Raw genomic sequence first — 223,438 nt, 5'->3', positions numbered from 1 at the left:
TGGCCTCGGTGCGCACCGACATGTAGCCCGAGGGCCGGTCGCCCTCCATCAGCGGGGTGACATTGGCCATGACCCAGTAGAAGTCGCCGTTCTTGCGCCGGTTCTTCACGGGGGCGGACCAGGGCAGGCCCGCCGAGATGGTCTCCCACATGTCGCGGAAGGCTTCCTCGGGCATGTCGGGGTGGCGGATCATGTTGTGGGGCTGGCCCAGCAGGTCTTCGCGCTCGTAGCCGCTGACCTCGATGAACATCGGGTTGCAGTAGAGGATGCGGCCCTTCAGGTCCGTGGTGGAGACCAGGGTCTGGCCCTTGGGAAACGAGTACTCGCGCGTACTGACCGGCAGATTCACTCTCATAGGCATCCTCCCTTGAAGAAGAAAAATCCTGCGTGCCTCATCCGGCCCAGCGAGCCGCTGGCCGGAGTTCAAAGTTTTTACCCCGAACCGCCACATTTGAAACAAATAAAAACAAAATCTCCATTGGATTCAGACATCTGATAGGACCGTATCGATAGCACGCGCACCGCTTTGATGCATGCGGCGCACCAGCCTGGCACGGCCGCGCGGGATCGCGTCCCCGGGCGATCAGTCGCCACAGGGCAGCAGGCCTGGCACGCAGCTTGCTGGATCCCGGGCGTGGCCATGAAGGGCCGCAGGGCCAGGCGCAACGACGTGCCATGGCCCGGGACAAAGGCGTCACCCCGCGCGCAGCCATCGGCCGCGCAGCGTGGGGACGCTTTTTTTGTTTTCCGAACCGCAACGGGGGCACGATGAAAAAATCCAGGCTGGTGATGGTGGGCAACGGCATGGCCGGCGTGCGCACGCTGGAGGAGCTGCTCAAGATCGCGCCCGACCTCTACGAGATCACGGTATTCGGGGCCGAGCCCCACCCCAACTACAACCGCATCATGCTGTCGCCCGTGCTGGCGGGCGAGCAGCAGCTGGACGAGATCATCCTCAACGACTGGTCCTGGTATGCGCAGCACGGCATCACCCTGCATGCGGGCTGCCGCGTGCACGCAGTCGACCGGGCTCGCCGCGTGGTGCACGCCGTGGACGCGGCCGGACAGCCGGTGAGCGCCGAGTACGACCGGCTGATCCTGGCCACGGGCTCGCGCCCCTTCATGCTGCCCGTGCCCGGGCGCGAGCTGGAAGGCGTGCTGGGCTACCGCGACATTGCCGACACCCAGGCCATGATCGCGGCGGCCGCCAGCCACCGCCATGCCGTGGTCATCGGCGGCGGCCTGCTGGGCCTGGAGGCCGCCAACGGACTCATGAAGCGCGGCATGGACGTTACCGTGGTGCATGCGGGCGAGCGCCTGCTGGACCGCCAGCTGGACGAGACCGCCGCCGCCTTGCTGCAGGCCTCGCTGGCCGAGCGCGGCATGCGCTTTCTGATGCAGGCCCAGACCCGGGCGCTGACGGGCGACGGCCAGGGCCGCGTGGCCTGCGTGCACCTGCAGGACGGGCGCGAGGCACCGGCCTCGCTGGTGGTCATGGCCGTGGGCATCCGGCCCGAGACCACGCTGGCCGAGCAGATGCACCTGCACGTGCAGCGCGGCATCGTGGTCAGCGACACGCTGCAGACCGTGACCGACCCGCGCATCTACGCCGTGGGCGAGTGCGCGGCGCACCGGGGCGTGGCCTACGGGCTGGTGGCGCCGCTGTTCGAGCAGGGCAAGGTGCTGGCCAACCACCTGGCGGAGATGGGCATCGGCCGCTATCCGGGCTCGCAGACCTCGGCCAAGCTCAAGGTCACGGGCATCCATCTGTTCAGCGCGGGCGACTTCCGCGGCGACGAGGGCACGGAGGAAATCGTGCTCAGCGACCCCGGCGCGGGCATATACCGCAAGCTTGTGCTGCGCGGTGACAGGCTGGTCGGCGCCTGCCTGTATGGCGACACCGAGGACGGTGGCTGGTACTTCCGCCTGTTGCGCGATGGCGTGGCAGTGCAGGAACTGCGCGACCGCCTCATGTTCGGCGAAAGTCAAGCCAGTCAAGCCAGTCAAGCCAGCCAGGCCAGCCAGGCCGACCCGGCCAGCGGCGCGTGACGGCGCCCGTGCCCTGCCCCTCCCTCATCCACCCCAGGCCCACCATGCAAGAAACCCGATCCACCTGCCCCTATTGCGGCGTAGGCTGCGGCGTCCTCATCGAAAGCGATGGTGCGCGCATCACGGGCGTGCGTGGCGATCCGGCGCACCCCGCCAACCACGGCCGCCTGTGCACCAAGGGCAGTACCCTGCACCTGACGGCCTCGCCCGCCCTGGCACAGCAGACGCGGCTGCTGCAGCCCGCGCTGCGTGCCACGCGCGGCGCGGCGCCCCAGGATGTGGGCTGGGATGCCGCACTGGACCTGGCCGCCGGCAGGCTGGCCTCCATCGTGCAGGAGCACGGCCCCGACGCCGTGGGCCTGTATGTGAGTGGCCAGTTGCTGACCGAGGACTACTACGTCTTCAACAAGCTGGCCAAGGGCCTGATCGGCACCAACAACATCGACACCAATTCGCGCCTGTGCATGAGCAGCGCCGTGGCCGGCTACAAGCTCACGCTGGGCGCCGACGCGCCACCGGCCTGCTACGAGGATGTGGACCATGCGGACTGCCTTTTCATCGCGGGCAGCAACGCAGCCTGGGCGCATCCCGTGCTCACGCGGCGCATCGAGCAGGCGCGTGCCGCGCGGCCGCAGATGAAGATCATCGTGGCCGACCCGCGCCGCACCGACACGGCCGGCATGGCCGACCTCTTCCTGCCGCTGCGCCCGGGCAGCGACACCCTGCTGTTCCACGGCATGCTGCACATCATGGAACTGGAAGGCTGGCTGGACCAGGCCTACATCGCACGCCACACCAGCGGCTTTGCCGACCTGCAGGCCCTGGTGCGGGAGGCCACGCCCGAGCGCGTGGGCGAGCTCTGCGGCCTGCCCCGGCACGATCTGTTCCAGGCCGCGCAATGGTTTGCGCTGGGCGGGGATGCACGCGACGACGCCGCCCGTGGCGCCACGCTGAGCCTGTACTGCCAGGGCCTGAACCAGAGCAGCAACGGCACGGCCAAGAATGCGGCGCTGATCGGCCTGCACCTGGCCACGGGCCAGATCGGGCGCGCGGGCGCGGGGCCGTTTTCGCTCACGGGCCAGCCCAATGCCATGGGCGGGCGCGAGGTGGGCGGGCTGGCCAATCTGCTGTCGGCCCACCGCGACCTGGCCAACCCGGCGCACCGCGCCGAAGTGGCCGCACTGTGGGGCGTGGACGACGTGCCGCCCCGCCCCGGCAAGACCGCCGTGGAGATGTTCGAGGCCGCCGCCGAGGGCGAGATCCGCGCGCTGTGGATAGCCTGCACCAACCCTGCGCAAAGCATGCCCGACCAGGCCCTGGTGCGGCGCGCGCTGCAGCGGGCCGAATTCGTCATCGTGCAGGAGGCCTTTGCCACCACCGCCACCTGCGCCTACGCCGACCTGCTGCTGCCTGCCACCACCTGGGGCGAGAAGATCGGCACGGTGACCAACAGCGAAAGGCGCATCTCGCGCGTGCGCCCCGCCGTGGCCGCACCCGGCGCCGCACGCCATGACTGGCGCATTGCCGTGGACTGCGCGCGGCGCATGGAGGCACGGCTGCGCCCGGGCCGGCCCAGCCTCTTCCCCTACGACACCGAAGACGCCGCTGCCGGCGCCCAGGCCATCTGGAACGAGCACCGCGAGAGCACGCGCGGGCGTGACCTGGACATCACCGGCCTGTCCTGGGATTTGCTGGACGCGCAAGGCCCCCAGCAATGGCCGCTGCCCGAAGGCGCAGCCCAGGGCCGCGCACGGCTCTACGAAGACGGCCGCTTTCCCACGCCCGATGGCCGCGCACGCTTTGCCCTGCTGCCCTGGCGGCCGCTGGCCGAGCCGCCCGATGCGCACTACCCCTTCAGCCTGACCACGGGCCGGCTGCGCGACCAGTGGCACGGCATGAGCCGCACGGGCCAGTTGGGCCGTTTGTTCGGCCATGCGGCCGAGCCCTGCCTGCAAATGCACCCGCAGGACATGGCCGAGCGCGGCCTGCGCGCGGGCGACCTGGTGCAGATGAGCAGCCGGCGCGGCGCCCTGCTGGTGCCGGTGCAGCCCGATGGCACTGTGACGCCCTCACAGCTCTTCATGGCCATGCACTGGGGCGGCGAGTACCTGGGCGGCACCTCAATGGGCGGCATCAACGCCCTGACCACACCGGCCTTGTGCCCCGGCTCCAAGCAGCCCGAACTCAAGCACACGGCCGTGAAGCTGCAAAAGGCCGAACTGCCCTGGACCCTGCTGGCCATGGCCTGGCTGCCCGAGGACCGGGTGCTGGCCGTGCGCGAACAGTTGTCCGCCCTCATGCCGCACTTCGGCTTTGCCAGCTGCGTGCCCTTCGGCAATGCCGTCCCGCTGCAGGACGCCGCCCGGGCCCGGCACGGCGTGCTGCTGCGCGCCGCCGCGCATGAGGCGCCGGGCGAGGCCGTCCTCGCACGGATCGAATCCCTGCTGGGCCTGGATGCCGCCGACACCCTGCGCTACAGCGACCGCCGCCGCCAGCACAGCCGCGCGCTGCGGCTGGACCGCCACAGCCTGTCCACCACGGTCGAGGCCCTGCTGCTGGCCGGCGACACGCGCGCGGGCAGCTGGCTGTCCACCCTGCTGCAGGACCAGATGCCGGCACAGGACTATGGCCGCCTGCTGCTCATGCCCTCGGGCTCGGCGCCGCTGGCCATCCAGCCGCGTGCGCGCCAGGTCTGTACCTGCTTCGATGTGGATGAGACCGCCATCGCAGGCGCGCTTGCGCGCTGCGAGGGCAGCGACGACGCGCGCCTGGCCGCGCTGCAGGGCCAGTTGCGATGCGGCACCAATTGCGGCTCCTGCCTGCCCGAGCTCAAGCGCCTGGTGCGCCACATACCCCTGGCGAAGAGCCAGGAGGCCGCATGAAAGAGGCGATGGAACAACGGGTTTGCATATATAGCGAAAAGTAATGAAACCTGCGGGAAAATATGCCCCCACAGGATTCCACCCACGATTGCAACGCCATGGGCATCAGCCAATACATCAAGGAAATAGGCCGCGGCGCACGCGGAGCCAAGGCGCTGGAGCGCCCGCAGGCGGCCGACCTGTTCGGCCAGGTGCTGGACGGCGGCGTCAGCGACCTGGAGATCGGGGCCTTTTGCATCGCCATGCGCATCAAGGGCGAGACCGTCGAGGAGATGAGCGGCTTCCTGGACGCCGTGCATGCGCGCGTCGCCCGTTTTCCCGCCTCGGCCAATGGCCGCCCCGTGATCGTGCTGCCCAGCTACAACGGCGCGCGCCGCCTGCCCGTGCTCACCCCCCTGCTAGCCCTGCTGCTGGCACGCGAAGGCCTGCCCGTGCTGCTGCACGGCATGCGCACCGAGGCGCGCCGCATCCTGGCCAGCGATGTGCTGCAGGCACTGGGCATTGCGCCGCTGCCATCTCCCCAGGCCCTGGCCGGTGGCCAGGTGGCCCATATCCATACCGAACATCTGCACCCGGCCCTGGCGCGCCTGCTGTCCGTGCGCGAGGTCATCGGCCTGCGCAACCCGGGCCACAGCGTGGTCAAGCTGCTGGCGCCCTGCGACGGCCCCTGCCTGCTGGTGACGGCCTACACCCATCCCGAGTACCTGCCCATGCTGCACGGCACCTTCGGGACACTGGGCATGAATGTCCTGCTCTCGCGCGGGCTGGAAGGCGAGGTCGCGGCCGACCCGCGCCGGCTGCCGCGCTACGACGGCTTTGTGGCAGGCGACCACCAGCTGCTGGCCGAGCAGCAAAGCGGCACCGCCTCCGACGTGCCGGGCCTGCCCGCCGAGATCGACGTGGACACCACGGCGCGCTACACCGAAGACGTGCTCGCGGGCCGGCTGCCCGTGCCGCCCGCGCTCACATGCCAGGTGGAACACATCGTCCACCTTGCCGATCAGATTCGCTGAATACCCCAGAAAAACGGAGCCCCGCCATGACGACCCCGACCCACACCCCCGCGAACACCGCCCGGCGCGGCACCTGCACCCTGGTCGGCGCCGGCCCCGGCGACCCGGAGCTGCTGACCATCAAGGCCCTCAAGGCCATACAGGCTGCCACCGTGCTGCTGGTCGATGACCTCGTCAGCGACGCCATCGTGGCCCATGCCGCGCCCACGGCGCGCATCGTCTACGTGGGCAAGCGCGGCGGCTGCAAGAGCACGCCCCAGGCCTTCATCGAAAAGCTCATGCTGAGCGCCGTGCAGGAGGGCGAGACCGTGGTGCGCCTGAAGGGCGGCGACCCCTTCATCTTCGGGCGCGGCGGCGAAGAGGTGGAGCACCTGCGCGAAGCGGGCGTCGAGGTCCAGGTCATCAACGGCATCACCGCCGGCCTGGCCGGGCTCACCAGCCTGGGCGCCCCGCTCACGCACCGCGACCGGGCGCACGGCGTGGTCTTCATCACGGGCCACGCCAAGCCCGGCGACAGCGGCACCGACTGGCGCCAGCTGGCCGCCACCGCACGCGATGCGCGGCTCACCCTGGTGATCTACATGGGCGTGAGCAGCGTGGAGCACATCCGCGCCGAGCTGCTCAATGGCCTGCCCGCAGCCACGCCCGTGGCCGTGATCCAGCACGCCAGCCTGCCACAACAGCGCCACGCGCTGACCACGCTGGGCGCGCTGGTGGAGTGCATTGCCGACACGGGCCTGGGCAGCCCCAGCGTCATCGTCGTTGGCGATGTGGTCCATGGCGTACGGGCAATGGCCGAACCTCAGACGCAGCTCACCGCTGCGGTTGCAGCCGCCTGAGTGCGAGATTGCTGCAATCAAAAATCTATCGATTCATAAAAGTCATTAGTTTTCATTAAAAATCCCCTGTTGGCTGCCGAAACGGCGTTTAGACCGTTTTGGCAGACCGTCAGCTCCGCCAGGCGGCGGTAGCGCCATCGGGGGATTCCATGAAAACACCAGGCCTTACTTTCACTTCCACAGCTGCGCAGATACGGCTGTCCGCATGGCGGCGCACGTGGTCGCCGCTGCTGGCCGGCTGCGCGCTGGGCATGGCCCTGCTCATGCCCGGCCTGGCTGGAGGCGCCGACATGGTGCTGGCCACGCGCGTCACGGCCGTTGCAAAGCCCTGGCTCACGCCCGCGCACCGCCAGTGGCTGCAGGCGCGCGGGCCGCTGACCGTGGGCATTTCCCTGCCCGACCATCCTCCCCTGGAAATGATCGATGGCGAGCGCTTCCAGGGCATCACGGCCGACCACCTGGGCCTGCTGTTTCCCACGCCGGTGCGCTTCAAGACCTATGGATCGCGCGTGGCCGTGCTAGATGCGCTGCGGCGCGGCGAGATCGACCTGGCCTGCGAGGGCACCGAGCTGGAGGCCGAACGCGCCGACCTGGCCCTGAGCGTGCCCTACCTGCCCAGCCAGCCCGTGCTGGTGTCGCTCTCGCATGCGCCCTTCGACGCGGAGCGCCGGGGCGCGCGGCTGGCCATGACGCCCAACCAGCTGCTGCGCTCCCAGGTTGCGGCCGCCTATCCTCTCAGCGAGCTGCTGACCTATGAAACACCCCGCCGCGCGCTGGAGGCGCTGAGCCTGGGCGAGATCGACGGCTTCGTCGGCGACACGGTCACGGTGCACTACCTGATCCAGGCCAACTACCTGCTCAACCTGCGCGTGCAGGGCTTTGCCCCCATAGAGAGCCGAGGCTTCGGCATGCTGGTGCGGCATAACGATACGCAGTTGAAGGCCTATCTGGACCAGGCCCTGCCCACCATCACCTTGCAGCATGGCGACGACATTCTGCACAGCTGGAGCGGCAGCCGCCGTCCGCTGCTGGGAAGCGACCGCGTGGCCCTGACACCCTCGGAAAAGCAGTGGCTGGATGCCCATCCCCGCATTCCCGTGGTGCTCAACAGCTCCCTGGGATCGCTGGGAAAGCTGAATGCCGACCGCCAGGCCGAAGGCATAGGACCCGACTACCTGGACCTGATCAGCCACCGCGCCGGCCTGCAGTTCGACTACGTGACCGCACGCAACTACACCGAACTCGAGGCCATTCTGGGCTCGGGCAAGGCCCTGCTCACCCCCGTCTACACCTCGCCGCCGATTGCATCGCCCGATATCAAGCTGCTGCCGCCCTACCTGCGCAGCGCGGTGGTGGTGATGGCCCGGCCCGAGGCGAATGCGGGCACACAGCGTGACAAGGGCATACACCACCTGCAGGGACTGGAGGGCAAGCGCGTGGCCATGGTGGCTGGCTTCTTCCTGGAAGACACGGTGCGCCGCGAGCATCCGCGCATACGGCTGCAGCTGTATCCCGACCTGGCCCAGGCCCTGGCCAGCGTGGCGGCCGATGACAGCGATGCCTTCGTCGGCAACGACTACGCAGCGCGCTATGCCAACGCCCAGCAATTGGGCAACCAGTTGCAGCTCACCGGCATCCTGGAGGACTACACCCGCCCCGTGAGCCTGGCCGTGCATGCCGCCGAGCCCGAGCTTCTGAGCATTCTGGAGAAGGCCCAGCTGTCCATCTCACCCGAAGAAATGGCCGAAATCGTGCGCCTGTGGGCACCGCGCGATAGCGGCAGCGGCACGCGCTTTTGGCGCGAGCACCGCCAGCGCCTGCTGCTGCTGCTGGCAGCGCTGGCGCTGGCCACGGCCACCTCCCTGGTCTGGGGCTTTTACCTGAGCCGCCAGATGCGCAGGACGCGCCGTGCCGAGCGGCGCGCCGAGGCCGCCAACCGGGCCAAAAGCCTGTTCCTGTCCACCACCAGCCACGAGATACGCACGCCGCTGAGCGCCATCATCGGCCTGCTGGAGCTGGCGCAGGACCGCGAAAAACTCGGCCTGCCCCACCGCGATACGCTGGCCGCGGCCCACAAGGCCTCCCAGGGCATGCTGCTGCTGCTGGGCAATGTGCTGGACCTGCACCGCATCGAGTCGGGCCACATCGACTCCACGCCCCAGCCCGTGGCGCTGCGGCCGCTGATCGAAGACATGGCCCCGCTGCTGCAGGGCCTGGCGCACGGCAAGCGGCTGTCGCTGCGCACCCAGGTTGGCAAGGGCGTGGACCACAGCGTGACGGCCGACCCGCTGCACCTCAAGCAGGTGCTGTTCAACCTGCTGAGCAATGCCATCAAATTCACCGAACGCGGCAGCGTCACCCTGCGCGCGCAAGGCACCCGCCGCCATGACCGCCTGCTGCTGCAGATGGAGGTGGAGGACACCGGCATCGGCATTGCGCCGCAGGACCAGGCCCGGCTGTTCAAGCCCTTTTCGCAGGTGCCGGGAGCCCATCAGGACCAGGCCTTCGGCAGCGGCCTGGGCCTGAGCATCACGCGCCGCCTGCTGGAGCACATGGGTGGGACCATCACCCTGGAGAGCGTGCCGGGCCGGGGCTCACGCTTCACGGTCAGGTTGAGCCTGCCGCTGGTGGAGCCGGACGACAGGCCGTCGGCCGAAGAAGTATTGCCCCGGATCATGCCCGCGCCCCTGGAGCTGCGTGCAAAGGCCGATACAGGTACCGAGCCCCTGCCCGAAGTCCCAGCCGAGCCTGAACTCAGAATCCTGGCCGTGGAAGACTATCTGTTCAATCGCGAGCTGCTCAAGAGCCAGTTCACCGCGCTGGGCCACGGCATCTCGCTGGCCGGCGATGGGCAGGAGGCCTGGGCGCGTTGCCTGGTCGAGTCCTTTGATCTCATCATCACCGACGGCCGCATGCCGATCATGGACGGCTTCGAGTTCATCCGGCGCCTGCGTCGGCGGGAAGCCGAAAACCAGCTGCGCCGCTGCCGCGTGATTGCGCTGACCGCCAGTCCCGAGGCCTCCGAGGCCCTGCGCTACCTGCAGGCCGGTGCCGACGAGGTGCTGTCCAAGCCGGCCTCCATGGAAGACCTCAGGCGCGTCATCGAGCAGGTGCGGGACGAGTTGCAGGGCAGCGCGCCCGGCACCTGGCATCGGCCACCGGCCGCACCCTCCACGCTCAGCCCGGCTTGACCGAGCTGCTGGCCGTCACGCGGCTTTGCTCGAAGCGCTGGGCCAGCTCGCGGCGCAGGTCCTTGCGGATCAGCGCGGCCTGCCAGCGGCGCTTTTCCTCGTCGGTGGCCGGCACCAGCGTGGGCACGGGCGCAGGTTGCTTGTTCTCGTCCACCGCCACCATGGTGAAAAAGCAGCTGTTGACATGGCGCACCACCTGGGTGCGGATGTCCTCGGCCACCACCTTGATGCCGATTTCCATCGACGACTTGCCCGTGTGGTTGACGCTGGCCAGGAAGGTCACCAGCTCGCCCACGTGGATGGGCTGCAGGAACATCACCTGGTCCACGCTCAGCGTGACCACATAGCGGCCCGCGTAGCGGCTGGCGCAGGCATAGGCCACCTGGTCGAGCTGCTTGAGAACGGCGCCGCCATGGACGTTGCCCGAAAAGTTCGCCATGTCGGGCGACATGAGCACGGTCATGCTCAGCTGGTGCGATGGGAAATTCATCGCTGGATTTTAGGTCCCCCCTGAGTCGCTGCGCGCCTTCCCCCAGAGGGGGACGACACCCTCGGTGCGGGGCGGCCCTTCCTCGGTGTCCCTGGCTTCAGGACACGCCAGTTTCACAGGGCACGCGAAGGGCTGGCACAAGTGCGCGAGAATGGGCGCCCTTTTGCCCCCCGAGTGACGTTTTTGTGACCTCTTCCCTCTCTTTCGACGCCATCGTCATCGGCGCCGGCGCGGCCGGTCTGTTCTGTGCGGCCCAGGCCGGACAGCGTGGCCTGTCGGTGCTGCTCCTGGACCACGCGGAGAAGGTGGCCGAGAAGATCCGCATCTCGGGCGGCGGCCGTTGCAACTTCACCAACCGCGATCTGGACGTGCGTGCGCCGCACAAGCACTTCGTGGGCGGCAACCCGCAGTTTTGCCGCTCGGCCCTGTCGCGCTACACGCCGTCCGACTTCATCGCGCTGATGGACAGGCACGGCATTGCCCACCATGAAAAGCACAAGGGCCAGCTGTTCGCCGACCGCTCGGCCGAGGACATCATCGCCATGCTGCTGGCCGAATGCCAGGCCGGCGGCGTGCAGCGCTGGCAGCCCTGCAAGGTCGATTCCGTCACGCATGCGGATGGCCAGTACCGCCTGCAGACCAGCCGTGGCGCCGTGCAGGCGCCCAGCCTGGTCATCGCCACGGGCGGGCTGTCCATTCCCAAGATCGGCGCCACCGACTTCGGCTACCGCCTGGCCCAGCAGTTCGACCTGCCCCTGGTCGAGCGCACGCCGGGCCTGGTGCCGCTGACCTTCGACGGCGATGCCTGGGCCCCCTACGCCCAGCTCGCCGGCCTGGCCCTTCCGGTCGAGATCAGCACCGGCAGCAAGAAGGAACGCATGGCCTTCCTGGAAGACCTGCTGTTCACGCACCGCGGCCTGTCCGGCCCCGCCGTGCTGCAGATCTCGAGCTACTGGAAGCCCGGCACGCCCCTGTGCATCAACCTCGCCCCCGAGGTGGACCTGCAGGACGAATTGCTCAAGGCCAAGTCGCGCTCGCGCAAGCTCATCGCCAACGAACTGGCGCAGTGGCTGCCCTCGCGCCTGGCCGATGCCTGGGTGCAGCAGGACGCGGCCTGGCAGCGCCCCATTGCCGAAGCCTCGGACAAGGCCCTGAACCAGCTGGCCGAGCGCCTGTCGCGCTGGGAGATCGTGCCCACCGGCACCGAAGGCTACAAGAAGGCCGAAGTGACGCTGGGCGGCGTGGACACGCGTGCGCTTTCGCAACAGACCATGGAATGCAAGACCCAGCCCGGCCTGTACTGCATCGGCGAAGTGGTGGACATCACCGGTTGGCTGGGCGGATACAACTTCCAATGGGCCTGGGCCAGCGGGTATGCGTGCGCGCAGGCCTTGCCTTGTGCGTGATTTGTCAGATCGCTTTCGTCTCGCGTATAATCGCCCGCTTTGCTGGCAATTGCCCCGTCGGCCAATACTAGTTAACTATTGACGGGGACCAACCGCTGAACATGGCTCTCAGGCCCGATCTTCCCGAGAACCCGCTGTCAGCACAGATATCTGGAAATCTAGCTAATGACCACCATCCGCGTAAAAGAAAACGAGCCCTATGAAGTTGCCCTGCGCCGCTTCAAGCGCACCATCGAAAAGCTCGGCCTGCTGACCGACCTGCGCGCTCGCGAGTTCTACGAGAAGCCCACATCCGAACGCAAGCGCAAGAAGGCTGCCGCCGTCAAGCGTCACTACAAGCGCGTTCGCAGCATGCAGCTGCCCAAGAAGCTGTACTGATCAGCTCTTGACCAGCCGGCTCTCGTCAGCCGCAAAACCCGCGCTCGGGACGCCAGGCGCGGGTTTTTTGTTTTTGTTTTTTGGTTTTTGTTTTCCGACGCCACTACCTCAGGAGAAATGCCATGAGCCTCAAGGCCCAGATCACCGAAGACATGAAGACCGCCATGCGCGCCAAGGACAGCGAACGCCTGGGCACCATCCGCCTGCTGCTGGCCGCGATGAAGCAAAAGGAAGTCGATGAGCGCGTCGAGCTCGACGACGCCGCCGTCATCGCCATCGTGGACAAGCTGATCAAGCAGCGCAAGGACAGCATCGCCGCCTTCGAGGGCGCGGGCCGCCAGGACCTGGCCGACAAGGAAAAGGCCGAAATGGCCGTGCTGACCGCCTACCTGCCCGCACGCATGTCGGCCGAGGAAGTGGCCACCGCCGTGAAGGCCATCGTGGCCGAGCTGGGCGCCTCCGGCCCCGGCGACATGGGCAAGGTCATGGGCGCGGTCAAGGCGCAGCTGGCTGGCAAGGCCGACATGGGCCAGGTGTCCGCTGCCGTCAAGGCCGCCCTGGCAGGTTGAGCCTGCTGCGGCAGCCGCGCCCTTTTCAGGACGCTGCTGCCGCCCATTCCTGCTGAAAGTGCTCCTGCAGGAATTCGACACAGACACGCACCTTGGCCGACAGCTGCAGCCGCGTCGGATAGACCGCCCAGACATTGGCCTCCTGCCGCCATTCGGGCAAAAGCTGCACCAGGCGCCCGGCCTGCAGATGGGCGCCCACATCCCACAGCGAGCGCAGCGCAATGCCGCGCCCGTCCACGGCCCACTGCACCACCATCTCGCCGTTGTTGGCCGACAGCGGCCCCGTGACCTTCACCGATTGCTCGGCAGCGCCCGCGCGCAGCCGCCACACGCCAAAGGCCTGGTCGCGCTCCTTGATGGCCAGGCAGTCGTGGGCCGACAGCTCGGCCGGCGTGCGCGGCGTGCCACGACGCGCCAGATAGGCAGGCGCCGCACACAGCACGCGGTGGTTGTCGGCCAGCCGCCGCGCAATCAGGTGGGGCGCAATCTCGTCGCCCACGCGCACATCCAGATCGAAGCCCTCCCCCGCCACATCCACCAGCCGGTCGAACACATCCAGCCGCACCTGCAGCCCCGGATGGCGCTCCACCAGCCGGGACAGCGCCGGCGCGATCACATGCCGCCCGAAGCCGAAGCTGCTGCTCACGCGCAGCAGGCCGCGCGGCTCGCTGCGCGTGATGGCCACCTCCTGCATCAGCTGATCCATGTCGTCGAGGATGCGCTGCGCCCAGTGGAATACGCGCTCGCCCTCCTCGGTCACGGCCACGCGGCGCGTGGTGCGGTGCAGCAGCTTCACGCCCAACTCCTGCTCCAGCAGGCGGATGCGCTTGCTCACATAGGCGGGCGATGCACCCAATTCCTCGGCCGCAGCGGCAAAGCCGGATTTGCGAGCCACCACGGTGAAGACACGCAGGTCTTCGGGAGCCGGTTGTTTATTCACGATCTGTAAACAATGGAACCACAGTTGGCCGATTGTATTTAGCCCTGGCGCAGCCAACAATGCCATGCATGCGGCCAGGCTGTCAGCGGCGCCGCTTCATATCCATCCATTCGATCCAAGGACAGACACCATGCAAGACACATTCAAGATCGCCGTCATCGCCGGTGACGGCATTGGCAAGGAAGTCATGCCCGAAGGCCTGCGCACGCTGGAGGCCACCGCCAGCCGCTTTGCGATCAAGCTCGAATTCCACCATTTCGACTGGGCCCACTGCGACTACTACCTGGCCCACGGAAAAATGATGCCCGACGACTGGAAGGCGCAACTCTCCGGCATGGACGCCATCTTCTTCGGCGCCGTGGGCTGGCCTGCCACCGTGCCCGACCATGTCTCGCTGTGGGGCTCGCTGCTCAAGTTCCGCCGCGAGTTCGACCAGTACATCAACCTGCGTCCCGTGCGCCTGTTCGAAGGCGTGCCCTGCCCGCTGGCCGGCCGCAAGCCCGGCGACATCGACTACTACGTGGTGCGCGAGAACACCGAAGGCGAATACACCTCGCTGGGCGGCATCATGTACGAGGGCACGGACCGCGAGATCGTGATCCAGGAATCGGTCTACTCGCGCAAGGGTGCCGAGCGCCTGCTCAAGTACGCCTTCGACCTGGCCCAAAGCCGCGAGCGCAAGCACGTCACCCTGGCCACCAAGAGCAACGGCATCGCCATCAGCATGCCCTGGTGGGACCAGCGCGCCGAGGACGTGGCCAAGGCCTACCCGGACGTCACGCTGGACAAGCAGCACATCGACATCCTGACCGCGCGCTTCGTGCTGCAGCCGGGCCGCTTCGACGTGGTGGCCGCCACCAACCTGTTCGGCGACATCCTCAGCGACCTGGGACCGGCCACCACGGGCACCATCGGCCTGGCCCCCTCGGCCAACCTCAACCCCGACCGCAGCTTCCCCAGCCTGTTCGAGCCCGTGCACGGCTCGGCGCCCGACATCTACGGCAAGAACATCGCCAACCCCATCGCCATGGTCTGGTCGGCGGCGCTGATGCTGGACTTCCTGACCCACGGCCAGGGCGCAGGCCGCGCGGCGCACGACGCCATCGTCTCGGCCATCGAGGAAGTCATCAAGAACGGCCCCCGCACGCCCGACCTGGGCGGCACGGCCAGCACCACCGAAGTGGGCCAGGCCATCGCCCGGCGCATCGCTGCCGCCTGAGGCGCCACGCCGGGGTTCTCATGCCGCCCGGCAGCCCGGCCTACCGGCCCATGCGGCCCCTGCGCAGCCTGCCGGCCCCCATCCCGGCCGCCAGCAGGCTCAGCATGACCAGCGCCACGGTGTGCAGGGCCGGCACAGGTGTGGGCACCGGCGCCGCCACCACGGCCTGTGTGAAGCCCTGGCTCATCGGGGCGTGGACTGCATCCCCGCTGTAGTCGACCACAAGGCCGTGGGATCCGGCCGCCACGGGCAGCCGGACCGTGATGCTGGCGGCGCCGCCAACCAGGGGAGCCGACCCCAGCTGCGCCCCGTTGTACGAGACCGTGATGCTGCCCGAGGGGAGCGCCGCCGCCATCGCCCGCAGCGCCCCCCGTCGGTCCTGTGCCCCGGTCACGGCCGACACGCTGATGGTCACATCGTCGCCGGGCCGGGAAGGGTTGGGGGTCGAGGTGATCGCCAGGGTGGTTGTGGCCTGGGCGATCTGCACGCTTTGCTGCTGCCTTGCCGCCACCTCGTAGTTCGCGTCGCCGGCCTGGTCGGCCAGGATGCGGCAGGGTCCCGGCGCAGTGAAGGAGACAGAACTGCCCGCGATGGTGCAATGGGCAGCCGTCGCCGCATCCACGGAGAACACCACCACCTTGCCGGAAGCCCCGCCCGTTGCTGCCACGGCATAGGTGTCGCCCACCTTGGCGGCCGCTGGCGCCACGGAAGTGAAGGCAATGGCCTGCGGGCCCTTGCCGATGCTCAAGGACAGGACTTGCCGGGCCGCAGGCAGATGGTTGGCATCCCCCTGTTGATCGGCGGCCAGCAGGCAGTTGTCCGTACCCGCCAGCCTGCCGGCCACCTCGGCACCGCTGACGGAGCACGCCGCCGGCGTCAGGGAGCTGAACTGCACGGCCTGGGACGAGCCACCGCCGGCGGCGCTCAGAGCCACCCGTGCATCCACGACCAGGGCCGCCGGCATGCTCCAGACGATGTTCTGCGCAGCAGGCTGCACCGTCACAGGGTAAGCCACCTCGGGGGCGGGACCATAGGTCGCATCGCCGCCCTGCCGGGCCGTCATCCTGCAAGTGCCTGCGGAATGGAAGCTGAACACCCCTGCGGCATCGACAGTGCAAACCTCTGGCGCAGATGCGGAAAACGTCACGGCCAGGCCGGAGGTAGCCGTTGCAACGGGCGTGAATGTCATGCCGAAGGTTTGCGCCGACGGCTGCGCAAAGTCGATGCTCTGCTCCAGCCTGAGCGTGGTGAAGGGCACGCTGGCCACATCCGGCTGCACGCGGCCTGCGCCATCCCTGGCGATGAAGTGCAGCCTGTAGGCCGTATTCACCGCCAGCCCCCCGATATCGATATCGTGGACCACGCCTGCCGTCATGCCGACCGGGGAGCCGCCGGCCTGCAGCGCGGCGGCATCCGGCGCCGCCGCGGCCGCAGCAAGTACCTGCCAGTAACCCGTGCCGTCCCGGTCCAGCGCCACGTGGGCCTTGGCCGTCACACCGCCCGCCTGCGGGTCGACGGCGGGAGGCAGACTGAAGACCGGGCGGCCCAGCACATAGCTGGCAAACCCATGGTTTTGTGTTGCATTCCACCCATCGGACAGGGATGACAGGCCCGCCCAGACCGCATTGGCGGGGATGGACGATGCGTCCATGGCAAGCAGGGTCTGGATGCCATCGAGCGAATAGTGGAAAACAGTACTGTCGATGGGACGCGGGAAGGAGGACCCCTCGATCTGAAAGGAGCTGATCGTGGCCCAGGCTGCCGCCGCAGGAATGTCCAGGGGGTTGGTAGTCTGCAGGATCTGGCCCTGGTAGCTGTATGTGTAGCGCTCGTTCCAGCTGTTGAGCGCCCAGCCGCCATCCCAGTAGTTGGAAGGGGTGGCCCAGTCCGCTGTGGCCGGTGGCGTGCCGCCTTGCTGCACCACACCGCCCACGCTGAACGTGTATTCGGTCACCATGCTCGTATACAAAGCGTTGGACTGCGTCTGGTAGCCCGTCATGACCAACCCCTGTGCTGGCGCGGCCACGGCAGCAGCGCAATGCAGGCCTGCTCCGAATACCGCCACCCACGGCATCATGGCCCTGGAAAATTCCGCCTGAAGGCGACTGCCTCGTTCTCTCACATGCACTCCCGTTTCAACTTGCTGTTCCTCTGGTCCATGCCGGGTGTACCGGCAATGCAGGAGCCTAGCGGCCGCACCTGCCCGCGCCTTGACTGCGCGTTGCGCTTTTCTTGACAGTGCGTCCCGCCCCCTGCGCAACGCGGGCTGCCGCGCCACGGTCCCGTCACCCGCCAGCACACTCCTGCTGCCCCCCGGGCCTGCAAAGCGGCGATGTGCCGGTCGACCGGGCCGTCGTCTGGGCGCGGAGATGGCGGCATTGCCCCCGCCGCAGGCCCCTGGCCAGCGAACAGGGCAAGATGGCCGACTGCGGCATTCGGGCCGCTCAGCAAAGCACGGAATCTCCATGAAGCACTACGACTACATCGTCATCGGCGGCGGCAGCGGCGGCATTGCATCGGCCAACCGCGCCGCCATGCACGGGCGCCACTGCGCACTGATCGAAGCCGGCGAGATCGGCGGCACCTGCGTCAACGTGGGCTGCGTGCCCAAGAAGGTCATGTGGCATGCGGCCCAGATCGGCGAGGCCATGCACCGCTACGGCCCCGACTACGGCTGGGATGCCACCGTCAACCGCCTGGACTGGCAGCGCCTGCTGGACAGCCGCAGCGCCTACATCGACCGCATCCATGCCTCGTATGAAAGCGGCCTGGCGCGCAACAAGGTCGAGCTGATCCAGGGCTTTGGCCGCTTCGTGGATGCGCGCACCGTGGAGGTGGGCGGCCAGCGGCTCAGTGCCGATCACATCCTCATCGCCACGGGCACGCGGCCGGCACGGCCCGACATTCCGGGCGCCGAGCTGGGCATCGACTCGGACGGCTTCTTCGCCCTCAAGGCCCTGCCTGCGCGCACGGCCGTGGTGGGTGCCGGCTATATCGCCGTGGAGATTGCCGGCGTGCTGCACGCGCTGGGATCGCAGACCCATCTGTTCCTGCGCCAGAACTCGGCACTGCGCGGGTTCGATCCGCTGCTGAGCCAGACCCTGATGGAGATCATGGAGGCCGAAGGCCCCGCAGTGCACCGCCAGGCCACCCCGAAGGCCGTGGTCCGCAACGCAGACGGCAGCCTGGACCTGCAACTGCAGGACGGCAGCAGCCACACCGTGGACTGCGTGGTCTGGGCCGTGGGCCGCAGGCCCGACACCTCGGGTCTGAACCTGGAGGCCGCGGGCGTGGCGCTGCAGGACAGCGGCCACATCGCGGTGGACAAGTTCCAGGACACCAATGTGCCCGGCATCCACGCCGTGGGCGACATCACGGGCCGCATCGAACTCACGCCCGTGGCCGTGGCCGCAGGCCGGCGCCTGTCCGAGCGCCTGTTCAACGGCAAGACCGGCGAGCACCTGGACTACGACAACGTACCCACCGTGGTCTTCAGCCACCCGCCCATCGGCACCGTGGGCCTGACCGAACCGCAGGCACGCGAGCGCTTTGGCGACGATCAGGTCAAGGTCTACCAATCGGCCTTCACCGCCATGTACACGGCCGTCACGCGCCACCGCCAGCCCGCGCGCATGAAGCTGGTCTGCGTGGGCCCCGAGGAACGCATCGTGGGCATACACGGCATCGGCCTGGGGATGGACGAGATGCTGCAGGGCTTTGCCGTGGCGCTCAAGATGGGCGCCACCAAGCGCGACTTCGACGACACCGTGGCCATCCACCCCACGGCGGCCGAGGAGTTCGTGACCATGCGCTGAACAGGCGCACCATCAGCACTCAGCGGTTGACCACGGCCTTGGGCAGGGCCAGCGTCAAGAGGCTGCCGGCCACCAGGCAGGCGGCGAACAGCAGCAGGCCTGCGCTCGACGAGTGCGTGAGATCCTTGAGCCAGCCCAGCAAATAGGTGGCCGCAAAGCCTCCCAGGTTGGCAATGGAGGCGATCAGCGCAATGCCTGCGGCCGCCGCCGGCCCCGTCAGGAACGTGGCGGGCAGGCACCAGAACACGGGAAAGGCTGCCATGATGCCCGCCGTCGCCAGAGAGAACAGCAGCACGGTGGCGAACACATGGCCGGTGTACAGCGTGCTCAGCGCCATGGCGGCCGCGCCCGCCAGTGCCGGCAGCACGATGTGCCAGCGCCGCTCGCGGCGCCGGTCGGAGCTGATGCCGTTGAGCAGCAGCGCAGCGATGGCAAAGGCATTGGGAACGGCCGTGAGCAGGCCGATCTCGGCCGTGCTCCTGACCCCCGCCTCGCGGATGATGGTGGGCAGCCAGAAGCTGATCGCATAGGTGGACATCATCAGGCTCAGGTCGATCATGCCCAGCAGCCAGACGCGGCCGCTGGACAGCGCCGCCCACAGCGAATGGTGGGACTCGGCCAGCCTGTCGCTGTCGAGGTTGGCGCGCAGCACGCCCTTGTCGCGCGGCGACAGCCATTGGGCCGACTCGATGCTGTTGGGCAGGTAGACGAAGACCAGCAGGCCCAGCACCACCGAGGGAATCGCCTCCAGGAAGAACAGCCACTGCCAGCCCGCATGGCCACGCACGCCGGCAAAGGCCGTCATGATCCAGCCCGACAGCGGCGCCCCGACCAGGCTGGCCAGCGGCAGGCCGATCAGGAACAGCGCCATGATCTTGCTGCGCATGCGCGTGGGATACCAGTAGGTCAGGTACAGCATGACGCCGGGAAAGAACCCCGCCTCGGCCACACCCAGCAGAAAGCGCAGCACATAGAACTGCATGGGCGTGCTCACGAACATGGTCGCGCCCGAGATCAGGCCCCAGGTGATCATGATCCGCGCGATCCACAGCCGCGCGCCCATGCGCGCCAGCACCAGGTTGCTGGGCACCTCGAAGAGGATGTAGCCCACGAAGAACAGGCCCGCACCCAGGCCGTAGACCGTCTCGCTGAAGCCCAGGTCCTGCTGCATCTGCAGCTTGGCCAGCCCCACGTTGATGCGGTCCAGATAGGCGGCCAGGTAGCACAGACAGAAGAAGGGCACGAGCCGCCACGTCACGCGCCCGTACAGCTGCCGCCGCTCCTTCTCCTGCTCCCGCAAATGGACCCCCTGCCCCTGCATACCGCCAATGCCTGCATTGCTGTGAACTGACATTTCAGCTCCTTGCTGTGTTGACCATTGCCACCGTTCATGGCCCTGCGTCGCCGCGTTGGCGCACTGCAGCCGGATCCGGCGGAAACATCTGTCTGCAGTGGAAATTTCAAGTGCCTACGCTCAATGCTACGCACGATAGTCAAAAACAAATCAAGTAGTTTCCCGATAGCAATCATCGATCAAGTCGCACAAAAATCCCTGCACGCAAGGGAAACAAGGGGCATCAACTCACGCAATGCCTTGGTGCTCCTTTGTAGTGAACCCGACTCAATTCAAGTGCATACGCTTTAAAAACACCGAACCCGCGGAATGACATCCGTGATCAGAACCGAGGAGACACCCCATGCCCAGACTGCATTCAAGGACAGGACACGCCATTGCCCTGGCCGCCCCGGCACTTGCCCTGCTCCATGCCATCGCCCCGCTGCCGGCGGGCGCGCAGGTCACGCTGCAGGGTCAGATCGATGCCTTCGCGGGGTTTTCGCGCCCGCTGGGCGCGGACAAGGGCACGGGCGTGCTCACGCCAGGCGGCATGCAGACGAATTTCTGGGCCTTGCGCGGAACGGAGGACCTGGGTTCTGGATTGAAGGCCGTGTTTGCACTGGAGGCCTTCTACCGCGCGGACAGCGGCTCCGAAGGGCGTTTTGCCAATGACGCCTTCTTTGCGCGCAGCGCCTATGTGGGACTGAGCAGCGGCTGGGGCACGCTGCAACTGGGGCGCAACACCACGCCCTACTGGCTGGCCACCATCGCCGTCAACCCGTATGCAGGGTCCTTTTCGTTCTCACCCGCGGTGCTGCACAGCTTCGGGCCCAACGGCACGGCCGCCGCGCCGCTGCGGGGCGACTCGGGCTGGAGTGACAGCCTGCTCTACACCAGCCCGTCCTGGGGCGGATTCACGGCACGGCTGCAGTATTCGTTCGAGCCGCCTGCCGGCACGCCCGCGTCCCAGCGCCGCGATGCGGACAAGTACGGCGCCAGCCTCGGCTATGCGGGCGGCGCATTCGCCGCCGCCCTCGCCTACCAGAACGTGGCCTATCCCAATGCCGCCACCACCGCTACCGCCACCGGCTTTGACCGCCAGAGCGCCTGGCTGCTGGGCGGCTCCTACGATCTGGGCATGGTCAAGCTGTTCGCCCAGTACCAGCGGCTGGCCGACACCGTGGCCGGCGCGGACCGCCGCAGGAACAGCGGCCAGTTCGGCCTTTCGATTCCCGCAGGCCCGGGCGCCGTGCTGGCCTCATATGGCCATGCGCGCACCTCGGGCGCCGAAGAGGCCAGGCGCAACACCTGGGCCGTGGGCTATGACTACCCCCTGTCCAAGCGCACGGACATCTACCTCAACAGCCTGCACGACCGCATCACGGGCACGGGCGCCGGCAGCGGCCAGACCTGGGGCCTGGGCCTGCGCCACTATTTCTGAGTCCTGGGCTGGGGCTGGGCCGGTGGCTGCTGCACCACGCGCAACACCGTCTCCACCATGTGGTCGCCCCAGCGCTGCAGCTCGGCCTGCTGCAGCAGCTCCTTGTCGAAGAAGGCGCTCAGCGTGTGGCGATTGGAGAGGTAGAAGTAGCCCAGTCCCATGACCGTGATGTAGAGATCGTCGATGTGCACATCGGGACGGAACAGGCCCTGGGCCATTCCCGATTCCACAGCCTTGCGCAGCAGCGTGATGGCGTTGGGAAAGAAGTCGCGTATGCCCGAGGCCTTCTTCAGGTGCTTGCCCTTGAGCAGGTTTTCGGTGTTGAGCAGGAAGATCAGCTCCGGGTGCTCCTGGTAGTAGCGCCACATGAAGCGCACCACGGCCTCCAGCGCAGCGCGCGGATCGTCGAAGTCCACCAGCAGCTTCGCCTCGGCCTCCACCAGCTTGCGGTAGGCGTTCTCCAGCACGGCGGCGAACAGCTTGTCCTTGCTGCCGTAGTGGTAGTAGAGAAGGCTCTCGTAGCACTTGGCCTGCTTGCCGATGCGCTGCACGCTGGCGCCGTCGTAGCCACTTCTGGCGAACTCGATCTCGGCCGCCAGCAAGATGGCCTCCTTGGTCGTCTTGCCGGTCTTGGCAGTCCGCTTGCGCCCCGCAGACGCCTTGGCAGGGGCCTTGGCAGGGGCCTTGGCAGGAGCCGACTTCGCAGCGGCTTTCCTGGCGGGCGCAGCCTTGCGCTTCGGGATGGCGGGAACTTCCTCGGGATCAGTGGTCATGGGCACGGCGTCAGGTGAAGGGGGCATTGCGTGGGCCATTCTAGGGAAAAACGCCATATTGAAATTGAGTGTTCACTCAAACAAAATTGATTGAACACTCAACAAGGAGAGCCCCCATGGAAACCTATGTACTCGATACCTGGTACCCGCTGACCTGGTCGCGCAACGTGGGCCGCCAGCTGTCGGCCCACCGCATCGTCGAACGCGACGTGGTGCTCTACCGCACCGAGGCCGGCGCCGTCGTGGCCATGGAGGACGCCTGCCCCCACCGCCTGCTGCCGCTGTCCATGGGCAAGCTCAAGGGCGATGCCATCGAATGCGGCTACCACGGCCTGACCTTCGACTGCACCGGCCGCTGCACGCGCGTGCCAGGCCAAGACATGATCCCGGGCAACGCCGTGGTGACCACCTATCCGGTCAAGGAGAACATGGGCCTGGTCTGGATCTGGATGGGCGATCCCTCGCGCGCCGACAGCGTGCCGGTGTTCGACCTGCCCCAGTACCACGACCCGGCGTGGAGCGCCGTCGAAGGCGATGCGCTGCGCATAGAGGCCAACTACCTGAACCTGGCCGACAACCTCTGCGACCCAGCCCATGTGAGCTTTGTTCACCTGAGCACGCTGGGCAACGCGGCCAGCGAGGACATCCCCGTGCACCACGAGGAGCTGGACGGCCGCATCGTCACCTGGCGCTGGATCATCGATGCGCCGGCCATTCCGCTGTTCGCCAAGTACGGCAATTTCAGCGGCAACGTGGACCGCTGGCACTACTACCACTACCACGCGCCCAGCATCGCCATCATCGACTTCGGCAGTGCCGCCACGGGCACGGGCGCACCCGAGGGCCGGCGCGACAACTGCATGCAGATCTATGCCTGCCACTTCATGACGCCCGTGGACCGGAACACCTCCATCGACCACTGGCTGCACGTCAAGAACTTCACGGCCGATGCCGACACCAATGCGGCCCTCTCTGCCGACTTCCGCGTCGCCTTCGCCGAGGACAAGGCCATCCTCGAAGCCATAGAGCGCAACGAAAAGCGCTTTGCCACGCGCAAGACCATCAAGATCGCCATCGATGCGGCCCCCCGGCGCATGCGCCGCATGGTGGATCGCATGATCGAGGGCGCGCCCACGGGCGGCTGAGGAGCGGGCCATGCACGACGACACCCACCCGCCCCTCCCGCCCATCGGCTGCAACGGCCGTGGCGTGCAGCGCTCCTCGCGCCACCAGCCCATCGGCCTTCAGGAGCTGCCCATACGCGAGCAGTTCCGCCTGGTCAGTGAAACCGGCGCCTTCGACTGCTTCGACCGCCTGCCTCTGCGCACGCAAATGGCCGAGTACGAGGCCGCCATCGCCGAGTTCAACCTGCCCGTGCACACGGCCAGCTGGTTCTACCGCCTGGGCGAGGACGAGGCCCTGCTGGCCCACAACCTGCGCATCTGCCAGGCCATAGGCGCGCGCTGCCACAACATCATGACCTTCAAGCACCACCGCGACGGCCATGTGCTGGACGATGCCGAGATCACCGACCACTACCTGCGCGTCTACGACGACGCCATGTCTCTGGGCGTGGAGCCCAGCTTCGAGCTGCACGTCAACATGTGGACCGAGGATTTCCTGCGCGTACGCGAGGTGGCCCGGCGCGTGCAGGCGCATGGCGTGCCCTTCCACTTCACGCTGGACTACAGCCATGTGAACTTCAAGATCGGCAACCCGGCCGAGCAGGAACTGTCGGGCGTGCGCGAACTGGTCGAGAGCGGCGAACTGGTGCTGGACCCCTTCGAGCCCGGCTCGCTGTGCGAACAATGGCTGGACATGGGCATCGTGCGCTGGGCCCAGCTGCGCGCAGCCGGCCCCAACCAGCCCCTGAACCTGTGGCACCGCAACGAGGACGGCAGGCCGGGCCGGGGCATCCAGTACCCCATGCTGCGGCCCGGCCCCGGCGAATGGCATTCGCCCTGGCACGCCTACCTGCTGGAGCCCTCCAAGGAGGCCATCCGCAAGGTGCTGGCCTACCACCACGCGCACCCGCACAGCCCGCTGCGCCACCTCACCACCGAATTCATCAACCTGCCCGACTACGGCCTGGGCGCACGCTATGACCTGCTGGCGCAGAACGTGGCGGCCGCACGCTTCATGCGGCAAGCCTGGGACGAGATCTGCGCCCGCCCCGCAGTCCAGGCCTCGTGCAAAGGTGCATCATGACCCCCGCACAACACGCCCAAGGGCACGCCGTCATCATCGGCGCCGGGCATGCCGGCGGCACCCTGGCCGCCCTGCTGCGCCAGTACGGCCACCCGGGTCCCATCACCCTGGTCGGCGGCGAAGACCTGCCGCCCTACCAGCGCCCGCCGCTGTCCAAGGCCTGGCTGCAGCAGGCCATGGGCCCGGACGATCTGCTGCTGCGGCCCGCCAGCGCCTATGCCGACCAGGCCATTGCCCTGCGCCTGGGCGTGCGCGCCATGGCCATAGAGCCGGGCTCGCGGCAGGTAGCGCTGAACGATGGGTCGGCACTGCACTACGACCACCTGGTCATTGCCACAGGCGCCGCACCGCGCTGGCTGGCCCTGCCCGGGGGTGAGCGGCCCGGCGTGACCTACCTGCGCACCATGGAAGACGCGCAGGCGCTGCGGGGCCACCTGCAGACCGCCCGCTGCCTGGCCATCATCGGCGGCGGCTATGTGGGTCTCGAAGTCGCGTCCACGGCCCGCAAGCTGGGGGTGCAGGTCCGGGTCATCGAGCGCGAAGGCAGGCTGTTGTCGCGCAGCGCCTCGTCGCAGATGGCCGCACATCTGCACGGCCTGCATGCAGGCCAGGGCGTGGAGGTGCATTTCAACGCCTCGGTCACCGCCATCCAGGGCGACAGCCCCACCGGCATCACGGGCCTGAGGATGGCCGATGGCTCCCGCCTGGAGTGCGATGCCGTGCTCATCGGCGTGGGCGCAGCGCCCAGCGTGGAGCTGGCGCAGTCCCTCGGCCTGGACTGCGCGGGCGGCATTGCCGTGGACGGCGAAGGCCGTACCGCCATGGCCGGCATCTACGCCATAGGCGATGCCACGCGCCGCCCCCTGGCCGGCTACCCCGGGCTGCACCGGCTCGAAAGCGTGCCCAGCGCGCTCGAACAGGCCCGGCGCGCAGCCTGCGCCATCACGGGCCGCGCACTGCCCGCCCATGAAGCGCCCTGGTTCTGGTCCGATCAGTACGACACCAAGCTGCAGATCGCCGGCCTGCCCGGCCATGGCGACCAGACCGTGCTGCGCGGCGACCCGGCCAGCGGCAGGTTCGCCGTCCTGCACCTGCGCGGTGGCCAGCTGTGCGCCGCCGAATGCGTGAACTCACCGGGCGAATTCATGGCAGCGCGCAAGGCCATCGCCGCCACGCACTGCGCCGACCCCGGTTTCCCGCCCCTCCCCCCCAAAGCCCCACCCACGCCATGACCACCATCACCTTCATAGAACACAGCGGCCGCGAGTACGTGGTACAGGCCACGGACGGCCAGAGCCTCATGCGCGCCGCCGTCTCCAACGGCGTGCCGGGCATCGATGCCGAATGCGGCGGCGCCTGTGCCTGCGCCACCTGCCATGTCTACATACAACCGGAGTGGCTGGACCGCGTGGGCCCGGCCCAGGGCGGCGAAAGGGAGATGCTGGACTTCGCCCTCGACGTGCGCGGAGACTCGCGGCTGGCCTGCCAGATCACGGTATCGCCACAGCTGAATGGGCTGGTGGTGGGCATGCCGGTGGCGCAGAGCTGACGCGGCATCCGGCCGGCCCCAGGCTCACTTCCGCTTCCACTTCCACTTCCCAAGACGATTTCAGCGCGACGCCAGGCCGTTCCCCACCGCCCGCAAACACTCCACCAGCAACCGCGTCGTCGCCGTCATCGGCTGGCCGCGCAGGGTGATCAGGCCCACGGGGGGCAGGTCGATGGGCACGGGCAGGTCCAGCACGGCGACCAGCCCCTGCTGCGCGAAATGCTGCGCCACGCCGCGCGCCATGAAGGCCACGGCGCCGCGCTGGTGCAGGAAGCTGATCTGCGATAGGAATGAGGCGGACTCCACCAGGTCGGCCGGCGGATGCAGGCCGTGGGCGAAGAACTGCTGCTCCAGCTTCACGCGCAGCGATGCCCAGGGCGGGGGCATGACGCAGGGCATGTCGGCCAGCGCCTGCCAGCTGGCAGGCTGCGCCAGCAGCGCATGGCCGGGGCGCACGACGGCGACCATGGGCTCGTCGTACAGGGCTTCGGTCTCCAGGTCGGGCGAGGCATAGCCGGGTTCGAGCCGGCCCACGAACAGGTCCAGCTCGCCCATGCGCAGCTTGGGCAGCAGCCGCGTGAGATCGCCCTCCTCGACCAGCACCGTGGTCTGGGCCGATCGCGCCTTCAACTGCTCGACGGCCCGGGCCAGCAGCACGGGCGTGGCCACCACCATGGCGCCCACGCTGGTGCGCCCGCGTGTGCCGCTGGCCTCGGCCGCCATTTCATCGCGCGTGCGTTCGAAGCCCGCCAGCACCGAGCGCGCAAAGCGCACCATGCTGACGCCGGCCGCCGTGGGCTCGGTGCCGCGCGTGGAGCGCTCGAACAGCGTCATGTCCAGCATGCGCTCGATCTCGGCCAGGGTCTTGGAGACGGCGGGCTGGGTCACGGCCAGGAACTCGGCGGCGCGGCCCAGGTGGCGGAACTGGTCCAGGGCCACCAGCAGCTGCAGATGGCGCAGCTTGAGGTTGGAGCGCAGCACGCGGTCTATCTTGCTCATGGAGTCTTCATAGCTTTGAGGTTATGAAGCCAGTCTATCTTTTCATTGGATTGTCATGATCAGGCGCTGAACAATCGCGCCAGTCAGCCCAAGGCCCGGATCACAGGGCTGCAAAAGCCAATACAGGAGACAAGCGATGAACACCCCACGCACACGCCATGCAAGCCGGCGCGAATTCGTGCTCGCCACGCTCGGCGCCAGCGCACTGGCAGCCACCGGACCTCTTTTCGCCCAGAACTGGCCCGAACGCCCCATCACCTTCATCTGCCCCTGGCCTGCGGGCGGCACGGCCGACCAGTCCATGCGAGCGCTGTGCACAGTGGCCGGCAAGCTTCTGGGCCAGCCGATCGCGGTGGAGAACCGTGCGGGCGCATCGGGAATGATCGGCGCCAAGGCGCTGGCCTCGGCCAGGGCGGACGGCTACACCATCGGCCAGATTCCCATCTCGGTCACGCGCTTTTCGCAACTGGGCAGCCTGCAGGCCGATCCGCGCAAGGACTACACCTACATCGCGCGTACCTCGGGCCAGACCTTCGGCATTGCCGTGCCCGCCAATTCGCCGTTCAAGACGCTCAAGGACTTCGTGGCCGCCGCCAAGGCCAGGCCCGGCCAGGTGACCTATGCCCATGCAGGCGTGGGCGGTGCCACGCATGTGGGCATGGAGGAATTTGCGGGCGTGGCCGGCATACAGCTCAACCATGTGCCCTACAAGGGCGGCGCCGAGGCACTGCAGGGCGTGCTGGGCGGCCATGTGGATGCGCTGGCCGACTCCAGCTCCTGGGCTCCCCATGTGGAGGCCGGCAAGCTGCGCCTGCTGGCCACCTGGGGCGAGCAGCGCACGGCGCGCTTCAAGGACGTGCCCACGCTGCGCGAATGCGGCTACGACGTGGTGGTCGATGCGCCCAACGGCATCGGCGCGCCGCGTGGCCTGGACCCGGCCGTGGCGGCCAGGCTGCGCGAGGCCTTCCGCGCCGCCGTGGCCAGCCCCGAGTTCAAGTCCGTGGCCGAGAAGCTGGATGCGCCGCTGCTCTACCTGGACGGCCCCGACTACGAGAAGTACGTGAACACGGTCTATCAAAAAGAGACCGTCTTGATCGACAAGCTCAAGCTGCGCGAATTGATGAAGGGCTGACAGCCCGCGAACCCACACCGATGAAAGCCCCGCATGTCCCGCATGTCCCGCACCGATAGCCCCCTGCTGCACCTGCATCCCAACGACAACGTGCTGGTCGCCAAGACCGCTCTGTCGCTGGGCCAGGAGATTCCCGAACTGGGCGTGCGCGCCCGCGCCCAGGTGCCTGCGGGCCACAAGATCGCCGCGCGCCGCATCGCAGAGGGCGAGCAGGTGAAGAAGTACGACACCGTGATCGGCGTGGCCATGCGCGAGCTGGAGGCCGGCGACTATGTGCACAGCCACAACCTGCGCATCGTGGACTACTACCGCGACCCGGCCTTCGGCGCCGATGTGCGGCCCGTGGACTATGTGCCCGAGGCGCAGCGCGCCAGCTTCCAGGGCTTTGTGCGCGCGGGCGGCGGCGTGGGCACGCGCAACTTCATCGGCATCCTGTCGTCGGTGAACTGCTCGGCCACGGTGATCAAGCGCATTGCCGCGCATTTCACGGCCGAGCGCATGGCGGCATTCCCCAACGTGGACGGCGTGGTGGCGTTTGCCCAGACCAGCGGCTGCGGCATGTCTTCGCCCAGCGAGCATTTCGACGTGCTGCGCCGCACGCTGGCCGGCTATGCGCGCCACCCGAATCTGGCCGGCGTGCTCATCGTGGGCCTGGGCTGCGAGCGCAACCAGGTCGATGCCCTGGTGCAGTCGCAGGGCCTGAGCGAAGGCCGGCTCATGCGCACCCTGGTGATGCAGGAGGTCGGCGGAACGCGCGTGACCATAGAGGCCGGCATCCGCGCCATCGAAGAGATGCTGCCCGAAGCCGATGCCGCGCGGCGCAGCACGGTCAGCGCCAGCCACCTGAAGATCGGGCTGGAGTGCGGCGGCTCGGACGGGTTTTCGGGCATCACGGCCAACCCGGCCCTGGGCGCGGCCATGGACATCCTGGTGCGCCACGGCGGCACGGCCATCCTGTCGGAAACGCCCGAGATCCATGGCGTGGAATTCATGCTCACGCGCCGCGCCATCACGCCTGCCGTGGGGCAGAAGCTGCTGGACCGCCTGGCCTGGTGGGAGCGCTACGCGGCCGGCCAGAACGCGCAGTTCAACGGCGTGGTCGGCCACGGCAACCAGGCCGGGGGCCTGGCCAACATCTTCGAGAAATCGCTGGGCTCGGCCATGAAGGGCGGCACCACGCCGCTGCGCGCCGTCTACGAATACGCCGAGCCCATCACCGAGCCGGGCTTCGTCTTCATGGATTCGCCGGGCTACGACCCCGTGGCCTCCACGGGCCAGATTGCCAGCGGTGCGCACCTGATCTGCTTCACCACGGGGCGCGGCTCCATGTTCGGCAGCAAGCCCGCGCCCACCATCAAGCTGGCCAGCAACACGCCCATGTACCGCCGTCTGGAAGAGGACATGGACATCAACTGCGGCCTGATCGTGGACGGCGAATGCGGCGTGCCCGAGATGGGGCAGCGCATCTTCGCGCAGATCCTGCGCCACGCCAGCGGCGAGCCCACCAAGAGCGAGGCCCTGGGCCTGGGCGACCATGAGTTCGTGCCCTGGCACCTGGGCATCGTGAGCTGAGCCGCCCCTTACAACACCTGCATCCACCGATTCCATGCCACTGACCCTGACCCGCCCCGAGCTGCTGCGCAGCGCCAACTTCATCGCCGGCCAATGGACGACTGCGACTGCGACGGCCACGCCCTCCGCCCCAACCCCACGCCTGGCAGTGACCGACCCCGCCACGGGCGCACTGATCACCGAGGTGCCCGACTCCGGCGCCGCCGAGGCCCGCGCCGCGCTGGACGCCGCGCATGCCGCCTTCCCCGCCTGGCGCAGGACGCCTGCCAAACAGCGCGCCGCCATCATCAAGCGCTGGAACGACCTGGTGCTGGCCCACCAGGACGACCTGGGCCGCCTCATCAGCCGCGAGCAGGGCAAGCCCCTGGCCGAGGGCAAGGGCGAGGTCGCCTACGCGGCAAGCTACATCGAATGGTTTGCCGAAGAGGCCACGCGCATGAACGGCGAGATCATTCCCGCACCCGCGCCGGGCCGGCGCATGTTTGCGCTGCGCGAGCCCGTGGGCGTGGTGGCCGCCATCACGCCCTGGAATTTTCCGGCCGCCATGATCGCCCGCAAGATCGCGCCCGCGCTGGCCGCCGGCTGCACCGTGGTCTGCAAGCCCGCGGAAGACACGCCGCTGACCTCGCTGGCCCTGGTGCTGCTGGCCCAGGAGGCGGGGGTGCCGGCCGGCGTACTCAACATCGTCACGGCCTCGCGCGAGAAGACGCCCGAGGTGGTGGATGTCTGGCTGGACGATGCGCGCGTGCGCAAGATCACCTTCACGGGCTCCACGCCCGTGGGCAAGCACCTGGCGCGGCGCAGCGCCGACACGCTCAAGAAGCTCTCGCTGGAGCTGGGCGGCAATGCGCCCTTCATCGTCTTCGAGGACGCCGACATCGATGCCGCCGTCGACGGCTTCATGGCCGCCAAGTTCCGCAATGGCGGCCAGACCTGTGTCTGCCCCAACCGCGTCTTCGTGCACCGCAGCGTGCACGACGTGTTTGCACAGAAGCTGGCCGCGCGCGTGGCCGCGCTGCACGTGGGCCCGGCCAGCGACCCGGCCTCGCAGATCGGCCCCATGATCAACGCGCGCGCCGTGGAAAAGATCGAGCGCCATGTGCAGGACGCCGTGGCGCGCGGCGCCAGGGTGCTCACGGGCGGCAGGCGCCTGGATGCCCTGGGTGCCAACTACTACGCGCCCACCGTGCTCACGGGCGCCGATGCCTCCATGGCCTGCGCCTGCGAGGAAACCTTCGGCCCCGTGGCGCCGCTCACCGTCTTCGACAGCGAGGACGAGGTCATCGCCGCCGCCAACGACACGCCCTTCGGCCTGGCCGCCTACTTCTACAGCAACGACGCGCGCCGCATCTGGCGCATGGCCGATGCATTGGAGACCGGCATCGTCGGCATCAACGAAGGCGCGCTGGCCGCCGAGGCAGCGCCCTTCGGCGGCGTCAAGGAGTCGGGCTACGGCCGCGAGGGCTCTACCCACGGCCTGGACGACTACCTGCACACCAAGTACGTCTGCCAGGGCCTGCTGGACTGAATCTTTCCCTCAACGAAACCACCGGACACCATGCCAGCCCATAACCCCTTCAAGACCGCCCTGGCCGCAGGCCAGCCCCGCATCGGCCTGTGGCTGTCCATGGCCGACCCCTACCTGGCCGAGGCCGCCGCCACCTGCGGCTATGACTGGCTGCTGATCGACGGCGAGCACGCGCCCAACGACGTGCGCAGCACCCTGGCCGCGCTGCAGGCCGTGGCCCCGCACCCGGCCCAGGCCGTGGTGCGCGTGGTCGAGGGCAGCACGGCCCTGATCAAGCAGATGCTGGACATAGGCGCCACCACCCTGCTCGTGCCCATGGTGGACACGGCCGAACAGGCGCGCGCCGTGGTGGCCGCCACGCGCTACCCGCCGCTGGGCGTGCGCGGCGTGGGCAGCGCCGTGGGCCGCGCATCGCAGTGGAGCGCACGCGCCGACTACCTGCAAGTGGCCGACGACGAGGTCTGCCTGCTGGTACAGGCCGAGACCGTGGCCGCGCTTCACAACCTTGAAGCCATCTGCGCGGTGGACGGCGTGCACGGCGTCTTCATCGGCCCCGCCGACCTGGCCGCCTCCATGGGCCACCGCGGCAACCCCGGCCACCCCGAAGTGCAGGCCGCCATCGAAGCCGCCATGAAGACCATCATCGCCAGCGGCAAAGCGGCCGGCACCCTGACTTCGGACCCCGCCCTGGCCCGCCGCTACCTGGACCTGGGCTGCAGCTTCGTGGCCGTGGGCGTGGATGTGCTGCTGTTTGCGAATGCGGCGCGCAGGCTGCGGGGGCAGTTCGGGGATTCGCCGGTGGCCACGCCTGCACAGCAGGCAGCTGCCGCCTATTGAATCAGCCAGCCACCAGCCAGGCCAGCAGCCCCGCCGCCGCTGCAGCGGCCGCCACGCGCCGCGCGAACTGCGGCGCATAGGTCAGCAGCAGGCCCAGGGCCAGGGCCGCAAAGGTCAGCAGGCCCAGCCAGGCGGCCACGGCCACCGAGGCATTCCAGCGCAGCAGGCAAGGCGCCAGCGATAGGGCCAGCAGCGCGTAGCCGGCCAGCCGCCAGGCCTTCAGGCGTGCGGGTGCCAGGCCTTCGGTGCCCAGTTGGTCCTGGTGTCGGTCCATGGAAGCGGCGATGACGGCAAAGCCTGCAAAGGCCAGAAAAAAGGCGGCAAGAATCATCATGACGCGCGCTCCAGCGTGGTGGCATGGCTGGCGGCGCGGGCTTGCGTGCGTGGCACTGCAGCCGCTGCCGGCTTGCCGCGCAGCAGCCACCAGGCCACCACGCCATGGATGGCGGCCAGGCCCAGCATCAGCAGCTCGAAGCTGGCGATGCTCCACTGCCCGTTGGCCAGGGTCTGCACCAGCGATGCGCCGCCCGTCAGCAGGTTGAGCAGGGGCAGCAGCGCATACAGCACGGCGGCCAGCGCCATCTGCTGCAGCCAGGCATTGCGGTGCGAGACCCGCAGCGGATGCAGCAGGCACAGCAGCCAGATGATGAAGAAGCCGTTGATCTCCCAATCACTGCGTGCCTGCATGGGCACGGGCAGCAGGCGGTTGAGCCAGAAGAAGCCGGCCACGGCCACCGACAGGCCCGCGATGGAGCCCACGTTGAGCACCTCCACCAGACGGTGACCGAAGGGCGTGCGGCCCAGCTTGCGGCGCTCGGGCATGCGCTTGACCACCCACAGCACCATGCCGGACGCAGCCATGAAGGTGCCGATCACACCGCTGAGCAGCAGCAGCCAGCGCATGGCCGGCTCGGCAAAGCGGCCCAGGTGCACGCCGGTGATCACGTTGCCGGTGGCGCGCACCCAGGAGATGACGGGCGCCTCGGGGCTGGCCTGCAACTGGCCGGTCACGCCGTCGAAGCGCAGCGTCTCGGACTGGCCGCGGTTGATGAGGCTCATGCCGCCGCCTTCGCGCAGTTCGACCACCGCGCGCGAGGTGCCGGGCGTGTTGACGGTAATGCTGCCCACGCCGTGCTCGGGCCAGCGGCGCGCGCCCTCGGCCATCATGGGCGCGATATCGGCCAGCGCGGCCGCCTGGCGCTCTTGTTTGCCACCGCGCGCGCCCGGGCCCTGGTTGGCCGCCTGCCCGCGTGCGCCGCGCACATCGGCGAAGTAGGCATTGGTGTCGCCGTTGTAGGCCGCCTGTATGCCCCAGGGCATGAGCATGAACATCAGCAGCACCAGGCCGCTGAAGGTGATGACGATGTGAAACGGCAATGCCAGCACGGCCGTGGCGTTGTGCGCATCCAGCCAGGAGCGCTGGCCCTTGCGCGGGCGGAAGGTGAAGAAGTCCGTGAAGATCTTCTTGTGCGTGATCACGCCCGTGATGATGGCCACGAACATCAGCATGGTGGCGAAGCCCACGATCCAGCGGCCCCAGATGCGCGGCATGGCGTGCAGCTCGAAGTGGAAGCGGTAGAAGAAGTTGCCGGCGCGTGTCTCGCGCGGCTCCAGCTTCTCGCCCGTGGCGGCGTCGATCTCGGCGCGCTTGGTGCCTGCGCGGCCCGTGGCGGCGCCGGGCTCGCGCCAGGATGCGGCCACCGCCACCTGGCGCGGACCGGGCAGGCCCAGCGTCCAGGTCGTGGCCTCCGGCGCGATGCGCTGCATGGCGTTCAGTGCGCGCTGCGCGGTGTCGGCGTCCTGCACCGAGCCGTGCAGCTCGGGCCGCATCCAGTCGTTGATCTCGTCGCGGAAATAGCTCAGGGTGCCCGTGAAGAACACCGCGTAGAGCAGCCAGCCCAGCAGCAGGCCGCTCCAGGTGTGCAGCCAGGACATGGACTGGCGCAGTCCCTCGGGTTTGCCGTCTGCCCTCATGCGACGGCTCCGTTCGACAGCACCCAGGCCAGAAGCCCCAGGCCCGCGCCCGGCAGGCCGATCACGGCCCAGGCGCGCCAGGCGCTGGCGCAGCCAAAGGCCCACATGGCCGCCACGGCGTAGATGATGAAGGCCAGCAGGGTCGAGCCCAGCGCCGCATCGGCCCGTTCCACGCCCAGCCAGACCATGGCGCGCGCGCCCGTGGCGGCGCAGGCGGCCGACAGCAGATAGCCGCCGCCGATCGCCGCCAAGGCGCGCGAGGCCACGGCCACGCGGTAGCGCAGCAAGGATGGAGAGGACCCTCCCGGGGTCGAGGCTTGCATGGGGATGACCTTTCTTGCGGATCGTTGCCCGTCATGGACGCCGCGGCCGCAGCGCAGGCCTGGACGGACAAAGGCGCCACAACAGTTCAAGGTCTGTGCGGCGCCGGGGGTTGGCCGCGCGCCTGAAGCACGCCGCCTTTCAAAGAGCGGGAATGATAATGATTTTTATTACCCGAGTCATTTAAAGAAATGCAAAGCCGGCCTCCTGCCACCGGCCCCGACCATCTCCCTGGCGCCTGTTCCCCTATCGCGCCCGCCCTGCCAGCCAGCGCCCGCCGAACTGGTTGATCACCATGCCCGCCAGCACGGCCAGCGTGCCCATCCACTGCATGAAGGTAGGCCGCTCGCCCAGCAGCAGCATGGCCGAGACCAGGCCCACCACGGGCACCATCAGAGACAGCGGCGCCACCGTGCCGGCCGCATAGCGCTGCAGCAGGCGCGTCCACAGGCCGTAGCCCAGCAGCGTAGCCAGCAGCGCCAGGTACAGGATGGAGGCCACGGCGGTCAGGTCGATCCCCGCCAGTTGCTGCACGACCGTATCCGCGCCATCGGTCCAGACAGCCAGGGCCATCAGCGGCGCAATGGGAAAGATGCTGCTCCAGACGATGAAGGGGAAGGGCTCGTAGGGGCCGCTGCGCGCCGCATAGCGCGTGATCATGTTGGACACGGCCCACATGCAGGCTGCGCCCACGGTCAGCAAAAAGCCGGCCAGCGTCATGGCGTTGTCGCCTTCGCCATGGGCGCTGCCAATGGCAACCAGGCCGCCCAGCGATACCACCAGGCCCAGCCAATGCCACAGGCGCGCGGGCTCGCCCAGCAGGAAGGCGGCCAGCAGCAGCGTGACGAAGGCCTGCGTCTGCAGCACCACCGAGGCCATGCCGGCCGGCATGCCCAGCTTCAGGCCCAGGAACAGCATGCCGAACTGGCCCACGCCCTGCACCAGACCATAGGCGGCCAGATAGCGCCAGCCCACCGACTTGGGCGGACGCACGAACAGCAAAAAGGGCAGCGACGCCACCACAAAGCGCAGCGCGCTCAGCAGCATGGGCGACAGCGTCAGCAGGCCGAACTTCATGGCCACGAAGTTGGTGCCCCAGATCAGGATGACCAGCAGCGCACGCGCCCAGTCGCCACGGCTCAGGTGCTGCGCGGTCATGCCCTGCCCTCGGTGCAGCGGGGCCTGCAATGGTCAGGGACAGCGGCCGGCAGCACCGGCAAGGAACAGGAAGAAGGCATGGCGGGCAATGGGCAAAAAGAAAAGGGGCGGATCACATCCGCCCCCGGCGTTTGTACCACCGCAGCCCGTGCGCTGCCGGGCGGCCATGGCTCGGCCCTGCGTTTCAGTCCGTCGCGTAGTCGATGGGATCGTGGGCATGCTGGCGCCCCAGCGCGCCGGCCATGGCCAGCATGAAGGCCAGCCCGCGCCGCACATCGGGCTCGCGCGCCATGCGCATCAGGCCGATCAGGGTGGGCGTTTCCTCCATGGCCTGCACCTGGGCCGCCGCCATGCGTGCGGCATTGCCCGCGGCCCAGGCCCCGCCCACGCCATCCTCGAAGGCCTTGGCGACCTTCTCGACCATGTAGTCGTCTGCCATGTCCACCAGGTCCGCCGTGGCCGACAGCAGATCGACCACGCGGTTCAGGCGCCGGCCCGCCAGTAGCGGCTCCAGCTTGCCCATCAGTTCGGCCAGCCCCTGCAGCGCGGCGTCGTCCTGCAGCAGGCCGCCAGCGGCGGGCTGCGCCACGGGAATGTCGGAAGCGATGTTCATCTCGGTGCTCCTTGTCTTCGTGCTTGGAATGACAATGCAAAGGCCCTGGCCTCAGACCAGGGCGCGGGCCACGGCCCAGTACATGCCGCGGTTGAAGCCCTTGCGCATCATCGAGCCGACCTTGGTCGGCGGCGTGGGCTTGACGTCGACCTGGTAGTCGTACCAAAGCGGCATGCCGCCGTCCAGGCCCATCTGGGCGATGGCCACCACGCGCCCGTCGTAGGCATCGCTGGTGCGGCCGAAGCGGATCTGCGAGGCGATGTTGTTCACCACCACGGGCGACTGGTTGTGGCAGGCGCCGCCGGCCTTGCTCACCGGCAGGTCCACCGTATCGCCCAGCACATAGACATGGCTCTGGCCCAGCACCTGCATGGTCTCGTGGTCGGTGGGCAGCCAGCCTTCGCCATCCTGCGCCTGCGACAGGCCGCAGTCGCGCACGGCCTGCACGGCGCGTATGGGCGGCGTGGCCATGAGGATGTCGAAGTCCTCGGCCTGGCCCTCTTCCGAGTGGGCCACCTTGGCCTCGGGGTCCACGCGCGCCAGCGTGAATCCGCGCTGGTGGCGAATGCCGCGCTGCTCGAACACCGTGGGCAGGATCTCGCAGGTGTCCTTCTGCAGGAACAGGCAGTTGCGCAGCAGCTGCGAGACCGTGGGATAGGTGTAGACGATCTCCACCTTGTCGCGCACGCCGCGCCGGCGCAGCAGGTCGTCCAGCATCAGCGTGGTCTCTATGGGCGCGATGCCGCACTGGTGCGGCACATTGGGCGTCTTGGGAAAGGTGACGGTGACGAAGATGCGGCCCCTTTCTATGCGCGCCAGCTTGTCGGCCAGCTGCCGCGCGGGCGCGTGCTGGTAGAAGTGGTCGCCGGCCTCGGCCAGGCCTTCGATGCGCTCGGGCGAGGGCACGCAGCCCGTGGAGATCACCAGATGGTCGTAGCCGAAGCGCTTGCCGCTCTTGCAGTGCACGGCCTGCAGCGCGAAGTCGAAGCGCTCGACCTCTTCCACCTGGAAGTCGATCTCGGGCCGCAGCAGGCCGCGCTGCCTGCGCCGCAGTTCGTCGCGGAAGAAGGCATTGAAGGCCACGTACATGAAGGCCGGCTTGTAGTAATGCCAGGGCGAGTTCGACAGCATGGTGATGCGCACCTTGCCCGTGACCACCTCCGGATACAGCTTGCTGACCAGGTGGTTGGCGGTCATGGTGCCGCCAATGCCCCCTCCGATGATCAAGATGTGATGCGCCATCCCTGCTACTCCTTGTGCTTTCGCCTCAGTGGAACAACCGCTGGCGCCGCACGGCGCCAGCGCCGGAAAATGCGCCGCTCAGTCAGGCTTGAGCGATCGCCACACCCCGTCCCAGAGCGCGTCGAACAGGGGCTCTATGGGCGTGTCGATGATGCCGTCCAGCCGCAGGCAGATCATGCGGATCGCGCTGCCGTACATCAGGCTGGCCGCCACCATGGGCTCCATCTGGCGGATCTCGCCATCGGTCATGCCGGCGAACACGAAGCCGCGCATGCGCACGAAGGCCGAGGCCGAGCAGATGGCCTGCTCGTCGGGCAGAAACTCGCGGTGGCGCGCATTGACCACGAAGCCCATGGCCTCGGGCTCGGCCTCGGCCAGCCCGAACAGCATGCGCAGCACCTCGCGGCAGCGCTGGGCGCTGCCCGCGTGCCGCTCCTCGATATCGTCGAGCAGCACATTCATGCGCGCCAGCAAATGCCGGTACAGCTCGCGCGCAATGCCTTCCTTGTCGGCAAAGTGGTTGTAGAAGAAACCGATGGACACGCCGGCCTCGGCGCACAGGTCCTGTATCGAGGTATTGAAGAAGCCCCGCTCCACAAACAGCCTGAGCGCCACGCGCAACGTCTGCACATGGCGCGAACCCGCATGCGGAAAGAAGGTCCAGGCCTCGTCTTGCATGGGAACCGATAGTAGAACGAATCTTCATTCTATTTTTCACAAGCACTTGCAAACTACACCAGGGTTTTCCAGAAAAGACGGTACCCAGTGCATCAGCCGCAATGCCTGGCCCATTCCCGGCCATTGCCCTGCGGGACCGTAGAATCCGCGCGCAGCCATTGGAGACCGAGACAACAATGACGGGCTGCACACGAATCCGACCCAAAGGCTTTTTGCAAATGCAACTCCCCATCCACGTCATCGACGCATTCACATCGGAACGATTCAAGGGCAATCAGGCCGCCGTCATTCCCCTGGATGCATGGCTTGCCGATTCCACGCTGCAGGCCATTGCCGCAGAGAACAATCTCTCGGAAACCTCGTTCCTGGTCTGGAGTGCCGAGCGCGACGCCTTCGAGATCCGCTGGTTCTCCCCGCTCACGGAGATCGCGTTCTGCGGCCATGCCACGCTGGCAAGCGCCTTCGTGCTGTTCGAGGCCGACCCGGCGCTGCGCAGCATCACGTTCTGGGCCGCTGCCGTGGGCAAGGTCACCGCCACGCAGGAGGATGGCGGACGCATCGTCATGACCTTCCCGCGCCGCGATGCCAAGCCGCTGGATGAGGTGCCGGCCGCGCTGCGCGAAGGCCTGACGCCTGCACCCACGGCCTATCTTGTGAACCAGCAGGCCTACGTGGCGGTCTACGCCGCCGAGGCCGATGTGCTGGCCGTCAAGCCGGATCTGGAACGCCTGAAATCGCTGGGCCCGCTGGACGTGGTGGTGACGGCGCCTGCGGATGCGGGCGCCTCGTATGACTTCGTCAGCCGCTACTTCTGGCCCGCCAATGGCGGCGAGGAAGATCCCGTCACCGGCTCCATCCATGCGGCGCTTGCGCCTTACTGGGCGGGCAGGCTGGGCAAGAACCGTCTGATCGGCCACCAGGCCTCGCGCCGCACGGGCACGCTGTTTTGCGAAGTGACGGATGCCAGCGTCGAGGTGGCTGGCCACTGCGCGCGTTACCTGACCGGGACGATCACCGTCTGACTGCGGGCTCGTCCCGATGGAGCCGACGCGGAAGGCGCATCAGCGCCGCAGGCAGCGACCGGCGCCATCGATCAGGCGGGCCATTTCCCTGTCCACGCCCAGGTCGGCGCAATAGGCGCCAGCCCCGCGCAGTGACAGATCCAGAGTGGCAGGCTTGCTCCTGGAAACCTCGGCCCTCAGCCGAAAGCCCGCCACGTTGGGCGCGCCGTAGTCGGCCGTCTCCAGCACGCCCGCCCGGGTGTCGCGGATGGCATGGCCGTGGCCAAGGTGGTAGGCGCCCTCGTTGCCGGCCACGGCTTCGTCAAGGCAGGCAAAGGCCTGTTCGACCGAGGCGCCTCGGGGCAGGACCAGCGACGCGGTTGTGCCCGGGCCCAGGGCATCGCACATGCCTGCAGAGATTGCGCAGCCGCTCAACAGGCCTGCAAGGCCCAGAACCCATATCCGCATTCACGCTTCCTTTCCAGAGGCCATGGAATCCGCGGCAGTGTATCGACCCGGCAGCGGCGCCGGGCTCGCAATGCGCAGGGAATAGTCTCTCGCCTTGCCGATACCCCCGAGACACGCAGGTACCATCCGCGCATGAGTACCCACTACGAATCCCTGTCGCAAGCCGACGCCTACCGCGACGCCTTCGACGTGGAAGCGCCCGCGGCCAGCGAGCGCAACATGACGCCGCGCAAGTCCGGCTTTTTCATCCGCAGCGTCGCCGTGGCTGCAGAGGCAGCCGCTGAACAGGCAGAACCTGCAGCTCCCGACACACCGCCGGCAGCACCCACTACTCCCGCACGCGAGCTGGTTGCCGCCCAATGGGGCCTTGTGCCGCACTGGGTGAAGTCGGCCTCCGACGGCCGGCTGCGCGCGCTCAAGCTGGTGAATGCGCGCTCCGAAACGGTGTCCACGGCCCAGGCCTTCCGCGATGCCTGGCTCAATGGCCAGCGCTGCATCGTGCCCATGGCCGCCTTTTTCGAGGATGACTTTCGCAACGGCAAGGCCCTGCCCACGCGCATCTCGCGCATCGACGGCAAGCCCATGGGCGTGGCCGGCGTGTGGGCGCAGTGGACGGGCCCGGACGGCGAGGTGCTGCTGAGCTACGCCCTGCTCACGGTCAACGCCAACAGCCATGCGCTGCTGCACCGCTACCAGCAGCCCGGCGCGGAAAAGCGCATGCCGGCGATTCTCAACGAAGGCGCCTACGACGCCTGGCTCAACGCGCGCGTGGAAAAGGCCCGCGAGTTCATGCGCCAGTACCCCTCCAACTGGCTCACCGCCAATCCGGTGGAGCGAAAGGCCGACAAGCGGCCTCCAGGCCTGATGGGCTGATGGCCCTTGTCCCGCGCGCTACGGCGCCTTGGGCAACGCGTTGATGGAGCGCAGGATGTCGCGCGTGATGCCCTGGCGCTTGGGCAGGTCGGCCAGCCGGTGGGGCGTGTCCATGTTCATGGCGAAGAACACGGGGCCGGCCGGCCATTCCACCCAGCCCACCCACCAGCCGATACGGCCCGTCCAGCCGGTTTTGGCGCGCAGTATCCAGTCCGGGCCGGCCTCGTTGATCATCACGTCCTTCACCAGCCGCTGGTGTTCCACCGGCAATGGCAGCCGATTGCGGTACAGCCGCTGCAGGAAGGCCACCTGCTCCAGCGCCGAGATGGCCAGGTCGCCTTCCACCCAGAAAGGCGCCTCGCCCGTGGCCAGCGCATTGCCGTAGTCGATCTTGCGCATGTAGGCAGCCTCACGCGCGCTGCCAAGCTCCCTGGCAAAGCCTTCGTACACCCAGACGGTGGAGTTGCGCATGGCCGAGCGCAGGTCCTGATCGGCATTCCAGGCCGGCAACTGGCGCTTCACGCCATCCCAGGGAATGCGCTGGAATTCATCCCGCAGCAGCCCGGCGTCCAGCGCGAACAGGCTGTGCGGGATCTTGAAGGTGGAAGCGGGCGAGTAGCGCCGCGCCGCGCGGTCACGGTTGTGGACGTAGATGGCTTCGGCCTGGCCTCTGGCATCGACCACGACGATGCTGCCATCGACCTTGGCATCGGCAAAGAAGCGGTCCCATTCGGGCTTGTCCTGCAGTTCGGCAGCCGCCAGCGCCGCCTGTGACAGACAGGCGAGCAACGCGGCGCACATCAGATTTCTTCGATTCATGCAGGCAGTTTAAGAGCTGCACCACCGCACGGCGATGGTGCACCGCCTGCCCGGCTGCCCTGTTTTGACTCGCGGTTTTCCCGTTTTGGTGTTCCGGCTGCATCGCGCGGGCCCCAAGGGGCCCGTGCGCGCTGGCACGACTTGTGCAAGGCCGCTGCAGGCCGGCCAATGCAGCCATGGCGGCAACGGCAGACGGCCCCATGACCACAACAAACAAGGGAGTCATTGCATGCACAGGTGCGCACGGGCATTGAGAACATTGGTGGCGGGAGGATGGGTCGCGGTCCTGGGTGCGGCGCAGGCGGCGCAGGCGGCCGAGCAGGCGATCACGCGGCCGTCGCTGGTGGCGGTGGAATCCATCAGCGCCGTGGACACGGTCTGGCTGATGACGGCCACGGTGCTGGTGCTGCTGATGACGCTGCCCGGCATTGCGCTGTTCTATGCGGGAATGGTCCGCCGCAAGAACGTGCTCAACACCATGGCCAGCGTGGTGGCGATTGCCTGCCTGGTGAGCATTCTGTGGTTTGCACTCGGCTACTCGCTGGCCTTCACGCCCGGCAATGCGTGGATAGGCGGTGATTCGCGCGCCTGGTTCGCGGGGCTGGATTTCAACGCCGCCAAGGGCCTGGTGGCCGTGAGCCACCTGGCGCCGCATGTGCCTGAAGCAGCCTATGCCATGTTCCAGCTGGCCTTTGCCGTGATCACCGCCGCCTTGCTGGTGGGCGCCTGGGTGGAGCGCATGCGCTTCGGTGCCATGCTGATCTTTGTGGGCCTGTGGAGCCTGCTGGTGTATGCGCCGGTGGCGCACTGGGTGTGGGAGCCCGGCGGCTGGCTGGCGCGCATGGGCGCGCTGGACTTTGCCGGAGGCACCGTGGTGCATGTGAACGCGGGCGTGGCCGGCCTGGTCTGCGCCTGGTTCCTGCGGCCGCGCCGCGGCTACGGGCACGAGCCCTTCGAGCCCTACAACCTGGCCTTGACCATGATGGGCGCGGCCCTGCTGTGGATGGGCTGGTTCGGCTTCAACGCCGGCTCATCGCTGGCCGGGGACAGCCGGGCGGCACTGGCGCTGGCCGTCACCCACATTGCCGCGAGCGCGGGCGCCCTGGCCTGGTCGCTGGCCGAGTATGTGGTGCGCGGCAAGGCCACGCTGCTGGGCCTGTGCTCGGGGCTGGTCGGCGGCCTGGTGGCGATCACGCCGGCAGCCGGTTTCGTGACGCCGCTGTCGGCGCTGTGCATCGGCCTGATCGCCGGTGTCGCCTGCTACTGGGGCGCCACGGGCCTCAAGCGGCTGCTGGGTGCGGACGATTCGCTGGATGTGTTTGGCGTGCATGGCGTGGGCGGCATCGTGGGCTCGCTGCTCACCGGCGTGTTTGCCAGCCCGCAGATCGGCGGCGTGCAGGGCAGCGTGCTCACCCAGGCCGTGAGCGTGCTGGCCGTGGCCTTGTTCACGCTGGTGGCCACGGCCGTGCTGCTGTGGCTGCTGGACATGCTGATCGGCCTGCGCGTGGACGAGGAAAGCGAGCTGCAGGGCCTGGACCTGGCGCTGCACCGCGAACGCCTGAGTGGATGAACGGCCGGGCCGCAAAGCGGCCCGGCGCCCGATGATCGTCAAACCGAAGGAGTGCCCACTACATGCCCGAAAGCGAACTCCTGGCCATTGCCGCGCACCTGCATGTGCTGCTGCGCAGAAGCTGCGGCCGCGTGACCGATACCGAATGGCTGGCGGCCAATGCCGAGTACGCCGCCGAAATCATCCGCTTTTCCCGGGAGCAGGAAGGGGCGCGCAGCACGCCCGAACTGGTGGACTGGACCCATCGCTTCGAAGCGGCCTGGAATGCCGCGCTGGCCGGGCCCGCCGAGCGCTCACCGCTCATGCAGCGCGCCGGCGAGCTGATGCGCCAGCGCGCGGAAAACCGCAAGTACGTGGGCACGCTGCGCTAGCGTCTTGCTTGATCAGGCCGGTGGCGCGGGCACGGAGTGCAGCAGCACGGGCGCGTCGCCATCGCCGTTGACGCTTTCCAGCTGCACGCCAAAGCCCCACAGGCGCGCTGCATGCTTGAGCACTTCCAGCGCATCGTCGGACAGGGGCCGGCCCTGGTAGCGCGTGTGGCGCAGGGTCAGGCAGCGGTCGCCGCGCAGGTTCACGTTCCAGACCTGGATATTGGGCTCGCGCGCGCCCAGGTCGTATTGCTGCGACAGCGTCTGGCGCAGGGTGCGGTAGCCGTCGTCGTCGTGGATGGCGCTGACCAGCAGCTCGCGTTCGCTGGCATCGTCATGGATGGAGAACAGGCGCATGTCGCGCATCAGCTGCGGGCTCAGGTACTGGCCGACAAAGCTCTCGTCCTTGAAGTTCTGCATGGCGTGGTGCAGCGCCGGCAGCCAGGGCGTGCCGGCCAGGTCGGGGAACCAGCGGCGGTCTTCCTCGGTCGGGTCCTGGCAGATGCGGCGGATGTCGCGGTACATGGCAAAGCCCAGCGCATAGGGATTGATGCCGCTGTAGGCGCGGTGTCCGGCCGGGGGCTGGTAGATCACGTTGGTGTGGGAGGACAGCCATTCGATCATCACGCCGTCGGTCAGCCAGCCTTCGTCGTACAGGGTGTTGAGCAGGGTGTAGTGCCAGAACGTGGCCCAGCCCTCGTTCATCACCTGGGTCTGGCGCTGCGGGTAGAAGTACTGGGCGATCTTGCGCACGATGCGCACGATCTCGCGCTGCCAGGGCTCCAGCAGCGGGGCGTTCTTCTCGATGAAGTACAGCAGGTTTTCCTCGGGCTCCTTGGGAAAGCGCTCGCTGTGCTGCGCCGCGCTGTCCTTGCCCGGGCGGGCCGGCAGGGTGCGCCACAGCTCGTTGACCTGCTGCTGGGCATAGGCCTCGCGCTGCTCGCGCTCGGCCCGCTCGCGCGCCAGGCTTTTCTTGGAGGGGCGGCGGTAACGGTCCACGCCCAGGTTGGACAGGGCGTGGCAGGAGTCCAGCCATTGCTCCACCGTCGTCAGGCCGTGGCGCTCCTCGCACTGGGAGATGAAGTCGCGCGCATAGACCAGGTAGTCGATGATGCTGCCCGCATCCGTCCACATGCCGAACAGGTAGTTGTTCTTGAAGAAGCTGTTGTGGCCGTACGCCGCATGTGCGATCACCAGGGCCTGCATGGCGGTGGTGTTCTCCTCCATCAGATAGCTGATGCAGGGGTTGGAGTTGATGACGATCTCGTAGGCCAGGCCCATGTGGCCGCGCCGGTAGCGCCTCTCCGTCGCCATGTATTCCTTGCCATAGCTCCAGTGGCGGTAGCCCACGGGCATGCCCACGCTGGCGTAGGCGTCCATCATCTGCTCGGCCGAGATCACTTCCAGCTGGTTGGGATAGGTGTCCAGGCCGTAGCGCTCTGCCGTGGCCGCAATCGCTGCGTGATAGCGTTCGATGAGCTCGAAGGTCCAGTCGCTGGGATCGGGCAGAGGCTCGGCTGGCCGCGCCCCCGCCGGCAGCGGCGCGGAGGGCACGATGCGCTGGGCCCGGTCGCTGGCCAGATGGGATTTCCACTGCGGCGTGGCATGGCGGGGCGCCAGCACGGGATAGTGAGAGAGGTTCATACCGATACCCCCTCTTTCTTGAACAGGTCGCGGAACACGGGATAGATCTCGCTGGCGTCCGACACCTTGCGCATGGCGAAGTGCGAGAACAGCGGCAGCACCTGGCTGTACTCCTGCCACAGGCTCTGCTCTTCCTGCACCACCTGCACATAGGCGAAGTAGCGCACCAGCGGCAGGATTTTCTCGACCAGGAGGTTGCGGCAGTTGGAGCCGTCGTCGCCGAAATTGTCGCCATCGCTGGCCTGGGCCACGTAGATGTTCCAGTCCCCGGACGGATAGCGCGCGCGGATGATCTGGTCCAGCAGCACCAGCGCACTGCTGACCACCGTGCCGCCGCTTTCCTGGGAGTGGAAGAACTCGTCCTCGCTGACCTCGGCCGCCTGCGTGTGGTGGCGGATGAAGACGATGTCGATCTTCTCGTAGTGCCGTGTCAGGAACAGGTACAGCAGGATGAAGAAGCGCTTGGCCAGGTCCTTGCGATCCTGGTCCATGGAGCCGGACACATCCATCACGCAGAACATCACGGCCTGGCTGATGGGCGCAGGCACGCGGGTGCGGTTGCGAAACCGCAGGTCGATGGGGTCCAGAAAGGCCACCGTGCCCATGCGCAGCTTCAGCGCATCAATGCGCTGCTGCAGCTCGGCCGCCGCCTCGCTGGTGCCATCGTCCTGCGCCAGCAGCGCTTGCAGCTGCTCTTCCAGTGCCTTGAGTTCGCGGTGCGGCGCCTTGGTCAGCGCAATGCGCCGACCCAGGGCGCCGCGCATGGTGCGCAGCAGGGCCAGGTTGTGCGGCGTGCCGTCGTGGCTGTAGCCGGCGCGGCGCGTCTTGTACTGCATGGTGTTGCCGATGTGGGTGCGCAGCAGGCGCGGCAGGGCCAGGTCTTCAAAGAACAGTTCCATGAACTCTTCCTTGGTCAGGGTGAAGGTGAAGTCGTCCTCGCCCTCGCCGCTGTCGCTGGCCTGGGAGCCGCCGCCGCCTGCGCCGCCCTGCGGCCGGGCAATGCGGTCGCCGCGCACATGCTCGGTGTTGCCCGGGTGCACCGTGTCATGGACGCCGCCCTGCCCGTGGTGGAACACGGGCTCGCGGATGTCCTTGCGCGGGATGGAGACGCTCTCGGACTCCTCCATGTGGCGGATGCCGCGCTTGTCCACCGCGCGGCGCACCGCCTCGGCGATCTGCGCCTTGTAGCGGCGCACGAAGCGCTCGCGGTTGCCCACCGACTTGTTCTTGCCGGCCAGCCTGCGATCGATGATTTGCAATGCCATCTGTTCCCCCCAGCCCGGGCGCGCCGAAGGGCGGCGCACCCACCCGTCAGTTGCTCTTGCGAACGCGCAGGTACCACTCGCACAGCAGGCGCACCTGCTTGGACGTATAGCCCTTGGCCTCCATCCGGGTGACGAAGTCCTCGTGCTTGCGCGCGTCCTCGGCACTGGCCTTGGCGTTGAAGCTGATCACGGGCAGCAGCTCCTCGGTATTGGAGAACATCTTCTTCTCGATCACCACGCGCAGCTTCTCGTAGCTGGTCCAGCTGGGGTTCTTGCCCTGGTTGTTGGCCCGCGCGCGCAGCACGAAGTTGACGATCTCGTTGCGGAAGTCCTTGGCATTGGCAATGCCCGCGGGCTTCTCGACCTTCTCCATCTCGGCGTTGAGCGCGTTGCGGTCGAAGGCCTCGCCGGTATCGTTGTCGCGGTACTCGCTGTCCTGTATCCAGTAGTCGGCGTAGGTGACGTAGCGGTCGAAGATGTTCTGGCCGTACTCGCTGTAGCTCTCCAGATAGGCGGTCTGGATTTCCTTGCCGATGAACTCGGCATAGTGCGGCGACAGGTACTCCTTGATGTAGCTGGTGTACTTGGTCTCCAGCTCGGCAGGGAACTGCTCGCGCTCGATCTGCTGCTCCAGCACATACATCAGGTGGACCGGGTTGGCCGCCACCTCGGTGCTGTCGTAGTTGAAGACCTTGGACAGGATCTTGAACGCGAAGCGCGTGGAGATGCCCGACATGCCCTCGTCCACGCCCGCATAGTCGCGGTACTCCTGGAAGCTCTTGGCGCGCGGGTCCGTGTCCTTGAGGCTTTCGCCGTCATAGACCTGCATCTTGCTGAAGATGCTGGAGTTCTCGGGCTCCTTCAGCCGTGTGAGCACGGCGAACTGGGCCATCATCTTGAGCGTGCCGGGCGCGCACACTGCGCTGGCCAGGGACGACTCGCGGATCAGCTTTTCGTAGATGCGCACCTCCTCGGAAACACGCAGGCAGTACGGCACCTTGACGATGTAGACGCGGTCCAGGAAGGCCTCGTTGTTGCGGTTGTTGCGAAAGGCCTTCCACTCGCTCTCGTTGCTGTGGGCCAGCACCATGCCGTCGAAGGGAATGGCGCCAAAGCCTTCCGTTCCCTTGTAGTTGCTCTCCTGCGTGGCCGTCAGCAGCGGGTGCAGCACCTTGATGGGCGCCTTGAACATTTCCACGAACTCCAGCAGGCCCTGGTTGGCCAGGCACAGGCCGCCCGAGTAGCTGTAGGCGTCGGTGTCGTCCTGGGCAAAGTTCTCCAGCTTGCGGATGTCCACCTTGCCCACCAGGCTGGAGATGTCCTGGTTGTTCTCGTCGCCGGGCTCGGTCTTGGCAATGCCCACCTGCCTGGAGATGCTGGGATAGCGCTTGACCACGCGGAACTGGCGGATGTCGCCGCCCAGCTCCTCCAGGCGCTTGACGGCCCAGGGCGACAGCACATGGTTGAGGCAGCGCCGGGGAATGCCGAACTGCTCCTCCAGCAGCGGCCCGTCCTCCACGGGGTCGAACAGGCCCAGCGGCGACTCGTTCACGGGCGAGCCCTTGAGGGCGTAGAACGGCACCTTCTGCATCAGGTATTTGAGGCGCTCGGCGATGGAGCTCTTGCCACCGCCCACGGGGCCCAGCAGATAGAGGATCTGCTTGCGCTCTTCCAGGCCCTGGGCCGCATGGCGGAAGAAGCTCACCACCTGCTCGATGGAGTCTTCCATGCCGTAGAACTCGGCGAAGGCTGGATAGCGCCGGATGACCTTGTTGGCAAACAGCCGCGACTGGCGTGGATCATTGCGCGTGTCCACCATTTCAGGTTCGCCGATGGCTGCCAGCATGCGCTGGGCAGCACCTTCGTAAGCCATGGGATCGCGCTGGCACAGGGCGAGAAATTCGTCCAGCGACATCTCTTCTTCGCGAAGGCGAACGTAACGTGCAGCCGAGTTGCTGATGACATCCATACGACCTCTCCCGGCGGCACCCGAGGGCGAACAGTGCCGCGAAGTTGCAAGGCATTCGCTACCGTGTGGAACTGTTGTAGCACCTTGCATCGGCTTTGAATAGCTCATACGTCCCACATGTCTGCATTGCGCGCGAGGTCACAATGTCAGGTTCCTGGACTACCCCGCTTTTTGCGGCGCCGGGACAGGGGCTTCAGCCAGCCGGGCCTTCAGCAAGGCCCGTGAATACAGCGCCTGACGCTCCCACTTTTGACAAATGATAGTCCGCACTCACACAGCGGCACAGGCCCGAATTCAGAACCGATGTCTCCTGCCGACAACCCCCTACTTGCCGCCGGTCGCCCATCGCGCAAACTGGCTGCCGTGACGCCGATGCACCTGCTGTGGGCCATGAGCCTGGTGCTCGGTCTGCTGCTCGCCCTGCTGGCACCGGGCCTGGCCAAGGCCGCACCGGCAGCAGGCCCTTTGGGTGCCTTGCAGGGCACGCTGGGCGGTGGCTCCGCGTCCGACAAGGAACGAAGCAACGCCATTCAGGCCCAACTGGATGCCGCCGCATCGGCGACAAAGGAAGCCGATGCGCTGGCGCAGGAACTGGACCGCCTGCGCGCCAGGGCACGCACGCCCGTGCCGGCCCTGCCCGCGCCGCTGAGCGACGAGCAGCTGGGCAGCCTGTTCGATCGCTGGAAGGAACGCGTTCCCGCCAACGCCAGCCAGGAAGTGCTGGAACGACTGCTGGCCGATGAACGCGATGCCATCGCCGCACTCAAGGTGGGCATCGAAAAATCCGCGGCCGACCAGGCCAACCTGGTCTCGCAGCCCGGCCCAGGGCGGATCGATCTGTCCATCCTCCAACAACGCGCGCAGGAAAACGCCGAGCCCGTGACCGCCGAGCCCGGCGAAGCCCCCGACCTCACCCAGGCCCGCCAGGCACGGCGCAGCGCAGAGCACCGCCGCGCCCTGCTGGAGCTGGCGCTGCGCCAGGAAGAGCAGTCCACCATCGAAGCCCGCCAGCGCCTGCTGGCCGCACAGCTGCAGGCCCAGCGCCGCGAGCTGCTGGAGCGCATGCCGCGCGCCGCCTGGCTGACCCAGCGCATTGCCGAGCGCAGCCGCCAGCAACTGGAGCAGCAGGTGCAGGAGATGGAGCTGGCCGCCCAGCACGCTTCCGCCGCCGATCCCGCCATACGCGACCTGGCCCAGCGCAATGCGGCGCTGGCCGCGCAGATCCTCAAGAACTCCAATGAACTGGCGCAGGAGCGCAAGACCCTGGCCAATGACGAATATGTCCGCGACCAATTGAGCGCCACGCTGCGCGACACCCAGGCACGCCTGCGGCTGGGCGGTGGCAGCGCGGCCGTGGGCCAGTGGCTGTGGCAGCAGCGCGTGGAGCTGTCCTCCGGCAACACCTTGCAGTCCAGGCACCGCGCCGTGCAGCGCCAGCTGGCCGAGCTGCGGCTGATGCTGTTCAACTCCAGCAAATGGCGCCAGAACCCCGGCGCGGACACGGCGGCACAGGCCCCGGCCGACGCTGCGGATGCAGGCGGCGTGGCAGCACCTGAACCTGCCACCAGCGCCACCACGGCCATCAATGCCTCCACCTCGGCACAGCAGACCGCCCTGCTGGCCCGGCAGGTGGCGCTCACCGATCAATTGCAGCCCGTTTTGCTGCGCCGCATTGCCGTGCTGGAGCAGACCGATGAAGCCCTGCGCGCCGCCCTGCGCAGCGGCAACGAACTGCGCCAGGTGCTGGACAAGGAACTGCTGTGGTTCCCCAGCCACCGCCCCATGGACCGCACCTGGCTCAGCGAGTGGCAGGCGCTGGAGCAGGACATCGAAGGCAGCAGCTCCCCCTGGAAAACCGCGCGCGCCCTGGCCGCCAGCATCTGGAACGATCCCTGGGCCTTTGGCGCCGTCGGCCTGATCGTGGCCCTGCTTCTGGGCCTGCGCCGCTACGCGCTGCGCCAGCTGCAGTCCATCGCCGTGCGCGTGGGCGACTTCATGCGCGACAACTTCGGGCTGAGCCTGCTCGCGCTGGGCTGGAGCCTGCTCTACACCCTGCCCTGGAGCTTTGCGGCCGCGGCGCTGGGCAGCCTGCTGCAAGGCCCCGAAACCGTGGGCACGGCGCTGGAGCCGCTGGGCGCCACCCTGGTCCAGCTCAGCGATTTCATCTTCGTGGCCACCTTGCTCAACGCCCTGTTCTGCCCAGGCGGGCTGGCACTGGCCCACTTCGGCTGGCCGGCCGCCCGCGTGCAGATGCTGCGCCAGATGGTGCGCCGCGCCGCCTGGCTGATCGTGCCCGCCGAACTGCTGGGCGGCCTGGCCTTCTACAGCCATGACAACCACGCCATCAGCACCTGGGGCCGCATCTCCATCCTCATGCTGTCGCTGGGCCTGGCCTGGATGGCCTGGCTGTACTTTCGCCGTGTCATGCAGCAAAAGCGGCCCGGCATCCACTGGGGCCAGATCGTCAGCGTGGTGCTGATGCTCATGCTCAGCGCGCTGGCCGTGGGCATCGTGCTCGGCTATGTCTACACGGCCACCGAATTCATCCAGGCCCTGATGGCCAGCTTCGTGTTCCTGGGCGCGGTCGAGGTCGTGGTCAACCTGCTGCGGCGCTGGCTGCTGCTGGGCGAACGGCGCCTGGCGCTGAACCGGCTGCGCGAAGCCGCCAGGCTGGCCCAGAGCGGCTCGGGCGTGGACACCGGCAAGGCACCCACCGACGAAGCCACCCAGATGGCCCTGGTCACCGTGGGCGCCCAGGCGCACCGGCTGCTGGGCCTGCTGCAGCAGGTGCTGGTCGTGCTGACCCTGGTCTACGCCTGGCTGCCCGTGCTGCCTGCGCTGCTGCGCTCGGAAGGCGTGGTGCTCTGGTACACCACCAACACCGGCGCCGACGGCATTGCGCATGCCGCCCCCGTGAGCCTGATGGACGCGCTGCTGGGCGTGATGATCCTGCTGCTCACCTTCAGCTTTGCACGCAACCTGCCGGGCCTGCTGGAAGTGACGCTGTCGGCCTCCAACCGCATCAGCAGCTCCGCGCGCTACACCCTGGCCACGCTGGCGCGCTACGCCATCACCATCGCGGGCACGGTCAGCGCCTTCACGCTGCTGGGCCTGCGCTGGGGCCAGCTGCAGTGGATGGTGGCGGCGCTCACCGTGGGCCTGGGCTTCGGCCTGCAGGAGATCTTCGCCAACTTCGTTTCCGGCCTGATCCTGCTGGTGGAGCGCCCCTTCCGCGTGGGCGATGTCATCACCATCGACACCCTCACCGGCACCGTCACGCGCATCCGCACGCGGGCCACCACGGTGCTGGACTTCGACAACAAGGAAATCGTCATCCCCAACAAGACCTTCATCACCGGCCAGGTGACGAACTGGACCTTGAGCGACGACGTGACCCGCCTGGTGATCGACGTGCCCGTGGCCCACGGCAATGACCCCGAGCGAGTGCGCGACATGCTGCTGGCCATTGCCAGGGAACACCCCCAGGTGCTGCGCGACCCCGAGCCCAACTGCTGGTTCATGGCGCTGGAAGGCAACGGCCAGCGGTTCGAGCTGCGCGCCTACGTGGGCAAGGTCGAAGACCGCCTGCCCGTGCGCCACGACCTCAACCGCCGCGTCAACGACCGGCTCAAGGACGCTGGCATTGCCGTGGCCTTCCCGCAGCTGGACCTGCATGTGCGCAACATGCCGGCAAATCCTGCGGGGCAGCCGGCGCAGCAGACACCGCCCCAGCCGGCTGCATGAGACATTGAAACCCGCCACTCTCGACCCATGGAGTGGTGGGCCATGGGCACCACGGCATTCCACCCTCAAATCACCGTGACTCATATATCCTAGGATCATTCTGAAAATTTTCCTCCCCCTTCATTTCCTCCTCCAACTGAATGGCAATCCGCACACAATCGGCATCTCACAACGATGTCTGCGGACGCTTCAAATCCTGGGAGGGGCAATGGCGGAAAGAAGATATACCAGTGCAGGAACGGATGGCTGGCTCAATGTCAGGCGCGAGCCTTCGGGCGGTATTGTTGCGCTGCCGGAGCATATTGCCACCGAGATGGAATCCAGCTCGAATGGGCGCGACCATTTCATCGTCAAGGAGGGCGTCGAAAGTGGCAACAGGTTTTCTGTGAAACAGGGATACCTCCGAAAACAGGCTCCCGCATATCGGCCTGCTGCAATCATTCAATTCATTTTGAGCCGCAAGACCCTGATCTATCCAGGGGGTCGTGTCCGAGCTTTTACAGACGACGAAAATCCTATTAAAACAGGAACGCACCCTGTTCAAATCCCAGATTTCCCACACTCAATAGGGTCTGCATATTTACATAAAACACCCTATGCCAAAAATTGGTTTTTCCTCAACAATGGAAGTGCAACTCCTTTTCGCAACGATAGATACCTGCACCCAGGGCACGAAAGTGCCGGATGCATCACCGTGGATCCGGCGCAATGGAATTCACTTTATCAATATCTAATTCTCTGCAGGAGTGGTGATGGCAAAACTGTTGGCATGGTTTCCGTGGTTCGCTAGCGCCCTGCTTCTCGCTGGATGCTATGCACAAGAAAAAAGTCCAGAAGATCTCCTGGCATCGGAAGAGGTGGGCGATGCTGACTTTGTACGCAACTGGCTTCAAACAAATCGGCATGCAGACCAAACCGCGGCGCAGAACTTCTACCAGCACGGCATGAAAGACTTTCAACGTAAAGCATGGTCTCCCGCCGCCAAATCCTTTGGAACGAGTATGCGACTCTATCCTTCCCCCGAAGCCTTGTATAGATATGTGGACGTCAAACTGCAAATGCTCGCCATGGTCAGAAAGCGAGAGGGCGATATTCAAGAAAAGCTTCCACTGGACATGAACTACGCGCTCAAGCTCTACCGTTCTGCGCTTTCGGCCAACATGGTATTGGGAACATTGTCCGAAGAGGAAAAGACGCGCATTGAAAACCATGTGAGTTGCCTGCAGGCCTATGCAGCGGCTGGCCGTCCCGACATGGACTGCGAGCCGCTGCACTGGTACTACAACGCGGCCCGATGAACACAGGGTCAGAACACTTCCCAGTTCTCACCAGCGCGCTCGGCTGCAGTGCGGGGGCCAGGCACCCGCATTGCCGTGGATGTGGATCTGCTGTCGCCCCGCATGGCGGCCTGCGCCCCGGACTGGCGAGGCAAGCTGTCGGCACCTGAAGGCAGACCACGCATGCCGGAGGCCACGGCGGGCTTCGCGACAGGAGCCTGATCGGCAGGTGAGGACAGCCCGTCCAGCTTGAACAGGCTGACCAGATCGACCAGCCTGGCAGCCTGCGCGTTCAAGCTTGCGGCAGCCGCCGCCGATTCCTCGACCAGGGCCGCATTCTGCTGCGTGACCTGGTCAAGCTGTACGACGGCATCGCCCACCTGCGCCACACCGTCGGCCTGCTCAGCCGTGGCCGCGCCTATTTCGCCGATCAGGTCGGCAACACGCTGCGCCTGCTGGACGATGTCCTTCATCGCGGAACCCGTCTCGCTCACCAGGCCCGAGCCCTCGTCCACCTTGGACACGCTCTCGCCTATCAGGGCCTTGATCTCCTTGGCTGCCCCCGCGCTGCGCTGGGCCAGGCTGCGCACTTCGGATGCCACCACGGCAAAGCCGCGCCCCTGCTCGCCCGCCCGCGCCGCCTCCACGGCAGCATTGAGCGCCAGGATGTTGGTCTGGAAGGCAATGGAGTCGATCACGCCGATGATGTCCTCGATCTTCCGGGAACTCGCGGTGATCTGCTCCATGGTGGCCACAACGCGGTCCACGATCTTGCCGCCGCCGGTGGCGGCCTGGCTCGACGCTGCTGCCAGCTGGGTAGCGGTACGCACCGTATCGGCATTGAGCTTGACGGTGGCGTTCATCTCCTCCATGGAGGCGGCGGTCTGCTCCAGATTGCTGGCCTGCTCTTCCGTGCGCTGGCTCAGGTCCGCATTGCCCGAGGCAATCTGGCTGGCGCCGGTCGCGATGGATTCGCTGCTTTGCCGCACATCGGCGACCACGCGCGCCAGGCCGGCCCTCATGTCCTCCATGGCGCGCAGCAGGCTGGAGGTGTCTCCGGGCGCCAGTTGCACCCGCACGGACAAATCGCCCTGCGCAATCTGGCGCGCCACCCCGGCGGCATAGGAGGGCTCTCCGCCCAGTTGCTGCTTGACCGTCCTGGTGATCATCCAGGCCACCAGTCCGCCCAGCGCGGCGGCCAGCAGCGTCAGCACCAGCATGGCCACGCCGTCTTCGGCCACGCGGCGCAGGGACCCGTCCACCGTGGCCTGCGTCTGTGCCTTCTGGTAATCGACCAGTGCCTCGACCGCATCGAAATAGGTCGTCTGCAAGGAGCGCAGGCGCCCCATGATCAGATCCCTGGCGGCATCGCCCTGGTTGGCCAGGCCCAGGTCACCGGCCTGGCGCATGGTCTCCACGAAAGGCTGGCGCGCCTGCCGTATGTCGGCAAAGAGCCGGCGCGCCTGCTCGGTCTGCAGGCGCTGGTCCAACTCCTTCATGACCAGGCCGTTCCTGGCAACCACCTCATCCAGCCGGCGGCTCTCCTCGGCCATCTGCGCCGGATCGGTGATCAGCGCCAGATTGCGCACCACCCGCGCCGACACATTGGCGTTGTCCTTGAGCGATTGCAGCCGGGCCAGATTGCCCATGCGGTCCTCGGCCAGCACGCGCAGCTGCTCGCCCTGGTCATGCAACTTCATCCAGCCGAAGGCAGCCACGCATACGCAAACCACGATCACCGCGAAAAAACCCATGCCCAGCATGGTTCCCAACTTCATACGCCTCAGAAAACCCACGTCGCTCTCCCTCGAACCACCTACGCAAACCGGCCAGACTGCTGGCACGGAAGAAACACATTCAGGAACAAATTTGACAATTTGAATCAGCTGCGTCGCCTTCCCAAACCCTGCACATCCAGTAGGACAGAGCCTTGCCGACATGCAGGCATAGGGCTGCCAGTCGTCGTGATCGGAGGCAGTGGGCGCATGGATATCCCGCGCACCGACAAGGCCCCGTCATTCCCAGACTGTGCGAGACATTCCTCACAATGGGCGCCGGCATCTACGCACCTGCAGCTGCTCAACAGCACCTGCAGACGGCAGAGCGCCCCACTCCAGGAACTCCAGAGGAGACTTCATGAAACTGCTGAGATTCGGCCCTGAGGGCCAGGAAAAGCCCGGCCTGCTGGATGCCGAAGGCCAGATCCGCGACCTGTCCGCCCTGTTGGACGACTACACGCCCCGCCTGCTGGGCCGCGAGGCGCTGCAGGCCCTGGCCGCCATCGACCCTGCCAGGCTGCCCCTGGTGCAAGGCCCGGTGCGCATCGGCATGCCGTGGAGCGGCATGTCCAAGTTCGTCGCCATCGGCCTGAACTACCGCGACCATGCCGAGGAAGCCGGCATGCCCATTCCCAAGGAGCCCATCCTCTTCGCCAAATGGCCCAGCTGCGCCTGCGGCCCCGACGACGACATCCCTCTGCCCGAAGGCAGCACACGCATGGACTGGGAGGTGGAACTGGGCATCGTCATCGGCGAGCGCGCGCGCAATGTGTCCGTGGCCGATGCGCTGGAGCATGTGGCCGGCTACTGCCTTGCCAACGATGTGTCCGAGCGCGAATACCAGATCGACCGCAGCGGTGGCCAGTGGAGCAAGGGCAAGGGCTTCGACCGCTTCGGCCCCATCGGCCCCTGGCTGGTCACGCGCGACGAAGTGCCCGATCCGCAGGCCCTGCAGCTATGGCTGGATGTGAACGGGGAGCGCCGCCAGCGCGGCAGCACGCGCACCATGATCTTTGGCTGCGCCGAACTCATCAGCCACTGCAGCCGCGTGATGACGCTGGAGCCCGGCGACCTCATCATCACAGGCACGCCCCCGGGAGTCGGGATGGGCATGAAGCCGCCGCGCTATCTGAAGGCTGGCGATGTGATGGAGCTGGGGATCGAGGGGCTGGGCGTGCAGAGGCAGCGAGTGGTGTAGATCCACAAAAAAGCGGCTTCAAAAAGCCGCTTTATTTTTGAGCTGAGCCAGCGCTCAGCTGCCCGCCACCTTCATGCGGTTGATCAGGATCGAGCCCACGGTCTTGGCGCCGTAGTTGTAGGCATCTGCGCCCACGGCCTCGATGCCCTTGAGCATGTCCTTGAGGTTGCCGGCGATGGTGATCTCATGCACGGGGAAGGCGATTTCGCCGTTTTCCACCCAGAAGCCGCTGACACCGCGCGAGTAGTCGCCGGTCACGTAGTTCACGCCCTGGCCCATGAGCTCGATCACGAACAGGCCCGTGCCCAGCTTCTTGAGCATGGCGGGCAGGTCGTCGCCGGCCTTGGTGCGGCGCGAGGTCATGACCAGGTTGTGCGATCCGCCGGCATTGCCGGTGGTCTTCATGCCCAGCTTGCGGGCCGAGTAGCTGGACAGGAAGTAGCCCTCGACGCGGCCGGCATCCACCACCTTGCGGGCCTGCACGCGCACGCCTTCCTCGTCGAAGGGCGAGCTGCCCTTGCCGCCGAGGATGAAGGGGTCTTCCGAGATGTCGATGTGCTTGGGGAAGACGGGCTTGCCCAGCGAGTCGAGCAGGAAGGTGCTGCGGCGGTACAGCGCGCCGCCGCTGACGGCCTGCACGAAGCTGCCCAGCAGGCCTGCGGCCAGCGTGGACTCGAACAGCACCGGGCATTCGGTGGTCGGGATCTTGCGGCTGCCCAGGCGGCTCAGGGCGCGCTGGGCGGCGTAGCGGCCCACGGCTTCGGGCGAGGCCAGGTCGGCCGCGTTGCGCATGGAGCTGTACCAGGCGTCGCGCTGCATCTCGCCATTGCGCCCGGGCAGCGAGGCGATGGGCGCCACCGACAGGCTGTGGCGCGAGCTGGCGTAGCCGCCACGGAAACCATTGGTGTGGGCGCTGAAGAAATGGCTTTGCTGGGCCGAAACGCCCGCGCCTTCGCTGTTGGTGATGCGCTTGTGCGTGCGCAGCGCGGCTTCCTCGCATTGCAGCGCCAGTTCGGCCGCAGCCTCGCTGGTGAGGTCCCAGGGGTGGAACAGCTGCAGGTCGCGGTGGGTGCCGGGCTGGGCGATGTCGGCCGCATCGGGCAGGCCGGCCATGGGATCTTCGGCCGTGAAGCGTGCGATGTCGTAGGCGGCCTGCACGGTCTGCTGGATGGCGGCATCCGAGAAGTCGGAGGTGCTGGCGTTGCCACGGCGGTTGCCCAGGTAGACGGTCACGCCCAGCGACTTGTCGCGGTTGCGCTCCACGGTCTCCAAAGCCCCCTTGCGCACACTCACGCTCAGGCCGCAGCCCTCGGAAGCCTCGGCTCCGGCGTTGGTGGCGCCGAGCTTCTTGGCGTGGACCAGGGCACGGTCCACCAAGTCTTCAAAAAACGGTTGGCTGTAGCTGAAGCCGGAATCAGCCTGCGGTTTGGCGGTGCTTGCCGAGCGGGGACGGGGTTTTTTCATAGCGGCGGCTATGATAGCCGCCACTGCAGCGCTCTCCGCGCCGCCACTGCATTTGTCCCCTACCCCATGTCACGCAAACCCAAAAAAGGCTACTACGTCAAAGGTCACTTCGTTGCCGAAGGCAGCGAACTCGACCTGCAGCTCAAGGCCGAACTCAAAGGCACCCCCGACTCCAGCAAGACGGATCTCAAGCGCGAGTCCGACGCCTTGCAGGACCTCGGCAAGGATTTGCTGACGCTGCGCTCCGACCTGTTCAAGCGCCTGCAATTGCCCGACCAGCTGGCCGATGCCCTGGCCGAGGCCAAGCGCATCACCAATTTCGAAGGCAAGCGCCGCCAGATGCAATTCGTCGGCAAGCTCATGCGCAAGCTGGACGAGACCGAGATCGCCGCCGTGCGCGCCGCGCTGGACGAGCAGCACAACGGCTCGGCCGCCGAGAAGATGGCCCTGCACGCTGCCGAGCAATGGCGCGACCGCCTGATTGCCGAGGAATCGGCCCTGTCCATCTGGCTGGACCATTTCCCCGACACCGACACCCAGCAGCTGCGCGCCCTGATCCGCCAGGCCCGCAAGGACATGCCGGGCGCCCATGAGGCCAATGTGCAGGAGTCCACCGGCCTGGCCCAGCGCAAGGGCCGCGCCTACCGCGATCTGTTCCAGCTGGTTCGCCAGCAGTTGGGCGGCACGGGCCGCGAGACCGCCGAGGACGGTGACGGCGCTGGCGAGGAAGCTGACGATGAGTGAACCCGTCCATGACGCTGTGCGCATCGGCATCGTCTCGATCAGCGACCGTGCCAGCAGCGGCGTCTATGAGGACAAGGGCCTGCCGGCCCTGCAGGACTGGCTCACCCGCGCGCTCAGGAACCCCATCACGTTCGAGCCGCGCCTGATCCCCGACGAGCAGGCCGGCATCAGCGCCACGCTGATCGAACTGGTCGATGCAGGTTGCTCCCTGGTGCTGACCACCGGCGGCACCGGCCCCGCGCCGCGCGATGTCACGCCCGAAGCCACCCTGGCCGTGGCCGACAAGGAAATGCCGGGCTTTGGCGAGCAGATGCGCCAGATCAGCCTGGCCTTTGTGCCCACGGCGATTCTGTCGCGCCAGGTGGCGGTGATCCGTGGCAAGAGCCTGATCATCAACCTGCCGGGCCAGCCCAAGGCGATTGCCGAGACTCTGCAAGGCCTGCAAAACCCTGATGGCACGCAAACGGTCAACGGCATCTTTGCGGCCGTGCCCTATTGCGTGGACCTGATCGGCGGGCCCTATCTGGAAACGGATGACAGCGTGTGCAAGGCCTTCCGGCCCAAGAATGCCGTGCGCGCGCCGCGCACTGCTGACTGAGGTCCAGGGCCAGGAGGCCCCTCAGGTGCATCCAACAAGGCAGCCTCAGGGCTGCCTTTTTTGCGGCCGCACGGCCTGACTGTCGCACCGGGGCCACCAAGCCCGTGCTTGCCCCAATGCGGCAGGCCCCTGTCCCTGCCAGCATGGAATCACCCCGGCCCCTGCGCAACAGCAGCGGGCTTTTTCCATCCAAAGCAAGGAGACTTCATGCAGCAACGCCCCAAGACATCGCTGATGACACCGCTGGCCCTGGCACTGTGCGCCGCCGCACTGGCAACGCCGGCCCTGGCGCAGCAGGACAAGGTTCGGATCGGCTTCATCACCGACATGTCCAGTCTCTATGCCGATGTCGAGGGAAAGAACGGCGCCGTGGCGATACAGATGGCCATTGACGACTACGGCGGCAAGCTGCTGGGCAAGCCCATCGAGCTGCTGACGGCCGACCACCAGAACAAGGCCGACATTGCCGCCAGCAAGGCGCGCGAGTGGATTGACACGCAGGGCATCAGCCTGGTGTTTGGCGGCACGAACTCGGCCACGGCCCTGTCCATGGCCAAGGTGGCGCAGGAGAAAAAGCGGGTCTTCATCGACAACGGCGCCGGCAGCTCGGCGCTGACCAACGAGCAGTGCAGCCCCTACACCGTGCACTACGCCTTCGACACCGTGGCCCTGGCCAAGGGCACGGGCGCTGCCGTGGTGGAGGCCGGCGGCAAGAGCTGGTACTTCGTGACGGCCGACTATGCCTTCGGCCATGCGCTGGAGGCGGACACCACCAAGATCATCGAGGCGCGCGGTGGCAAGGTGCTGGGCTCGGTCAAGACGCCGCTGAACGCCAGCGACTTCTCCAGCTTCATGCTGCAGGCGCAGAACTCCAAGGCCCAGATCCTGGGCCTGGCCAATGCGGGTGGCGACACCATCAACTCCATCAAAGCCGCGCGCGAGTTCGGTGTGACCAAGGACATGAAGCTGGCCGGCCTGCTGGTGTTCTTCACCGACGTGCACAGCCTGGGCCTGAAGAACACCCAGGGCATGCAGTTCACCACCAGCTGGTACTGGGACATGAACGATGCCTCGCGCAAGTTCGCCGATGCCTTCATGGCCAAGACCCAGCGCCGCCCCAGCGAGATCCAGGCGGCCGACTACTCGGCCACCATGAACTGGCTCAAGGCCGTGGAGAAGGCCGGCACGCTGGACGCCGACAAGGTCATGGCCACCTGGCGCGGCATGAAGATGGATGACTTCTTCGGCAGCGGCTACCTGCGCGAGGACGGCCGCTACGTGCACGACATGTACCTGATGGAAGTGAAATCCCCCGCCGAATCCAAGGGCACCTGGGACTACTACAAGCTGGTCAAGAAGCTGCCGGCCGAGCAGGTCTGGACGACGAAGGCCGAGAGCAAGTGCCAATACTGGCGCTGAACTGGCGGTGAGCCGGGGGGGCAGCCCGGCCGCTCCCGCCCCTCGCTTTTCTCCACTGAATCTCCATGCCTTGGTCAATGCCGGGACATCGAACCGCGCCAGACTGGTAAGTTCGAGCATTGGGCGCGGCGCCGGGCAGGAACTTCTTCCCCTGCGGCCGACCGCGCGGCAGGGGAAGAATGAAGTTCAATCGCAAGTGGACCATTGGCGCCGTGGTGGGCGCCTGCATCATCGCCGGGGGCGCACTGTGGAAGGCCAGCGCCAAGCCCGCCACCCGGTACGCGACGGCCGCCGTCACCGTGGGCAACCTGGAGCAGACCGTGCTGGCCGTAGGCCGGCTGCATGCCAAGGAGTTGGTTGCCGTGGGCGCCCAGGTCTCCGGACAGGTCAAGCGCCTGCATGTGGAACTGGGCCAGCAGGTCAAGGCCGGCGACCTGATCGCCGAAGTCGATGCCCAGCCGCAGCGCATCAAGCTGCGCAATGCCGAGGCCTCGGTCACCGCGCTGCAGGCCCAGCTGGCCGCGCGGCGCGCGGCCCTCGTCCAGGCCCGGCTCACCTTCCAGCGCCAGCAGGAACTGCTGCAGGCCGACGCCACCTCGCGCGCCGACCATGAGGCCGCCAAGGCGGCGCTGGACACGGCCCAGGCCGAGGTCGGCGCCCTGCAGGCCCAGATCGAGCAGGCACGCACCCAGGTGGAGACCGAGCGCATCAACCTGGGCTACACCCGCATCGTCGCGCCCATGGACGGCGTGATCGTGGCCGTGGTCACCAAGCAGGGCCAGACCCTGAACTCCTTCCAGACCACGCCCACCATCGTCATGCTGGCCAAGCTCGACGTGATGACCGTGCGTGCCGAGATTGCCGAGGCCGACGTGGACAAGATCCAGCTCGGCCAGACCGCATGGTTCACCACGCTGGGCAGCAACCGCCAAAAACACATGGCGAAGATAGAGCGCATCGAGCCCGCACCCACCTCCATCGTCAATGACGCGGGCGGCGGCGCCTCGCCCGCTGCGGCCACGCCCGCCGCCAAGGCCATCTACTACAACGCCCAGTTCGACGTGCCCAACCCGGACGGCAAGCTGCGCCCCTCCATGACCGCCCAGGTCACCGTGCGCGTGGCCCAGGCTGACAAGGCCGTGCTGGTGCCGGCCGCCGCACTGGGCAGCCGGGCAGAGGACGACAGCTACACCGTGCGCGTGCGCGACGGCGAAGGCAAGGTCGCCGAGCGCAAGGTGCGCATCGGCCTGCGCACCAATGCCCAGGCCCAGGTGCTGTCGGGCCTGGAGGCGGGCGAGCAGGTGGTGATCGGCGAGGCGGGCCCGAGCAACGCCCCCGCCGCCGACCCCATGGGAATGTGAGCATGGACCAGCCATTGCTGCAAATGCGGGGACTGCGCAGGGAGTTCCCCGCCGGTGACACCACGGTCGCCGTGCTCAAGGACATTGACCTGACCATCGAGGCCGGCGAGATGGTGGCCATCGTCGGCGCCTCGGGCTCGGGCAAGTCCACGCTGATGAACATCCTCGGCTGCCTGGACCATCCGACCTCGGGCAGCTACCGCATCGCCGGCCGCGAGACCGGCGAGCTGGGCCCCGATGCGCTGGCCGCGCTGCGGCGCGAGCATTTCGGCTTCATCTTCCAGCGCTACCACCTGCTGGCCGACCTCACGGCCCAGGGCAATGTGGAGCTGCCATCGGTCTACGCCGGCACGGCGCCCACGGACCGCCATGCGCGCTCGGCCGCCCTGCTCGAACGCCTGGGCCTGGCCGACCGCATGCAGCACCGGCCGGGCCAGCTGTCGGGCGGGCAGCAGCAGCGCGTGTCCATCGCCCGCGCGCTGATGAACGGCGGCGCCGTCATCCTGGCCGACGAGCCCACGGGCGCGCTGGACAAGGCCAGTGGCGAGCAGGTCATGCGCATCCTGCAGGAGCTGCATGCCGACGGCCACACCATCATCCTGGTCACGCACGACATGGCCGTGGCGGCCCACGCCTCGCGCGTGATCGAGATCAGCGACGGCGCCATCATCGCGGACCGGCGCAGCGCCCCGCATGAAAGCAAGCCCCCGCTGGAGGCCACAGCCGCCCCGCGCGCCGCCTCCTGGCGCATGTTCGGCGACCGCTTCGGCGAAGCGCTGCGCATGGCGCTGCGGGCCATGAACGCGCACCGCCTGCGCACCTTCCTGACCATGCTGGGCATCATCATCGGCATCTCTGCCGTGGTCTCGGTGGTGGCGCTGGGGCGCGGTGCGCAGCAGCAGGTGATGAACCAGATCAGCGAGCTGGGCACGAACACGCTGGACATCTTCCCCGGCAAGGACTTCGGCGACACGCGCGCCGCCGCCATCGAGACCCTGGTTGCCGCCGATGCCCAGGCCCTGGCCGAGCAGCCCTACGTGGACAGCGCCACGCCCAATGTGTCGGTCAGCGTCACGGCGCTGTACCGCGAGAACGCGGCCATGGCCCAGGTGACGGGCGTGGGCTTCGAGCACTTCCGCGTGAAGGGCCTGCGCCTGGCGTCAGGGCGGTTCTTCGACCAGCGCGACGTGGACCTGCACGCCCAGGTCGCGGTCATCGACCAGAAGGCCGCCACCGCGCTCTTTCCCGGCAACCCCAGCCCGCTGGGCGAGGTGGTGATGCTGGGCGAGATGCCCGTGGAGATCGTGGGCGTGCTGCGCCCCGCGCAAAACAGCTTCGGCGGCTCCACGCCCACCTTCTTCGTGCCCTACACGGCGGCCGCCACGCGCCTGGTCGGCAAGTACCACCTGGACAGCATCACGCTGCGCATCAAGGACGAGGTGCCGGCCGAGATCGCGCTGAAGGCGGCCACCAGCCTGCTCACGGAACGCCACGGCACCAAGGACTTCTTCGTCTGGAACTCCGACCAGATCCGCCAGGCCATCACGCGCACCAGCACCACGCTGACGCTGCTGGTCTCGGCCATCGCCATGATCGCGCTGCTGGTGGGCGGCATCGGCGTGATGAACATCATGCTGGTGTCGGTGACCGAGCGCACGCGCGAGATCGGCGTGCGCATGGCCATCGGCGCGCGCCAGTCGGACATCCTTCAGCAGTTCCTGATCGAGGCCGTGCTGGTCTGCATCGTGGGCGGCATCCTGGGTGTCTCTCTGGCGCTGAGCCTGGGCCTGGCAGTGAGCCTGTCGGGCTCCAGCTTCCAGCTGTCGTTCTCGGCCGCCTCCATCGTGCTGGCCGTCGCCTGCTCCTCGCTCATAGGCATCACCTTCGGCTTCCTGCCCGCGCGCAGCGCGGCGCGCCTGGACCCCGTCCAGGCCCTCTCCAGAGATTGACATGCATATGCTCAAGACCAGCGCGCTGGCATGCGCCGTGGCCCTTGCGGGCTGCGGCGCCATCACGCGCACCCCCTACGAAGCGCCACAGGTGGCGCTGCCCGCGCAGTTCGAACATGCGCAGGCATCGTCCCCGACAGCCACGCCCATGCCCGATGCCTGGTGGCACGGCTTCGGCGATCCACGGCTCGATGCCTGGATTGACCTGGCGCTGGCGCGCAACCCTGACATGGCCACGGCCGGCATCCGTGTGCGGCGGGCCGCGCTGCAGGCGCAACTGGCAGGCCATGCGCTGCTGCCCCAGCCCAGCGGCAGCGTAGGCACGGGCGCCAGCCGCCCGCTGTCGGGCAGCCAGCGCAGCACCCTGGAGAACGCCAGCGCCACACTGGGCGTGGCCTGGGAGCTGGACCTGTTCGACCGGCTGGGCGCGCAGCGCGATGCCGCCGTCTTCGAAGCACAGGCCAGCGTGCAGGACAAGGATGCCGTGGCGCTGTCGCTGACCACCACCACGGCCAGCCTGTACTGGCAACTGGCGCTGGCCAACGAGCGCCTGGACATGTCACGCCAAAGCCTGGAGTACGTGCGCCGCACCATCGACCTGGTGCAGGCCCAGTACCGCAGCGGCGCAGTGTCCGGCCTGGAGCTGCGCGAGGCCCGGCAGGCCCTGGCCGAGCAGCAGGCCCTGCTGAGCCAATACACCCAGGCCCGCGCCGAACTGCGCCAGGCATTGGCCGAATTGCTGCAGGGCGCCGAGCCGCCCGGTGGCGAGCCCCAGGCGCTGCCCGTGGCCGACCTGCCCGCCGTGCAGCCAGGCCTGCCCGCCGACCTGCTGGGACGCCGCCCCGACCTGCGCGCCGCCGAACTGCGGCTGCGCGGCGCCCTGGCCGGCAGCGATGCCACGGCCGCCAGCTACTACCCCCGGCTATCGCTCACCGGCAGCCTGGGCACCTCCAGCAGCACCCTGCTCGATGTGCTGGCCAATCCCGTGGCGGCCCTGGGCGCCAACCTGGCCCTGCCGTTTCTCAATGTGCGCGAGATGCGGCTGAACACCGCCATTGCACGCAGCCAGTACGAAGAGGCGGTGGTCAACTTCCGCAAAACGCTGTACGCCGCGTTGGCCGAAACGGAAAAATCCCTGTCCGCCCGCACCGAACTGGCCCGCCAGGAAGAGGCCCAGCAGCGCGCCACGCAGGAATCCGTGGAAATCACGCGGCTGTACGAGGCGCGCTACCGCGCCGGCCAGGTGCCGCTGCGCACCTGGCTGGACGCCCAGGAGCGCCGCCGCGCAGCGCAGCTGGCCCTGTCCGCGCTGCACCTGGCACGCCTGCAGAACCAGCTCACGCTGCACAAGGCCCTAGGCGGAGGGTGGCCGGCTTCCTGAAGCCACCACCAACGGTCCGCCAGAGTCAGAACGAATGCGCCATGCCCACGTAGAAGCCGGTCTGGCTGCCGCCCGGCGCCGGGTTGTTGTTGGTGGTCTCCACCGAGAAGTTCGCATTGCCGCCATTGCGCACATTGCCCACGCTGGCGTACAGCAGCGTGCGCCTGGACAGCGCGTAGTCGGCACCCGCCATGAACAGGTTGGCGCTGCCGCCGCCGTTGTTGACCGTGGTGCGGTAGCCCGCCCCGATCAGCGTCAGCGGGCCTGACACCTTGTAGCGCGCGCCCATCCAGTACTGCCGCGCCTTGTTGGGCACGCCAGCCGCGCTGTCGGGCGCGGACAGCTGCTCATAGCCCGCGAACAGCTTGAGCGCGGACAGCGTCACCGTGCCGCCCAGCGTCAGGTTGCGGGAGGTGGTGTAGAGATCGCTGATGCGGCCATTGGCATCGCGGGCCACATCGTAGATGGCGCGCAACTCGAACGTGGGCGCGGTATAGGACACCGACAGCGCATCCTTGCGCAGCCGCGATGCGCCCTGCGGCTGCTCGCCCAGGCCGGTCAGCGCCAGCACGCGCAGGCCGCCCCAGCTGGGCGTTTCGTAGGAAATCATGTTGTCATGCCCGCCCCAGTTGCGCCCCCGCACCAGCGTGGCCGAGCCGATGAACTGCTGGCCCGTGGGGTCCAGCGCCCAGTGCGCATCCGAGATCGACAGGTCCTTGCCCAGTTTCAGCGTGCCCCATCCGCTGCGCAGGCCCACGAAGGTGCGGCGGTTGAAGAAACCTGCGCCGTTGAACTTGGCATCGTCGATGCTGAAGCCCGACTCCAGCGTGAACAGCGCATGCAGCCCGCCGCCCAGATCCTCCTCCCCCTTGAAACCCAGCATGCTCGTTCCCCACTGGTTGCCCACGGCCCGCCACAGATTGCCAGAGCCCCCCGTGGCCGGGTCGTACACATTGCTCTGGTAGTCCACCCCCGCGACCACACGCCCATAGAGCGTGACCGAACTCTGGGCCTGGGCCGCCAGGGCCGTGCCCAATGCAAGCGCCGTGCCCAGCCATTGAATGGTTCTTCTAGCCATGTCGTCTCCTCCTCCCGATTGCCAGTTGGCGAAAGCCCTCGCCACGAGGGCCAGGGCGTACTGAAATCCTTGCCGGCCACGCGTGAAAACTGCGGCCGTGCAGTCAGCGCGTTCTTGTTCTTGTGCCTGCGAAGCCTGCGGGGCAACGCCGGTAACGGCTGGCCATGGAATTCTCGGTGGGAGAAGGTGGCTGGAGATAAACGATTCGGCGACGGACTGATCCTCAGCCATCACGGACCGCTAGGTGTTTTCCCAAGGAAAGGCCGCCGCGCCATCCACGGCGGCCACCGGGCCGCGCATTGCACGCAGCCCGGATCGGCTCAATGCCGCGCGATCAACGCGCCGTCGTATCGCTGCTGGCCGCCACGATGGGGATATAGAACTCTCCGCCCGCGCGGTTGAATTCCTCGGCCTTGGCCTGCATTCCGGCGGCAATGCCTTCCTGTTCGGCCACGCCCTTGGCAGCGGCGAATTCGCGCACTTCCTGGGTGATCTTCATGGAGCAGAACTTGGGGCCGCACATGGAGCAGAAGTGCGCCACCTTGGCGCTGTCCTTGGGCAGGGTTTCGTCGTGGTAGGCCTGGGCGGTGTCGGGGTCCAGGCCCAGGTTGAACTGGTCCTGCCAGCGGAAGTCGAAGCGGGCCTGGCTCAGCGCGTCGTCGCGGGCGCGGGCGCCGGGGTGGCCCTTGGCGACGTCGGCGGCGTGGGCCGCGATCTTGTACGCGATGATGCCCTGCTTGACGTCGTCGCGGTCGGGCAGGCCCAGGTGTTCCTTGGGCGTGACGTAGCACAGCATGGCGGTGCCGAACCAGCCGATCATGGCCGCGCCGATGGCGCTGGCGATGTGGTCGTAGCCGGGCGCGATGTCGATGGTCAGCGGGCCCAGGGTGTAGAACGGCGCCTCGTGGCAGTGCTTGAGCTGCTCGGTCATGTTGGCCTGGATCATGTGCATGGGCACGTGGCCGGGGCCTTCGATCATGGTCTGCACGTCGTGCTTCCAGGCCAGTTGGGTCAGCTCGCCCAGGGTCTGCAGTTCGGCAAACTGGGCTTCGTCATTGGCGTCCGAGGCGCTGCCAGGGCGCAGGCCGTCGCCCAGCGAGAAGCTGACGTCGTACTGCTTCATGATGTCGCAGATGTCCTCGAAGTGCTCGTACAGGAAGCTCTCGCGGTGGTGGGCCATGCACCACTTGGCCATGATGGAGCCGCCGCGCGAGACGATGCCCGTGCGGCGCTGGGCCGTGAGGTGGATGTAGGCCAGGCGCACGCCGGCGTGGATGGTGAAGTAGTCCACGCCCTGCTCGGCCTGCTCGATCAGGGTGTCGCGGAAGATGGGCCAGGTCAGGTCCTCGGCAATGCCGCCCACTTTCTCCAGCGCCTGGTAGATGGGCACGGTGCCGATGGGCACGGGCGAGTTGCGGATGATCCAGTCGCGCGTGGTGTGGATGTTCTTGCCGGTGGACAGGTCCATCACGTTGTCCGCGCCCCAGCGGATGGCCCAGACCAGCTTCTCGACCTCTTCCTCGATGCTGGAGGTGACGGCCGAGTTGCCGATGTTGGCGTTGATCTTGACCTTGAAGTTGCGCCCGATGGCCATGGGCTCGATCTCGGGGTGGTTGATGTTGGCCGGGATGATGGCGCGGCCGCGCGCCACTTCGTCGCGCACGAATTCGGGCGTGATGATCTTGGGGATGGCAGCGCCCAGGCCGTTGCCGGCCAGGCGCGCCTCGCGCGCGGCGTCCTGCTGGTACTCGGCCATCCATTCGCGGCGGCCGTTCTCGCGCAGGGCCACGTATTCCATCTCGGGCGTGATGATGCCCTTGCGCGCGTAGTGCATCTGGGTGACGTTGCCGCCGCTCTTGGCGCGGCGCGGCTGGCGCTGCAGCGAAGCAGCCTCGGCCCGCAGGCGGGCCACGCGCTCGTCTTCCTCGCCGCGCTTGCCGCCGTCGTCCAGGGCCTGGCGCAGGCGGCCGGCGTAGTACTCGCTGTCGCCGCGCGACTCGATCCAGGCATTGCGCACGCCCGGCAGGCCGCTGCGCACGTCGATGGCCACGGCCGGGTCGGTGTAGGGGCCCGAGGTGTCATAGACGCTGACCTGCTCGCCATTGGTCAGCTGGATATCGCGCACGGGCACGCTCAGGCCGGCATGCAGGCTGCCTTGCAGATAGCTCTTGGTGGAGGCCGGGAACGGCTTGCGCGACTGCGCCAGCAGATCGGAAAAACGCTGTGCGTCTGGAGCTTCGCCGGCTGCGGGGGTGAAGATGGAATCGGGAGCGTTCATGTCGGGTTCCTTGCGTTCAAAGCGTCGATCAACAACGCTCCGGGAACCGGACACTCCTTGGGCTGTGCCAAAGGCCGCGCACCGGGCTATGCCAGTGTGGGCCTGCCAGGGCCGTATGGCCTTGGCCCCTGGTTGCCACGCACGCCAAGGCGCACGAGCAGCCTTGGTTGGCAAGGGTCGATGCGCATCGGATGGTGGCCTGCCTGGCCGTTGCGGCCCTGCGTGCATCCGCCGTGGCGGACTTCCATCCTCTGACTTCGGCCCCGCTTCAGGGTCCCGCTCTTCTTCCGCCGGTATCAACCGGATCAAGTTCGTCGGGTTCGCCGCCTGGCCCATGCAGCGCATGGACCGGTTGGCATCTCAGTGCATCAGCACACCCCGGAGCAGAGCGCAGTATAGGGGATGGCAAGGCGCCCTTGCCCTGCGGGTTTGCCCAGGGGCCTGAAAGCCCTGCTCAGTCGAAGCCGCGCATCTGTGCCCATTCGGCCACCGGAGCGCGCGTGGCGCGCCAGCCGTTGATGGGGGCTTCCTTGTCCTCGTAGCCCAGCGCAATGCCAAAGGCCACGTGGTAGCCCTCGGGCAGCGCCAGCGCCTGGGTCACGGCGTCGTTGTAGCGGCGCCAGAAGCCCTGGGCGCAGGTCGCCAGGCCATTGGCGCAGGCCAGCAGCATGAAGGACTGCAGGTAGATGCCCAGGTCCACCCATTGCGGCAGGCCCATGCGCTCGTCCACCGCCACGATCAGGCCCACGGGCGCGCCGAAGAACTGGCCGTTGCGCGCCAGCTGCTCCAGCCGCGCGGGCTTGTCGTCGCGCGGAATGCCCAGCGACTGGTACAGCTCCTCGCCATTGGCAAAACGCCGACTGCGGTAGGGCTCCCAGAGATTGGGCGGGTAGGACAGGCCGGGCTGGGCGTCCTGGGGCTCGGCTTCGGCAACGGCGGTGAGCAGTTGCTGCAGCGGCTCGCCCGTCAGCGCCAGCACGCGCCAGGGCTGCAGGTTGCCGCCCGAGGCCGCTTGTGCCGATTGTTCCATCAGGGAGCGCACCAGGGCCGCATCGGGCGACTGGGGCAGGAAGGCGCGCACGGAGCGGCGCGCATGCAAGGCCTGTTCAACGTTCATGCTGGTCGGAGTCTCCGGTCTTCTTGGGGGATCTTGGGGATCTTTGGTGATCTTCTGCAGGCCTACTTGCCCATGATCTGGTCGATCTTGTCCTTCTGGAAGGCCTGCGGGCGCTCGGACTCGCAGGGCACGCAGTCGCCCACCTTGCTGCCAGCCGAGAGCTTGGCAATGGCCTCCCACAGCAGCGCAATCTGCTGCTCGTGCGCGGCCGCGCCATCGCTCAGGCCGCGCATGGCCTGGGCCACGGGGTCCATTTCCTGGGTGATGCCGTAGGCCGTGAACGGCTGGGGCGCGGCGGCCGACGGGACCTTGATGGACTCGGCCTTGGCCGATGCCAGGTCGTGCTCGGTCACATCGGCGCTGTGGCCGTTCTTGCTGGCGATGATGCGCGCCGGAATGCCCACGGCCGTGGCGCCTGCGGGCACGGGCTTGATGACCACGGCATTGCTGCCGATCTTGGCACCGTCGCCCACCTCGAAGCCGCCCAGCACCTTGGCGCCCGCGCTGACCACCACATCGCGGCCCAGCGTGGGATGGCGCTTGGCGCCCTTGTACAGCGAGGTGCCGCCCAGGGTCACGCCGTGGTAGATGGTGCAGCCGTCGCCGACCACGGCCGTCTCGCCGATGACGACGCCCATGCCGTGGTCTATGAAGACGCGCTCGCCGATGACGGCGCCGGGGTGGATCTCGATGCCGGTGAGCCAGCGGCCAATGTGCGAGATGAAGCGCCCCAGCCACTTGAGGCCATGGTTCCAGCACCAGTGCGCCGGGCGCTGCAGCCAGATCGCATGCAGACCCGGATAACAGGTGATGACCTCCCAGGTGCTGCGTGCCGCAGGGTCGCGGTCGAGGATGCACTGGATATCGGAGCGCAGGCGGTCAAGCATCTAGGGGCTGGTTATTGTTGACAAGACCGCTCAGTCTAGCGTTTCGGTGGGGTGCTCTGCAGCATGGCCTTCGCAACACCGCGCAGGATGTGGATTTCCTCGGCGGTCAGTTGCGAGCGGTTGAAAAGCTGGTTGAGGCGCGGCATCAGCTTCTTGGGCGCAGCCGGATCGAGAAAGCCGATATGCGCCAGCGCCTGCTCCCAATGGCCCAGCATGCCGGCCACCTGGGCCGCGTCGGCGCGCTGCGGCGCAGGCGTGTGCTCCACCACGGGAAAGCCGCCCAGCGCCTGGCGCCACTCGTAGGCCACCACCTGGATGGCCGCCCCCAGGTTCAGCGAGCCGAACTGCGGATTGGACGGAATCGACAGCGCCACATCGCTGCGGTAGACATCGTCGTTGCTCATGCCGAAGCGCTCGCAGCCGAACAGGAAGGCCACGCCCGACTGGTTGCAGCGCGGCGCGGGAGCCAGTGACGGCACGGATGCATCGGTGGGCGGCGCCGCTTCATCGGGCACATCGGCCTCATCGGGCGCAGCCAGCACATCCAGCGCCCCGCTGAGCAGCAGCTCGAAATGCTGGCGCGGCGTGCGCGTGGGCGGGCCGAAGTCGCGCGGCGTCATGGCCGTGGCGCACAGGTGGCTGATGCCGTCCAGCGCCTCCTCCAGCGTCTCCACCACACGCGCATTGCCCAGCACGTCCAGCGCGCCGCTGGCCCGCTGGATGGTCTCTTCCTTGCGCAGCACGTTGGGCCAGCGCGGGCGCACCAGCACCAGGTCGTCAAAGCCCATGGTCTTCAAGGCGCGGGCGGCGGCGCCCACATTGCCGGCGTGGCTGGTTTCTATCAGTACGAATCGGGTTTTCATGGCGTCGCTGGCCTGCCGGCACCGGCAGAGCCCCCAAGACGGGACAGGTTGCGCAGCACAAAACGGACAAGGCGGGTAAAATTGCGCGCTATTGTCGCCGCCCCGCATCGCCGGACGCGGCTTTTTCCGTTCTTACCCGCGTCAAACAGCCTGCTTTTGCCAGAGAGGACCGTCCTCTCCTTGCACAGCCGCTGCTCCGCCAACGCCTCACAATCTATGTCGACCAACCTGCATCCCATGCTCAACGTGGCCATCAAGGCCGCACGCGCCGCCGGCGCCATCATCAACCGCGCGGCTCTTGACGTGGAATCCGTGCGTGTCGCACAAAAGCAGGTCAACGACTTTGTGACCGAGGTGGACAAGGCGGCCGAGCAGGCCATCATCGAAACCTTGCTGGGCGCCTACCCGGGCCACGGCATCCTGGCCGAGGAATCGGGCAACGAGTTCGGCGCCAAGAACTCCGACTACGTCTGGATCATCGATCCGCTGGACGGCACCACCAACTTCATCCACGGCTTCCCCGTGTACTGCGTGAGCATTGCCCTGTCCTTCAAGGGCAAGGTGGAGCACGCCGTGGTGTACGACCCCTCGCGCAACGACCTGTTCACGGCCACGCGCGGCCGCGGCGCGTACCTGAATGACCGCCGCATCCGCGTGTCCAAGCGCATCCAGCTCAAGGACAGCCTGATCTCCACCGGCTTCCCCTTCCGCCGTGGCGACAACTTCAAGCAGTACATGAACATGCTGGGCGACGTGATGCAGGAAACCGCAGGCGTGCGCCGCCCCGGCGCCGCCGCGCTGGACCTGGCCTACGTGGCAGCCGGCTTTGCCGACGGTTTCTTCGAAAGCGGCCTGCAGATCTGGGACGTGGCCGCCGGCAGCCTGCTGGTGACCGAGGCTGGTGGCCTGGTCGGCAACTTCACGGGTGAGGCTGATTTCCTGGAGCAGAAGGAATGCCTGGCGGGCAATCCGCGGATTTATGGTGCGCTGGTCGGCATCGTTGGCAAGTACAGCAAGTTTGCTTCGGCTGGGGAGAAGGCGGGTGTGCGGCAGGCGCTGTCTGATTCTGGAGAGGCGGCTCCCGTCGCTGATGCTGAGACTGCTGAGTCTGAGCAGCAGCCTGAGGCTTGATTCCGGCTTCTCCTCTCTTATGAAAAACAGCTCCTTCAAGGAGCTGTTTTTCGTTGGGCGTGGGTTCGGTGCGCTTTTTGCCCCTGCCGGGGGGTTGCTTTTCGGGGCCGGGTCTCGGCCCGGCGGCCGACCTACCTTCTTTTGCTTCGCCAAAAGAACGTAGGCCAAGAAAAGGCGACCCGAATGTCCACGTCCCTTCGCTTCGCTGCGGGCAACCTGCGCCGGGCCGCCTGCGGGGTTCGCCGTGAAACTCACTTCGCGCTGCGCGCTACGTTCAAACAATCACGGCGAGTCAGATGACGAGGCAGTCCTGTCCTGCGGCAGGACTGCAACCCCGCAGGCGGCCCGACGCAGGCGTGGACATACGGGAGGGGTGAGAGGGGGCCACGGTCAGGGGCAGCATGCTGCCCACTGCACGTTTGCCGCCTCTTTTACCTCGCGCGTGCGTTGATCACGGCCTCGGCCACGTTGCGCGGTGCTTCGGCGTAGTGCTTGAACTCCATGGAGTAGGTGGCACGGCCTTGCGTCTGCGAACGCAGCGACGTGGCGTAGCCGAACATTTCGGACAGGGGCACTTCGGCCTTGATGGACTTGCCGCCGCCGGCCATGTCGTCCATGCCCTGCACCATGCCGCGCCGCGAGGACAGGTCGCCCATGACGGTGCCGGCGTAGTCCTCAGGCGTCTCGACTTCCACGGCCATCATGGGTTCCAGGATGACGGGGCTGGCCTTTCTCGCCGCTTCCTTGAACCCGAAGATGGCCGCCATCTTGAAGGCCATTTCGTTGGAATCCACGTCGTGGTACGAGCCGAAGGTCAGCGTGACCTTGACGTCCACCACGGGGTAGCCGGCCAGCACGCCGCTGGTCAGGGCCTCGACCACGCCCTTTTCCACCGCAGGGATGTACTCGCGCGGCACCACGCCGCCCTTGATGGCGTCCACAAACTCGAAGCCCTTGCCGGGTTCCTGCGGCTCCACCGTGAAGACCACATGGCCGTACTGGCCCTTGCCGCCGGACTGGCGCACGAACTTGCCGTCCACATCGGTGACTTTCTTGCGGATGGTCTCGCGGTAGGCCACCTGGGGCTTGCCCACGTTGGCTTCCACGTTGAACTCGCGCTTCATGCGGTCCACGATGATTTCCAGGTGCAGCTCGCCCATGCCGGCAATGATGGTCTGGCCCGATTCCTCATCGGTGCGAACGCGGAACGACGGGTCTTCGGCCGCCAGGCGCGACAGGGCAATGCCCATCTTTTCCTGGTCGGCCTTGGACTTGGGTTCCACGGCCTGGGCGATCACGGGCTCGGGGAAGACCATCTTCTCCAGCACGATGGGCGCGGACGGGTCGCACAGGGTCTCGCCCGTGGTCACGTCCTTCAGGCCCACGCAGGCGGCAATGTCGCCGGCGTGGATTTCATCGACCTCCAGGCGTTCATTGGCATGCATCTGCACGATGCGGCCGATGCGCTCCTTCTTGTCCTTGACGGAGTTGAGCACGCTGTCGCCCTTGTTGAGCACGCCCGAGTACACGCGCACAAAGGTGAGCTGGCCCACGAAGGGGTCGGTCATCAGCTTGAAGGCCAGGGCAGAGAATTTCTCGCTGTCATCGGCATGGCGCACGATGATGGAGCCGTCTTCCGCATGGCCTTCCACGGGTGGCACTTCCAGCGGGGAAGGCATGAGCTCGACCACGGCGTCCAGCAGGCGCTGCACACCCTTGTTCTTGAAGGCCGAGCCGCACAGCATGGGCTGGATCTCGCCCGCAATGGTGCGCAGGCGCAGGCCGCGCAGGATGTCGGCCTCGGGCAGGTCGCCCTCTTCCAGGTAGCGGTTCATCAGGTCTTCGCTGGCCTCGGCAGCCGCCTCCACCATGGACTCGCGCCACTTCCTGGCGTCTGCCACCATGGCTGCGGGAATGTCCTGGTACTCGAACTTCATGCCCTGCGTGGCCTCGTCCCAGATGATGGCCTTCATCTTGAGCAGGTCCACCACGCCGGTGAACTGCTGCTCTGCGCCAATGGGCAGCACGATGGGCACCGGGTTGGCCTTGAGGCGGTCGATCATCATCTGCCGCACGCGCAGAAAATCCGCGCCCGTGCGGTCCATCTTGTTGACGAAGGCCAGGCGCGGCACCTTGTACTTGTTGGCCTGGCGCCAGACCGTCTCGGACTGCGGCTGCACGCCGCCCACGGCGTCATAGACCATGACGGCGCCGTCGAGCACGCGCATGGAACGCTCCACCTCGATGGTGAAATCCACGTGGCCCGGGGTGTCGATGATGTTGATGCGGTGCTGGTCAAAGCGGCCGTCCATGCCCTTCCAGAAGCAGGTGGTGGCCGCCGAGGTGATGGTGATGCCGCGCTCCTGCTCCTGCTCCATCCAGTCCATGATGGCGGCGCCCTCGTGCACCTCGCCCAGCTTGTGGCTCACCCCGGTGTAGAACAGGATGCGCTCGGTCGTGGTGGTCTTGCCGGCATCGATGTGCGCGGAGATACCAATGTTGCGATAGCGTTCTATGGGGGTGTGGCGGGCCATGAAAGGACTCCTGGGTGCTGCGAAAGCGTAAGTGCGTGATCTGCCGGTTCGAAGGGTCGGATTCTCGCGGGGGTTGAATGAGGGTTGATGACAATTGGAATGTACGAAGACAATCGTACTATCTTCCGCAACTTCTTGCAGAACGATTCATGTTTTCACCACGCCATGCCCCTGTCTGCCAGATAACTGCCCGCGCCACGCCGCATCAGCGACGTGCGGCATTGCTTCCATGGCACAGTGGCGCCCATCGACAGGATTGCGACTTGCGCAAGAAGGAACGCAACCAGTGTTCTTCCACAGGGCGCAGCGCGTTGCTGCAACCTGTTTGCACAAGTCCTGAGGACGATTCATGCTTGCCAACCACCCCGACCGCGAACAGATACGCCTGGAAAACCTGCTCAACGCCCTGGGCAACCCCCTGCGCCTGGCCGTGGTGCGCGCGCTGGCCGCAGGCCATGAGCGCGCCTGCGGCTCGCTCTTGCAGGGCCAGTCCAAATCCACCATGACCCACCACTGGCGCGTGCTGCGCGACAGCGGCGTGATCTGGCAGCGCCCCGACGGCCGGGAAAACCTGCTCTCCCTGCGCCGCGAAGACCTGGATGCGCGCTTTCCCGGCCTGCTGGACGCGCTGCTGCAGGCCCTGGCCGAAGACCCGCTGACCGAACAGGCCACGGCCGCCCACCTCAAACCCTGCCCTTGAAGCCCCGCCCCTGCCACGCAGGCGGCAGCCCTGCGCCCTACCCCTTCACGGCAAGCGCCGCAGCTACGCCCTCATCCGCAAACCGCTTGGCCGCCTTGAGCAGATAGCTCACGGCATAGAGGATGGGGTCATCGGCCTCATCGCCATTCAGATGGTCCACCACCTCGACGGCATAGCCTAAATCCACCGCAGTGTCGTGCAGCAAGCCCAGCAGCTCCTTGTCCTGCGGCTCCAGCGACTGCGCCTGATCGGCCTTGGCGTAGTAGATGCGCAGCAGGTCGCGGCAGACGCAATTGATGGCCGTGACCTTGTGGCTGGCGTGCAGCTCCAGCACTTCGAGGGCAGCGCCCAGGTGCAGGACGGCGTCGATGGCCAGGTCGTCGAGTTTGGGTTGGGGAGTGGTTGCGAAGGCTGGTTGCTCCATCGAACCTGGGTGTGCGTGAGTCATGGCTCACAATTCTTGATTCGCAGGGAGAACTGGGCCACGTTTTCTTTAACTCATGGCTGAGGGTGCAAACAATCAGCGCAGGCTTCAAGAGCCATCGGCCATAGATGACATCTGTGCGCTGATGAAGCCATCGACGATGGGCAAATCACCGAACTGAGGCGGCTGCTTGAGGCTACCTGCGACTTGGTATCTTTGAAGTAAGAGCAGCTCTACCTGCCGCTCCTACCGTAACGGCCTTCCGGTAAACTGCACAGAATTCTGCCAGCTTCTAGGAACCAGTAATGTCCATCTCCGCCCGTGATGTGGTGCCCTTCACCCAAGCGCGTTCCAACCTTTCTGAGCTGGCTGATCAGGTGAAAGCTGGCGCTGAAAAAATCATCACCAAGAACGGTGAGAGCTATGTGGCACTGATCGACGCGGACCGGCTCGACTACTACCACCGTCTGGAGCGCGAGCGCATTCACCTGCTATTGACTGATGACGCCCACAGAGGTTTGGAGGACATCATCGCGGGGCGCACCCAAGATGCCGATCAGGCCTTGGCAGCCATTCAAAAGCGTCGCTCCCCTGCGCAGCCCGCAACTAAGACTATGAAGAGCCGTGGCTGAGGCTTTGTATCTCGTCGAGCTAACCGACAGCTTCTTAGCGCGACTCGACTCCATCGATGCCTTCCTGTCGGAGGCTGATGCCGCGTTCGCCTATGACGCTCTGCTTGCAGGCCTGCGCTCAACCGTGGTACCGAACCTCGCACGCTTTCCACTGATAGGGCGTCGATACCTCGACCAGCCACCGCAGTCTGCCGAAGCGCTGGAACAACTGAGTAAGTTGCCTGCTGGCGCAGCAGATAGTCTGCGCGTGTACCTGCATGGCGACTACCTGATGCTCTATTCGGTGATGAATAAGGTGATGTACCTGTTATCGATTCGACATCATCGGCAACTGTCATTCGATTTTTCCGGTTTGTGGCCGGCATAAAAGAAGAAAACGGGAGTGATTAGGAATGACGCCAGAAGCAAAAGCACGGCAGAGCATTGATGCGCGGTTGATTTCGGCAGGCTGGGTTGTGCAAGACATGAAGCAGCTCAACCTGGGCGCGGCACGAGGTGTAGCCGTACGAGAGTACCCCACGGACACCGGACCAGCCGACTATGTGCTGTTCGTGGATCGGGAGCCCCGTGGCGTCATCGAGGCGAAGAAGGACACTGCTGGTGAAAATCTTACTGTTGCCGAAGCACAGACCGAGCGGTACGCAAACGCCACCCTGAAGTGGCGGAAAGATGGCCAGTCACTGCGCTTCTTGTTCGAGGCTACCGGGCAAATCATTCGCTTCACCGATGGCAAGGACCCGGCGCCGCGCTCGCGTGAGATCTTCCACTTCTTCAAGCCTGAGACGCTGGCCGCTTGGCTCGATCAGCCCAACACCCTGCGCCGCCGCTTGGCAGAGGTCATGCCTGCGCTTCCAGCGCAAAACTTGCGGGACTGCCAGATCAGCGCAGTCACTGGGCTGGAGAAGTCACTGGTACAAAACAAGCCGCGCGCACTGGTGCACATGGCCACGGGTGCTGGCAAGACTTTTACCGCCATCACCACCGTGTATCGACTGCTCAAGTACGGTGGTGCCAAACGCATTCTCTTTCTGGTCGACACGCGCAATCTGGGCAAGCAAGCCCATCAAGAGTTCATGGCCTACACGACGGTCGATGGCCGCGATTTCGCACGCGACTACAACGTCCAGCGATTGGCTTCTTCAACCGTTGACCAGGGTGCGCAGGTGTGCATCAGCACCATCCAGCGTATGTACTCCATCCTGAGTGGCGAGCCCATTGACGAGTCTTCCGAGGATGTGTCTCTCAACGAAGTCCAGCAAACGAACAAACAGGAGAAGTTCGTGCGCTACAACCCAGCCGTGCCGGTGGAGACATTCGACGTCATCATCATCGATGAATGCCATCGCAGTATCTACAACCTGTGGAAACAGGTGCTGGACTACTTCGATGCCTTCCTGATCGGCCTGACGGCCACCCCAGACAAACGCACGTTCGGCTTCTTCAACGAGAACATCGTGGCCGAGTACACCTACGAGCAATCGGTGGCCGATGGGGTCAACGTGGGCTACGACGTGTACGAGATCGAAACCGAAATCACCCAAAAGGGTGCCGAGCTCAAAGCCAAGGAATGGGTGGACCACCGCGACCGAGCCACCCGAAAGCGCCGCTGGGGTGAGACCGAAGAAGACACAGCGTACACCGGCAAGGAGCTCGACAGGTCCGTGGTCAATGTCAGCCAGATCCGGAAGGTGATCCAGGCCATGAAGACCGCCGTGGAAACGCAGATCTTCCCTGCGCGCAAGGAAGTACCAAAGACGCTGATTTTTGCCAAAACCGACAGCCACGCCGACGACATCATCAATATCGTGCGGGAGGTCTATGGACAGGGCAACGCATTCTGCAAGAAGGTGACCTATCGCGCGGAAGAAGACACTGACAGCATCCTCAGCAGCTTCCGTAACGACTACAACCCGCGCATTGCGGTGACGGTAGACATGATCGCCACCGGCACCGACGTGAAGCCTCTTGAGGTGTTGCTGTTCATGCGCGACGTGCGAAGCAAGGGCTACTACGAACAGATGAAAGGTCGTGGCGTACGCAGCCTGGATGCTGAAGGACTGCAGCGCGTGAGCGGCAGCGCCGATGGAGCCAAAACGCACTTTGTGCTGATCGATGCAGTGGGGGTTGAAAAAAGTCTCAAGACCGAAAGTCGCCCGCTGGAGAAGAAGCCTGGCATGCCTTTGAGGGACTTGCTGCAAGGTGTCGCGATGGGCAGCCGAGACGACGACACCGTGCTCAGCCTTGCCAACCGACTGGCGCGCTTGGCCAAGCAATTGGACGACAAGGCCAAAGCCCGCATTGAGAAGGCCAGTGGCGGCATTCCCGTAGGGGAGCTGGGCAAGGCCTTGATCACGGCCTTGGATCCTGACGCCATCGTCCAGGCAGCCTTGGCCGCAGCCAAAGCGAAAGGCATCACACGCACGGAAGACACCCTGCTGCCACAAGAGATCGAAACCGCGCGCGCTGAACGAGTTGCCGCAGCATGCGCTCCGTTCGATAAACCTGAGCTGCGTGACGAGATCGAGAATTGCCGACGCGAGCGTGAGCAAATCATTGATCACATCAACTTGGATCATGTCACCTTCAGCGGTTTTTCGGAGCAGGCCGAGACTCAGGCCAAGGCAGTGATCCAGACCTTTGCCGACTACATCAAGCAGCACAAAGATGAAATCGCTGCGCTGAGTTTTTTCTACGAGCAGCCCTACCAACGCAGGGCACTCACCTTCGACATGATCGAAGACCTGCACGAGCACTTGAGCAAACCGCCGTTGATGCTCACCACTGAGCGCCTGTGGAGTGCATATGCCCGCGTGCAGTCCAGCGCCGTGAAGGGGGCTGACCGCAAGCGGCAACTGACCGATCTGGTGGCGCTGGTTCGTTTTGCTCTGGGGATGGAGGGCGAACTCAAACCGTTTGCTGACGAGGTGGACAAACGCTTCCAAGCCTGGATCTTTCGACACAACGCCCAGCGCGGCACGGCCTTCACGGCGGAGCAGACTGAGTGGCTGCGCTTGATGAAAGATCACGTTGCCAGCAGTTGCAGCATCAGCCGCGAGGACTTTGATTACGCCGAACTGGCCGACAAAGGCGGCTTGCAAAAGGCTTGGGAAATATTTGGGAAGGAGCTGGATAGCTTAATGAAAGAAATGAATCAGGAGTTGGTGGCGTGAGCGTTGCAAACGAGCAGATTCCTGCCTTGCCAAATGGCTGGGAATGGGTACCCATTGGTGAAACAGGTGAATACATCAACGGATTTGCTTTCAAACCCAGCCACCGTGATTCCAGTGGCTTGCCGATTGTGCGCATCCAAAATCTAACAGACGAGTCAAAGGCGCTTAACACCACAAACATCGAAGTGCCAGCCGATTACAAGATCGACACAGGTGACATGCTCATGAGTTGGTCTGCAACTCTTGATGTGTTTGTGTGGCGCCGCGGACCCGCTTTGGTTAATCAACACATTTTTAAAGTTGTTCCGGATGAAGGTGTCATAAGCAAGAAGCTGCTTTTCTACTGGCTAAAGCAGGCAATTCAGCAGTTGCAAAAGACGGAACACTTGCATGGCAGCACCATGATGCACATAAACCGTGGGCCGTTCATGGCGCACAAGGTGCCTCTGCCGCCTGCGGAAGAGCAACTTCGTATTGTTTCCAAACTGGAAGAAGTTCTGCCTGAGGTCGATGCCGGACTTGCCGAACTCAAGGCTGCACAGAAAAAGCTCACGCAATACCGTCAATCGCTCTTGAAATCCGCCGTGAAAGGTGCGCTTACAGAGAAGTGGCGAGCAACGAATTCACCAGATGAATCCGGCGAGCAATTGCTCGAGCGAATGCTGCAAGATCGCCGCACCCGTTGGGAAGCTAAACAACTTGCCAAATTCGCCGAACAAGGCAAGACCCCACCCAAGGATTGGCAAAAAAAATACCCGGATCCGGTAGAGCCGGACGCCACCGATTTGCCGGATTTGCCTGCTGGCTGGGTGTGGGCGAGCGTTGAACAGCTCGGCGATGTCCAATTGGGCCGTCAGCGGTCACCAGACAAGCTCAAGGGAATTTCGCCGACTCGCTACATACGTGCCGCCAACATTACTGAGGCGGGAGTCGATTTTTCCGATGTCTTAGAAATGGACTTCTCCGAACATGAGAGACGTACTTTTGAACTGCAAGCGGGAGACGTCTTATTGACGGAGGCATCTGGCAGTCCCGAGCACGTTGGCCGTCCTGCGATTTGGCCAAGTGTTAACGGGCTGTATTGCTTTCAGAACACCGTGCTGCGCTTTCAGCCCAAAGGAATCAACTCGGAGTTTTCTTTTTACTCCTTCTTGGCGATGCAGAAGCTAGGAGTCTTTCGCAAATTGTCAGGCGGTGTCGGCATAAACCATCTAAGTGCAGGGAAATTCTCGAAGCTGCCTATGGCCCTACCCTCATCTGACGAGCAAGTAGAAATTGCCAGGGAACTGGTGGCGCAGTTCGCAGCGATTGATGAACAAAGACGGGCGATCGACCTCTCACTTAAGCAATCCACAGCCCAGCGCCAAAACATCTTGCGCGCTGCCTTTGCCGGTGAATTAGTGCCGCAAGATCCGAACGAAGAACCCGCCAGCGTGCTGCTGGAACGCATTCGTGCTGAGCGTGAGGAACGCGCCAGGCTGCCCAAAACTCGCAAAACCAAACAACAGAAAGAGATCGCCACCGTGGTGAGACAACTGATCGATGTGCTCGCTGAAGCGGGCGAATGGGTGCCCGCACAAGAAGCCTTCCGTCGCTGCGGTGTGGCCGATGGTGCTCTTACGGAACGCATCGAAGAGCTATACGCTGAGCTACGCAAGCTGGATAAGGATGGCAGACTTGCGGTCGAGGCCGTGACCGATGCGCAGGACCGCAAGCTGTACGACAAACTGAAGCTTCTGGCGGGCTAAGCATGCGTCTGGACAAGCTCACCATCGGCAGTGCCAAAAACAGCCGAACGCACCAGTTCAAAAACCTGAAGAACGTCACCATCGACTTCGATCAGGATCACTGGGTCACGGTGGTCATCGGTTGGAACGGCACAGGCAAGTCCAACGTGCTTGAGGCGCTGGCCATCATCTTCCGCGACCTCATCGCCAAGAAGCGCATGCCCGCGTTTGCCTTTCAATTGGCCTATCGCATGGGTGCGGGCGAGGCGCTACGGCATATCCACATTGACGCCGATCCAGATGGGGAGAAAGAACCGTTCACGATTCACGTTGCAACAGATGCACAGGCCCGTGGCGAAGGTACGCTGATCCCCCTCATCGAGGGCAATGCCCCAGTTTCAGCTCTGCGCGGCGAGGCCATCAAGCTCACTGCGTTCCTGAATGCGGATAGCGAGTATTTGCCGCGATATGTTTTCAGCTACTACTCGGGTGAGAGCCCGCGTATGCATGAGGTGTTTCGCCCTTACCTCGAAAACTATGACAGTAAGCTGCGCAACGGCGAAGACCCTGGATTGAAGCGCTTGTTTTATGCCCTGCCTGTGCACAGCCAGTTCGTGTTGCTTGCTTTCATGATTAAACAGTCGACTGAAGTCAGAGAGCTTCTCGAAAAGAACATGAGAATTGATCCCGATGAAGGGATCGAGTCAGTTCTCTTCGTTTTGAAACAGCCTGGCTGGAGCAAGCGACGTGGAAATAAAAAGGTGGATGCGGCTGGTGATAAAAGGTTTTGGGGGGCGAAAGGCGTTGTACAGACGTTCTTAGATCGCCTGCAACGCATTTCACTCGCTCCAATAAGGGTTAAGCGAGAAAAGCAGATTACGCTTTGGAATAAGGAGACAACAGAGTTCCAGTATCTGTACATCAAAGATATAGACGCTCTCCGGCAGCTGGTCGGAGAGCAACAGCCTGCGCAATTCTTCCGTGACCTAGAGAGCACCTACGTTTCGGAACTCATAGAGGAAGTACGCATCCGGGTGCGTCTGAAGGAGAACGATGGCAGCGTCACCTTCCGTGAATTGAGCGAAGGCGAACAGCAGTTGCTCACGGTGTTGGGCTTGCTACGCTTCACGGCCGAGGATGAGAGCCTGTTCCTGCTCGATGAGCCGGATACGCATTTGAATCCGCGCTGGTGCGTGGACTATCTGAACTACCTGAAGTCTTTTGTCGGGCAGAACAGTGAGGGGCAGGACAACAGTCACATTGTCCTGACGACCCACAACCCCTTGGCCATTGCTGAGCTGGTCAAGGAGCAGGTGCAGATCCTGTACCGCGAAGCAGGCAGCCGGACAGTGCACGCCGAAAACCCGGCAGTCGACCCAAAGGGCATGGGCTTTGCCGGGATCGTGACCAGCGATATGTTCGGCTTGGGTACCAGCCTGGACAACGCCACGAATGCCGATCTGCTGACACTGCATCGGCTCTCTACCCAGCAGGCTCCGCTCAGCGATGATGATCGAGCCGAGTTGGTCAAAATACGTACGCGCCTTGAAGGCTTGGACTTCAACTTTGCGTCGAGGGATCGGATGGAGCAAGAGTATCTGCGTGCTCGATTTGATCTGGCTGCGGATGGCGATATCGACGGTGCTGTCGTTACGCCGGAAAACAAACAAAAGGCACTCGATGCCCTGGTTCAGGGTCTGCTGCGCAGCTTGCAGGAGGGCCAGGCTTGAGATTCATCCAGATTCCGTTGCCACCTCATTTGCCCGCACGCTGGCTCAAGGTTTACGTTGGCCGAGTCTCGCGAGTCTATGCACTGGCCACTCATGATCTTCGATCTGAGTACATCAAGAAAAACGACAGCTGGGGCTTGCTCAAAAAATGGCTCGCTAGTACCAGCGGGCACAAGTGCTGGTATTGCGAAGCGAAGAGCACGCGCGCACCGTTTGATGTCGATCACTTCCGGCCCAAGTTAGGCATCACAGTAGATGGCGTGAAACTCGCAGGCCATGACGGGTACTACTGGTTGACATATGAATGGTCTAACTTTCGCCTTTCGTGCCAACGGTGCAATCGACCAGAAAAGGACGATGCAGATGTATTACACGGAAAGGCAAATGAATTCCCGATTCGCGATGAAGCGCAGCGTTGCGCGTTGCCTGCCGGAAGCCTGAATACTGAATCGCCCAGGCTTTTGGACCCATGCGTGGAGGCTGATTGCGACCTACTCGCGCATGGCATTGACGGCGAGGTCAAGCCTGCGGCGCCTGATGGCACCTGGGAATATCAGCGTGCGCGGTACACGATTGATCGGCTGGGATTTAATGAATGGAACATGCCCGAAGACAAGCGCAGTCGTTGGCAGACACTGGCTACGTTAATGGCTATTGTGGGCGACACGGCCAATCCAGCGGTAACAGCTGAAGTCAAAAAACATCTCTCTCACGATCACGAACACACAAGTTTTTTCCGATCTGCCATTGGCACGCATCGAGACAAGGCTTGGGTTGAGGCTCTTTTATGAACACAAGCACCCTTGTCCAGAAAGTCTGGAACTTCTGCCACACATTGCGCGACGACGGCGTGGGTTACGGCGATTACCTCGAACAACTCACCTACCTGCTGTTCTTGAAACTGGCGCATGAATACGCGCAGGAACCATACAACCGCAACACCCAGATCCCTAACGGGTATGACTGGACCAGCTTGACCTCCAAGGTCGGCGAGCCGCTGGAAGCGCATTACCTGTCCACTTTGCACAAGCTGGGCGAGCAGACAGGCATGTTGGGTGCTATCTTCTTCAAAGCGCAAAACAAGATCCAGGATCCGGCCAAGCTCAGCCGTCTGGTCCAGATGATCGACGCCGAAAACTGGATCAGCCTCGAAGCAGACGCAAAAGGCGACCTGTACGAAGGCTTGTTGCAGAAGAACGCCGAAGACACCAAGAGCGGTGCAGGCCAGTACTTCACGCCTCGCGCGATCATTCAGGCCATGGTGGCCTGCCTTCGGCCGCAGCCCTTGAAGACAATTGCCGACCCTGCTTGCGGCACTGGCGGGTTCTTTCTGGTGGCCAATGAGTGGCTGTCGGGTACTGGCAAGTGGTTGGAGGATAACGGGGCGTGGCTTGGTCGGGATCTGCCCAAGCTCAACCCCAAGCAGAAGCGCTTCTTACGTGATGAGACATTCGTCGGCAACGAGATCGTGCCGAACACTAGGCGCTTGTGCTTGATGAACTTGTTCCTGCACAACATCGGTGAGCTGGATGGTCAGCCCGCCATTGACCGCTCAGATGCGCTGATTTCAGAGCCAAAGCGCAAGGTCGATTACGTGCTAGCCAACCCGCCCTTCGGCAAGAAGAGCAGCATGACGATCACCAATGACGCTGGAGAGGAGGACAGAGACTCCCTGACCTACGAGCGTCAAGACTTCTGGGAAACCACGTCCAACAAGCAACTCAATTTCTTGCAGCACATCGTCAGCATGTTGAAGGTTGGCGGCAAGGCAGCTGTGGTGTTGCCTGACAACGTGCTGTTTGAGGGGGGCACGGGAGAAAAGATCCGCCGCAAGCTGCTGGAGAACTGCGATGTGCACACCATCTTGCGCTTGCCTACAGGCATCTTCTATGCGCAAGGTGTGAAGGCGAACGTGGTGTTCTTTGACAACGCGCCGAAAGATGGGCGTGTGCACACCAGAGGCATTTGGTTCTACGACCTACGCACCAACAAGCACTTCACCCTGAAGACGCGCCAGTTGAAGCTGGACGACCTGCGTGACTTCGTCGCCTGCTACAACCCTGCAGATCGCCACTTGCGCAAGGCAACGGACCGATTCAAGTTCTTCAGCTACGAAGAACTTATTTCCCGCGACAAAGCCAGTCTGGATGTTTTCTGGCTAAAGGATGACAGCCTCGACAACCTCGATGACCTTCCTCCGCCGGATGTACTGCAGCACGAAATCATCGAGCACTTGGAGGCCGCTCTGGCGGCATTCCGCGATGTTGCAGTTAGCCTGCCGAGCTTTCCTCAGAAAGATGCGGCATGAGCGAGATCAATCTCTTTCGATTGGTTGATGGCAGCGCCACCAAGCTGCACGGCCATCAGTCCGACTTGGAGCGACCGCTTCAGAAGCTGATCGAAAGAAACCTTGAAACCATGCTGGGTATTCGATTTCTCGCTTCAGAGTACAGCACGGGTCGATTGCATGCGGGACGCATAGATACGCTTGGACTGGACGAAAACAACTGCCCTGTGATCCTGGAGTACAAGCGTGCAGCGCACGAAAATGTGATCAACCAAGGGCTTTTCTATCTGAACTGGCTGATGGATCACCAAGCAGACTTCAAATTCTTGGTGCTGGAGAAGTTCGGAAAAGATGTATCTGAGGCAATTGACTGGCGTGCCCCAAGGTTGGTGTGTATTGCTGCGGACTTCAACAGGTATGACGATCATGCGGTCCAGCAGATAGGGCGCAACATCGAGCTGATTCGATACAGAAAGTTCGGTGAAGAGCTTTTGCTACTTGAGCAAGCTAGCGTTTATGCCAACCAAGAGCGCCGAGGTACAAGTGCGAAAGTCGCCCAACCATACAAACAAGAGGCCGTTGTTATCACCGCCCCAGCCAAAACGGTTGGGCCAGACAAGTCCTATGCAGACCTATTACCAACGTTGTCAATAACTCTTACTGAGTTGCTGGCCACCATCGAGGACTACATCTTTTCTCTTGGTGACGATGTTCAACGTAAGGAGCTGAGGCTGTACGTTGCGTTCAAGCGGCTGAAGAACTTCTCGACGATCGTGCTGCAGAAGAATCGCCTGTTGCTGTACCTGCACCTGAACCCTAAACAGTCTGGCCCGCTGCCGCCGAACGCTCGTGATGTGAGTGATATTGGGCACTGGGGCACGGGCGACCTAGAGATCGCGATCGCAGACCAAACAGACTTGGATGCTGTGAAGCCGCTCATCACGATGGCATACGAAGGGCGTTGACCAAAACGATTTGATCTGCCGTTCGGTTGACTAACCGCTTCATCTAAAAGAGCGTGTAGTTGGCGCCCACCTCCGCGCAGCAGACGCCGGCAGCCGAGGTATGAACAGCATCAACGGGCCGAGTACAGCCCCGTCTACTTTCCTACCCCCACACACTCCCTCCACACCCCCACCCCATAATCCCGCCCGCAACCCCCAGCCCTCCCCCGGCCCTTCTTGCAGGCACAAGACATGACTTCACTGACCGAGCTGTGGCAGGCAGCCATCACCTGGCTCGCCACCCACGCCGTAACCCCCACCGTCCACTGGCTGGACATCGCCCAGGCGGCCGGTGATCCGCGTGAGATTGCCGAGGCGGTGCTGATTGCCGGGCTGCAGTTGTTCCTGATCGCGGGGGTGATGCGGCCGCTGGAGAGTCTGTTTCCGGCCGAGCGCTGGAGCGACCGGCGGCTGACCACGGTGGACCGCAACTACACGCTGCTGATGCTGCTGGGGCTGTTTCCGCTGTTCAGTTTTCTGGTGCTGATGCCGTTTGCCAGCATGCTGGGCGGCGGGCCGGCGGCCGAGGAGGCCACGGGGCTCAAGCACTGGGTGCCGTGGTTTGCGGACCATCCGGTGGCGCTGTTCCTGGTGTACTACGTGGTCTACGACCTGGTGTATTACTGGATGCACCGCGCCCAGCATGTGATTCCCTGGTGGTGGGCCATGCACAGCATGCACCACAGCCAGCGCCAGATGAGCTGCTGGAGCAATGACCGCAGCCACTATCTGGACGGCATGCTGCAGTCCTTCATCCTGGCCACGGTGGGGCTGGCGATGGGGGTGGAGCCTTCCGAATTTGCGCTGCTGGGGTTGCTCAGCGAGCTGGTGCAGAACTTCTCGCACGCCAACGTGCGGCTGCGCCTGGGCTGGCTGGGCCGCGTGGGTGAGCGCGTGCTGGTGGGCCCGCTGTTCCACCGCCACCACCACATGCTGCGCGACCCGGATCGACCCACGCGCCACAACTGCAATTTTGGGCAGGTGCTGCCCTGGTGGGACATGCTGTTTGGCACGGCGCTGTACACCGACGAGCCCGTGCGCCCCACGGGCGTGAGCGATCCCGAGGTGGATGCCGACAACGAGCGCGGGCTGGTGGCCATGCAGTGGCATACGCTCAAGCGGTTCTGGGGGGCGTTTCGCCGGCGCGAGGGCTGGCGGCTGGGCGATGTGTCCTTCGGGCCCGGTTACCGGCCCATTCATGACGACGACGGGGCCCAGCCCCACCCTGCGGCCGGGGCGGCTGCGGTGACTGGGGCGGCCGGGGTTGCGCCTACGGCTCCAGGTTCGGCCGCATCAGCGCCTCGAACCAATCGATGAAAACCGCCAGCCGGCGAGAGCGCTGGCGGCGGTGCGGGTACAGCAGCGCCACGGACATGGGCGCTGCGCGGTGGGCGGGCAGCACTTCCACCAGCTCCCCCGTGTCCAGCAGGTGCTGCACGTCATAGCGCGGGATCTGGATCAGCCCCAGGCCGGCGCGGCAGCAGGCGATATAGCTTTCTGCGTTGTTGGTGACCACGCGGCTGGGCACGGCCAGGGTCTGCGGCCCGTCTGCCCCATCCACCCCGTCCACATCGCTCACCCCACTCCATTCCCAGGGCAGTTCCCGCCCCGTGCGCGGCGAGGCATAGCCCACGCTCCAGTGGCCGTGCAGCAGGTCCTGCGGCTGCTCGGGCAGGCCGTGCTCACGCAGGTAGGCGGGGCTGGCGCAGTTGATGAGGGCAATGCAGCCCTGCGGGCGCACGACCAGGCTGCTGTCATGCAGCGTGCCCACGCGCACGGCGCAGTCCACGCCTTCCTGCACCAGGTCTATGGCGCGGTCTGACGAGCCCAGCACCAGCTGCAGCCCCGGATGCCGGCGCATGAGCCCCGGAAGCGCAGGCGCCAGCAGGCGGCGCGCGATGCGGCTGGGCACGTCCACATGCAGCCGGCCCGTGGCCTGGCGCGTGCGGGCCTGGAACATCTGCTCCACATCCTCGGCCTCTGACAGCAGGGGGCGCACGCGCTCCAGCAACTGGGCGCCATCGGCCGTCAGGCTCACCTGGCGCGTGGTGCGGTGCAGGAGCCTTGCGCCCACCTGCTCCTCCAGCTGCTGCACGGCGGCGGAGACCGTGGCGCGCGGCAGGTCCAGGGCATGGGCGGCCTTGATGAAGCTGCCCATCTCGGCCACCTGCATGAAGATCCGGTATCGGTCGAGTCGGTCCATGGGACGCAGCATAGTCCGTGCAGCGGTCCTTCTACTTGGCCTACTTGGTGGTGTAGCCGCCGTTGATGAGGATGGTCTGCCCGGTGATCCACCAGCCGTCGCTGACCAGGTGGCGGATGAAGGGCACCACGTCTTCGATGTGCGTCAGTCCCGAAGGCGAGAACGGCGACAGCGCCGCCGCGCTCTTGTGATAGGCCACAGCGTCCGCGCCTTCCTGGCCGTAGAAGAACGGCGTGTCCATGGGCCCCGGCCCCACGGCCGTGACCGAAATGCCCCGCGCCCCGAACTCCTTGGCCGCCGCCCGCGTGAAATGCTCCACCGGCGCCTTGGTGCCCGCGTAGGAGGAATAAAACGGCGTGAACGCGCCCAGCAGCGAGGTCACCAGGGTCACGATCTTGCCGTGGTCGTTGACATGGCGCCCCGCCTCCTTGAGGAAGAAAAACGCCGACTTGCCGTTGACGGCGGCCATCTCGTCGTACTCCGCCTCGGTGATCTCCATCAGCGGCTTCTTGAGCACCTTGCCCACGGTGTTGATGGCAATGTCCGGCCGGCCCACGGCGTCCACAGCCTCTGCAAAAAGCTGCTCCACAGCGCCAGCACGCGTCAGATCGCCCTGCAGCGCCACGGCCTCGGCCCCCAGCGCACGCACTGCGGCCACCGTGGTCTCAGCCTCGGCCCGTGAAGACTCGCTGTTGTAGTGCACCACCACGGCCCGCGCGCCGTGCCCCGCCAGATCACGGGCAATCAGTCCGCCCAGATTCTTGCCGCCGCCTGCAATCAGCGCCACCTTGCCGCGAATGGAATGGTCTGCCATGGAAACGCTCCTTGTGCTTGGATGAAGCACCCAGCTTAGGCAGCCAGCCCCCCGCGATAAACCGGCGCAGCCGGGATGGATCATCCAGAAAACCAGAACAATCGCGCCCGAATGCTGCCTGCAAATGTCCCCCGGCAGTTCAAGCCCTCCCCTCCCGTATGCCCGCGCCTGCGTCGTGGCGCTTGCGGGGTTGCAAGCCTGCCGAAGGACAGGCTTGCTTCGTGATCTGACTTGCCGCAGTTGTCTGAGCGGAGCGCGAAGCGCGCAGAGAGTTCTGCGGCAAACCCCGCAAGCGCCACGACGCAGGTTGCCCGCAGCGCAGCGGAGGGTCGCGGGCATCCGGGTCGCCTTCTTTGGCCCGGTTTCTTGGCGAGACAAGAAAGCGGGTCGGCCGCCGGGCCGAGACCCGGCCTCGAAAAAACACCCCCCGGCAGGGTCAAGAACAAGCTACACACCGCCCGTGTCCCAAGACATCAGGACAGCTCCCGCTCGTACATATATCTCCGCGACCAAGCCAACGAAGCAGCCCCCTGCCCCGCCCTCCGACAAACAACCTGAAAGATAGACACGTCATCGTGCTCAAACGCATAAGCACACCCCGCCAAATACACCCTCCAAATCCGAAACCTCTCCTCATCCACCAACGCCCGAATCTCCGGCACACAAGCCTCAAACCGCTCCAGCCACAACTGCAACGTGCGCACGTAATGCCGCCGCAGCCCCTCCACATCCAGCACCTCCAGCCCCCCACGCTGCATGGCCTCCAGCGCCAGGCTCAGGTGCGGCAGCTCGCCATCAGGAAACACATAGCGGTCGATGAACGCACCGCCGCCCAACGCCGTGGCGCCCACGTCGGCATCGGTGGAGGTGATGCCGTGGTTCAGCGCCAGGCCGTCATCGGCCAGCAGCTCGCGCATGTGCGCAAAGTACATGGGCAGGTTGCGGCGGCCCACATGCTCGAACATGCCGACGCTGGTGATGCGGTCAAAGCGCCCCTGTACGTCGCGGTAGTCCTGCAGGCGGATCTCGATGCGGTCGGCCAGGCCTGCGGCGCGCACGCGCTCGGTGGCTGCTTCGAACTGGTTGCGCGACAGCGTCACGCCCACGCAGTGCGCGCCAAAGTGCTGGGCCGCGCGCAGCACCAGGGCGCCCCAGCCGCAGCCGATGTCCAGCAGGCGCTGGCCCGGCTGCAGGCGGATCTTGGTGAGGATGTGGTCCAGCTTCTTGCGCTGGGCGGTGGCCAGGTCCTCGTCGCCGTTCTCGAAGTAGGCGCATGAATAGACCATGCCCTCGTCCAGCCAGAGGCGGTAGAAGTCATCGGAAACGTCGTAGTGGTACTGGATGGATTCGCGGTCCGTGCTGCGGCTGTGCCGAAAGCGCCTGGCCGCGCGTGCCGCAAGCGCCAGCCGCCCCGGCCCCTTGCCCGCGCCCTGGGTCTTGGACATGCGGCGCGCCAGCGCATAGCCGAAGTCGATGATGTCGGGCAGGCGCCCGTCGATGTCGATCTGGCCCTTCACATAGGCCTGGCCCAGGTGGTCCAGGCTGGGGTCCAGCAGCAGTGGCAGGGCCGAGGCGCTGCGCACGGTGAGCGTGACGCGCGGCTGCTCGAAGCGGCCGAAGTCGAACTGCTCGCCATTCCACAGCACCAGCCGCGCCGGCAGATCGGCCCGCGCACGCACGGCCTCGGCCCAGCGCCTGAGCTTCTTTTCCCAGAACATCGTGCATCTCCCCGGGGCTGGCGGCGCCCCCTTTGACATGACTCGCATGAAAAGCAAATGACCAGTCTTGCCGGTTCATGTGACGGCAAGACGTCAGCACGGCAGCCCGCGCCGGTAGCGGATCGATACAGACCCGATGGCGCCCACACCCCGCCAGCGGCCCGGCTTGGGGCACACTGGCCGGCGTTCCAACTGCCCCGGCGCGAAGGCGCCTGCGACAGACCCATGCAAGTCCATGACCTGAGCATCGAACACTGCATCGAGCACCGCAACGAACAACGCAGCACCGGCGGCTATGGCCTGCCGGCCGGATTTCAGGAACCTGCCATCGAACTGGAGCCAGTGACGCCATGGCCATGACCCATACCCAGGCGCTGTCCAAGCTGGCCGCCGACACCCTTGTGCAGACCCTGGAGGAAGACGTGGCGCGCGTGATGGCGCGCACGTTTGCGCTGGGCCGGCACGATGCCGCTATCGCGGCCAACTACGGTGGTCATGCCCTGCCGCCCCTGCTGCGGCGCTGGAGCTGCGTGCTGCAGGCCGGTGATGCCAAGGCAACGGCCCTGTACCGGCACAAGACGGCGCTGGCCCTGGCCATCGTGCTGCACCGGAACGGCCTGGCCGACGCGGGCCTGAACGCGGCGGCGCGCACGGCCATCGATGTGCTCAATGCCGAGGTGGCGCTCAGCGATGACTTCTTTCGCAAGTCGGCGCAGATCCGCCAGGACTTCCTGGACACGCCGCCCGCGCCGCCCAAACGCTCGCCGGGCCTGCCCGACAGCCTGACCTTCTACCGCGCGGCCGACGTGGTGGCCATGGAGCTGGACGGGCGCTTCTACGCGCTGTACGTGCACGGCTGCGCCAGGACGAACCAGAGCCCCATCGTCGAGTTCTACGACGCGGTATTCGACCATGTGCCGCAGATGGCGGAGCTGGCCGACGTGCGCGCCCGGGGCCGGCGCTACAACGATGGCGTGGGGCGGGTGGCGCGGTTTTCCATATCGGGCCTGAAGTTCCTGCCCGACCCGGCAGGCCAGTTCACCCTGGTCAAGGCCTGCGTGGAGACGCCGCCGGACCCCGGCCATCTGCAAAAGGGCGACTGGCTCTACACCGTGTCCGACATCTTCGAGCTGCAGTCCGAGGTGGACACCATGTTCGGCCCCGGCGGCAAGCCCTGAGCCTTGAGCCTTGAGCTTTGAGTCCTGACAGCGGCCTGTTCTTGCCTGTTTTCAAGAGGAAATTCATGACGCATCCCCGGCCTTCCACTCTGCCCTCCCGCATGGCCTTGCCGGCCGTGCTGGCACTGGCTGCCACGCTGGCCCTTGCGGGCTGCAACCAGCGGCACGACACAGCAGCCATGGAATCGGCGCCCGCCCCCGCGCCCATGGCGGGCGGCGCCGGCATGAAGCAAGGCCGCGCCGCCACCGTGCAGGCCGAGGATGCGGCAGCAGCCGCACCAGAGACATCGGCGCAGGACGAGATGGCCCAGCGTTTCCTGGCCGTGCGCCAGGAGTTGAACGTGGAAGTGCCGCAGGCGCAGCTGGCCGATGCCTGGGGCCAGGTGCGCGACCTGTGTGCCACGCTGCGCTGCGAGCTGCTGTCGGCATCGCTGCTGCGCGAGACGCCCCAGCAGCCCGGCAACGCCATGCTGGAGATGCGCGTGGCGCCGGCCGATGTGCAGCGGCTGCTGGGCACGCTGGCCGGCGTGGCCACCATCGTGTCGCAGAACACCATCAGCGAGGACAAGACGGCCGAGGTGATCGACGTGGAGGCGCGCATCAGGAACCGCACCGAGTTCCGCGACAGCCTGCGCCTGATGCTGCGCGACACCACGACCAAGCGCACCATGTCCGACCTGCTGGAAATACAGCGCACGCTGTCGGACACGCAGGCCGAGCTGGACGCCATGGCCGCCCAGCGCAAGGTGCTGGAGCAGCAGACCAGCAAGCAGCACATACAGATCCAGTTCACGCCCACCCGCGCCCTGGTGCAGGGCGGCACCAGCTACAGCCCCATAGGCCGCGCGCTGCGCGATGCCGGCCATGTGCTGGGCGAGAGCATGGCCGCGCTGATCACCTTTGTGGCAGCCGTGCTGCCCTGGCTGGTGCTGGTGGTGCTGCCGCTGGGCTGGGTGCTGCGCGCGCTGTGGCGGCGCAGGCGTGCCAGGAAGGCCTGAGCGGCACGGCAGGATCAGGAAATACGGCGGCACGGAGACCGGCCCGCCAGGGGGCGCGGCCGTGCTCCAATCAAGCCATGCCCACCGAACCGAGCCTTGACGACCTGCGCCGCCATGCCGTGGCGCGCACCCTGTTCGCGCCGACCACCCTGCCCGCGGCCATACAGCGCCTGGGCTTTGTGCAGGCAGATCCGATCCGCGCCCCGGCCCGGGCACAGGACCTGACGCTGCGCCACCGCGTCAAGGACTACCGCGCCGGCGACCTCGAGCGCCGCTACGCGCGCCTGGCGATCGACGAGGACTGCCTGGTCAACTACGGCTTTCTGCCCAGTGAGCACCTGGCGCTGATGCACCCGCGCCAGGCCCGCAAGGCCTGGGATGCCGAGACGCAGCGCAAGGCCGCCGAGGTGCTGGCCTTCGTGCGCGAGCGCGGCGCCGTGCATCCGCGCGAGGTGGAGCAGCATTTCTCGCACGGAAGCGTGAAGAACTACTGGGGCGGCTCGGGCAGCGCCAGCACGCAGTTGCTCGACGGCATGCACTACCGCGGCCTGCTGCGGGTCAAGCGCCGCGACAGCGGCACGCGCGTCTACGAGGCCATCGCTCACCCGCCTACCGACGACAGCCCCGCCGCCAGCGCCCGGCGCGCCGCCGCGCTGATCGACCTGGTGGTGCGCAAGTACGCACCGCTGCCGGCTCCCAGCCTGACCTACCTGGTGCGCCTGCTGGGCTATGGCGCGCCCCACCTGGCGCAACAGACCCAGGCAGCGCTGCGGCTGGCGCGCGAGCAGCTGGCCAGCTGCCGCATCGACGGAACCACCTGGTACTGGCCCGCCGACGAGAACCCACGCTCGCGCCGCCATGCCTTCGACGAGCGGCTGCGCCTGCTCGCGCCCTTCGATCCCGTGGTCTGGGACCGGCGCCGCTTCACGCTGCTCTGGGACTGGACCTACAAGTTCGAGGCCTACACGCCACCCGCCCGGCGCCAGCTGGGCTACTACGCCCTGCCCATGCTCTGGCAGGGCCAGGTGATCGGCTGGGCCAACCTGCAGGCGCGCGACGGCCGGCTGGAGCCGTCATTCGGCTATGTGGCCGGCGCGGCGCCCGGCGATGCCGCCTTTCGCAGTGCGCTGGATGAGGAGCTGCAGCGCATGGAGCTGTTCCTGGCGCCGCGCTGAGATGCCCGCCCTGCGCGCCCTTCGGCTCAGGGCCGGCGGGAATGCGCTCAATCAATTCAATATTTCGACATTTCTTGTATCATTGATGTATGCAGGAAACCCAAGCCATCCGCTCCCTTTCCGCCCTCGCGCATGAAGCGCGGCTGCGCGTGTTCCGCGCACTGGTCGTTGCCGGCCCCGAGGGCCTGACGCCCAGCGCGCTGGCCGAGCAGCTGTGCATCGCGCCCAATGCGCTGTCGTTTCATCTGAAGGAGCTGTCCCATGCGCAACTGGTGAGCCAGGAGCGCCAGGGCCGCAATGTGCTGTACCGGGCGGCCTTTGCCGCCATGAACGACCTGCTCGCCTATCTCACCGAAAACTGCTGCCAGGGTGCCCCCTGCGCTGTGGCCGATACGCCCGCCTGCGGCGGCGCCGCCTGACATCCACACGGTTACGGAGACCGCCATGAGCACCATCACCATCTATCACAACCCGGCCTGCGGCACGTCCCGCAACGTGCTGGCCCTGATCCGCAACAGTGGCGAAGAGCCCACCGTCATCGAGTACCTGAAGACACCGCCCGACCGCGCCACGCTGCAGCAGTTGCTTGTCGCCCTGGCCCTGCCCGTGCGCGATGTCCTGCGGCAAAAGGGCACGCCCTTCGACGAACTGGGCCTAGGCGAGCCGTCATGGACCGATGCCCAGCTGATCGACTTCATGCTCCAGCACCCCATCCTCATCAACCGCCCCATCGTGGTGACGCCGCTGGGCACGCGCCTGTGCCGTCCGTCCGAGACCGTGCTGGACATCCTGCCTGGCGCACAGCAAGGGGCTTTCTCCAAGGAAGACGGCCAGGCCGTCATCGACGCGAAAGGACAACGTGTTGCCAATCACTGAGCTGCCGAACCTGGACCCGCAATCGTTTGACGCCCCCAGCCTGCAGCGGCTGCTACCGCAGGCACGGGCCACGCACGCGCCCCGCATCCTGCTGCTGTATGGCTCGGTGCGCGAGCGCTCCTACAGCCGCCTGCTCACCGAAGAAGCTGCCCGGCTGCTGCGCCACATGGGCGCCGAGCCCCGCATCTTCGATCCGCACGGCCTGCCCCTTCCCGATGCGGCGCCCGACAGCGACCCCAAGGTCCGGGAACTGCACGGGCTGGCCCGCTGGGCCGAAGGCATGGTGTGGACCTCGCCTGAACGCCACGGCGCCATGACCAGCATCCTCAAGGCCCAGATCGACTGGATTCCCCTGTCCTTCGGCGCCGTGCGCCCCACCCAGGGCAAGACCCTGGCCGTGATGCAGGTCTCGGGCGGCTCGCAATCCTTCAACGCCGTCAACCAGATGCGCGTGCTGGGCCGCTGGATGCGCATGCTCACCATCCCCAACCAGTCGTCGGTGGCCAAGGCCTACCAGGAGTTCGACGACGCAGGCCGCATGAAGCCCTCGCCCTACTACGAGCGCGTGGTGGACGTGATGGAGGAACTGGTCAAGTTCACCCTGCTGACGCGCGACTGCACCGGCTACCTGGTAGACCGGTACAGCGAACGCAGGGAGAGCGCCGAGGCGCTGTCGCGGCGGGTCAACCAGGGCAGCATCTAGCAAAGCGCACGCGGGCACTGGCGCGGGCACGGGTCCTCCCCTGCCGACGAGCAGCCCTTCATGATCTTTCGGCACGTGCTGCAGCAGTACCCGTGCATCAAGACCGGCAGGCAGCCGGACCGCCCTCAGTTCATGCGCGGCAGATTCGCCGCCTTGATGGCCGCGCCCATGGACTCATGGCCCTGGACCAGCTTCCTGCGGTATTCGGCGCCGGTGAGCGGCGCCGGGTCCACGCCGGCTGACTCGAAGATGCGCGCCACCTGGGGCCCCTCGGCGGCTGCCATGGCGACGCGCTCCAGCCTGTCGCGCAGGGCCGGGGGCACGCCCTTGGGGTAGGCCAGGCCGATCCAGGAGTCGATCTCCACGTCGTAGCCCTGCTCCCTGAGCGTGGGCACCTCGGGCAACTCCTTCCAGCGCATGGGTGCGCGCGTACTAGCACGATGGCAAGCACGCCCGCCGCAAGGGCGTGGTGGCCGGCATAACTACGGGCAGCGCGAAGACCTTGAAAGACACGTTCTCCAGCGCCGCAGCCGCGCGCCAGGCCGCGCAGTCAGAGATGCAGAAGGTGGACCGTGGCGCCGCCACTCTGAGCCAGGCCCTTGGCCTGGGCCGGCCGCACCTCATGCCGCAGGCGGCCGTGACCGTGGAGGGCTTCAAACCCGAAATTGATAGCGAGGACTGGCTGGTCAAGTCGGTGGAACACACCTTGGGAGATGGGGGATTCACCACGCATATCGAGCTGGAGCGCCAGGGTGATGGCAATGCACGGGACCAAGAAGATGTGGAAGATCTAGTCAACGATCCCAAAAAATAAAAGTGCAATAAAGCTGCCTCAATGAATTCCATTGAACCAGAAGTCTCCACAAGAAAAATTTGTGCACTCCGTTTAACTCATTTTTCCAAAATGCGTGTCGATGATTTTGAAGCATCGCTCATCACCGAGCATTAGGCAAAATAAATTAAAACAATGCTACGATGATATTGGCATCAATATAGAAATTAATGTCAAAGCAGTAAGTATTCACCAACATTCGCAAAACGCAATGAAATCCAAGCTCTTCGCCATCGGAGTGTGCGCACTCTTCTGCAACTCATCATTTGCAGCCGACCACTATTGGAGAACACCTGTCTGGTCAACCATCAATGACAGCCCAGTACGCGTTTTTTCGCCCGGCGACTCCATGACAAGCCACGGCGTTTATGCTTTTGATATGCCGACAACAAACGTATTCACCCCCCATGCAAACTGGAATGTTGGCGACTATACGGGGCTTCAAACGGGTGCCCCGCTGCAAAAATACCAAGCATCTTTCAATCCAAATGCCAGCGGTGCGACTGCGGTGCAGCTGAAAGATGATTCCTTCGGCCTGATACTCCACACTTGGACAATGACACTTCACCCCGGTCAGAATGTGGCTGCTGTTCAGTGGGGAGGCCCGCTCAACGCAACGCCATGGGGTGCACAATTTGGCACAAACCCGCATTTCTGCTTCTCGCACCGTCAAACGGTCCCAAGATCTGAAGCCTATAGCGTTGTCCAGCATACTTATACGTCATTGTTCCTCTACGATGCCGTAACACAGCAGACCATCCCGATGATGGTTACCAGCTGGGCAAACATTGGAGTACCTTTGGAGTATGTGGCACCAGACACAAACACAAACTCTGCAGGTAATGTTGGCTACTATGCCGCAAGCTACTACGGCAACAATACCAGATACGTCACAAAAATGAATTGGAGCAGTGATCAAGGTAATGCTCTTTTTTCTCAAGAGAAATTCTTCGCTGCCTGCATTACCAAAGGCAACCTGCAAAATATCATTAACGACTTGAACGCCAAACGCCCTTCCTCTTATCCGAAGTACAGTTCGAATTTTGAGAATTACACAGTCCAAGGCATGGGAATACAGGCTGAAACTGGTGCTCTTGATAACTCAAATCTGAACGACCCTTATCACCAAGGATGGTTTTCGATGACTGCGCGCGACGCTTGGATCTACACCAACTATTGACCTGAGTTGGGAACAACATCTTCAGCGGGGCATCGTCTGGGCGAGCCCTGCTCAACGCCTCAAATAGCTCTTCTTCCCAGAATCAGAAATGCAGTACTGCCCACCCCGTGGCCCGGTGCAAACGCCACCGGACCGGCATGAGCAATCACCTGAAGATGCCCCGGCCCGGCTGGGCGCAACCAGCGCACGCGCTGACGACTGTCCAAGCTCAGCGCTGCAATGGCGCTTGCTGCCGCTGACCGAGCCGTCATTGCACACGAATTGCGCGCCAGAGCAATGCGCCACGCCGCCCTTGCTGCCGCTGCAGGGGTAGTTGGCGGCATGCGCCGTCAAAAACCCGCCCAGCATAAGCAGCGAAAGCGCTGCGTGGCGCCACATGGCTACTGCGCGGGGGTGAAAGCCACGAGCATGCCCATGCCCTGGATCAGCGTGGCGGATATCGTAACGTTGCCAACGCTATCGCTCGCGGTGTCAGCGTCCTTGCTGTCCATGGCCTTTTTCATCAGGCGCACAAGGGTAGCCGAGACCTGTTCGCGCCGGTCGCCTCCAGTCAGCGAGTTGCCAACGATAAGAAGAAGAGACATCGTATTAATGGTTTTTGTATTGTCGCCCCCCGTCACCGTCACCATGACCGACTCAAGCCTGCCGCTTTGCTTGTCCACAGTGCCAATCATTGGCGTCTCTGCAATGGTGTGATTCCAAGTGTTCTTCTTGCTGCCATTGCTGATGGTGAACGGTCGCTGAATCGGCCACCCATTTCCAAAGTCTTTGGCAAGCGAATTGAAGCGTGTGCGGAATTCGTTGGAATCAAAGCCGAAATTCGGCCGGGTATCCTCCGTGGCTGGCTGCGCGGCGGGCGCTGTGCTCGCGGGAGCCGTGACAGCCGCAGGGCTTGCGGATTCTTTGGGGGGACTGCTGGGGCTGCACGCATACACCACAACCCCCACGATGCCAATCAACAGGATCAGACCAAGGAACTTGTCTGTTCCGGTGATGGTCGGGTCTTTGACTCCGCAGTTCGGGCAGGTCTTTGCACCTGTTGAGACTTCTTTCTTACATTCTTTGCAAGGCGCCAATGCCATGGGTGTCCCCTCTCTTAAATGCGGCGGCCACCGCCCATCAGGTGGCCACTCGGTTGATAACTCTTAGGTAAATGGGTCGTTTATGCGCGTGCGGCAATGGCCGCCAGCGTGCGCAGTGCAGCCTGCGCCTCTAAGGGCGCCTTGTCGTAGTGCCGCAGCAGCTGCTGTGACTCAGAACTGACTGATGCCGCCGCGCCGGCATCACCGCCCGCCGCGCCTGCGCGCAGCGACAGCAGCACATAGCCAACATCCACACCCACGGCGTGCAGCTGCTGCAGCGCCTTGGCATCGGGCGCGAACTCGCCCTCTTCAAATTTCAGCAGGGCCAGGCGATCCACGCCCGACTTGGCGGCCAGTTGGCCCACGGTCAGCTCCAGCCGCTTGCGCTCTTGCACCAGGCGGGCCGCAAGCGTGGCAGCGGGCTGTGCATGCTCTATCGCGCTGGGGTCAAAAGTACGTATGCCCGTGAGCACATAGCCGGAGTCCACCCCGAACCCGCGAATGGTGTTGAGGTAGCCAACATCAGGCAGATTTGCCCCCGTCTCGTAGTTCGATTGAGTGTTCTTGGACACCCCGCCCAGGGATGCAAACGCCTCTTGGCTTAGGCCAAGCCGTTTGCGCTCCTCACGCAACCTTTGGGAAAATTCATCCATTTTTTTGGTAAATCTGTTGACTTTCCCAAAAAATTGGGCAAAATCCACCGCGTCTTGTAACAACCTATCTCCAGATACTACATGACCACCCCAGCGCACCACACCCGCCACCGCTCGGCCACGGTCGAGCCCCTGATGTACTCCAAACGCATTCCCTTGGGGATGACCGGCGAAGAGCTGGAACGCGCATGGGACGGCGCCCAGCACGAGGGCCGCATCGTGCTGGGTCAAACCGACACCGCCGCCGAGCGGCGCTGAATCGAGTGCGGCCAAACATTCAGCGCCACGATAGAAATCACGCGCACCCTGAGCCCCAACGCCACGCCCCATGCATGGCCCGAGCCTCTCTTGCCGATGCCCACCAAGCAGTCCTGTTCGCTGCGGGAGTGCTCAAGTACACAGTGAAACGCATCCTGTACGACGGGGCACAGGAGCGCTACTCCTGCCCCCACCTCAGCCGGGCATTTGCAGCGCTCAACCAACTTCCTGCTCCCGGCTGCTGCCCGGCAAGCCGTCCGCATGACCCGGCGCAGGTGGACCTGCTTTCACTGCTCGCCCTCATCAGCTCGGAGCTGGAGTTCGCATGCGACACATTCCGAGAGAGCCAGCTCAGTGCAGCAAATGAAGCGGCCTTTGTTCATGGACTGCTGGAACACGCCTTTGAATTTGCAGACCGGCTGTTCGGGGCCTACAACGAGCTTCCCAACTCCTTGGACGACCTGCGCTTCCTGGCCAGCTTTGCTGCAGCCAAGGAGGCTGGCAACGGTATCAATACATTCGGCAGCCAGGCAGATACAGCATCACCAGTCACAGCAGCATCGCCGTTGCTTGGAAGCGGCCACCGGGCCAGTGAGTTGCTCATTCGTTGCTCGTTCGACATCGAGGCAGCAGCCCACGCCGTGACAGCGCTGGGAGATCAGATCACGGAACCGGAGCAGATTCAGATCGCCTCGCTGATTCGCTGCTATGGCGCACGCATCGCGAAACTCAACAGTGTTCTGATGAGCCATCTCACCGGGGACGAAGTGATCACCCTGGCGGATGCGCAGCACGCCCTGTACCAAGGGGCCAAGCAGTTGCCAGAAGGAGCCCTGTGACGACGTACGGCGGAAATGGTCCCTTGGATTGAGCGCAGCGCATTTGTGTGCCGCGATCTACGCCCCCTTGGCGCGGCGTCCAACCTCGGGTAGTCAATAATGTGACCTTTGCCCGCCACCACGCCCCACACGATGGATACGGCCCAAGGCGGGCAGTACGACACAAGAACATTTGCGCCTTCCTGCGGCCCCGCGCCATCCAGGCAGGCCTTGCCCGGCACCTTCGCGCCGCCGCAACCTGTTGATTCCCAAGCCAATGAGCGACCTCTCGCAAAGCACACAGCCCTCTCCGGCCCCTGATCTGTCGGCGCACACGCCCATGATGCAGCAGTACCTGGGCATCAAGATCAACTACCCCGACACGCTGGTTTTCTACCGCATGGGGGATTTCTACGAGCTGTTCTTCGGGGATGCGGAGAAGGTGGCGCGGCTGCTGGACATCACGCTGACCACGCGCGGGCAGACGGCGGGGCAGCCGATTCCGATGGCGGGCGTGCCTTTCCATGCGCTGGAGAACTACCTGGGCCGGCTGATCAAGCTGGGCGAGTCGGTGGCGATCTGCGAGCAGGTGGGCGAGGTGGGCGCCGCCAAGGGCCCGGTGGAGCGCAAGGTGGTGCGCGTGGTGACGCCGGGCACGCTGACCGACAGTGAGCTGCTGTCGGACAAGAGCGAGGCCATTTTGCTGTCCCTGCACACGGCCGGGCGCCAGCGCTGCGGCCTGGCCTGGATGGCGGTGACGCAGGGGCGCATCCATCTGGCCGAATGCTCCCACGACGAGCTGGGCGCCTGGATTTCACGCATTGCGCCCAGCGAGCTGATCTACAGCGCGGGCGTGACCGAGCGTTTCGAGCAGAGCCTGTTCGCGCTGCGCCATGGCGGCTCCATCGCCTGCCCGCTGTCGCCGCGCCCCGACTGGCAGTTTGACGGCGGCCTGGGCGAGCGCAAGCTGCTGGAGCTGCTGGGCGCCGCCAGCCTCAAGGCCTGGGAGGCCGAGGACCTGCCGCTGGCCCATGGCGCCAGCGCCGCGCTGCTGTCGTATGCCGAGCACACGCAGGGCCGCAGCCTGTCGCACATCCACGCTCTGCAGGTGCAGCGCGACGATGAGCTGATTGCGCTGCCGCTGGCCACGCGCCGCAACCTGGAGCTGGTCAAGACGCTGCGCGGCGAGGATTCGCCCACATTGTTTTCTCTGCTGGACACCTGCATGACGGGCATGGGCAGCCGCCTGCTCAAGGCCTGGCTGCTGGAGCCGCGACGCGACCGCACGCAGGCCATGGCGCGGCTGGAGGCCACGCAGGCACTGCAGGGCGCCAGCGCAGGCGGCATGGCCGCGCCCTGGCAGCAGTTGCGCGAGCAGCTCAAGGGCGTGAGCGATGTGGAGCGCATCACGGCGCGCACCGCACTGCGCCAGGTGCGCCCGCGCGAGCTGGTGGGACTGGGCCGCACGCTGCACAAGGCGGCCGTGCTGGCCCAGGCCGGGCAGACACCCTCGGCCCACCTGACCCAGCTGTTTGCAGACCTGCAGCCGCCCGAGGGCTGCGCCGAGCTGCTGGTGCGCGCCATCATGGAAGAGCCGGCCGCCCTGGTGCGCGACGGCGGCGTGTTCGCCACGGGCTACGACGCCGAGCTGGACGAGCTGCGCGCCATCCAGAACAACTGCGACGACTTCCTGCTGGAGCTGGAGGCCAAGGAAAAGCTGCTGACCGGCATTCCCAACCTGCGCGTGCAGTTCAACAAGGTGCACGGCTTCTATATAGAGATCACCAACAGCTACAAGGACGCGGTGCCCGAGCGCTACCGCCGCCGCCAGACGCTGAAGAACGCCGAGCGCTACATCACGCCCGAGCTCAAGGCCTTCGAGGACAAGGCCCTGTCCGCGCAGGAGCGGGCGCTGCAGCGCGAGAAATTCCTCTACGAGCAGCTGTTGGACCAGTTGCAGCCCCATGTGCCGGCGCTCACGCGCGTGGCCGGTGCCATTGCGGCCATCGACGTGCTGTGCACGTTGGCCGAGCGCTCGCTGACGCTGAACTGGTGCGCGCCCGAGTTCGTGAACCATCCCTGCATCGAGATCGAGGCCGGCCGCCACCCGGTGGTGGAAGCCCGCATGGCCGAGACCTCCAGCGGCAGCTTCATCGCCAACCACACGCGCATGAACGCCAACACGCGCATGCAGATCATCACCGGCCCCAACATGGGCGGCAAGTCGACCTATATGCGCCAGGTGGCGCTGATCGTGCTGCTGGCCAGCATGGGCTCGCATGTGCCGGCGTCCAGCTGCCGGCTGGGGCCCATCGACGCCATCCACACGCGCATCGGCGCGGCCGACGACCTGGCCAATGCCCAGTCCACCTTCATGATGGAGATGACCGAGGCCGCGCAGATCCTGCATTCGGCCACGCCGCACAGCCTGGTGCTGATGGACGAGATCGGCCGGGGCACCAGCACCTTCGACGGCCTGGCGCTGGCCAGCGGCATCGCCACCCAGCTGCACGACAGGACGCGCGCCTTCACGCTGTTTGCCACGCACTACTTCGAGCTGACCGAGCTGCCGGCCAAGGCACGCGCGGCCGTGAACATGCATGTGAGTGCGGCGGAGTCGGGCCAGGACATCGTCTTCCTGCACGAGATCCAGCCCGGCCCGGCCAGCCGCAGCTACGGTATCCAGGTGGCCAAGCTGGCGGGCATGCCGGCCGGCGTGCTGCACCACGCGCGCCATGCGCTGGAGGCACTGGAGGCCCATGCCGACGAGGGCCGCCTGCAGGTGGACCTGTTCGATGCGCCCGACATGCCCGAGCCCGAAAGCCGCCACGATCCGCTGGCCCAGGCGCTGGCCGCCATCAATCCCGACGCACTGAGCCCGCGCGAGGCGCTGGAAGCCCTCTACCAGCTCAAGAAGATCGCCGCCTGAACGCGGTCAATCGCCTCGCACTAAACTTGCCATTTCCGCAGATTCGGACGTTTCCATGACTTATTGCGTTGCCATCAAGCTCAACGCCGGCCTGGTTTTCCTGGCCGACTCGCGCACCAATGCCGGCCTGGACCAGATCAGCTCGTTCCGCAAGCTCATGGTCTACGAGAACCCCGGCGACCGCTTCATGGTGCTGCTGTCGGCCGGCAACCTGTCCATCACCCAATCGGTGCGCGAGCTGCTGGAGAGCCAGCAACTGCGCGACGAGGCCACGGGCGACATGCTGACCATCTGGAACGTGCGCAGCATGTTCGATGCGGCCCGCGTGCTGGGCGCGGCCGTGCGCCATGTGTTCGAGCGCGACGGCGTGGCGCTGTCGCGCTCGGGTGTGGACTTCAATATCTCGCTGGTGCTGGGCGGCCAGATCCAGGGCGAGAACATGCGACTGTTCCAGGTCTACTCGGCAGGCAACTTCATCGAGGCCACGAGCGAGACGCCCTACTTCCAGATCGGCGAGTCCAAGTACGGCAAGCCCGTGCTGGACCGCGTGATCACGCCGCGCACGCCGCTGGACGAGGCCGCCAAGTGCGCCCTGGTGTCCATGGACAGCACGCTCAAGTCCAACCTCTCGGTGGGCCTGCCGCTGGACCTGATCGTGTACGAGAAGGACCGCTTTGCCTCCGACAAGATCGTCAGCATCGACGAGAGCAATCCGTATTTCCGCATGCTGCACGACAGCTGGGGCGAGCGCCTGCGCCATGTCTTCGACAGCATCGAAGACCCGGCCTGGGAGGGCAGCGATTCCGCGGTGCCCATTCGCGTGCACAGCCGCCAGGCCCAGCCGCTGACCAAGGTCACCGCGCCGGCAGGCGCCCTGCGCTCGTCGGCGCGCAGCATGGGCCGGCTGCCGCCTGCGGCGCTGCGCCAGCCCTATCACAGCGGCACGGGCGCAGGCCTGGGCACCTCCACGGCCGACGGGCTGGCCACCTCGCCCATGACGCCCCTGCAGCCGGGCCCGGCATCGCCCATGCGGCCGGACGCCGGGCAACCCTCCGGCCACCAGCAAGGCATGCCGGATGCTCCGGACCGAACCGGCCAGGAGCCCCAGCCGTGAACGCGGCCCGGCCCGCGCTGCGGGCCGACAGCGATGCGGGCACGGAATCGGCACCGCTGCCCGTGGTCTTCTCGCATGCCAACAGCTTTGCGCTGCCCACCTACCGGCTGCTGTTCTCGCTGCTGGCCGAGCGCGGGATCGCGGCGCAGGGCGTGGAGCGCTTCGGCCATGACCCGCGCTTTCCCGTCACCAACAACTGGCCGCACCTGGTCGAACAACTGGCCGAGTTCACGCGCGCCGAGGTCGAGCGCGTGGGCGGTCCGGTCTTTCTGGTCGGGCATTCGCTGGGCGGTTTCCTGAGCGTGATGACCGCTGCGCGCCACCCCGAACTGGCGCGCGGCGTGCTGCTGATCGACTCGCCCCTGCTCAGCGGCTGGCGTGCCAACGCCGTGGGCGTGGCCAAGCGCACCCAGCTGGTGGGCTCGGTCTCGCCGGGCAAGATCAGCGCCCGCCGCCGCAATGCCTGGGACAGCGACGAGGAGGCGCTGGCCTACTTCCGCGCCAAGAAGGTGTTTGCGCAATGGCACCCGCAGGTGCTCCAGGACTATGTGCAGGGCGGCCTGGCCGATTTGGACGGCCGGCGCACGCTGCACTTCACGCGCGAGGTGGAGACCGCCATCTACAACACCTTGCCGCACAACCTGGCCTCGCTGCTGCACCACCATCCGCTGCGCTGCCCGGCGGCCTTCATCGGCGGGCGTGCCTCGGTGGAGATGCGCCAGGTGGGCATGGACCTGACGCGCCGCATCACGCGCGGGCGCGTGATGATGCTGGACGGCAGCCACCTGTTCCCCATGGAGCGGCCGCACGCCACGGCCGCCGCCATCGAGGCCTCGCTGCTGAACCTGCTCGGCCCCGAGGGCTGAACCGGGCACCCCGAATGTGAAAAGGCCACCTTGCGGTGGCCTTCTGCGTTGGTGCCTGAGGAATGCCTGGGGCCCTTCGCCCAAGCCTGGGTCAAACCTCGCTCCAGCTCACGACCCCGGTGAAGGCCGTCACCAGCACGATGATGCCGAAGGCGATGCGGTACCAGGCAAACGGCACGAAGCTGTTGGTGGAGATGTAGCGCAGCAGCCAGCGCACGCACAGCCAGGCGCTGATGAAGGAGAACACCAGGCCCACGGCGAACATGGGGATGTCGGCCGCCGACAGCAGGGCGCGCTCCTTGTAGAGGCTGTAGACGCCGGCGCCGATCAGCGTGGGAATGGCCAGGAAGAACGAAAAGTCGGTGGCCGCCTTGCGCGACAGGCCCATGAGCATGCCGCCGATGATGGTGGCACCGCTGCGGCTGGTGCCGGGAATCATGGCCAGGCACTGCACCAGGCCGACCTTGAGGGCATCGAGCGGCGTCATCTCGTCCACGGTCTGTACGCGCGTGGCCGATGCCGGACGGCGCTCGGCCCACAGGATGACGAAGCCGCCCAGGATGAAGGTGGTGGCCACCACGGTGGGCGTGAACAGGTGCGCCTTGATGAACTTGCCGAAGATCAGCGCCAGCACCACGGCCGGCAGGAAGCCGATGATGACGTTCAGCGTGAGCCGCTGCGCCTGGCGGCTGGTGGGCAGGTCGACCACGGTGGAGCGGATCTTCTGCCAGTACACCAGCACCACGGCGAAGATGGCGCCGGTCTGGATGGCGATGTCGAAGACCTTGGCCTTGGCATCGTCGAAGCCCAGCAGCGAACCGGCCAGGATGAGGTGGCCGGTGGAGGAGATGGGAAGGAACTCCGTCAGCCCTTCCACGATGCCCATGATGGCGGCCTTGACCAGCAAAAGAATGTCCACGGCAAGCGTCCTGTCGCAATGCAAAAGTGGGCCATTATCTGCGCTGGCCATGGCCTGCCGGTGTCCGCCTGCCCGCCTGTCAGCGGCAATCGCAAACTTTTACAACGCGCGGCCCGCAACGTTGCTGCGCGCCCGGCACTGTGCTGCAATGTGGGTGCGCTGGACTTCAGCGCGCCTTCAAAACCATTCCATCATGAAAAAAATCGTTGTTCTGGCAGTTGTCTCCCTGGCCTGCAGCATGGGCATGGCCGCAGGGGACAAGGCTCCCACGGCCCAGCAAAAGCTGATGGGCACCTGCAACACCGAAGCCACCGGCAAGAAAGGCGATGAACGCAAGGAGTTCATGAAGTCCTGCCTGTCCGACGGCAAGAAGCGCCAGCAGGAACGCATGAAGACCTGCAACGTGGACGCCACGGGCAAGAAGGGTGATGAGCGCAAGGCGTTCATGAGCGAATGCTTGAAGAAGGACTGACCCCCTGAGGCGCTGCGCGCCTTCCCCCTCTCGCTGCGCGGGGGGGACGACACCCTCGCTGCGGGGCGGCCCTTGCTCGGTGTCCCTCGCTTTAGGGCGCGCCAGTCGGGATGGCCTTGAGCCCGTCAAGCATTGCAAAAAGCCACCGTTTTCGGTGGCTTTGCTGTTTAGGCGGATAGTTTTCTGATTTGGCTATCAATGGAGCCGTGTACTACCGACAGCCGTTCAAACTCGCAGGGCTCAAGCGCGGGCAGCCGAGCAAGGGCCGCCCCGCAGTGAGGGCTGCGTCCCCCTCCGCGAAGCGAGAAGGGGGAAGCGGCGCAGCCGCTCAGGGGGTCATCTTCCTAGCTCTGCGCTTGCGCCACCAGATGATGACGCCGGTGATCGACAGGACGGCGACGAGCACGCCGACGAAGGACATGAGCACGCGGCCGAGGGTGCCGAGGATGCGGCCGCTGTGCAGGGGCAGTTGCAGCTGGACGAAGACGTCGGCTGCGGTGCCGTGCCAGGGGCGGTAGGTGCCCAGGACTTCGCCGTTGTCCGAGCTGACGTAGATGTTGGACAGGCCCATGCCCATGGCGCCGGTTTCGTCGTGCGGGTCGAAGAAGGAGATGTTGTAGAACGGGAAGTCGCCGCCCCACCAGATGCCGCCTGCGGGCTGGGCGAAGCCCAGGCGCTTGGCCTCGCTCTGGGCGATGGCGATGGCCTGGGCGAACGAGACCTGGGGCACGAGGAGCGTGCCCTGGGGCGCGGGCTTGAGGGTTTCGTAGGGGCCGGGCGTGGTGGTGGAGACGGTGCTCATCACCGGGTAGAAGACTTCGCGGTACAGGTTCAGCGAGAACGAGGTGAAGGCCACGATGACGATGACGGCCCAGACCCACAGGCCGCCCGCGCGGTGCAGGTCGAAGTTGAGCTTGTAGGCGCCGCCGCCCCAGCGCACGCGCCATGAGGGCAGCCAGCGCCGCCACCACGATCCCACGGCCGCCGTCAGGCGCGGGGCGCTTTTCCTGAGCTTGACGGGAAAGGTCAGCAGCAGCGCGACAAAGCTGTCGGCCACCCACAGCAGGGCCAGGCTGCCCATGAACCAGTAGCCCCAGCGGTCCGTGCCCCAAAAGCGCGGGGCCAGCAGGCTTTCGTGCAGGTGGCGCAGCCAGGGCATGAGGTTGCGCTGGCTGAGCGCGAAGCTGCGCCCGTTGCGCTGGCCCGTGATGTGGCCGCTGACGGGATCGACAAAGACCGTGTCATAGCCCAGCGCAGGCGCCTGGCCCGTGGCCGGGTCGGGCCGGGGGCGCACCATGAACATGGCGGCTTCGCCCTCGACCAGGCCCAGGGTCATGTAGCTGATCTCGGCGCGCGGCTCGCTGGCCTGCACGGCGGCGGCCAGCTCCAGCGGGGTCTTCAGCGGGCCGCGTGCCGGGGTCTCCAGCATGTCGGCGTTGAGCCATTCGTCGATTTCATGGTCCCAGGACAGCACGGCCCCCGTGAGGCCGGCCATGGTGAGGAAACCGGCCAGCACCAGGCCAATCCAGCGGTGCACCACCGTCCACAACGCGCGCATGCTTCAGATCGCTCCGGCTCAGAAGTCCACCGATGCGCTCAGCGAGAAGGTGCGCGGCATGGACTGCACCAGGTAGTTGGCGCCCGGGTAGCCGCCCACGGACGACCAGTAGCCCTTGTCGAACAGGTTGTCGATGCGCGCGCGCACGGTCAGCAGGCGGTTGTTGCCGATGTCCATGAGATAACGCGCGCCGATGTCGGTGCGCGTCCACGAGGCCACTTTCAGCGTGTTGGCGCCGTTGGCGTACTGGCTGGAGGTGTGCATCACGCGCGCATTGAGGGCCAGGCCCGAGACGCCGGGCACATCCCAGTCCACGCCCAGGTTGAGCAGGCGCTTGGGCACGCCGATGGCGTAGTTGCCGATGGTGGTGGCATCGGCGGCCTCGCGGATCTTGGCCTCGCTGAAGGTCACGCCGCCCAGCACGCGCAGGCCCTTGACGGGTTCGCCGAAGACCGTGGCCTCCAGGCCGCTGTTGCGCTGCTTGCCATACTGGCCGAAGACCTGGTTGGCCACATAGGCCGAAGGCATGTCCGTGGTGTACAGCGCCACCGTGGCGCCCAGCTGCTGGCCCTGCCACTTGAAGCCGATTTCCTTCTGGCGCGACTTGTAGGGCGCGAACACCTGGCCGCCGTTGGACACGGGCAGGTCATTGGCCGTCTGCGGCGCCACGGCGCCCTTGGTCAGGCCTTCGATGTAGTTGGCGTAGACCGAGGTGTTCTCGCTGGTCTTGAACACCAGGCCCAGCATGGGCGTGGTGGCCGACTTCTTGTAGTTGTCGGTCTGCGCGCCCGTGTTGTAGTCGTAGCTGCTTTGCTCGATGCTCTGGCGGCGCACGCCCACGGTCAGGCGCAGGCGCTCGTCCAGCATCGTCAGCGTGTCGCCGATGGCGAAGCTGTTGAGTTGGGTTTCGCCCACGCGCGTGGGATCGGCCAGGTTGCCGCCGAACAGCGTCATGGCGGGGCGCGCGCTGCTCCAGGGGTTGTAGATGTTGTTGACCACGCCAAAGCCCATGCCCCAGGCATTGCGCTCGGTGGCCGAGTAGGTGCTGGCCGTGGCCACCAGCTCATGGCCCACGCTGCCCGTGGCCAGGCGCGTGCGGATGCCGACCTCGCCCGTGCCCACGCTGTCCTTGCGCTTGTTGTCGAAGCGCGTGCCCGTGGTGTCGCCGGCCGCATTGCTCACGGTCACGCCGCTCAGGGAGTTGTCTTCCTTGCCGCGGCGCAGGCCGCCGGCGGCCCAGGCCGTGGTCGTGTCGTTGATGTCCCATTCGGCGCGCAGCGTGGCGAACAGGTCGCGCTCGGTGGAGTACGACCAGTTCTGGCCGTAGTTGGTCTTGTTGTCGGGCACGGCCGGGATGAAGTTGCCCGGCGTCACGCTGGGGCGGCCTCCGTTGTAGCTGTTGCGCTGGTAGCCCACGTCGCCCGACAGGCGCACGTTGCGGCTGCGCCAGTCCAGGCCCACGCCCAGGCCGGTGAGCGAGCGGTCTTCGCCATCCACGCCCGTGCCGCCGTCGCGGCGCACGGCGTTCAGGCGGATGCCGGTGCTCTGGTCAGGGCCGAAGCGGCGCGAGATGTCGGTGGAGACAAAGGCCTGGCCGCCCGTCTGGATGCCGGCGCCCACGCGCGTCAGCGCATCGTTGCCGGCGCGCTTGGGCAGCAGGCTGATGGTGCCGCCAATGCCGCTGCCACCCGGTGCCGCGCCATTGAGGAAGGCATTGGCGCCGCGCAGCACCTCCACGCGCTCGAAGAACTCCGAGGCGATGTACTGGCGCGGCAGCAGGCCGTACAGGCCGTTGTAGGCGATGTCGTCCGAGTACACCGGGAAGCCGCGCAGCACATACAGCTCCTGGAAGTTGCCGAAGCCGCGCGCCTGGCGCACGCCCGGGTCGTTGAGCAGCACGTCGCCCACGCTCTTGGACTGGGTGTCCTCGATCAGCTGCTGGGTGTAGCTGGTGGTGGAGAAGGAGGAATTCTTCCAGTCCAGCGTGCCCAGCACGCCGTTGCGCGCGCCCGTGGCCACCTGGCCGCCTGCAAAGGGCTTGGACAGGCCCTGGGCCGATGCGTCGGCACTGGCCTCCACCGTCACGGCCTCCAGCACGGGGTCGCCGCCCCGGGTCTGGGCAATCAGGGCCTGCTGGCTGCACAGGCAGAGAACGGCCAGGGAAATCGGGCGGATGGAGGGCATGAGGATGATACTGAGAATGATTTACAGAATCCGTTAGCTTACCAACCACGTTAGGGCGCTGCTATGAATTTTCTCAATCTGTTGCATCGAAGCAATCCTCCAAGTGATTGAATTCAAAGGCTCTTCGCAATAGTTTGTGCGCACTCCCCATAGCCGCAATCTTCCAACGACCACGGAGATCCCTGCAGCTCGCGGCGCCCCGATGCATCTGGCACCCTGCCCGCGCCCGTCCGTCGCATGGCGCTGGCCCGGCCCGCGTCCGGCAGCGACAGTCCTGTCCCATACAGGCCCACCAACCCGGGCCGCACGCCAGGACACCGCCATGCAAATGACACCGCTGATCGCCATCCACATGAGTGCCGCCCTCGGGGCCACAGCCACGGGTGCCATCGCCCTGCTGGCACGCCGCCAGGCCGCCGTCCATCCCCGCCTGCACCGCGCGGCCGGCTACGCCTTCGTTACGCTCATGGTCTGCGCGGCGGTGTCCGCCTGCTTCATCCGCGACTACCGCCTGCCCAACTGGGCCGGCTACACGCCCGTCCACCTGCTGGTGCCACTGACCTTTGCCGGCCTGGGCCGCTCGTTCTGGCACCTGTACCACGGCAACATCGCCGGCCACCGCAAGATCATGCGCAGCGTCTACATCGGCGCCTGCGTCGTGGCGGGCCTGTTCACCCTGCTGCCCGGCCGCTATCTGGGCGACCTGCTGTGGCAGCAGTTGGGCCTGGCCTGAAGCCGCTTTCCTTCCCCCTGATGGAGAACTTCCCATGCGCACCCTCGATCCCCTTGATCCCCTTCATCCCCTCGATCCCTCTGCCCGCCACGACGACGATGCCCTGGAGCGCATGGCGCGCCGCCGCGCAGGCGCCAAGATGGGCTGGATGATCCACGCCAGCGTCTATGTGCTGGTCAACCTCGGGCTGGCGGCGCTGTCGCTGTCCCAGGGCAGGCACTGGGCCCTCTTCCCGGCCCTGGGCTGGGGCCTGGGGCTGGCCATCCACGGGGCCGTGGTCTGGCTGGCCCTGCCGGGCAACGGCTGGCACGGGCGCATGGTGGAGCGTGAGCGACAGGCGCTGCAGTCACGCCAGGACCGCACCCGCTGAACGACGCCATGGGACTACCATTGCTCTCCATGCCCGACCTCGCATCCAACGCCCCATCCCAGCGGGCCGCACAGGGCCACATCGTGGAACGGACCACGCTGCTGCGCCACGGCATCGCAACGACCTCGGCCTGCGCCCTGATTGCCGCCGCATTCAGCCTGAGCAACCATGGCCGCTGGGACGTGAACCTCATCTACTCGCTGTCGATCGGCCTGACCAGCTGGCTCACCATCGAACTGGGCCGCTGGCGCCTGACGCGGGGCCAGGACATTCCCTGGCCCGGCGGCTGGCGCGGCGCCGCGCTGGTGGTGGCGGGCATCGTGACGGGCTTTGTGATCGGGTCGCTGATCGGCACGGCGTACAGGAAGTGGGCCGATCCCGACGCCAGCACGGCCCTGATGCACCGGCTGTGGATACCGCTGGCCGTCACCATCGTCGCCAGCACGGTGATGTCGCTGGCCTTCTTCCTGCTGGGCTACTCGCGCCACCTGCAGATGCAGGCCGAGCAGGCCCGCCGCCAGGCGGCCGAGGCCAAACTCACCCTGCTGCAGGCCCAGTTGGAGCCGCACATGCTGTTCAATACCCTGGCCAACCTGCGCGTGCTGGTGGCCAGCGACCCGCAACGCGCTCAGGCCATGCTGGACCATCTGATCGCCTACCTGCGCGCCACGCTGGGCGGCTCGCGCAGCACCGAGCATGCGCTGGGCGAAGAGTTCGCACGCCTGCGCGACTATCTGGCGCTGATGTCCATCCGCATGGGCGCGCGCCTGCAATACACGCTGGAGCTGCCCGAGGACCTGGCCCAGGTACCCGTGCCGCCGCTGCTGCTGCAGCCCCTGGTGGAAAACTGCATACGCCACGGACTGGAGCCCAAGCTGGAAGGCGGACATATCGCGGTGCGTGCGCGCCGCACCGCCGGTGGCCAGCTGGAGTTGACCGTGGCCGACAACGGCATGGGCCTGGATTCCGGAGCGCCCGCCCTGCCCGGCAGCCGCTTCGGCACGGCCCAGCTGCGCGAGCGCCTGGCCAGCCGCTATGGCGACGCCGCACACTTCGAACTGGCCGCCCTGCCCGAAGGCGGCACGCTAGCCAAAATCACCATTGCCAACGCCGGTTGAAATGACCCACTCCCCCCGCGCCCTGATCGCCGAAGACGAACCCCTGCTGGCCGAGGACCTGCGCCAGGCCCTGGCCCGCGCCTGGCCCGAGCTGCAGATTGCCGCCATGGTGGGCGACGGCCTGAGTGCCGCCCGGCAGGCGCTGGCGCTGCAGCCCGATGTGCTGTTCTTCGACATCCGCATGCCGGGCCAAAGCGGCCTGGAGGCCGCCGCCGAACTGGCCGACGCCTGGCCCGAGGCGCAGCCGTTTCCCATCCTGGTCTTCGTGACCGCCTATGACCAGTACGCCATGGACGCCTTCGAGGCCCAGGCCGTGGACTACCTGCTCAAGCCTGTGCAGCCCGAGCGGCTGGCGCGCAGCGTGCAGCGCCTGCGCGAGCTGCTGGCCCAGCGCACGGTGGCCCCGGCTGGCGCTGCGCTGGCGCAGGCGCTGGAGCAATTGCGGCACCTGGCCGGTGCCACGGCCCCCGCCACCACCGCCACCGAGACGCCGCTGCAGATGATCCAGGCCGGCGTGGGCACGCAGATCCAGATGGTGCCCGTGCAGGACGTCGTCTACTTCGAGGCGGCCGACAAGTACGTGCGCGTGCTCACGGCCTCGCATGAGTACCTGGTGCGCACGCCGCTCAAAGAGCTGCTGCCCCGGCTGGACGCCGAGGAATTCTGGCAGGTGCACCGTGGCACGGTGGTGCGCGCGGCAGCCATTGCCAATGCCCAGCGCGACGAGGCCGGCCGGCTGTGGCTGCAGCTGCGCGAGCGAGGGGAAAAACTGGCCGTCAGCCGCCTCTACGCGCAGCGGTTCAAGGCGATGTAGGCGGCGATGTAGACGCCGGCTCCGGTCAGCGCAGCGGCGGCTGATCGGGCAGGTCCAGCACGTCGTCCCAGGCCACGCCCTGCATCTCGTCCCAGTGGGCGACGATCACGCAGCGCGGCCCGTGCCCGGCCACGGGGGCCGATTGCTGTCCCGCATGGTTGAGCCCTGCCAGCGTGCGCTGCACATGGTCGATCGATCCCCGGTCCAGCGCGGCCAGCGGCTCGTCGATCAGCAGCAGCGGCACGCCGCTGGCCCAGCCCGCCGCCATCCACAGCTTGCGCAGGCTGCCCGTGGACAGGGCCAGCAGGGGCTTGTGCAGGTGGGGCTCCAGGCCCAGGCCATCGGCATGGGCCTGCCATGCCGCCTCGCTCCACGCCGGATGCAATTGCCGCTGTGCCTGCACCCATTCCTGCGCGGGCCGGGCGCGCTCGGCCTTCGACAGTTCGGCGCGCGGGTCGCGCCAGAACAGCGCGGGGCGCTGCGACGGGTCGGGCTGCTGCGGATACGCCAGGCGCCCGCCCTGCAAGGGCAACTGGCCGGCCAGCGCCTGCAGCAGGCTGGTCTTGCCGCAGCCCTCGCCGCCGCGCACCAGGCACAGGCCCACGGGCCAGTCGTGCGAGGCACCATCCCACAGCAGCAGGCCCGGCTGCCCGAAGCGCAGGGCCTGCGCGCTCACCATCGGCGGCGCCATCGATTGCTGTGCGGTGTCCATCTGAATGTCTTTCCGGTTCTGCGATGCGGGCGATTGTGCACGCGGCACAATGCCGGGCTTTCCCTTTTCCCATCACGCAGGCGGACCCCACCATGACCCTCGACTACCTGGATTTCGACTACAGCGAAGACGACGAAGGCACGGGCTGCTGGGACGCCATGGCCAGCGTGCCCGCCACGCGCGTGCCGGCCCTGGCGGCCGAGGTGGAGCAATTGCTGGCCTGGGCACACCGCCGCTTCAAGGGCCGGCGCGGCCCCATCGAAGAAGGCGGCGACTGGGACTACGAGCTGCAGGCCCAGGACGACGGCGGCCAGCCGCTGGCCTGGCGCTTTGACGCAGCCACGGCGCGCCTGCAGTCCGTGGCGGCCGGGGATGGCCGCACCACCCTGAATCTGTCCATCAGCGGCAGCGCGGCCTTCGGCGAAGCATTGCGCCAGGCCTTCGAGCTGCAGGACTGAACATCAGCGCGCGACAGCCTGCGGCCCCTGCACGGAGGCCGGCCCCAGCGGTTGCCACCGCCCGGCCACGTTCTTGAGCAAGGTGTTGACGGCGGCCAGCCGCCGGTTGCGCACATCGATCAGGCTGCGCCGTGCCGACAGCACCGTGGTCTGGGCGCTGAGCACATTCAGATAGGCCACCGTGCCCGCGCGGTACTGGTTGTTGACGACATCCAGCGCCTTCTGCGCGGCGGCCACGGCCTCCACCTGCACCTGCTGCTCGCGCGCCAGGGCGGATGCGGTGACCAGGTTGTCCTCCACCTCCTGCAACGCCGTCAGCACGGTCTGGCGGTAGGTGGCAGCGGCCAGGTCCAGCGAGGCGCGCGCCGACTCCACGGCCGCCGTGCGCGCGCCGCCGTCGAACAGCGCCAGCGCCAGCGAAGGGCCCAGCGACCAGAACAGGTTGGGCGCACTCACCAGGTTGGACAGCGATGCACCCCGGTAGCCGGCCGTGGCCGACAGCGTGAGCGCCGGGAAGAAGGCCGCACGCGCCACGCCCACCTGGGCGTTGGCGGCGGCCACGCGGCGCTCGGCCGCCGCAATGTCGGGGCGCTGCTCCAGCAGTTGGGACGACAGCATGGCCGGCACCTCGGGCGGCGGCGGCAGCTCGGCGCCGGCCTCCAGGCTGAAGGCGGCCGGCGGCAGGCCCAGCAGCGCGGCCAGGGCGTGCTCCAGCTGGGCGCGGCTGGTCTGCGCCTCGATGAGCTGGGCCTGGGTGCTTTTGTACTGCGCCTCGGCCTGGGCCACGTCGGCCGACGAGGCCACGCCCGCGCGGTAGCGGTTGTTGGTGAGCTTGAGGCTTTGCTCGTAGCCCTGCAGTGTTTCCTGCAGCAGCCGCACGCTGGCATCGGCCGCGCGCAGCGAGAAATAGGTCTGCGTGATCGATGCCTGGGCCGACAGGCGCGCGGCGGCCAGGTCGTCGCTGCTGGCCTGGGCGCTGGCCTGGCTGGCGCTGACCGTGCCCGACACGCGGCCCCACAGGTCCAGCTCCCAACTGGCGTTCAGGCCCAGCGAGTAGTTGGTCGAGATGTTGCCGCTACTGCCGGTGTTGCCGCCCGTGCCTGATGCACCCGATGCACCGGAGGCTCCGCCGCTGCGCGAGCGCGTGGCGCCGGCCGTGCTGCCCAGCGTGGGGAACAGCCCGGCCTGGTTGCTGGCCACGGCCGCCTGCGCGGCACGCAGGCGCGCGGCGGCCTGGGCAATGCTCTGGTTGCCGGTGGCGGCCTGCTGCTGCAGGCGGTTGAGCTGCTCGTCGCCGAACAGCTCCCACCAGTTGTCGGGCACTTGCGCGCGCGACGGATCGGCGGGCCGCCAGATGCCGGCCTCGGCCGCCTCGGGCGTGGCTTCCTTGAACTGGGCCGGCACCTCGAGTGCGGGGCGCTGGTAGGCGCTCTGCGTGGAGCAACCGGCCAGCAGCGCGGCGGCCAGCCAGATCGCCGGGGAGTGAAGTGTCTTGAACTGCATCAGCTTGGGCTTTCGGATTCGGTTCACTGGGGTGATGCGGCTGGCACAGGGGTGCCACGGTCCTTGCCCTGCACGCGGCCACGCAGGCCCATGACACGCTGGCGCAGCCTGTCCAGCAGCACATAGACCACGGGCGTGGTGTAGAGCGTGAGCAGCTGGCTCAGCATCAGGCCGCCCACGATGGCAATGCCCAGCGGCTGGCGCAGCTCGGCGCCATCGCCCCGGCCCAGGGCCAGCGGCAGTGCGCCGCAGATGGCCGCCAGGCTGGTCATGAGGATGGGGCGCAGCCGCAGCTCGCAGGCGCGGTAGATGGCCTGGGCCGCCGTGGCATGGCCGGCGCGCTGCCGCTCCAGCGCGAAGTCGATCATCATGATGGCGTTCTTCTTGACGATGCCGATCAGCAATATCACCCCGATCAGCGCGATCAGCGAGAACTCCGTCTTGAACAGCATCAGCGCCATCAGCGCGCCCACGCCGGCCGAGGGCAGCGTGGACAGGATGGTCAGCGGGTGCACCAGGCTTTCATAGAGCACGCCCAGCACCAGGTAGATGGTGATGATGGCCGCCAGGATCAGCAGCGGCTGCCCCGACAGCGCCTGCTGGAAGGCCCCGGCCGTGCCGCTGAAGCTGCCGCGCACCGACACGGGCACGCCCAGCTCGGCCACGGCCGCGCGTATGGCGTCGCTGGCATCCGACAGCGCCACGCCCTCGGCCAGGCTGAAGCTGATGGTGCTGGCCGGCGTGCCCCGGTCGTGGTTCACGGCCAGCGGCGTGTTGGTGGTGGTGATGCGCGCAAACGAGGTCAGCGGCACCTGCACGCCCTGGTTGTTCACGAAGAAGAAGCCGCGCAGCGTCTCGGGGCTTTGCAGGTAGCGGGGCGCGGCCTCCATCACCACGCGGTACTGGTTGAGCGGGTTGTAGATCACGCCCACCTGGCGCTGGCCGAAGGCGTTGTTGAGCGTGCCGTCGATCTGCGCCACCGTCAGCCCCAGGCGCGTGGCCGCGTCGCGGTCGATCACCAGCGAGGTCTGCAGGCCGAAGTCGGACACATCGCTGTTGACGTCCGTGAGCTGGGGCAGCTGCGACAGCACCTGGCGGATGCGCGGCTCCCAGGTGCGCAGGTCCTGGATGTCGTCAGCCTGCAGCGTGTAGTCGTACGAGCCCGAGCTTTGCCGCCCGCCGATGCGGATATCGCTTTGCGTGACCATGAACAGCCGCGCGCCGGGCTCGTTCTTGAGTTTGTCGCGCAGGCGGTTGATCACCTCGTCGGAAGACACCTTGCGCTCGGCCAGCGGCTTGAGCGACATGAACATGTTGGCCGCATTGCGCTGGCCGCCGCCCGTGAAGCCCGTCACGTACTCCACGGCCGGGTCTTCCTGCACGATGGACAGGAAGCGCTTGAGCCGCTGCTCCATGGCCTGGTAGGAGGTGGACTGGTCGGCCCGGATGAAGCCCATCACGCGGCCCGTGTCCTGGCTGGGCATGAACCCCTTGTCGATGGCCATGTACAGGTGCACGTTCAGCGCCACCACGCCGGCCAGCACCAGCAGCACCAGCGGCTGGTGGCGCAGGCACCAGGCCAGGCTTGCGCGGTAGCCGGACATGGCCCGCCGCTCGGCCCGGCCCACCCAGGCGCCGAAGCGGTCCCAGGCGCGCTGCAGGCCATTGCGCGGCCGGCCCGGCTGCGGCACGCGCTGCGGCCGCAGCAGCGCCGCGCACATCATGGGCGTGGTGGTCAGCGACACCACCATCGAGATCAGAATGGCCGCCGACATCACCACCGCGAACTCGCGGAAGAACCGCCCCACGATGCCGCCCATGAACAGGATGGGCACGAACACCGCGATCAGCGACAGGCTCATGGACACCACGGTGAACCCGATCTCGCGCGCCCCGTCCAGCGCCGCGCGCAGCGCGGTCTTGCCGCGCTCCATGTGGCGCATCACGTTCTCCAGCACCACGATGGCATCGTCCACCACAAAGCCCGTGGCCACGGTCAGCGCCATCAGCGACAGGTTGTCCAGCGTATAGCCGGCCAGGTACATCACGCCGAACGTGCCCGCCAGCGACACCGGCACGGCCACGGCCGGAATCAGCGTGGCCCGGCCATTGCGCAGGAACAGGAACACCACCAGGATCACCAGTGCCACGGCGATCAACAGCGCCCGCTCCACCTCCACCACCGAGGCACGCAGCGTGGGCGTGCGGTCGGACACGATGGTCAGATCGATGGCCTCCGGAATGGACGCCTTGAGCTGCGGCAGCAAAGAGCGCACGCGCGCCACGGCCTCCAGGATGTTGGCATCGGGCTGCTTGAAGATCTGCAGCAGGATGGCGGGCTTGCCATTGGCCACGCCGTAGTTGCGCACGTCCTGCACCGAATCCGTGACATCGGCCACGTCCTGCAGCCGGATCGCATTGCCATTGCTCCAGCGCAGCACCAGCGGCGCATAGTCGGCCGCCACGCGCGCCTGGTCATTGGCAGTGACCTGCCAGTAATGGTCCTCGCGCTCCACCGCGCCCAGCGGCCGGTTGGCATTCGTGGCCGAAATGGCGGTGCGCACCTGGTCCAGCGACACGCCGTTGGCCGCCAGCTTCACCGGGTCCAGCTCCACGCGCACGGCCGGCAGCGCCCCGCCGCTGATGGACGCCTGGCCCACGCCCTCCACCTGCGACAGCTTCTGCGCCAGCACGGTGGACGCCGCGTCATACATCTGCCCGCGCGTCAGGGCGCTGGACGTCAGCGCCAGGATCATGATCGGCGCATCGGCCGGATTCACCTTGCGATACGTCGGATTGCCCGGCATACCCGAAGGCAGCAGCGTGCGCGCCGCATTGATGGCGGCCTGCACATCGCGCGCAGCGCTATCCACCGTGCGCGACAGATCGAACTGCAGCGTGATGCGCGTACTGCCCAGGCTGGAGCTGGACGTGATCTCATTGACTCCCGCAATCGCCCCCAGCGCCCGCTCCAGCGGCGTCGCCACCGTGGCAGCCATGGTGTCGGGACTTGCACCCGGCAGGCTGGCCGACACCGAAATCGTCGGATAGTCCACCTGCGGCAGCGGCGCCACCGGCAGCAGGAAATACGACACCGCCCCCGCCAGCGCCAGGCCGATGGTCATCAGCATGGTGGCAATGGGCCGGAAGATGAACGGCGCCGAGAGATTGGAAAGCTGGCTCATGGCCCAGCCCCAAAAACCCCAGGCCGAGCGAAGCGATGGCCCGAGCAAACTCCCCTTCTGCCCGCGCCTGCGTCGTGGTGCTTGCGGGGTTGCAGTCCTGCCGAAGGACAGGACTGCTTCGTCATCTGACTCGCCGTGATTGTCTGAACGCAGCGCGCCAGCGCGAAGTGAGTTTCACGGCGAACCCCGCAAGCGCCACGACGCAGGTGGCCCCGCAGCGAAGCGAAGGGGTCGCGGGCAGTGGGGCGCATTTCTTTGCCTACTTTCTTGCTGCGAGGTAAGAAAGTAGGTCGGCCGCCGGGCCGACTCCCGGCCAGCGGCGCCAGCCAAAAGCGCAAGCCCAGTTCAAGCATGGACACCTCCACGCGAAGACCGATCCCGCCACCTCTGCGCCCACCCCTCAAACGTCAAATAAATCACCGGAGTAGTGAACAGAGTCAGCAACTGACTCACCAGCAAGCCCCCCACCAGCGTCACCCCCAACGGATGCCGCAACTCACTGCCCACCCCCGTCCCCAACATCAACGGCAAGGCCCCCAGCAAAGCCGCCAAAGTCGTCATCAGGATAGGCCGGAACCGCAGCAGGCAGGCCTGGTAGATGGCCTCGCGCGGCGTGTGCCCCTCCTCGCGCTGCGCCTCCAGCGCGAAGTCGATCATCATGATCGCGTTCTTCTTGACGATGCCGATCAGCAGCACGATGCCGATGATGGCGATGATGTCCAGGTCCAGCCCCGCCAGCAGCAGGGCCAGCAGCGCGCCCACGCCGGCCGAGGGCAGCGTGGACAGGATGGTCACCGGGTGGATGGTGCTCTCATAGAGCACGCCCAGCACGATGTACATGGTGATCACCGCCGCCAGCACCAGCAGCAGCGTGTTGGACAGCGAAGCCTGGAAGGCCAGGGCCGCGCCCTGGAAGGCGGCGTCCACCGACAGCGGCATATGGCCCTCGGTGCGCAGCTGGGCCATCAGGTCCTGCACGGCCTTGACCGCATGGCCCAGCGACACGCCGGGCGCGGTGTTGAACGAGATGGTCGCGGCCGGCAGCTGGCCCACATGGTTCACGGCCAGGGCCATGGGCCGCTCGCTGACCGTGGCCACCGAGGACAGCGGCACGGGCGCGCCCGCGCTGGAGGCCACATAGATGGCCTGCAGCGACTCGGGCCCGATCTTGAACTGCGGCGCCACTTCCAGCACCACGCGGTACTGGTTGGACTGCGTGAAGATGGTGGAGATCAGCCGCTGGCCGAAGGCGTTGTACAGCGCCGTGTCGATGGCCGAGACCGTCACGCCCAGCCGGCTGGCCTGGGCCCGGTCGATCTGCACGAAGGCCTGCAGGCCCTGGTTCTGCAGGTCGCTGCCCACGTCCACCAGCTCGGGCAGGTCGTGCATGCGCTCGACCAGGGCCTGGGTGCTGGTGGTCAGCTGCGCCATGTCGGGCGAGGACATCAGCAGCTGGTACTGGGTGCGCGCCACGCGGTCCTCGATGGTCAGGTCCTGCACGGGCTGGGCGTACAGGCGTATGCCCGGGATCTGAAGCGCATCGTCGGACAGGCGGCGCAGCACGGCGGGCACGCCATCGCGCTGGCCGTGGGGCTTGAGGTCGATCAGCAGCCGGCCCGTGTTCAGCGTGGTGTTGCTGCCATCGACGCCGATGAAGGACGAGATGCTCTGCACGGCCGGGTCCTTGAGCAGCAGCTCGGCCAGGGCCTGCTGGCGCTCGGCCATGGCGGCAAACGAGATGGACTGGTCGGCCTCGGTCGTGGCCTGGATGGTGCCCGTGTCCTGGTCGGGGAAGAAGCCCTTGGGCACGGCAAAGTACAGCAGCACGGTCACGGCCAGCGTGGCCAGGAAGACGATCCATGTCAGGCCCCGGCGGTCCAGCACCCAGGTGAGGATGCGGCCGTAGCCGGCGATGGTGCGGTCGAAGAAGCGGCCCGTGGCGTGGTACAGGCGGCCATGCTTTTCCTCCTCGGCCCCTTCGGGCTGGTGGCGCAGCAGCCGTGCGCACAGCATGGGCGTGAGCGTCAGCGAGACCACGGCCGAGATCAGGATGGCCACCGCCATGGTGATGGCGAACTCGTGGAACAGCCGCCCCACCACGTCGCCCATGAACAGCAGCGGGATCAGCACGGCGATCAGCGAAATCGTCAGCGAGATGATGGTGAAGCCGATCTGCTTGGCCCCCTTGAGCGCGGCCTGCATGGGCGGCTCGCCCTTTTCCACGAAGCGCGCGATGTTCTCGATCATCACGATGGCATCGTCCACCACGAAGCCGGTGGAGATCGTCAGCGCCATCAGCGTGAGGTTGTTGATGGAAAAACCGGCCAGGTACATCACGCCGAAGGTGCCGATCAGCGACAGCGGCACGGCAAAGCTCGGGATCAGCGTGGCCGAGGCGCTGCGCAGGAAGACGAAGATCACCGCCACAACCAGGGCGATGGCCAGCATCAGCTCCAGCTGCATGTCGTTGACCGAGGCGCGGATGGTCACCGTGCGGTCGGTCAGCACCTGCACGTCCAGCGAGGCCGGCAGCGTCTCCTTGAGCTGGGGCAGCAGCGCCTTGATGCGGTCCACCGTCTCGATCACATTGGCGCCGGGCTGGCGCCGGATGTTGAGGATCACGCCCGCGCGCGAACCGCCTTCGGGCGTGCCGGCCCAGGCGGCCAGGCGCGTGTTCTCGGCATCGTCCACGGTCTGGGCGATGTCGGACAGGCGCACGGGCAGGCCGTTCTTGAAGGCGATGATGAGGTTGCGGTACTCGGCCGCCGACTGCAGCTGGTCGTTGGCATCGATGGTGGAGGCGCGCGCCGGGCCGTCGAAGCCGCCCTTGGCCTGCTTGACGTTGGCGGCGGCGATGGCGGTGCGCACATCGTCCAGCGTCATGCCCAGGCCGGCCAGCGCCGTCGGGTTGGCCTGGATGCGCACGGCGGGACGGCGCCCACCGGCAATCGCCACCAGCCCCACGCCGTTGACCTGCGAGAGCTTGGGCGCCAGGCGGTTTTCCACCAGGTCGTTGACGCGGATCACCGGCAGCGAGGGCGAGGTGATGGCCAGCGTGAGGATGGGCGCATCCGCCGGGTTGACCTTGCTGTACAGCGGGGGCATGGGCAGATCGCTGGGCAGCAGGTTGGAGCCCGCGTTGATGGCGGCCTGCACCTGCTGCTCGGCCACGTCCATGGCCATGTCCAGCGCAAAGCGCAGCGTGATCACCGAGGCGCCGCCCGAGCTGGTGGACGACATCTGCGACAGCCCCGGCATCTGGCCGAGCTGGCGCTCCAGCGGTGCCGTGACGTTGGAGGTCATCACGTCGGGGCTGGCACCGGGGTACAGCGTGGTGACCTGGATGGTGGGGTAGTCCACCTCGGGCAGGGCCGAAATCGGCAACAGCCGGTAGGCCAGCAGGCCGGCGATCAGCACCGCCACCATCAGCAGCGATGTGGCGACGGGTCGCAGGATGAAGATGCGGGAAAGATTCATGGGGCCGCCTGGAAGGGCTTGCAGTCTTCAGGTGCCGGGGCGCTGCTCAGCGCCCGGCCGGAGCGGGAGCTGCGGGAGCCGCCGGGGCAGCAGGCGCAGAGGGCGCGGCAGGTGCCGGGCCGGGCGAAGGCTGGGGCGATCCGGGCGACGGTGCCGGCGACTGGCCTGCGGGCGCGGAGCCTTCGGCCGCCGGCGCGGTCACGTTGCCGCCGTTGCCGCCATTGCCGCCGCTTCCACCGTTACCACCATTGCGCTGCCCACCGCGCTCGGCACGCAGCTTCTGCAGGTAGGCCTTGCGCTCGTCGGGGTTCATGGTCGCCAGCTTGGCGCGCACATCGGGCGGCAGGTTGCGCATGCCGCGCGGCTGGCCGGAGGCATCCTGCACGGCCTGGTCCACCTTCTGCACCTTGTCGGGCTCGATCACCGTGACCTTGGCGCCTTCGCGCAGGCGGTCAATGCCGTCCACCACCACCTGCTCGCCAGGCTTGAGTTCGCCCTTGACGCTGACGCGGTCGCCATCGGTCACGCCCACGGCGATGCGCCGCTGCGTCACCGTGCCATCCTCCTGGACCAGGTAGACGTAGTTGTTCTGCACGGCCGTGGTCGGCACGGTCAGCGCCTGCTCCAGCCGGTCCACTTCCAGCTTGACGTTGACGAACTGGTTGGCGAACAGCCGGCCCTCGGCATTGTCGAAAGCGGCCTTGGCCTTGATGGTGCCGGTGGCGATGTCGATGCTGTTGTCCACCGCATTGAGGCGGCCGCGCCCCAGTTGCTGCTTGAGGTCACGATCCCACAGCTCCACGGGCAGCTCGCGCCCCTCGGCCAGGCGCCGTGCCAGCGTGCCCACATGGGCCTCGGGCACGGAGAACACCGCGTCGATGGGCTTGACCTGGGTGATGGTGACGATGCCGTTGGCATCCGAAGGGTTGACCACATTGCCCCGGTCGGCCTGGCGCAGGCCCAGCCGGCCCGCAATGGGCGCCGTGATGCGCGTGTAGCTCAGTTGCAGCCTGGCCGCATCGGCCTGGGCCTGGTCGGCGGCCACCGTGCCCTGGTACTGGCGCACCAGCGCAGCCTGGGTATCGACCTGCTGGCCGGCAATGGAATCCTGGGCCTGCAGCTCCTTGTAGCGCTGCAGGTCCAGCTGGGCGTTCTTGAGCAGCGCCTGGTCGCGCTGCAGCGTGCCCTGGATCTGGTTGAAGCTGGCCTGGAAGCTGCGCGGATCGATCTCGGCCAGCAGCTGGCCGGCCTTGACCTCGTCGCCTTCCTTGAAATGCAGGCGCAGCAACTCGCCCGACACCTTGGCGCGCACCACGGCCGTGGCGCGCGGGTTCATGGTGCCGATGGCGCTGATCAGCACGCGCATGTCGCGCCGCTCCACCACGCCCACGGACACCGGCTGCGCCTGGGCACCCATGGCGCCGGGGCCGCCAGGCCCACCCGGCCCGCCGGGGCCGCGCCGGCCGCCTCCCGCACGCCCGCCACCCGGGCCGGGCGCACCGGCCGAGGCCTGCTCGCCCTGCGCCGGCGCCCGCTTGTTCCACCACCACAGCCCGCCCCCCGCCACCAGGGCCAGTGCCACCACGCCCCACATCAGGGCGGGCCGTACCCGGCCGCGCTGGCGTACGCCGTGGGCATCTGCAACAAAGGGGCTGCTTGACAGGCGTTTCATGGTCACTGCGGGAAGTCGTGGGAGGAAACCGTGGGTCCGGCCCCAGAACAGGGAACGGCGGCGGATGCGGCTATGGTAGCCAGTCCCATGCTCTCCAAAACGAGGCAGATCGCCGTTTTACGCAGGCATTACCCCCGCTTTACCCCGGCTTTACCCGCTCTGGCCAGAGCGTTTTCGGAACAGGTCGGGCACCCGTCGGCAGGGTCTCAGACAGGGCATGGCGCTCAAAACACTGTTGACCCAGGCACGGCCAATGCCGGGCGCATCGGCCGAAAAGTCCATTGAAAACAAGGCATTGCACCGCACCCCGGCGCGGCCCGCGCCTCGCCACCCGTTGGACTGCCCCCCGCGCTTGTGGCTACGATGCGCGGCCGCCGGCCTGCAAGCGCAGGCCGCCATCCATCCGTCCCAGGAGAACACCATGACGACTGCCAACCCACGCCTGACCGACCACCCCGAAGAAGCCGCCGTGCGCGTGCCGCTGGAGCTGTACATGCGCGGCCATGCCGAGGACAACAGCGCCCACATGCGCGCCGCCTTCATGCCCACCGCCCGCATCGAAAGCGTGCGCGAAGGCCCGCTGACCTCCTGGGACATCGACACCTACTGCGCCCGCTTCAAGGGCCAGCCCGCCGCCGACGAGGCCACGCGCCGCCGCAGCATCGACGCCATCGACATCGGTGGCACGGCGGCCAGCGCCAAGATCACCCTGGTGCACGGCGCCATCACCTTCATCGATTACTTCGTGCTGCTCAAGACCGAGGGCGGCTGGAAGATTGCCAACAAGGCCTTCCATGCGGTGGTCTAACCCACCCCGCACACCAGCGGCGTGATGCCCTCGGGCCCGTCATCCTCCAGCGGCTGCGGGGGCTGGGCTGCGGCAAGCTTGCCTTCTTCCACGGTCATGCCGCGCGGCAGGGCCACGCCGTTCTTGGCGGCCAGGACCTCGGCCATGATGCTGACGGCGATTTCGGGAGGCGTCTTGCTGCCTATGTACAGGCCGATGGGGCCGCGCAGGCGCGCCAGTTGCGCGTCGCCCAGGCCGAAGTGCTCGCTCAGGCGCTGCAGGCGCAGCGCGGTGTTGCGGCGCGAGCCGATGGCGCCCACGTAGAAGGCCGGGGATTCCAGGGCTTCCATGAGGGCCAGGTCGTCGAGCTTGGGGTCGTGCGTGAGGCCGATGATGCAGGTGCGCGCATCGGCGCGCATGGTGCGCACAAGGTCGTCGGGCATCTCGCGCGACAGCTGCACGCCGGCCACGCTCCAGTGGCGGCTGTATTCCTCGCGCGGGTCGCAGACGGTGACCGCAAAGCCGTTGAACAGCGCCATGGTGGCCAGGTATTCGGACAGCTGGCCTGCGCCGATGAGCAGCATCCGGTACTCGGGCCCGAAGCTGTTGGCGACCTGCTGCCCGTCATGCACCAGCGGCTCGGGCGCGTCGCTGACCTGCTGGGCGACCTGGCCGGTGGCCTTGTCCACGGTGCGCCGCACCATGCGGCCTTCGTCCAGCCATTGGACGAGTTGCTGCAGCGCAGCAGCGTCGGGATTGAATTCGAGCAGCAGCTCCAGCGTGCCGCCGCAGGGCAGGCCGAAGCGGTGGGCCTCGTCGGCGCTGACGCCGTAGCGCAGCAGCCGGGGCGCACCGTCGCGCAGGGCGTCGGCGTCCGAGGCGTGGCTGTAGCGGGCGATCAGGTCGTCCTCGATGCAGCCGCCGGACACGGAGCCCACCACGGCGCCCGAGGCCCCGAGCGCCATGATGGAGCCGATGGGCCGGGGCGACGAGCCCCAGGTACGCACCACCGTGGCCAGCAGCGCGCGCTCGCCCTGAGCGCGCCATTGCGCGAGGTGGCGCAGAACATGAACATCCAGGTTTTCCATTGCAAATCTCCACGCCGGCACCTGGCTTGCCTGTGCAGCTGGGCGCCTGGCGTTTTTCGGCGGCTATTGTCTCTCTGCATCAAGAAGGGTGCAGCAGCATGTAAAAAGGGCTTGGTAGCGCAGGGCGAAGCGTAGAAGCCACAACAAATCTGAGGCCAGAGACGCCGAGCAAGAGCCGCCTCGCGGCGAGGGCGTCGTCCCCCTCCCGCGAAGCGAGAGAGAGGGGGAAGCGGCGCAGCCGCTCAGGGGGAGCGCCCTAGTACCGCGAGAGCAGCCAGCCAGCCCCGAGAACGACGACGATGGCCAGCCCCCAGCACCACAGCGGGATGGCGCGGCGCGAGCGTTCCTCGGCCTCGGTGGCCGGTGCGGCATCCAGCGGCGTGGCCACGCCGGCTGCGGCGTCGTGCTCCCAGGCCTGGGCGTCCACGGTGGGCTCGATGTGACCGGTTTCATCGGCCAGGCCGGCAGGCAGGTGGGACAGGTCGGCGGTGTCGCCTGCATCGGCAGGCGCTGCCGGCGCGCGCGGGTGGCGCTGCTGCATCAGCGTGTCGAATCGCGCGAAGAAGTCGTCGGCCATGTTGCGCGCGGCGCCGTCGATCAGCCGCTGGCCCAGCTGGGCGATCTTGCCGCCGACCTGGGCCTGCACGCTGTAGCTGAGCAGGCAGCGCGGCTGGCCTGCGGCGTCGTCGGGCTCGGGGGTGAGGGTGACGTCGGCCTCGCCCTTGCCGAAGCCGGCCACGCCGCCCTGGCCTTCAAAGGCGATGCGGTAGCGCTCGGGCGGCGTGATGTCGGACAGCGTGACCTTGCCGCTGAACTTGGCCGATACCGGCCCCACCTTGACCGCCATGCCCACGGCGTACTGGTCATCGCCCAGGGGTTCGAAGCGGTCGCAGCCGGCCAGGCAGGCCTTGAGCGTTTCAGGATCGTTGAGCGCCTCCCAGGCCTGCTGCTGGCTGACGGCAAGGGAACGGCTGGCTTGCATTTCCATGGCAATTCCTTTCTGCGATGGGGGTGGCCGCAAGCGGCTCAGCGGCCTGGCGCCGCCAGCAGCCGCGCCAGGTGACCGGCCAGTTGCTGCAGCGATTCCAGGTTGTGTACCGCAAGCATGGCATGGGCATGACGATGCAGCACGGCCGCCCCCTGGGCCAGTGGGGCATACCCGTCAAAGCGCAGCAGCGGGTTGAGCCACAGCAGCCGCGCGCTGTGGCGGCGCAGCCAGGCCAGTTCGCGGTCCAGCTCGGCGGCATCGCCGGTGTCCAGGCCGTCACTGATGATGAGCACCAGGGTGCGCCGGCCCACCAGGCCTGAAACCCGGTGGCGCGCATGCAGGCGGCGCAGTTCGCCCAGGCTGCTGCCCAGGCGCGTGCCGCCGCCAAAGTCGGCAATGGCGGCGTTGGCGCGCTCGAGCATGGCGTCGGTATCGGCCTGGGCAAAGGCCGGGCCCAGGTCGCGCAGCTCCGTGCCGAAGCTGAAGACCTGGCGGCGCAGGCCCGCATGGCGCTGCGTGCTGGTGGCCGCGTGCAGAAAGGCCAGCAACAGCCGCGCATAGCGCTCCATGGAGCCCGAGACATCGACCAGGGCCAGCCAGGGCAGCGGCAGGCGCCGCCGTTCGCGCCGCAGCAGCTGCAGCATTTCGCCGCCATGGTGCGATGCCGCACGCAGGCTGGCAGCCCAGTCGGGCACCGCGCCGCGCTGGCCGGTGCGCGTGCGGCGGCTGCGGTAGCGGGGCAAGGGAAGGGCGATGTCCCGGGCCAGGCGCTGCACCAGCAGGTATTCGCTGGCGCTGAGCTGGTTGAAGTCGGCATGGCGCAGGCGGTGGCGCTCGCTGGCCGTCATGGCGGCGTCCAGCTTCAGCTCTTCATCGACGGCGGCCCTGCCCTCGCCTGCCTGGCGGGGCGACAGGGCTTCCTGCACGCGCGGGCGGTGGCGCGGCGCGGACGGCCGGGGCGCCTGCGGCAGCAACTGGGCCAGCAGTTGCCGCGCCACATCGGGATTGCGGAAGTAGGCGTCGAACAGTTCGCGGAACACGGCGCGGTCCTGGGCGTTGCTCACAAATACGGCCTCCAGCGCGGCGGCCATGTCCTCGCGCGCCAGGCCGACCAGGGACAGGGCCTGCTGGGCCAGCGCCATGCGCCCGCCGTCCACAGGCACGCCCGCACGGCGCAGCGCACGCGCAAAGCCGACCAGGTTGCCTGCCAGCTTGCCGCTGCGCGCATCGCCCAGCCAGCTGGTGCGCTCGCCCCCGTCGGCGGCACCGGCTGCACCAGCCGTCACGGCGCGGGCTCCGGCGCCAGCAGTTGCTGCAGCCGCTCGGGCGTGAGCGCGGCCACGTCCTCGCGCTGCTTGAAGAGGATGCCGGCCGTGTCGTGCACGACTTCGGGATCGACCACCAGGGTGTCCAGCGCCACAAGGGCCTTGGCCCATTCCACGCTTTCGGCAATGCCGGGCACGCGCTGGAAGGCGTCGGCAAAGGGCTGGCTGCGCAGCCGTCCCACGAAGCTCGCCACCTGGGCGGTCAGGGCCTGCCCGGCCCCGGGCACCAGGGCGCGCACGATGGCCAGCTCGCGCTCGCGCCCGGGATAGTCCAGCCAGTGGTAGAGGCAGCGGCGCTTGACGGCATCGTGCAGGTCGCGCGTGCGGTTGCTGGTGAGCACGGTCACGGGCGGCACGCGCGCCGCCACCGTGCCCAGCTCGGGAATGCTGACCTGGTACTCGCCCAGGTACTCCAGCAGGAAGGCCTCGAAGGGCTCGTCAGCGCGGTCGATCTCGTCGATCAGCAGCACGGCGCCGGGCTCGGGCTGCTGCAGGGCCTGCAGCAGCGGGCGGCTTACCAGGTAGCGCTCCTGGTACACCTCCTGCTCGGCGCGCTGCAGTCGGTCCTGCTGCGGTGCGGCCGCGGGCTGCGCCGAGGCCAGCTCGGCCGCACGCAGGTGCAGCAGCTGAGCCGCGTAGTTCCATTCATACAGCGCCTCGCGCTGCTCCATGCCGTCATAGCACTGCAGCCGGATCAGGCGGCGCGCCAGCACGCGTGCCAGCGCCTGGGCCAGCGCGGTCTTGCCCACGCCGGGCTCGCCCTCCAGCAGCAGCGGCCGCTGCAGCCGCAGGGCCAGGAAGACGGCCGTGGCCAGGCGCCGGTCGGCGAAATAGCCTTCGGCCTGCAGCGCGGCGACCAGGGCGTCTATGGAGGCAATGGCTTGCTCGGGAACCTTCATTCAGTCCTTATCCAATCGTCATGGAACTGCGCTTCGTCTGCGCTGCGCAAAACTGGCGCAATCCAACTCAGGGACACCGAGGAAGGGCCTGCGCCGGCCGCGCCGCCCCGCACCGAGGGTGTCGCCGGCTGCCCGTATGCCCCCTCTTCCAGGGGGAAGGCGCGAAGCGACTCAGGGGGTCACCATAGTCACCCCAACATTTGAGAGACAGCCCTTTGCGTCTGCACGCTGATCAACTGCGCCCGGTAGCGCGCGCTGGCATGCAGGTCGCTGTTGAGGTCGGCATGGTCGATCAGCACCTGGGCGGCCGCGTCGGGCGTGAAGCTCTGGTTGAGCGCGGCTTCCAGCCCCGCATGGCGGAACACGCTGAGCCCGGCACCCGTGATGGCCACGCGCACGCCGCTGTCGGTCTGGGCGACGAAGACACCCACCAGGGCGAAGCGCGAGGCGGGCTGCTTGAACTTGAGGTAGGCGGCCTTCTTCGGCACGGGAAAGCGCACGGCCGTGATCAGCTCGCCGCTGCCCAGCGCCGTGGTGTACATGCCCTGGAAGAAGTCGTCGGCTGCGATCTCGCGCCGGTCGGTGACGACGGTGGCGCCCAGGCCCAGCACGGCGCTGGGGTAGCAGGCAGCGGGGTCGTTGTTGGCCAGCGAACCGCCGATGGTGCCGCGCGCACGCACCTGGCGGTCGCCGATGCCGCCGGCCAGCTCGGCCAGGGCCGGGATGGCGGCCTGGACCTGCGGGTTGGCGGCCACGTCGGCATGGCGCGTCATGGCGCGGATTTCCACGGTCTGGCCGTTGACGGCAATGCCGGCCAGGCCCTGAACGCGGTTCAGGTCCACGATCTGTTCGGGCCGCGCCAGGCGCAGGCGCATCGATGGCAGCAGGCTTTGGCCGCCGGCCAGGTACTGGCCGCCTTGCGCGGCCAGCGCGGCGGCGTCGGCCGTGGTGCCCGGGGCTTCATAGGTGAATGCGTACATGGCGCTCTCCTCAGGAGGTGGCTGCGGCGTCGATGGCCGACCAGACACGGTGCGGGCTGGCCGGCATGTCCAGGTCCCTGACACCCAGGGGATGCAGTGCGTCGAGCACGGCATTGATGACGGCGGGCGGCGAGCCTATGGCCCCCGCCTCGCCGCAGCCCTTGGTGCCCAGCGGGTTGTGCGTGCAGGGCGTGCAGACGGTGCCGAGCTTGAACTCGGGGAAATCGTCGGCGCGCGGCATGGCGTAGTCCATGAAGCTGCCGGTGAGCAGCTGGCCGGTCTCGCGGTCGTAGACGCAGTTTTCCAGCAGCGCCTGGCCTATGCCCTGGGCCACGCCGCCGTGCACCTGGCCCTCGACGATCATGGGATTGATGATGGTGCCGAAGTCGTCCACGGCGCTGAAGCGGTCCACGCGCACCACGCCCGTGGCCGGGTCCACCTCGACCTCGCAGATGTAGGTGCCTGCAGGGAAGGTGAAGTTGGTGGGGTCGTAGAAGGCGGTTTCGTTGAGGCCGGGCTCCAGCTTGTCCAGCGGGTAGTTGTGCGGCACATAGGCGGTGAGCGCGATCTGGGCGAAGGGGATTTTCTTGTCGGTGCCGCGCACCGTGAACTCGCCGCCCGCGAAGTCGATGTCGGCGTCGCTGGCTTCCATCAGGTGGGCCGCGATCTTCTTGGCCTTGGCCTCGATCTTGTCCAGCGCCTTCATGATGGCCGCGCCGCCCACGCTGATGGAGCGCGAGCCATAGGTGCCCATGCCGAAGGGCACACGGCCCGTGTCGCCGTGGACGATGTCCACGTTCTCCACGGGTATCCCCAGGCGCGCGGCCACCACCTGGGCAAAGGTGGTCTCGTGCCCCTGGCCATGGCTGTGCGAGCCCGTGAACACGGTGACGCTGCCCGTGGGGTGCACGCGCACCTCGCCGCATTCGAAGAGGCCTGCCCGCGCGCCCAGGGCGCCCGCGATGTTGCTGGGCGCCAGGCCGCAGGCTTCGATGTAGCTGCTGTAGCCCAGGCCGCGCCTGAGGCCCCGCGCCTCGCTGTCGGCACGGCGCGCGGCAAAGCCGGCCACGTCGGCCAGGGCCTCGGCCTTGTCCATGCAGGCGCCATAGTCGCCCACGTCGTATTGCAGGGCCACGGGCGTCTGGTAGGGGAAGCTGGTGACGAAGTTGCGCCGCCGTATCTCGGCCTGGGTCAGGTTCAGCTGCCAGGCGCAGCGGCTGACCAGGCGCTCCAGCAGGTAGGTGGCCTCGGGCCGGCCCGCGCCCCGGTAGGCATCGACGGGTGCGGTGTGGGTGAACCAGGCATCGACTTCCACATAGACCTGGGGCGTGGCGTACTGGCCGGCCAGCAAGGTGGCATAGAGGATGGTGGGCACGGCGCTGGCGAAGGTGCTCAGGTAGGCGCCCAGGTTGGCATCCGTGTGCACGCGCATGGCCAGGAACTTGCCGCTGGCGTCCATGGCCATCTCGGCATGGCTGACGTGGTCGCGGCCATGGGCGTCGGTGAGGAAGGACTCGCTGCGGTCGGCCGTCCACTTGATGGAACGATTGAGCTTGCGCGCGCCCCAGGTCAGGCAGACATCCTCGGCATACAGGAAGATCTTGGAGCCGAAGCCGCCGCCCACGTCGGGCGCGATCACGCGCACCTTGTGCTCGGGCAGGCCCATGACGAAGGCCGTCATCAGCAGCCGCTCGACGTGCGGGTTCTGGTTGGCCACGTACAGCGTGTACTCGTCATTGGCGCGGCTGTAGCTGCCGATGGCCGCTCGCGGCTCCATGGCGTTGGGAATCAGGCGGTTGTTGACCAGGTCCAGCTGGGCGATGTGGGCGGCACCGGCGAACACGGCATCCACGGCGGCCTTGTCGCCGATGGCCCATTTGTAGCAGTGGTTGTCGGGGGCGATGTCATGCACCACCGCGCCGGGCACGCTGCCGGCCGCCGCGTCGGCCACCAGCACCACGGCGGGCAGCGGGTCGTAGTCCACCTCCACCAGCTCGGCCGCGTCGCGCGCCTGCTCCAGCGTCTCGGCCACGACCATGGCGACCTGGTCGCCCACGTAGCGCACCGTGTCCAGCGCCAGGATGGGATGCGGCGGCTCCTTCATGGGCTCGCCGTTGGTGCTGGTGATCAGCCAGCCGCAGGGCAGGCCGTTGATCTTGTCGGCCGCCACGTCGGCGCCCGTGAGCACGCCGATGACGCCGGGCGCGGCCTTGGCCGCATCGGTGGAAACGGAGAGCACACGCGCATGCGCGTGCGGCGAGCGCACGAACACCGCATGGGCCTGGGCGGCCAGCGCGATGTCGTCGGTGTACTGCCCCGCGCCCGTGAGGAAGCGGTAGTCCTCCTTGCGCTTGACGGGCTCGCCGATGTGAGGGAGCTTGGAAAAGTCGGATGCACCCATGGCTGTCTCCTTGTGGTGACCTGCGGCGCTCAGGCCGCAGGTCCTGCCATGGCCTGGCTGCCCTTTTTCACGGCAGCCACGATGTTCTGGTAGCCCGTGCAGCGGCACAGGTTGCCCTCCAGCGCCTCGCGGATCTCGCGATCGCCCGCGCACGGCTGGCGCTGGCACAGGTCCACGGCGCTCATGACCATGCCCGGCGTGCAAAAGCCGCATTGCAGGCCGTGGCACTCCTTGAAGGCCGCCTGCATGGGGTGCAGGCCGCCGTCGATATCCGCCAGCCCTTCGATGGTGCGCACCTCGCAGCCTTCGGCCTGCACGGCCAGCATGGCGCAGGACTTGACGGCGTGGCCGTCGACGATGACGGTGCAGGCCCCGCACTGGCTGGTGTCGCAGCCCACATGCGTGCCGGTCAGGCGCAGGTGCTCGCGCAGCGCATGCACGAGCAAGGTGTTGGGAGGAACATCAATGCGCTGCGCGCGCCCGTTGACGGTGAGCTGGACATTCATCGTGCTGTCTCCTGCCTGTGATCGGCGGTGATCTGGAACGTGGGGGAACGCCGGAAACCTCGCCTGCCATGGTCGCCCTGCCCGCAGGCGCCCGTTCTAGGGTTGACCCGCAAGCCCGGGCCGGGCGGCGCGGATATTCTCAAAATGACACAGTTGCCAGCGCAGCCTCCGCCATCAGCGGCCGGGTCTTCGCCTGCGCCCGCTTGTGCACCCGCTTCTGCACCCGCCTGCCAGCCCGTTCGCAATCCCTTGCCAGCCAGCCACAGGAGTTCCCGTCCCATGTTCGCCCTGAGCCCCGACGCCGCGCAGCCCTGCCCCGCCGATCCGCGCCACCAGCAGGTCGCCCGGGCCCGCAGCCTGGTTTTCGGCGATCAGGCGCTGGCCGGTTCACCGCCCGGCATCGCACCCTGGCTGTGGCGCTCCTGGCAGCGCTGCCTGGCGGCAGGCCGCCGCCCGGACGAGCGCGTGGTCTACGAAGCATTGGGGCCGCATGCGCTGCGCCAGACCCGTGATGGCCATGAGGTGCTGCTGCAGGCCGCGCGCCCCGTGATGGCCCAGCTGGTGGGCGCCGTGGGCGCCATGCACTACTTCAGCCTGCTGACCGATGCACGCGGCACGGTGCTGGAGGTGCAGGGGCCGCTGGAGCGCAGCGACATCCGCGTGCAGGCCATCGCCCGCGTGGGCGTGGACCTGTCCGAGCAGGGCGTGGGCACCACGGCCATTGGCGCGGCCCTGGCCGAGCACAGCCCCGTCTGGCTGCACCGGGCAGAGCATTTCTTCGAGGCCAACCGCCACTACAGCTGCGCGGGTGCGCCGCTGTCCGGCCCGGACGGGAGCTGCCTGGGCATGCTGGACATCACGGGCGTGGATGTGCCGGAGCGGCCCGAACTCATGCACCTGGCGCTGCGCTGCGCCCGCGCCATCGAGGACCGGCTGCTGCGCGCCCTGCCCCATGCCCTGCTGCTGCACCTGAACTGGCCCGGCGGGCCGCTGGGCCAGGAGGGCGAAGGCCTGCTGGCCGTGGACGCCGAAGGGCATGTGGCGGGCAGCAATACCCTGGCCCGCCAGCTGGTGCCCCAGCCGCTGTCGCTGCCGGGCCAGCCGCTGCACTGCAGCGAACTGCTGGCCATGCCCTGGACGGCGCTGGTGGACCATGCGCGCCAGCGCCCCAACGAGCCGCTGCGCCTGCCGCTGTGGTCGGGCCTGCGGCTGCAGGCCCTGGTGCAGCCCGGCCCCCAGCTGCGCCAGCTGCTGCCTGCGCTGGGCACGGCGGCACTCGCTGCCGCCGCCCAGGCCAGCCCGCTGCGCGCCAGCGAGGGCGTTCTGATCGAGCAGGCCCTGCAGGACGCCCAAGGCAATGTGACCCGGGCCGCCCGCGCGCTGGGCATCAGCCGCGCCACGCTGTACCGCAAACTGGGGGCCCGCAAGCCACACACCACCCCTTGAACGGGACGTTTCCTCGGGTTCACACGGATTTCTTTTAGGGGGAGCAGGCCGCCTGCGGCGGTCGGGTCTCCGTAGAATCGACGGCTTTGGTCCATGCGCCGACAAGAGCGCTGCGCGCCGGCCTACAGGCTGGCGTACGGCGACGGACCCAATACAGCCTACTTTTTGGAGACACCATGCAGGCTTTGCTCAAATTCTCAAGGGGGGTCGACTGGCTCAACAGCCTGGTCGGGCGATGGCTTATCTGGCTGATCCTGGCCTCCACGGTCATCAGCGGCATCAATGCCATCGTGCGCAAGGTGTTGCACACCAGCTCGAACGCCTACCTCGAAGTGCAGTGGTACCTGTTCGCGGCCTCTTTCCTGCTGGCCGCCGGCTACACGCTGCTGCAGGGCGAGCATGTGAAGGTGGATGTGATCGCCAGCCGCCTGTCCAAGCGCACGCAGATCTGGATCGACATCTTCGGCTTCGTCTTCTTCCTGACCCCCATGGCGCTGGCCATCCTGTGGTTCGGCACACCCTTCGTGATCCAGGCCATGCAGACCGGCGAGATGTCGGGCAACGCAGGCGGCCTGGTGCGCTGGCCCGTCTACCTGATGATCCCCATCGGCTTCGGGCTGCTGCTGCTGCAGGGCATGTCGGAGCTGATCAAGCGCATCGCTTTCCTGAAGGGCCTGATCGACGATCCCACGGCCAAGAAGGGCGAGAAGACCGCCGAGGAAGACCTGGCCGACGCCCTGCGCGGGCTGGCAGGTGCCAAGGACAAAAGCGGGCAAAGCGCCTGATCGGGGAAACAGACATCATGGAATTCGTAATCCACAACCTGGCCCCGATCATGTTCGCGGGGCTGATACTTTTCCTGCTCGTGGGTTTTCCCGTGGCATTCAGCCTGGGCGCCTGCGGCCTGTTCTTCGCCTTTGTCGGCATCGAACTGGGCGTGCTGCCCGAAGCCCTGCTGCAGGCCCTTCCGCTGCGCATCTTCGGCATCATGCAGAACGAGACGATGCTGGCCATACCGTTCTTCACCCTCATGGGGCTGATACTGGAGCGAAGCGGCATGGCCGAGGACCTGCTGGAGACCGTGGGCCAGCTCTTCGGCCCCGTGCGCGGCGGCGTGGCCTTTGCGGTGATCTTCGTCGGTGCGCTGCTGGCGGCGACCACGGGCGTGGTCGCGGCATCGGTGATCTCCATGGGCCTGATCTCCCTGCCCATCATGATGCGCTACGGCTATGACCGCCGGGTGGCCTCGGGCGTGATCGCGGCCTCCGGCACGCTGGCGCAGATCATTCCGCCATCCCTGGTGCTGATCGTGCTGGCCGACCAGCTGGGCCGCAGCGTGGGCGACATGTACAAGGGCGCCTTCCTGCCGGGCCTGATGCTGACGGGCTGCTATGCGCTGTTCATCGTCGTGCTGGCCATCTTCAAGCCCGCCATGGTGCCCGCCCTGCCGCCCGAGGCGCGCACGCTGCGCGAGCCCAATGGCAATTCCGGCCTGCCTTCCACCCTGGTGCTGACGCTGCTGTGCGTGGCCGCCTCCATCGTGGTGGGACAGTACATGCCCCAGCTGCACACCTGGTGGTCCGGCGATGTGGTGGAGAAGGTCGCGCTGGACGAGACCATCGTGGTGTCCATGTGCTTCGGCGTGGCCCTGGCCTTCATCGCCGCCATGTTCAACAAGCTCACAGGCCTGCACCTGCTCAGCCGCATGGCCGAGCGCGTGACCTTCGTGCTGATCCCGCCGCTGCTGCTGATCTTCCTGGTGCTGGGCACCATCTTCCTGGGCGTTGCGACCCCCACCGAAGGCGGCGCCATGGGCGCGCTGGGCGCGGCCATCATGGCCTTCGCTCGCGGTCGCCTGAACATGGACCTGCTCAAGCAGGCGCTGATGTCCACCACCAAGCTGTCGTGCTTCGTGATGTTCATCCTGATCGGCGCGACCATGTTCGGCCTGACCTTCCAGGGCGTGGACGGCCCCAAGTGGGTGGAGGAACTGCTGGTGTCCCTGCCCGGCGGCGAGATCGGCTTCCTGATCGTGGTCAACATCATGATCTTCGTGCTGGCCTTCTTCCTGGACTTCTTCGAGCTGTCCTTCATCGTCGTGCCGCTGCTGGCCCCCGTGGCCGACAAGCTGGGCATCGACCTGGTCTGGTTCGGCGTGCTGCTGGCCGTGAACATGCAGACCTCGTTCATGCACCCGCCCTTCGGCTTCGCGCTGTTCTTCCTGCGCAGCGTGGCCCCCGCCAAGGCCTACGTGGACAAGGTCACCAAGAAGATGACCGAGCCCGTGACCACCATGCAGATCTATGCAGGTGCCATTCCCTTCGTGGTGCTGCAGCTGTTCATGGTGGCCCTGATCATCATCTTCCCCGGCATCGTCTCCAGCGGGCTGGACAAGAAGGTGGAGTACGACCTGGACAAGGTGCGCCAGGAGATGGAGGCATCCATGCCCGAGGCCATCGACTTCAACGACCCCATGTTCAACGGCGACGGCGCGAACCAGCCGCCTGCCCCCGGAGCAACGCCTGGCGAGCCTTCGGCCCCGGGCAGCGAGGACGATGCACTCAAGGCGCTGCAGGACCAGTTGCAGCGCGAGCAACCGGCCACGCCGGGCGAGAGCAAGTCCGGCAGCTGATCGCAGGCTCCCTCAAGGACAGCAAAGGCCCCGCAACCGCGGGGCCTTTTTTCGTTCGGACCCCGGCGTGCGCCGGTCCCCTGCGCCCATGAAAAAAGCCGGGCAGTGCCCGGCTTTCCTGCATGACGCCCGAGGGCGCCGCGACTTCACAGCTTTTGCGCCGACATGAAGGCGTCGTAGCGCGCCTCGGCGAAGCGGAACCACAGCACCTCGTCGCGCTGGAAGTTGCGGTAGTCGCCGTAGATCTTCTTCCATGCAGGGTTTTTCTCGGCCAGCTCCGCATAGACAGCCATGGTGGTCTTGTAGGAAGCATCGAGCACGGTCTGCGGGAAGGCCAGCACCTTGGCCTTGCTGGCCACCAGTTGCTTGAGCGCGCCGGGATTGCGCGCGTCGTAGCGGGCCTGGGTGACCACATGGGCCTCGTGCGATGCGGCCTGCACCATGGCGCGCTGCTCGGGCGTCAGCGCGGCCAGCGCCTTCTGGTTCACGTAGAACTCGAGGTTCAGGCTGCCTTCCCACCAGCCGGGGTAGTAGTAGAACGGGGCGACCTTGTTGAAGCCCAGCTTGAGGTCGTCATAGGGGCCGATCCATTCGGCCGCATCGATGGTGCCCTTTTCCAGCGCCTGGTAGATTTCGCCGCCCGGGATGTTCTGGGGCACGCCGCCCATGCGCTCGATGATCCGGCCCGCGAAGCCGCCGATGCGGAACTTCAGGCCCTTGATGTCCTCGGGTGTCTTGACCTCCTTGCGGAACCAGCCCCCCATCTGTGCGCCCGTGTTGCCGCCCAGGAAGTTGACGATGCCGTATTCGGCATAGAACTCGCGCATCAGCTTGCCACCGTTGCCGTCCACGATCCACGCCGTGAGCTGGCGCGAGTTCATGCCGAACGGAATGGCGCCGCCAATGGCAAAGGCCTCATTCTTGCCAAAGAAGTAGTAAGGCGCCGTGTGCGCGATCTCCACCGTGCCGTTCTGCACGCCATCGACCACGCCGAAAGCGGGCATCAGCTCACCGGCCGCATGGACCGAGACCTCGAACTTGCCGCCCGACATCTCCTTGATCGCCTTGGAGAACACCTCGGCCGAGCCGTAGATGGTGTCCAGCGAGCGCGGGAAGCTCGACGCCAGGCGCCAGCGTATTGCCGCCTGCGCGTGAACGGCCGGTGCCGCTGCGGCAGTCAACACACCGGCCAGACCGGCGTGCTTGAGTGCTTTTCTTCTGTCCATCACTGTCTCCTCCTGGTTCGCTCTGCTTGAGAGCATTCAAAAAAGGCCGGACTGCTCTTGGCAGCCCGGCCCACATACATCATCGGAACAAAAAAGCCCCCACGCTACCCTTGCTGCGCAAGGTCCGCTGCCCCCCAAGGGGGCCGCTTTTTGCCTTGGGGCGGCCCGGCGGCAAAAAAGCCCGCCGTCCCCGCTGCATTTCGCAGAGGGGACGCGGGCTTGGCCTGCAGGCTTGGAAGGCATGGACCGTCCTTGTGCGTGCTGCTGGCTGGAGATCTGGCCTTACAGCTTGGCCGTGGTCATGTAGCTGTTGTAGCGGAACTCCGAGAAGCGCTCCCACAGCAGCTGGTCGCGCTGGAAGGTGCGCAGGCTCTGGTTGATCTTCTTGAACATGGGCGACTTGGCGTCATGCTCGGCCATGATCTCCATGACGGCCTTGTAGCCGGCGTCCATGAAGTCCTTGGGGAAGGCCTTGAGCTGGGTCTTGTCGGCCACCAGCTTCTTGAGCGCCACGGGGTTGTTGGCGTCGTACTTGGCCGTCATGTCGCGTGCCGCCACGTTGCAGGCTGCATCGACCATGGCCTTGTACTCGGGCGACAGGGCCGCATACGCCTTGGTGTTGATGAAGAACTCCAGCTCGGCGCCGCCTTCCCACCAGCCGGGGTAGTAGTAGTAGGGAGCGACCTTGTTGAAGCCCAGCTTCTGGTCGTCGTAGGGGCCCACGAATTCCACGGCATCCAGCGTGCCCTTTTCAAGCGCCTGGTAGACCTCGCCCACGGGCATGTTCTGGGCGACCACGCCAAGCTTGAGCATGGCGTCGCCGAACAGGCCGCCGCCCAGGCGCATCTTCAGGCCCTTGAGATCGGCCACCGACTTGATTTCCTTGCGGAACCAGCCGCCCATCTGGGTGCCCGTGTTGCCGGCGCTCTGGCTCTTGATGTTGTACTGGGCATAGAACTCGTCCATGAGCTTGCGGCCGCCGCCGTGCTCCATCCAGGCATCCATCTGGCGGGCGGTCAGGCCGAAGGGCACGGCGCAGCCGAAGGCGAAGATGTAGTCCTTGCCGGTGAAGTAATAGGGCGCCGTCAGCGCCATCTCGATGGTGCCGTTCTGGATGCCGTCGACCACGCCGAAGGCGGGCATCAGCTCACCGGCCGCATGCACCGAGACTTCGAACTTGCCGCCCGACATCGCCTTGAGCGTCTTGGAGAACATTTCGGCCGAGCCGAAGATGGTGTCCAGCGACTTGGGAAAGCTCGCAGCCAGACGCCAGCGGATCGCCTCCTGGGCATGGACTGCGGGTGCGGCTCCCACAGCCAGCACGCCAGCGATTCCCGCATGTTTGATGATCGAACGACGGTCCATGAATGTCTCTCCGCGATGTGTTGTGTCAGTCAGAAAAAGCCCCTACGCCCCCCTTGCTGCGCAAGGTCCGCGGCCACCCCGAGGGGGCCGCTTTTTGCCTTGGGGCGACCCGGCGGCAAAAAAAACGCACGTTCGCACGTGCATTCACACTGTATCAGGTGGTATCGATTCTAAAAACGCCGCAAAGCAAGCGCGGACGGGGTTTTCCCCCGCGTAGTTCTGCTCGGCTGGCCGGCTGCCCGGCGCCGCTCAGGCCACGGCGCGCTCGGGTGCCAGATGGGCGCGGACCGAAGCCTCGATGCCCGCCGCATCCAGGCCCTGCAGGGCCAGCAGCTTGGCGGGATCGCCGTGCTCGATGAACTCGTCGGGCAGGCCCAGCTGCAGCAGCTGGCGCGTGATGCCGGCGGCCTGCAGCGACTCGGCCACGGCGCTGCCTGCGCCGCCCATGATGCAGCCCTCTTCCACGGTGACGATGAGCTCGTGCGTGGAGGCCACCTGGCGCAGCAGTTCCTCGTCCAGCGGCTTGGCCCAGCGCATGTTGACCACGGTGGCGTCCAGCGCCTCGGCCGCAGCCAGGGCCGGGTACAGCAGGGTGCCGAAGGCCAGGATGGCGACCTGCTTCTTGGCAGACTCGCGGCGCACCTCGCCCTTGCCGAAGGGCAGGCCCTCCAGGCTCTCCAGCGGCGCCACACCCACGCCCGCGCCACGCGGGTAGCGCACGGCCACGGGATGGTCCTGCTCGTAGGCGGTGGTGAGCAGCTGGCGGCATTCGCGCTCGTCGGCCGGGCAGGCCATGCTCATGTGCGGAATGCAGCGCACGAAGGCGATGTCATACGCACCTGCGTGCGTGGCACCATCGGCGCCGACCAGGCCTGCGCGGTCCAGCGCAAAGACCACGGGCAGCTTTTGCAGCGCCACGTCGTGGATCAACTGGTCGTAGCCGCGCTGCAGGAAGGTCGAATAGATGGCGACCACGGGCTTGAGGCCCTCGCAGGCCATGCCGGCCGCGAAGGTGACCGCATGCTGCTCGGCAATGCCCACGTCGTAGTAGCGGCCCGGAAAGCGCTTGTGGAACTCCACCATGCCCGAGCCCTCGCGCATGGCGGGGGTGATGCCCACCAGGCGCTGGTCCTTGTCCGCCATGTCGCACAGCCAATGGCCGAAGACCTGGGTGAAGGTCTGCTTCGGGGGCGTGGCCGGCTTGACCAGGCCCACGCTGGGATCGAACTTGCCGGGGCCGTGGTAGGCCACGGGATCGGCCTCGGCCAGCTTGTAGCCCTGGCCCTTCTTCGTGACCACATGCAGGAACTGCGGGCCCTTGAGGCTCTTGATGTTCTCCAGCGTGGGGATCAGCGAATCGAGGTCATGCCCGTCGATGGGGCCGATGTAGTTGAAGCCGAAGTTCTCGAACAGCGTGGCCGGCACGACCATGCCCTTGGCCTGCTGCTCCAGCCGCTTGGCCAGCTCCAGCAGCGGCGGCACCTGCTTGAGCACGCTCTTGCCCATGTCGCGCGCCTTGGCGTAGAACTGTCCGCTCATGAGCTGGGCCAGGTAGCGGTTGAGCGCGCCCACGGGCGGGCTGATGCTCATGTCGTTGTCGTTGAGGATGACCAGCAGGTTGGCATCGGTCACGCCGGCGTTGTTCAGCGCCTCGAAGGCCATGCCGGCCGTCATGGCGCCGTCGCCGATGACGGCGATGGCGCGGCGGTCCTCGCCCTTTTGCTTGGCAGCCAGGGCCATGCCCAGGGCGGCCGAGATGCTGGTCGAGGAGTGCGCCGTGCCGAAGGTGTCGTACGGGCTCTCGGCGCGCTGCGGAAAGCCCGACAGGCCGCCGAACTGGCGCAGCGAGGCCATGCGCTCGCGCCGGCCCGTGAGGATCTTGTGCGGATAGGTCTGGTGGCCCACGTCCCAGACCACGCGGTCGTAGGGCGTGTCGAACACCGCATGCAGCGCCACCGTCAGCTCCACCGTCCCCAGGTTGGAACTCAAATGCCCGCCGGTCTTGGAGACGCTGTCGAGCACATAGGCACGCAGTTGCTGGGCCAGGGTCTTGAGTTCGGCACGCGACAGACGCCTCAGATCCGCGGGATCGTCGATGGTCTGCAGCAGGGAGTAGGTGTTCGTGGTCATGCTAGGTATCTTGGAGCGGCAAGGCCGCGGTCCGTATTGTCAGTGAGTGCGGCTCACGACCATGTCGGCCAGTGCCGCCAGGGCCCGCGTGTCCGGCAGGCCGCTGCGCGCAAGCGCCGCGTGCGCCAGGGCGCACAGCTCGTCGGCATGGGCGCGGGCCTGGTCCAGGCCCAGCAGCGAGACGTAGGTCGGCTTGTCGTTGGCCGCGTCCTTGCCGGCCGTCTTGCCCAGGGTGGCCGAGTCGGCCACCACGTCGAGGATGTCATCCACCACCTGGAAGGCCACGCCCAGCGCCTGCCCGTAGTCGGACAGCGCCTGCCAGGCCTGGGCATCCACGCCCTCATTGCAGGCTGCTCCCATGAGCACGCTGGCATGCAGCAGGGCGCCGGTCTTGAGGCGGTGCATCTCGCGCAGCTGGGCCTCGCTCAGTTGCAGGCCCACGCTGGCCAGGTCGATGGCCTGGCCACCGGCCATGCCCTGCGCGCCTGCGGCACGGCCCAGCAGCCGGCACAGCCGCGCCTGCAGGGCGTCCGGCATGCTGCCGGCCTGATCGGGCTCGGGAACGAGCAGCTCGAAGGCCAGCGCCTGCAGCGCATCGCCAGCCAGCAGGGCCGAGGCTTCGCCGAACTGCACATGCACCGTGGGCTTGCCACGGCGCAGCACGTCGTTGTCCATGCAAGGCATGTCGTCGTGCACCAGCGAATAGGCATGGATCAGCTCCACCGCGCAGCCGGCACGCACGGCGGCGGGCTGCAGGCCATCGACGGCCTCGGCGGCGGCCCAGACCAGCAGCGGGCGCAGGCGCTTGCCGCCATCGAGCACGGCGTAGCGCATGGCCTCGCCCAGGCCCGCAGGCGCATCAACGCCCACCCATTGCGACAGCGCGCTTTCGGTGCGCGCCAGGCGATCGGTCATCCAGCAGGGGAAATCCAGCGCGCCGGGGCCGGCCGGCTGGGAAACATCGGAAGCGCAAGTCATCACGGCACTCATGGCAATCTTCAATCCTGGCTCCACGGGGCCAGCGTCCCCTCGTCAAGCACCTTGACCTGTTCCTGCACCGCGTCGAGCTGGCCGCGGCAATAGCCGAGCAGTTGCGCCGCGCGCTGGTAGCCTGTCAGCATCTGCTCCAGAGGCAGCTGGCCCGACTCGATCTGCGCGATGAGCTGCTCCAGCTCCTGCAGCGCGGATTCGTAACTGGTGGGCTCGGCAAGAGCCTTGGGAGCAGCCTTGGGCATGGTGCGATGGCGGTGCGTTGTGGGGAACCGACGATTCTAGGCGCCCCTCCGCGACCGCGCCGCCAATAACCGGACAGCCCTTGACAGGCGCCATCGGCCGCTTGCAATACACGTACCGGGCATCCGGAAATAACCCCACGGGCTATAATCCCATTCCCCGTCAAACCGGCCCCTTGCCTGGGCATACGGTCGGGCTCATCGACAAGAGACAGCGCCTCGGGCGCCGCTTCTTTTCACGTCGTGAAGCCTGCCTCCATGTCCAGGAACGGCCGGTTTTGCTTTTTCCAATCCCGTGCGCACGCGCACCCTCCCTGTGGGGAGTCTTTAGGTCAGGTCACCCATGTCTGATTTAAGTCTTCAACTGCAGCAGGCCGCAAGCCAACTACCAGTTTCCAGTTACTTCGACCCTGCGTTGTTTCAGCGCGAGTTGGAGACCATCTTTCAACGCGGCCCGCGCTACGTGGGCCATCAACTGGCCGTTCCCGAGATAGGCGACTACTACGCCCTGCCCCAGGAAAAGGAAGGCCGCGCTCTGGTGCGCAATGCCAGGGGGCAGGTGGAGTTGATCTCCAACGTCTGCCGCCACCGCCAGGCCGTGATGCTCAAGGGCCGGGGCAATCTGATGACCGAAGGCAAGGGCCATGCGGGGGGCAACATCGTCTGCCCGCTGCACCGCTGGACCTACAGCACCAGCGGCGAGTTACTGGGCGCACCGCACTTTAGCCACGATCCCTGCCTGAACCTGAACAACTACCGGCTGCGCGAGTGGAACGGTCTGCTGTTCGAGGACAACGGCCGCGACATCGAGTCCGACCTGGCCGGCATGAAGCTGCGCGAGCAGCTGAGCTTCGAGGGATTCGTGCTCGACCATGTCGAGATGCACGAGTGCAACTACAACTGGAAGACCTTCATCGAGGTCTACCTCGAGGACTACCACGTCGGCCCCTTCCACCCGGGCCTGGGCAACTTCGTGACCTGCGACGACCTGCAGTGGGAGTTTGCCAAGGAGTACTCGGTGCAGACCGTGGGCGTGGCGCCCGGCTTTGCCCAGCCCGGCTCGGACACCTACAGGAAGTGGCACGACGTGCTGCTGGCCTACCGCAACGGCGAGCTGCCCGAACGCGGCGCGATCTGGCTGACCTACTACCCCCACATCATGGTGGAGTGGTATCCGCACGTGCTCACGGTCTCGACCCTGCACCCGCTGGCGGTTGACCGGACGCTGAACGTGGTCGAGTTCTACTACCCCGAAGAGATCGCGGCCTTCGAGCCCGAATTCGTGCAGGCGCAAAAGGCCGCCTACATGGAGACCTGCATCGAGGACGACGAGATCGGCGAGCGCATGGACGCCGGCCGCAGGGCGCTGTACGAGCGCGGCGACAACGAGGTCGGCCCCTACCAGAGCCCCATGGAAGACGGCATGCAGCACTTCCATGAGTGGTATCGCGGCGTGATGGGTGACGCAGTCCCCGCACGCTGATCTGCTCCGGCTCTCCCGACGGCCCGCATTCGTGCGGGCCGTCTGCATTGGGCCGTCTGCATCGGGCCGTCTGCATTGGGCCGTCTGTATTAGGCGGCAGGCCAGCTGCACAGCTCCTCTGAATGCAAGCGCCCTGATGTGCCCAATGGGCAGGGCTGGCGGCGGCAATGCATCCCGAGGCAAGTCCAATGTCTTGGCTTATGCAATACAGTTCCTTGCGCGTGTCCCTGCCACGGCCCTGGGCCGTACGCAGCCAGGCGGCATGCGCCAAAAACAAAACCCAACCCTTTTCTCGTCCAGCGCCGCGGTCCTTGTGCGGCTCTATCCGGTCATTTATATGCAAGCCCTGTGGATGGTGGCGGCCGCATTCGTTTTTGCGGTCATGAGTGTGTGTGTGAAGTTCGCCTCCCAGGATTTCAATGCGGCGGAAATCGTCTTCTACCGCGGGCTGGTCAGCATGGTGGCGCTGTGGTGGCTGGCGCGCCACCAGGGCATCTCGCTGGCCACGCGCTATCCGCGCGAGCATGCCTGGCGCAGCTTCGTGGGCGTGACGTCCATGGGCGCCTGGTTCTACTCCATCGGCCATCTGCCGCTGGCCACGGCGGCCACGTTCAACTCCATGAGCAGCATCTGGATGGCGGTCTTTCTGATCGGCCAGGGCCTGCTGCTGCGCCACCAGCTGCGCCGCCAGCCCGAATCGCATGCGCTGCGCGCGCTGCCGCCGTTTCCCTGGAGCCTGGTCGCCACCGTGGCCCTGGGCTTCGTGGGCGTGATCCTGGTGCTGCGCCCCAGCGCGGCGCCGCAGGAATTCGTGGCCAGCGCGGGCGGCCTGATCGGCGGGGTGTTCGCCGCCATGGCCTATATGCAGGTGGCCACGCTGTCGCGCATGGGCGAGCCCGAGGCGCGCGTGGTCTTCTACTTCGCACTGGGCTCGGCCGTGGCCGGTGCCCTGGCCATGTGCTTCACGGGCGTGTCCGCCTGGCCGGGCTGGCGCGCGCTGTGGCTGCTGCCCGTGGGCGTGCTGGCCGCCGTGGCCCAGGTCTGCATGACGGCGGCCTACGCCTCGGCCAGCAACAGCCGCAACACCCTGGTCGTGGCCAACCTGCAGTATTCGGGCATCGTCTTCGCGGCCCTGCTGAGTCTGGCGATGTTCGGCGAAAGCGTGCCGCTGATCGGCTGGGCCGGCATTGGCCTGATCGTGGCCAGCGGCGCCCTGGCCACGGCCCTGCGTTCGCGCGGCTGACGCCGCCGGCCCGCCTGGGGCCGTCGCATAATGGATCGGATCTTTTGCCGCAGGCGCACCACCGCCTGCACAGGCCTTCGGAGTTCCGCATCCATGACTTCCAACACCTCCTACCAGACCCTGATCTCCGTCCAGGAGCTGGCCGCGCTGCAGGCCAGCGGCCGTCCGCTGATGGTCTTCGACTGCAGCTTCGACCTGACCCAGCCTGCGGCCGGCAAGGCCCAGTATCTGCAGGCGCATATTCCAGGCGCCGTCTTCGCCGACCTGGACCATGACCTCAGTGCCAAGCATGGCGTGCCCGGCGCCCATGGCAGCGTGGCGGCCAGCGAGCAGGCCGCCTCGGGCGGCCGCCACCCGCTGCCCAACCGCGAACGCTTTGCCGTGTGGCTGTCCAGCATCGGTTTTTCCAACGACATGCAGGCCGTGGTCTATGACCGCAACGGTGCCAACCACTGCGGGCGCCTGTGGTGGATGCTGCAATGGGCCGGCCATGGCGATGTGGCCGTGCTCGACGGAGGTCTCCAGGCCTGGCAGGCCGCAGGCCAGCCCGTGGCATCGGGCGAGGAAAGCGCGCGCTTCCAGTCCAACTTCGAGCTGCGCGAGCCGCTGCAGCAACTGGCAACGGCGCAGCAGGTGCTCGATGCACTGGGCAGCGCAGGCCAGACCGTGGTCGATGCTCGCGCCCCGGCCCGCTACCGCGGGGAGGTCGAGCCGCTGGACCCTGTGGCCGGCCACATCCCAGGCGCGCTCAACCGGCCCTTCACCGAGAACATCGCCGCCGACGGCCGCTTCAAGCCTGCCGCCCTGCTGCGCGCGGAGTTCGAACAGCTGCTGGCAGGCCGCGATCCGGCCAGCGTGGTGCACCAGTGCGGCAGCGGCGTGAGCGCGCTGCCCAACCTGCTGGCCATGCGCATTGCGGGACTGCCGCCTGCAAGGCTATTCGCGGGCAGCTGGAGCGAGTGGTGCAGTGACCCGAAGAGGCCGGTGGAGCTCGGCTAATTCGGCTTATGCCTCCCCTTGGGGAGGCTGCACAATGACAGCACTGTGTCAAAAGGCCGACATGCAACAACACCACTGCAGCAGCCTGCTCCCAAGCCCCCAGACGGCCTGGCCTGAGCGAAATCGAGTCATCCAAACCTTGCTACAGGTGTAAGGTAAATCTTACAAACGCCGTCTCACAACCAGACATCCGGCGCAGACCTGCCCCGACTTCAACGGCGAAGGGCCCTCCTCCACAATCCATCTCAACAGATCGCAACAGGTTGAACATCTTGTTTCTACCCGGGCGTTGCGGCTGCCGAGATGCAAAGGATGGTCCTATGAACAATGAACAGCTGCTTGCCGAAATCCGCGAAGCCAACCTCACTTACCTGATGCTGGCCCAGACCCTGATCCGCCAGGACAAGGCCGAAGCGGTGTTCCGCCTGGGACTGAACGAAGAATCGTGCGACCTGCTGGCCGCACTGTCGGCAGCCCAGGTGCTGAAGCTGGCCTCGCGCAACACCCTGCTCGCCAGCTTCCGGGTGGACGACGAAATGGTCTGGAGCTTGCTGACCAACCACAGCAGCAACAAGATCGGCAACGGTGCGACCAACACGCTGCACGCCAACATCCTGATGGCCAGCCGCGTCTCCGAAGTCCTCTGATCCGCCTGAAGAACTCTGGAGCCCGCCATGTCCACCCCCGCCAAAAGTGTCCTGAACGAGTCCAAGCAGATCGAGCGCGCCGCCATGCTCATCGAGATGGGTGCACGCATGCAGGTGCTCGAATCCGAGACCACGCTGTCCTACGAGCGCCTGATCCGCCTGTACAAGGAGATCGCCGGCAAGTCGCCTTCCAAGGGCCAGCTGCCGTTCTCGACCGACTGGTTCCTGACCTGGCAGGAGAACATCCACAGTTCGCTGTTCCTGAATATCTACGAATACCTGTCCAAGGGCGCCGAGCTGGATGCCGTTGAACAATTGACCAAGGCCTACCGTCTCTATACCGAGCAGATCCAGGCCGCCGAGCTGGAAGCGCTGCTGTCCTTCACCCGCGCATGGCGCCTGGTGAAGTTCGTCGACGCGCAGATGCTGACCCGCACCCAGTGCACGGTGTGCAAGGGCCAGTTCGTGACCGAGCCCTACGAGAACGAGCGCCACTACCAGTGCGGCCTGTGCAATCCGCCCGCACGCGCCGGCAAGAGCAAGAGCGCCGGCTCGCTGATGCTGCACTGATGATCTGCACTGCGCATCGCACCCGCGATGCCGCCGCAGGAATCCAGGAATCTAGACCGTCCCGCCGCCTGCCCTGGCGGCGCAGTCCCTGGCGAACTGCGGCAGTTTCTCGCCCGGCAGGGCGCGGCTGAAGTACCAGCCCTGCACCAGCAGATCGCCCTCGAAGCCCAGGGCCTGCAACTGCGCCTCGGTCTCCACGCCCTCGGCCACCACGTTCAGCTGCAGCGCCTCGCAAAAGCGCAGCAGGCCGTCCAGCACCAGCTCGCCCTTGGCATGGCCGCTGGCCACGACGAAGCTGCGGTCGATCTTGATGGCATCCACATCGAACTGGTGCAGGTAGCTCATGGACGAGAAGCCGGTGCCGAAGTCATCGATGGACACCTTGGCGCCCAGCGCATGGATCTGCCCTATGGCGCGGCGGATCGCCTCCACGTCGCCCACCATTTCTTCCTCCGTGATCTCCACGCCGACCTGCCCCCTGGCCTGGGCCAGCAGCAGCATCAGGCGCGAGCAGTGCTCGGGCGAGGTCAACGTGGCACCCGACACATTGATGCTGATCGGCATGGCAAAGCCCTCCTGACGCCAGTGCCGGCTCTGGCGCACGGCAGCGCCCGCCACCCACAGGTCCACCTCGCGCATCAGCCCCGCATCGGCCAGCCAGCGCAGGAAACTGCCGGGCTGCTGCAAGCGGCCCTGCGCGTCCCGCGCGCGCAGCAGGGCCTCGCAGCCCAGGCACAGGCCGCTGCGGTGCGAGACCTGGGGCTGGAATTCCAGGTGGAACTCGTACTCGCTGATGCGACGGATATGCGCCAGCATGGTCTCGCGCCGGGCCTGCGCCTGGTGCGCCTGCACCAGCGGATCGCGCACGATCAGCCCGGCCTCTTCGGGCAGGCGCGAGAACGTGGTGTCCAGCGCGTGCAGCACGATGGCACCGTCGTCCTGGCCCAGCCGGTCGATGGCCCGCACGTAGGGCGCATAGATCAGCGCTCCCAGGGCCGTCAATGCCAGTTGCAACACCACGGCCGCCATGTCCCCGCCCGTGCTCACATAGGCATTGAAGACCACGGGCGCAGTCAGCGGCAGCACCATGGAGGCCGGTGCCACCCAGCCGGCCTGCACCACCGTGACGGCCACGACCAGGTTGATGGCGGGTACCGCGAGAAACGGCACGAGCAGGCGCAGGTTCAGGATGATCGGCAGCCCGAACAGCAGGATCTCGTTGACGTTGAGCAAGGAGATGGGCAGCGCCGCCAGCGCCAGCACGCGCAGGCCCCGCCCCCGGCAAAACAGCAGCACGGCAAGCGCCAGCGACAGCGTTGCGCCGGAGCCGCCGATGAAGACGAAGGAGCCCATCAGCCCGCCGCTGAGCGCCCAGGGCGCCTGCAGCCCCTGCGCCATCGCGGCGGCATTGGCCACCACCGCCTGGTCCAGCACCTGGAAGAAGGGCTGCATGGCGTAGTACCCCTGGACGCCGAAGAACCAGAGCACGGAATTGAGCAATGCCAGCGTCAGCCCGCTGCGGTAGGGGGTCTCTGGGCCCGCGATGGCCAGCGGCAGTTCGGCCCGCGTGAGATCCGGCAGCACCTGTTGCAGGCCCAGCAGCAGCAGCACGAGCAGCACGGCGACAAGGGCGCCGGGAACGACGAGGTTCATGACCTCGCGCACGTTCTCGCTCACGAAGCCGGTGCGCGCGATGCGCGTCCAGCGCAGCCGGCTCAGGCGCGCCATCAGGGGCACGGTGATCAGGGGGGAGGCGATGGAGATGAACAGCACCAGGGTGGCCGCCGCGCGCGGATGCTCGCTCAGCAGATAAATGGCCATCTGCACATGCGCGAAGCACAGAAAGGTCACCGGCAGGCGCGGCAGCCGGTGGCGTATGGAGAGCATGTAGCCGATGGATGCGGCCACCAGCAGCGGCAGGATGCTGCCGATCTCCGCGTGCAGGCCCGCAAGCACCCGCACCACGGGTTCGGGCTGGCCGGACATCTGCGCCAGCGCCGACAGGATGAGGAACAGGGCCGAGACCAGCAGACAGGGAACCAGCCAGAGCAGGCCCTCGCGTATGGCCCGCATGGAGTTGGCGCCGGCCAGCCTGGCCAGGCGCTGTGTCAGGAACAGTTGCACGTCCGGAAAGCCGGCCCGTGACGTCTTGTTGCCCATGGCTCCCACCCTTTTCTTCCCGGCAGAAGTCAGGCGCTCCTGTCCGGAGCACATCGTACAACGCCGGCCGCAAAGGGCTGTTGCGGCCTCCAGAGAGCAGGATCAGCCCGTGTTGCGCACCCCGGCCGCGATGCCGTTGATGGACAGGTGGATGCCGGTCTTGATGCGCTCATCGGTCTGGCCAGCGCGCCAGCGGCGCACCAGCTCCACCTGCAGATGGTGCAGCGGATCGATGTAGGGGAAGCGATGGCGTATGGAGCGCGCCAGCGCTTCGTTGTGGGCCAGGCGCTGCTTGTCGCCCGTGATGCGCGCCAGCGCATCGACGGTGCTGTGCCACTCGGCCTCGATGGCGCTGAAGATGCGCCGGCGCAGGCGCGCGTCCGGCACCAGGTCGGCATAGCGCGAGGCCAGGTTCAGGTCGCTCTTGGCCAGCACCATGTCCATGTTGGACAGCAGGGTACGGAAGAACGGCCACTGGCGGTACATCTTCTGCAGCAGGGCCAGCTGGGCCTTGCCATCCTTGCCCGGCTGGTCGATGAAGGCCTTAACCGCGGCGCCAAAGCCGTACCAGCCCGGCAGCGTGAGCCGGCACTGGCCCCAGCTGAAGCCCCAGGGAATGGCGCGCAGGTCCTCGATCTTCTGCGAGGGCTTGCGCGAGGCCGGGCGCGAGCCGATGTTCAGCTCGGCAATCTCGCGGATGGGCGTGCTGCTGAAGAAGTAGCTGGTGAAGCCGGGGGTCTCGTACACCAGGGCGCGGTAGGCGCCCATGCTGGCGTCGGACAGGAAGGCCGCCGCATCCAGGAAGGCGCGCGTGGCCGGCTTGGTCGGCTGCAGCAGCGTGGCCTCCAGCGTGGCGGCCACCAGGGTCTCCAGGTTGCGCCGGCCGATCTCGGGGTTGGCGTACTTGGAGGCGATCACCTCGCCCTGCTCGGTCAGGCGGATCTGGCCACGCACCGTGCCCGGAGGCTGGGCCAGGATGGCCTGGTAGCTGGGGCCGCCGCCCCGGCCCACGGTGCCGCCGCGGCCATGGAACATGCGCAGGCTGATGCCATGGCTGTCGGCCAGCTCGTCGAACAGCTCGACCAGCGAGATCTCGGCGCGGTACAGCTCCCAGTTGCTGGTGAAGATGCCGCCGTCCTTGTTGCTGTCGCTGTAGCCCAGCATGATGTCCTGCTCGCCGCCGCTGCGCTGCACCATGGCCGCCACGCCGGGCAGCTGGAAGTAGCGGCGCATGATGGGCGAGGCGCTGCGCAGGTCGCCAATGGTCTCGAACAGCGGCACGACGATCACGTCGCAGATGGCGCCGTCGTCCAGCGTGCCGCGCAGCAGCCCGGCCTCCTTTTGCAGCAGCAGCACTTCCAGCAGGTCGCTGACCGACTCGGTGTGGCTGATGATGCAGTGGCGTATGGCCTCGGCGCCCAGGGCCGCGCGCAGGCGGCGCGCGGTCTCGAAGATGGCCAGTTCGCCGCGCGCATGCTCGGAATAGTCGGCGCCCACCACGCGCAGCGGCCGCGCCTCTTCCAGCAGGCGCACCAGCAAGGCGCACTTGGCGTCTTCCTGCAGGCCCGAGTAGTCGGGCTCCAGGCGCGCGGCAGCCAGCAGCTCGGCCACCACTTCCTCATGCTTGTCCGAGCTTTGGCGCAGGTCCACCGTGGCCAGGTGGAAACCGAAGACCTGCACGGCGCGCATCAGCGGGCGCAGGCGCTGGGGCGCCAGCACCTCGCCGTGGTTGCGGCTCAGGGAATCATCGATGACGCGCAGGTCGGCCAGGAATTCCTCGGGCGAGGCATAGGCGTTCTGCGGCGCCACGGCATGGCGCGCGGCCTCGCCGCCGGTCAGCCCCTTGAGCGTGGCCGCCAGGCGCGCGTAGATGCCGGTGAGCGCGCGGCGGTAGGGCTCGTCGGAGCGGTGCTCGTTGGTGTCGGGCGAGCGCTCTGCCAGGGCCTGCATCTCGGTGGACACATCGGTCAGGCGCTGGGACAGCGACAGCTCGCCGCCCAGGTAGTGCACCTCGCGAAGATAGTGGCGCAGCGCCACGTCGGCCTGGCGCGACAGCGCCAGCTCCAGGCTCTGGGCCGTCACATTGGGGTTGCCGTCACGGTCGCCGCCGATCCAGTGGCCCATGCGCAGGAAGCTGTGCACGGGAAGGGTGTTGCCCAGCTCCTGCTCCAGTTGCGCATACAGCTTGGGGATCTCGCGCAGGAAGGTGGCTTCGTAGTAGGACAGCGCGTTTTCGATCTCGTCGGCCACGGTGAGCTTGGAGTAGCGCAGCAGGCGCGTCTGCCACAGCTGGCTGACGCGGGCGCGCAGCTGGGCCTCGTTGCGCTCCAGTTCGCGCGGGGTGAGCGCGTCCTTGGCGCTGTTGTACAGCTGGGCGCGGGCCACGATGTCCTCGCGCGCGGCCAGCAGTTGGGAGATGTCGCGCTCGGCCACCAGAATGCTCTGGCGCTGCACTTCCGTGGGGTGGGCCGTGAGCACGGGTGCCACATAGCTCTTGGCCAGCGTCTGCGCCACGGTGCCGGCCGAGATGCCGGCCCAGCGCAGCCGCGCCAGCGCCACTTCGATGCTGCCCTCCTGCGTATTGCCCGCGCGCTCGTGCACGGCGCGGCGGCGGATGTGGTGGCGGTCCTCGGCCAGGTTGGCCAGATGGCTGAAATAGGTGAAGGCGCGGATCACGCTCACCGTCTGGTCCGTCGTCAGGCCCTTGAGCAGACGCTTGAGCGCGCGGTCGGCGGTCTCGTCGGCATCGCGGCGGAAGGTCACCGACAGCTGGCGCACCTGCTCGATCAGCTCGAAGGCCGCCACGCCTTCCTGCTCGCGGATCACATCGCCCAGAATGCGCCCCAGCAGGCGTATGTCCTCGATCAGCGGCAGGTCCTTGTCCGTCTTGCGGACAGGCTTGTCATCACGCCTGTCATCTCGCGCATTGCTCTTGCGGGGGGCGGTGGCCATCAACGAATCTCCTGGAATCGGTCAGCGTATCGGTTTGCTTGGGCTTCGGTCCTGGTGCCGGGTTTACTGCGGCGCAGCATGCTAGCATCCCGCGCTCCCCCCGAGGCACCTGATGAACACCAAACCACTTCTCCCCCACTCCATCGTGATCGCCACGCGCGAGAGCCAGCTGGCACTGTGGCAGGCCGAGCATGTCCAGGCGCTGCTGCGCGCCCGGGGGCATGAAGTGGAATTGCTGGGTATGACCACCAAGGGCGACCAGATCCTGGACCGCACGCTGTCCAAGGTGGGCGGCAAGGGCCTGTTCGTCAAGGAGCTGGAAGTGGCGCTGGAAGAAGGACGCGCCCACATCGCCGTGCACTCGCTCAAGGACGTGCCCATGGAGTTGCCCGAAGGCTTTGTGCTGGCCTGCGTGATGGAGCGCGAAGACCCGCGCGACGCTTTTGTCTCCAATCGCTACGCCACGCTGGCCGAGCTGCCGCAGGGCGCCGTCGTCGGCACATCGAGCCTGCGCCGCCAGGCACTGCTGCAGGCCCTGCGCCCCGACCTGAAGATAGAGCCGCTGCGCGGCAACGTGAACACCCGCCTGCGCAAGCTGGACGAAGGCCACTACGACGCCATCGTGCTGGCCGCCGCAGGCCTGATGCGCCTGGGCCTGGCCGACCGCATCCGCGCCAGGTTCGAGCCCACCGGCATGCTGCCGGCCGCAGGCCAGGGCGCGCTGGGCATCGAGGTGCGCGCCGACCGCCAGGACCTGATCGACGCGCTGGCCCCGCTGGCCCACCAGACCACCTGGCTGACCGTGACCGCCGAGCGCGCCGTCAGCCGCTGCATGGGCGGCAGCTGCTCCATGCCGCTGGCGGCGCACGGCACATTCGACGGCCAGCAACTGCGCCTGGACGCAGCCTGGGGAGACCCGGAAGGCCGGCTGCCGCTGGTGCAGGTGCACGCCGACGCCACCGTCACCGACTTCGCCAGCGCCGACGCGCTGGGCCAGCACGTGGCTGCGCTGCTGCAGGCGGCGGGCGCCCAACCGGCCCCCAAGCTCTAGACGGCACGCCCACATGCCACCGCGCATACTCGTCACCCGCCCGGCCCATGACGCAGCCGCGTGGGTGGATGCGCTGCAGGCTCGTGGCCTGCCGGCCCAGCCGCTGGCGCTGATGGCCATAGGCCCCTGCCGCGATGCGACCACGCAACAGGCCTTGCAGGCCGCCCGCAACGCGCTGCGCGAAGGCCGGGGCTACCGCGCCGTGATGTTCGTCAGCGGCAATGCCGTCCAGCATTTCTTCGGCACCGACCCCGCACGGCTTCCGGCCTCCACCCGCGCCTGGACGCCCGGCCCCGGCACCGCCCAGGCGCTGCTGGCCCTGGGCATTGCGCCAGCACAGATCGACGGCCCGCCACCGGACGCCGCCCAGTTCGAATCCGAAACGCTATGGCAGCGCGTGCATGACCAGATCCATGCGGGCGACCGCGTGCTCATCGTGCGCGGCGACAGCCAGGCACGAGCGCCCAGGACCGTGCCGGCCACGGCAGGCGCCGGCCGCGATTGGCTGGCCGCCCGACTGCGCGAGGCAGGTGCCCAGGTCGAAATGCTGGCCGTCTACCAGCGCGAACTGCCTGCCTGGGATGCAGCCCAGACGGCACTGGCACGCCAGGCGGCCGAAGATGGCTCGCTCTGGCTGCTCAGCAGCGCCGAATCCGTTGCCAACCTGCAACAGCTCCTGCCGGGCCAATCGTGGCAAAAGGCGCGAGCGCTTGCTACGCACGAGCGAATCGCCGCCCAGGCCAGACAACTGGGATTCGGATATGTCAAGCAATGTCGGCCGGCTCTGGAGGACGTGGTTGCGTCGATAGAATCGACGCCATGAGTTCCGACGCAGCGCAAGACCGCCCCACCCCGCAGGACCTGACGCCCCCAGCCTCCGCCGCAGCATTCGCTGCCGGCTCCGCCCAAAGCAGCCCCGCTGCAGACCTGCGCAGCGGCTCCTCTGCCCTGGTCCTGGGCGTGGGCGCCGTGGCCGTGGCGGCGCTCATTGCCTGCGGCATGCTCTGGCAGCGCCTGGGCAATATCCAGGAACAATTGGCCCGCCAGTCCGCGCAGTCCGGCTCCCAGTCGGTCGAAGCCCGCACCCTGGCGCGCGACGCCCAGGACCTGGCCCGCGACAGCGCGGCGCGCACCTCGGTCATGGAAGCGCGCATTGCCGAGCTGTCGCTGCAGCGCACGCAGCTCGACGAACTCCTGCAAAGCATGTCGCGCTCGCGCGACGAGAATCTGGTGGTGGACATAGATTCCTCCATCCGCCTGGCCCAGCAGCAGGCCGAGCTGTCCGGCAGCCTGCAGCCACTGGTGGCCACGCTCAAGAACGCCCGCCAGCGCATAGAGCGCGCCGCACAGCCCCGTCTGGCTCCCGTGATGCGGGCGCTGGACCGCGACCTGGAGCGGCTGGCCCGCATGAGCGTGACCGACACCGCCGGCCTGCTCACGCGCATCGAAGACCTGGTGCGCCTGGTCGACGAGATGCCCTTGCTCAACGCCGTGGCCCAGCCACGCGCCAGCCGCCATCGCGGCGTGGCCGGCCAGACGGCCCGCCAGCCCGAGCCCGCCCCCATCGAGGGCAGCCCCACCGAGTGGAGCTGGTGGCAGTCCTGGGGCGAGCGCGGCTGGACGGCCGTGCGCGAAGAGGCCCAGGACCTGCTGCGCGTCAGCCGCATCGACCACCCGGATGCCATCTTGCTGGCGCCCGAGCAGGCCTATTTCCTGCGCGAGAACCTCAAGCTCAAGCTGCTGAACTCGCGCCTGGCCCTGCTGTCGCGCCAGTGGGATGCGGCGCGTGCCGACCTGGCCGCCTCGGGCATGGCCGTGAACAAATACTTCGATCCTGCCGCGCGCCGCACCCAGATCGTGCAGGCCCAGCTGCAGCAGATCCAGGCCAATCTGCGCACCACCGAACAGCCTGCGCTGCAGGAAACCCTGGCGGCGCTGGCAACGGCCGCCGCAGGCCGCTGAGCAGCCGGGAGACAGACGAATGCGCGCTGCACTGTGGTTGATCGGTTTGTTCGGCATGGCCGTTGCGGCCGCCTTGTTCGCGGGCTCCAACCAGGGCACGGTGACCCTGTTCTGGGCGCCTTACCGGCTGGACCTGTCCCTGAACCTGGCCATTGCCATCATCGTGCTGGCCTTCGTGCTGCTGTATGCCGCGCTGCGCGCCCTGGCCGCGCTGCTGCAGATGCCGCACCAGGCGCGGCGCTGGCGCAGCCAGCAAAAAGAGCGCGCCATGCACCACAGCCTGCTGGAAGCCCTGTCGCACCAGCAGGCCGGCCGCTTCCTGCGCGCACGCAAGTCGGCACTGGCCGCCCTGGCGATGGAGGAGTCCCTGGCCGAGGCCCATGCCGCCGTGCCACACGGCACGCGGCTGCGTGCGGCCGCCCACATGGTGGCCGCCGATGCCTCCCACGCCCTGCAGGACAGCCCGCAGCGCGACCACCACTGGCGCGAAGTCCTGGCCAATGCACCGGCCCAGGGCAATGCCCAGGAGCAGGAAATGCGCGAAGGCGCCCAGATGCGCGCCGCGCGCTGGGCCCTGGACGACCGCGACGCAGCTGATGCGCTGCGCCGCCTGGCCGAACTGCCCCAGGGCGCGGCACGCCGCACGATTGCGCTGCGCATCCGCCTGAAGGCCTCGCGCCTGGCCGGCCAGACATCGACGGCGCTGGACACGGCGCGCCTGCTGGCCAAGCACCGCGCCTTCTCGCCAGCGGCCGCCGCCAGCGTGGTGCGCGGCCTGGTGCTGGAGAGCATCAACGAGGCACGCGACACCACGCAGCTGCAGCACTTCTGGCTGTCGCTGGACGGTGAGGAACGTGCCATGCCCGAGATCGCGCTGCCGGCCGCATCGCGCCTCATGGCCCTGGGCGGCGAGGCCGCGCAGGCCCGCGCCTGGCTGCTGCCCGTGTGGGAACGCCTGCTGTCCCATGCCGGCCCGCGCAGCGAATCGCATCTGCCGCGCCTGGTCCAGGTGCTGGAGCCCTGCCTGGACGGCCTGGACGGCACCTGGCTGGCACGCATCGAGGCGGCCACCAACAGCCATCCGCGCGAACCCCGCCTGCAATACCTGGCCGGCATGGCCTGCGTGCAGCGCCAGCTCTGGGGCAAGGCCCAGCAACTGCTGCTGCGCGCTGCGCCCCATCTGCAGGAAAGCGCACTGCGCACCCGTGCCTGGCAGCGCCTGGCCCTGATGGCCGAGCACCGGGGCGATGCCGACGCAGCCGCCGCCGCCTGGAAGCAAGCGGCGCAGGCCGTGGTCATGCTGCCCGCCGATCCCGCCCGGCCCTGAACTCCTGCAGCCCGGGGGTACCACGGGTGCTGCGGCCTTCATCTTTTTTGAATTGAGCCGTCAATACCGCTGAACTCTTTTGGATTTGCTGCTTCCTACACTGCACGTTGTCCGCAGTGCACGAAGTTCTCGCAGAGCGCACCGCACCCTTTTTGCCATCCAGGGCCCCTTCACAGGGGCCCTGAACGGTTCCAAAGCCTGCCGCCATCCATGACAGAGTCCTCAGCCCGCGCCAACGCGCCAGCAAAATCCTCCTCCAGAGCCACGCGCTATACCGGCGTGGCCATGGCCGCCCACTGGGTGCTGGCCCTGGGCCTGATCGCCGCCCTGGGCCTGGGCTGGTACATGACCGGCCTGCCGTTCTCCCCTTCGCGCCTGAAGCTGTACAACTGGCACAAGTGGCTGGGCGTCACGCTTTTGACGCTGAGCCTGCTGCGCCTGCTCTGGCGCCTCACCCACCGCCCGCCCGAGCTGCCGCCCGCCGTGGCCCGTGCCATGCCGCAATGGCAGCACTGGGCCCACAACGGCACCCACCACGCCATGTACCTGCTGTTCTTCGCCGTGCCCCTGCTGGGCTGGGCCTACAGCTCGGCGGCCGGCTTTCCCATCGTCTTCCTCGGCATGCTGCCCCTGCCTGACTTCGTGAGCGCCAGCCCCGAACTGGCGGAAACCCTCAAGCCCCTGCACGGCTGGGCGGCCTGGGCCCTGGTCGTGCTGATTGCCATGCATGTGGGCGCCGCCCTCAAGCACCAGTTCATCGACCGCGACGGCCTGATCTCCCGCATGCTGCCGGGCCGCGCCTGAACCTTTCGCCAACCTCTCGCCAGCCAGGGCCGTTGTCCATCCGGCCCCAGCCACCCCCTGACCGGACCTTCCCGACCCCTAGGAGTCTCGCCATGCGCTTTTCCTCCACGCTGACCACCATCGCCCTGGCCGCTGCGGCCCTGGCTTCCCAAGCGGCACTGGCCGAGCAAAAGCTCGTGCCCGCCCAGAGCGCCGTGAACTTCACGGCCAAGCAGATGGGCGTGCCCCTGCAGGGCCACTTCAAGAAGTTCGATGCCCAGGTCCAGTTCGACACGGCCAAGCCCGACACCAGCAAGATCCGCTTCACCGTGGACACCGGCAGCGCCACCATGGGCGCCAAGGAAACCGACGCCGAACTGCCCAAGGCGGATTGGTTCAACGTCGCCAAATTCCCGCAGGCCGTGTTCGACTCCACCGCCGTCAAGGCGCTGGGCAGCGGCAAGTACCAGGTGGACGGCAAGCTCAGCATCAAGGGCCAGGTCCAGAACGTGAGCATTCCCGTGCAACTGGCCCAGTCCGGCACCACGACCACGGCCACCGGCACGCTGCCGCTCAAGCGCCTGCAATTCAAGATCGGCGAAGGCGAATGGGGCGATACCTCCATGGTGGCCGACGAGGTGCAGGTGCAGTTCAAGCTGGCATTGACTGGCGTGGGCAAGCTGTAAGCCGCGTCCCTGCCCAAGATCGGCCATTTTCTTTCCCGTTTCGTGCAACCCCAACCTAGGAGTTCTTTCATGCGCACTTCCGTGTTTGCCCTGGCCATTGCCGGCCTGTTCGCCACCGCTGTCCAGGCTGCTCCCGCAACCTACGCCATCGACCCGACGCACACCTTCGCCACGTTCGAGATCGACCACAACGGCGCCTCGACCAACCGCGTGCGCTTCGACAAGAAGAGCGGCACCGTGGAATTCGACCGTGACGCCAAGGCCGGCAAGGTCGAAGTCGTGCTGGAAATGGAATCGCTGAGCTCGGGCACCGCCGCCTTCGACAAGCACCTCAAGAGCGCCGACATCTTCAACGTGGCCAAGTTCCCCCAGGCCAAGTTCGTCTCCGACAAGTTCGTCTTCGACGGCGACAAGCTCAAGGAAGTCACCGGCCACCTGACCATCCTGGACAAGACCCAGCCCGTGACCATCAAGGCCAACAAGTTCACCTGCTACCCCAACGCCATGCTGCAAAAGCGTGAGACCTGCGGCGGCGACTTCGAAGCCGTGATCGACCGCACCGCCTTCGGCGTGAACTACGGCGTGGACTATGGCTTCCCCAAGCAAGTGCGCCTGGTGATGTCCATCGAAGCGGTCAAGCAGCAGTAAACCCGCATCCGCCGCAGTGCCTTTCAGGGCGCTGCCGCCCAAAGCCCGTGATCCGCAAGCCGGTCACGGGCTTTTTTTTGCCTTTTCTGAATTCCCGGAAAAGACCTTGCCAATGCCCTCCATTCGCACCCGCTCCACAGAGGAACAGCGGGCACATTGGCGGCCTTTGCAAATGCATCAAATTGATAGCGATTTCACGGTCATTGAGAAGTCGCAGCATAACGATTCCTCGATATCGATAGATACAAATAGACATACTCCAAAAAACTTACTTTAAATTTCATTTTCCGATCACTCCCTGGCATTCACCCATGAAGCAGATCTCCATTGCCCCCGCCGTTGTCGCCGCCATTGCCGCCCATTCATTCCCAATGGCCGCCAATGCCCAAAGCATCACGGTCGCTCCGGCTGCCGCCGTCGCGGCAACCGCGATTCCGGTGGACAACCCTTGGAGTCTGTTGGCCCTTGCCATAGGGCTGGCCATGGCCGCCTGGCTGGTGCTGCGCAACCGGCAGCACCGGGCGCTCTTCATGGCGCTGTGCACCAGCGCCATCGTGTGCGCCACTTTGTGGCACAGCCCCGATCTGCGTGCCCAATTGACGGGCAGCTTTACCAACCCGGCGGGCGAGACACGGCCATTGCTCGTTGCGCAAATTGTCAATGGCGGCAATATCAATGGATTTTCTGCAGAAGATTTCACCAATGATTCCGGTGTGGCACTCAAAATCACCGCCATTCAGCCACCGAATTTGAATCAGTGTTTTCCCTCGGGCTTCACCCATCTCATGCCGCCAGGGGCACCGCCCGCATCGCCCCCGCCTCTTTGCGCCGTGGGCAACACCATTGCGACCAATGGCACATGCCGGGTGAATGTGGAAACCATTTGCCGAGCCGAGGCAGCCCAGGCCACGGCTGGCGCCAGCCCCACCACGCTCAGCGTTCCCGGCGCCGGCCTGTCATTTGCCGCAGGCAGCACCGGCACGGTGAACGTCAGCAACAGCGGCGGTTCGGCAGCGCTCAATGTGCAGGCCACCATTCCCGCAGGCAGCGGCATCACCATCTCCTCCAACAGCTGCGCGGCAACGCTGCCTGCGGGCTCCAGCTGCGCCATCACCCTGACGGCACCCGCAGCGGAAGGCCCGACCACCGTCAGCATTGCCGGCAGCAACGCCGCAGCCACCACCACCCCGGTCACCGTGACAGGTGGCCCGGCCCCGACCACCACGCTGAGCATTCCCGCCACGCCGCTGTCGTTTGCGGCGGGCAGCACGGGATCGGTGACCATCACCAACAGCGGCGGCGCAAATGCGCTCAATGTGCAGGCCAGCATTCCTGCGGGCAGTGGCATCACGGTGTCCAACACCACCTGCCCTGCCGCCCTGGCACCCTCTGCCAACTGCACGATCACGTTGACCGCGCCCTCGGCGGAAGGCCCGACCGCCATCGGCTTCGGCGGCAGCAACACGCCGGCCACGACGATGCCTGTCACGGTGACGAACCCCGTCACGCCGACTACGCTGAGCATGCCCAGCACCCCCGTGTCCTTCGACACCGGCGGTGCAGGTTCGGTCACCATCACCAACAGCGGAAGCGCACCCGCGTTCAACGTACAGGCCAGCATTCCGGTCGGAAGCGGCATCACGGTGTCCAACACCACCTGCTCTGCCATCCTGGCCCCCTCGGCCAACTGCACGATCACACTGACAGCGCCTGCTGCCGAAGGCCCGACCAACATCAGCTTTGGCGGCAGCAATACGCCCACCACGACCGTGCAGGTCACGGTGACGGTGCCCGTTCCCACGACCACGCTCTCGATACCCAGCGCTCCGCTGTCGTTCGCTGCGGGCGGTTCGACAACGGTCCTCATCAGCAACACTGGCGCTTCTGCGGCCTTCAACGTGACCGCCACGGCGCCAGCCGGTAGCGGAATCACCGTGCAGTCGAACACGTGCGGTGCCGCACTCGCCTCTTTGGCCAGCTGCGGCATCACCCTGACTGCGGCCGCCGCCGAAGGCCCCACGGCCATCAGCTTCGGCGGCAGCAATACGCTGGCCACGACCGTGCCGGTCACGGTGACGGCGCCCGTCACGCCGACCACGCTGGGCATGTCCACCACGCCCGTGTCGTTCAACACAGGGACAACGGGCTCGGTGACCATCACCAACAACGGTGGGGCCCCTGCGCTCGACGTTCAGGCCACGATTCCGGCAGGCAGCGGCATCACGGTGTCGGCCAACACCTGTGGTTCATCGCTGGCAGCGGGGGCCAATTGCATCATCACGCTGACCGCAAGCGCAGCGGAAGGTCCTACGCCGGTCAGCTTTGCGGGCAGCAACACGTCTGCCACGACCGTGCCATTCACGGTGACGGCGCCCAGCACCACGACCACGCTGGGAATCTCCGCATCGACCCTGACGATTGCTCCTGGCGGCACGGGCTTCGTGACCATCACCAACACGGGATCGAATGCCGCCGCCAATATCGGCGCCACCATCCCCGGCGGCAGTGGGCTGTCCGTTTCCGGCAACACCTGCGGGCTGTCGCTGCCGGCCGGGGTGACTTGCACGGTGACCTTCACCGCAGGTTCGGACGAGGGGCCGACCAATGTCACCATCCAGGGCAGCAACACCGACACCGCAGCCTTGTCGATCACGGTCTCGGGTTCCATCGACATTGGCGCCTACCACCTCGATGGCAGCTGTGGTGTGCTTGGCGTCCTTGGCCCCGGCTTCACCCTCACGGCAGGCTCTGCGCCGCTTCCCGTCGGCACCACGGTGACCATCATCGGTTCGGGAGTCGCCAACATCGGTGTGTTCAGTGTGACGGGAGGCACAGCCAGCGTGTCGGTACTTTCCGCAACCTCCCGCCAGGTCACCCTGACCTCGGCACTGCCGGCTGGGGCGACGATCGCGTTCAGAACCACGCTGTCCATCAGCGTCGCCTTCACGCTGAATGGCTCGACGACGCTGCCCAACGGCTATGCGGGCACAGGCGGGAAGCCCGCTGGCAGCGTGAGTTCCACGCTCGTTCTCTGCAGCGCCACCTGATTGCAGGCGCTGCGGCAATACCCGGAAACCTCAGCGTCGGCAAGGCGGGGCCTCGAAGGCCCCGCCTTTTTTCTGTCCATCCCGCACCACGCCCGCCAGCCGGCGCACCCCTTGCTCTATGGCCTGCGGCTGCAGGCTCGCATAACCCAGGACCAACCCGGCGCAGGACTGGCGGCGATGGGCATCGCCGGCCGCATAGAGCGGCGAGATGGGGCGAACGCCCACGCCACGCTCTCGCGCCAACCGCACCAGGGCAATCTCATCGCGCTGATGCACGGCAGGCACCCAGGCCACCACATGCAGGCCGGAGGCCGAGCCTTCGACCTGCACCGCGCCCGGCAGGTGCCGCTCCAGCGCCTGCAGCAATGCCGCCCGCCGGCCTTCGTTGCGACGGCGGGCAGCGCGCACATGGCGCTCGTAGCTGCCGTCCTCGATCAGCGCGGCCAGCACCAGCTGGTCCAGGCGCGGCGCATGCCGGTCGGCCAGCCGCCGGGCTTCCCGGAACACGGGCACCAGGGACGGCGGCAGCACCAGGTAGCCCATGCGCATCTGCGGCGACAAGGCCTTGGAGAAAGTGCCGACATGGATGACGCAACCCACCTCGTCAATGGACTGCAGGGCGTCGATGGGGCGCAGCCCGTAGCGGAATTCGCCGTCGTAGTCATCCTCCAGAATCCAGGCACCCGTGGCGCGCGCCCAGGCCAGCAGTTGCTGCCTGCGGCCTATGGGCAGCACGCCGCCCAGCGGAAACTGGTGCGAGGGCGTGACATAGGCCAGCCGCGCCTGGCGCCCGGCCAGCGCCGAGGTATCCAGGCCCTGTTCATCGACGGCCATTTCCTGCAGGCATGCGCCCTGGGCCTCGAACACGCGGCGCGCCATCAGGTAGCAGGGCTCTTCCATCAGCACGGTCTCGCCCGGATCGACCAGCACGCGTGCGCACAGGTCGATGGCCTGCTGCGAGCCCTGCACCACCACGATCTGATCGGCCGAACAGACAAGCCCCCGCGCCCGGCGCAGATAGCCTTGCAGCGCCATGCGCAGCGCCGGCTCGCCTTCGGGCGCGTCGTAGGACAGGGAAGACTGGCGCTGCACGATGGCGCGGTTGTAGGCGCGCCGCCAGGCCAGCGTAGGAAAGTCGTCAAAGGCCAGGGCGCCGTAGAGAAAGTCGATCGGGGCCGGCCCACCATCGCCTGCTGCCGGTGGCAGGGCTGACGCCAGCGCATCCACCCGCTGCCCATAGGAAGACAGGCGGGATCGGCAATCCTGCGCCGCAGCCGCAATGCGGGGCGCGCGGCTGCGCTGCTCCGCGCCAGCTGCCACGCGCGCCCGGGCGCCCTGTGCAGTCTCCAGATAGCCCTCGGCCGCAAGCTGCTCGTAGGCCGCCGTGATGGTGGTGCGCGACACCCCCAGGTCCAGCGCCAGCGCGCGGGTGGAAGGCAGGCGCGCGCCCACGGCCAGGCTGCCGTCGGCCATCTGGGATTTCAGCCATTCGTGGATGCGGCGGGCGCTGGGCGCTGCCCCGGTATCGGCGGCGAAATGGGACTTCAACTGGTCTGCCAAAAAATCACAAAACTGGATTTTTCATTGTGCCAGGGATGGTGGATAGTCCGGTTTCCCCCGATGCCGGCACACCAGCCCAGGAAGCGCCCATGTACACGCCCGCCCATTTCTCCCTCACCGATTCCGACAGCCTGCAGGGCCTGATCCGCAGCCACCCCCTGGGCATGCTCGTCACCCAGGCCAACGGCGTGCTGGACGCCAACCACCTGCCGTTCCTGCTGGATGCGGCCCCAGGGGAGATGGGCACGCTGAGCGCCCATGTGGCCCGCGCCAATCCGCTGTGGCAGCAGTGCCGCGACGGCGCCGAGGTGCTGGTCGTTTTCCGTGGCGCCGAAGGCTATATCTCGCCCAGCTGGTATCCAAGCAAGCACGAGACGCACCGCCTGGTGCCCACCTGGAACTACGAGGCCGTGCATGTGCACGGGCAAATCAGCATCCATGACGACGAGAGATTCGTGCGCGGCCTGGTCGGGCGGCTCACGCGGGTCCATGAGGCATCGCTGGCCCAGCCCTGGAAGATGTCCGACTCGCCGCGTGAATTCATCGACGGCATGCTGCAGGCCATCGTCGGCCTGCAGATCCGCATCACCCGCCTGGAGGGCAAGGCCAAGCTCAGTCAGAACCGGCAGGCCCGCGACCTGGAAGGCGCCATCGGCGCGCTTCGCGAGCGCGGACAGGAGCCGCTGGCCGGTGCCATGGATGCAGCGCCGCGCATCTAGCGCCAGCCGTCCTCACACAGATTGCCAACCACCGATGTACACATCCACCTTTACCTTCGCGCCGGGCGAATACGACGCGCCATTCCATGCCCTTGACGGCCGGATTGCCGAGATCGCCCGCGCCATCCCCGGCTACCTGGGCGAAGAGGCCTGGGAGAACCCCGCCACAGGCCTGGTCTCCAACGTCTACTACTGGCAGACCTGGGAGGCGCTGCAAGAGCTGATGCGCCACCCTGCGCACCTCGAAGCCAAGCGGCAGCAGGCGCGCTGGCTCAAGGGCTACCAGGTGGTGATCGCCCAGGTGGTGGGCAGCTACGGCGATGGCGGGATAGCGCACCCGCTGGCCACCGCTGCGCAAGGCACTGCGCACCCGGCTCGCTGACCGGACCCGCTTTTGGCCCGATGATGGCGGCCATGCGATGGCGTTTTGATCCTGTTTCCCTGGCGTGGGCGGTGGCCCTGTTTGTCTTGCTCGTGCTGCTGGCCACCGTCGGCGCGCACTGGGGCTGGGTGCGCAGCTTCTTTGGCGACGTGATGGCCGTGGCCTGGGTCTATGCCGTGTTCAAGACCGCGATCGCCGCGCGCGTGCTGACGCTGGCATCGGCCGCGCTGTGCGTGGGCCTGCTGGTGGAGCTGGGCCAGTTCCTGGCATCGACCTTCCAGTTGCACATTCCCAACCGAGCGCTGCGCATCGTGCTGGGCAGCACGGCCGACTGGTGGGATGTGCTGGCCTATGTGATGGGTTTTGCAGCCGTGCTGGCGGTGGAGGCTGCGTTCCGTGGCCGCAGGCGTCCCGTCTTCACGGCATAAACCCGCAGCGGTCCGCTACGGCTCTGGAACAAACTCCTCGACAACGGATTCGCAGTGGATTTTCAGCCGCCCATAGTGGGACAGCTGCAAGAACAGATGCTGCGCCATTGCTGACGAAGGCCTCTTCGTATCCCGCTGCAGCACTTCGCAGCGGTCCAGGCAGTCATCCATCTCTGCGGCTGCGTCGCGCTGGACGTCGGCAAAGTACGCCTGCACGGCAGGAAAGTTGACGATCCGTTCAAGGCGGATGGCTACCCTGGCCTGCGGCCTGTCGAACACGGCATAGAGAAAGAAGCACAGTTCCACGCTCCGGGCCGCCACACCCAGGCGCACCTGCTCCAGCAGTCCATCGTGGTACTGGTACTGCAATCGATGGCTCCGCGCCGGATCAGGCCCGTACAGCGCAGCCGCCGGCCTTGAGCACCCGCTTCGTAGAGGCCGGATACCGCTCCAGCCTGTCCGCCGGCCGGCGCGGCCTGGCCACCAGCTCGCCACCGCAGTTGGGGCAGGCGCCGTGCAGCACATGATCCGCACAGCCGGCACAGAACGTGCACTCGAAGGTGCAGATGCGAGCCTCGGCAGACTCTGGCGGCAGGTCCTTGTCGCAGCATTCGCAGTTGGGTCGAAGCTCAAGCATCGGTGCACTCCGGGTGTGGTCCATGAAGACTGGCATCCTAGTGGATGTGCTCTGCCGGGGAGCGGTCCTCGCTCTCCATCTGCAGCGTCGTATGGTGCAGGTCGAAGCCGGCCTGCAGCCTGTCTTCGATATCGCGGCGCACCTGCTCGCCGTCCGCCCCGGGCAGCAGCACCACATGGCCGGTCAGCATGGGCTTGCTCTGCGTGACCGCCCACAGGTGGACATCGTGGATCGCTGCCACGCCCGCCGTGCCCGCAATCGTCTCGCGCACCGCCTGCAGGCTCATCCCCGAGGGCACGCCTTCCAGCAGGATGTTGATGCACTCGCGCAGCAGGGTCCAGGTCCGCGGAAACACCATGAAGCCGATGCCCACGGCCACCACCGAGTCGATCCACCGCCAGCCCGTCAGCCAGATCAGCGCGGCACCGGCGAGTACGCCGACCGAACCCAGCATGTCCGCCCATACCTCCAGATACGCGCCCTTCACGTTCAGGCTCTCGTCCTTGCCACCCGACAGCAGGCGCATGGAGAGCAGGTTGATCACCAGGCCCACGGCCGCCACCGCCATCATGCCCAGGGACTGGATTTCTGCAGGTGCCGACAGCCGGCGATAGGCTTCATACAGGATGTAGAAGGCTACGCCCAGCAGCACCAGCGCGTTGACGGCGGCGGCCAGGATCTCGAAGCGCGCATAGCCGTAGGTGCGCAGCAGGTCGGCTGCCTTGCGGCCGGCGCGTATGGCCACCAGGGCCAGCAGCAGCGCCATCGCGTCGGTCAGCATGTGCATGGCGTCGGAGATCAGGGCCAGGCTGCCCGTGACCATGCCGCCGATGATTTCCACCACCATGAAGGTGCCGGTCAATCCGAAGGCAAACCAGAGACGGGATTCAGGCAGGGCACGCACGTCGCCGTGCTGATGGCTGTCGCTCATGAGATTCCTTGACTTGAAAACGGTTGTGAACAGAGGGCCGCTGCACCGATGGCGTCCATGGCAGGCAGGGGCACGAACCTCCATGAGAAAGCGTGAAGTGACTTGAAGGTCAAGTACTGCCAGCAACCTGGCACCGCAGGTGGCCCGGACACCGCAGCGCGCATATCCCTGCATCCATCGCAACATTTCACTTAGGTAAATTGATTACGAATAGTAGAATTAACACATCCACCAAGGAGACATTCGATGAACACAAGCGCCCGTCCCGACCTGTCCACACTGCCACCGCCCGCCGCCGTGCAGCAGCTGCACCACTACGCCTACAAGGCCCGCGATGCCGAGGAGACCCGCCACTTCTACGAGGACATCCTGGGCCTGCCGCTCTATCACATCATCCAGAGCGACTACGTGCCCAGCACGGGCGAGTACTGCCCCTACACGCATTTCTTCTTCCGCCTGAAGGATGGGTCGTTCATCGCCTTCTTCGACATCGGCGACGACGAAAAGGCCCTGCCCTCGCCCAACACGCCGCTGTGGATCAACCACATCGCCTTCCGCGTGGACACCGTCGAGGAACTGGAGAACACCAAGGCACGCCTGGTGGCGCACGGCATCGAGGTGCTGGGCGTGACCGACCACCACATCTTCAAGAGCATCTATTTCTTCGATCCCAACGGCATCCGCCTGGAGCTGTCGGCCCAACTGGCCGACGAAGTGCAGATGGCGCGCGAAAGCACCACCGCCCACGCCCGCCTGAACGAGTGGACGGCACGCAAGGAGCAATGGCGCAAGGAACGCGCCGAAGGCAAGGCCGCCCAGCCGCTCAAGCCCCAGAGCAACGACCGGCCCGAGTTCGTCCCCGACGCAGCGGCCTGAATAAAACCCGGCGAACAGGCAGGCGGACGGGGTCGGTAGAATCCCCGTCAAACCGTCATCCATTTCGCATATGCAGACGGCATCCCTTCAACGGATGCCGTTTTCATTTGCCAAACGCCATTCGCACAATTCCCCGCAAGCAAGCCATGAGCGACACCATTGCCCAGCCAGGCCTCGACAGCCTGTCCAAATCGTTTGAACCCGCCGCCATCGAGGCCCAATGGGGCCCTGAATGGGAAAAGCGCGGCTACGGCGCAGCCGGCGTGCGCGGCACGGGCCAGGCAGATGCATCCCAGCCATCGTTCTCCGTCCAGCTGCCGCCGCCCAATGTGACGGGCACGCTGCACATGGGCCATGCGTTCAACCAGACCATCATGGACAGCCTCACGCGCTACCACCGCATGAAGGGCCACAACACGGTCTGGGTGCCCGGCACCGACCACGCGGGCATCGCCACGCAGATCGTGGTGGAACGCCAGCTGCAGGAGCAGGGCATCGCCAGCCGCCACGACATGGGCGCGACGCCTCCCGAGGCGCGCAAGAACTTCGTGAGCAAGGTCTGGGAGTGGAAGAACCAGAGCGGCAACACCATCACCGGCCAGATGCGCCGCATGGGCGACAGCGTGGACTGGAGCCGCGAGTACTTCACCATGGACGACAAGCTGTCGTCCATCGTCAACGAGACCTTCGTGCGCCTGTACCAGCAGGGCCTGATCTACCGCGGCAAGCGCCTGGTGAACTGGGACCCCAAGCTGATGTCCGCCGTCTCCGACCTCGAGGTCGAGAACGAGGAAAAGGACGGCTCGCTGTGGCACATCGCCTACCCGCTGGCCGACGGCTCGGGCCAGCTCGTGGTGGCCACCACGCGCCCGGAAACCATGCTGGGCGACGCAGCCCTGATGGTGCACCCCGAGGACGAGCGCTACCAGGCGCTGATCGGTAAGACCGTGATCCTGCCCCTGGTGGGCCGCGAGATCCCCATCATTGCCGACGACTACGTGGACCGCGAGTTCGGCACGGGCGTGGTCAAGGTCACGCCTGCGCATGACAACAACGACTACGCCGTGGGCCAGCGCCACGGCCTGCCGATGATCTGCGTGCTGACGCTGACGGCCACCATCAACGACGAGGCGCCCGAGAAGTACCGCGGCATGGACCGCTTCGTGGCGCGCAAGGCCATCGTGGCCGACCTGGACGCGGCCGGCCTGCTGGTCGAGACCAAGAAGCACAAGCTCATGGTGCCCATCTGCACGCGCACGGGCCAGGTGATCGAGCCCATGCTGACCGACCAGTGGTTCGTGGCCATGAACAAGGTGGGCGAAGGCGATGCCACCGGCAAGTCCATCGCGCAGAAGGCCATCGATGCCGTCTCCAGCGGCCAGGTGCAGTTCGTGCCCGAGAACTGGGTCAACACCTACAACCAGTGGATGAACAACATCCAGGACTGGTGCATCTCGCGCCAGCTGTGGTGGGGCCACCAGATTCCCGCCTGGTACGACGAGGACGGCAAGGTCTACGTGGCCCGCACCGAGGAAGAAGCCCGCGCCCAGGCCCCCGGCAAGACGCTCACGCGCGACGAGGACGTGCTGGACACCTGGTACTCCTCGGCCCTGGTGCCGTTCTCCACCATGGGCTGGCCGAACCAGACCGAGGCGGCCGACGATGACTACAACCTCTACCTGCCCAGCTCGGTGCTGGTCACGGGCTACGACATCATCTTCTTCTGGGTCGCCCGGATGATCATGATGACCACGCACTTCACGGGCCGCGTGCCCTTCCGCCATGTCTACATGCATGGCCTGGTGCGTGACGCCCAGGGCAAGAAGATGAGCAAGTCCGAGGGCAACGTGCTCGACCCCGTGGACCTGATCGACGGCATCGACCTGGACACCCTGCTGGACAAGCGCACGCAGGGCCTGCGCCGCCCCGAGACCGCGCCCCAGGTGCGCAAGAACACGCAAAAGGAATTCCCCGAGGGCATTCCCGCCTACGGTGCCGACGCGCTGCGCTTCACCTTCGCGGCCCTGGCCTCGCTGGGCCGCTCCATCAACTTCGACAGCAAGCGCTGCGAGGGCTACCGCAACTTCTGCAACAAGCTGTGGAACGCCAGCCGCTTCGTGCTGATGAACTGCGAAGGCCATGACTGCGGCCTGCTGCCCCACACCAAGGAGCAATGCCAGGCCGGCGGCGAGTTCGCGGGCTACATGCAGTTCAGCCAGTCCGACCGCTGGATCGCCTCGCAGCTGCAGAAGGTCGAGGCCGAAGTGGCCAAGGGCTTTGCCGAATTCCGCCTGGACAACGTGGCCAACGCGCTGTACGACTTCGTCTGGAACGAGTTCTGCGACTGGTACCTGGAAATCGCCAAGGTGCAGATCCAGACCGGCAACGAGGCCCAGCAGCGCGCCACGCGCCGCACGCTGATCCGCACGCTGGAGGCCATCCTGCGCCTGGCCCACCCCATCATCCCGTTCGTGACCGAAGCCCTGTGGCAGAAGGTCGCCCCGGTCGCCGGCCTGCCCGGCGAGTCCGTGGCCGTGGCCCGCTACCCCGAGGCCCAGCCCGAGAAGATCGACGAGGCCGCCATCGCCTACGTGGGTCGCATCAAGCAGATGATCGACGCCTGCCGCACGCTGCGCGGCGAGATGGGCGTGTCGCCGGCCCAGCGCCTGCCGCTGCTGGCCGTGGCCAGCTCGGCCGACGAAGCACAGTTCCTGCGCACCAATGCCGCCGTGCTGCAAAACCTGGCCAAGCTCAGCGAGGTCAAGGTGTTCGACGACGAAGCCGCCTGGGCCGAGGCCGCCCAGGCCGCGCCGGTCTGCGTGGTGGGCGAGGCGCGCCTGGCGCTGTTCGTGGAGATCGACGTGGCCGCCGAAAAGGCCCGCCTGTCCAAGGAGGCCGCACGCCTGGAAGGCGAGATCACCAAGGCCAATGTCAAGCTGGGCAACGAGGCCTTCGTGGCCAAAGCGCCCCCGGCCGTCATCGACCAGGAAAAGAAGCGCGTGGCCGACTTCGGTGCCACGCTGATCCGCATCCAAGAACAACTCGCCCGCCTGGGTTGACATGGAATCTCCCCCTGAGCGGCTGTGCCGCTTCCCCCTCTCTCGCTTCGCGGGAGGGGGACGACACCCTCGGCGCGGGGCGGCCCTTCCTCGGTGTCCCTGATCTTGGGCTGCGCCAGTTTCATCGTCCGAGGGCATCAAGTCGCACAATGAAAGCTGAGACACTTAGCGAAGAAGACGCAAAGCCGCACGCTTTTTCCATCACCTGAATCCCAAGATTTTCATGAGTAATCAGACCCGTGTCCGCAAAGCCGTGTTTCCCGTTGCCGGGCTCGGCACGCGCTTTCTGCCCGCCACCAAGGCCTCTCCCAAGGAGATGCTGCCCGTGGTGGACAAGCCGCTGATCCAGTACGCCGTGGAAGAGGCCTACGAGGCCGGCATCCGCGACATGATCTTCGTCACCGGCCGCAGCAAGCGCGCCATCGAGGACCATTTCGACACCGCCTACGAGCTGGAAAACGAGCTGGAGAACGCCGGCAAGCAGGCCATGCTGGAGCTGGTGCGCAGCATCAGCCCCGCCGACATGAACTGCCTGTTCGTACGCCAGCCGCGCTCGCTGGGCCTGGGCCATGCCGTGCTGTGCGCCGAGCCGCTGGTGGGCAACGAGCCCTTTGCCGTGCTGCTGGCCGACGACCTGATGGTGGGCGAGCTTGGCGGCCCCGGCGTGATGGCGCAGATGACGTCGGCCTTCCACAAGCAGGGCCGCTCCCTGCTGGCCGTGCAGGAAGTGCCGCTGGAGCAGACCAAGCGCTATGGCATCGTGGCTGGCGAGCCGGCTGGCGGTTCGCTGATGCGCATCGAGAAGATCGTGGAAAAGCCCGCGCCCGAGAAGGCCCCCTCGCGCATGGGTGTGGCTGGCCGCTACGTGCTGACACCGGCCATCTTCGAGGAGATCCGCAACCAGCCCAAGGGCGTGGGCGGCGAGATCCAGCTGACGGACGCCATCGAACGCCTGATGGCCCATGAAGCCGTCTACGCCTTCCAGTACCAGGGCAAGCGCTACGACTGCGGCAGCAAGGAAGGCTTTTTGCAGGCCACGGTGGAACTGGCGCTGCAGCACGAGGATGTGGGCGCGAGCTTCCGCGAATACCTGCGGGGCCTGAGCATCTGAGGCCGGGCCTCAGAGCCACCCTGTCCCATGCAAAAGGCCTGCGAAAGCAGGCCTTTTTCTTTGGAGCGAACCGCGTGCAGCCGCTCAACGCCGGCGCAGGATATGGATGAACTCCGCACCCACGGTCTGCTGCTCCACCAGTTCATTGCCGGTCTGCTTGGCGAAGGCCTGGAAGTCGCGCAGCGATCCGGTATCCGTGGCCACCACCTTGAGCAGCTGGCCGCTGTCCAGTTCGGCCAGCGCCTTCTTGGCCTTGAGAATGGGCAGCGGGCAGTTGAGCCCGCGCGTGTCGATTTCCTTGTGAATTTCCATCGGATGCACCTCTTGAGCCTGGGATTCTAGGCGGCATCGCGGCTGAGGCCCGCAGCAGTGTCTTGATCGGCGCGACTCGCTTCAGCCTCCTGGGCCTGCTCGGCACGCTTCCAGAAGTCACGGATCACAGGATCATGCCCCCGGCTGCGCAGCCACTTGGCCAGCGCCATGCCCGTGCCCGAAGGCCAGGCCTGGACTTTCTCGGGCTCCAGCAGGCGGTACTCCAGCAACTCGGGCGACAGCCGCACCTGGCCGCTGGCGCGCACATGGAAGGCGATGATCACCTGGTTCATGCGCAGGAACTCATGCACGCTGATCAGCTCCAGCGACTCGGCCTGCAGGCCGGTTTCCTCCGCCACCTCGCGTGCCACGCCCTCCTCGGGCGACTCGCCGGCTTCCATGAAGCCCGTGATCAGCCCGAAGACCTTCTCGGGCCAGGCCGCATTGCGCGCCAGCAGCACCTTGCCGTCCAGCTCCACGATGGCGGCCAGCACCGGCGTGGGATTGTTCCAGTGCGTCCAGCCGCACTCGGGGCAGCGCAGGCGCGATACATCGCCGCCGTCCTCGGCCTGGATCACCCACTGCAGGGGCGTTGCGCAGTGCGTGCAATAGCGGGTTTCATAGTGCATGGGGCTGTTCCTGGTTTTTTGCTGTCCTGGCTCAATGCAAACAGGAAGGCCCGCCAGAAGGCGGGCCTGTGGCTGCGTCAGGCGGGGAAGACGCCCGTGGACAGATAGCGGTCGCCGCGGTCGCAGACCACGAAGACGATGGTGGCGTTGTTCTCGCGCTCGGCAATCTGCTGGGCCACCCAACAGGCGCCCGCCGCCGAGATGCCGGCAAAGATGCCTTCCTCGCGCGCCAGGCGGCGCGCCATGTCCTCGGCATCGTCCTGGCCCACGAGCACGGTCTCGTCGATCAGCGAGGCGTCGTAGATCTTGGGCATGTATTCCTCGGGCCACTTGCGGATGCCGGGGATGCGCGAGCCTTCGGCCGGCTGGGCGCCCACGATGCGGATGGCCGGGTTCTTTTCCTTGAGGAACTTCGCCACGCCGGTGATCGTGCCCGTGGTGCCCATGGCGCTCACGAAATGCGTGATCTCGCCGCCGGTCTGCTCCCACAGCTCGGGACCGGTGGTCTCGTAGTGGATGCGCGGGTTGTCGGGGTTGCCGAACTGGTCGAGCACCACGCCCTTGCCCTGGGCCACCATCTGGTCGGCCAGGTCGCGCGCGTATTCCATGCCGCCGCTCTTGGGCGTGAGGATCAGCTCGGCGCCGTAGGCCTTCATCGTCTGGGCACGCTCGATGGACAGGTCCTCGGGCATGATCAGCACCATCCGGTAGCCCTTGATCGTGGCGGCCATGGCCAGCGCAATGCCGGTATTGCCCGAGGTGGCCTCGATCAGCGTGTCGCCGGGCTTGATGTCGCCGCGCTCTTCGGCGCGGCGGATCATCGACAGGGCCGGCCTGTCCTTGACCGAACCGGCCGGGTTGTTGCCTTCCAGCTTGCCCAGCACCACGTTGCCACGTTCCTGGCGAGACTGCGCACCGATGCGCTGCAATGCCACCAGGGGCGTGCGGCCGATGGCGTCTTCGATGGTCGGATAAATTTTCATAGCCTCACACTGTGCCATAATTCGCCCCTGCGCTAAGTAGCCCGGGTGGTGAAATTGGTAGACGCAGGGGACTCAAAATCCCCCGCCGCAAGGCGTGCCGGTTCGATTCCGGCCCCGGGCACCAGAGATTACGTAGCCGAAAAAGCAGTCCCCTGCTTTTTCGGCTATTTCTTTTCCGGCCGCTGTCTTCACAGCGTCCGCACAAACCTCAAGCCCCTTTGCATCCAGCCGTGTTCAACGGCTGCACTGCATTTCAAGGCCCTCCAGCCTGCACCGATCCTGCGTCCTCATGCCTTGGGCGGGATGACGCCTGCGCGCTTTTCGCCGCACAGGGTCCAACCTGTGTACAACTTTGGCATCAACCGCCTCTCAAGGCCTGCCAGGCCTGGACCTTGGCCCATGCTGAAGCCTCCTTGAAGCAGCTCCATCCCAGCCCGCAGGCAGGGCTGCAGCCCTGCGTCAAATTCAGCACTTTCCCTCTGAAAACCGCCACTTGCACCACCGTCATGCAGCCTTTGCCCAGCGCGGGCACCAGCCCGGTGCGCCCACGGCTCGGGCCTGCAAAAACCCATGGAAAAAGCCACCCTGAGGTGGCTTCCTTTCTCCACAGATCCATTGAACAACCCTGTGGATAATCAGTGAACAGCAAGTGAACGAGGCGTCCAAGTGCTTGCATTCACTGGCCGCAGGCTAAGCTGCCTGCAAATCAGGCAACCTCCAGATCCAAGGGAAAACCCTCGATTCGGAAGGCGCCTGACACACCTCGCCTCAGGCATCCGTGCGGCGGATCTGCGCGCGCCCTGCCGCCGTGATGTGCCATTGATGGCTGCTGTCCACTTCGACCAGTCCACGCTCGCGCAGCCTCTTGGACAGATGCTCGCGCGCCGCGCTTTCCAGCGACACGGGCTCGCCCATCTCCAGCTTCTTGAGCACTTCGAGTTCATCCACCGTCGGCTCGTACACGGGTGCGTGATATGTGGTTTCGGCCATCGCTACTCCTTCGCTATTCAAAGTCTCATGCCCCAGGACTACAGGGGGCACGGATGCAAACATAGCCTTGGCCCGGGAGCCGCGCAATCGGTGGCCGCACCTTTTTTCGAGTTGTGGGCGATGATTGCACGCTTTGCGGCGGCGTCCCACAGGCGCCAAGGCCAGGCCCCGGCCCGACAACGGGCGATCCGCGCTCTTGCCGCACCTGCCCCCATTGGCCGCTCACTCACCCATCTGACCCAGGAATTCAGGTTTTCATGCTGTACGCCATCACCGCCTTGTTCGCCTTCCAGTTGCTGGGGGAGGCCATCGTCCAGCTCACGGGGCTACCGCTTCCGGGCGCGCTCGTGGGCACGCTGCTGCTGCTGGCGGCGCTGCTGCTGCACGGCCGCCTGCCCGAGTCGCTGGAGAAGGCAGCCGGCGTGCTGCTGCAGAACATGATGCTGCTGTTCATCCCCGTCATTGCAGGCGTGATGCTGGAGTTCGACCGGCTGTCGCGCGAATGGCAGCCCTTCGTGATCGCCTGCGTGGCGGGCGCGGCCATTACCTTCCTGGCCACGGCCTTCACCTTCCGCTGGTGCCTGGAGCGCCAGCGCGCCCGCGAAGCGGCCGCCAACCAGGGAGACAAGGCATGAGCGCGCTCACCAGCCACTGGCAAAGCGCCTGGCAGTCGCTGTCCGGCAATGCCTCCACCGCCCATCTTCCCTGGCTGGTGCTGACCATGGCCGTCTACCTGGCGGCCATGGCGCTGTACCGCAGAAGCGGCAACCATCCGCTCCTGATTCCCGTCTTCACGGCCGTGGTCGTCATCGTGGGCGTGCTGCTGGCCACGGGCACCTCCTATGCCAGCTACCGCAGCGGCGTCTCGCTGCTGGGGCTGCTGATCGGCCCAGCCACCGTCGCGCTGGCAATTCCGCTGTACGCCCAGCGCGAGCGCATCCGCGCGCTGTGGCTGCCCATCAGCGTGGCCCTGGCCGTGGGCTGCGTGGTGGCGTTGCTGTCGGCACTGCTGATCGGCTGGAGCCTGGGAGCAACGGTGCAGACGCTGGTGGCGCTGGCGCCCAAGTCGGCCACCATTCCCATCGCCCTGCCCATGGCCGAGCGCTTTGGCGGACCAGCCTCGCTGGCGGCCGTGGCCGTGGCCATCACCGGCATTGCGGGCACGATGATGGCGCCGCTGTTGATCCGCCTGGTGCGCAGCGATGACCCGGCCGTGCAGGGTTTTGCCCTGGGTCTTACGGCCCACGCCATCGGCACGGCACGCGCGCTGCAGGTGAATCCGACCATGGGCGCCTTCTCGGCCCTGGCCATGGGCCTGAACGGCGTGGCCACGGCCGTGGTCATGCCGCTGTGCCTGGCCGTGCTGCCCTGGTTTTGAGCGCGATTGCGGGTTTTCCCCAGAGACACCCCCACAAGCCTGTGGACAAGCGCCGCCAGCAGCAAGGATAAGTCAGCTAAGTGACTGTCATCGTTGAACAATCCAAAGCCTGCTTAATTTTCAGGCAGGCCGGTGCTCCCTGGCGCGCTGCTGCAGCCATGAAGAGAACACGCGCAGGGCGGGCGCGGGCTGCGCATCGGGCGCCAGGGCCGGCGTGACCAGGTAGTAGGCACGGTTGCCGCGCAGTGGCTGGGGGCAGGCAATGATGAGGTCGCCGCGGGCCAGTTCCTGCTCGATCAGCATGGGTGGCATCAGCGCCACGCCCAGGCCCTGGCTGGCGGCCACGGCCAGCATGGAGAACAGCTCCAGCCGCATGCCATCCAGCGCGCGCGGCGCGGCCACGCCCATGGCATCGAACCACTGCTGCCAGCCGTAGGGCCGCGTGCTTTGCTGCAGCAGCGGCATCCGGGCCACGATATCCGCCCCCACGGGCAGCCAGGCGCGACCCGGCTCGCGCGCCTGCGCCGTGGCCAGCAGTTGCGGGCTGCACACGGGCACCACCTCTTCGTCCATCAGCCATTGCGCCTGCACACCGGGCCAGCGCGCCACCTGCTCGGGCGTGCCTGCATAGAGCGCGGCGTCGAACACGGTATCGGCGAAAAGGAAGGGCCGCGTCTGCACGTCGATATGCACCGTGACCTCGGGATGCTCACGCGCCAGCTGCGGCAGGCGCGGCAGCAGCCAGCGCGTGGCGAAGGTGGGCACGGCCGCCAAGTTGAGCGGGCCGCCTTCGCCCTGGTGGGCCATGATGTCCAGCGTGTCGCGCTCCAGGCCGTGCAGCCAGCGCGAGACCTGCTGGGCGTACTGCGTGCCCGCCTCCGTCAGCAGCACGCCGTGGCGCGTGCGCCGGAACAGCTGCACGCCCAGGAACTCCTCCAGCGCAATGATCTGGCGTGAGACCGCGCTTTGCGTGAGCGACAGTTCCTGCGCCGCACGCGTGTAGCTGATGTGGCGGGCGGCCGATTCGAAGCAGGCAAGGGCTTGGGTGGATGGCAGGGCTCTACGCATATCTCATGAATTCAACGCACTCCAATGGCACACATCATAGGGAATAACCCGCAACATGGAATCCATACATGCGCTTTACGCATTCATGGATGAACAAACATCGTTTGCGCCGGGCCCAGGCCCGCTTCTAAGATGCGTCGCAACAACGCTCCATGGCCACAGCCTGCCCGGCTTTGGCATATGGCAGCGACCCGCCTTTGACCTCTTTGTTTTTTGGAGAAATCACGCCATGGCCCGCAACAGCTTCCAATGGGATGACCCCTTCCAGCTCGACCAGCAACTGAGCGAAGACGAGCGCATGATCCGCGACGCGGCCCATGCCTACTGCCAGGAGAAGCTGGCCCCCCGCGTGCTGGAGATGTTCCGCCACGAGAAGTCCGACGTGAGCATCTTCCGCGAGATGGGCGAGCTGGGCCTGCTGGGCCCCACCATCCCCACGCAGTACGGCGGCGCCGGCCTGAACTACGTCAGCTACGGCCTGGTGGCGCGCGAGATCGAGCGCGTGGACTCGGGCTACCGCTCCATGGCCAGCGTGCAAAGCTCGCTGGTGATGGTGCCCATCAATGAATTCGGCACCGAAGACCAGAAGAACAAGTACCTGCCCAAGCTGGCCAGCGGCGAGTTCATCGGCTGCTTCGGCCTGACCGAACCCGACCACGGCTCCGACCCCGGCAGCATGTCCAGCCGCGCCTACAAGGTGGACGGCGGCTACCGCCTCAAGGGCAACAAGATGTGGATCACCAACAGCCCCGTGGCCGACGTGTTCGTGGTCTGGGCCAAGGAAGTGACCGAGGACGGCCATGTGGGCGAGATCCGCGGCTTCATCCTGGACAAGGGCATGAAGGGCCTGTCGGCCCCGGCCATCCACGGCAAGGTGGGCCTGCGCGCCTCCATCACGGGCGAGATCGTGATGGACGACGTCTTCGTTCCCGAGGAAAACGCCTTCCCCGAGGTGCGCGGCCTCAAGGGCCCCTTCACCTGCCTGAACAGCGCACGCTTCGGCATTGCCTGGGGCGCCCTGGGCGCAGCCGAGTTCTGCTGGCACACGGCGCGCCAGTACACGCTGGACCGCAAGCAGTTCGGCCGCCCCCTGGCTGCCAACCAGCTGATCCAGAAGAAGCTGGCCGACATGCAGACCGAGATCACCCTGGGCCTGCAGGCCGCGCTGCGCGTGGGCCGCATGAAGGACGAGCACCAGAACGTGATCGAGATCACCTCGCTGATCAAGCGCAACAACTGCGGCAAGTCGCTGGACATCGCCCGCATGGCGCGCGACATGATGGGTGGCAACGGCATCAGCGACGAGTTCGGCGTGGCCCGCCACCTGGTCAACCTGGAAGTGGTCAACACCTACGAGGGCACGCACGATGTGCATGCGCTGATCCTGGGCCGTGCTCAGACCGGCATCGCAGCGTTTTCGAACTGAAGCTCCCCCTGAGCCGCTGCGCGGCTTCCCCCTCGTTGCACGGCGCCTCTCTACTCGCTGCGCGAGGGAGGGGGACGACACCCTCGCTGCGGGGCGGCCCTTGCTTGGTGTCCCTCGCTTTGGGCCGCGCCCGTTTCATGCGAAGCGGGTGATGCATGACCAAGGGTCAGCCGACGACGGCACGACCGCACTTCTGTCTTTCCATGTCCTCCACATCCTCCGCGCCGGCCGCATTGGCTGGCATCAAGGTGCTTGATCTTTCCCGCGTGCTGGCCGGGCCCTGGTGCACGCAGACGCTGGCCGACCTGGGCGCCGACGTGATCAAGGTCGAGCGGCCCGTGGCCGGCGATGACACGCGCCACTGGGGTCCTCCGTTCCTGCCGCGCGACGATGGGCAGGCCACGCAGGAGGCCAGTTATTTCACGGCCTGCAACCGCAACAAGCGCTCGGTCACCATCGACATGTCCACCCCCGATGGGCAGCAGCTGATTCGCCAGATGGCGGCCGGGGCCGATGTGCTGGTGGAGAACTTCAAGGTCGGTGGCCTGGCGCAGTACGGGCTGGACTACGAAAGCCTCAAGGCGCTCAACCCGCGCCTGATCTATTGCTCGGTCACGGGTTTCGGCCAGACCGGCCCGTATGCCGAGCGCGCGGGCTACGACCTCATGGTGCAGGCCATGTGCGGGCTGATGAGCATCACCGGCCATGCCGACGAGGCGCCCGGAGGCGGCCCGCTCAAGGTGGGCGTGGCCGTGATCGACGTCTTCACGGGCCTGTATGCCAGCAACGCCATCCTGGCCGCGCTGCATGCGCGCCAGGCCTCGGGCCGGGGCCAGCACATCGACATGGCCCTGCTCGACGTGGGCATGGCCGTGCTGGCCAACCAGGCCGCCGGCTTTCTGGCCACGGGCGAATCGCCGGGCCGCGCCGGCAACATCCACCCCAGCCTGGCGCCCTACCAGGACTTCGCCACGGCCAACGGCAACGTGCTGCTGGCCATTGGCAATGACGGGCAGTTCGCGCGCTTTTGCGCCGCCGTCGGCGAAGCCGGCTGGGCGCAGGACGAGCGCTTTGCCACCAACACCGCCCGCGTGCGCAATCGCCAGGCGCTGCTGGAGCGGATGGTGCCCCTCATGAAGACACGCGGCACGGCCGAATGGATTGCGCTGCTGGAAGACAAGGCCGTGCCCTGCGGCCCCATCAACACCATCGCCCAGGCCTTCGATGACCCGCAGGTGCGCGCACGCGGCATACGCGTCGAGCTGCCGCACGAGGCCGGCGACGGCATCTCGCGCATTGCCGGCGTGGCCAGCCCCATGCGCCTGAGCGATACCCCGCCCGTGCTGCGCAGCGCACCGCCCTCCCTGGGCCAGCACACCGATGAAGTGCTGGGCGAGCTGGGCATTGCGCCCATGGCCATCCAGGCGCTGCGCTCGCGCGGCGTGGTCTGATCGCCAGCGCCGCGCAGCACCGCCTCCACATTTCTCAGCCCAAGCACCGCCATACGAATGTCCTAAAGAATCACGCCCTCCCACCCGTCGGTGCCTCACAACAAACGTCCACAACATCCATTCAAGGAGACAACACCATGACTCACACCTCCCGCATCGCGCTCGCCGGCATCCTCGGCGCCCTCGCGCTTTCGGGCGCAGCCCATGCCCAGGGCTACCCCACCAAGCCCATCAAGCTGCTCGTGCCCTTCGCGGCTGGCGGCACCACCGACCTGATCGCGCGCATCGTGGCCGAGCCGCTGGGCCGTGCCCTGGGCCAGCCCGTGGTGGTCGAGAACAAGGGCGGCGGCGGCGGCAGCATCGGCGCGGCCGAGACGGCGCGCTCCCAGCCCGATGGCTACAGCCTGGGCATCGCCACCGTGTCCACCACGGCCACCAACCCGGCGATCAACCCCAAGATCCCGTACAACGTGCTGACCGACTTCACGCCCATCGTGAACATCGCGGCCACGCCCAACATCATTGCGGCCAACCCCAAGTTCGCAGGCAAGAACTACCAGGAGTTCCTGGCCGAGGTGAAGAAGAACCCTGGCAAGTACTCCTACGCCTCGCCCGGCAACGGCAGCATCACCCATCTGATGATGGAGATGTTCAAGCTGTCCACGGGCACCGACATCACCCACGTGCCATACCGTGGCAGCGGCCCCGCGCTGAACGACGCCGTGGCCGGCCAGGTTCCGCTGATCTTCGACAACCTGCCCTCCGCCCTGGGCTTCGTCAAGGAAAAGCGCCTGGTGCCCATCGTGGTGGCCGCGCCCCAGCGCCTGGCAGCGCTGCCCGATGTGCCCACCTTCAAGGAAGTGGGCCTGGCCCCCGTCAACCGCATGGCCTACTACGGCATCGTCGGCCCCAAGAACCTGCCGCGCGACATCGTGGACAAGGTCAACGCCGCCACGCGCAAGGTGCTGCAGGACCCCGCCATCAAGAAGCGCATCGAGGAAACCGGCTCGCTGATCGTGGCCGACACGCCCGAGCATTTCTTTGAAGAGATCAAGGCCGAACTGGCGGTCTACAAGGACGTGGTGCAAAAGCAGAACCTGACGATGGATTGAGCCTGCGCGTCACCCACTGACCATCCCCGCCACGGCGGGGATTTTTTTCAGGCCTCGCCAGCGGCAGGCGACAGCAACGCCTCACACACCTCGCACAGGCGCTCGGCCAGACGCCGGCCCGGCGCCGACAACTGGGCGCGCACGTGCAGTGCCACTTCCACATCAGGCACGGGGGCGAAGCCGGCCATGCCGTCGAGCAGGCGGTGGCCGGGCCCGACCAGCCGGCGCGGCAACAGGCTGATGCCCAGGCCCTGCTCCACGGCGGCTTCCAGGCTGGCCAGGCTGGCGCTCACATAGGCCAGGCGCCAACGCCGGCCGGCGGCATCCAGCGCATGCGTCATCTCGCTGCGGTACAGGCCGCCCTGCGGAAATACCACCAGGGGCAAGGGATCCATCCCGTGGCAGGGATGCCGCGCACTGTCTATCCAGGCCAGCGGTTCGGGCCAGCGCGCCATGCCGGGCGTGCTGCCGCTGCGCTGCTTGACGATGGCCAGGTCCAGCTCGCCGGCCTGCAGTTGCTGCCATATCGCCTGCGACAACCCGCTGGTCAGCTCCAGGCGCAACTGCGGCTGGCTGCGCGCAAGCGCGCCCAAGGCGGGCATCAAGGCATGGCCGGCAAAGTCCTCGGGAACACCGATGCGCAGCACGGCTTCGGTGGCGCCAGCCAACTGCTCCACGGCCTCGTCCATGAGCGTGAGGATGCGCTGCGCATAGGCCAGCAGGCGCTCTCCTTCCAGCGTGCATTCCACATGGCGCCCGCTGCGGTCCAGCAGCGTGCAGCCCATTTGCTCCTCCAGCCTGCGGATCTGCTGGCTGACCGTGGACTGGGTCAGGTGCACGCCCTGCGCCGCGCGCGTGAAGCTGCCGGTTTCGGCCACGGCGCAGAAGCTGCGCAGCAGGGTGGGGTCTATGGAAGAGGGTTGCATGGGGCGTGGACGGATTTCAGTGGCTTTGTCACTGCCCGACATTTGATCATTTAATTTTCCAATTGATAGCCCCCGTCCTAGACTGCGGCCTCAGCTCCCGATTGCCCAGCCATCCCCATGCAAGAACAAGAACACATCCGCCTGCTGCGCCATGCCGTGCAACTGGCCCATGACAACCGCCTTCGGGGCGGCCGGCCCTTCGGCGCCCTGCTCGCGCGCGAGGGGCAGATCCTGTCCACGGGCGTCAACGAGATCGTGCAAAGCCATGACCCCAGCGCCCATGCCGAAATGCAGGCGCTGCGCGCAGGCACGCGCGCCCAGGCCAACCCCAGCCTGGCTGGCTGCACCATCTACGCCAGCGGCCACCCCTGCCCCATGTGCCTGGCGGCGCTGGTGATGGCCGGGGCCGAGCAGGTTTTCTTCGCCTTCGACAACGCGGATGCCCAGCCTTACGGCCTGTCCAGCGAAGGCGCCTACCAGCGGCTGCGCATGCCGCTGCAGCCGCCACCGCTGCCCCTGACGCGGCTGGACACGGGCATCACGGCGGCCCAGCTGTATGGCAACGTCCCCTGGGCCTGAAGCCATGTCGTCCATTGCGCCTGCACGCACCGAGGCGCCTGCCGCAGCGCACGCCATTCCAACGGCGCTGTGGCTGGCCACCGTGGTCCTGGTCACGCTGAACCTGCGCCCGTTTCTCACGGCCATCGGCCCGCTGGGCCCGCAGATACAGTCCGCCACGGGCATGGATCTGTCCACGCTGTCATGGCTGACGCTGCTGCCCATGGCGTTGATGGGCGTGGGCGCCTGGCTGGCCCCGGCCGCGCTGCGGCGCCTGGGTCCGCGCCGCGCCGTGGTCGGATCCTTGGCGGTGATTGCGCTGGGCTGCGCGCTGCGCGTGGCGGGCTCCAGTGCAGCCACCCTGCTGGCCACGGCCGCGCTGTGCGGCGCTGGCGTGGCCCTGGTGCAAGGCGTGCTGCCGGGCCTGATCAAGCGCCAGTCGCCCGCACGCATGGCCCAGATGATGGGGCTGTACTCGGCCGCGCTCATGGGCGGCGGGGCGCTCGGTGCCCAGATTTCGCCGCTGGCCGTGCAATGGGGACTGGACTGGCGCTTTGCACTGGCGCTCTGGACTGCGCCCGCCCTGCTGGCCCTGGTGTTGGCGCGGCATGCGCTGAGCACATTGCCGGGTCCGGCGCCCATGGCGGCCCATACCTCGCAAGACACCGGCTGGCTGCGCCAGCGCCCGCGCACCTGGCTGCTGATGGCCTGCTTCGGCCTCATCAATGGCGGCTATGCGGCCATGGTGGCCTGGCTTGCGCCCTTCTACCAGACGCACGGCTGGAGCCCCGCGCAAAGCGGCGGCCTGGTGGCCCTGCTGTCGGTGGCCCAGGCCAGCGCCGCACTGGGACTGCCCGTGCTGGCTTCGCGCCATGCCGACCGGCGGCCGTGGCTGGGGTTCACGCTGCTGTGCCAGATCATCGGCCTGGCCGCGCTGGCCTGGTGGCCTGATGCAGCGCCGCTGCTCAACATCGTCATCCTCGGCATCGGCCTGGGTGGCTGCTTCGCGCTGATGATGGTGGTGGCGCTGGACCATCTTCCCCACCCCACGCAGGCCGGTGCGCTCAACGCACTGATGCAGGGCGGCGGCTTTCTGATTGCGGCGCTGGCGCCCTATGTGATCGCCCGGCTGCACCAGTTCACGGGCGGATTCGGCGCCGGCTGGCTGACCCAGATGGCCGCCGTGCTCGTGGTCTGCGTGCTGGTGTCACGCCTGGCGCCGCAACGCTACGCCCAGGCCATGCGGGCACCCGGCGACTGACCCGCTTCAGTGCGCGGCCTGGAAGCCGGCCGACCAGCGCACGAAGGCCCAGATGCACCAGGCCAGGCCCAGCGCCACCAGGCCTCCGCCGATCCAGCCGATGTTCTGCATGCCCGCGTGCATGCTGACCTGGCTGCCCAGCAGCGCACCGCCGCCAATGCCGATGTTGAAGATGCCCGAGAACATGGACATGCCCACATCGGTGGCGTCGGCCGCCAGCTTGAGCACCTGGGACTGCATGGCCAGGGCGAAGCAGATCATGGCGACACCCCAGACCGAGCTCATCACGTAGAGCGATGCCTCATGGCCCGAGGCCGGCACCAGCATCAGCAGGCTGGCCGACAGCACGCCAATGGCGGCCAGCAGAAAGCCGCGCGGATGGCGCAGCCCCCACCAGCTGAACATCACGCTGCCCACGATGCCCATGCCGCCGTACAGCAGCAGCACGGCCGTGGTCACCTTGCCCTCGAAGCCCGCGATGTCCTGCACGAAGGGCTCGATATAGCTGTAGGCCGTGAACTGCCCGGTGATCACGACCACCAGCAGGATGTAGATGGACAGCAGCGCCGGGCGGCGCAGCAGCATGGGCACGCTGGCCAGGTTGCCCGCGTTCTCGCTGGGCAGGCGCGGCAGCAGCCGGGCCAGGGCCACCATGACGATGGCGGCCACCCCGCCCACGGCCAGGAACGTCGTGCGCCAGCCCAGCCATTCGCCCACGATGCGGCCCAGCGGAATGCCCAGCACCATGGCCATGGAGGTGCCGGTGGCCAGCAGGCTCAGCGCCACGGCCTTCCTGCCGGGCGGCGCCACGCGCACGGCCAGCGAGGCGGTGATGGACCAGAACACCGCATGCGACAGCGCAATGCCGATGCGGCTGACCATGAGCGAGGCAAAGCTCCAGGCCACGCCCGACAGCACATGGCTGGCCACGAACAGCGCGAACACGCCCATCAGCAGCTTGCGCCGCTCCACATTGCGCGTGAGCAGCATGAAGGGCAGCGAGGCCAGGGCCACGATCCAGGCATAGATGGTCAGCATCAGCCCGACCTGCTCGGTGGGCATGCCAAAGCTCGCGCCAATGCTGCTGAGCAGGCCCACCGGCACGAACTCGGTGGTATTGAAGACGAAGGCGCCCAGCGCCAGCGCGATCACGCTGAGCCAGGCCTGGGCGGCAGTGGGTGTGGATGACGCGGAAACGGAGCCGGCCGCAGCGGAAACGGAAGGGGGCATGGGGAACGTGGGGCCTTTTTTGTTGCAGCGCAATATTGTGCTGCGCCATGCGACCGCCTGATGTCAGCCGCCGCGCAGGCCCCAGTGCCGCCAGGGGGACTCAGGCCGGAGGCAGGTGGCAGACGGCCTCGATGTTGTGGCCGTCGGGGTCGAGCACGAAGGCCGCGTAATAGTCGTCGTGGTAGTGCGGTCGCAGGCCGGGCTCGCCATTGCAGCGCCCGCCTGCCGCCAGGGCCGCAGCATGGAAGTCATCGACCATGTGGCGGTTGTCCACGCGGAAGGCCACATGGATGGGCGGCTGGTTGGGCGTGCCCCCGCTGATCCAGAAGTCGGGCTTGGGCGGCTCGCCGAAGCCCGCAGTGTCCGTATGGCCCGTGACTTCGGCAGAAAGCTCCATGAGGATTTCATAGCCCAGCGGCGCCAGGGCGCGTGCATAGAAATCCTTGCTGCGCTCGAAGTCCGATACGAGGATTCCCGTGTGGTCGATCATGGCTGTGCTCCTGCCTGTTCATGACGGACACCAGCATGCCATGGAGACCGCTGCGGCACCAGTGGACTGGCGCAGGTGTTCAGTAAGCGACGGTGAAACGCTGGCGCAGGTGCAGGCCCTTGTCCAGCGCGTCGACCAGGGCCACGGCCAGGTCCGCTGCCGAAATCGTGCCGGGCTGGCCATCGGCCTGCATCAGCGGCTCATCCTTGCCCGTGCGGTATTGGCCTGTGCGTTCGCCGTGGTCGCCCAGGTGCAGGGCAATCGGTGGGCTCAGCATCGTCCAGTCCAGGCCCGGCTCCTTTTGCAGATCATTGAGGGCGTCGCGGGCAGCCGAGGCGCCGGGCTTGATGGCGGCCGGGAACTCGGGCGTGTCCACCAGTTGCTTGCCGGGTGCGATGTAGAGGCTGCCTGCGCCGCCGACCACCAAGTAGCGCTTGATGCCGGCCGCCTTGGTGCCCGCCACGATGGCGCGCGAGCCGCGCATGAAGTCCTCATAGATGTCGGGATTGCCCCAGCCCGCGTTGTAGGCGCTGACCACGGCGTCCGCGCCCGCCACGGCGCGCTGCACGGCGGCGGCGTCCAGTACATCGGCCTGCACGGCCTGCAGCCGCGGCTGGGCCGCCAGCTTGGCGGGGTCGCGCACCAGGGCCACGACCTCATGGCCGCGCTGCAGCAGCTCCTTCAATACCGCCGAACCCACAAAGCCGGTTGCGCCAATCAATGCCACTTTCATCTTCGGTCCTTTATGGCGCCAGGGCGCCTGTTCACGATGGCATTGAGATTACGCCATTCACAATGCGTGCGGTAGACGGCAATTTTTACCAAGACCTTGAAGTACAGCTTCACAATACAACCCATGGATGACTACAAACGCATGGCCGTTTTCGCCGCCGTGGTGCAGCACGGCTCCATGAGCGCCGCCGCGCGTGCCCTGGGCATGAGCCCCTCGGCCGTGAGCCAGCAGGTGCGCCAGCTCGAACGCGATGGCGGCGTCACCCTGCTGCACCGCTCCACCCGGCAGATTGCGCTGACCGACACGGGCGAGCGCTACTACCAGCAGTGCGCCGCCATGGCCCAGGCCGCCAGCCAGGCGCGGGCCGAGCTGGCGGCCGCGCGCGACGAGCCCGGCGGCGAGCTGCGCCTGTCAGCCACCGTGGGCTTTGCCCGCCACATCGCGCCGGCCCTGGGCCACTGGCTGGCCCGGCACCCCGCACTGCGCCTGCACCTGGATGTGGACGACGCGCCCATCGACCTCATACAAAGCCGCATCGACCTGGCCTTGCGCTTCGGCCGGCTGGCCGATTCCGGCTGGGCCGCCCGGCGCCTGGGCGCCATGCGCAACTGGCTGTGCGCCTCGCCCGCATGGATACAGGCCCAGGGTGGCGGCGTGGCCTGGCGCCACCCGGCACCGCTGGCCAGCATGCGCTGGCTGGGCCTGGCGCGCGAGGGCCAGGGCCAGGCCCTGCGTGCCGAGGCGCGCCACCCTGACACGGGCGAGACCTACAGCCTGCAGGTGCTGCCGCATGTGGCCAGCAACAACCAGCTGTCCATCCAGCAGATGTGCGAGGCGGGCCTGGGCCTGGCCCTGCTGGGCAGCATGGACGTGGCCGACACTGTGGCCGAAGGCCGCCTGGTGCGCCTGCTGCCCGACTGGGACTTCGGCGGCCTCGACATCTGGGCCGTCACCCCGCAGCGCCAGGCCCAGCCCGCCAAGGTGCGCCAGGCCATCGCTGCCTTGCAGGCCTATCTGGCCCGGTTGCCGGGCGTGGTCGATGCGCCGGCCGCAGCCTGAGGATCATGGACAGCGCACGAAAAAAAGCCCGCACGGGGCGGGCATGAAAACGAAGGAAGGACGCTCGCTCAGTCGAGGGCTGTCTTCTGGCCGTTCTTGAACACGCTCAGCGTGTACGAGGGGTTCTTCATCTCGCCGTTCTTCTCGAAGGCGATCTTCGAGGTCACGCCCGAGTAGTCGGCCTTCTGCAGGAAGGGGATGTAGACCTTGGGGTCCCAGGAGTTGGCGCGCTTCATGGCGTCGGCCAGCATCATGGTGGCATCGTAGAAGTACGGGCTGTAGACCTGGAACTGGCCGGGGTACTTGGCGTCGTAGCGCTTTTTCCATTCCGTGCCGCCGGGCATCTTGGCCAGCGAGGCCCCGCCATCGGCGCAGATCACGTTGTCCAGCGGCTTGGCACCGGCTGCCACCTTGGCCAGCTCGGGCACGCACAGGCCGTCGCCGCCGAAGTACTTGGCATCGTTCAGGCCCAGCTGGGCCATCTGGCGCAGCATGGGGCCGGCCTGGCCGTACATGCCGCCGTAGAAGATGCCATCGGGCTTCTTGGCCTTGATCGAGGTCAGGATGGCCATGAAGTCCGTGGCCTTGTCGTTCGTGAACTCCGAGGCCACGACCTTCACGCCCAGCTTTTCCGCATCCTTCTTGAACACATTGGCCAGGCCCTGGCCGTAGGCCGTGCGGTCATCGATGATGGCCACGGTCTTGAGCTTGAGCGTCTGCGCAGCGTACTTGGCCAGTGCCGCGCCCAGCGCGTTGTCATTGGCGATCACGCGGTAGGTGGTGTTCCAGCCGGGCTTGGTCAGGTCGGGGTTGGTGGCCGCGCCCGTGATCATGGGAATGCCGCAGTCCTGGAAGACCTTGGACGAGGGAATGGCCACACCCGAGTTGAGGAAGGCCACGGCGCCGGCGACCTTGTCGTCGCACAGCTTCTGCGAGGCGGCCGTGCCCTGCTTGGGATCGGCCACATCGTCTTCGGCCACCAGCTGGAACTTGACCTTCTTGCCGGCGATCTCCATGCCCTTGGCATTGAGCTCGTCGATGGCCATGCGCACGCCGTTTTCGTTGTCCTTGCCGAAATTGGCCTGGGGACCGGACACCGGGCCGATGTGGCCGATGCGGATCACCTGCTCCTGGGCCATGGCCACGCCACCCATGCCGGCCACGACGGCCGCAATACACAACTTCCGGGACATCTTCATCGCGCACTCCTCAGTTGAAACAGGCCGTCACGTTATTCCCGTCATCGCGGCTTGGCAATGCCGCGTGACGGGGCCGCGACACTCGGCACCAACTCAGTGTTTACGAGCATCCATCCCCACCCAAAGCTGTGCTGGGTGGCGCGCCGCAACGGGCGACGCAGGCGACGCTTGCAACTCAGGCCGCGCGGGCCTGGCCCAGCGCCTGCACCTGGGCCAGCTGGTCCAGGGCCGCCAGGCAGGCATGGGCCACCTCCACGCCCTTCTTCACGAAGTGGGCGCGGAAAAACTCCACATGGTCGCCGTGCTCGTGGAAGTCGCGCGGCGTGAGCACGGCGGAGAAAACGGGCACCTCGGTGTCGAGCTGCACGCGCATCAGCCCGTCGATCACGGCCGAGGACACGAACTCATGGCGGTAGATGCCGCCATTGACCACCAGAGCGCAGGCGATGATGGCGTCGAAGCGGCCAGTGTCGGCCAGCTTCTTGGCCAGCAGCGGGATCTCGAAGGCGCCGGGCACATTGAAGTGGCTGATGTTCTGCGCGGCCACGCCCTGGGCCTGCAGCTCGGCCGCCATGGAGTCGCGCGCCTGGTGCACGACATCGGTATGCCAGCTCGCGCAGATGACGGCCACGCGGCTGCGGCCCGCGACGGCCCTCCACGGCGTGCCCGAGGCCGTGCCGTGTGCGGAGAAATTCAAGGAGACAGGAGTCTGATTCATGGTGCTCTTTCAAGATGAGACAAATGAATCAGGGCGCGCGCCATGGCGCCGCATGGCGCGGCGCAGCCCATGGGAAAACCATGGGCATGGCGCCTGCCATGCAGGTGCTGCGCGATCTCTTTCATCCGGACTGTGACCGTCGGCTCTGGCATCTCACCAGATCTGCTGACCCCGGCCGGCCTTGCGGCTTGCCGGGCGCTCGCGGGCTCCTGGACACATGCCGAAAGACAGATCCAGATACCGCCGGTGGGGAATTTCGCCCCGCCCTGAGAACGCTGCTTTGCGGCGCACGGACTGCGCACCGCCAAAGACAGAGGCCATTCTAGCCGCGCCCGCAAGCCATTGACGCGACCGGGGCGGCAGGCGCGCTTGCGCACCACGCCTGCGCAATTCATCTGGCAACACCTACAGAATATGGGCGAATTGCTATCAAAATAGAAGCTCCGCTGTCGCCCTTGTTGCCTTGCAAGGACGACCCAGGTCAACCAATACGGCCTGTCAAACGTCATAGGAAGAGATCCAGACAGGAAACACGCCTTTGCCCGGACCCCATACCATGCCCCGTTCCAACGCCCCCACCACGCAGCCACACCAGCAGCGTGACCTGCGCCCCCTGCGCATGCTGCGCCTGCTGGCCGGCCTTGGCCTCGCCGCCCTGGTCACCGCCTGCGCCGTGCCGCCCGATGGCTACTCGGACATGGGCTCCGGCTACCCCAGCTACCCCAGCTATCCGACCTACCCCAGCTACCCCTCTGGCGGCGGCGTCATCTACCCCTCCTATCCCACGCAGCCCGCCTATCCCGACAACGGCTGGTACGAGCGCCAGCGCCTGCAGCGCGAACGTGAGCGCCTGCAGTACGAGCGCGAGCGCATCCAGCAGGAACGCAACCGCGATGCCTGGCGCGACCGCCAACAACGCGAGCGTGAAATGCGCGAGCGCGACAGAGACCGCGACCGCCAGGCACAGGACCGCGACCGCCAGTTGCGCGAGCGCATGCAGGAGCAGCAGCGCCGCGAAGCCGAGCGCCAGCAGCGGGACCGCGAGCGCGACCAGGGCCAGCAGCAACGCGATCGTGAACGCCAGCAACGCGACCGGGAACAGCAGCAGCGTGACCGCGAGCAGCAGCAACGCGCCATTGAGCGCATGCAACGCGAAAGCCAGGGCGGCGGCAACCCCTACCCCACGCAGGATCCGCGCCACTGGCGTTGAACGGCTGACCAGCGGCATGTCCAGCCCCCTGCGCTGCGCACCATAATCGGCAATGCACCACATCCCTGTGCCGCTTGTGATGGGAAAGGAAACCGCCATGCACCGCATCCAAGACCTTTGCCAGCCCCCGGCGCACGGCCGCCGTTCATCGGCGGCCGCGCGCCGGGGGCTGGCGGCGCTTGTACCGATGCTTGTAACGCTGGTGGTGGCGCTCACCGCAGGCCCGGCCTCGGCCCAGGTCATCCGCTGCACGGACGCCAAGACTGGCCGCGTCACCTACACCAACAGCAGTTGCAAGGACGGCGAAAACCGCGTGCAGGTGCAGGAAGCCCCCAGCCCCGAAGAGCTGGAACGCGAGCGCGCGCAGTCCGCCGCCGCCATAGAGCGCAAGAACCAGCAACTGACCCGCGAAGAGGCCGAGCGCCGCGCGCGCGCCCAGCAGCAGGAGCGCGAGGCGCGCAGCCGGCGCGAGCGCGAAAACTCGGCCCAGCGCGACAGCGGCGACTCACCTGCCTGCCAGCAGGCGCGCCGCCGTCTGGACACCATCCTGGCCGAGGCCAATCCCGATCCCGCCACCTGGGGCCCGCGCAGCCAGGCCGCCCAGCAGCAAATGGAAATGGCCTGCCTGGGCCCCAAGGCCTATGAGCAGCTGCAGCAATCGCGTGCATTGCAGCCCAATGCCATCAACCGGCCGTGGATCGTCGGGCGCCCCGTGCCGCCGCAGCCGCTGCCGCCTTCGGCGCCCATCTCGCACTGCAACGTATTCCGCTGCTACGACACCAACGGCGGCATCCATCCGCGCTGATTCACGCGCGCAGGCCCTGCTCCACGGTGGGGTAGCGCAGGCGCAGGCCCAGCTCGGCCTTCAGGCGCTGGTTGCGCAGGCGGCGTGACTCCCCCATGAAGCTCAGCAGGCTGGCCGGCAGTTCGCGCTGTGCCTGCTCGCGCGTGATGCGCGCGGGGCGCGGCAGGCCGTAGAGATCGGCCGCAAAGTCGAAATAGTCCCCCATGCGCAGCTGCGTATCGTCGCTGGCGTGGTAGATGCGCTGCGGCCGGCCGCGCCACAGCGCCCGCACGCAGGCGCGGGCCAGGTCGTCGGCATGGATGTGGTTGGTGTAGACATCCTCTGCGGCGCACAGCAGGGGCGTGCCGCGCAGCAGGCGCCCGCGCGGCGTACCGTTTTCCCGGTCCGGCGCATAGATGCCCGGGATGCGCAAAATGCTGGCGCGCAGCCCGCCGCGCCCGGCAAAGCGCACGGCACGCTCGGCGTTCACGCGGCGCTGGGCACGCGCCGTGGCCGGTGCGGGCGGGCGGCTTTCGTCGATCCAGGCGCCCTCGCAGTTGCCATAGACGCCGGAGGTCGAGCCATAGACCAGGCTCGCCGGCCGGCCGCGACGGCGCAGCACGCGCAGCAGGGCCGTGGTGCGCGGGTCCAGCCACCAGCCCTCTTCGCCAGCGGGCGGATTGGGCGGCGGCGCCAGGTGGACGACGCGCGTGGCCAGGCCGGCCAGACGGCGCAGCGTGGCAGGTGCGTCCAGATCGCCCAGCAGCGGCGTGATGCCGCGCCCGCGCAGATCCTGCAGGCGCTCGGCGCCACGCGTCAGGGCCAGCACGCGCGGGCCCCGTCGTGCGGCACCGGAGCGCGCGCCGGGCGCGCCCGCCAATGCACCAGCCACGCGCAGCCCCACGTCGCCGCAGCCGACGATGAGCACGCGTTCGCGTCGAAAGCGCGCCGGCAGCGCGCCCAATGGGTTTTGGTTTGAGGGCAAAATCCTGGCCTGTTGCGAGGGCGGCCAGCCGCGCGCCGCCGGTCGCGGCAGCGGCATGTCCGTCCGGGAAAGAAGATCGACGGCGCGCTCCACGCGCCCGCCAGCGCCCCCGAGGATACCGAGAACATGACCGAGATAGCCAACGCTTCCCACGAAATCACCGTACAGCCCAGCGGCCGCGCCTTCGCCACGCAGGGCAGCGAGACCATCCTGGCCGCCGCCATCCGCTCCGGCGTGGGCCTGCCCTATGGCTGCAAGGACGGTGCCTGCGGTTCCTGCAAGTGCAAGAAGCTCAGTGGCGACGTCACCCATGGCCCGCATGCCGACAAGGCGCTGACCGCCCAGGAAGAGGCCGACGGCTATGTGCTCACCTGCTGCGCCAGGCCGGCCACCTCGGTGGTGCTGGAGTCGCGCCAGGTCACCGATGCCAGCGCCTTCCCCATCAAGAAAATGCCCGTGCGCGTGGCCACGCTGGAGAAGAAGTCGCACGACGTGATGCAGGTGCGCCTGCAACTGCCCGCCGCAGACAAGTTCCGCTACCACGCAGGCCAGTACGTGGAGTTCATCCTGCGCGACGGCGCCCGCCGCGCCTACTCCATGGCCACGGCCCCCCACGTGCAGGACACGGCGCCGGGGCTGGAGCTGCACATCCGCCACATGCCGGGCGGCAAGTTCACCGACCATGTGTTCGGCGCCATGAAGGAAAAGGAAATCCTGCGCGTGGAAGGCCCGTTCGGCAGCTTCTTCCTGCGCGAGGACAGCGACAAGCCCGTCATCCTGCTGGCCTCGGGCACGGGCTTCGCGCCCATCAAGGCGCTGCTGGAGCACATCCGCCACAAGGACATCCACCGCTCCGTCACCCTGTATTGGGGCGGCCGCCGCCCCGAAGACCTCTACATGGATGCCTGGGTGCGCGAACAGGCCGAAGCCATGCCGCAGCTGTGCTACGTGCCCGTGGTCTCGGATGCCCTGCCCGAAGACGCCTGGACCGGCCGCACGGGCTTCGTGCACCAGGCCGTGCTGGACGATTTTGCCGACCTCTCGGGCCACCAGGTTTATGCCTGCGGCGCGCCCATCGTGGTCGATTCCGCGCACCAGGCCTATGTGCACCAGCGTGGCCTGCCCGACGAAGAGTTCTACGCCGACGCATTCACCACGGAAGCCGACAAGGCTGCCTGAAGCCAGGGCAGATCAATCAATACGCAGAAAAACTGCTCTGCATACCTGCGTACCGCCAGGTGTCGCAATTTTTTTGCACAATAGCGCCCCTATGAACCGTAGAAACAGCCTTCTCTCGGTCATGGCGGCCGCTGCTGCCCTGGCCTCCCCGCTTGCCCTGGCGCAAGAGCCCATCCGCCTGATCGTGCCCTATGCGCCCGGCGGTCCGCTGGACATCACCTCGCGCGCGCTGGCCGAGCGGGTGCGTGATTCCCTGGGAGTGGTGATCATCGACAACAAGGCTGGCGCCGGCGGCAACATCGGCGCCGACGCCATTGCCCGCGCCACGCCGGACGGCATGACCATCGGCCTGGCCGCCACGGCCACCCATGCCGTCAATCCCTGGCTGTACGCCAAGATGCCCTATGACGCGGGCAAGGACTTCGCCGGCATCACCCAGATGGTGCGCGTGCCCAATGTGCTGGTGATGAACGCGGCCCGTGCCGAGCAGCTCAAGATCCACAGCGTGGCCGACCTGATCGCCTACGCCAAGGCCAACCCCGGCAAGCTCAACTACGGCAGCGGCGGCAACGGTAGCGCGGGCCACCTGGCCGGCGAAATGCTCAAGCAAAAGGCCGGTATCTTCGCCCTTCACGTGCCCTACCGCGGCGCCAACCCGGCCCAGCTGGCCCTGCTGTCGGGCGAGGTGGACTTCAACATCGACAACCTGGCCGCCGCGGCGCCCAACATCCGCTCGGGCAAGCTCAAGGCGCTGGCCGTGACCACGCTGAACCCCACCACGCTGCTGCCCGGCGTGCCCGCACTGTCCAAGACCTTCCCCGGCTTTGCCATCGACACCTGGTGGGGCCTGGTGGCCCCGGCCGGCACGCCCAAGCCCGTGCTGGACAAGCTGAGTAAGGCCTTTGGCGATGCACTGGCCGCGCCCGAGACCAAGACCCGCTTCGAGACCCTGATGGCCGAGCCCGTGTCCTCCACACCCGCCGAATTCGACAGGTTCATGGCCGCCGAGCGCGCCAAGTACCAGCCCATCGTCAAGGCCTCCGGGGCGAAGGTGGACTGAGCCGATCCGCCGCGTCCCGCCTGGCAAAAAGCCGCAGCCGCCCTCAGGGCGCTGCGGCTTTTTCATTCAGGCCACTTTCGGGATTCAGGCTTGTCTGAGATGCCAGCCAGGCTTGTGCGCCAGGCGGATGCCCTGCCCCGCCACGGCCTGCAGTTGCGCGGGCGTGACGCGCTCAGGCGCGATCTCGGCCAGCGGCACGAGCACGAAGGCGCGCTCGTGCATGCGCGGGTGCGGCACGCTCAGGCGCGGCAGCGCGATGCGCTCGTCGTCCCACAGTTCGATGTCCAGGTCCAGCGTGCGCGGTGCGTTGCGGTAGGGACGCTCACGGCCGGCCGCCAGCTCGATGGCCTGCAGCGCATCGAGCAGCGCCAGCGGCTGCAGCGTGGTGTGCACGGCGGCCACGGCGTTCAGGTAGTCCGGACCGCTGGAGTCGACGGGCGCCGTGCTGTAGAGGGAGGACACGGCCACAAGGCGCGTGCCCGGCAGCCCGCCAATGGCCTGCAGCGCCTGGGCCAGCGCCTGGCCCCGGTCGCCCAGATTGGCGCCCAGGCCAATGGCGACCCAGTGCCCCGGCTCAGTCATCCCCGCCCACGGCGCCATCACCACCGCCCTGTGGCTTGCGGCGACGGCGGCGGCGCTTCTTGGGCGCTGACCCTTCCTCACCCTCCACCTGGGGCAAGGAGGCGGCAGGTGCGTCGGCCTGCTGCGCTTCACCAGCGCCGGCGTCCTCGCGCGCAGGGCGGGCCTTGGCCACGCGGTGCACCTTGGGCTCGGCGCTGCGCTGGCGGGCGCGCTGCTCGTCGCGGGCCTGGGCGATCAGGTCGTCGCGGCGCGCGTCGTCGGCGTTCTGGAATTCCTGCCACCAGCTGGCCAGGCTTTCATCGACCTCGCCGATGTCGGCGCGCAGGCGCATGAAGTCGAAGCCCGCGCGAAAGCGCGGCTGGGCCACCAGGCTGAACGGCGTGGCGCCGGTGCGCTTGTCAAAGCGCGGCTGCATGACCCAGATCTCGCGCATGTCGGCAGCCAGCTTGCCGCGGCCCGAGACATCGCCGATGCGCTGGTCGAACACTTCGTCGATGGATTCCTGCAGCGCGGGGAAGGGGTGCTGGCGCTGGTTCAGGCGGCGCTCCCAGCCGGTCTTGACGTCATGCCACAGCACGCAGGCCAGCAGGAAGCTGGGGGCCACGGGCTTGCCTTCCTCGACACGGCGGTCGGTGTCGGTCAGCGCGGCGCGCACAAAGGGCTGCTCCGCGCGCTCGACCACGACATCCAGCAGCGAGTAGATGCCGCGTGCCAGGCCCAGGCCGCGCAACTGCTCCACCGAGGCCAGCGCGTGGCCGGTCTGCAGCAGCTTGAGCATTTCATCGAACAGGCGGCTTTGCGGCACATCGGCCAGCAGCGGCTCGCACTCCACCAGGGGCTTGGCGGTCTTGGGCTCGATCTTGAAGCCCTTGCCCGCCAGCTTGGCCGCGAAGCGCACGGCGCGGATGATGCGCACCGGGTCCTCGCGGTAGCGCGTGGCCGGGTCGCCGATCATGCGCAGCATGCGCTTCTTGGCGTCGTCGATGCCCTTGTGATAGTCCACCACGATCTGCGTGCGCGGGTCGTAGTACATGGCGTTGATGGTGAAGTCGCGGCGCGTGGCGTCCTGGTCCTGCGGGCCCCAGACGTTGTCGCGCAGCACGCGGCCGCTGGCGTCCACCGCATGGTGCATGCCGGCGAGCTGGGCCTTGCTGGTGCGCTCGTTGCCGCTCACGGCCTCGGCCGCGCTGTTGTCCAGGAAGGCGCGGAAGGTGGAGACTTCGATGACCTCGTTCTCGCGCCCGCGGCCATAGACCACGTGCACGATGCGAAAGCGCTTGCCGATGATGAAGGCGCGGCGGAACAGGCCCTTGACCTGCTCGGGCGTGGCATTGGTGGCCACGTCGAAGTCCTTGGGGCGCAGGCCCAGCAGCAGGTCGCGCACGGCGCCGCCGACGATGTAGGCCTCGTAGCCCGCGTCCTGCAGCGTCTCGACCACGTCGATGGCACGCCGGTCCACCAGGTTGGGATCGATGCCGTGCACCTGCACGGGCACTTCCTGGCGCTTGCCGAAGGGGGACTTGCGGGCGCGGGGGGCAGCCGAGGTCTTGCCCAGCAGCTTGTCGATGATGTTCTTGATCATGGTGCTTCGCCAAACAGGTCCAGAATGCGCCAGCCACGTTCCTGGGCCAGGGCGCGCAGCCGTGCGTCGGGGTTGGTGGCCACGGGGTGGTCCACGCGTTCGAGCAGGGGCACGTCGTTCCAGGAGTCGCTGTAGAAGAAGCTCTCCACGCCGCCCCAGTCCAGGCCACGCGCATCCAGCCACTGCTGCATACGCTGGACCTTGCCGTCGCGCATGCTGGGCGTTCCACGGATCTCGCCCGTGAACCAGCCCTGGGCGTCGCGCTCCAGCTCCACGGCAATCAGCTCCTGCACGCCCAGTGCGGCGGCAATGGGGCGCGTCACGAACTCGTTGGTGGCCGTGACGATGATGATCTGGTCGCCCGCCTGCTGGTGCGTGCGCAGCAGCTCCAGTGCCTGGGGACGGATCGCGGGGGTGATCACCTCGCGCATGAAGCGCTCATGCGCCTCGTCGGCCTGTTGCGCGCCACGGCCGCAGAAGGCCTCGGTGGCAAAGCGCACATAGTCGTGCACGTCGAGCGTGCCGGCCTGGTAGTGCGCGAAGAACTCGGCGTTGCGGCGGCCGAACTCGGCCGGATCGGTCCAGCCGATGCGCGTCGTGAACTCGCCCCATTCGTAGTCCGAATCGAGCGGCAGCAGCGTATGGTCCAGGTCGAACAACGCCAGCCGGGGCCGGAGTTGCTTCTGATCAGAGGTCATGCATATCCTAAAAAAATGGGTCCCGCGCTGCCCTTGCAACGCAGGCTCCGCCGGCTCCCGCAGTCCCTGCCCACACGAGAATGTGGGCTCATTCGGTTTCCAGCATCGTCTTGAGCAACGGAATGGTGATGGCGCGCTTGTTGCGAAGCGCAAAGCCGTCGAGCATGTCGAGCAGCTGCATCAGGCTGCCCAGGTCGCGTGAGAAGCGCTTGAGCATGTAGTCCATCACATCGTCGCCCAGAAAAACGCCACGGGCATCGGCCTCCTGGCGCAGCACCGCGCGGCGCGCGGTTTCATCGAGCAGTTGCAGCTGGAACACATGGCCCCAGCCCAGCCGCGTGCGCAGATCCTCGCGCAGCTTGAGGTCGGCCGGCGGCAGGGGGCCGGCTCCCAGCACCCAGCGCGGCGAGCCCGTGGCCGGGCTCGTCGCATTCACGAACCAGTTGAAGGCCCGCGCCTGCTGCAGCGGAGTGTAGATGTCCACGTCGTCCATCAGCACCGCCGCCCAGCGCTCGTCGAACGGCGGCGGGAACAGGGTGGATGCATCCATCCAGCCCACCATGGCGCCCTGCTCGCGCAGCGCCTCGCGCACGGCCTTGAGCAGGTGGGTCTTGCCCGAGCCCGACTCGCCCCAAAGATAGGTGGGCACCGGCGTGCGGGCGGTCTGCATGCGGCCGTCGCCCACCCAGTGGCGCAGATGATCGATCACTGCGGCATTGGGACCGACGAAAAAGCGCGACAGCGTCGGACTCGACGCCATGCTGATATCCAGAGCCAGCTGCTTCATCTGCGACATACGCGCAGCGCCCCCTTTCCTGTGTCCAGGCGGGTCCATGCGGCAAAAGCAGGCAGAGGAATCGGCAACGGCATTGGGTTGAGAGCAAAGACAGGCCCGCCTCGGCGCAGCGCTGCGGCAAGGCGGACAACGCCCGGGAGCTCCCGGGCGGACGAGGGATTTTAGTCTGCGCGGCGCCCGGCACGGCGGCAGCCGGCCCGCATGTGCAACGAAAGCCCCCTCGAAGCCCACTGGCGCGCGCGCCTGCCGGCGGCCGGCGCCGTAGAATCCCGGGGTTCCAGCCCGGCATCGGGCCTACCGCACCGTACCCATCCATGAGCTCTTCTGCCCCCTCCTCTACCCCGATTTCCTACAAAGACGCCGGCGTCGACATCGTCGCTGGCGATGCGCTGGTCGAGCGCATCAAGCCGCTGGCCAAGAAGACCATGCGCGAAGGCGTGATGGCCGGCATCGGAGGCTTCGGCGCGCTGTTCGAGGTGCCCAAGCGCTACAAGGAACCCGTGCTGGTCTCGGGCACCGATGGCGTGGGCACCAAGCTCAAGCTGGCCTTCGAGTGGAACATGCACGACACCGTGGGCATCGACCTGGTGGCCATGAGCGTCAACGACGTGCTGGTCCAGGGCGCCGAGCCCCTGTTCTTCCTCGACTATTTCGCCTGCGGCAAGCTGGACGTGGACACGGCCGCTGCCGTGGTCGGCGGCATTGCACGCGGCTGCGAGCTGTCGGGCTGCGCACTGATCGGCGGCGAAACCGCCGAAATGCCTGGCATGTACCCGGCCGGTGAATACGACCTGGCGGGCTTTGCCGTGGGCGCAGTCGAAAAATCCAAGATCCTCACGGGCCAGAGCGTGGCCGCAGGCGACGTGGTGCTGGGACTGGCCTCGGCCGGCGTGCACTCCAATGGCTTCTCCCTGGTGCGCAAGTGCATCGAGCGCGCCGAAGCCCAGGGCAGCCTGCCCGAATCGCTGGACGGCAAGCCGTTCAAGCAGGCCATCATGGAACCCACGCGCCTGTACGTGAAGAACGTGCTGGCCGCACTGGAGCAGCACCCCATCAAGGCGCTGGCCCACATCACCGGCGGCGGCCTGCTGGAGAACATCCCCCGCGTGCTGCCCGAGGGCCTGGCCGCCCACCTGGATGCCGGCAGCTGGCCCCAGACCGAGCTGTTCGCCTGGCTGCAGAAGACGGCGGGCATCGACGCCGTGGAAATGAACCGCACCTTCAACAACGGCATCGGCATGGTCGTTGTCGTGCCTGCAGAGGCTGCCGAAGCCACGGCCGCCACGCTCAAGCAGCTGGGCGAGACGGTCTACACCATCGGACGCATCGCCGCACGCGGCGAGGGCGAGCCTGTCGAGGTCCGCTGACCACGGGCCCGCAGCGCATGACCCAGCACCTGCCCTCGCCCATCATCTCCCCGCAGCCCGCGCCCACGCGCGGCGTGACGCTTTCCAGCTATGTGCTGATGGCAGGCGCCCTGCTGCTGATCATGTGGCAGGGCCTGTTGCCGGGCATGCTCTGTGTCTGCGTGGGCTTTCTGGTCACGCGCGCCCTTGCCGGGCTGCTGGCACGGGCCCAGCCCAAGGCCCGGCGCGGCTCGCTGCCGCGCTGGACCCAATTGGTGGCAGCCACCATCGTCATTCTTGCGCCGCTGGCCCTGCTGAGCGGCGCGCTCTCGCATACACGCACCTACATCACCGACGCGCCGCAGCAGTACCGCGAGCTGCTCGACTATCTGGCCCACACGGTGCTGGAGCTGCGTGACAAGCTGCCCGCCGACATGGCCGACCAGTTGCCGGACGGCGCGCAGGAAATCCAGCACCTGCTGGCCAGCTACCTGGCAGCCAAGGCCGGTGCCCTGGCCCATGCGGGCCGCGCCTGGCTTACCGGCCTGCTGTACGCCTATGTGGGCCTGATCATCGGCGCGCTGGCCGCCGTGCGCCCCATCACCACGCGCCGCCCGCCCCTGGTGGCTGCGCTGCGCGAACGCATCCGGCTCATGGGGCTGGCCTTCCGCCAGATCGTGGCGGCGCAGTTCTGGATTGCGGCCTTCAATACCTTCCTGACGGCCATCTTCCTTCTGGGCGTGCTGCCGCACTGGAACCTGACCCTGCCCTACACGCCAGCCCTGATCACGCTGACATTCATCGCGGGCCTGGTGCCCATCGTGGGCAACCTGCTGTGCAATGCGGTGATCACCATCGTGGGGCTGTCGGTCTCCCCGGTGGCCGCCGCGGCCTGCCTGGGCTTTCTGATCCTGATCCACAAGGCCGAGTACGTGATCAACGCCAAGGTGGTGGGCCAGCGCACGCACATGGGCGTGTGGGAGCTGCTGGCCGTGATGTTCGTGGCCGAGTCGGTGTTCGGCCCCGCAGGCCTGGTGGCGGCGCCGCTGTTCTACGCCTATCTCAAGAAAGAGCTGGAAGCCGTCCGGCTGGTCTGAGCAGCGCTCCGACCCTGGGGGTTGCCGCCGCTACAGCCCCCTGAGCCGCCGGATCACCTCGCGCACGGCCACGGCCTGCGCGCCCTGCTGGGAATGCAGGAAGCGCTCCAGGTCTTCGAGCGCGCGCTCGGTCACTCCCCATTGCGCATAGGCCAGCCCCCGGTCCCGGAAGATTTCCGGCACGTCGGGCCGCAGCACGGCCAGCCGGTTGAGCACGGCCACCAGCAGCGGCCAGTCGCGCCGCGCATGGTGGATCTCCTGCAGATTGCGCAGCATGCGCTCCAGGATGTCGCGCGGCGATGCGCCCTGCAGGTACATGCCCAGCGGAGCCGCCTCCTCGGCGGACAGGCCGGCGTTCTGCCAGAAGGGCTCCAGCCGCTCGGCCAGGCTGTTGGCCGAGAAGGATTCACCGCTCAGCGGGTCCATCACCACCTGCCCCTGGGGCAGGCGCAGCTTGACCAGGAAATGCCCGGGAAAGCTCACGCCCTGTGCCGGCAGATCGATGGCCGCAGCCAGCTCCAGCCAGATCAGCGCCAGACTGATGGGAATGCCGCGCCGCGTCTGCAGCACGTGGTGGATGTAGCTGTTGGACGGGTCGTAGTAATCGTTGAGATTGCCGCCAAAGCCCAGCTCGCCATAGAAGAACTGGTTGAGCACGCGCAGGCGCTGCAGGGAATCGGTTTCGCCGGCCAGGCGCTGGAGCAGGCGCACCTGCAGCCGGTCCAGCTCGGCGCTGGCCGCCTGCAGGTCGAGATCGGGCACGGCATCCTGGGCGATGCTGATTGCCGCCTCCATCAACGGCAGGTGGTCATCGCTTTGCACCAGCGCTGCAAAGTATTGCAGGGCCGTTGGCGTGTCTTCGTAACTCCAGCTCATGATGCTTTGTATATTGCAGCGCCCAAGCCTGCAATTATGCGGGTTTGGGCGATGCCTCTCAGCGCCGCAGCAGTGCGCGCAGCTTGAACCCCGCCGCCCACAGCGCACCGAAGTACAGCAGCACCGAGGCAGCCATCAGCGCGGCGAGCAGGCCCACACGCTGCCAGCCGTTGGCGCGCAGCGCGATCCAGTCGAAATGCTGGCTGCCCCAGGTCAGCAGCACGGCCAGCAGGCTGCTGGCCGCGACCACCTGCAAGCCCAGCCGGCCCCAGCCCGGCTTGGGACGGTAGACGCCCCGGCGCAGCAGACCCCAAAGCAGCCAGCCCGCATTGACCAGGGCCGCCAGGCCGATGGACAGCGCCAGGCCGGTATGCGCCATGAAGGGCACCAGGACCAGGTTGAGCAGTTGGGTGATGACCAGCACCACGATGGCGATCTTGACGGGCGTGCGGATGTCCTGGCTGGCGTAGTAGCCCGGCGCCAGCACCTTGATGGCCACCAGGCCCACCAGGCCTGCGCCGTAGCCGACCAGCGCCAGGGCGATCTGGCCCACGTCGCTGTCCTGCAGCGCACCGCGGTGGAACAGCGTGGCCACCAGCGGCTCGGCAAAAGTGAGCAGGCCCACGGCGCACGGCACGGACAGCAGCACCACCAGGCGCAGCCCCCAGTCCAGCATGGCCGAGTAGCGCTCCGAGTCGTCGGCCGCCTTGGCAGCGGCCAGCTGGGGGGTGAGCACCACGCCCAGCGCCACGCCCAGCAGCGCCGTCGGAAACTCCATGAGCCGGTCGGCATAGAACAGCCAGGTCACGCTGCCCGGTTGCAGATAGGAGGCGATCTGGGTGTTGATCATCAGCGAGACCTGGGCCACGCCCACGCCCAGCAGGGCCGGCGCCATCAGCTTGAGGATGCGGCGCACGCCGGCCTCGGCCCAGGCTTCGCGCAGCGCAGCTGGCGAAAAGCCGATGCGCGGCAGCAGGCCCAGGCGCGCCAGCGCAGGCAGTTGCACCGCCAGCTGCAGCACGCCGCCCAGCATCACGCCACCGGCCATGGCATAGATGGGCTCGATGCCACGCGCCTGCAGCCAGGGCGCGCCCCAGAAGGCGGCGGCGATCATGGCCAGGTTCAGCAGCACCGGCGTGGCGGCCGAGACGGCAAAGCGCCGCCAGGTATTGAGCACGCCGGCCGACAGCGCCACCAGCGACATGAAGCCGATGTAGGGGAACATCCAGCGTGTCATCAGCACGGCGGCGTCATAGCCCTCGGGCGACTGGCGCAGGCCGCTGGCCAGCAGCCAGACCAGCAGCGGCGCGCCGACCACGCCCAGCACGCAGGTCACCAGCAGCACCCAGAACAGCAGCGTGGCCACGTGCGAGATCAGCGTGCGCGTGGCCTCGTCCCCCTCCTTGGCCTTGCTGGCGGCCAGCACCGGCACGAAGGCCTGGCTGAAGGCCCCCTCGGCGAACAGCCGCCGAAAGAGATTGGGAATCCTGAAGGCGACATTGAACGCATCGGTCAGCGCATTGGCTCCGAACATGGAGGCCATGAGCAGATCGCGCACCAGCCCGGTGATACGGGAGGCCAGCGTCAGCAGGGAAACGGTGGAGGCGGCTTTGAACAGTGACACCGTGGGGAGTGTATGCGCTGGCATGCCCCGCCGGCCGGCGCTCCAGGCGGGCCTGGCCGCTCTTGCACTCCGTTGCAACAGGCCGGCCCGTGCGGCCTGGGCCCTCAAGGCCCTGTCCGGGCTGCGTGCTATAATCCCGCGCTTCGCCGACAACATCCTCAGACACTAGGAATACATATCATGGCATCCAAGCCCGCAAAGAAGAACCCCCGTCTCGCCTCCGGCCGCAAGCGCGTCCGCCAGGACACCAAGCTCAACGCAGCCAACACCTCGCTGCGTTCCAAGTACCGCACCGCCGTCAAGAAGGTCGAAAAGGCCGTTCTGACTGGCGACAAGGCCAAGGCAACCGAACTGTTTGCCGCAGCCCAATCCGTTCTGGACACGATCGCCGACAAGGGCATCTTCCACAAGAACAAGGCCGCTCGCGACAAGAGCCGCCTGTCCGCCAAGGTCAAGGCCCTGGCCGCCGCCTAATCCAATTAGGCAACCGCACGGATGGCTCCGGCCATCTGCCGTTTGTAACGGGTGCGCTGTCAGCGAACGAGAAAACCGCCTTCGGGCGGTTTTTTTGTGCCTGAACGATGCTCCTGCATCCACAGGATCCACCAAAAAAGCCCCACCCTCCGGAGCCCAGGCGAAAAAAAACGCACCCCAGGCGCGCTTCACATCGAACGGGAACGACCCGCAAAAAAAGAAGCCGGCCTCAGCGGGCCGGCTCGTCCGGTATCAGGCAGGCCTCGGCAACCTGCAGGTTGTTGTCCTTGGCGAAGTTCAGGCAGAAATCCCAGGCCATGGGCTCGTAGTCGCGCAGGTCGCGGTGCACGACCACGCACTTGACGCCATTGAGCGTTGTGGGAACACACCAGGGCGAGTAGCTCAGGTGGCTGCCGCGCTGGGCACCACCGGGGCGAAACTGGCTCATGACGCCTGCCAGCCGCTCAGCCCAGTCGCTGGGCCGGAAAGTCTTGCCTTCGTGGGTGATGCCCTGGATGAACAGTTCTTTGCTGGAGGGAGAGACCATCAGGATGCACGCCAAAATACGACTTGCGCAACAAGGAACAAAACAGGCGACCTGCCAAGGGGCACGGCGCCCTGCCACGTCCTGTTTGCGCAAGTCCTTCAAAAAAGTCAGAGCCCACAGGCAGGATCGCTGCCAGCAGGCCAAGCCGGCATTTTATCTCTTATATAAGAGCTGAGGCCTTGTTGCAGCGCACTACCCAAGTGTGGCGTAGGTTCATTGCATGGCTGTGATGCGCAAACCGCAACGGTAGGCCATCGCGCGGCCCCTAGAATCGGGCTTCGCTGTTTTTCAGGCATCTGCGGCGGCAACGCCCGGATGCCGTTTACTTTCCAGCTCAGGAGATTTTTGCAATGACCGCTTTCATTGAGGCTGCCTCGCCCCACGTGATGAACACCTATGGCCGCGTACCGATCGCTCTGGAGCGAGGCCAGGGCTGCCGCGTGTGGGACGTCAACGGCAAGCAGTACCTCGATGCGCTGGGCGGCATTGCAGTGAACACGCTGGGCCATAACCACCCCAAGCTGGTGCCTGCGCTGCAGGACCAGGTGGCCAAGCTCATCCACACCTCCAACTACTACCACGTGCCCGGCCAGGAAACGCTGGCCAAGCTGCTGACCGAGCGCTCGAAGATGACCAATGTCTTCTTCTGCAGCACGGGCCTGGAGGCCAACGAGGCCGCCATCAAGATCGCTCGCAAGTACGGCGTGGACAAGGGCATCGCCAAGCCGGTGATCGTGGTCTACGAGCATGCCTTCCACGGCCGCTCCATCGCCACCATGACGGCCACGGGCAACCCCAAGGTGCGCGACGGCTTCGGCCCCCTGCTCGACGGCTTCCTGCGCGTGCCGGTGAACGACTACGAGGCGCTGCAGCAGGCCACGGCCGGCAACCCCGACGTGGTGGCCGTGATGATGGAGCCCATCCAGGGCGAAGGCGGCCTGCACCCCATGCGCATCGAGTACATGCAGCAGGTGCGCGCACTGTGCGATGCCAACGGCTGGCTGATGATGTTCGACGAAGTCCAGGCTGGCATGGGCCGCACGGGCAAGTGGTTCGCCCACCAGTGGGCCGGCATCATCCCCGACGTGATGACCCTGGCCAAGGGCCTGGGCTCGGGCGTGCCCATCGGCGCCGTCGTGGCCCATGGCAAGGCGGCCACGGTGCTGCAGCCGGGCAACCATGGCTCCACCTTCGGCGGCAATCCGCTGGCCATGCGCGCGGGCATCGAAACCATCCGCATCATGGAAGAGGACGGCCTGCTGGCCCACACCACCAAGGTGGGCGACCACCTGAAGGCCACGCTGCAAAAGGAACTGGCCGACGTCAAGGGCGTGGTCGATGTGCGCGGCCAGGGCCTGATCATCGGCATAGAGCTGAACAAGCCCTGCGGCGCCCTGCTGGGCCGTGGCGCCGAAGCCGGCCTGCTGTTCAGCGTGACCGCCGACACCGTGGTGCGCCTGGTGCCGCCGCTGATCATGACCGAGGCCGAAGCCGACGAAGTGGTCGCCAAGCTCAAGCCCCTGATCGTGCAATTCCTGTCCGAATGAGTACCTGCCTATGACTGCCATCAAGCACTATCTGCAGTTTTCCGACTTCACGGCCGACGAGTACGCCTATGTGCTCGAACGCGCGGCCCTGATCAAGAAGAAGTTCAAGGGCTACGAAAAGCACCACACGCTCAGCGACCGCACGCTGGCCATGATCTTCGAGAAGGCCAGCACGCGCACCCGCGTGAGCTTCGAGGCGGGCATGTACCAGCTCGGCGGCTCGGTGGTCCACCTGACCACGGGCGACAGCCAGCTGGGCCGCGCCGAGCCCATCGAGGACAGCGCACGCGTCATCAGCCGCATGACCGACCTGGTGATGATCCGCACCTATGGCCAGGACAAGATCGTGCGCTTTGCCGAATACTCGCGCGTTCCCGTCATCAACGGCCTGACCAACGAGTTCCACCCCTGCCAGATCCTGGCCGACATCTTCACCTTCATCGAGCACCGCGGCTCGATCCAGGGCAAGACCGTCGCCTGGGTCGGCGACGGCAACAACATGGCCAACACCTGGCTACAGGCGGCCGACCTGCTGGGCTTCACCGTCCACGTCAGCACGCCGGGCGGCTACGAGGTGGACGAGAAGCTGGCCTTTGGCGGCAAGACCCCGCGCGAGGGCTGCTACAAGGTCTTCAAGGACCCGCTGGACGCCTGCAAGGGCGCCGACCTGGTGACCACCGACGTGTGGACCAGCATGGGCTACGAGGCCGAGAACGAAGCCCGCAAGAAGGCCTTTGCCGACTGGTGCGTGGACGCCGAAATGATGGCCGCAGCACGTGGCGATGCCCTGTTCATGCACTGCCTGCCCGCCCACCGCGGCGAAGAAGTGGAGGCCGAGGTCATCGACGGGCCGCAGTCCGTGGTCTGGGATGAGGCGGAGAACCGGATGCATGTGCAGAAGGCTCTGATGGAATACCTGCTGCTGGGCCGCCAGCCGAACTGACAACGCAGTCCGCTCAAAAAAGAATGCCTGCAGGCTTTGCGCCTGCAGGCATTCTTTTTTCCCGGTGGAAGTTCGGGCCGTGGCCTTACGGTCCCCGCTTGTCCGGTGCGCAGCTGTCCCCGCCGCAGGCACTGCAGCCGCCACAGCCGCCCGCATCCTTGGGCGCCAGAGCCGGATGCATCTGCCCGGCCTTCTGGCGCCAGCGCGCGGGCAGATAGCGCCAGACCAGGGACATGCCGGCCAGGGCCACGATCAAACCCACGATGATGTTCTGCCACATGGTGCTTGTTCCTTTCAGCCCGCGCCCAGCGCGACGGCTACACGATAGGTGATGAAGCTGGCCAGATAGGCCAGCGCGAACAGATAGCCGGTCATCAGCAGCGGATAGCGCCAGCCGTTGGTCTCGCGCCGCACGGCGGCCAGCGTGGAGATGCACTGGGGCGCGAACACGAACCAGGCCAGCAGCGACAGCGCCGTGGCCATAGACCAGGTGTGGGCGATCAGCGGCCCCAGTTGCTCGGCCATGGCCTCGTCGCTGGCGGCGGACAGGGCATAGACCGTGCCCATGGCGCTGACGGCCACCTCGCGCGCGGCCATGCCGGGCACCAGGGCGATGGCGATCTGCCAGTTGAAGCCGATCGGCGCCAGCACCACCTCCAGCCAGCCGCCGATGCGGCCTGCAAAGCTGTAGCGGATGGCCGCCTCGGTGACGCCATCGGGCGGCGCCGGGTAGCTGGCCAGGAACCACAGCACGATGCTCACGGTCAGGATGATGCCGCCCACGCGGCGCAGGAAGATCATGGCGCGCTCGTACAGGCCCAGGGCCAGGCTGCGCGGGCTGGGCCAGCGGTAGGAGGGCAGCTCCATCAGCAGCGGCGTGGGTCCGGCGCTGCGGCCGGCCAACTTGGCCACGCCGGCCACGGCCATGGCGCTGACGATGCCGGCCACGTACAGCGCGAACAGCACCAGGCCCTGCAGGTTGAAGATGCCGCCCACCGTGCGCTCGGGAATGAAGGCGCTGATCAGCAGCGCATAGACCGGCAGGCGCGCCGAGCAGGTCATCAGCGGCGCGATCATGATGGTCACCAGGCGGTCGCGCCAGCTGGTAATGGAGCGCGTGGCCATGATGCCGGGCACGGCGCAGGCGAAGCTGGACAGCAGCGGAATGAAGGAGCGGCCCGACAGGCCGACCTTGCCCATGATGCGGTCCAGCATGAAGGCGGCGCGCGGCAGGTAGCCCGAATCCTCGAGGGCAAGGATGAACAGGAACAGGATCAGGATCTGCGGCAGGAAGACCAGCACGGCGCCGGTGCCCGCGATCACGCCATCGGCCAGCAGGCTGCGCAGCGCGCCTTCGGGCATGTGCTCGTTGACCAGGGCCGAGACGGCCGAGACGCCGCCTTCGATGCCGTCCATCAGCGGCTGTGCCCAGCTGAACACGGCCTGGAACATCAGGAACAGCGTGGCTGCCAGCAGCAGCATGCCCCACAGCGGGTGCAGCACCACGGCGTCGATGCGGTCGTCGCGCCGGGTGTCCACCACGGGCTCCTTGACGCAGTCGGCCATGATGCGGGCCACCTGCTGGTGCAGGGCCAGCACCTGCTCGCGCGCATCGCCCGGGCGGGCCGGGGCCTGCAGCTGCGGCGCCGCCAGGGCGCGGGCTTCGGGGCCGTCCAGCCATTGCAGCAGTTCGCGCGCGCCGTCCTGGCGCACGCCCACGGTGGACAGCACGGGCATGCCCAGGGCGCGTGACAGCGCCTCGCGGTCGATATCGATGCCCTGGCGCCTGGCCATGTCGCTCATGTTGAGCACCAGCAGCATGGGCAGGCCCAGGCGCTGGGCTTCCAGCACCAGGCGCAGGTTCAGGCGCAGATGGGTGGCGTCGGTGACGCAGACCAGCAGTTCGGGAGGCGCCTCGCGCGCGTGGCGGCCCGAGACGATGTCGCGCGTGATGCGTTCGTCCTCGCTGTGGGCGTGCAGGCTGTAGGTGCCCGGCAGGTCCAGCACGCGCACACGCCGGCCGCTGGCCGTGCTCAGCCAGCCTTCCTTGCGCTCCACGGTCACGCCCGCGTAGTTGGCCACCTTCTGGCGCGCGCCAGTCAGCAGGTTGAACAGAGCCGTCTTGCCGCAGTTGGGATTGCCGAGCAAGGCCAGGCGCAGTGCGGAATCACCACCGCCGCCACCACCCTGGGCAGGCTGCAGCGGCTGGATGAGCTTGGGAGAGGACGACGCGCTCATGCCACCGCCTCCGGCGCCACGCGCACCAGGGCCGCCTCATGGCGGCGCAGTGCGAACGTGGCCTGGCCCACGCGCACGGCCAGCGGGTCGTCGCCCGGAAAGCCTGCGGCCAGGATGCGAACGGGCTCGCCCGGCAGGAAACCGATTTCCATGAGGCGCAGCAGCAGTTCCTGCTCGGCCGTGTCGCGCGCCGCATGGAGTTCGACCACGCGCGCCGGAACCTGGCGCGGCAGCGCATCCAGGGTGATGGCCGCAGCGGTGGCCGGGCTTGGAGAGCTGGGAGGCGCGGACAGTGCGGACGGAGCCGTGGCGTCCGTCCCGGGATTCATCGAATGCATGGCGTGTTGTATCAACTGATTTTTATTCTCATTTTGATTTTGATCGAATCCCCGTGGGAAGCCCGCGCATGGTATCGGAGTAAGAGGCAGGGTCTTGCCAAATGGCCGTCATGGTTTTTGGCCGGTTCCAGGCGCCCCGCACGCGTGCGCGCGACAATCGCGCTCCCACGATCCGCACCTGCACCTGCTTGCCCACGCCATGACCCATCCTTGCCTGAGCTGCGGCGCCTGCTGCGCGTCGTTCCGCGTGGACTTTTCCGTGCATGAGTCGCAGGAGCATGGCGGCCGCGTGCCGGCCGGGCTGATCGAGGAAGTCACCGACTACACCTGCCGCATGCGCGGCACGGACTGGTCGCGCCCGCGCTGCGCAGCGCTGGTGGGCAAGGTGGGCGAGAAGGCCCATTGCGGCATCTACGAGTGGCGGCCCTCGCCTTGCCGCGAATTTGCGGCCGGCAGCGATGCCTGCAACCGCGTGCGCGTGCGCCATGGCATGCAGGCGCTGGACAGCGGCCTGCTGTAGCAACCAGCCAGGCGCTGCCGGCCGCCAACAGCCGCCACCACCAGCCGTTATTCCACGGGCAGCCCCGCCAACTGCCCCTTGAACTCCTGCAGCGAGAAATGCGTGTGCACCTGGCGCACGCCGGGCAGCCGGTGCAGGCGGGTGAGCAGCAGGTCCGAATAGGCATCGAGATCGCGCGCCACGACGACCAGCAGGAAGTCCTCCGGCCCCGAGATGCCGTGGAACATCACGACCTCGGGAATGGCGCAGACCGCTTCCTGGAAGTGGCGCGATGACTCCTCGTTCTGATGGTCTATGCCCACCATCACGAAGGCCAGCACGCCAAAGCCGATGGCGCGCCGGCTCAGCGCGGCGTGGTAGCCGGTGATCACGCCCTCATCCTCCAGCCGCTTGATGCGCCGCCACGACGGCGATTGCGACAAGTGCACGCGTTGCGCCAATTCGCCCGAGGTCAGCCGCGCGTTGTCCTGCAAGGCGCGGATCAGCAGCCGGTCCGTTCTGTCGATCTCGATTGACATAAACCACCTATGAATTCATGTTTCACAGAATAACTTATCCAAGATCAAGCGCATTTAGGGATAACTACTAAACGCCCTGCGAAGGCCGTAACTAGCATCCGCCTCCGAAGCCCCCCACAGCAACGGAGACAACAACCCATGCCAGCCTTCGAAGACATCGTCCAGCGCGAAGCCGGACTCCAACAGCAGCTGTCAGCCGGACAGATGACCATGATCGCCATCGGCGGTGCCGTCGGCACCGGCCTGTTCCTGGGCAGCGGCTTTGCCATCGGCTTCGCCGGGCCCAGCGTGCTGATCAGCTATGCCATCGGCGCGGTGATCTCGCTGCTGCTGATGGGTTGCCTGGCCGAGATGACGGTGGCCCACCCGACCTCGGGCTCGTTCGGCGCCTATGCCGAGCACTACATCGCCCCCTGGGCCGGCTTCGTGGTGCGCTATGCCTACTGGGCCTGCGTGGTGCTGGCCGTGGGCACCGAGGTGACGGCCGTGGGCCTGTACATGGGCTACTGGTTCCCCGAGGTGCCGCGCTGGGCCTGGGTGGTGATCTTCTCGGGCGCGCTGATCGGCGTGAACATGATGAGCGTCAAGGCCTTCGGCGCCGTGGAGTACAGCTTCTCCATGATCAAGATCATCGCCATCGTGGCCTTCATCGTGGTGGGCGCCTGGGTAGTGTTCGGCACCCGGCCGGCCGGCGTGGGCTTTGCCAACTACGTCAACAACGGCGGCTTCTTCCCCAACGGCCTGTGGGGCACCTGGGTGGGCGTGATCATCGCCATCTTCAGCTACCTGAGCATCGAGATGATCGCCGTGGCCGCCGGCGAGGCCAAGGACCCGCAGCGTGCCGTCACCAGCGCCTTCCGCTCCACCATGGTGCGACTGGTGGTGTTCTACCTGGCCACGATCGCGCTGATGCTGGCCATCGTGCCGTGGTCGGCCGCCGGCAAGGACGGCAGCCCCTTCGTCAAGGTGATGGAGATCATCGGCCTGCCCGGCGCGGCCAGCGTGGTCAATTTCGTGGTGCTGGTGGCCGCCCTGTCGGCCATGAACAGCCAGCTGTACATCACCACGCGCATGATGTTCAGCCTCTCGCGCGCCGGCCATGCGCCCGCCGTGCTGGGCCGCGTGAATTCGCGCGGCGTGCCGCTGCCCGCGCTGCTGCTGTCCTGCCTGGGCATTGCCGTGGCCACGCTGTTCAACATCGTCAACCCCGAGCAGTCCTTCATGCTGATGATGGCCGTGGCCATGTTCGGCGCCATGTTCACGTGGTTCATGATTTTCGTGACCCACCTGTTCTTCCGCATCCACTGGGTGCGCCAGGGCAACAAGCCGCTGGCCTTCCGCATGTGGGGCTTCCCGGTGCTGACGCTTCTGGGCGCGGCTCTGATGCTGGCCGCCCTGGTGTCCACGCTGTTCACCGACGTGTTCCGCCTGACCGTGCTCACCGGCCTGCCCTTCCTGCTGCTGCTGGGCGCCATCTACGCCATCTGGTACCGCAAGCCGGCCGGCCAGCCCGCCCCTCAGCCCCAAACCTCAGCCCAAGCCCAAGCGCAAGCCCAGGTTCCCGCCCGGTGACATCCGGCCTCCCGTTTTTCTCCCTCCCTTAGAAACATGACGACTCTTGCCCCCCTCGATACCGCCCGCGCCTCGATGTTCAGCCACGTCCCGCCCTACCCCGGAGATCCCATCCTGTCGCTGATGGAAGCCTTTCAGCAGGACCCGCGCACCGACAAGGTCAGCCTGAGCATCGGCCTGTATTTCGACGAGGCCGGCCGCCTGCCCGTGCTGGACTCCGTGCGACAGGCTGGCGATGCCCTGGCCCGCGAGCAAAGCCCCAGCGGCTACCTGCCCATCGAAGGCATTGCTCCCTACCGCCAGCTGGTGCAGAGCCTGGTGTTCGGCGCTGAGCACGAGGCCGTGCGCGCGCAGCGCATCGCCACCGTGCAGACCCTGGGCGGCTCGGGCGCGCTCAAGCTGGGCGCGGACTTCATCAAGCACTATTTCCCCGACGCCGAGGTCTGGCTCAGCGATCCCACCTGGGACAACCATCTGGCCATCTTCCAGGGCGCGGGCCTGCGCACCCACAGCTACCCCTACTACGACGCGGCCACGGGCAGCCTGCGCTTCGACGCCATGCTGCAGACACTGCGCGAACTGCCCTCGGGCAGCGTGGTGCTGCTGCATGCCAGCTGCCACAACCCCACGGGCGTGGACCTGTCGCGCGAGCAGTGGCAGCAACTCATCCCGGTGATCGTGGAGCGCGGCCTGATCCCCTTCGTGGACATGGCCTACCAGGGCTTTGGCGATGGGCTCGATGAAGACGCCTGGTCCGTGCGCGCCCTGGCCGATGCGGGCGCCCAGGCCTTCGTGGCCAACTCGTTTTCCAAGAATTTCTCGCTGTATGGCGAACGCGTGGGCGGCCTCAGCGTGGTCTGCAGCGACGCGGCCACGGCCGGCAATGTGCTGGGCCAGCTCAAGGCCACGGTGCGCAGCAACTATTCCTCGCCCCCCACCCGTGGCGCGCGCCTGGTGCAGCAGGTGCTGGCGTCGCCCGAGCTGAGCGCCCAATGGGCACAGGAGCTGGCGCAGATGCGCGGCCGCATCAAGGACATGCGCGCCCAGCTGCACGGCGCGCTGCATGAACGCTTTGGCGGGCGGCGCGACTTCGGCTTCCTGCTGACCCAGCGCGGCATGTTCAGCTACACCGGCATCAGCGAGCCCCAGGTCCACCGCCTGCGCGACGAGCACGGCGTGTACCTGATCCGCTCGGGCCGCATGTGCATGTCGGGCCTGTCCGGCGCCAACGTGCAGTACGTGGCCGACGCCATTGCCACGGTGCTGGAGGCACCGCAATGAGCGGCTGCCCCATCCATGGCGGCCTGACCGAGCGCATCGTCGCCGAGGAAAAGGCGCAGCTGGATTTCAGCCAGTCCATGAGCTATGGCGACTACCTGCAGCTGGACGCCATCCTCGGCGCCCAGCAACTGCTGTCGCCCACGCATGACGAGCTGCTGTTCATCATCCAGCACCAGACCAGCGAGCTGTGGATGAAACTGATGCTGCACGAGCTGGGCGCGGCCACGGCCGCCGTGGCGGCCGACCGCCACGCAGATGCCTTCAAGATGCTGGCCCGCGTGAGCCGCATCATGGAGCAGCTGGTGGGCGCCTGGTCCGTGCTGGCCACCATGACGCCTACCGAGTACACGGCCATGCGCCCGTATCTCGCCAGCTCCAGCGGCTTCCAGAGCTACCAGTACCGCTGCATCGAGTTCGCGCTGGGCAACAAGAACGCCGCCATGCTCCAGCCCCATGCTCACCGGCCCGACCTGCTGGCCCGGGTGGATGCCGCATGGCGCGCACCTTCCCTGTACGACGAGGCCCTGCGCCTGCTGGCACGCCAGGGCCTGGCCATTCCTGCCTGGCACCTGGAACGCGACTGGACCCAGCCCTACACGGCCAGCCCCGAGGTCGAGGCCGCCTGGGCCCAGGTCTACCGCGACCCGCAGTCGCACTGGGACCTGTACCAGCTCGGCGAAAAGCTGGCCGACATCGAGGACGCCTTCCGCCTGTGGCGCTTTCGCCATGTGACCACGGTGGAGCGCGTCATCGGCTTCAAGCGCGGCACGGGCGGCACCGGCGGCGTCAGCTACCTGCGCAAGATGCTGGACGTGGTGCTGTTCCCCGAAATCTGGTCCGTGAGAACGAAACTGTGACCCCTGAGCGGCTTTGCCGCTTCCCCCGCTCTCGCTGCGCGGGCGCGGGACGACACCATCGCTGCGGGACGGCCCTTGCTCGGCGTCCGCCGATGGGCCGCGCCCAGTTTCCGACGCAAGAACACCATGCCTTCGCATGTAGTCAAAACACAAGGAAATCCATGAAGCAAATCATCGACGTGGGACTGCCGCCGCTCAAGCAGCCCTTCTCCTGGGCCGTCAAGGCCAGCGGCCAGATGCTGTTCACGGCCCACGGCCCCGTGCGGCCCGACGGCAGCATCGACACCGGCCCCATCGAACAGCAGGCGCGCCTGACCTTCACCAACCTGCGCAACGCGCTGCAGGCCGCAGGCGGCACGCTGGCGCATGTGACCCAAGTGCTGATCTACATGACCGACGTGGCCGACATGCAGGCCATCGACGCCGTGTACCGCGAGTTCTTCGAGGCGCCCTATCCCAACCGCTCCAGCATGGGGATTTCGGCGCTGGTGGTGCCGGGGATGAAGCTGGAGATCGTGGCCTACGCCATGCTCCCCTAGAGGATGTGACGGACATGCCGGCGCCCCGCAATTGCGTTCAATACAGGGGCGGCGTGCGGGACGAGACTGCGGGCCTTGTGCAGTCCTGCGTCCGCGCGAAATCTCATGTCCTCCTCGCTGCTCGCCATGGGCGTCTTCACCCTCGTGGGCGCCATCACGCCCGGCCCCGTCAATGTGCTGGCCCTGCGCCACGGCGCAGCGCGCTCGCGCCTGGTCTCTGCCGCCTATGTGCTGGGCGCCAGCGCCAGCTATGCGGCCGTGGTCTGGGTCATGGGCCAAGGAGCACAGTGGTTGCTGCAGACGCTGCCGCAGCTGTCCACGGCCGCACAGTGGCTGTGCGCCGCCTATCTGCTGTGGCTGGCCTGGCGGCTGGCCAACGCACCTGTGGGCCAGGCCGGTGCGCAGCAGCAGGCCGGATCGCAGCGCCCGCTGCAGGCCCTGCTGCAAGCGCTGTTGCAGGGCACGGCCGTGCAGACGCTCAACCCCAAGGCCTGGCTGGTGGCGCTGGCCGGCGTGGGCCTGTTCGTGCTGCCCCACGCGAATGCGCCGTGGGCGCTGCTGCAGTTTTGCGCCATTTCGCTGCTGGCCTGCCTGGTGGGGGTCGGCAGCTGGGCGCTGCTGGGGCAGCTGCTTTCGGGCTGGCTGCGCACCGAACGCCGCCAGCGACTGTTCCACCGCCTGCTGGCCCTGCTGCTGGTCGCCAGCGTGGCGGCCATGCTGGCATGATGGCTGGCCGCCATGACTTCAACCTCCCCCCACCGATTCCACCGCCATCCGGCCGCCCCCTGGGCCGAGCTGCGCGACAGCGCGCGCTCGCCGCATTGCTTTCGGCTGCACATGCATGCCGAGTACTCGATCGGCATCGTGGACGCGGGCCGCACCGTGTTCCACCATGCCCACGGCCCGCAGCCTGTGGAGGCGGGCGGCGTGGTGCTGATCGAGCCCGGCGCCTGGCATGCCTGCAATCCCGACCCCGGCGCGCCGTGGTCCTACCGCATGCTGTTTGTCGATGCCGACTGGCTGCACGCGCGGCTGGGCGTGGCCGCGCTGCGCTTTCCCCGGCGCACGCTCACGGATGCGGACATCGCCAGCCTGGTGGATGGCCTGTGCCGCCCCGTCGATGGCACGGCGGCCGCCGACCGCCTGGCCCTGGGCCTGGAGCACCTGCTGGACCGCTGTGCCCAGCCCGCAGCCTTGCCCCTGCCCGGCGATGCGGCGGCCCTGGCCCCCGCACTGCAGCGCCTGCATGCAGGACCCGATGCGGGCCTGACCGTGCAGTCCCTGGCCCAGGAATGCGGCATGAGCGCCACGCGCTTCATCCGCCGCTTCAAGGCGGCCACGGGCATGACGCCCGGCAGCTACCGCCTGAACCTGCGCATCAACGGCGCACGCCGCCTGCTGGCCACGGGCGCAGCGCTGTCCGATGCAGCCTATGCCATGGGCTTTGCCGACCAGGCGCACCTGCAGCGCGCCTTCAAGGCACACCATGCGCTGACGCCGGGCTGCTACGCACGCGGCGCCTAGGCCAGTACCTAAGCCGGCCGCATCTGGGCCGGACCCTCCCATGGTTTTGCAGCAGCCAGCCCGGGGCTGGCGGTGAAAGCGCAGATACTTACGCCTTCCGCTTTCAGCCCCCACCTGCCGCGCACCATGGCCGCCTTCCAAGACATTCAGCAACGAGAAACCGGCCTGCGCCAGCAGCTGTCCGCCGCCCAGATGGTGATGATCGCCATTGGCGGCGCCATCGGCACCGGCCTGTTCATGGGCAGCGCCTTCGCCATCGGCTTCGCCGGGCCCAGCGTGCTGGTCAGCTATGCCATCGGCGCGCTGATCTCGCTGCTGCTCATGGGCTGCCTGGCCGAGATGACGGTGGCCCACCCGACCTCGGGCTCATTCGGCGCCTATGCCGAGCACTACATCAGCCCGCTGGCCGGCTTCATGGTCCGCTATGCCTACTGGGCCGCCGTGGTGCTGGCCGTGGGCATGGAGGTGACGGCCATCGGCATCTACATGGGCTACTGGTTCCCGGACGTGCCGCGCTGGATCTGGGTGCTGGTGTTCTCGGGCGCGCTGGTGGCCGTCAACGCCAGCAGCGTCAAGGCCTTCGGCCAGGTGGAGTACGGCTTTTCCATGGTCAAGATCATCGCCATCGTGGCCTTCATCCTGATCGGCGCCTGGGTGGTGTTCGGCTCGCAGCCCCAGGGCATCGGCTTTTTCAACTACACGGCCGATGGCGGCTTCTTCCCCAAGGGCCTGTGGGGCACCTGGGTGGCCGTGATCATCGCCATCTTCAGCTACCTGAGCCTGGAGGCCGTGGCCGTGGCGGCCGGCGAGGCCGAGGACCCCAGGCGCGCCATCACCCGGGCCTTTCGCACCACCATGGCGCGCCTGGTGATCTTCTACCTGGCCACGATCGCGCTGATGCTGGCCATCGTGCCCTGGCAGCAGGCCGGCACAGACAAGAGCCCCTTCGTGAAGGTGATGGAGATCATCGGCATCCCGGGCGCTGCCAGCATCATCAACTTCGTGGTGCTGGTGGCCGCGCTGTCGGCCATGAACAGCCAGCTGTATGTGACCTCGCGCATGATGTTCAGCCTGTCGCGCGGCGGCTATGCGCCCTCGGTGTTCGGGCGGTTGAACAGCCGGGGCGTGCCCGTGGCGGCGATTGCCATCTCCTGCCTGGGCATTGCCGTGGCCGTGGCCGTGAACCTGTGGAAGCCCGAGGGCTCGCTGCTGTGGATGATGTCCGTGTCCATGTTCGGCGCCATGTTCACCTGGTTCATGATCTTCGTGACCCATCTGTTCTTCCGCGCGCGCTGGTCGCGCGAGCATCCGGGCCAGCGCCTGCAGTTCCGCATGTGGGGCTTTCCGCTGTTCACGCTGGCCGGCGCCGCGCTGATGCTGGGCGTGATCGTCACCACCTATTTCACCGAGGTCTTCCACATGACGCTGCTCACGGGCCTGCCCTTCCTGGGCCTGCTGGCCCTGGTGTATGCGCTGTGGTACCGGCCCCGCGCACAAGCGCGCAAGAAGGACTGAAGCCATGACCCGCAGACTCTGGGACATCTCCCCGGCCGTGCAGGCCGCCAGCCCCGTCTTTCCCGGCGACACGGCCTACAGCCAGCAATGGTGCGCCACCATCGGGCCGGGCTGCCCGGTCAATGTCAGCGCCATCACGCTGTCGCCCCATGTAGGAGCGCATGCCGACGCACCGCTGCACTATGACGCCGACGGGGCATCCATCGGCAACGTGGATCTCGACGCCTTCCTCGGCCCCTGCCGCGTGATCCACGCCATCGGCAAGGGACCGCTGGTCGAATGGGAGCACATCGCCCACGCCGTGGAGCATCTTCCGGCACGCGTGCTGGTGCGCACCTACAAGCGCGCCCCCACCACCTGGGACCAGGAGCTGGCAGCCTATGCGCCGGCCACGGTGGAGCGCCTGGCCGACCTGGGCGTGAAGCTCATCGGCATTGACACCGCCAGCATCGACCCGGCCAGCAGCAAGAGCCTGGACAGCCACCAGGTGATCCGCCGGCGCGGCCTGCGCGTGCTGGAGAACCTGGTGCTGGACGAGGTGGCCGAGGGCGACTACGAGCTCATCGCCCTGCCGCTCAAGCTGGTCGAGGCCGATGCCTCGCCCGTGCGCGCCGTGCTGCGCGCCCTGGCCTGATCCCTGCCCGCATTGCGGCGCCGGCCCTGCCCGCGCCTTTCGCCTTTTCGATACCCAAGGAGACCCCGTGACGAGCCTGCAAGACTGCCTCACCCTCGATGCGCAAGACCCGCTGCGCGCCCTGCGCGACCAATTCACGCTGCCCGAAGGCGTGATCTACCTTGACGGCAATTCGCTGGGCGCCAGCCCCCGCGCCGCCGCCGCGCGCGTGGCCGAGGTGGTGCAGCAGGAATGGGCGCAGGGCCTGATCCGCTCGTGGAACGATGCCGGATGGATCAGCCTGCCCCAGCGCCTGGGCGACCAGTTCGCCCCCTGGCTGGGCGTGGGCGCGGGTGAGCTGGTGTTCACCGACACGGCCTCCATCAACCTCTACAAGGTGCTGTCGGCGGCGGCCCGCATTGCGCGCGAGGACGCGCCGCAGCGCAAGCGCCTGATCAGCGAGCGCAGCAACTTCCCCACCGACCTCTATATCGCCCAGTCAGTCTGCCAGGAATACGGCCTGGAGCTGGTGCTGCTCGAACCCGAGGAAATTGCCGGCGCGCTGACCGACGAGGTGGCCATCTGCATGCTCACCCATGTCAACTACCGCACGGGCGCCATGCACGACATGGCTGCCGTGACGGCTGCCGCGCAGGGCAAGGGCATTCTCTGCGTCTGGGACCTGTGCCACAGCGCGGGCGCCGTGCCTGTCGATCTCAAGGGCGCGAATGCAGACTTCGCCATTGGCTGCAGCTACAAGTACCTCAACGGCGGCCCCGGTGCGCCGGCCTTTGTCTGGGCCAACCCGCGCCTGATCAACCGCTTCTGGCAGCCGCTGTCGGGCTGGTTCGGCCATGCCGAGCCTTTCAAGTTCGTGCCGGACTACCACCCGGCCCAGGGCATACAGCGCTACCTGTGCGGCACCCAGCCCATGGTCAGCCTGAGCGTGCTGCAGTGCGGCCTGGACGTGTTCACGGCCGTGGAGCCGCTGGGCGGCATGGACGCGCTGCGCAACAAGTCGCTGGCGCTGACCGACCTGTTCATCGCCCTGGTCGAGGAACGCTGCCAGGGCCACGGCCTGGGCCTGGCCACGCCGCGCGAGCACGGCCGGCGCGGCTCCCAGGTCTGCCTCACGCGCGAGGAGGGGCTGGGCGTGGACGGCAAGGACAGCGGCGCCTATGCCATCGTGCAGGCGCTGATAGCACGCGGCGTGATCGGCGACTTCCGCAAGGGCGACGGCACGGGCCTGCACAAGGACATCCTGCGCTTCGGCTTCACGCCGCTGTACGTGGGATTCGAAGATGTCTGGCACGCCGTGGAGCACCTGCGCCAGGTGCTGGAATCAGGCGAATGGCGCAAGCCGGAGTTCAACCGCGTCAATGCGGTGACCTGAAGCCTGGAGCCAGCCCTTCAGAACGCCGTGGACGACAGCGAGGCCCAGAGATGGGCCGCGACCAGGGCGCGCCAGGGCGCGAAGTCCCGCAGCCACAACTCGGTCTGCGCCGCATCCATGGCGTCCGTCTTCAGCAGCAGGGCCAGGGCCCGGCGCACGGCCACATCGCCATGCAGCGGGCCGTCCAGGTGTCCATAGCCGCGCAGCAGCATGTAGTTCACAGTCCACGGGCCTATGCCCTTGAGGGCCAGCAACCGCTCGCGGATCTCGGCCACCGGCAGTTCAGGCAGGGCCGCCCAGTCGTCCAGCGGCAATTCACCCGACTGCACGGCCTGCGCCAGCAGGCGCAGCGTGTGCGTCTTGCTCCGCGAAAAGCCGGCTGCGCGCAAATCCTCCTCACCGAGCTGTGCCAGCTGGGCGGCCTCCGGCATGCACCACAGCTGCTGCGGCGCGTCGGCATGGCCATCGTGCAGCGCCACCGGCTGGCCGGCTGCAGCGATCAGGCGGCGGCGCAGCGACACGGCTGCCGCCACGCTGATCTGCTGCCCGGTGACGGCCCAGCTCAGCGCCTCCCAGGGCGTGCAGGCCGCGGGCACATGCAGGCCACGCTGACGCGCCAGCAGCGGCCCCAGCCGCGCATGGCGGCCAAAACGGCGCTCGAATTCGCCCACATCCTGGGACAGTCCGAACATGCGCCGCAGCATGGCGGCCAGCACATCGTCCATGCCGGTGATGGCGCGTGCCTCGGAGGGCAGGCGCCATCGGGCCTGCACCACGGCCGCCTCTTCGCAATGCTGCGTCAGCTCCAGGGTCAGCAGCGTGGGAAGGCCTTTCCACATCAGGCCCTTGTGCATGCGGATGGTGTCGCCGTCCTGCAGATCGCATTCGGACAGGCGCTGGGCATCGCGCCGGTGAAAGCCCCAGAACTCGGTCATGCGGTAGTCGGCCGGCAGCGTCAGTTGCTGCTCTGCGCCATGGCTGTGGCCGCCACGCCGCCCGCTCATGCCTTGCCGGCCTGGCGCAGCGGGGCTCGGCCGCTCTCCCGCCCTGTCTCCCGGCCAGCGGCCTCCTGCGCCTGGCGCGCCTCGCGCAGCAGCAGGGCGCGCTTGCGCTCCACGCCCCAGCGGTAGCCGGAGATGCTGCCGTCGTTGCGCACCACGCGGTGGCAGGGCACGGCCACGGCAATGGGGTTGGCCGCGACGGCGCTGGCCACGGCGCGGGCGCCCGTGGGCATGCCCAGGCGCAGGGCCAGTTCCGAATAGCTCAGGGTCTGGCCGGCCGGAATGGCGCACAGCGCCTGCCACACGCGCTGCTGGAAGACCGTGCCCTGCACGTCCAGCGGCAGCGCCAGACCGCGGCGCGGCTGCTCGACCAGGGCCACGACCTGGGCCACGGTGTGCTCGAAGCCCGCATCGCCACCCACCAGTTCGGCCAGCGGAAAGCGCTGCTGCAGGTCCTGCACCAGGGCCTCGGCGTCGTCGCCCAGCAGTACGCAGCACACGCCGCGCTCGGTGCTGGCCACGAGGATGCTGCCCAGCGTGCATTCGGCCACGGCAAAGCGGATGGTCTGGCGCATGCCGCCGCGCCGGTAGTCGCCGGGCGCCATGCCCAGCATGGCGCCTGCGTCGCGGTAGAAACTGCTGCTGGCCGCATAGCCGCTGGAGTAGGCCGCATCGGTGACCGAGTCGCTCTGGCCCGGCTGCAGCGCCGCGCGAAGGGCATGCGCGCGATGGGCCTTGGCATAGGCCTTGGGCGTGAGGCCCGTGGCCTGCTTGAACAATCGGTGCAGTTGCCAGGGGCTCAGGCCCGAGCGTTCGGCCAGAGCGCCCAGGGCAGGCGGGGGCTCCTCGGTCTCCAGCCAGCGGCAGCATCGGGCCACCAGGGCCGTGGGGTTGGCAGTGGCATTGCTGGCTTGATTCATGGCTTGGTTGGACACGGCATGTCTTTCTGGGTCATCGGATGCCCTACTCTACGCAGCCCGGAGCACCCGCGCATCCCGCTTCTTGCAACCCGCAGGATTTCAGCGCGGGATTCGGTTACGCTGCGCCCTGCATTTTCCGCGTCGAGACTTGCGAGACTCCCACATGACCACCGAACACTCCGGCTGCCCCATGAACAGCCCCGGCCGCACCGAATCCATCGTCAAAGAGGAGCGCGCCCAGTTGGACTTCAGCCAGTCCATGAGCTATGGCGACTACCTGCACCTGGACCAGATCCTCACGGCACAGCATCCGC

201 protein-coding genes, 1 tRNA gene, 1 pseudogene and 2 riboswitches (2 of these 205 cut by a window edge) are annotated in these 223,438 nt (G+C 66.9%); of the genes and pseudogenes, 117 read left to right on the top strand and 86 right to left on the bottom strand.

Features of this window, described 5'->3' with window-relative positions; all coding sequences use genetic code 11:
* Positions 1–355, bottom strand: partial view of a methyl-accepting chemotaxis protein gene (locus LGR64_RS20310; protein WP_230356771.1) — the start only. Its footprint begins 1,397 nt before the window's first position; the window shows 355 of its 1,752 coding nt (coding positions 1–355); its start codon is at positions 353–355; the stop codon falls past the left edge of the window.
* Between the two features lie 413 nt (positions 356–768).
* On the opposite strand from LGR64_RS20310, the gene LGR64_RS20305 reads away from it, so the two are divergent.
* The 5 genes from LGR64_RS20305 to LGR64_RS20285 all read left to right on the top strand — a co-directional run bounded on the left by LGR64_RS20305 (position 769) and on the right by LGR64_RS20285 (position 9,974).
* A complete protein-coding gene (locus LGR64_RS20305; RefSeq protein ID WP_141829327.1) occupies positions 769–2,049 on the top strand; it encodes an NAD(P)/FAD-dependent oxidoreductase in 1,281 nt (426 codons plus the stop codon).
* Positions 2,050–2,093: 44 nt separating this feature from the next.
* Positions 2,094–4,931: a nitrate reductase gene (locus tag LGR64_RS20300; RefSeq protein WP_230356768.1), complete on the top strand. Its 2,838-nt coding sequence runs from the start codon at positions 2,094–2,096 to the stop codon at positions 4,929–4,931.
* Positions 4,932–5,029: 98 nt separating this feature from the next.
* Complete coding sequence (gene ybiB / locus LGR64_RS20295) at positions 5,030–5,944, top strand: DNA-binding protein YbiB (protein ID WP_230356766.1); 915 nt, start codon at positions 5,030–5,032, stop codon at positions 5,942–5,944.
* Between the two features lie 26 nt (positions 5,945–5,970).
* Complete coding sequence (cobA, locus tag LGR64_RS20290; RefSeq protein WP_230356763.1) at positions 5,971–6,783, top strand: uroporphyrinogen-III C-methyltransferase; 813 nt, start codon at positions 5,971–5,973, stop codon at positions 6,781–6,783.
* 251 nt (positions 6,784–7,034) lie between these two features.
* The gene (locus LGR64_RS20285) at positions 7,035–9,974 is read left to right on the top strand and encodes an ATP-binding protein (protein WP_096916879.1); all 2,940 of its coding nucleotides are present in this window, start codon (positions 7,035–7,037) and stop codon (positions 9,972–9,974) included.
* Here LGR64_RS20285 and LGR64_RS20280 read toward each other — a convergent pair.
* Positions 9,961–10,464, bottom strand: coding sequence for an acyl-CoA thioesterase (locus tag LGR64_RS20280; RefSeq protein ID WP_013803479.1), 504 nt, complete (start codon positions 10,462–10,464; stop codon positions 9,961–9,963). The two genes, LGR64_RS20285 and LGR64_RS20280, sit on opposite strands and share 14 nt — an antisense overlap.
* Before the next feature lie 185 nt (positions 10,465–10,649).
* On the opposite strand from LGR64_RS20280, the gene LGR64_RS20275 reads away from it, so the two are divergent.
* The 3 genes from LGR64_RS20275 (at position 10,650) to LGR64_RS20265 (ending at position 12,817) form a co-directional block, all read left to right on the top strand.
* Entirely contained in the window at positions 10,650–11,870 is a 1,221-nt protein-coding gene (locus LGR64_RS20275) for an NAD(P)/FAD-dependent oxidoreductase (RefSeq protein WP_230356760.1), read from the top strand.
* A gap of 165 nt (positions 11,871–12,035) precedes the next feature.
* Positions 12,036–12,248 (top strand): 30S ribosomal protein S21, encoded by a 213-nt coding sequence (gene rpsU, locus LGR64_RS20270; RefSeq protein ID WP_012204283.1) that lies wholly within the window; start codon positions 12,036–12,038, stop codon positions 12,246–12,248.
* Positions 12,249–12,370: 122 nt separating this feature from the next.
* Positions 12,371–12,817 carry a GatB/YqeY domain-containing protein gene (locus LGR64_RS20265; protein WP_012204282.1) on the top strand — a complete coding sequence of 149 codons (447 nt, stop codon included), beginning with the start codon at positions 12,371–12,373 and terminating at the stop codon, positions 12,815–12,817.
* A 25-nt stretch (positions 12,818–12,842) separates the two neighbouring features.
* Here LGR64_RS20265 and LGR64_RS20260 read toward each other — a convergent pair whose 3' ends face one another.
* Positions 12,843–13,757, bottom strand: a complete 915-nt coding sequence (locus LGR64_RS20260; RefSeq protein ID WP_170962064.1) for a LysR substrate-binding domain-containing protein — start codon at positions 13,755–13,757, stop codon at positions 12,843–12,845.
* 130 nt (positions 13,758–13,887) lie between these two features.
* Here LGR64_RS20260 and LGR64_RS20255 point away from each other — a divergent pair, with 130 nt between their 5' ends.
* Positions 13,888–14,976, top strand: a complete 1,089-nt coding sequence (locus LGR64_RS20255; protein ID WP_230356757.1) for a tartrate dehydrogenase — start codon at positions 13,888–13,890, stop codon at positions 14,974–14,976.
* A gap of 40 nt (positions 14,977–15,016) precedes the next feature.
* Here LGR64_RS20255 and LGR64_RS20250 read toward each other — a convergent pair whose 3' ends face one another.
* Positions 15,017–16,975 carry an Ig-like domain-containing protein gene (locus tag LGR64_RS20250; protein WP_230356755.1) on the bottom strand — a complete coding sequence of 653 codons (1,959 nt, stop codon included), beginning with the start codon at positions 16,973–16,975 and terminating at the stop codon, positions 15,017–15,019.
* Positions 16,976–17,441: 466 nt separating this feature from the next.
* On the opposite strand from LGR64_RS20250, the gene gorA reads away from it, so the two are divergent.
* Positions 17,442–18,791: a glutathione-disulfide reductase gene (gene gorA, locus LGR64_RS20245; protein ID WP_071954757.1), complete on the top strand. Its 1,350-nt coding sequence runs from the start codon at positions 17,442–17,444 to the stop codon at positions 18,789–18,791.
* 19 nt (positions 18,792–18,810) lie between these two features.
* On the opposite strand, the gene LGR64_RS20240 is transcribed toward gorA, so the two are convergent.
* Positions 18,811–20,145: an MFS transporter gene (locus LGR64_RS20240; protein WP_013803487.1), complete on the bottom strand. Its 1,335-nt coding sequence runs from the start codon at positions 20,143–20,145 to the stop codon at positions 18,811–18,813.
* Between the two features lie 343 nt (positions 20,146–20,488).
* On the opposite strand from LGR64_RS20240, the gene LGR64_RS20235 reads away from it, so the two are divergent.
* The gene (locus LGR64_RS20235; RefSeq protein ID WP_230356753.1) at positions 20,489–21,568 is read left to right on the top strand and encodes a porin; all 1,080 of its coding nucleotides are present in this window, start codon (positions 20,489–20,491) and stop codon (positions 21,566–21,568) included.
* Here LGR64_RS20235 and LGR64_RS20230 read toward each other — a convergent pair.
* Positions 21,559–22,341: a TetR/AcrR family transcriptional regulator gene (locus LGR64_RS20230; protein WP_185750875.1), complete on the bottom strand. Its 783-nt coding sequence runs from the start codon at positions 22,339–22,341 to the stop codon at positions 21,559–21,561. The two genes, LGR64_RS20235 and LGR64_RS20230, sit on opposite strands and share 10 nt — an antisense overlap.
* Before the next feature lie 116 nt (positions 22,342–22,457).
* Between LGR64_RS20230 and LGR64_RS20225 the strand changes: the two genes are divergently transcribed.
* From LGR64_RS20225 to LGR64_RS20210, 4 genes are read left to right on the top strand one after another with little or no spacing between them, the layout of a single operon-like run.
* Complete coding sequence (locus LGR64_RS20225) at positions 22,458–23,486, top strand: aromatic ring-hydroxylating dioxygenase subunit alpha (RefSeq protein WP_230356751.1); 1,029 nt, start codon at positions 22,458–22,460, stop codon at positions 23,484–23,486.
* Between the two features lie 10 nt (positions 23,487–23,496).
* Positions 23,497–24,549, top strand: coding sequence for a xylose isomerase (locus tag LGR64_RS20220; protein ID WP_141829343.1), 1,053 nt, complete (start codon positions 23,497–23,499; stop codon positions 24,547–24,549).
* Positions 24,546–25,781 carry an NAD(P)/FAD-dependent oxidoreductase gene (locus tag LGR64_RS20215; protein ID WP_141829345.1) on the top strand — a complete coding sequence of 412 codons (1,236 nt, stop codon included), beginning with the start codon at positions 24,546–24,548 and terminating at the stop codon, positions 25,779–25,781. Before LGR64_RS20220 ends, LGR64_RS20215 begins: the two co-directional genes overlap by 4 nt.
* Positions 25,778–26,098, top strand: a complete 321-nt coding sequence (locus LGR64_RS20210; protein ID WP_096915671.1) for a 2Fe-2S iron-sulfur cluster-binding protein — start codon at positions 25,778–25,780, stop codon at positions 26,096–26,098. Before LGR64_RS20215 ends, LGR64_RS20210 begins: the two co-directional genes overlap by 4 nt.
* A 60-nt stretch (positions 26,099–26,158) precedes the next feature.
* On the opposite strand, the gene LGR64_RS20205 is transcribed toward LGR64_RS20210, so the two are convergent.
* Positions 26,159–27,097 (bottom strand): LysR substrate-binding domain-containing protein, encoded by a 939-nt coding sequence (locus LGR64_RS20205; RefSeq protein WP_141829347.1) that lies wholly within the window; start codon positions 27,095–27,097, stop codon positions 26,159–26,161.
* Positions 27,098–27,233: 136 nt separating this feature from the next.
* Between LGR64_RS20205 and LGR64_RS20200 the strand changes: the two genes are divergently transcribed.
* The 4 genes from LGR64_RS20200 to hpaI are packed head-to-tail and all read left to right on the top strand — an operon-like array spanning position 27,234 to position 32,166.
* Positions 27,234–28,229, top strand: coding sequence for a Bug family tripartite tricarboxylate transporter substrate binding protein (locus tag LGR64_RS20200; RefSeq protein WP_034391410.1), 996 nt, complete (start codon positions 27,234–27,236; stop codon positions 28,227–28,229).
* A 42-nt stretch (positions 28,230–28,271) separates the two neighbouring features.
* Complete coding sequence (locus LGR64_RS20195) at positions 28,272–29,801, top strand: UxaA family hydrolase (protein ID WP_141829349.1); 1,530 nt, start codon at positions 28,272–28,274, stop codon at positions 29,799–29,801.
* Positions 29,802–29,835: 34 nt separating this feature from the next.
* On the top strand, positions 29,836–31,329 hold the full coding sequence (locus LGR64_RS20190; protein ID WP_141829351.1) for an NAD-dependent succinate-semialdehyde dehydrogenase: 1,494 nt from the start codon (positions 29,836–29,838) through the stop codon (positions 31,327–31,329).
* A gap of 30 nt (positions 31,330–31,359) precedes the next feature.
* A complete protein-coding gene (gene hpaI, locus LGR64_RS20185; RefSeq protein ID WP_141829353.1) occupies positions 31,360–32,166 on the top strand; it encodes a 4-hydroxy-2-oxoheptanedioate aldolase in 807 nt (268 codons plus the stop codon).
* Position 32,167: 1 nt separating this feature from the next.
* On the opposite strand, the gene LGR64_RS20180 is transcribed toward hpaI, so the two are convergent.
* The 7 genes from LGR64_RS20180 to LGR64_RS20150 all read right to left on the bottom strand — a co-directional run bounded on the left by LGR64_RS20180 (position 32,168) and on the right by LGR64_RS20150 (position 38,152).
* Positions 32,168–32,500 carry a DUF3325 domain-containing protein gene (locus LGR64_RS20180; RefSeq protein ID WP_141829356.1) on the bottom strand — a complete coding sequence of 111 codons (333 nt, stop codon included), beginning with the start codon at positions 32,498–32,500 and terminating at the stop codon, positions 32,168–32,170.
* Positions 32,497–34,140 (bottom strand): PepSY-associated TM helix domain-containing protein, encoded by a 1,644-nt coding sequence (locus LGR64_RS20175; protein ID WP_141829358.1) that lies wholly within the window; start codon positions 34,138–34,140, stop codon positions 32,497–32,499. The genes LGR64_RS20180 and LGR64_RS20175 overlap by 4 nt, the downstream gene beginning before the upstream one ends.
* Positions 34,137–34,463, bottom strand: coding sequence for a DUF3649 domain-containing protein (locus tag LGR64_RS20170; protein ID WP_141829360.1), 327 nt, complete (start codon positions 34,461–34,463; stop codon positions 34,137–34,139). The genes LGR64_RS20175 and LGR64_RS20170 overlap by 4 nt, the downstream gene beginning before the upstream one ends.
* A gap of 244 nt (positions 34,464–34,707) precedes the next feature.
* Positions 34,708–35,619, bottom strand: a complete 912-nt coding sequence (locus tag LGR64_RS20165; RefSeq protein ID WP_013803501.1) for an O-acetylserine/cysteine exporter — start codon at positions 35,617–35,619, stop codon at positions 34,708–34,710.
* A gap of 184 nt (positions 35,620–35,803) precedes the next feature.
* A complete protein-coding gene (locus LGR64_RS20160; RefSeq protein WP_141829362.1) occupies positions 35,804–36,232 on the bottom strand; it encodes a DUF1641 domain-containing protein in 429 nt (142 codons plus the stop codon).
* 51 nt (positions 36,233–36,283) lie between these two features.
* Entirely contained in the window at positions 36,284–37,474 is a 1,191-nt protein-coding gene (locus LGR64_RS20155) for an NAD(P)/FAD-dependent oxidoreductase (protein WP_088166822.1), read from the bottom strand.
* A gap of 78 nt (positions 37,475–37,552) precedes the next feature.
* The gene (locus tag LGR64_RS20150) at positions 37,553–38,152 is read right to left on the bottom strand and encodes a TetR/AcrR family transcriptional regulator (protein ID WP_012204257.1); all 600 of its coding nucleotides are present in this window, start codon (positions 38,150–38,152) and stop codon (positions 37,553–37,555) included.
* A 218-nt stretch (positions 38,153–38,370) separates the two neighbouring features.
* Between LGR64_RS20150 and LGR64_RS20145 the strand changes: the two genes are divergently transcribed.
* Positions 38,371–39,174, top strand: coding sequence for a PhzF family phenazine biosynthesis protein (locus LGR64_RS20145; protein ID WP_141829364.1), 804 nt, complete (start codon positions 38,371–38,373; stop codon positions 39,172–39,174).
* A gap of 39 nt (positions 39,175–39,213) precedes the next feature.
* Here LGR64_RS20145 and LGR64_RS20140 read toward each other — a convergent pair whose 3' ends face one another.
* Entirely contained in the window at positions 39,214–39,561 is a 348-nt protein-coding gene (locus tag LGR64_RS20140; protein ID WP_230356749.1) for a hypothetical protein, read from the bottom strand.
* A 192-nt stretch (positions 39,562–39,753) separates the two neighbouring features.
* Here LGR64_RS20140 and LGR64_RS20135 point away from each other — a divergent pair, with 192 nt between their 5' ends.
* Complete coding sequence (locus LGR64_RS20135; protein WP_096915658.1) at positions 39,754–40,494, top strand: SOS response-associated peptidase; 741 nt, start codon at positions 39,754–39,756, stop codon at positions 40,492–40,494.
* Between the two features lie 18 nt (positions 40,495–40,512).
* Here the strand turns inward: LGR64_RS20135 and blaOXA are convergent, their stop codons facing one another.
* Positions 40,513–41,313 carry a class D beta-lactamase gene (gene blaOXA, locus LGR64_RS20130; protein WP_260443774.1) on the bottom strand — a complete coding sequence of 267 codons (801 nt, stop codon included), beginning with the start codon at positions 41,311–41,313 and terminating at the stop codon, positions 40,513–40,515.
* Positions 41,314–41,542: 229 nt separating this feature from the next.
* On the opposite strand from blaOXA, the gene LGR64_RS20125 reads away from it, so the two are divergent.
* Positions 41,543–42,883, top strand: a complete 1,341-nt coding sequence (locus LGR64_RS20125) for an ammonium transporter (RefSeq protein WP_141829368.1) — start codon at positions 41,543–41,545, stop codon at positions 42,881–42,883.
* 62 nt (positions 42,884–42,945) lie between these two features.
* Positions 42,946–43,254 carry a hypothetical protein gene (locus LGR64_RS20120; RefSeq protein WP_141829370.1) on the top strand — a complete coding sequence of 103 codons (309 nt, stop codon included), beginning with the start codon at positions 42,946–42,948 and terminating at the stop codon, positions 43,252–43,254.
* Between the two features lie 12 nt (positions 43,255–43,266).
* On the opposite strand, the gene LGR64_RS20115 is transcribed toward LGR64_RS20120, so the two are convergent.
* Genes LGR64_RS20115 through LGR64_RS20105 form a run of 3 tightly spaced genes read right to left on the bottom strand, consistent with a single transcriptional unit; the run spans position 43,267 to position 48,129 of the window.
* Positions 43,267–44,895, bottom strand: a complete 1,629-nt coding sequence (locus tag LGR64_RS20115; protein WP_012204249.1) for a SpoVR family protein — start codon at positions 44,893–44,895, stop codon at positions 43,267–43,269.
* Positions 44,892–46,160: a YeaH/YhbH family protein gene (locus LGR64_RS20110; protein WP_012204248.1), complete on the bottom strand. Its 1,269-nt coding sequence runs from the start codon at positions 46,158–46,160 to the stop codon at positions 44,892–44,894. The genes LGR64_RS20115 and LGR64_RS20110 overlap by 4 nt, the downstream gene beginning before the upstream one ends.
* 46 nt (positions 46,161–46,206) lie before the next feature.
* Positions 46,207–48,129 (bottom strand): PrkA family serine protein kinase, encoded by a 1,923-nt coding sequence (locus LGR64_RS20105; RefSeq protein ID WP_012204247.1) that lies wholly within the window; start codon positions 48,127–48,129, stop codon positions 46,207–46,209.
* A 372-nt stretch (positions 48,130–48,501) separates the two neighbouring features.
* Between LGR64_RS20105 and LGR64_RS20100 the strand changes: the two genes are divergently transcribed.
* The 3 genes from LGR64_RS20100 (at position 48,502) to LGR64_RS20090 (ending at position 53,171) form a co-directional block, all read left to right on the top strand.
* Positions 48,502–51,873, top strand: coding sequence for a mechanosensitive ion channel domain-containing protein (locus tag LGR64_RS20100; RefSeq protein WP_141831088.1), 3,372 nt, complete (start codon positions 48,502–48,504; stop codon positions 51,871–51,873).
* A 208-nt stretch (positions 51,874–52,081) separates the two neighbouring features.
* Entirely contained in the window at positions 52,082–52,663 is a 582-nt protein-coding gene (locus LGR64_RS20095) for a hypothetical protein (protein WP_141829372.1), read from the top strand.
* The gene (locus LGR64_RS20090; RefSeq protein ID WP_016453827.1) at positions 52,626–53,171 is read left to right on the top strand and encodes a hypothetical protein; all 546 of its coding nucleotides are present in this window, start codon (positions 52,626–52,628) and stop codon (positions 53,169–53,171) included. Before LGR64_RS20095 ends, LGR64_RS20090 begins: the two co-directional genes overlap by 38 nt.
* An 8-nt stretch (positions 53,172–53,179) precedes the next feature.
* Here LGR64_RS20090 and LGR64_RS20085 read toward each other — a convergent pair whose 3' ends face one another.
* Positions 53,180–54,928: a methyl-accepting chemotaxis protein gene (locus LGR64_RS20085; protein ID WP_141829374.1), complete on the bottom strand. Its 1,749-nt coding sequence runs from the start codon at positions 54,926–54,928 to the stop codon at positions 53,180–53,182.
* 358 nt (positions 54,929–55,286) lie between these two features.
* On the opposite strand from LGR64_RS20085, the gene LGR64_RS20080 reads away from it, so the two are divergent.
* Positions 55,287–56,126: a fumarylacetoacetate hydrolase family protein gene (locus LGR64_RS20080; RefSeq protein ID WP_141829376.1), complete on the top strand. Its 840-nt coding sequence runs from the start codon at positions 55,287–55,289 to the stop codon at positions 56,124–56,126.
* A 54-nt stretch (positions 56,127–56,180) separates the two neighbouring features.
* On the opposite strand, the gene pmbA is transcribed toward LGR64_RS20080, so the two are convergent.
* Positions 56,181–57,590, bottom strand: a complete 1,410-nt coding sequence (gene pmbA, locus LGR64_RS20075; protein ID WP_230356746.1) for a metalloprotease PmbA — start codon at positions 57,588–57,590, stop codon at positions 56,181–56,183.
* 66 nt (positions 57,591–57,656) lie between these two features.
* Here pmbA and yjgA point away from each other — a divergent pair, with 66 nt between their 5' ends.
* From yjgA to LGR64_RS20045, 6 genes are all read left to right on the top strand, one after another.
* The gene (gene yjgA, locus LGR64_RS20070; protein ID WP_123692395.1) at positions 57,657–58,334 is read left to right on the top strand and encodes a ribosome biogenesis factor YjgA; all 678 of its coding nucleotides are present in this window, start codon (positions 57,657–57,659) and stop codon (positions 58,332–58,334) included.
* Positions 58,327–58,932: a molybdopterin adenylyltransferase gene (gene mog, locus LGR64_RS20065; protein ID WP_063326819.1), complete on the top strand. Its 606-nt coding sequence runs from the start codon at positions 58,327–58,329 to the stop codon at positions 58,930–58,932. Before yjgA ends, mog begins: the two co-directional genes overlap by 8 nt.
* Positions 58,933–59,139: 207 nt before the next feature.
* Positions 59,140–60,351 carry an ABC transporter substrate-binding protein gene (locus LGR64_RS20060; protein ID WP_012204238.1) on the top strand — a complete coding sequence of 404 codons (1,212 nt, stop codon included), beginning with the start codon at positions 59,140–59,142 and terminating at the stop codon, positions 60,349–60,351.
* Between the two features lie 179 nt (positions 60,352–60,530).
* On the top strand, positions 60,531–61,712 hold the full coding sequence (locus LGR64_RS20055; RefSeq protein WP_071954726.1) for an efflux RND transporter periplasmic adaptor subunit: 1,182 nt from the start codon (positions 60,531–60,533) through the stop codon (positions 61,710–61,712).
* A gap of 2 nt (positions 61,713–61,714) precedes the next feature.
* Positions 61,715–63,661: a MacB family efflux pump subunit gene (locus LGR64_RS20050; RefSeq protein WP_012204236.1), complete on the top strand. Its 1,947-nt coding sequence runs from the start codon at positions 61,715–61,717 to the stop codon at positions 63,659–63,661.
* Position 63,662: 1 nt separating this feature from the next.
* Positions 63,663–65,042, top strand: coding sequence for an efflux transporter outer membrane subunit (locus LGR64_RS20045; RefSeq protein WP_141829381.1), 1,380 nt, complete (start codon positions 63,663–63,665; stop codon positions 65,040–65,042).
* Positions 65,043–65,067: 25 nt separating this feature from the next.
* Here the strand turns inward: LGR64_RS20045 and LGR64_RS20040 are convergent, their stop codons facing one another.
* The 5 genes from LGR64_RS20040 to LGR64_RS20020 all read right to left on the bottom strand — a co-directional run bounded on the left by LGR64_RS20040 (position 65,068) and on the right by LGR64_RS20020 (position 71,265).
* Complete coding sequence (locus LGR64_RS20040; RefSeq protein ID WP_230356744.1) at positions 65,068–66,120, bottom strand: porin; 1,053 nt, start codon at positions 66,118–66,120, stop codon at positions 65,068–65,070.
* 334 nt (positions 66,121–66,454) lie between these two features.
* On the bottom strand, positions 66,455–68,398 hold the full coding sequence (thiC, locus tag LGR64_RS20035) for a phosphomethylpyrimidine synthase ThiC (RefSeq protein WP_034368871.1): 1,944 nt from the start codon (positions 68,396–68,398) through the stop codon (positions 66,455–66,457).
* A 265-nt stretch (positions 68,399–68,663) separates the two neighbouring features.
* Positions 68,664–68,789: riboswitch (TPP riboswitch) on the bottom strand.
* A gap of 63 nt (positions 68,790–68,852) precedes the next feature.
* Positions 68,853–69,515 carry a nitroreductase gene (locus tag LGR64_RS20030; protein ID WP_013803520.1) on the bottom strand — a complete coding sequence of 221 codons (663 nt, stop codon included), beginning with the start codon at positions 69,513–69,515 and terminating at the stop codon, positions 68,853–68,855.
* 62 nt (positions 69,516–69,577) lie between these two features.
* Positions 69,578–70,402 (bottom strand): serine O-acetyltransferase, encoded by an 825-nt coding sequence (gene cysE / locus LGR64_RS20025; RefSeq protein ID WP_017407425.1) that lies wholly within the window; start codon positions 70,400–70,402, stop codon positions 69,578–69,580.
* Positions 70,403–70,437: 35 nt separating this feature from the next.
* On the bottom strand, positions 70,438–71,265 hold the full coding sequence (locus tag LGR64_RS20020) for an RNA methyltransferase (protein ID WP_141829385.1): 828 nt from the start codon (positions 71,263–71,265) through the stop codon (positions 70,438–70,440).
* Between the two features lie 216 nt (positions 71,266–71,481).
* Between LGR64_RS20020 and LGR64_RS20015 the strand changes: the two genes are divergently transcribed.
* Positions 71,482–72,396, top strand: a complete 915-nt coding sequence (locus LGR64_RS20015) for an inositol monophosphatase family protein (RefSeq protein ID WP_016449664.1) — start codon at positions 71,482–71,484, stop codon at positions 72,394–72,396.
* A 431-nt stretch (positions 72,397–72,827) separates the two neighbouring features.
* Here the strand turns inward: LGR64_RS20015 and fusA are convergent, their stop codons facing one another.
* Entirely contained in the window at positions 72,828–74,930 is a 2,103-nt protein-coding gene (gene fusA / locus LGR64_RS20010) for an elongation factor G (RefSeq protein WP_099752053.1), read from the bottom strand.
* A gap of 349 nt (positions 74,931–75,279) precedes the next feature.
* Between fusA and LGR64_RS20005 the strand changes: the two genes are divergently transcribed.
* Complete coding sequence (locus LGR64_RS20005) at positions 75,280–75,630, top strand: ArsR/SmtB family transcription factor (RefSeq protein WP_012204227.1); 351 nt, start codon at positions 75,280–75,282, stop codon at positions 75,628–75,630.
* Positions 75,631–75,667: 37 nt separating this feature from the next.
* Here LGR64_RS20005 and LGR64_RS20000 read toward each other — a convergent pair whose 3' ends face one another.
* Positions 75,668–76,078: a hypothetical protein gene (locus tag LGR64_RS20000; RefSeq protein ID WP_328511982.1), complete on the bottom strand. Its 411-nt coding sequence runs from the start codon at positions 76,076–76,078 to the stop codon at positions 75,668–75,670.
* A gap of 281 nt (positions 76,079–76,359) precedes the next feature.
* Between LGR64_RS20000 and LGR64_RS19995 the strand changes: the two genes are divergently transcribed.
* The 9 genes from LGR64_RS19995 (at position 76,360) to LGR64_RS19955 (ending at position 87,921) form a co-directional block, all read left to right on the top strand.
* Positions 76,360–76,686, top strand: a complete 327-nt coding sequence (locus tag LGR64_RS19995; RefSeq protein ID WP_230356742.1) for a type II toxin-antitoxin system Phd/YefM family antitoxin — start codon at positions 76,360–76,362, stop codon at positions 76,684–76,686.
* Positions 76,679–77,053, top strand: a complete 375-nt coding sequence (locus tag LGR64_RS19990; RefSeq protein WP_230356740.1) for a type II toxin-antitoxin system RelE/ParE family toxin — start codon at positions 76,679–76,681, stop codon at positions 77,051–77,053. Before LGR64_RS19995 ends, LGR64_RS19990 begins: the two co-directional genes overlap by 8 nt.
* Before the next feature lie 25 nt (positions 77,054–77,078).
* On the top strand, positions 77,079–79,856 hold the full coding sequence (locus tag LGR64_RS19985) for a type I restriction endonuclease subunit R (protein ID WP_230356738.1): 2,778 nt from the start codon (positions 77,079–77,081) through the stop codon (positions 79,854–79,856).
* Positions 79,853–81,604, top strand: coding sequence for a restriction endonuclease subunit S (locus tag LGR64_RS19980; RefSeq protein WP_230356736.1), 1,752 nt, complete (start codon positions 79,853–79,855; stop codon positions 81,602–81,604). Before LGR64_RS19985 ends, LGR64_RS19980 begins: the two co-directional genes overlap by 4 nt.
* 2 nt (positions 81,605–81,606) lie before the next feature.
* Positions 81,607–83,313 (top strand): AAA family ATPase, encoded by a 1,707-nt coding sequence (locus tag LGR64_RS19975; RefSeq protein ID WP_230356735.1) that lies wholly within the window; start codon positions 81,607–81,609, stop codon positions 83,311–83,313.
* Positions 83,310–84,104, top strand: a complete 795-nt coding sequence (locus LGR64_RS19970) for a hypothetical protein (protein WP_230356733.1) — start codon at positions 83,310–83,312, stop codon at positions 84,102–84,104. Before LGR64_RS19975 ends, LGR64_RS19970 begins: the two co-directional genes overlap by 4 nt.
* The gene (locus LGR64_RS19965; RefSeq protein ID WP_230356731.1) at positions 84,101–85,621 is read left to right on the top strand and encodes a class I SAM-dependent DNA methyltransferase; all 1,521 of its coding nucleotides are present in this window, start codon (positions 84,101–84,103) and stop codon (positions 85,619–85,621) included. The genes LGR64_RS19970 and LGR64_RS19965 overlap by 4 nt, the downstream gene beginning before the upstream one ends.
* Complete coding sequence (locus tag LGR64_RS19960) at positions 85,618–86,565, top strand: DUF5655 domain-containing protein (protein ID WP_230356729.1); 948 nt, start codon at positions 85,618–85,620, stop codon at positions 86,563–86,565. The genes LGR64_RS19965 and LGR64_RS19960 overlap by 4 nt, the downstream gene beginning before the upstream one ends.
* Positions 86,566–86,796: 231 nt before the next feature.
* Positions 86,797–87,921 carry a sterol desaturase family protein gene (locus LGR64_RS19955; protein WP_230356728.1) on the top strand — a complete coding sequence of 375 codons (1,125 nt, stop codon included), beginning with the start codon at positions 86,797–86,799 and terminating at the stop codon, positions 87,919–87,921.
* On the opposite strand, the gene LGR64_RS19950 is transcribed toward LGR64_RS19955, so the two are convergent.
* The 3 genes from LGR64_RS19950 to LGR64_RS19940 all read right to left on the bottom strand — a co-directional run bounded on the left by LGR64_RS19950 (position 87,875) and on the right by LGR64_RS19940 (position 91,339).
* The gene (locus tag LGR64_RS19950) at positions 87,875–88,807 is read right to left on the bottom strand and encodes a LysR family transcriptional regulator (protein WP_230356725.1); all 933 of its coding nucleotides are present in this window, start codon (positions 88,805–88,807) and stop codon (positions 87,875–87,877) included. The genes LGR64_RS19955 and LGR64_RS19950 overlap by 47 nt on opposite strands.
* A 40-nt stretch (positions 88,808–88,847) precedes the next feature.
* A complete protein-coding gene (locus LGR64_RS19945) occupies positions 88,848–89,621 on the bottom strand; it encodes an SDR family oxidoreductase (protein WP_230356724.1) in 774 nt (257 codons plus the stop codon).
* 473 nt (positions 89,622–90,094) lie between these two features.
* Positions 90,095–91,339, bottom strand: a complete 1,245-nt coding sequence (locus tag LGR64_RS19940; RefSeq protein ID WP_230356721.1) for an SAM-dependent methyltransferase — start codon at positions 91,337–91,339, stop codon at positions 90,095–90,097.
* 225 nt (positions 91,340–91,564) lie between these two features.
* Here LGR64_RS19940 and LGR64_RS28575 point away from each other — a divergent pair, with 225 nt between their 5' ends.
* The 7 genes from LGR64_RS28575 (at position 91,565) to arsH (ending at position 96,269) form a co-directional block, all read left to right on the top strand.
* Complete coding sequence (locus tag LGR64_RS28575) at positions 91,565–91,699, top strand: hypothetical protein (protein WP_268869032.1); 135 nt, start codon at positions 91,565–91,567, stop codon at positions 91,697–91,699.
* Positions 91,690–92,517, top strand: coding sequence for a hypothetical protein (locus LGR64_RS19935; RefSeq protein ID WP_034368945.1), 828 nt, complete (start codon positions 91,690–91,692; stop codon positions 92,515–92,517). The genes LGR64_RS28575 and LGR64_RS19935 overlap by 10 nt, the downstream gene beginning before the upstream one ends.
* 65 nt (positions 92,518–92,582) lie before the next feature.
* A complete protein-coding gene (locus tag LGR64_RS19930) occupies positions 92,583–93,515 on the top strand; it encodes a DUF4349 domain-containing protein (protein ID WP_034391346.1) in 933 nt (310 codons plus the stop codon).
* 77 nt (positions 93,516–93,592) lie between these two features.
* Positions 93,593–94,690: a DNA glycosylase AlkZ-like family protein gene (locus LGR64_RS19925; RefSeq protein ID WP_230356719.1), complete on the top strand. Its 1,098-nt coding sequence runs from the start codon at positions 93,593–93,595 to the stop codon at positions 94,688–94,690.
* 89 nt (positions 94,691–94,779) lie between these two features.
* Complete coding sequence (locus LGR64_RS19920) at positions 94,780–95,109, top strand: ArsR/SmtB family transcription factor (protein ID WP_096915629.1); 330 nt, start codon at positions 94,780–94,782, stop codon at positions 95,107–95,109.
* A 25-nt stretch (positions 95,110–95,134) separates the two neighbouring features.
* Positions 95,135–95,566 (top strand): arsenate reductase (glutaredoxin), encoded by a 432-nt coding sequence (arsC, locus tag LGR64_RS19915; RefSeq protein WP_012204210.1) that lies wholly within the window; start codon positions 95,135–95,137, stop codon positions 95,564–95,566.
* On the top strand, positions 95,553–96,269 hold the full coding sequence (gene arsH, locus LGR64_RS19910; RefSeq protein ID WP_082848205.1) for an arsenical resistance protein ArsH: 717 nt from the start codon (positions 95,553–95,555) through the stop codon (positions 96,267–96,269). Before arsC ends, arsH begins: the two co-directional genes overlap by 14 nt.
* A 125-nt stretch (positions 96,270–96,394) precedes the next feature.
* Here arsH and LGR64_RS19905 read toward each other — a convergent pair whose 3' ends face one another.
* A complete protein-coding gene (locus LGR64_RS19905) occupies positions 96,395–96,688 on the bottom strand; it encodes a tripartite tricarboxylate transporter substrate-binding protein (RefSeq protein WP_230356717.1) in 294 nt (97 codons plus the stop codon).
* An 83-nt stretch (positions 96,689–96,771) separates the two neighbouring features.
* Here LGR64_RS19905 and LGR64_RS19900 point away from each other — a divergent pair, with 83 nt between their 5' ends.
* Together LGR64_RS19900 and LGR64_RS19895 are read left to right on the top strand one after the other, a co-directional pair.
* The gene (locus LGR64_RS19900) at positions 96,772–97,083 is read left to right on the top strand and encodes a hypothetical protein (protein WP_230356716.1); all 312 of its coding nucleotides are present in this window, start codon (positions 96,772–96,774) and stop codon (positions 97,081–97,083) included.
* A gap of 229 nt (positions 97,084–97,312) precedes the next feature.
* The gene (locus LGR64_RS19895; protein WP_230356714.1) at positions 97,313–98,281 is read left to right on the top strand and encodes a hypothetical protein; all 969 of its coding nucleotides are present in this window, start codon (positions 97,313–97,315) and stop codon (positions 98,279–98,281) included.
* 380 nt (positions 98,282–98,661) lie between these two features.
* On the opposite strand, the gene LGR64_RS19890 is transcribed toward LGR64_RS19895, so the two are convergent.
* Together LGR64_RS19890 and LGR64_RS19885 are read right to left on the bottom strand one after the other, a co-directional pair.
* Complete coding sequence (locus tag LGR64_RS19890; RefSeq protein ID WP_230356712.1) at positions 98,662–99,363, bottom strand: hypothetical protein; 702 nt, start codon at positions 99,361–99,363, stop codon at positions 98,662–98,664.
* An 80-nt stretch (positions 99,364–99,443) separates the two neighbouring features.
* Positions 99,444–100,064 carry a helix-turn-helix domain-containing protein gene (locus LGR64_RS19885; protein WP_230356709.1) on the bottom strand — a complete coding sequence of 207 codons (621 nt, stop codon included), beginning with the start codon at positions 100,062–100,064 and terminating at the stop codon, positions 99,444–99,446.
* 33 nt (positions 100,065–100,097) lie between these two features.
* Between LGR64_RS19885 and LGR64_RS19880 the strand changes: the two genes are divergently transcribed.
* The 5 genes from LGR64_RS19880 to LGR64_RS19860 all read left to right on the top strand — a co-directional run bounded on the left by LGR64_RS19880 (position 100,098) and on the right by LGR64_RS19860 (position 106,001).
* Positions 100,098–100,274 (top strand): hypothetical protein, encoded by a 177-nt coding sequence (locus LGR64_RS19880; protein WP_198818540.1) that lies wholly within the window; start codon positions 100,098–100,100, stop codon positions 100,272–100,274.
* Positions 100,275–100,348: 74 nt separating this feature from the next.
* Entirely contained in the window at positions 100,349–101,113 is a 765-nt protein-coding gene (locus LGR64_RS19875) for a hypothetical protein (RefSeq protein ID WP_230356707.1), read from the top strand.
* A gap of 319 nt (positions 101,114–101,432) precedes the next feature.
* On the top strand, positions 101,433–104,021 hold the full coding sequence (gene mutS, locus LGR64_RS19870; RefSeq protein WP_230356847.1) for a DNA mismatch repair protein MutS: 2,589 nt from the start codon (positions 101,433–101,435) through the stop codon (positions 104,019–104,021).
* A gap of 55 nt (positions 104,022–104,076) precedes the next feature.
* Positions 104,077–105,135, top strand: a complete 1,059-nt coding sequence (locus tag LGR64_RS19865; protein ID WP_096915613.1) for a proteasome-type protease — start codon at positions 104,077–104,079, stop codon at positions 105,133–105,135.
* Positions 105,132–106,001 (top strand): alpha/beta fold hydrolase, encoded by an 870-nt coding sequence (locus LGR64_RS19860; protein ID WP_230356705.1) that lies wholly within the window; start codon positions 105,132–105,134, stop codon positions 105,999–106,001. Before LGR64_RS19865 ends, LGR64_RS19860 begins: the two co-directional genes overlap by 4 nt.
* A gap of 91 nt (positions 106,002–106,092) precedes the next feature.
* On the opposite strand, the gene LGR64_RS19855 is transcribed toward LGR64_RS19860, so the two are convergent.
* Positions 106,093–106,920 (bottom strand): undecaprenyl-diphosphate phosphatase, encoded by an 828-nt coding sequence (locus LGR64_RS19855; RefSeq protein WP_230356702.1) that lies wholly within the window; start codon positions 106,918–106,920, stop codon positions 106,093–106,095.
* A 193-nt stretch (positions 106,921–107,113) separates the two neighbouring features.
* Here LGR64_RS19855 and LGR64_RS19850 point away from each other — a divergent pair, with 193 nt between their 5' ends.
* Positions 107,114–107,392, top strand: coding sequence for a PsiF family protein (locus tag LGR64_RS19850; protein ID WP_043781210.1), 279 nt, complete (start codon positions 107,114–107,116; stop codon positions 107,390–107,392).
* Between the two features lie 328 nt (positions 107,393–107,720).
* On the opposite strand, the gene LGR64_RS19845 is transcribed toward LGR64_RS19850, so the two are convergent.
* The gene (locus tag LGR64_RS19845) at positions 107,721–108,950 is read right to left on the bottom strand and encodes a PepSY-associated TM helix domain-containing protein (protein ID WP_230356700.1); all 1,230 of its coding nucleotides are present in this window, start codon (positions 108,948–108,950) and stop codon (positions 107,721–107,723) included.
* Between the two features lie 18 nt (positions 108,951–108,968).
* Positions 108,969–111,134: a TonB-dependent receptor gene (locus tag LGR64_RS19840; protein WP_230356698.1), complete on the bottom strand. Its 2,166-nt coding sequence runs from the start codon at positions 111,132–111,134 to the stop codon at positions 108,969–108,971.
* Positions 111,135–111,456: 322 nt separating this feature from the next.
* On the opposite strand from LGR64_RS19840, the gene LGR64_RS19835 reads away from it, so the two are divergent.
* Genes LGR64_RS19835 through LGR64_RS19820 form a run of 4 tightly spaced genes read left to right on the top strand, consistent with a single transcriptional unit; the run spans position 111,457 to position 114,169 of the window.
* Positions 111,457–111,867, top strand: a complete 411-nt coding sequence (locus tag LGR64_RS19835) for a DUF2306 domain-containing protein (RefSeq protein ID WP_013803596.1) — start codon at positions 111,457–111,459, stop codon at positions 111,865–111,867.
* Between the two features lie 34 nt (positions 111,868–111,901).
* Positions 111,902–112,237, top strand: coding sequence for a 2TM domain-containing protein (locus LGR64_RS19830; protein WP_230356696.1), 336 nt, complete (start codon positions 111,902–111,904; stop codon positions 112,235–112,237).
* A gap of 29 nt (positions 112,238–112,266) precedes the next feature.
* Entirely contained in the window at positions 112,267–113,355 is a 1,089-nt protein-coding gene (locus LGR64_RS19825; RefSeq protein ID WP_141829428.1) for a sensor histidine kinase, read from the top strand.
* A gap of 1 nt (position 113,356) precedes the next feature.
* The gene (locus LGR64_RS19820; protein WP_230356694.1) at positions 113,357–114,169 is read left to right on the top strand and encodes a LytR/AlgR family response regulator transcription factor; all 813 of its coding nucleotides are present in this window, start codon (positions 113,357–113,359) and stop codon (positions 114,167–114,169) included.
* Positions 114,170–114,194: 25 nt separating this feature from the next.
* On the opposite strand, the gene LGR64_RS19815 is transcribed toward LGR64_RS19820, so the two are convergent.
* The gene (locus LGR64_RS19815; RefSeq protein ID WP_230356692.1) at positions 114,195–114,881 is read right to left on the bottom strand and encodes an ABC transporter ATP-binding protein; all 687 of its coding nucleotides are present in this window, start codon (positions 114,879–114,881) and stop codon (positions 114,195–114,197) included.
* 92 nt (positions 114,882–114,973) lie between these two features.
* Here LGR64_RS19815 and LGR64_RS19810 point away from each other — a divergent pair, with 92 nt between their 5' ends.
* Positions 114,974–115,339, top strand: a complete 366-nt coding sequence (locus LGR64_RS19810; RefSeq protein ID WP_230356690.1) for a hypothetical protein — start codon at positions 114,974–114,976, stop codon at positions 115,337–115,339.
* 3 nt (positions 115,340–115,342) lie between these two features.
* Here LGR64_RS19810 and LGR64_RS19805 read toward each other — a convergent pair whose 3' ends face one another.
* The 4 genes from LGR64_RS19805 to LGR64_RS19790 all read right to left on the bottom strand — a co-directional run bounded on the left by LGR64_RS19805 (position 115,343) and on the right by LGR64_RS19790 (position 125,176).
* Entirely contained in the window at positions 115,343–116,842 is a 1,500-nt protein-coding gene (locus LGR64_RS19805) for an efflux transporter outer membrane subunit (RefSeq protein WP_230356845.1), read from the bottom strand.
* A 23-nt stretch (positions 116,843–116,865) separates the two neighbouring features.
* Positions 116,866–120,027: a multidrug efflux RND transporter permease subunit gene (locus tag LGR64_RS19800; RefSeq protein ID WP_230356688.1), complete on the bottom strand. Its 3,162-nt coding sequence runs from the start codon at positions 120,025–120,027 to the stop codon at positions 116,866–116,868.
* 345 nt (positions 120,028–120,372) lie between these two features.
* Positions 120,373–123,504, bottom strand: a complete 3,132-nt coding sequence (locus LGR64_RS19795; protein WP_230356686.1) for an MdtB/MuxB family multidrug efflux RND transporter permease subunit — start codon at positions 123,502–123,504, stop codon at positions 120,373–120,375.
* Between the two features lie 46 nt (positions 123,505–123,550).
* Positions 123,551–125,176, bottom strand: coding sequence for an efflux RND transporter periplasmic adaptor subunit (locus LGR64_RS19790; protein ID WP_230356683.1), 1,626 nt, complete (start codon positions 125,174–125,176; stop codon positions 123,551–123,553).
* A 421-nt stretch (positions 125,177–125,597) separates the two neighbouring features.
* On the opposite strand from LGR64_RS19790, the gene LGR64_RS19785 reads away from it, so the two are divergent.
* The gene (locus tag LGR64_RS19785) at positions 125,598–125,984 is read left to right on the top strand and encodes a nuclear transport factor 2 family protein (protein WP_141829441.1); all 387 of its coding nucleotides are present in this window, start codon (positions 125,598–125,600) and stop codon (positions 125,982–125,984) included.
* Here LGR64_RS19785 and LGR64_RS19780 read toward each other — a convergent pair.
* The 7 genes from LGR64_RS19780 to LGR64_RS19750 form a co-directional block, all read right to left on the bottom strand.
* On the bottom strand, positions 125,981–127,051 hold the full coding sequence (locus tag LGR64_RS19780) for an XdhC family protein (protein WP_063326869.1): 1,071 nt from the start codon (positions 127,049–127,051) through the stop codon (positions 125,981–125,983). The genes LGR64_RS19785 and LGR64_RS19780 overlap by 4 nt on opposite strands.
* Before the next feature lie 256 nt (positions 127,052–127,307).
* Positions 127,308–128,039 (bottom strand): CoxG family protein, encoded by a 732-nt coding sequence (locus LGR64_RS19775; protein ID WP_043824113.1) that lies wholly within the window; start codon positions 128,037–128,039, stop codon positions 127,308–127,310.
* A gap of 38 nt (positions 128,040–128,077) precedes the next feature.
* Positions 128,078–129,325, bottom strand: a complete 1,248-nt coding sequence (locus LGR64_RS19770) for a vWA domain-containing protein (RefSeq protein WP_230356681.1) — start codon at positions 129,323–129,325, stop codon at positions 128,078–128,080.
* On the bottom strand, positions 129,322–130,263 hold the full coding sequence (locus tag LGR64_RS19765) for an AAA family ATPase (protein ID WP_034391304.1): 942 nt from the start codon (positions 130,261–130,263) through the stop codon (positions 129,322–129,324). Before LGR64_RS19765 ends, LGR64_RS19770 begins: the two co-directional genes overlap by 4 nt.
* A gap of 188 nt (positions 130,264–130,451) precedes the next feature.
* A complete protein-coding gene (locus LGR64_RS19760; protein ID WP_013803613.1) occupies positions 130,452–131,243 on the bottom strand; it encodes an FAD binding domain-containing protein in 792 nt (263 codons plus the stop codon).
* Positions 131,244–131,253: 10 nt separating this feature from the next.
* Positions 131,254–133,644, bottom strand: coding sequence for a xanthine dehydrogenase family protein molybdopterin-binding subunit (locus LGR64_RS19755; RefSeq protein ID WP_230356679.1), 2,391 nt, complete (start codon positions 133,642–133,644; stop codon positions 131,254–131,256).
* A 29-nt stretch (positions 133,645–133,673) separates the two neighbouring features.
* On the bottom strand, positions 133,674–134,150 hold the full coding sequence (locus LGR64_RS19750) for a (2Fe-2S)-binding protein (protein WP_013803615.1): 477 nt from the start codon (positions 134,148–134,150) through the stop codon (positions 133,674–133,676).
* 279 nt (positions 134,151–134,429) lie between these two features.
* On the opposite strand from LGR64_RS19750, the gene LGR64_RS19745 reads away from it, so the two are divergent.
* The 3 genes from LGR64_RS19745 to LGR64_RS19735 all read left to right on the top strand — a co-directional run bounded on the left by LGR64_RS19745 (position 134,430) and on the right by LGR64_RS19735 (position 138,228).
* Positions 134,430–135,596, top strand: coding sequence for a helix-turn-helix domain-containing protein (locus LGR64_RS19745; protein ID WP_230356677.1), 1,167 nt, complete (start codon positions 134,430–134,432; stop codon positions 135,594–135,596).
* 176 nt (positions 135,597–135,772) lie between these two features.
* Entirely contained in the window at positions 135,773–136,381 is a 609-nt protein-coding gene (locus LGR64_RS19740) for a TRAP transporter small permease subunit (RefSeq protein ID WP_034391292.1), read from the top strand.
* 17 nt (positions 136,382–136,398) lie between these two features.
* The gene (locus tag LGR64_RS19735; protein WP_230356676.1) at positions 136,399–138,228 is read left to right on the top strand and encodes a TRAP transporter large permease; all 1,830 of its coding nucleotides are present in this window, start codon (positions 136,399–136,401) and stop codon (positions 138,226–138,228) included.
* Between the two features lie 146 nt (positions 138,229–138,374).
* Here the strand turns inward: LGR64_RS19735 and LGR64_RS19730 are convergent, their stop codons facing one another.
* The 5 genes from LGR64_RS19730 to xseB form a co-directional block, all read right to left on the bottom strand.
* A complete protein-coding gene (locus LGR64_RS19730) occupies positions 138,375–139,454 on the bottom strand; it encodes a TRAP transporter substrate-binding protein (protein WP_034391287.1) in 1,080 nt (359 codons plus the stop codon).
* A 282-nt stretch (positions 139,455–139,736) separates the two neighbouring features.
* Entirely contained in the window at positions 139,737–140,819 is a 1,083-nt protein-coding gene (locus tag LGR64_RS19725) for a TRAP transporter substrate-binding protein (RefSeq protein ID WP_012204166.1), read from the bottom strand.
* A 249-nt stretch (positions 140,820–141,068) separates the two neighbouring features.
* Entirely contained in the window at positions 141,069–142,949 is a 1,881-nt protein-coding gene (gene dxs, locus LGR64_RS19720; protein WP_034391284.1) for a 1-deoxy-D-xylulose-5-phosphate synthase, read from the bottom strand.
* Between the two features lie 39 nt (positions 142,950–142,988).
* On the bottom strand, positions 142,989–143,939 hold the full coding sequence (locus tag LGR64_RS19715; RefSeq protein WP_096916875.1) for a polyprenyl synthetase family protein: 951 nt from the start codon (positions 143,937–143,939) through the stop codon (positions 142,989–142,991).
* An 8-nt stretch (positions 143,940–143,947) separates the two neighbouring features.
* Positions 143,948–144,184 carry an exodeoxyribonuclease VII small subunit gene (gene xseB, locus LGR64_RS19710; RefSeq protein WP_012204163.1) on the bottom strand — a complete coding sequence of 79 codons (237 nt, stop codon included), beginning with the start codon at positions 144,182–144,184 and terminating at the stop codon, positions 143,948–143,950.
* A 340-nt stretch (positions 144,185–144,524) separates the two neighbouring features.
* Between xseB and LGR64_RS19705 the strand changes: the two genes are divergently transcribed.
* The 5 genes from LGR64_RS19705 to flhC all read left to right on the top strand — a co-directional run bounded on the left by LGR64_RS19705 (position 144,525) and on the right by flhC (position 149,123).
* On the top strand, positions 144,525–145,664 hold the full coding sequence (locus LGR64_RS19705) for an aromatic ring-hydroxylating oxygenase subunit alpha (RefSeq protein ID WP_012204162.1): 1,140 nt from the start codon (positions 144,525–144,527) through the stop codon (positions 145,662–145,664).
* Positions 145,665–146,001: 337 nt separating this feature from the next.
* Positions 146,002–146,907, top strand: a complete 906-nt coding sequence (locus LGR64_RS19700; RefSeq protein ID WP_034391274.1) for a DMT family transporter — start codon at positions 146,002–146,004, stop codon at positions 146,905–146,907.
* Between the two features lie 93 nt (positions 146,908–147,000).
* Complete coding sequence (locus LGR64_RS19695) at positions 147,001–147,906, top strand: sulfurtransferase (protein WP_141829455.1); 906 nt, start codon at positions 147,001–147,003, stop codon at positions 147,904–147,906.
* A 320-nt stretch (positions 147,907–148,226) separates the two neighbouring features.
* On the top strand, positions 148,227–148,553 hold the full coding sequence (gene flhD, locus LGR64_RS19690) for a flagellar transcriptional regulator FlhD (RefSeq protein WP_012204159.1): 327 nt from the start codon (positions 148,227–148,229) through the stop codon (positions 148,551–148,553).
* Between the two features lie 27 nt (positions 148,554–148,580).
* Entirely contained in the window at positions 148,581–149,123 is a 543-nt protein-coding gene (gene flhC / locus LGR64_RS19685) for a flagellar transcriptional regulator FlhC (protein ID WP_012204158.1), read from the top strand.
* Positions 149,124–149,174: 51 nt separating this feature from the next.
* On the opposite strand, the gene LGR64_RS19680 is transcribed toward flhC, so the two are convergent.
* Positions 149,175–151,283, bottom strand: a complete 2,109-nt coding sequence (locus LGR64_RS19680) for a PTS sugar transporter subunit IIC/EAL domain-containing protein (protein ID WP_141829457.1) — start codon at positions 151,281–151,283, stop codon at positions 149,175–149,177.
* Between the two features lie 102 nt (positions 151,284–151,385).
* The gene (gene ppc / locus LGR64_RS19675) at positions 151,386–154,235 is read right to left on the bottom strand and encodes a phosphoenolpyruvate carboxylase (protein ID WP_013803627.1); all 2,850 of its coding nucleotides are present in this window, start codon (positions 154,233–154,235) and stop codon (positions 151,386–151,388) included.
* Positions 154,236–154,347: 112 nt separating this feature from the next.
* Between ppc and hemC the strand changes: the two genes are divergently transcribed.
* From hemC to LGR64_RS19640, 7 genes are all read left to right on the top strand, one after another.
* Positions 154,348–155,286: a hydroxymethylbilane synthase gene (gene hemC, locus LGR64_RS19670; protein ID WP_013803628.1), complete on the top strand. Its 939-nt coding sequence runs from the start codon at positions 154,348–154,350 to the stop codon at positions 155,284–155,286.
* A 13-nt stretch (positions 155,287–155,299) separates the two neighbouring features.
* On the top strand, positions 155,300–156,109 hold the full coding sequence (locus LGR64_RS19665) for a uroporphyrinogen-III synthase (RefSeq protein WP_230356674.1): 810 nt from the start codon (positions 155,300–155,302) through the stop codon (positions 156,107–156,109).
* Positions 156,106–157,248, top strand: coding sequence for a uroporphyrinogen-III C-methyltransferase (locus LGR64_RS19660; protein WP_063326880.1), 1,143 nt, complete (start codon positions 156,106–156,108; stop codon positions 157,246–157,248). The genes LGR64_RS19665 and LGR64_RS19660 overlap by 4 nt, the downstream gene beginning before the upstream one ends.
* A 19-nt stretch (positions 157,249–157,267) precedes the next feature.
* A complete protein-coding gene (locus LGR64_RS19655) occupies positions 157,268–158,575 on the top strand; it encodes a heme biosynthesis HemY N-terminal domain-containing protein (protein ID WP_012204152.1) in 1,308 nt (435 codons plus the stop codon).
* Between the two features lie 210 nt (positions 158,576–158,785).
* The gene (locus LGR64_RS19650) at positions 158,786–159,379 is read left to right on the top strand and encodes a cytochrome b (protein WP_192366948.1); all 594 of its coding nucleotides are present in this window, start codon (positions 158,786–158,788) and stop codon (positions 159,377–159,379) included.
* 92 nt (positions 159,380–159,471) lie between these two features.
* Entirely contained in the window at positions 159,472–160,044 is a 573-nt protein-coding gene (locus LGR64_RS19645) for a YceI family protein (protein ID WP_230356673.1), read from the top strand.
* A 69-nt stretch (positions 160,045–160,113) separates the two neighbouring features.
* On the top strand, positions 160,114–160,692 hold the full coding sequence (locus tag LGR64_RS19640) for a YceI family protein (protein ID WP_012204149.1): 579 nt from the start codon (positions 160,114–160,116) through the stop codon (positions 160,690–160,692).
* Here LGR64_RS19640 and LGR64_RS19635 read toward each other — a convergent pair.
* Positions 160,679–160,912: a hypothetical protein gene (locus tag LGR64_RS19635; RefSeq protein ID WP_230356670.1), complete on the bottom strand. Its 234-nt coding sequence runs from the start codon at positions 160,910–160,912 to the stop codon at positions 160,679–160,681. The two genes, LGR64_RS19640 and LGR64_RS19635, sit on opposite strands and share 14 nt — an antisense overlap.
* Positions 160,913–161,003: 91 nt before the next feature.
* Here LGR64_RS19635 and LGR64_RS28675 point away from each other — a divergent pair.
* Positions 161,004–161,507: pseudogene (locus LGR64_RS28675) on the top strand (midcut-by-XrtH protein); the annotation flags it as partial.
* 57 nt (positions 161,508–161,564) lie between these two features.
* Positions 161,565–163,739, top strand: coding sequence for a beta strand repeat-containing protein (locus tag LGR64_RS19625; protein ID WP_230356667.1), 2,175 nt, complete (start codon positions 161,565–161,567; stop codon positions 163,737–163,739).
* Between the two features lie 30 nt (positions 163,740–163,769).
* Here LGR64_RS19625 and pdxR read toward each other — a convergent pair whose 3' ends face one another.
* Positions 163,770–165,287, bottom strand: coding sequence for a MocR-like pyridoxine biosynthesis transcription factor PdxR (pdxR, locus tag LGR64_RS19620; protein WP_230356665.1), 1,518 nt, complete (start codon positions 165,285–165,287; stop codon positions 163,770–163,772).
* A 101-nt stretch (positions 165,288–165,388) separates the two neighbouring features.
* On the opposite strand from pdxR, the gene LGR64_RS19615 reads away from it, so the two are divergent.
* Genes LGR64_RS19615 through LGR64_RS19605 form a run of 3 tightly spaced genes read left to right on the top strand, consistent with a single transcriptional unit; the run spans position 165,389 to position 166,828 of the window.
* Positions 165,389–166,018, top strand: coding sequence for an FMN-binding negative transcriptional regulator (locus LGR64_RS19615; RefSeq protein WP_230356661.1), 630 nt, complete (start codon positions 165,389–165,391; stop codon positions 166,016–166,018).
* A 34-nt stretch (positions 166,019–166,052) separates the two neighbouring features.
* On the top strand, positions 166,053–166,400 hold the full coding sequence (locus tag LGR64_RS19610; RefSeq protein WP_230356659.1) for an antibiotic biosynthesis monooxygenase family protein: 348 nt from the start codon (positions 166,053–166,055) through the stop codon (positions 166,398–166,400).
* 20 nt (positions 166,401–166,420) lie between these two features.
* The gene (locus tag LGR64_RS19605; RefSeq protein ID WP_230356657.1) at positions 166,421–166,828 is read left to right on the top strand and encodes a ribosomal maturation YjgA family protein; all 408 of its coding nucleotides are present in this window, start codon (positions 166,421–166,423) and stop codon (positions 166,826–166,828) included.
* Positions 166,829–166,843: 15 nt separating this feature from the next.
* On the opposite strand, the gene LGR64_RS19600 is transcribed toward LGR64_RS19605, so the two are convergent.
* The 3 genes from LGR64_RS19600 to LGR64_RS19590 are packed head-to-tail and all read right to left on the bottom strand — an operon-like array spanning position 166,844 to position 168,396.
* Positions 166,844–167,197 carry a hypothetical protein gene (locus LGR64_RS19600; protein ID WP_141829470.1) on the bottom strand — a complete coding sequence of 118 codons (354 nt, stop codon included), beginning with the start codon at positions 167,195–167,197 and terminating at the stop codon, positions 166,844–166,846.
* Between the two features lie 19 nt (positions 167,198–167,216).
* Complete coding sequence (locus LGR64_RS19595; RefSeq protein WP_071957066.1) at positions 167,217–167,465, bottom strand: DUF1272 domain-containing protein; 249 nt, start codon at positions 167,463–167,465, stop codon at positions 167,217–167,219.
* A gap of 37 nt (positions 167,466–167,502) precedes the next feature.
* Positions 167,503–168,396: a cation diffusion facilitator family transporter gene (locus tag LGR64_RS19590; RefSeq protein ID WP_230356655.1), complete on the bottom strand. Its 894-nt coding sequence runs from the start codon at positions 168,394–168,396 to the stop codon at positions 167,503–167,505.
* A gap of 246 nt (positions 168,397–168,642) precedes the next feature.
* Here LGR64_RS19590 and LGR64_RS19585 point away from each other — a divergent pair, with 246 nt between their 5' ends.
* From LGR64_RS19585 to galU, 3 genes are all read left to right on the top strand, one after another.
* Positions 168,643–169,272 (top strand): VOC family protein, encoded by a 630-nt coding sequence (locus LGR64_RS19585; RefSeq protein ID WP_012204140.1) that lies wholly within the window; start codon positions 168,643–168,645, stop codon positions 169,270–169,272.
* Between the two features lie 146 nt (positions 169,273–169,418).
* Positions 169,419–172,331: a valine--tRNA ligase gene (locus LGR64_RS19580; RefSeq protein ID WP_230356653.1), complete on the top strand. Its 2,913-nt coding sequence runs from the start codon at positions 169,419–169,421 to the stop codon at positions 172,329–172,331.
* Between the two features lie 223 nt (positions 172,332–172,554).
* Positions 172,555–173,442, top strand: coding sequence for a UTP--glucose-1-phosphate uridylyltransferase GalU (galU, locus tag LGR64_RS19575; RefSeq protein ID WP_230356651.1), 888 nt, complete (start codon positions 172,555–172,557; stop codon positions 173,440–173,442).
* Between the two features lie 84 nt (positions 173,443–173,526).
* Here galU and LGR64_RS19570 read toward each other — a convergent pair whose 3' ends face one another.
* From LGR64_RS19570 to cysM, 3 genes are all read right to left on the bottom strand, one after another.
* Entirely contained in the window at positions 173,527–173,754 is a 228-nt protein-coding gene (locus tag LGR64_RS19570; RefSeq protein WP_012204137.1) for a sulfurtransferase TusA family protein, read from the bottom strand.
* Between the two features lie 26 nt (positions 173,755–173,780).
* Positions 173,781–174,383 carry an NUDIX hydrolase gene (locus LGR64_RS19565; RefSeq protein ID WP_013803642.1) on the bottom strand — a complete coding sequence of 201 codons (603 nt, stop codon included), beginning with the start codon at positions 174,381–174,383 and terminating at the stop codon, positions 173,781–173,783.
* Positions 174,384–174,460: 77 nt separating this feature from the next.
* Entirely contained in the window at positions 174,461–175,366 is a 906-nt protein-coding gene (cysM, locus tag LGR64_RS19560; protein ID WP_017407070.1) for a cysteine synthase CysM, read from the bottom strand.
* A gap of 39 nt (positions 175,367–175,405) precedes the next feature.
* Between cysM and LGR64_RS19555 the strand changes: the two genes are divergently transcribed.
* Positions 175,406–175,490: transfer RNA gene (locus LGR64_RS19555), tRNA-Leu, on the top strand.
* 644 nt (positions 175,491–176,134) lie between these two features.
* On the opposite strand, the gene LGR64_RS19550 is transcribed toward LGR64_RS19555, so the two are convergent.
* Positions 176,135–176,356, bottom strand: a complete 222-nt coding sequence (locus tag LGR64_RS19550; protein WP_012204134.1) for a hypothetical protein — start codon at positions 176,354–176,356, stop codon at positions 176,135–176,137.
* Between the two features lie 257 nt (positions 176,357–176,613).
* Between LGR64_RS19550 and LGR64_RS19545 the strand changes: the two genes are divergently transcribed.
* Positions 176,614–176,991: a CidA/LrgA family protein gene (locus LGR64_RS19545; RefSeq protein ID WP_230356650.1), complete on the top strand. Its 378-nt coding sequence runs from the start codon at positions 176,614–176,616 to the stop codon at positions 176,989–176,991.
* The gene (locus tag LGR64_RS19540) at positions 176,988–177,734 is read left to right on the top strand and encodes an LrgB family protein (RefSeq protein WP_141829482.1); all 747 of its coding nucleotides are present in this window, start codon (positions 176,988–176,990) and stop codon (positions 177,732–177,734) included. Before LGR64_RS19545 ends, LGR64_RS19540 begins: the two co-directional genes overlap by 4 nt.
* A 120-nt stretch (positions 177,735–177,854) precedes the next feature.
* Here LGR64_RS19540 and LGR64_RS19535 read toward each other — a convergent pair whose 3' ends face one another.
* A complete protein-coding gene (locus LGR64_RS19535) occupies positions 177,855–178,802 on the bottom strand; it encodes a LysR substrate-binding domain-containing protein (protein WP_012204131.1) in 948 nt (315 codons plus the stop codon).
* Positions 178,803–179,031: 229 nt separating this feature from the next.
* Here LGR64_RS19535 and LGR64_RS19530 point away from each other — a divergent pair, with 229 nt between their 5' ends.
* The 3 genes from LGR64_RS19530 (at position 179,032) to LGR64_RS19520 (ending at position 182,791) form a co-directional block, all read left to right on the top strand.
* Positions 179,032–180,228, top strand: coding sequence for an acyl-CoA dehydrogenase (locus tag LGR64_RS19530; RefSeq protein WP_141829484.1), 1,197 nt, complete (start codon positions 179,032–179,034; stop codon positions 180,226–180,228).
* Positions 180,229–180,431: 203 nt separating this feature from the next.
* Positions 180,432–181,679, top strand: coding sequence for a CaiB/BaiF CoA transferase family protein (locus tag LGR64_RS19525; protein WP_141829486.1), 1,248 nt, complete (start codon positions 180,432–180,434; stop codon positions 181,677–181,679).
* Between the two features lie 137 nt (positions 181,680–181,816).
* Complete coding sequence (locus tag LGR64_RS19520) at positions 181,817–182,791, top strand: tripartite tricarboxylate transporter substrate binding protein BugE (RefSeq protein WP_012204128.1); 975 nt, start codon at positions 181,817–181,819, stop codon at positions 182,789–182,791.
* A 47-nt stretch (positions 182,792–182,838) separates the two neighbouring features.
* Here LGR64_RS19520 and LGR64_RS19515 read toward each other — a convergent pair whose 3' ends face one another.
* Positions 182,839–183,717, bottom strand: coding sequence for a LysR family transcriptional regulator (locus tag LGR64_RS19515; RefSeq protein WP_013803647.1), 879 nt, complete (start codon positions 183,715–183,717; stop codon positions 182,839–182,841).
* A gap of 117 nt (positions 183,718–183,834) precedes the next feature.
* Between LGR64_RS19515 and LGR64_RS19510 the strand changes: the two genes are divergently transcribed.
* On the top strand, positions 183,835–184,296 hold the full coding sequence (locus LGR64_RS19510; protein WP_183017705.1) for a nucleoside deaminase: 462 nt from the start codon (positions 183,835–183,837) through the stop codon (positions 184,294–184,296).
* 4 nt (positions 184,297–184,300) lie between these two features.
* On the top strand, positions 184,301–185,536 hold the full coding sequence (locus tag LGR64_RS19505; RefSeq protein ID WP_230356647.1) for a cyanate transporter: 1,236 nt from the start codon (positions 184,301–184,303) through the stop codon (positions 185,534–185,536).
* Positions 185,537–185,542: 6 nt separating this feature from the next.
* On the opposite strand, the gene LGR64_RS19500 is transcribed toward LGR64_RS19505, so the two are convergent.
* The 3 genes from LGR64_RS19500 to LGR64_RS19490 all read right to left on the bottom strand — a co-directional run bounded on the left by LGR64_RS19500 (position 185,543) and on the right by LGR64_RS19490 (position 187,989).
* The gene (locus LGR64_RS19500; protein ID WP_012204124.1) at positions 185,543–186,766 is read right to left on the bottom strand and encodes a sugar transporter; all 1,224 of its coding nucleotides are present in this window, start codon (positions 186,764–186,766) and stop codon (positions 185,543–185,545) included.
* 100 nt (positions 186,767–186,866) lie between these two features.
* Entirely contained in the window at positions 186,867–187,256 is a 390-nt protein-coding gene (locus LGR64_RS19495) for a VOC family protein (protein ID WP_012204123.1), read from the bottom strand.
* Between the two features lie 79 nt (positions 187,257–187,335).
* Positions 187,336–187,989 carry an NAD(P)-dependent oxidoreductase gene (locus LGR64_RS19490; RefSeq protein ID WP_230356645.1) on the bottom strand — a complete coding sequence of 218 codons (654 nt, stop codon included), beginning with the start codon at positions 187,987–187,989 and terminating at the stop codon, positions 187,336–187,338.
* 123 nt (positions 187,990–188,112) lie between these two features.
* Here LGR64_RS19490 and LGR64_RS19485 point away from each other — a divergent pair, with 123 nt between their 5' ends.
* Positions 188,113–189,048, top strand: a complete 936-nt coding sequence (locus LGR64_RS19485; protein WP_230356643.1) for a LysR family transcriptional regulator — start codon at positions 188,113–188,115, stop codon at positions 189,046–189,048.
* A 68-nt stretch (positions 189,049–189,116) separates the two neighbouring features.
* Here LGR64_RS19485 and LGR64_RS19480 read toward each other — a convergent pair whose 3' ends face one another.
* Both LGR64_RS19480 and LGR64_RS19475 read right to left on the bottom strand, forming a co-directional pair.
* A complete protein-coding gene (locus LGR64_RS19480) occupies positions 189,117–190,247 on the bottom strand; it encodes a branched-chain amino acid ABC transporter substrate-binding protein (protein ID WP_013803650.1) in 1,131 nt (376 codons plus the stop codon).
* A gap of 175 nt (positions 190,248–190,422) precedes the next feature.
* On the bottom strand, positions 190,423–190,965 hold the full coding sequence (locus LGR64_RS19475) for a 6,7-dimethyl-8-ribityllumazine synthase (protein WP_012204119.1): 543 nt from the start codon (positions 190,963–190,965) through the stop codon (positions 190,423–190,425).
* Positions 190,966–191,074: 109 nt separating this feature from the next.
* Positions 191,075–191,243, bottom strand: a riboswitch (FMN riboswitch).
* 278 nt (positions 191,244–191,521) lie between these two features.
* Between LGR64_RS19475 and LGR64_RS19470 the strand changes: the two genes are divergently transcribed.
* The gene (locus LGR64_RS19470; RefSeq protein WP_230356640.1) at positions 191,522–192,175 is read left to right on the top strand and encodes a hypothetical protein; all 654 of its coding nucleotides are present in this window, start codon (positions 191,522–191,524) and stop codon (positions 192,173–192,175) included.
* A gap of 97 nt (positions 192,176–192,272) precedes the next feature.
* Positions 192,273–192,980 carry a DUF4124 domain-containing protein gene (locus tag LGR64_RS19465; RefSeq protein WP_141829498.1) on the top strand — a complete coding sequence of 236 codons (708 nt, stop codon included), beginning with the start codon at positions 192,273–192,275 and terminating at the stop codon, positions 192,978–192,980.
* A 1-nt stretch (position 192,981) separates the two neighbouring features.
* Here the strand turns inward: LGR64_RS19465 and LGR64_RS19460 are convergent, their stop codons facing one another.
* Positions 192,982–194,001, bottom strand: coding sequence for an SDR family oxidoreductase (locus tag LGR64_RS19460; RefSeq protein WP_170962078.1), 1,020 nt, complete (start codon positions 193,999–194,001; stop codon positions 192,982–192,984).
* Between the two features lie 69 nt (positions 194,002–194,070).
* Between LGR64_RS19460 and LGR64_RS19455 the strand changes: the two genes are divergently transcribed.
* Together LGR64_RS19455 and LGR64_RS19450 are read left to right on the top strand one after the other, a co-directional pair.
* Positions 194,071–195,123, top strand: a complete 1,053-nt coding sequence (locus LGR64_RS19455) for a CDP-6-deoxy-delta-3,4-glucoseen reductase (protein WP_012204115.1) — start codon at positions 194,071–194,073, stop codon at positions 195,121–195,123.
* A 91-nt stretch (positions 195,124–195,214) separates the two neighbouring features.
* Positions 195,215–196,183 carry a Bug family tripartite tricarboxylate transporter substrate binding protein gene (locus tag LGR64_RS19450; RefSeq protein ID WP_034391207.1) on the top strand — a complete coding sequence of 323 codons (969 nt, stop codon included), beginning with the start codon at positions 195,215–195,217 and terminating at the stop codon, positions 196,181–196,183.
* Between the two features lie 84 nt (positions 196,184–196,267).
* Here the strand turns inward: LGR64_RS19450 and folK are convergent, their stop codons facing one another.
* The 4 genes from folK to hda all read right to left on the bottom strand — a co-directional run bounded on the left by folK (position 196,268) and on the right by hda (position 199,832).
* The gene (folK, locus tag LGR64_RS19445; protein WP_097205341.1) at positions 196,268–196,783 is read right to left on the bottom strand and encodes a 2-amino-4-hydroxy-6-hydroxymethyldihydropteridine diphosphokinase; all 516 of its coding nucleotides are present in this window, start codon (positions 196,781–196,783) and stop codon (positions 196,268–196,270) included.
* Complete coding sequence (gene pcnB, locus LGR64_RS19440) at positions 196,758–198,347, bottom strand: polynucleotide adenylyltransferase PcnB (RefSeq protein ID WP_141829500.1); 1,590 nt, start codon at positions 198,345–198,347, stop codon at positions 196,758–196,760. The genes folK and pcnB overlap by 26 nt, the downstream gene beginning before the upstream one ends.
* Positions 198,344–199,045, bottom strand: coding sequence for an HAD family hydrolase (locus LGR64_RS19435; protein ID WP_013803657.1), 702 nt, complete (start codon positions 199,043–199,045; stop codon positions 198,344–198,346). Before LGR64_RS19435 ends, pcnB begins: the two co-directional genes overlap by 4 nt.
* 88 nt (positions 199,046–199,133) lie before the next feature.
* On the bottom strand, positions 199,134–199,832 hold the full coding sequence (gene hda / locus LGR64_RS19430; RefSeq protein WP_026062235.1) for a DnaA regulatory inactivator Hda: 699 nt from the start codon (positions 199,830–199,832) through the stop codon (positions 199,134–199,136).
* Between the two features lie 323 nt (positions 199,833–200,155).
* Here hda and purM point away from each other — a divergent pair, with 323 nt between their 5' ends.
* Positions 200,156–201,208 carry a phosphoribosylformylglycinamidine cyclo-ligase gene (purM, locus tag LGR64_RS19425; protein ID WP_012204108.1) on the top strand — a complete coding sequence of 351 codons (1,053 nt, stop codon included), beginning with the start codon at positions 200,156–200,158 and terminating at the stop codon, positions 201,206–201,208.
* A gap of 17 nt (positions 201,209–201,225) precedes the next feature.
* A complete protein-coding gene (locus tag LGR64_RS19420) occupies positions 201,226–202,284 on the top strand; it encodes an AI-2E family transporter (protein ID WP_012204107.1) in 1,059 nt (352 codons plus the stop codon).
* 30 nt (positions 202,285–202,314) lie between these two features.
* Here LGR64_RS19420 and LGR64_RS19415 read toward each other — a convergent pair whose 3' ends face one another.
* A complete protein-coding gene (locus LGR64_RS19415) occupies positions 202,315–203,160 on the bottom strand; it encodes a SirB1 family protein (protein ID WP_141829502.1) in 846 nt (281 codons plus the stop codon).
* 58 nt (positions 203,161–203,218) lie between these two features.
* A complete protein-coding gene (gene murJ, locus LGR64_RS19410) occupies positions 203,219–204,784 on the bottom strand; it encodes a murein biosynthesis integral membrane protein MurJ (protein ID WP_141829504.1) in 1,566 nt (521 codons plus the stop codon).
* A gap of 180 nt (positions 204,785–204,964) precedes the next feature.
* Between murJ and rpsT the strand changes: the two genes are divergently transcribed.
* Positions 204,965–205,258 carry a 30S ribosomal protein S20 gene (rpsT, locus tag LGR64_RS19405; protein WP_012204104.1) on the top strand — a complete coding sequence of 98 codons (294 nt, stop codon included), beginning with the start codon at positions 204,965–204,967 and terminating at the stop codon, positions 205,256–205,258.
* Positions 205,259–205,487: 229 nt separating this feature from the next.
* Here rpsT and LGR64_RS19400 read toward each other — a convergent pair whose 3' ends face one another.
* Positions 205,488–205,805, bottom strand: a complete 318-nt coding sequence (locus tag LGR64_RS19400) for a DUF3579 domain-containing protein (protein WP_012204103.1) — start codon at positions 205,803–205,805, stop codon at positions 205,488–205,490.
* A 350-nt stretch (positions 205,806–206,155) separates the two neighbouring features.
* Between LGR64_RS19400 and LGR64_RS19395 the strand changes: the two genes are divergently transcribed.
* Both LGR64_RS19395 and argF read left to right on the top strand, forming a co-directional pair.
* Positions 206,156–207,352 (top strand): aspartate aminotransferase family protein, encoded by a 1,197-nt coding sequence (locus tag LGR64_RS19395; protein WP_141829506.1) that lies wholly within the window; start codon positions 206,156–206,158, stop codon positions 207,350–207,352.
* A gap of 10 nt (positions 207,353–207,362) precedes the next feature.
* Positions 207,363–208,295, top strand: a complete 933-nt coding sequence (argF, locus tag LGR64_RS19390) for an ornithine carbamoyltransferase (RefSeq protein WP_012204101.1) — start codon at positions 207,363–207,365, stop codon at positions 208,293–208,295.
* A gap of 85 nt (positions 208,296–208,380) precedes the next feature.
* On the opposite strand, the gene LGR64_RS19385 is transcribed toward argF, so the two are convergent.
* From LGR64_RS19385 to LGR64_RS19375, 3 genes are read right to left on the bottom strand one after another with little or no spacing between them, the layout of a single operon-like run.
* Positions 208,381–208,575: a hypothetical protein gene (locus LGR64_RS19385; RefSeq protein WP_012204100.1), complete on the bottom strand. Its 195-nt coding sequence runs from the start codon at positions 208,573–208,575 to the stop codon at positions 208,381–208,383.
* Positions 208,576–208,589: 14 nt separating this feature from the next.
* Positions 208,590–210,533: a ferrous iron transporter B gene (gene feoB, locus LGR64_RS19380; protein ID WP_141829509.1), complete on the bottom strand. Its 1,944-nt coding sequence runs from the start codon at positions 210,531–210,533 to the stop codon at positions 208,590–208,592.
* Positions 210,530–210,871, bottom strand: a complete 342-nt coding sequence (locus LGR64_RS19375; RefSeq protein WP_043824050.1) for a FeoA family protein — start codon at positions 210,869–210,871, stop codon at positions 210,530–210,532. Before LGR64_RS19375 ends, feoB begins: the two co-directional genes overlap by 4 nt.
* Before the next feature lie 199 nt (positions 210,872–211,070).
* Here LGR64_RS19375 and LGR64_RS19370 point away from each other — a divergent pair, with 199 nt between their 5' ends.
* Positions 211,071–211,391, top strand: coding sequence for a YkgJ family cysteine cluster protein (locus LGR64_RS19370; RefSeq protein ID WP_034391185.1), 321 nt, complete (start codon positions 211,071–211,073; stop codon positions 211,389–211,391).
* 47 nt (positions 211,392–211,438) lie between these two features.
* On the opposite strand, the gene LGR64_RS19365 is transcribed toward LGR64_RS19370, so the two are convergent.
* Entirely contained in the window at positions 211,439–211,909 is a 471-nt protein-coding gene (locus LGR64_RS19365; RefSeq protein ID WP_012204096.1) for an Lrp/AsnC family transcriptional regulator, read from the bottom strand.
* A gap of 138 nt (positions 211,910–212,047) precedes the next feature.
* Here LGR64_RS19365 and LGR64_RS19360 point away from each other — a divergent pair, with 138 nt between their 5' ends.
* The 9 genes from LGR64_RS19360 (at position 212,048) to kynU (ending at position 221,203) form a co-directional block, all read left to right on the top strand.
* Positions 212,048–213,481 carry an amino acid permease gene (locus LGR64_RS19360; RefSeq protein ID WP_141829511.1) on the top strand — a complete coding sequence of 478 codons (1,434 nt, stop codon included), beginning with the start codon at positions 212,048–212,050 and terminating at the stop codon, positions 213,479–213,481.
* Positions 213,482–213,556: 75 nt separating this feature from the next.
* Positions 213,557–214,762, top strand: coding sequence for an amino acid aminotransferase (locus LGR64_RS19355; protein WP_185750903.1), 1,206 nt, complete (start codon positions 213,557–213,559; stop codon positions 214,760–214,762).
* On the top strand, positions 214,759–215,619 hold the full coding sequence (kynA, locus tag LGR64_RS19350) for a tryptophan 2,3-dioxygenase (RefSeq protein ID WP_141829515.1): 861 nt from the start codon (positions 214,759–214,761) through the stop codon (positions 215,617–215,619). Before LGR64_RS19355 ends, kynA (LGR64_RS19350) begins: the two co-directional genes overlap by 4 nt.
* Positions 215,620–215,780: 161 nt before the next feature.
* Complete coding sequence (locus LGR64_RS19345; protein ID WP_141829517.1) at positions 215,781–216,158, top strand: RidA family protein; 378 nt, start codon at positions 215,781–215,783, stop codon at positions 216,156–216,158.
* Positions 216,159–216,263: 105 nt separating this feature from the next.
* Positions 216,264–216,884, top strand: a complete 621-nt coding sequence (locus LGR64_RS19340; RefSeq protein WP_013803669.1) for a LysE family translocator — start codon at positions 216,264–216,266, stop codon at positions 216,882–216,884.
* A 12-nt stretch (positions 216,885–216,896) separates the two neighbouring features.
* Complete coding sequence (locus tag LGR64_RS19335) at positions 216,897–217,682, top strand: helix-turn-helix domain-containing protein (RefSeq protein WP_065347800.1); 786 nt, start codon at positions 216,897–216,899, stop codon at positions 217,680–217,682.
* A gap of 126 nt (positions 217,683–217,808) precedes the next feature.
* Entirely contained in the window at positions 217,809–219,197 is a 1,389-nt protein-coding gene (locus LGR64_RS19330; protein WP_141829518.1) for an amino acid permease, read from the top strand.
* 4 nt (positions 219,198–219,201) lie between these two features.
* Positions 219,202–219,831, top strand: coding sequence for an arylformamidase (gene kynB / locus LGR64_RS19325; protein ID WP_141829519.1), 630 nt, complete (start codon positions 219,202–219,204; stop codon positions 219,829–219,831).
* Positions 219,832–219,898: 67 nt separating this feature from the next.
* The gene (kynU, locus tag LGR64_RS19320) at positions 219,899–221,203 is read left to right on the top strand and encodes a kynureninase (RefSeq protein ID WP_043824039.1); all 1,305 of its coding nucleotides are present in this window, start codon (positions 219,899–219,901) and stop codon (positions 221,201–221,203) included.
* 17 nt (positions 221,204–221,220) lie between these two features.
* On the opposite strand, the gene LGR64_RS19315 is transcribed toward kynU, so the two are convergent.
* Positions 221,221–222,207, bottom strand: a complete 987-nt coding sequence (locus tag LGR64_RS19315) for a DNA-3-methyladenine glycosylase family protein (RefSeq protein ID WP_141829520.1) — start codon at positions 222,205–222,207, stop codon at positions 221,221–221,223.
* Positions 222,204–223,124, bottom strand: coding sequence for a bifunctional DNA-binding transcriptional regulator/O6-methylguanine-DNA methyltransferase Ada (gene ada / locus LGR64_RS19310; protein WP_141831095.1), 921 nt, complete (start codon positions 223,122–223,124; stop codon positions 222,204–222,206). The genes LGR64_RS19315 and ada overlap by 4 nt, the downstream gene beginning before the upstream one ends.
* 163 nt (positions 223,125–223,287) lie before the next feature.
* Between ada and kynA (LGR64_RS19305) the strand changes: the two genes are divergently transcribed.
* Positions 223,288–223,438: the 5' portion of a tryptophan 2,3-dioxygenase gene (kynA, locus tag LGR64_RS19305; protein ID WP_141829521.1), read on the top strand. 725 nt of this gene lie beyond the right edge of the window; only the first 151 of its 876 coding nucleotides appear in the window; it begins with the start codon at positions 223,288–223,290; the stop codon falls past the right edge of the window.

Origin of the sequence: Delftia sp. Lp-1 (assembly GCF_020523835.1) — a bacterium.
Classification (GTDB): domain Bacteria; phylum Pseudomonadota; class Gammaproteobacteria; order Burkholderiales; family Burkholderiaceae_C; genus Comamonas; species Comamonas acidovorans.
This window is presented reverse-complemented; position numbering and strand designations above follow the sequence as displayed.

What these genes read in the sequence shown, in the direction of transcription:
- LGR64_RS20305 (WP_141829327.1), top strand. Translation starts at nt 769, where the DNA reads ATGAAAAAATCCAGGCTGGTGATGGTGGGCAACGGCATGGCCGGCGTG.
- LGR64_RS20300 (WP_230356768.1), top strand. Translation starts at nt 2,094, where the DNA reads ATGCAAGAAACCCGATCCACCTGCCCCTATTGCGGCGTAGGCTGCGGC.
- ybiB (WP_230356766.1), top strand. Translation starts at nt 5,030, where the DNA reads ATGGGCATCAGCCAATACATCAAGGAAATAGGCCGCGGCGCACGCGGA.
- cobA (WP_230356763.1), top strand. Translation starts at nt 5,971, where the DNA reads ATGACGACCCCGACCCACACCCCCGCGAACACCGCCCGGCGCGGCACC.
- LGR64_RS20285 (WP_096916879.1), top strand. Translation starts at nt 7,035, where the DNA reads ATGGCCCTGCTCATGCCCGGCCTGGCTGGAGGCGCCGACATGGTGCTG.
- LGR64_RS20280 (WP_013803479.1), bottom strand. Translation starts at nt 10,464, where the DNA reads ATGAATTTCCCATCGCACCAGCTGAGCATGACCGTGCTCATGTCGCCC.
- rpsU (WP_012204283.1), top strand. Translation starts at nt 12,036, where the DNA reads ATGACCACCATCCGCGTAAAAGAAAACGAGCCCTATGAAGTTGCCCTG.
- LGR64_RS20265 (WP_012204282.1), top strand. Translation starts at nt 12,371, where the DNA reads ATGAGCCTCAAGGCCCAGATCACCGAAGACATGAAGACCGCCATGCGC.
- LGR64_RS20255 (WP_230356757.1), top strand. Translation starts at nt 13,888, where the DNA reads ATGCAAGACACATTCAAGATCGCCGTCATCGCCGGTGACGGCATTGGC.
- LGR64_RS20250 (WP_230356755.1), bottom strand. Translation starts at nt 16,975, where the DNA reads ATGACGGGCTACCAGACGCAGTCCAACGCTTTGTATACGAGCATGGTG.
- gorA (WP_071954757.1), top strand. Translation starts at nt 17,442, where the DNA reads ATGAAGCACTACGACTACATCGTCATCGGCGGCGGCAGCGGCGGCATT.
- LGR64_RS20240 (WP_013803487.1), bottom strand. Translation starts at nt 20,145, where the DNA reads ATGTCAGTTCACAGCAATGCAGGCATTGGCGGTATGCAGGGGCAGGGG.
- LGR64_RS20235 (WP_230356753.1), top strand. Translation starts at nt 20,489, where the DNA reads ATGCCCAGACTGCATTCAAGGACAGGACACGCCATTGCCCTGGCCGCC.
- LGR64_RS20230 (WP_185750875.1), bottom strand. Translation starts at nt 22,341, where the DNA reads ATGACCACTGATCCCGAGGAAGTTCCCGCCATCCCGAAGCGCAAGGCT.
- LGR64_RS20225 (WP_230356751.1), top strand. Translation starts at nt 22,458, where the DNA reads ATGGAAACCTATGTACTCGATACCTGGTACCCGCTGACCTGGTCGCGC.
- LGR64_RS20220 (WP_141829343.1), top strand. Translation starts at nt 23,497, where the DNA reads ATGCACGACGACACCCACCCGCCCCTCCCGCCCATCGGCTGCAACGGC.
- LGR64_RS20215 (WP_141829345.1), top strand. Translation starts at nt 24,546, where the DNA reads ATGACCCCCGCACAACACGCCCAAGGGCACGCCGTCATCATCGGCGCC.
- LGR64_RS20210 (WP_096915671.1), top strand. Translation starts at nt 25,778, where the DNA reads ATGACCACCATCACCTTCATAGAACACAGCGGCCGCGAGTACGTGGTA.
- LGR64_RS20205 (WP_141829347.1), bottom strand. Translation starts at nt 27,097, where the DNA reads ATGAGCAAGATAGACCGCGTGCTGCGCTCCAACCTCAAGCTGCGCCAT.
- LGR64_RS20200 (WP_034391410.1), top strand. Translation starts at nt 27,234, where the DNA reads ATGAACACCCCACGCACACGCCATGCAAGCCGGCGCGAATTCGTGCTC.
- LGR64_RS20195 (WP_141829349.1), top strand. Translation starts at nt 28,272, where the DNA reads ATGTCCCGCACCGATAGCCCCCTGCTGCACCTGCATCCCAACGACAAC.
- LGR64_RS20190 (WP_141829351.1), top strand. Translation starts at nt 29,836, where the DNA reads ATGCCACTGACCCTGACCCGCCCCGAGCTGCTGCGCAGCGCCAACTTC.
- hpaI (WP_141829353.1), top strand. Translation starts at nt 31,360, where the DNA reads ATGCCAGCCCATAACCCCTTCAAGACCGCCCTGGCCGCAGGCCAGCCC.
- LGR64_RS20180 (WP_141829356.1), bottom strand. Translation starts at nt 32,500, where the DNA reads ATGATGATTCTTGCCGCCTTTTTTCTGGCCTTTGCAGGCTTTGCCGTC.
- LGR64_RS20175 (WP_141829358.1), bottom strand. Translation starts at nt 34,140, where the DNA reads ATGAGGGCAGACGGCAAACCCGAGGGACTGCGCCAGTCCATGTCCTGG.
- LGR64_RS20170 (WP_141829360.1), bottom strand. Translation starts at nt 34,463, where the DNA reads ATGCAAGCCTCGACCCCGGGAGGGTCCTCTCCATCCTTGCTGCGCTAC.
- LGR64_RS20165 (WP_013803501.1), bottom strand. Translation starts at nt 35,619, where the DNA reads ATGACCGCGCAGCACCTGAGCCGTGGCGACTGGGCGCGTGCGCTGCTG.
- LGR64_RS20160 (WP_141829362.1), bottom strand. Translation starts at nt 36,232, where the DNA reads ATGAACATCGCTTCCGACATTCCCGTGGCGCAGCCCGCCGCTGGCGGC.
- LGR64_RS20155 (WP_088166822.1), bottom strand. Translation starts at nt 37,474, where the DNA reads ATGGCGCATCACATCTTGATCATCGGAGGGGGCATTGGCGGCACCATG.
- LGR64_RS20150 (WP_012204257.1), bottom strand. Translation starts at nt 38,152, where the DNA reads ATGCAAGACGAGGCCTGGACCTTCTTTCCGCATGCGGGTTCGCGCCAT.
- LGR64_RS20145 (WP_141829364.1), top strand. Translation starts at nt 38,371, where the DNA reads ATGCAACTCCCCATCCACGTCATCGACGCATTCACATCGGAACGATTC.
- LGR64_RS20140 (WP_230356749.1), bottom strand. Translation starts at nt 39,561, where the DNA reads ATGTGCGATGCCCTGGGCCCGGGCACAACCGCGTCGCTGGTCCTGCCC.
- LGR64_RS20135 (WP_096915658.1), top strand. Translation starts at nt 39,754, where the DNA reads ATGAGTACCCACTACGAATCCCTGTCGCAAGCCGACGCCTACCGCGAC.
- blaOXA (WP_260443774.1), bottom strand. Translation starts at nt 41,313, where the DNA reads ATGAATCGAAGAAATCTGATGTGCGCCGCGTTGCTCGCCTGTCTGTCA.
- LGR64_RS20125 (WP_141829368.1), top strand. Translation starts at nt 41,543, where the DNA reads ATGCACAGGTGCGCACGGGCATTGAGAACATTGGTGGCGGGAGGATGG.
- LGR64_RS20120 (WP_141829370.1), top strand. Translation starts at nt 42,946, where the DNA reads ATGCCCGAAAGCGAACTCCTGGCCATTGCCGCGCACCTGCATGTGCTG.
- LGR64_RS20115 (WP_012204249.1), bottom strand. Translation starts at nt 44,895, where the DNA reads ATGAACCTCTCTCACTATCCCGTGCTGGCGCCCCGCCATGCCACGCCG.
- LGR64_RS20110 (WP_012204248.1), bottom strand. Translation starts at nt 46,160, where the DNA reads ATGGCATTGCAAATCATCGATCGCAGGCTGGCCGGCAAGAACAAGTCG.
- LGR64_RS20105 (WP_012204247.1), bottom strand. Translation starts at nt 48,129, where the DNA reads ATGGATGTCATCAGCAACTCGGCTGCACGTTACGTTCGCCTTCGCGAA.
- LGR64_RS20100 (WP_141831088.1), top strand. Translation starts at nt 48,502, where the DNA reads ATGCACCTGCTGTGGGCCATGAGCCTGGTGCTCGGTCTGCTGCTCGCC.
- LGR64_RS20095 (WP_141829372.1), top strand. Translation starts at nt 52,082, where the DNA reads ATGGCGGAAAGAAGATATACCAGTGCAGGAACGGATGGCTGGCTCAAT.
- LGR64_RS20090 (WP_016453827.1), top strand. Translation starts at nt 52,626, where the DNA reads ATGGCAAAACTGTTGGCATGGTTTCCGTGGTTCGCTAGCGCCCTGCTT.
- LGR64_RS20085 (WP_141829374.1), bottom strand. Translation starts at nt 54,928, where the DNA reads ATGAAGTTGGGAACCATGCTGGGCATGGGTTTTTTCGCGGTGATCGTG.
- LGR64_RS20080 (WP_141829376.1), top strand. Translation starts at nt 55,287, where the DNA reads ATGAAACTGCTGAGATTCGGCCCTGAGGGCCAGGAAAAGCCCGGCCTG.
- pmbA (WP_230356746.1), bottom strand. Translation starts at nt 57,590, where the DNA reads ATGAAAAAACCCCGTCCCCGCTCGGCAAGCACCGCCAAACCGCAGGCT.
- yjgA (WP_123692395.1), top strand. Translation starts at nt 57,657, where the DNA reads ATGTCACGCAAACCCAAAAAAGGCTACTACGTCAAAGGTCACTTCGTT.
- mog (WP_063326819.1), top strand. Translation starts at nt 58,327, where the DNA reads ATGAGTGAACCCGTCCATGACGCTGTGCGCATCGGCATCGTCTCGATC.
- LGR64_RS20060 (WP_012204238.1), top strand. Translation starts at nt 59,140, where the DNA reads ATGCAGCAACGCCCCAAGACATCGCTGATGACACCGCTGGCCCTGGCA.
- LGR64_RS20055 (WP_071954726.1), top strand. Translation starts at nt 60,531, where the DNA reads ATGAAGTTCAATCGCAAGTGGACCATTGGCGCCGTGGTGGGCGCCTGC.
- LGR64_RS20050 (WP_012204236.1), top strand. Translation starts at nt 61,715, where the DNA reads ATGGACCAGCCATTGCTGCAAATGCGGGGACTGCGCAGGGAGTTCCCC.
- LGR64_RS20045 (WP_141829381.1), top strand. Translation starts at nt 63,663, where the DNA reads ATGCATATGCTCAAGACCAGCGCGCTGGCATGCGCCGTGGCCCTTGCG.
- LGR64_RS20040 (WP_230356744.1), bottom strand. Translation starts at nt 66,120, where the DNA reads ATGGCTAGAAGAACCATTCAATGGCTGGGCACGGCGCTTGCATTGGGC.
- thiC (WP_034368871.1), bottom strand. Translation starts at nt 68,398, where the DNA reads ATGAACGCTCCCGATTCCATCTTCACCCCCGCAGCCGGCGAAGCTCCA.
- LGR64_RS20030 (WP_013803520.1), bottom strand. Translation starts at nt 69,515, where the DNA reads ATGAACGTTGAACAGGCCTTGCATGCGCGCCGCTCCGTGCGCGCCTTC.
- cysE (WP_017407425.1), bottom strand. Translation starts at nt 70,402, where the DNA reads ATGCTTGACCGCCTGCGCTCCGATATCCAGTGCATCCTCGACCGCGAC.
- LGR64_RS20020 (WP_141829385.1), bottom strand. Translation starts at nt 71,265, where the DNA reads ATGAAAACCCGATTCGTACTGATAGAAACCAGCCACGCCGGCAATGTG.
- LGR64_RS20015 (WP_016449664.1), top strand. Translation starts at nt 71,482, where the DNA reads ATGTCGACCAACCTGCATCCCATGCTCAACGTGGCCATCAAGGCCGCA.
- fusA (WP_099752053.1), bottom strand. Translation starts at nt 74,930, where the DNA reads ATGGCCCGCCACACCCCCATAGAACGCTATCGCAACATTGGTATCTCC.
- LGR64_RS20005 (WP_012204227.1), top strand. Translation starts at nt 75,280, where the DNA reads ATGCTTGCCAACCACCCCGACCGCGAACAGATACGCCTGGAAAACCTG.
- LGR64_RS20000 (WP_328511982.1), bottom strand. Translation starts at nt 76,078, where the DNA reads ATGACTCACGCACACCCAGGTTCGATGGAGCAACCAGCCTTCGCAACC.
- LGR64_RS19995 (WP_230356742.1), top strand. Translation starts at nt 76,360, where the DNA reads ATGTCCATCTCCGCCCGTGATGTGGTGCCCTTCACCCAAGCGCGTTCC.
- LGR64_RS19985 (WP_230356738.1), top strand. Translation starts at nt 77,079, where the DNA reads ATGACGCCAGAAGCAAAAGCACGGCAGAGCATTGATGCGCGGTTGATT.
- LGR64_RS19975 (WP_230356735.1), top strand. Translation starts at nt 81,607, where the DNA reads ATGCGTCTGGACAAGCTCACCATCGGCAGTGCCAAAAACAGCCGAACG.
- LGR64_RS19965 (WP_230356731.1), top strand. Translation starts at nt 84,101, where the DNA reads ATGAACACAAGCACCCTTGTCCAGAAAGTCTGGAACTTCTGCCACACA.
- LGR64_RS19960 (WP_230356729.1), top strand. Translation starts at nt 85,618, where the DNA reads ATGAGCGAGATCAATCTCTTTCGATTGGTTGATGGCAGCGCCACCAAG.
- LGR64_RS19955 (WP_230356728.1), top strand. Translation starts at nt 86,797, where the DNA reads ATGACTTCACTGACCGAGCTGTGGCAGGCAGCCATCACCTGGCTCGCC.
- LGR64_RS19950 (WP_230356725.1), bottom strand. Translation starts at nt 88,807, where the DNA reads ATGGACCGACTCGACCGATACCGGATCTTCATGCAGGTGGCCGAGATG.
- LGR64_RS19945 (WP_230356724.1), bottom strand. Translation starts at nt 89,621, where the DNA reads ATGGCAGACCATTCCATTCGCGGCAAGGTGGCGCTGATTGCAGGCGGC.
- LGR64_RS19940 (WP_230356721.1), bottom strand. Translation starts at nt 91,339, where the DNA reads ATGTTCTGGGAAAAGAAGCTCAGGCGCTGGGCCGAGGCCGTGCGTGCG.
- LGR64_RS28575 (WP_268869032.1), top strand. Translation starts at nt 91,565, where the DNA reads ATGCAAGTCCATGACCTGAGCATCGAACACTGCATCGAGCACCGCAAC.
- LGR64_RS19935 (WP_034368945.1), top strand. Translation starts at nt 91,690, where the DNA reads ATGGCCATGACCCATACCCAGGCGCTGTCCAAGCTGGCCGCCGACACC.
- LGR64_RS19930 (WP_034391346.1), top strand. Translation starts at nt 92,583, where the DNA reads ATGACGCATCCCCGGCCTTCCACTCTGCCCTCCCGCATGGCCTTGCCG.
- LGR64_RS19925 (WP_230356719.1), top strand. Translation starts at nt 93,593, where the DNA reads ATGCCCACCGAACCGAGCCTTGACGACCTGCGCCGCCATGCCGTGGCG.
- LGR64_RS19920 (WP_096915629.1), top strand. Translation starts at nt 94,780, where the DNA reads ATGCAGGAAACCCAAGCCATCCGCTCCCTTTCCGCCCTCGCGCATGAA.
- arsC (WP_012204210.1), top strand. Translation starts at nt 95,135, where the DNA reads ATGAGCACCATCACCATCTATCACAACCCGGCCTGCGGCACGTCCCGC.
- LGR64_RS19905 (WP_230356717.1), bottom strand. Translation starts at nt 96,688, where the DNA reads ATGCGCTGGAAGGAGTTGCCCGAGGTGCCCACGCTCAGGGAGCAGGGC.
- LGR64_RS19895 (WP_230356714.1), top strand. Translation starts at nt 97,313, where the DNA reads ATGAAATCCAAGCTCTTCGCCATCGGAGTGTGCGCACTCTTCTGCAAC.
- LGR64_RS19890 (WP_230356712.1), bottom strand. Translation starts at nt 99,363, where the DNA reads ATGGCATTGGCGCCTTGCAAAGAATGTAAGAAAGAAGTCTCAACAGGT.
- LGR64_RS19880 (WP_198818540.1), top strand. Translation starts at nt 100,098, where the DNA reads ATGACCACCCCAGCGCACCACACCCGCCACCGCTCGGCCACGGTCGAG.
- LGR64_RS19875 (WP_230356707.1), top strand. Translation starts at nt 100,349, where the DNA reads ATGGCCCGAGCCTCTCTTGCCGATGCCCACCAAGCAGTCCTGTTCGCT.
- mutS (WP_230356847.1), top strand. Translation starts at nt 101,433, where the DNA reads ATGATGCAGCAGTACCTGGGCATCAAGATCAACTACCCCGACACGCTG.
- LGR64_RS19865 (WP_096915613.1), top strand. Translation starts at nt 104,077, where the DNA reads ATGACTTATTGCGTTGCCATCAAGCTCAACGCCGGCCTGGTTTTCCTG.
- LGR64_RS19850 (WP_043781210.1), top strand. Translation starts at nt 107,114, where the DNA reads ATGAAAAAAATCGTTGTTCTGGCAGTTGTCTCCCTGGCCTGCAGCATG.
- LGR64_RS19845 (WP_230356700.1), bottom strand. Translation starts at nt 108,950, where the DNA reads ATGCGCGCGTTGTGGACGGTGGTGCACCGCTGGATTGGCCTGGTGCTG.
- LGR64_RS19840 (WP_230356698.1), bottom strand. Translation starts at nt 111,134, where the DNA reads ATGCCCTCCATCCGCCCGATTTCCCTGGCCGTTCTCTGCCTGTGCAGC.
- LGR64_RS19835 (WP_013803596.1), top strand. Translation starts at nt 111,457, where the DNA reads ATGCAAATGACACCGCTGATCGCCATCCACATGAGTGCCGCCCTCGGG.
- LGR64_RS19830 (WP_230356696.1), top strand. Translation starts at nt 111,902, where the DNA reads ATGCGCACCCTCGATCCCCTTGATCCCCTTCATCCCCTCGATCCCTCT.
- LGR64_RS19825 (WP_141829428.1), top strand. Translation starts at nt 112,267, where the DNA reads ATGCCCGACCTCGCATCCAACGCCCCATCCCAGCGGGCCGCACAGGGC.
- LGR64_RS19820 (WP_230356694.1), top strand. Translation starts at nt 113,357, where the DNA reads ATGACCCACTCCCCCCGCGCCCTGATCGCCGAAGACGAACCCCTGCTG.
- LGR64_RS19815 (WP_230356692.1), bottom strand. Translation starts at nt 114,881, where the DNA reads ATGGACACCGCACAGCAATCGATGGCGCCGCCGATGGTGAGCGCGCAG.
- LGR64_RS19810 (WP_230356690.1), top strand. Translation starts at nt 114,974, where the DNA reads ATGACCCTCGACTACCTGGATTTCGACTACAGCGAAGACGACGAAGGC.
- LGR64_RS19805 (WP_230356845.1), bottom strand. Translation starts at nt 116,842, where the DNA reads ATGCAGTTCAAGACACTTCACTCCCCGGCGATCTGGCTGGCCGCCGCG.
- LGR64_RS19800 (WP_230356688.1), bottom strand. Translation starts at nt 120,027, where the DNA reads ATGAGCCAGCTTTCCAATCTCTCGGCGCCGTTCATCTTCCGGCCCATT.
- LGR64_RS19795 (WP_230356686.1), bottom strand. Translation starts at nt 123,504, where the DNA reads ATGAATCTTTCCCGCATCTTCATCCTGCGACCCGTCGCCACATCGCTG.
- LGR64_RS19790 (WP_230356683.1), bottom strand. Translation starts at nt 125,176, where the DNA reads ATGAAACGCCTGTCAAGCAGCCCCTTTGTTGCAGATGCCCACGGCGTA.
- LGR64_RS19785 (WP_141829441.1), top strand. Translation starts at nt 125,598, where the DNA reads ATGACGACTGCCAACCCACGCCTGACCGACCACCCCGAAGAAGCCGCC.
- LGR64_RS19780 (WP_063326869.1), bottom strand. Translation starts at nt 127,051, where the DNA reads ATGGAAAACCTGGATGTTCATGTTCTGCGCCACCTCGCGCAATGGCGC.
- LGR64_RS19775 (WP_043824113.1), bottom strand. Translation starts at nt 128,039, where the DNA reads ATGGAAATGCAAGCCAGCCGTTCCCTTGCCGTCAGCCAGCAGCAGGCC.
- LGR64_RS19765 (WP_034391304.1), bottom strand. Translation starts at nt 130,263, where the DNA reads ATGAAGGTTCCCGAGCAAGCCATTGCCTCCATAGACGCCCTGGTCGCC.
- LGR64_RS19760 (WP_013803613.1), bottom strand. Translation starts at nt 131,243, where the DNA reads ATGTACGCATTCACCTATGAAGCCCCGGGCACCACGGCCGACGCCGCC.
- LGR64_RS19755 (WP_230356679.1), bottom strand. Translation starts at nt 133,644, where the DNA reads ATGGGTGCATCCGACTTTTCCAAGCTCCCTCACATCGGCGAGCCCGTC.
- LGR64_RS19750 (WP_013803615.1), bottom strand. Translation starts at nt 134,150, where the DNA reads ATGAATGTCCAGCTCACCGTCAACGGGCGCGCGCAGCGCATTGATGTT.
- LGR64_RS19745 (WP_230356677.1), top strand. Translation starts at nt 134,430, where the DNA reads ATGTTCGCCCTGAGCCCCGACGCCGCGCAGCCCTGCCCCGCCGATCCG.
- LGR64_RS19740 (WP_034391292.1), top strand. Translation starts at nt 135,773, where the DNA reads ATGCAGGCTTTGCTCAAATTCTCAAGGGGGGTCGACTGGCTCAACAGC.
- LGR64_RS19735 (WP_230356676.1), top strand. Translation starts at nt 136,399, where the DNA reads ATGGAATTCGTAATCCACAACCTGGCCCCGATCATGTTCGCGGGGCTG.
- LGR64_RS19730 (WP_034391287.1), bottom strand. Translation starts at nt 139,454, where the DNA reads ATGGACAGAAGAAAAGCACTCAAGCACGCCGGTCTGGCCGGTGTGTTG.
- LGR64_RS19725 (WP_012204166.1), bottom strand. Translation starts at nt 140,819, where the DNA reads ATGGACCGTCGTTCGATCATCAAACATGCGGGAATCGCTGGCGTGCTG.
- dxs (WP_034391284.1), bottom strand. Translation starts at nt 142,949, where the DNA reads ATGACCACGAACACCTACTCCCTGCTGCAGACCATCGACGATCCCGCG.
- LGR64_RS19715 (WP_096916875.1), bottom strand. Translation starts at nt 143,939, where the DNA reads ATGAGTGCCGTGATGACTTGCGCTTCCGATGTTTCCCAGCCGGCCGGC.
- xseB (WP_012204163.1), bottom strand. Translation starts at nt 144,184, where the DNA reads ATGCCCAAGGCTGCTCCCAAGGCTCTTGCCGAGCCCACCAGTTACGAA.
- LGR64_RS19705 (WP_012204162.1), top strand. Translation starts at nt 144,525, where the DNA reads ATGTCTGATTTAAGTCTTCAACTGCAGCAGGCCGCAAGCCAACTACCA.
- LGR64_RS19700 (WP_034391274.1), top strand. Translation starts at nt 146,002, where the DNA reads ATGCAAGCCCTGTGGATGGTGGCGGCCGCATTCGTTTTTGCGGTCATG.
- LGR64_RS19695 (WP_141829455.1), top strand. Translation starts at nt 147,001, where the DNA reads ATGACTTCCAACACCTCCTACCAGACCCTGATCTCCGTCCAGGAGCTG.
- flhD (WP_012204159.1), top strand. Translation starts at nt 148,227, where the DNA reads ATGAACAATGAACAGCTGCTTGCCGAAATCCGCGAAGCCAACCTCACT.
- flhC (WP_012204158.1), top strand. Translation starts at nt 148,581, where the DNA reads ATGTCCACCCCCGCCAAAAGTGTCCTGAACGAGTCCAAGCAGATCGAG.
- LGR64_RS19680 (WP_141829457.1), bottom strand. Translation starts at nt 151,283, where the DNA reads ATGGGCAACAAGACGTCACGGGCCGGCTTTCCGGACGTGCAACTGTTC.
- ppc (WP_013803627.1), bottom strand. Translation starts at nt 154,235, where the DNA reads ATGGCCACCGCCCCCCGCAAGAGCAATGCGCGAGATGACAGGCGTGAT.
- hemC (WP_013803628.1), top strand. Translation starts at nt 154,348, where the DNA reads ATGAACACCAAACCACTTCTCCCCCACTCCATCGTGATCGCCACGCGC.
- LGR64_RS19665 (WP_230356674.1), top strand. Translation starts at nt 155,300, where the DNA reads ATGCCACCGCGCATACTCGTCACCCGCCCGGCCCATGACGCAGCCGCG.
- LGR64_RS19660 (WP_063326880.1), top strand. Translation starts at nt 156,106, where the DNA reads ATGAGTTCCGACGCAGCGCAAGACCGCCCCACCCCGCAGGACCTGACG.
- LGR64_RS19655 (WP_012204152.1), top strand. Translation starts at nt 157,268, where the DNA reads ATGCGCGCTGCACTGTGGTTGATCGGTTTGTTCGGCATGGCCGTTGCG.
- LGR64_RS19650 (WP_192366948.1), top strand. Translation starts at nt 158,786, where the DNA reads ATGACAGAGTCCTCAGCCCGCGCCAACGCGCCAGCAAAATCCTCCTCC.
- LGR64_RS19645 (WP_230356673.1), top strand. Translation starts at nt 159,472, where the DNA reads ATGCGCTTTTCCTCCACGCTGACCACCATCGCCCTGGCCGCTGCGGCC.
- LGR64_RS19640 (WP_012204149.1), top strand. Translation starts at nt 160,114, where the DNA reads ATGCGCACTTCCGTGTTTGCCCTGGCCATTGCCGGCCTGTTCGCCACC.
- LGR64_RS19635 (WP_230356670.1), bottom strand. Translation starts at nt 160,912, where the DNA reads ATGCTGCGACTTCTCAATGACCGTGAAATCGCTATCAATTTGATGCAT.
- LGR64_RS19615 (WP_230356661.1), top strand. Translation starts at nt 165,389, where the DNA reads ATGTACACGCCCGCCCATTTCTCCCTCACCGATTCCGACAGCCTGCAG.
- LGR64_RS19610 (WP_230356659.1), top strand. Translation starts at nt 166,053, where the DNA reads ATGTACACATCCACCTTTACCTTCGCGCCGGGCGAATACGACGCGCCA.
- LGR64_RS19605 (WP_230356657.1), top strand. Translation starts at nt 166,421, where the DNA reads ATGATGGCGGCCATGCGATGGCGTTTTGATCCTGTTTCCCTGGCGTGG.
- LGR64_RS19595 (WP_071957066.1), bottom strand. Translation starts at nt 167,465, where the DNA reads ATGCTTGAGCTTCGACCCAACTGCGAATGCTGCGACAAGGACCTGCCG.
- LGR64_RS19590 (WP_230356655.1), bottom strand. Translation starts at nt 168,396, where the DNA reads ATGAGCGACAGCCATCAGCACGGCGACGTGCGTGCCCTGCCTGAATCC.
- LGR64_RS19585 (WP_012204140.1), top strand. Translation starts at nt 168,643, where the DNA reads ATGAACACAAGCGCCCGTCCCGACCTGTCCACACTGCCACCGCCCGCC.
- LGR64_RS19580 (WP_230356653.1), top strand. Translation starts at nt 169,419, where the DNA reads ATGAGCGACACCATTGCCCAGCCAGGCCTCGACAGCCTGTCCAAATCG.
- galU (WP_230356651.1), top strand. Translation starts at nt 172,555, where the DNA reads ATGAGTAATCAGACCCGTGTCCGCAAAGCCGTGTTTCCCGTTGCCGGG.
- LGR64_RS19570 (WP_012204137.1), bottom strand. Translation starts at nt 173,754, where the DNA reads ATGGAAATTCACAAGGAAATCGACACGCGCGGGCTCAACTGCCCGCTG.
- LGR64_RS19565 (WP_013803642.1), bottom strand. Translation starts at nt 174,383, where the DNA reads ATGCACTATGAAACCCGCTATTGCACGCACTGCGCAACGCCCCTGCAG.
- cysM (WP_017407070.1), bottom strand. Translation starts at nt 175,366, where the DNA reads ATGAAAATTTATCCGACCATCGAAGACGCCATCGGCCGCACGCCCCTG.
- LGR64_RS19550 (WP_012204134.1), bottom strand. Translation starts at nt 176,356, where the DNA reads ATGGCCGAAACCACATATCACGCACCCGTGTACGAGCCGACGGTGGAT.
- LGR64_RS19545 (WP_230356650.1), top strand. Translation starts at nt 176,614, where the DNA reads ATGCTGTACGCCATCACCGCCTTGTTCGCCTTCCAGTTGCTGGGGGAG.
- LGR64_RS19540 (WP_141829482.1), top strand. Translation starts at nt 176,988, where the DNA reads ATGAGCGCGCTCACCAGCCACTGGCAAAGCGCCTGGCAGTCGCTGTCC.
- LGR64_RS19535 (WP_012204131.1), bottom strand. Translation starts at nt 178,802, where the DNA reads ATGCGTAGAGCCCTGCCATCCACCCAAGCCCTTGCCTGCTTCGAATCG.
- LGR64_RS19530 (WP_141829484.1), top strand. Translation starts at nt 179,032, where the DNA reads ATGGCCCGCAACAGCTTCCAATGGGATGACCCCTTCCAGCTCGACCAG.
- LGR64_RS19525 (WP_141829486.1), top strand. Translation starts at nt 180,432, where the DNA reads ATGTCCTCCACATCCTCCGCGCCGGCCGCATTGGCTGGCATCAAGGTG.
- LGR64_RS19520 (WP_012204128.1), top strand. Translation starts at nt 181,817, where the DNA reads ATGACTCACACCTCCCGCATCGCGCTCGCCGGCATCCTCGGCGCCCTC.
- LGR64_RS19515 (WP_013803647.1), bottom strand. Translation starts at nt 183,717, where the DNA reads ATGCAACCCTCTTCCATAGACCCCACCCTGCTGCGCAGCTTCTGCGCC.
- LGR64_RS19510 (WP_183017705.1), top strand. Translation starts at nt 183,835, where the DNA reads ATGCAAGAACAAGAACACATCCGCCTGCTGCGCCATGCCGTGCAACTG.
- LGR64_RS19505 (WP_230356647.1), top strand. Translation starts at nt 184,301, where the DNA reads ATGTCGTCCATTGCGCCTGCACGCACCGAGGCGCCTGCCGCAGCGCAC.
- LGR64_RS19500 (WP_012204124.1), bottom strand. Translation starts at nt 186,766, where the DNA reads ATGCCCCCTTCCGTTTCCGCTGCGGCCGGCTCCGTTTCCGCGTCATCC.
- LGR64_RS19495 (WP_012204123.1), bottom strand. Translation starts at nt 187,256, where the DNA reads ATGATCGACCACACGGGAATCCTCGTATCGGACTTCGAGCGCAGCAAG.
- LGR64_RS19490 (WP_230356645.1), bottom strand. Translation starts at nt 187,989, where the DNA reads ATGAAAGTGGCATTGATTGGCGCAACCGGCTTTGTGGGTTCGGCGGTA.
- LGR64_RS19485 (WP_230356643.1), top strand. Translation starts at nt 188,113, where the DNA reads ATGGATGACTACAAACGCATGGCCGTTTTCGCCGCCGTGGTGCAGCAC.
- LGR64_RS19480 (WP_013803650.1), bottom strand. Translation starts at nt 190,247, where the DNA reads ATGAAGATGTCCCGGAAGTTGTGTATTGCGGCCGTCGTGGCCGGCATG.
- LGR64_RS19475 (WP_012204119.1), bottom strand. Translation starts at nt 190,965, where the DNA reads ATGAATCAGACTCCTGTCTCCTTGAATTTCTCCGCACACGGCACGGCC.
- LGR64_RS19470 (WP_230356640.1), top strand. Translation starts at nt 191,522, where the DNA reads ATGCCCCGTTCCAACGCCCCCACCACGCAGCCACACCAGCAGCGTGAC.
- LGR64_RS19465 (WP_141829498.1), top strand. Translation starts at nt 192,273, where the DNA reads ATGCACCGCATCCAAGACCTTTGCCAGCCCCCGGCGCACGGCCGCCGT.
- LGR64_RS19460 (WP_170962078.1), bottom strand. Translation starts at nt 194,001, where the DNA reads ATGCCGCTGCCGCGACCGGCGGCGCGCGGCTGGCCGCCCTCGCAACAG.
- LGR64_RS19455 (WP_012204115.1), top strand. Translation starts at nt 194,071, where the DNA reads ATGACCGAGATAGCCAACGCTTCCCACGAAATCACCGTACAGCCCAGC.
- LGR64_RS19450 (WP_034391207.1), top strand. Translation starts at nt 195,215, where the DNA reads ATGAACCGTAGAAACAGCCTTCTCTCGGTCATGGCGGCCGCTGCTGCC.
- folK (WP_097205341.1), bottom strand. Translation starts at nt 196,783, where the DNA reads ATGGCGCCGTGGGCGGGGATGACTGAGCCGGGGCACTGGGTCGCCATT.
- pcnB (WP_141829500.1), bottom strand. Translation starts at nt 198,347, where the DNA reads ATGATCAAGAACATCATCGACAAGCTGCTGGGCAAGACCTCGGCTGCC.
- LGR64_RS19435 (WP_013803657.1), bottom strand. Translation starts at nt 199,045, where the DNA reads ATGACCTCTGATCAGAAGCAACTCCGGCCCCGGCTGGCGTTGTTCGAC.
- hda (WP_026062235.1), bottom strand. Translation starts at nt 199,832, where the DNA reads ATGAAGCAGCTGGCTCTGGATATCAGCATGGCGTCGAGTCCGACGCTG.
- purM (WP_012204108.1), top strand. Translation starts at nt 200,156, where the DNA reads ATGAGCTCTTCTGCCCCCTCCTCTACCCCGATTTCCTACAAAGACGCC.
- LGR64_RS19420 (WP_012204107.1), top strand. Translation starts at nt 201,226, where the DNA reads ATGACCCAGCACCTGCCCTCGCCCATCATCTCCCCGCAGCCCGCGCCC.
- LGR64_RS19415 (WP_141829502.1), bottom strand. Translation starts at nt 203,160, where the DNA reads ATGAGCTGGAGTTACGAAGACACGCCAACGGCCCTGCAATACTTTGCA.
- rpsT (WP_012204104.1), top strand. Translation starts at nt 204,965, where the DNA reads ATGGCATCCAAGCCCGCAAAGAAGAACCCCCGTCTCGCCTCCGGCCGC.
- LGR64_RS19400 (WP_012204103.1), bottom strand. Translation starts at nt 205,805, where the DNA reads ATGGTCTCTCCCTCCAGCAAAGAACTGTTCATCCAGGGCATCACCCAC.
- LGR64_RS19395 (WP_141829506.1), top strand. Translation starts at nt 206,156, where the DNA reads ATGACCGCTTTCATTGAGGCTGCCTCGCCCCACGTGATGAACACCTAT.
- argF (WP_012204101.1), top strand. Translation starts at nt 207,363, where the DNA reads ATGACTGCCATCAAGCACTATCTGCAGTTTTCCGACTTCACGGCCGAC.
- LGR64_RS19385 (WP_012204100.1), bottom strand. Translation starts at nt 208,575, where the DNA reads ATGTGGCAGAACATCATCGTGGGTTTGATCGTGGCCCTGGCCGGCATG.
- feoB (WP_141829509.1), bottom strand. Translation starts at nt 210,533, where the DNA reads ATGAGCGCGTCGTCCTCTCCCAAGCTCATCCAGCCGCTGCAGCCTGCC.
- LGR64_RS19375 (WP_043824050.1), bottom strand. Translation starts at nt 210,871, where the DNA reads ATGCATTCGATGAATCCCGGGACGGACGCCACGGCTCCGTCCGCACTG.
- LGR64_RS19370 (WP_034391185.1), top strand. Translation starts at nt 211,071, where the DNA reads ATGACCCATCCTTGCCTGAGCTGCGGCGCCTGCTGCGCGTCGTTCCGC.
- LGR64_RS19365 (WP_012204096.1), bottom strand. Translation starts at nt 211,909, where the DNA reads ATGTCAATCGAGATCGACAGAACGGACCGGCTGCTGATCCGCGCCTTG.
- LGR64_RS19360 (WP_141829511.1), top strand. Translation starts at nt 212,048, where the DNA reads ATGCCAGCCTTCGAAGACATCGTCCAGCGCGAAGCCGGACTCCAACAG.
- LGR64_RS19355 (WP_185750903.1), top strand. Translation starts at nt 213,557, where the DNA reads ATGTTCAGCCACGTCCCGCCCTACCCCGGAGATCCCATCCTGTCGCTG.
- kynA (WP_141829515.1), top strand. Translation starts at nt 214,759, where the DNA reads ATGAGCGGCTGCCCCATCCATGGCGGCCTGACCGAGCGCATCGTCGCC.
- LGR64_RS19345 (WP_141829517.1), top strand. Translation starts at nt 215,781, where the DNA reads ATGAAGCAAATCATCGACGTGGGACTGCCGCCGCTCAAGCAGCCCTTC.
- LGR64_RS19340 (WP_013803669.1), top strand. Translation starts at nt 216,264, where the DNA reads ATGTCCTCCTCGCTGCTCGCCATGGGCGTCTTCACCCTCGTGGGCGCC.
- LGR64_RS19335 (WP_065347800.1), top strand. Translation starts at nt 216,897, where the DNA reads ATGACTTCAACCTCCCCCCACCGATTCCACCGCCATCCGGCCGCCCCC.
- LGR64_RS19330 (WP_141829518.1), top strand. Translation starts at nt 217,809, where the DNA reads ATGGCCGCCTTCCAAGACATTCAGCAACGAGAAACCGGCCTGCGCCAG.
- kynB (WP_141829519.1), top strand. Translation starts at nt 219,202, where the DNA reads ATGACCCGCAGACTCTGGGACATCTCCCCGGCCGTGCAGGCCGCCAGC.
- LGR64_RS19315 (WP_141829520.1), bottom strand. Translation starts at nt 222,207, where the DNA reads ATGAGCGGGCGGCGTGGCGGCCACAGCCATGGCGCAGAGCAGCAACTG.
- ada (WP_141831095.1), bottom strand. Translation starts at nt 223,124, where the DNA reads ATGAATCAAGCCAGCAATGCCACTGCCAACCCCACGGCCCTGGTGGCC.